Annotated in this window: 236 protein-coding genes, 8 tRNA genes, 3 rRNA genes and 1 pseudogene; 173 read left to right on the top strand and 75 right to left on the bottom strand. The window is 45.8% G+C overall.

The annotated features are described in order from the left end of the window. Positions 1–23 precede the first annotated feature (23 nt). From yidC to rpmH, 4 genes are read right to left on the bottom strand one after another with little or no spacing between them, the layout of a single operon-like run. Positions 24–1,700, bottom strand: a complete 1,677-nt coding sequence (yidC, locus tag ICN11_RS06295) for a membrane protein insertase YidC (RefSeq protein ID WP_216229613.1) — start codon at positions 1,698–1,700, stop codon at positions 24–26. Positions 1,701–1,710: 10 nt separating this feature from the next. Beyond that, on the bottom strand, positions 1,711–1,950 hold the full coding sequence (gene yidD, locus ICN11_RS06290) for a membrane protein insertion efficiency factor YidD (protein ID WP_216229612.1): 240 nt from the start codon (positions 1,948–1,950) through the stop codon (positions 1,711–1,713). Position 1,951: 1 nt separating this feature from the next. Then, on the bottom strand, positions 1,952–2,269 hold the full coding sequence (gene rnpA, locus ICN11_RS06285) for a ribonuclease P protein component (RefSeq protein ID WP_216229611.1): 318 nt from the start codon (positions 2,267–2,269) through the stop codon (positions 1,952–1,954). Between the two features lie 8 nt (positions 2,270–2,277). After that, on the bottom strand, positions 2,278–2,412 hold the full coding sequence (gene rpmH, locus ICN11_RS06280) for a 50S ribosomal protein L34 (RefSeq protein WP_011903922.1): 135 nt from the start codon (positions 2,410–2,412) through the stop codon (positions 2,278–2,280). Between the two features lie 222 nt (positions 2,413–2,634). Between rpmH and dnaA the strand changes: the two genes are divergently transcribed. The 25 genes from dnaA (at position 2,635) to priA (ending at position 28,668) form a co-directional block, all read left to right on the top strand. Further along, the gene (gene dnaA, locus ICN11_RS06275; RefSeq protein ID WP_216229610.1) at positions 2,635–4,059 is read left to right on the top strand and encodes a chromosomal replication initiator protein DnaA; all 1,425 of its coding nucleotides are present in this window, start codon (positions 2,635–2,637) and stop codon (positions 4,057–4,059) included. A 263-nt stretch (positions 4,060–4,322) separates the two neighbouring features. Continuing rightward, entirely contained in the window at positions 4,323–5,438 is a 1,116-nt protein-coding gene (dnaN, locus tag ICN11_RS06270; RefSeq protein ID WP_216229609.1) for a DNA polymerase III subunit beta, read from the top strand. 11 nt (positions 5,439–5,449) lie between these two features. Then, positions 5,450–7,948, top strand: coding sequence for a DNA topoisomerase (ATP-hydrolyzing) subunit B (gene gyrB / locus ICN11_RS06265; protein WP_216229608.1), 2,499 nt, complete (start codon positions 5,450–5,452; stop codon positions 7,946–7,948). A gap of 5 nt (positions 7,949–7,953) precedes the next feature. Next, positions 7,954–8,448: an SET domain-containing protein gene (locus ICN11_RS06260; RefSeq protein ID WP_216229607.1), complete on the top strand. Its 495-nt coding sequence runs from the start codon at positions 7,954–7,956 to the stop codon at positions 8,446–8,448. Positions 8,449–8,456: 8 nt separating this feature from the next. Then, a complete protein-coding gene (locus ICN11_RS06255) occupies positions 8,457–8,681 on the top strand; it encodes a DUF3717 domain-containing protein (RefSeq protein WP_216229606.1) in 225 nt (74 codons plus the stop codon). 95 nt (positions 8,682–8,776) lie between these two features. Beyond that, positions 8,777–9,544, top strand: a complete 768-nt coding sequence (locus tag ICN11_RS06250) for an ABC transporter ATP-binding protein (protein ID WP_216229605.1) — start codon at positions 8,777–8,779, stop codon at positions 9,542–9,544. After that, entirely contained in the window at positions 9,541–10,245 is a 705-nt protein-coding gene (locus tag ICN11_RS06245; RefSeq protein ID WP_216229604.1) for an ABC transporter ATP-binding protein, read from the top strand. Before ICN11_RS06250 ends, ICN11_RS06245 begins: the two co-directional genes overlap by 4 nt. Positions 10,246–10,267: 22 nt before the next feature. Next, complete coding sequence (locus tag ICN11_RS06240) at positions 10,268–11,491, top strand: ABC transporter substrate-binding protein (RefSeq protein WP_216229603.1); 1,224 nt, start codon at positions 10,268–10,270, stop codon at positions 11,489–11,491. A 17-nt stretch (positions 11,492–11,508) separates the two neighbouring features. Continuing rightward, on the top strand, positions 11,509–12,429 hold the full coding sequence (locus ICN11_RS06235) for a branched-chain amino acid ABC transporter permease (RefSeq protein WP_216229602.1): 921 nt from the start codon (positions 11,509–11,511) through the stop codon (positions 12,427–12,429). Further along, positions 12,430–13,359, top strand: coding sequence for a branched-chain amino acid ABC transporter permease (locus tag ICN11_RS06230; RefSeq protein ID WP_216229601.1), 930 nt, complete (start codon positions 12,430–12,432; stop codon positions 13,357–13,359). A 269-nt stretch (positions 13,360–13,628) separates the two neighbouring features. Then, positions 13,629–15,554: a tRNA uridine-5-carboxymethylaminomethyl(34) synthesis enzyme MnmG gene (gene mnmG / locus ICN11_RS06225; protein ID WP_216229600.1), complete on the top strand. Its 1,926-nt coding sequence runs from the start codon at positions 13,629–13,631 to the stop codon at positions 15,552–15,554. Continuing rightward, entirely contained in the window at positions 15,547–16,209 is a 663-nt protein-coding gene (rsmG, locus tag ICN11_RS06220) for a 16S rRNA (guanine(527)-N(7))-methyltransferase RsmG (protein WP_216229599.1), read from the top strand. Before mnmG ends, rsmG begins: the two co-directional genes overlap by 8 nt. Before the next feature lie 24 nt (positions 16,210–16,233). Then, positions 16,234–17,004: a ParA family protein gene (locus tag ICN11_RS06215; protein ID WP_216178742.1), complete on the top strand. Its 771-nt coding sequence runs from the start codon at positions 16,234–16,236 to the stop codon at positions 17,002–17,004. Between the two features lie 23 nt (positions 17,005–17,027). Continuing rightward, positions 17,028–17,915, top strand: coding sequence for a ParB/RepB/Spo0J family partition protein (locus tag ICN11_RS06210; RefSeq protein WP_216229598.1), 888 nt, complete (start codon positions 17,028–17,030; stop codon positions 17,913–17,915). Between the two features lie 68 nt (positions 17,916–17,983). Continuing rightward, entirely contained in the window at positions 17,984–18,478 is a 495-nt protein-coding gene (locus ICN11_RS06205) for an ATP synthase subunit I (RefSeq protein ID WP_216229597.1), read from the top strand. Positions 18,479–18,517: 39 nt separating this feature from the next. Further along, positions 18,518–19,393: a F0F1 ATP synthase subunit A gene (gene atpB, locus ICN11_RS06200; protein ID WP_216229596.1), complete on the top strand. Its 876-nt coding sequence runs from the start codon at positions 18,518–18,520 to the stop codon at positions 19,391–19,393. Between the two features lie 46 nt (positions 19,394–19,439). Further along, positions 19,440–19,706 carry a F0F1 ATP synthase subunit C gene (atpE, locus tag ICN11_RS06195; RefSeq protein ID WP_012357116.1) on the top strand — a complete coding sequence of 89 codons (267 nt, stop codon included), beginning with the start codon at positions 19,440–19,442 and terminating at the stop codon, positions 19,704–19,706. 63 nt (positions 19,707–19,769) lie between these two features. Beyond that, positions 19,770–20,240: a F0F1 ATP synthase subunit B gene (locus tag ICN11_RS06190; protein ID WP_215334139.1), complete on the top strand. Its 471-nt coding sequence runs from the start codon at positions 19,770–19,772 to the stop codon at positions 20,238–20,240. Position 20,241: 1 nt separating this feature from the next. Then, positions 20,242–20,778, top strand: a complete 537-nt coding sequence (locus ICN11_RS06185; RefSeq protein WP_216229595.1) for a F0F1 ATP synthase subunit delta — start codon at positions 20,242–20,244, stop codon at positions 20,776–20,778. A 45-nt stretch (positions 20,779–20,823) separates the two neighbouring features. Continuing rightward, positions 20,824–22,365: a F0F1 ATP synthase subunit alpha gene (gene atpA, locus ICN11_RS06180; RefSeq protein ID WP_216136752.1), complete on the top strand. Its 1,542-nt coding sequence runs from the start codon at positions 20,824–20,826 to the stop codon at positions 22,363–22,365. A gap of 17 nt (positions 22,366–22,382) precedes the next feature. Further along, entirely contained in the window at positions 22,383–23,252 is an 870-nt protein-coding gene (atpG, locus tag ICN11_RS06175) for a F0F1 ATP synthase subunit gamma (protein WP_216229594.1), read from the top strand. Between the two features lie 55 nt (positions 23,253–23,307). Then, complete coding sequence (gene atpD, locus ICN11_RS06170; protein ID WP_015420207.1) at positions 23,308–24,708, top strand: F0F1 ATP synthase subunit beta; 1,401 nt, start codon at positions 23,308–23,310, stop codon at positions 24,706–24,708. 21 nt (positions 24,709–24,729) lie between these two features. Beyond that, positions 24,730–25,146, top strand: a complete 417-nt coding sequence (locus tag ICN11_RS06165) for a F0F1 ATP synthase subunit epsilon (RefSeq protein WP_216229593.1) — start codon at positions 24,730–24,732, stop codon at positions 25,144–25,146. A 9-nt stretch (positions 25,147–25,155) separates the two neighbouring features. Continuing rightward, on the top strand, positions 25,156–26,274 hold the full coding sequence (hemE, locus tag ICN11_RS06160; protein ID WP_216229661.1) for a uroporphyrinogen decarboxylase: 1,119 nt from the start codon (positions 25,156–25,158) through the stop codon (positions 26,272–26,274). A 261-nt stretch (positions 26,275–26,535) separates the two neighbouring features. Then, positions 26,536–28,668 (top strand): primosomal protein N', encoded by a 2,133-nt coding sequence (gene priA, locus ICN11_RS06155; protein WP_255539903.1) that lies wholly within the window; start codon positions 26,536–26,538, stop codon positions 28,666–28,668. Here the strand turns inward: priA and gcvH are convergent. Next, positions 28,665–29,057 (bottom strand): glycine cleavage system protein GcvH, encoded by a 393-nt coding sequence (gcvH, locus tag ICN11_RS06150; RefSeq protein ID WP_216229592.1) that lies wholly within the window; start codon positions 29,055–29,057, stop codon positions 28,665–28,667. The genes priA and gcvH overlap by 4 nt on opposite strands. Positions 29,058–29,130: 73 nt before the next feature. Here gcvH and ICN11_RS06145 point away from each other — a divergent pair, with 73 nt between their 5' ends. Further along, entirely contained in the window at positions 29,131–29,769 is a 639-nt protein-coding gene (locus ICN11_RS06145; RefSeq protein WP_216863151.1) for an MBL fold metallo-hydrolase, read from the top strand. Positions 29,770–29,800: 31 nt separating this feature from the next. Here the strand turns inward: ICN11_RS06145 and ICN11_RS06140 are convergent, their stop codons facing one another. Together ICN11_RS06140 and ICN11_RS06135 are read right to left on the bottom strand one after the other, a co-directional pair. Beyond that, positions 29,801–29,986 carry a hypothetical protein gene (locus ICN11_RS06140; protein ID WP_112202563.1) on the bottom strand — a complete coding sequence of 62 codons (186 nt, stop codon included), beginning with the start codon at positions 29,984–29,986 and terminating at the stop codon, positions 29,801–29,803. Positions 29,987–30,027: 41 nt separating this feature from the next. Beyond that, the gene (locus ICN11_RS06135) at positions 30,028–31,170 is read right to left on the bottom strand and encodes a fatty acid desaturase (RefSeq protein WP_255539902.1); all 1,143 of its coding nucleotides are present in this window, start codon (positions 31,168–31,170) and stop codon (positions 30,028–30,030) included. 316 nt (positions 31,171–31,486) lie between these two features. Between ICN11_RS06135 and ICN11_RS06130 the strand changes: the two genes are divergently transcribed. The 4 genes from ICN11_RS06130 (at position 31,487) to ICN11_RS06115 (ending at position 41,100) form a co-directional block, all read left to right on the top strand. Next, complete coding sequence (locus tag ICN11_RS06130) at positions 31,487–32,044, top strand: hypothetical protein (RefSeq protein WP_216229591.1); 558 nt, start codon at positions 31,487–31,489, stop codon at positions 32,042–32,044. Then, positions 32,037–34,997, top strand: a complete 2,961-nt coding sequence (locus ICN11_RS06125; RefSeq protein ID WP_216229590.1) for a hypothetical protein — start codon at positions 32,037–32,039, stop codon at positions 34,995–34,997. The genes ICN11_RS06130 and ICN11_RS06125 overlap by 8 nt, the downstream gene beginning before the upstream one ends. Before the next feature lie 35 nt (positions 34,998–35,032). Continuing rightward, positions 35,033–38,767 (top strand): hypothetical protein, encoded by a 3,735-nt coding sequence (locus ICN11_RS06120; protein WP_216229589.1) that lies wholly within the window; start codon positions 35,033–35,035, stop codon positions 38,765–38,767. A gap of 386 nt (positions 38,768–39,153) precedes the next feature. Continuing rightward, positions 39,154–41,100, top strand: a complete 1,947-nt coding sequence (locus ICN11_RS06115; protein ID WP_216229588.1) for an autotransporter outer membrane beta-barrel domain-containing protein — start codon at positions 39,154–39,156, stop codon at positions 41,098–41,100. Positions 41,101–41,320: 220 nt separating this feature from the next. On the opposite strand, the gene ICN11_RS06110 is transcribed toward ICN11_RS06115, so the two are convergent. The 3 genes from ICN11_RS06110 to ICN11_RS06100 all read right to left on the bottom strand — a co-directional run bounded on the left by ICN11_RS06110 (position 41,321) and on the right by ICN11_RS06100 (position 44,175). Then, positions 41,321–41,827 carry an RloB domain-containing protein gene (locus ICN11_RS06110; protein WP_216229587.1) on the bottom strand — a complete coding sequence of 169 codons (507 nt, stop codon included), beginning with the start codon at positions 41,825–41,827 and terminating at the stop codon, positions 41,321–41,323. Between the two features lie 9 nt (positions 41,828–41,836). Next, a complete protein-coding gene (locus ICN11_RS06105) occupies positions 41,837–42,955 on the bottom strand; it encodes an ATP/GTP-binding protein (protein ID WP_255539901.1) in 1,119 nt (372 codons plus the stop codon). A 254-nt stretch (positions 42,956–43,209) separates the two neighbouring features. After that, on the bottom strand, positions 43,210–44,175 hold the full coding sequence (locus ICN11_RS06100; RefSeq protein WP_216229585.1) for a GlxA family transcriptional regulator: 966 nt from the start codon (positions 44,173–44,175) through the stop codon (positions 43,210–43,212). Positions 44,176–44,261: 86 nt separating this feature from the next. Here ICN11_RS06100 and ICN11_RS06095 point away from each other — a divergent pair, with 86 nt between their 5' ends. Then, positions 44,262–44,951, top strand: coding sequence for a DJ-1/PfpI family protein (locus tag ICN11_RS06095; protein ID WP_216229584.1), 690 nt, complete (start codon positions 44,262–44,264; stop codon positions 44,949–44,951). A 192-nt stretch (positions 44,952–45,143) separates the two neighbouring features. Here ICN11_RS06095 and ICN11_RS06090 read toward each other — a convergent pair whose 3' ends face one another. Then, entirely contained in the window at positions 45,144–46,010 is an 867-nt protein-coding gene (locus tag ICN11_RS06090) for a hypothetical protein (protein ID WP_216229583.1), read from the bottom strand. Positions 46,011–46,107: 97 nt separating this feature from the next. On the opposite strand from ICN11_RS06090, the gene ICN11_RS06085 reads away from it, so the two are divergent. Further along, entirely contained in the window at positions 46,108–47,355 is a 1,248-nt protein-coding gene (locus ICN11_RS06085; RefSeq protein WP_216120718.1) for a P-loop NTPase fold protein, read from the top strand. A 28-nt stretch (positions 47,356–47,383) separates the two neighbouring features. Here the strand turns inward: ICN11_RS06085 and ICN11_RS10795 are convergent, their stop codons facing one another. Then, a complete protein-coding gene (locus ICN11_RS10795; RefSeq protein WP_216229582.1) occupies positions 47,384–47,584 on the bottom strand; it encodes a cysteine-rich CWC family protein in 201 nt (66 codons plus the stop codon). Continuing rightward, entirely contained in the window at positions 47,565–48,380 is an 816-nt protein-coding gene (locus ICN11_RS06075; protein ID WP_216229581.1) for an AbiJ-NTD4 domain-containing protein, read from the bottom strand. The genes ICN11_RS10795 and ICN11_RS06075 overlap by 20 nt, the downstream gene beginning before the upstream one ends. 189 nt (positions 48,381–48,569) lie before the next feature. Here ICN11_RS06075 and ICN11_RS06070 point away from each other — a divergent pair, with 189 nt between their 5' ends. Continuing rightward, positions 48,570–49,202 (top strand): hypothetical protein, encoded by a 633-nt coding sequence (locus tag ICN11_RS06070; protein ID WP_216229580.1) that lies wholly within the window; start codon positions 48,570–48,572, stop codon positions 49,200–49,202. 74 nt (positions 49,203–49,276) lie between these two features. On the opposite strand, the gene ICN11_RS06065 is transcribed toward ICN11_RS06070, so the two are convergent. The 8 genes from ICN11_RS06065 to ICN11_RS06030 all read right to left on the bottom strand — a co-directional run bounded on the left by ICN11_RS06065 (position 49,277) and on the right by ICN11_RS06030 (position 54,576). Continuing rightward, positions 49,277–49,837 carry a DUF6036 family nucleotidyltransferase gene (locus ICN11_RS06065; protein ID WP_216229579.1) on the bottom strand — a complete coding sequence of 187 codons (561 nt, stop codon included), beginning with the start codon at positions 49,835–49,837 and terminating at the stop codon, positions 49,277–49,279. Then, positions 49,834–50,535 carry a helix-turn-helix transcriptional regulator gene (locus tag ICN11_RS06060; RefSeq protein ID WP_216229578.1) on the bottom strand — a complete coding sequence of 234 codons (702 nt, stop codon included), beginning with the start codon at positions 50,533–50,535 and terminating at the stop codon, positions 49,834–49,836. The genes ICN11_RS06065 and ICN11_RS06060 overlap by 4 nt, the downstream gene beginning before the upstream one ends. A 93-nt stretch (positions 50,536–50,628) precedes the next feature. Further along, positions 50,629–51,018, bottom strand: a complete 390-nt coding sequence (locus ICN11_RS06055; RefSeq protein ID WP_216229577.1) for a 4-oxalocrotonate tautomerase family protein — start codon at positions 51,016–51,018, stop codon at positions 50,629–50,631. Between the two features lie 46 nt (positions 51,019–51,064). Next, complete coding sequence (locus ICN11_RS06050) at positions 51,065–51,370, bottom strand: DUF2917 domain-containing protein (RefSeq protein WP_216229576.1); 306 nt, start codon at positions 51,368–51,370, stop codon at positions 51,065–51,067. Positions 51,371–51,451: 81 nt separating this feature from the next. Then, positions 51,452–51,868 (bottom strand): MarR family winged helix-turn-helix transcriptional regulator, encoded by a 417-nt coding sequence (locus ICN11_RS06045; protein WP_216229575.1) that lies wholly within the window; start codon positions 51,866–51,868, stop codon positions 51,452–51,454. Positions 51,869–51,922: 54 nt separating this feature from the next. Continuing rightward, on the bottom strand, positions 51,923–53,401 hold the full coding sequence (locus tag ICN11_RS06040; protein WP_216229574.1) for a hypothetical protein: 1,479 nt from the start codon (positions 53,399–53,401) through the stop codon (positions 51,923–51,925). A gap of 129 nt (positions 53,402–53,530) precedes the next feature. Further along, positions 53,531–54,121, bottom strand: a complete 591-nt coding sequence (locus tag ICN11_RS06035) for a DUF4236 domain-containing protein (protein ID WP_216229573.1) — start codon at positions 54,119–54,121, stop codon at positions 53,531–53,533. A gap of 8 nt (positions 54,122–54,129) precedes the next feature. Further along, positions 54,130–54,576, bottom strand: a complete 447-nt coding sequence (locus ICN11_RS06030) for a hypothetical protein (protein ID WP_216229572.1) — start codon at positions 54,574–54,576, stop codon at positions 54,130–54,132. A gap of 159 nt (positions 54,577–54,735) precedes the next feature. On the opposite strand from ICN11_RS06030, the gene ICN11_RS06025 reads away from it, so the two are divergent. Together ICN11_RS06025 and ICN11_RS06020 are read left to right on the top strand one after the other, a co-directional pair. Then, positions 54,736–55,257, top strand: coding sequence for a hypothetical protein (locus tag ICN11_RS06025; protein WP_216229571.1), 522 nt, complete (start codon positions 54,736–54,738; stop codon positions 55,255–55,257). Positions 55,258–55,356: 99 nt separating this feature from the next. Further along, positions 55,357–56,760 carry a PD-(D/E)XK nuclease family protein gene (locus ICN11_RS06020; RefSeq protein ID WP_216229570.1) on the top strand — a complete coding sequence of 468 codons (1,404 nt, stop codon included), beginning with the start codon at positions 55,357–55,359 and terminating at the stop codon, positions 56,758–56,760. Here the strand turns inward: ICN11_RS06020 and ICN11_RS06015 are convergent. The 3 genes from ICN11_RS06015 to ICN11_RS06005 are packed head-to-tail and all read right to left on the bottom strand — an operon-like array spanning position 56,750 to position 61,189. Further along, positions 56,750–58,726, bottom strand: a complete 1,977-nt coding sequence (locus tag ICN11_RS06015; protein ID WP_216229569.1) for a DUF2779 domain-containing protein — start codon at positions 58,724–58,726, stop codon at positions 56,750–56,752. The genes ICN11_RS06020 and ICN11_RS06015 overlap by 11 nt on opposite strands. 16 nt (positions 58,727–58,742) lie before the next feature. Beyond that, positions 58,743–59,747, bottom strand: a complete 1,005-nt coding sequence (locus ICN11_RS06010; protein WP_216229568.1) for a YafY family protein — start codon at positions 59,745–59,747, stop codon at positions 58,743–58,745. 29 nt (positions 59,748–59,776) lie between these two features. Continuing rightward, positions 59,777–61,189 (bottom strand): hypothetical protein, encoded by a 1,413-nt coding sequence (locus ICN11_RS06005; protein ID WP_216229567.1) that lies wholly within the window; start codon positions 61,187–61,189, stop codon positions 59,777–59,779. A 135-nt stretch (positions 61,190–61,324) separates the two neighbouring features. Here ICN11_RS06005 and ICN11_RS06000 point away from each other — a divergent pair, with 135 nt between their 5' ends. Together ICN11_RS06000 and ICN11_RS05995 are read left to right on the top strand one after the other, a co-directional pair. Next, positions 61,325–62,059, top strand: coding sequence for a hypothetical protein (locus tag ICN11_RS06000; protein WP_216229566.1), 735 nt, complete (start codon positions 61,325–61,327; stop codon positions 62,057–62,059). 65 nt (positions 62,060–62,124) lie between these two features. Beyond that, the gene (locus ICN11_RS05995; RefSeq protein WP_216229565.1) at positions 62,125–62,991 is read left to right on the top strand and encodes a hypothetical protein; all 867 of its coding nucleotides are present in this window, start codon (positions 62,125–62,127) and stop codon (positions 62,989–62,991) included. Between the two features lie 21 nt (positions 62,992–63,012). Here the strand turns inward: ICN11_RS05995 and ICN11_RS05990 are convergent, their stop codons facing one another. The 7 genes from ICN11_RS05990 to ICN11_RS05960 form a co-directional block, all read right to left on the bottom strand. Further along, complete coding sequence (locus tag ICN11_RS05990; RefSeq protein WP_216229564.1) at positions 63,013–63,777, bottom strand: hypothetical protein; 765 nt, start codon at positions 63,775–63,777, stop codon at positions 63,013–63,015. A gap of 8 nt (positions 63,778–63,785) precedes the next feature. Next, positions 63,786–66,743, bottom strand: coding sequence for a type I restriction endonuclease subunit R (locus tag ICN11_RS05985; protein ID WP_216229563.1), 2,958 nt, complete (start codon positions 66,741–66,743; stop codon positions 63,786–63,788). Between the two features lie 6 nt (positions 66,744–66,749). Then, a complete protein-coding gene (locus ICN11_RS05980; protein WP_216229562.1) occupies positions 66,750–67,907 on the bottom strand; it encodes a restriction endonuclease subunit S in 1,158 nt (385 codons plus the stop codon). 167 nt (positions 67,908–68,074) lie between these two features. After that, a complete protein-coding gene (locus ICN11_RS05975) occupies positions 68,075–69,844 on the bottom strand; it encodes a class I SAM-dependent DNA methyltransferase (protein WP_255539900.1) in 1,770 nt (589 codons plus the stop codon). A 126-nt stretch (positions 69,845–69,970) separates the two neighbouring features. Then, the gene (locus ICN11_RS05970) at positions 69,971–71,026 is read right to left on the bottom strand and encodes an HD domain-containing protein (RefSeq protein WP_216229561.1); all 1,056 of its coding nucleotides are present in this window, start codon (positions 71,024–71,026) and stop codon (positions 69,971–69,973) included. Then, positions 71,023–72,582, bottom strand: a complete 1,560-nt coding sequence (locus ICN11_RS05965) for an Arm DNA-binding domain-containing protein (RefSeq protein ID WP_216229560.1) — start codon at positions 72,580–72,582, stop codon at positions 71,023–71,025. The genes ICN11_RS05970 and ICN11_RS05965 overlap by 4 nt, the downstream gene beginning before the upstream one ends. Continuing rightward, on the bottom strand, positions 72,575–72,808 hold the full coding sequence (locus tag ICN11_RS05960; RefSeq protein ID WP_071538486.1) for a hypothetical protein: 234 nt from the start codon (positions 72,806–72,808) through the stop codon (positions 72,575–72,577). The genes ICN11_RS05965 and ICN11_RS05960 overlap by 8 nt, the downstream gene beginning before the upstream one ends. Before the next feature lie 156 nt (positions 72,809–72,964). Between ICN11_RS05960 and ICN11_RS05955 the strand changes: the two genes are divergently transcribed. Beyond that, positions 72,965–73,198, top strand: coding sequence for a helix-turn-helix transcriptional regulator (locus ICN11_RS05955; RefSeq protein ID WP_255539899.1), 234 nt, complete (start codon positions 72,965–72,967; stop codon positions 73,196–73,198). Between the two features lie 139 nt (positions 73,199–73,337). Here ICN11_RS05955 and ICN11_RS05950 read toward each other — a convergent pair. Continuing rightward, positions 73,338–73,413, bottom strand: a tRNA-Arg gene (locus ICN11_RS05950). Between the two features lie 106 nt (positions 73,414–73,519). Between ICN11_RS05950 and ICN11_RS05945 the strand changes: the two genes are divergently transcribed. Then, positions 73,520–74,020 carry a cytochrome c5 family protein gene (locus ICN11_RS05945; protein WP_216229559.1) on the top strand — a complete coding sequence of 167 codons (501 nt, stop codon included), beginning with the start codon at positions 73,520–73,522 and terminating at the stop codon, positions 74,018–74,020. A gap of 43 nt (positions 74,021–74,063) precedes the next feature. Here ICN11_RS05945 and rsmI read toward each other — a convergent pair whose 3' ends face one another. Then, complete coding sequence (rsmI, locus tag ICN11_RS05940; RefSeq protein WP_216229558.1) at positions 74,064–74,969, bottom strand: 16S rRNA (cytidine(1402)-2'-O)-methyltransferase; 906 nt, start codon at positions 74,967–74,969, stop codon at positions 74,064–74,066. Between the two features lie 107 nt (positions 74,970–75,076). On the opposite strand from rsmI, the gene ICN11_RS05935 reads away from it, so the two are divergent. From ICN11_RS05935 to ICN11_RS05925, 3 genes are read left to right on the top strand one after another with little or no spacing between them, the layout of a single operon-like run. Then, positions 75,077–75,679: a phosphoheptose isomerase gene (locus ICN11_RS05935; protein WP_216229557.1), complete on the top strand. Its 603-nt coding sequence runs from the start codon at positions 75,077–75,079 to the stop codon at positions 75,677–75,679. A gap of 27 nt (positions 75,680–75,706) precedes the next feature. Continuing rightward, entirely contained in the window at positions 75,707–76,354 is a 648-nt protein-coding gene (locus ICN11_RS05930) for a BON domain-containing protein (protein WP_216229556.1), read from the top strand. A gap of 23 nt (positions 76,355–76,377) precedes the next feature. After that, positions 76,378–76,731 (top strand): c-type cytochrome, encoded by a 354-nt coding sequence (locus ICN11_RS05925; protein WP_255539898.1) that lies wholly within the window; start codon positions 76,378–76,380, stop codon positions 76,729–76,731. On the opposite strand, the gene ICN11_RS05920 is transcribed toward ICN11_RS05925, so the two are convergent. After that, entirely contained in the window at positions 76,728–77,387 is a 660-nt protein-coding gene (locus ICN11_RS05920) for a GNAT family N-acetyltransferase (RefSeq protein WP_216229555.1), read from the bottom strand. The genes ICN11_RS05925 and ICN11_RS05920 overlap by 4 nt on opposite strands. Before the next feature lie 494 nt (positions 77,388–77,881). On the opposite strand from ICN11_RS05920, the gene ICN11_RS05915 reads away from it, so the two are divergent. The 53 genes and pseudogenes from ICN11_RS05915 to dsbD all read left to right on the top strand — a co-directional run bounded on the left by ICN11_RS05915 (position 77,882) and on the right by dsbD (position 117,920). Next, positions 77,882–79,414: ribosomal RNA gene (locus ICN11_RS05915) — 16S ribosomal RNA — on the top strand. Positions 79,415–79,472: 58 nt separating this feature from the next. Next, positions 79,473–79,549: transfer RNA gene (locus tag ICN11_RS05910), tRNA-Ile, on the top strand. Positions 79,550–79,579: 30 nt separating this feature from the next. Further along, positions 79,580–79,655, top strand: a tRNA-Ala gene (locus tag ICN11_RS05905). A 267-nt stretch (positions 79,656–79,922) separates the two neighbouring features. After that, positions 79,923–82,796, top strand: a 23S ribosomal RNA gene (locus ICN11_RS05900). A gap of 109 nt (positions 82,797–82,905) precedes the next feature. Beyond that, positions 82,906–83,019 (top strand): 5S ribosomal RNA (gene rrf, locus ICN11_RS05895). The 16S, 23S and 5S rRNA genes sit together here with 5 tRNA genes alongside, the layout of an rRNA operon. Positions 83,020–83,131: 112 nt before the next feature. After that, positions 83,132–83,216: transfer RNA gene (locus ICN11_RS05890), tRNA-Tyr, on the top strand. Positions 83,217–83,221: 5 nt separating this feature from the next. After that, a tRNA-Gly gene (locus ICN11_RS05885) sits at positions 83,222–83,295 on the top strand. A 15-nt stretch (positions 83,296–83,310) separates the two neighbouring features. Continuing rightward, positions 83,311–83,385: transfer RNA gene (locus ICN11_RS05880), tRNA-Thr, on the top strand. A gap of 66 nt (positions 83,386–83,451) precedes the next feature. Beyond that, positions 83,452–84,642, top strand: a complete 1,191-nt coding sequence (gene tuf, locus ICN11_RS05875) for an elongation factor Tu (protein ID WP_215302340.1) — start codon at positions 83,452–83,454, stop codon at positions 84,640–84,642. 12 nt (positions 84,643–84,654) lie between these two features. Continuing rightward, a tRNA-Trp gene (locus ICN11_RS05870) sits at positions 84,655–84,730 on the top strand. Positions 84,731–84,750: 20 nt separating this feature from the next. Further along, a complete protein-coding gene (gene secE / locus ICN11_RS05865) occupies positions 84,751–85,128 on the top strand; it encodes a preprotein translocase subunit SecE (protein WP_216229554.1) in 378 nt (125 codons plus the stop codon). A gap of 7 nt (positions 85,129–85,135) precedes the next feature. Next, positions 85,136–85,708, top strand: a complete 573-nt coding sequence (gene nusG, locus ICN11_RS05860; RefSeq protein WP_216229553.1) for a transcription termination/antitermination protein NusG — start codon at positions 85,136–85,138, stop codon at positions 85,706–85,708. A gap of 155 nt (positions 85,709–85,863) precedes the next feature. Beyond that, positions 85,864–86,295 (top strand): 50S ribosomal protein L11, encoded by a 432-nt coding sequence (gene rplK, locus ICN11_RS05855; RefSeq protein WP_011901890.1) that lies wholly within the window; start codon positions 85,864–85,866, stop codon positions 86,293–86,295. Positions 86,296–86,297: 2 nt separating this feature from the next. Continuing rightward, positions 86,298–86,999: a 50S ribosomal protein L1 gene (gene rplA, locus ICN11_RS05850; RefSeq protein WP_015420223.1), complete on the top strand. Its 702-nt coding sequence runs from the start codon at positions 86,298–86,300 to the stop codon at positions 86,997–86,999. Positions 87,000–87,234: 235 nt separating this feature from the next. Beyond that, a pseudogene (gene rplJ, locus ICN11_RS05845) lies at positions 87,235–87,747 on the top strand (50S ribosomal protein L10); the annotation flags it as partial. 154 nt (positions 87,748–87,901) lie between these two features. Beyond that, a complete protein-coding gene (rplL, locus tag ICN11_RS05840; RefSeq protein WP_011901893.1) occupies positions 87,902–88,276 on the top strand; it encodes a 50S ribosomal protein L7/L12 in 375 nt (124 codons plus the stop codon). A 226-nt stretch (positions 88,277–88,502) separates the two neighbouring features. Next, positions 88,503–92,603 (top strand): DNA-directed RNA polymerase subunit beta, encoded by a 4,101-nt coding sequence (gene rpoB / locus ICN11_RS05835; RefSeq protein WP_216229552.1) that lies wholly within the window; start codon positions 88,503–88,505, stop codon positions 92,601–92,603. Between the two features lies 1 nt (position 92,604). Continuing rightward, positions 92,605–96,867: a DNA-directed RNA polymerase subunit beta' gene (gene rpoC / locus ICN11_RS05830; RefSeq protein WP_216229551.1), complete on the top strand. Its 4,263-nt coding sequence runs from the start codon at positions 92,605–92,607 to the stop codon at positions 96,865–96,867. 176 nt (positions 96,868–97,043) lie between these two features. After that, complete coding sequence (gene rpsL, locus ICN11_RS05825) at positions 97,044–97,424, top strand: 30S ribosomal protein S12 (protein ID WP_041484791.1); 381 nt, start codon at positions 97,044–97,046, stop codon at positions 97,422–97,424. 150 nt (positions 97,425–97,574) lie between these two features. Continuing rightward, positions 97,575–98,045 carry a 30S ribosomal protein S7 gene (gene rpsG, locus ICN11_RS05820; protein ID WP_015420229.1) on the top strand — a complete coding sequence of 157 codons (471 nt, stop codon included), beginning with the start codon at positions 97,575–97,577 and terminating at the stop codon, positions 98,043–98,045. A gap of 27 nt (positions 98,046–98,072) precedes the next feature. Then, positions 98,073–100,175: an elongation factor G gene (fusA, locus tag ICN11_RS05815; protein WP_216229550.1), complete on the top strand. Its 2,103-nt coding sequence runs from the start codon at positions 98,073–98,075 to the stop codon at positions 100,173–100,175. Positions 100,176–100,225: 50 nt separating this feature from the next. After that, a complete protein-coding gene (tuf, locus tag ICN11_RS05810) occupies positions 100,226–101,416 on the top strand; it encodes an elongation factor Tu (RefSeq protein ID WP_215302340.1) in 1,191 nt (396 codons plus the stop codon). Between the two features lie 110 nt (positions 101,417–101,526). Further along, positions 101,527–101,838: a 30S ribosomal protein S10 gene (gene rpsJ / locus ICN11_RS05805; protein WP_011901899.1), complete on the top strand. Its 312-nt coding sequence runs from the start codon at positions 101,527–101,529 to the stop codon at positions 101,836–101,838. A gap of 197 nt (positions 101,839–102,035) precedes the next feature. Beyond that, the gene (rplC, locus tag ICN11_RS05800; protein ID WP_046329376.1) at positions 102,036–102,692 is read left to right on the top strand and encodes a 50S ribosomal protein L3; all 657 of its coding nucleotides are present in this window, start codon (positions 102,036–102,038) and stop codon (positions 102,690–102,692) included. Positions 102,693–102,703: 11 nt separating this feature from the next. After that, on the top strand, positions 102,704–103,324 hold the full coding sequence (gene rplD / locus ICN11_RS05795) for a 50S ribosomal protein L4 (RefSeq protein WP_015420233.1): 621 nt from the start codon (positions 102,704–102,706) through the stop codon (positions 103,322–103,324). Then, positions 103,321–103,635 carry a 50S ribosomal protein L23 gene (gene rplW, locus ICN11_RS05790; protein ID WP_076024545.1) on the top strand — a complete coding sequence of 105 codons (315 nt, stop codon included), beginning with the start codon at positions 103,321–103,323 and terminating at the stop codon, positions 103,633–103,635. The genes rplD and rplW overlap by 4 nt, the downstream gene beginning before the upstream one ends. 2 nt (positions 103,636–103,637) lie before the next feature. Beyond that, on the top strand, positions 103,638–104,468 hold the full coding sequence (gene rplB, locus ICN11_RS05785) for a 50S ribosomal protein L2 (protein ID WP_015420235.1): 831 nt from the start codon (positions 103,638–103,640) through the stop codon (positions 104,466–104,468). A gap of 19 nt (positions 104,469–104,487) precedes the next feature. Beyond that, positions 104,488–104,766 (top strand): 30S ribosomal protein S19, encoded by a 279-nt coding sequence (gene rpsS, locus ICN11_RS05780; RefSeq protein ID WP_011901904.1) that lies wholly within the window; start codon positions 104,488–104,490, stop codon positions 104,764–104,766. A 7-nt stretch (positions 104,767–104,773) separates the two neighbouring features. Beyond that, positions 104,774–105,106, top strand: coding sequence for a 50S ribosomal protein L22 (gene rplV, locus ICN11_RS05775; protein ID WP_215300499.1), 333 nt, complete (start codon positions 104,774–104,776; stop codon positions 105,104–105,106). Positions 105,107–105,114: 8 nt separating this feature from the next. Next, entirely contained in the window at positions 105,115–105,936 is an 822-nt protein-coding gene (gene rpsC / locus ICN11_RS05770) for a 30S ribosomal protein S3 (protein ID WP_215387033.1), read from the top strand. Between the two features lie 2 nt (positions 105,937–105,938). Next, the gene (rplP, locus tag ICN11_RS05765; protein WP_015420238.1) at positions 105,939–106,352 is read left to right on the top strand and encodes a 50S ribosomal protein L16; all 414 of its coding nucleotides are present in this window, start codon (positions 105,939–105,941) and stop codon (positions 106,350–106,352) included. Between the two features lie 14 nt (positions 106,353–106,366). Continuing rightward, the gene (gene rpmC, locus ICN11_RS05760; protein ID WP_015420239.1) at positions 106,367–106,561 is read left to right on the top strand and encodes a 50S ribosomal protein L29; all 195 of its coding nucleotides are present in this window, start codon (positions 106,367–106,369) and stop codon (positions 106,559–106,561) included. Between the two features lie 12 nt (positions 106,562–106,573). Further along, positions 106,574–106,843, top strand: a complete 270-nt coding sequence (gene rpsQ / locus ICN11_RS05755; RefSeq protein ID WP_076024550.1) for a 30S ribosomal protein S17 — start codon at positions 106,574–106,576, stop codon at positions 106,841–106,843. A 186-nt stretch (positions 106,844–107,029) separates the two neighbouring features. Beyond that, positions 107,030–107,398, top strand: a complete 369-nt coding sequence (gene rplN, locus ICN11_RS05750) for a 50S ribosomal protein L14 (protein ID WP_015420241.1) — start codon at positions 107,030–107,032, stop codon at positions 107,396–107,398. Between the two features lie 9 nt (positions 107,399–107,407). Next, complete coding sequence (gene rplX / locus ICN11_RS05745; RefSeq protein WP_011901911.1) at positions 107,408–107,716, top strand: 50S ribosomal protein L24; 309 nt, start codon at positions 107,408–107,410, stop codon at positions 107,714–107,716. A 16-nt stretch (positions 107,717–107,732) separates the two neighbouring features. Beyond that, positions 107,733–108,275: a 50S ribosomal protein L5 gene (rplE, locus tag ICN11_RS05740; RefSeq protein WP_046329383.1), complete on the top strand. Its 543-nt coding sequence runs from the start codon at positions 107,733–107,735 to the stop codon at positions 108,273–108,275. A 9-nt stretch (positions 108,276–108,284) separates the two neighbouring features. Then, entirely contained in the window at positions 108,285–108,590 is a 306-nt protein-coding gene (gene rpsN / locus ICN11_RS05735; protein ID WP_015420244.1) for a 30S ribosomal protein S14, read from the top strand. Positions 108,591–108,614: 24 nt separating this feature from the next. After that, positions 108,615–109,010, top strand: a complete 396-nt coding sequence (rpsH, locus tag ICN11_RS05730; RefSeq protein ID WP_015420245.1) for a 30S ribosomal protein S8 — start codon at positions 108,615–108,617, stop codon at positions 109,008–109,010. Between the two features lie 10 nt (positions 109,011–109,020). Then, on the top strand, positions 109,021–109,554 hold the full coding sequence (gene rplF, locus ICN11_RS05725) for a 50S ribosomal protein L6 (protein WP_216229549.1): 534 nt from the start codon (positions 109,021–109,023) through the stop codon (positions 109,552–109,554). 13 nt (positions 109,555–109,567) lie between these two features. Then, the gene (rplR, locus tag ICN11_RS05720; RefSeq protein ID WP_216136719.1) at positions 109,568–109,921 is read left to right on the top strand and encodes a 50S ribosomal protein L18; all 354 of its coding nucleotides are present in this window, start codon (positions 109,568–109,570) and stop codon (positions 109,919–109,921) included. Positions 109,922–109,939: 18 nt separating this feature from the next. Continuing rightward, positions 109,940–110,458 (top strand): 30S ribosomal protein S5, encoded by a 519-nt coding sequence (gene rpsE / locus ICN11_RS05715; protein WP_100379470.1) that lies wholly within the window; start codon positions 109,940–109,942, stop codon positions 110,456–110,458. Between the two features lie 24 nt (positions 110,459–110,482). After that, positions 110,483–110,671, top strand: a complete 189-nt coding sequence (rpmD, locus tag ICN11_RS05710; protein ID WP_015420249.1) for a 50S ribosomal protein L30 — start codon at positions 110,483–110,485, stop codon at positions 110,669–110,671. Between the two features lie 27 nt (positions 110,672–110,698). Further along, positions 110,699–111,139 carry a 50S ribosomal protein L15 gene (rplO, locus tag ICN11_RS05705; RefSeq protein ID WP_015420250.1) on the top strand — a complete coding sequence of 147 codons (441 nt, stop codon included), beginning with the start codon at positions 110,699–110,701 and terminating at the stop codon, positions 111,137–111,139. Positions 111,140–111,156: 17 nt separating this feature from the next. Then, the gene (secY, locus tag ICN11_RS05700) at positions 111,157–112,494 is read left to right on the top strand and encodes a preprotein translocase subunit SecY (RefSeq protein ID WP_216229548.1); all 1,338 of its coding nucleotides are present in this window, start codon (positions 111,157–111,159) and stop codon (positions 112,492–112,494) included. Between the two features lie 4 nt (positions 112,495–112,498). Further along, positions 112,499–112,717: a translation initiation factor IF-1 gene (infA, locus tag ICN11_RS05695; RefSeq protein ID WP_015420252.1), complete on the top strand. Its 219-nt coding sequence runs from the start codon at positions 112,499–112,501 to the stop codon at positions 112,715–112,717. A 35-nt stretch (positions 112,718–112,752) separates the two neighbouring features. Next, complete coding sequence (gene rpmJ, locus ICN11_RS05690; protein ID WP_012357167.1) at positions 112,753–112,869, top strand: 50S ribosomal protein L36; 117 nt, start codon at positions 112,753–112,755, stop codon at positions 112,867–112,869. A 24-nt stretch (positions 112,870–112,893) separates the two neighbouring features. Next, positions 112,894–113,259, top strand: a complete 366-nt coding sequence (rpsM, locus tag ICN11_RS05685) for a 30S ribosomal protein S13 (RefSeq protein WP_015420253.1) — start codon at positions 112,894–112,896, stop codon at positions 113,257–113,259. An 18-nt stretch (positions 113,260–113,277) separates the two neighbouring features. Then, a complete protein-coding gene (rpsK, locus tag ICN11_RS05680) occupies positions 113,278–113,685 on the top strand; it encodes a 30S ribosomal protein S11 (protein WP_015420254.1) in 408 nt (135 codons plus the stop codon). Between the two features lie 118 nt (positions 113,686–113,803). Then, a complete protein-coding gene (rpsD, locus tag ICN11_RS05675) occupies positions 113,804–114,427 on the top strand; it encodes a 30S ribosomal protein S4 (RefSeq protein ID WP_011901924.1) in 624 nt (207 codons plus the stop codon). Positions 114,428–114,450: 23 nt separating this feature from the next. After that, positions 114,451–115,431 (top strand): DNA-directed RNA polymerase subunit alpha, encoded by a 981-nt coding sequence (gene rpoA / locus ICN11_RS05670; protein WP_015420255.1) that lies wholly within the window; start codon positions 114,451–114,453, stop codon positions 115,429–115,431. 16 nt (positions 115,432–115,447) lie between these two features. Beyond that, the gene (gene rplQ, locus ICN11_RS05665) at positions 115,448–115,840 is read left to right on the top strand and encodes a 50S ribosomal protein L17 (RefSeq protein ID WP_015420256.1); all 393 of its coding nucleotides are present in this window, start codon (positions 115,448–115,450) and stop codon (positions 115,838–115,840) included. A gap of 68 nt (positions 115,841–115,908) precedes the next feature. Then, the gene (gene cutA, locus ICN11_RS05660) at positions 115,909–116,241 is read left to right on the top strand and encodes a divalent-cation tolerance protein CutA (protein ID WP_216229547.1); all 333 of its coding nucleotides are present in this window, start codon (positions 115,909–115,911) and stop codon (positions 116,239–116,241) included. A gap of 5 nt (positions 116,242–116,246) precedes the next feature. Next, on the top strand, positions 116,247–117,920 hold the full coding sequence (dsbD, locus tag ICN11_RS05655; protein WP_216229546.1) for a protein-disulfide reductase DsbD: 1,674 nt from the start codon (positions 116,247–116,249) through the stop codon (positions 117,918–117,920). A 51-nt stretch (positions 117,921–117,971) separates the two neighbouring features. Here dsbD and hemB read toward each other — a convergent pair whose 3' ends face one another. Further along, entirely contained in the window at positions 117,972–118,991 is a 1,020-nt protein-coding gene (gene hemB, locus ICN11_RS05650) for a porphobilinogen synthase (RefSeq protein ID WP_370623606.1), read from the bottom strand. Next, the gene (gene yihA / locus ICN11_RS05645) at positions 118,975–119,640 is read right to left on the bottom strand and encodes a ribosome biogenesis GTP-binding protein YihA/YsxC (RefSeq protein WP_216229545.1); all 666 of its coding nucleotides are present in this window, start codon (positions 119,638–119,640) and stop codon (positions 118,975–118,977) included. The genes hemB and yihA overlap by 17 nt, the downstream gene beginning before the upstream one ends. Before the next feature lie 186 nt (positions 119,641–119,826). Here yihA and ICN11_RS05640 point away from each other — a divergent pair, with 186 nt between their 5' ends. After that, positions 119,827–120,486 carry a cytochrome c gene (locus ICN11_RS05640; protein WP_370623607.1) on the top strand — a complete coding sequence of 220 codons (660 nt, stop codon included), beginning with the start codon at positions 119,827–119,829 and terminating at the stop codon, positions 120,484–120,486. A gap of 93 nt (positions 120,487–120,579) precedes the next feature. Here the strand turns inward: ICN11_RS05640 and lysA are convergent, their stop codons facing one another. After that, complete coding sequence (lysA, locus tag ICN11_RS05635) at positions 120,580–121,878, bottom strand: diaminopimelate decarboxylase (protein WP_216229543.1); 1,299 nt, start codon at positions 121,876–121,878, stop codon at positions 120,580–120,582. Beyond that, on the bottom strand, positions 121,875–122,066 hold the full coding sequence (locus ICN11_RS05630) for a lipoprotein (RefSeq protein ID WP_216229542.1): 192 nt from the start codon (positions 122,064–122,066) through the stop codon (positions 121,875–121,877). Before ICN11_RS05630 ends, lysA begins: the two co-directional genes overlap by 4 nt. A gap of 47 nt (positions 122,067–122,113) precedes the next feature. Between ICN11_RS05630 and cyaY the strand changes: the two genes are divergently transcribed. Continuing rightward, on the top strand, positions 122,114–122,497 hold the full coding sequence (cyaY, locus tag ICN11_RS05625; protein WP_216229541.1) for an iron donor protein CyaY: 384 nt from the start codon (positions 122,114–122,116) through the stop codon (positions 122,495–122,497). A 13-nt stretch (positions 122,498–122,510) separates the two neighbouring features. On the opposite strand, the gene aroB is transcribed toward cyaY, so the two are convergent. From aroB to ICN11_RS05605, 4 genes are all read right to left on the bottom strand, one after another. After that, complete coding sequence (aroB, locus tag ICN11_RS05620; protein ID WP_216229540.1) at positions 122,511–123,593, bottom strand: 3-dehydroquinate synthase; 1,083 nt, start codon at positions 123,591–123,593, stop codon at positions 122,511–122,513. 8 nt (positions 123,594–123,601) lie between these two features. After that, on the bottom strand, positions 123,602–124,126 hold the full coding sequence (locus ICN11_RS05615) for a shikimate kinase (protein WP_215302357.1): 525 nt from the start codon (positions 124,124–124,126) through the stop codon (positions 123,602–123,604). A gap of 12 nt (positions 124,127–124,138) precedes the next feature. Further along, positions 124,139–125,155: a secretin and TonB N-terminal domain-containing protein gene (locus ICN11_RS05610; protein WP_255539897.1), complete on the bottom strand. Its 1,017-nt coding sequence runs from the start codon at positions 125,153–125,155 to the stop codon at positions 124,139–124,141. A gap of 101 nt (positions 125,156–125,256) precedes the next feature. Next, on the bottom strand, positions 125,257–125,937 hold the full coding sequence (locus ICN11_RS05605) for a hypothetical protein (protein WP_216229539.1): 681 nt from the start codon (positions 125,935–125,937) through the stop codon (positions 125,257–125,259). Between the two features lie 140 nt (positions 125,938–126,077). On the opposite strand from ICN11_RS05605, the gene ICN11_RS05600 reads away from it, so the two are divergent. The 16 genes from ICN11_RS05600 (at position 126,078) to hisD (ending at position 144,633) form a co-directional block, all read left to right on the top strand. Continuing rightward, the gene (locus ICN11_RS05600; RefSeq protein ID WP_216229538.1) at positions 126,078–128,414 is read left to right on the top strand and encodes a penicillin-binding protein 1A; all 2,337 of its coding nucleotides are present in this window, start codon (positions 126,078–126,080) and stop codon (positions 128,412–128,414) included. A 12-nt stretch (positions 128,415–128,426) separates the two neighbouring features. After that, positions 128,427–129,131: a transposase gene (locus tag ICN11_RS05595; RefSeq protein WP_216229537.1), complete on the top strand. Its 705-nt coding sequence runs from the start codon at positions 128,427–128,429 to the stop codon at positions 129,129–129,131. Between the two features lie 194 nt (positions 129,132–129,325). Next, positions 129,326–134,071, top strand: coding sequence for a glutamate synthase-related protein (locus ICN11_RS05590; RefSeq protein WP_216229536.1), 4,746 nt, complete (start codon positions 129,326–129,328; stop codon positions 134,069–134,071). A gap of 38 nt (positions 134,072–134,109) precedes the next feature. Beyond that, complete coding sequence (locus ICN11_RS05585) at positions 134,110–135,573, top strand: glutamate synthase subunit beta (protein ID WP_216229535.1); 1,464 nt, start codon at positions 134,110–134,112, stop codon at positions 135,571–135,573. A gap of 10 nt (positions 135,574–135,583) precedes the next feature. After that, positions 135,584–136,450, top strand: a complete 867-nt coding sequence (locus ICN11_RS05580; protein ID WP_370623605.1) for an ABC transporter ATP-binding protein — start codon at positions 135,584–135,586, stop codon at positions 136,448–136,450. Further along, on the top strand, positions 136,447–137,244 hold the full coding sequence (mlaE, locus tag ICN11_RS05575; protein ID WP_216229534.1) for a lipid asymmetry maintenance ABC transporter permease subunit MlaE: 798 nt from the start codon (positions 136,447–136,449) through the stop codon (positions 137,242–137,244). Before ICN11_RS05580 ends, mlaE begins: the two co-directional genes overlap by 4 nt. A 21-nt stretch (positions 137,245–137,265) precedes the next feature. After that, entirely contained in the window at positions 137,266–137,748 is a 483-nt protein-coding gene (mlaD, locus tag ICN11_RS05570) for an outer membrane lipid asymmetry maintenance protein MlaD (RefSeq protein ID WP_015420274.1), read from the top strand. Then, a complete protein-coding gene (locus ICN11_RS05565; RefSeq protein ID WP_216229533.1) occupies positions 137,748–138,494 on the top strand; it encodes a VacJ family lipoprotein in 747 nt (248 codons plus the stop codon). Before mlaD ends, ICN11_RS05565 begins: the two co-directional genes overlap by 1 nt. Positions 138,495–138,567: 73 nt before the next feature. After that, positions 138,568–139,215: a phospholipid-binding protein MlaC gene (locus ICN11_RS05560; protein ID WP_216229532.1), complete on the top strand. Its 648-nt coding sequence runs from the start codon at positions 138,568–138,570 to the stop codon at positions 139,213–139,215. Positions 139,216–139,227: 12 nt separating this feature from the next. Continuing rightward, positions 139,228–139,488 (top strand): lipid asymmetry maintenance protein MlaB, encoded by a 261-nt coding sequence (locus ICN11_RS05555; RefSeq protein WP_216229531.1) that lies wholly within the window; start codon positions 139,228–139,230, stop codon positions 139,486–139,488. Between the two features lies 1 nt (position 139,489). Next, the gene (locus tag ICN11_RS05550) at positions 139,490–140,242 is read left to right on the top strand and encodes an ABC transporter ATP-binding protein (protein WP_216229530.1); all 753 of its coding nucleotides are present in this window, start codon (positions 139,490–139,492) and stop codon (positions 140,240–140,242) included. Continuing rightward, positions 140,239–141,027, top strand: coding sequence for an ABC transporter permease (locus ICN11_RS05545; RefSeq protein WP_216229529.1), 789 nt, complete (start codon positions 140,239–140,241; stop codon positions 141,025–141,027). Before ICN11_RS05550 ends, ICN11_RS05545 begins: the two co-directional genes overlap by 4 nt. A 68-nt stretch (positions 141,028–141,095) precedes the next feature. Further along, positions 141,096–141,344 carry a BolA family protein gene (locus ICN11_RS05540; RefSeq protein WP_216229528.1) on the top strand — a complete coding sequence of 83 codons (249 nt, stop codon included), beginning with the start codon at positions 141,096–141,098 and terminating at the stop codon, positions 141,342–141,344. A 33-nt stretch (positions 141,345–141,377) separates the two neighbouring features. Continuing rightward, positions 141,378–142,652, top strand: coding sequence for a UDP-N-acetylglucosamine 1-carboxyvinyltransferase (murA, locus tag ICN11_RS05535; protein ID WP_216229527.1), 1,275 nt, complete (start codon positions 141,378–141,380; stop codon positions 142,650–142,652). Between the two features lie 20 nt (positions 142,653–142,672). Next, entirely contained in the window at positions 142,673–143,299 is a 627-nt protein-coding gene (gene hisG / locus ICN11_RS05530; RefSeq protein WP_216229526.1) for an ATP phosphoribosyltransferase, read from the top strand. An 11-nt stretch (positions 143,300–143,310) separates the two neighbouring features. Next, the gene (gene hisD, locus ICN11_RS05525; protein ID WP_216229525.1) at positions 143,311–144,633 is read left to right on the top strand and encodes a histidinol dehydrogenase; all 1,323 of its coding nucleotides are present in this window, start codon (positions 143,311–143,313) and stop codon (positions 144,631–144,633) included. Positions 144,634–144,668: 35 nt separating this feature from the next. Here the strand turns inward: hisD and hisC are convergent, their stop codons facing one another. After that, entirely contained in the window at positions 144,669–145,742 is a 1,074-nt protein-coding gene (gene hisC, locus ICN11_RS05520; RefSeq protein WP_216229524.1) for a histidinol-phosphate transaminase, read from the bottom strand. Between the two features lie 126 nt (positions 145,743–145,868). Between hisC and hisB the strand changes: the two genes are divergently transcribed. From hisB to tatC, 10 genes are all read left to right on the top strand, one after another. Continuing rightward, positions 145,869–146,456, top strand: a complete 588-nt coding sequence (gene hisB, locus ICN11_RS05515) for an imidazoleglycerol-phosphate dehydratase HisB (RefSeq protein WP_216229523.1) — start codon at positions 145,869–145,871, stop codon at positions 146,454–146,456. Positions 146,457–146,518: 62 nt separating this feature from the next. Next, a complete protein-coding gene (gene hisH, locus ICN11_RS05510) occupies positions 146,519–147,181 on the top strand; it encodes an imidazole glycerol phosphate synthase subunit HisH (protein WP_216229522.1) in 663 nt (220 codons plus the stop codon). A 20-nt stretch (positions 147,182–147,201) separates the two neighbouring features. Next, positions 147,202–147,963, top strand: a complete 762-nt coding sequence (hisA, locus tag ICN11_RS05505; protein ID WP_216229521.1) for a 1-(5-phosphoribosyl)-5-[(5-phosphoribosylamino)methylideneamino]imidazole-4-carboxamide isomerase — start codon at positions 147,202–147,204, stop codon at positions 147,961–147,963. A gap of 11 nt (positions 147,964–147,974) precedes the next feature. Beyond that, positions 147,975–148,733 carry an imidazole glycerol phosphate synthase subunit HisF gene (gene hisF / locus ICN11_RS05500; RefSeq protein ID WP_216229520.1) on the top strand — a complete coding sequence of 253 codons (759 nt, stop codon included), beginning with the start codon at positions 147,975–147,977 and terminating at the stop codon, positions 148,731–148,733. A gap of 38 nt (positions 148,734–148,771) precedes the next feature. Beyond that, a complete protein-coding gene (gene hisI / locus ICN11_RS05495) occupies positions 148,772–149,176 on the top strand; it encodes a phosphoribosyl-AMP cyclohydrolase (protein ID WP_216229519.1) in 405 nt (134 codons plus the stop codon). 44 nt (positions 149,177–149,220) lie between these two features. Further along, entirely contained in the window at positions 149,221–149,622 is a 402-nt protein-coding gene (locus ICN11_RS05490) for a phosphoribosyl-ATP diphosphatase (RefSeq protein WP_216229518.1), read from the top strand. Positions 149,623–149,666: 44 nt separating this feature from the next. After that, a complete protein-coding gene (locus tag ICN11_RS05485; RefSeq protein WP_216229517.1) occupies positions 149,667–150,023 on the top strand; it encodes an HIT domain-containing protein in 357 nt (118 codons plus the stop codon). 16 nt (positions 150,024–150,039) lie between these two features. Then, entirely contained in the window at positions 150,040–150,270 is a 231-nt protein-coding gene (gene tatA, locus ICN11_RS05480; RefSeq protein WP_216229516.1) for a Sec-independent protein translocase subunit TatA, read from the top strand. Between the two features lie 28 nt (positions 150,271–150,298). Next, complete coding sequence (tatB, locus tag ICN11_RS05475) at positions 150,299–150,775, top strand: Sec-independent protein translocase protein TatB (protein ID WP_216229515.1); 477 nt, start codon at positions 150,299–150,301, stop codon at positions 150,773–150,775. A gap of 28 nt (positions 150,776–150,803) precedes the next feature. Next, positions 150,804–151,601 (top strand): twin-arginine translocase subunit TatC, encoded by a 798-nt coding sequence (gene tatC / locus ICN11_RS05470; RefSeq protein ID WP_216229514.1) that lies wholly within the window; start codon positions 150,804–150,806, stop codon positions 151,599–151,601. Here the strand turns inward: tatC and ICN11_RS05465 are convergent. Further along, complete coding sequence (locus ICN11_RS05465; RefSeq protein WP_216229513.1) at positions 151,586–153,061, bottom strand: tetratricopeptide repeat protein; 1,476 nt, start codon at positions 153,059–153,061, stop codon at positions 151,586–151,588. The two genes, tatC and ICN11_RS05465, sit on opposite strands and share 16 nt — an antisense overlap. A 208-nt stretch (positions 153,062–153,269) precedes the next feature. On the opposite strand from ICN11_RS05465, the gene ICN11_RS05460 reads away from it, so the two are divergent. Continuing rightward, positions 153,270–154,472 (top strand): porin, encoded by a 1,203-nt coding sequence (locus tag ICN11_RS05460; RefSeq protein ID WP_216229512.1) that lies wholly within the window; start codon positions 153,270–153,272, stop codon positions 154,470–154,472. Between the two features lie 300 nt (positions 154,473–154,772). Here ICN11_RS05460 and mscL read toward each other — a convergent pair whose 3' ends face one another. Next, on the bottom strand, positions 154,773–155,195 hold the full coding sequence (gene mscL / locus ICN11_RS05455; protein WP_216229511.1) for a large conductance mechanosensitive channel protein MscL: 423 nt from the start codon (positions 155,193–155,195) through the stop codon (positions 154,773–154,775). 137 nt (positions 155,196–155,332) lie between these two features. Here mscL and petA point away from each other — a divergent pair, with 137 nt between their 5' ends. The 10 genes from petA (at position 155,333) to ICN11_RS05405 (ending at position 161,626) form a co-directional block, all read left to right on the top strand. Beyond that, a complete protein-coding gene (petA, locus tag ICN11_RS05450; RefSeq protein ID WP_216229510.1) occupies positions 155,333–155,935 on the top strand; it encodes a ubiquinol-cytochrome c reductase iron-sulfur subunit in 603 nt (200 codons plus the stop codon). Between the two features lie 10 nt (positions 155,936–155,945). Continuing rightward, positions 155,946–157,346: a cytochrome bc complex cytochrome b subunit gene (locus tag ICN11_RS05445; protein ID WP_216229509.1), complete on the top strand. Its 1,401-nt coding sequence runs from the start codon at positions 155,946–155,948 to the stop codon at positions 157,344–157,346. 29 nt (positions 157,347–157,375) lie between these two features. Beyond that, entirely contained in the window at positions 157,376–158,149 is a 774-nt protein-coding gene (locus ICN11_RS05440; protein WP_370623604.1) for a cytochrome c1, read from the top strand. Between the two features lie 79 nt (positions 158,150–158,228). Continuing rightward, positions 158,229–158,840, top strand: coding sequence for a glutathione S-transferase N-terminal domain-containing protein (locus ICN11_RS05435; RefSeq protein WP_216225766.1), 612 nt, complete (start codon positions 158,229–158,231; stop codon positions 158,838–158,840). A gap of 30 nt (positions 158,841–158,870) precedes the next feature. After that, a complete protein-coding gene (locus tag ICN11_RS05430; RefSeq protein ID WP_216229508.1) occupies positions 158,871–159,272 on the top strand; it encodes a ClpXP protease specificity-enhancing factor in 402 nt (133 codons plus the stop codon). Between the two features lie 18 nt (positions 159,273–159,290). Beyond that, a tRNA-Thr gene (locus ICN11_RS05425) sits at positions 159,291–159,366 on the top strand. Positions 159,367–159,419: 53 nt separating this feature from the next. Then, on the top strand, positions 159,420–159,851 hold the full coding sequence (locus ICN11_RS05420; protein WP_216229662.1) for a hypothetical protein: 432 nt from the start codon (positions 159,420–159,422) through the stop codon (positions 159,849–159,851). Next, complete coding sequence (locus ICN11_RS05415; RefSeq protein ID WP_216229507.1) at positions 159,812–160,033, top strand: class I SAM-dependent methyltransferase; 222 nt, start codon at positions 159,812–159,814, stop codon at positions 160,031–160,033. Before ICN11_RS05420 ends, ICN11_RS05415 begins: the two co-directional genes overlap by 40 nt. A gap of 10 nt (positions 160,034–160,043) precedes the next feature. Next, positions 160,044–160,721 (top strand): hypothetical protein, encoded by a 678-nt coding sequence (locus ICN11_RS05410; RefSeq protein WP_216229506.1) that lies wholly within the window; start codon positions 160,044–160,046, stop codon positions 160,719–160,721. An 8-nt stretch (positions 160,722–160,729) separates the two neighbouring features. Then, complete coding sequence (locus ICN11_RS05405; protein WP_216229505.1) at positions 160,730–161,626, top strand: glycosyltransferase family 47 protein; 897 nt, start codon at positions 160,730–160,732, stop codon at positions 161,624–161,626. A gap of 2 nt (positions 161,627–161,628) precedes the next feature. Here the strand turns inward: ICN11_RS05405 and ICN11_RS05400 are convergent, their stop codons facing one another. From ICN11_RS05400 to hemA, 6 genes are all read right to left on the bottom strand, one after another. Further along, positions 161,629–162,933 carry an MFS transporter gene (locus tag ICN11_RS05400; RefSeq protein ID WP_216229504.1) on the bottom strand — a complete coding sequence of 435 codons (1,305 nt, stop codon included), beginning with the start codon at positions 162,931–162,933 and terminating at the stop codon, positions 161,629–161,631. Positions 162,934–162,952: 19 nt separating this feature from the next. Continuing rightward, positions 162,953–164,227 carry a DNA recombination protein RmuC gene (gene rmuC / locus ICN11_RS05395; protein WP_216229503.1) on the bottom strand — a complete coding sequence of 425 codons (1,275 nt, stop codon included), beginning with the start codon at positions 164,225–164,227 and terminating at the stop codon, positions 162,953–162,955. 28 nt (positions 164,228–164,255) lie between these two features. Next, entirely contained in the window at positions 164,256–164,564 is a 309-nt protein-coding gene (grxD, locus tag ICN11_RS05390; protein ID WP_216229502.1) for a Grx4 family monothiol glutaredoxin, read from the bottom strand. 104 nt (positions 164,565–164,668) lie between these two features. Then, entirely contained in the window at positions 164,669–165,517 is an 849-nt protein-coding gene (gene prmC / locus ICN11_RS05385) for a peptide chain release factor N(5)-glutamine methyltransferase (RefSeq protein ID WP_216229501.1), read from the bottom strand. Between the two features lie 10 nt (positions 165,518–165,527). After that, on the bottom strand, positions 165,528–166,607 hold the full coding sequence (gene prfA / locus ICN11_RS05380; protein WP_216229500.1) for a peptide chain release factor 1: 1,080 nt from the start codon (positions 166,605–166,607) through the stop codon (positions 165,528–165,530). After that, positions 166,608–167,924: a glutamyl-tRNA reductase gene (hemA, locus tag ICN11_RS05375; protein WP_216178804.1), complete on the bottom strand. Its 1,317-nt coding sequence runs from the start codon at positions 167,922–167,924 to the stop codon at positions 166,608–166,610. It lies immediately after the preceding gene. Between the two features lie 19 nt (positions 167,925–167,943). Here hemA and ICN11_RS05370 point away from each other — a divergent pair, with 19 nt between their 5' ends. The 3 genes from ICN11_RS05370 (at position 167,944) to ICN11_RS05360 (ending at position 169,490) form a co-directional block, all read left to right on the top strand. Beyond that, positions 167,944–168,225 carry a hypothetical protein gene (locus ICN11_RS05370; RefSeq protein WP_255539896.1) on the top strand — a complete coding sequence of 94 codons (282 nt, stop codon included), beginning with the start codon at positions 167,944–167,946 and terminating at the stop codon, positions 168,223–168,225. 101 nt (positions 168,226–168,326) lie between these two features. Then, positions 168,327–168,809, top strand: a complete 483-nt coding sequence (locus ICN11_RS05365; RefSeq protein WP_216229499.1) for a helix-turn-helix transcriptional regulator — start codon at positions 168,327–168,329, stop codon at positions 168,807–168,809. A gap of 6 nt (positions 168,810–168,815) precedes the next feature. Further along, entirely contained in the window at positions 168,816–169,490 is a 675-nt protein-coding gene (locus ICN11_RS05360) for a nucleotidyl transferase AbiEii/AbiGii toxin family protein (RefSeq protein ID WP_216229498.1), read from the top strand. 40 nt (positions 169,491–169,530) lie between these two features. Here ICN11_RS05360 and ICN11_RS05355 read toward each other — a convergent pair whose 3' ends face one another. The 5 genes from ICN11_RS05355 to ICN11_RS05335 are packed head-to-tail and all read right to left on the bottom strand — an operon-like array spanning position 169,531 to position 174,227. Beyond that, positions 169,531–169,689: a hypothetical protein gene (locus ICN11_RS05355; protein ID WP_216229497.1), complete on the bottom strand. Its 159-nt coding sequence runs from the start codon at positions 169,687–169,689 to the stop codon at positions 169,531–169,533. 38 nt (positions 169,690–169,727) lie between these two features. After that, entirely contained in the window at positions 169,728–170,501 is a 774-nt protein-coding gene (locus tag ICN11_RS05350) for a uracil-DNA glycosylase (RefSeq protein ID WP_216229496.1), read from the bottom strand. Next, on the bottom strand, positions 170,501–172,285 hold the full coding sequence (locus tag ICN11_RS05345) for a M61 family metallopeptidase (protein WP_216229495.1): 1,785 nt from the start codon (positions 172,283–172,285) through the stop codon (positions 170,501–170,503). The genes ICN11_RS05350 and ICN11_RS05345 overlap by 1 nt, the downstream gene beginning before the upstream one ends. A gap of 12 nt (positions 172,286–172,297) precedes the next feature. Continuing rightward, positions 172,298–173,023 carry a DsbC family protein gene (locus tag ICN11_RS05340; protein ID WP_216229494.1) on the bottom strand — a complete coding sequence of 242 codons (726 nt, stop codon included), beginning with the start codon at positions 173,021–173,023 and terminating at the stop codon, positions 172,298–172,300. Continuing rightward, complete coding sequence (locus ICN11_RS05335) at positions 173,007–174,227, bottom strand: FAD-dependent monooxygenase (RefSeq protein ID WP_255539895.1); 1,221 nt, start codon at positions 174,225–174,227, stop codon at positions 173,007–173,009. Before ICN11_RS05335 ends, ICN11_RS05340 begins: the two co-directional genes overlap by 17 nt. A 93-nt stretch (positions 174,228–174,320) precedes the next feature. Here ICN11_RS05335 and ychF point away from each other — a divergent pair, with 93 nt between their 5' ends. Continuing rightward, positions 174,321–175,415 carry a redox-regulated ATPase YchF gene (ychF, locus tag ICN11_RS05330; protein WP_216229492.1) on the top strand — a complete coding sequence of 365 codons (1,095 nt, stop codon included), beginning with the start codon at positions 174,321–174,323 and terminating at the stop codon, positions 175,413–175,415. Between the two features lie 63 nt (positions 175,416–175,478). On the opposite strand, the gene ICN11_RS05325 is transcribed toward ychF, so the two are convergent. Further along, positions 175,479–175,829 (bottom strand): hypothetical protein, encoded by a 351-nt coding sequence (locus tag ICN11_RS05325; RefSeq protein ID WP_216229491.1) that lies wholly within the window; start codon positions 175,827–175,829, stop codon positions 175,479–175,481. Between the two features lie 131 nt (positions 175,830–175,960). Between ICN11_RS05325 and ICN11_RS05320 the strand changes: the two genes are divergently transcribed. Continuing rightward, complete coding sequence (locus ICN11_RS05320; RefSeq protein WP_216229490.1) at positions 175,961–176,515, top strand: hypothetical protein; 555 nt, start codon at positions 175,961–175,963, stop codon at positions 176,513–176,515. On the opposite strand, the gene trpC is transcribed toward ICN11_RS05320, so the two are convergent. Genes trpC through rpe form a run of 5 tightly spaced genes read right to left on the bottom strand, consistent with a single transcriptional unit; the run spans position 176,512 to position 181,154 of the window. Beyond that, positions 176,512–177,315 carry an indole-3-glycerol phosphate synthase TrpC gene (gene trpC, locus ICN11_RS05315; protein ID WP_216229489.1) on the bottom strand — a complete coding sequence of 268 codons (804 nt, stop codon included), beginning with the start codon at positions 177,313–177,315 and terminating at the stop codon, positions 176,512–176,514. The genes ICN11_RS05320 and trpC overlap by 4 nt on opposite strands. An 11-nt stretch (positions 177,316–177,326) precedes the next feature. Next, the gene (gene trpD / locus ICN11_RS05310; protein WP_216229488.1) at positions 177,327–178,349 is read right to left on the bottom strand and encodes an anthranilate phosphoribosyltransferase; all 1,023 of its coding nucleotides are present in this window, start codon (positions 178,347–178,349) and stop codon (positions 177,327–177,329) included. 24 nt (positions 178,350–178,373) lie between these two features. Continuing rightward, on the bottom strand, positions 178,374–178,940 hold the full coding sequence (locus ICN11_RS05305) for an aminodeoxychorismate/anthranilate synthase component II (protein WP_216229487.1): 567 nt from the start codon (positions 178,938–178,940) through the stop codon (positions 178,374–178,376). Further along, positions 178,924–180,429, bottom strand: a complete 1,506-nt coding sequence (trpE, locus tag ICN11_RS05300; protein WP_216229486.1) for an anthranilate synthase component I — start codon at positions 180,427–180,429, stop codon at positions 178,924–178,926. The genes ICN11_RS05305 and trpE overlap by 17 nt, the downstream gene beginning before the upstream one ends. Next, positions 180,429–181,154 carry a ribulose-phosphate 3-epimerase gene (rpe, locus tag ICN11_RS05295; protein WP_216229485.1) on the bottom strand — a complete coding sequence of 242 codons (726 nt, stop codon included), beginning with the start codon at positions 181,152–181,154 and terminating at the stop codon, positions 180,429–180,431. Before rpe ends, trpE begins: the two co-directional genes overlap by 1 nt. A gap of 49 nt (positions 181,155–181,203) precedes the next feature. Here rpe and apaG point away from each other — a divergent pair, with 49 nt between their 5' ends. From apaG to ICN11_RS05280, 3 genes are all read left to right on the top strand, one after another. Next, entirely contained in the window at positions 181,204–181,578 is a 375-nt protein-coding gene (gene apaG, locus ICN11_RS05290) for a Co2+/Mg2+ efflux protein ApaG (protein WP_215334225.1), read from the top strand. A 211-nt stretch (positions 181,579–181,789) separates the two neighbouring features. Continuing rightward, positions 181,790–182,857: a murein transglycosylase A gene (locus tag ICN11_RS05285; protein WP_370623603.1), complete on the top strand. Its 1,068-nt coding sequence runs from the start codon at positions 181,790–181,792 to the stop codon at positions 182,855–182,857. A gap of 25 nt (positions 182,858–182,882) precedes the next feature. Beyond that, positions 182,883–183,659 (top strand): enoyl-CoA hydratase, encoded by a 777-nt coding sequence (locus ICN11_RS05280; protein WP_216229483.1) that lies wholly within the window; start codon positions 182,883–182,885, stop codon positions 183,657–183,659. Positions 183,660–183,680: 21 nt separating this feature from the next. On the opposite strand, the gene ICN11_RS05275 is transcribed toward ICN11_RS05280, so the two are convergent. Genes ICN11_RS05275 through bioA form a run of 4 tightly spaced genes read right to left on the bottom strand, consistent with a single transcriptional unit; the run spans position 183,681 to position 188,185 of the window. Continuing rightward, the gene (locus tag ICN11_RS05275) at positions 183,681–184,874 is read right to left on the bottom strand and encodes a M20 aminoacylase family protein (protein WP_216229482.1); all 1,194 of its coding nucleotides are present in this window, start codon (positions 184,872–184,874) and stop codon (positions 183,681–183,683) included. 19 nt (positions 184,875–184,893) lie between these two features. Further along, positions 184,894–185,616 (bottom strand): dethiobiotin synthase, encoded by a 723-nt coding sequence (bioD, locus tag ICN11_RS05270; RefSeq protein WP_216863150.1) that lies wholly within the window; start codon positions 185,614–185,616, stop codon positions 184,894–184,896. Then, positions 185,613–186,842, bottom strand: a complete 1,230-nt coding sequence (locus ICN11_RS05265; RefSeq protein WP_216229481.1) for an 8-amino-7-oxononanoate synthase — start codon at positions 186,840–186,842, stop codon at positions 185,613–185,615. The genes bioD and ICN11_RS05265 overlap by 4 nt, the downstream gene beginning before the upstream one ends. Continuing rightward, positions 186,839–188,185 (bottom strand): adenosylmethionine--8-amino-7-oxononanoate transaminase, encoded by a 1,347-nt coding sequence (gene bioA, locus ICN11_RS05260; RefSeq protein WP_216229480.1) that lies wholly within the window; start codon positions 188,183–188,185, stop codon positions 186,839–186,841. The genes ICN11_RS05265 and bioA overlap by 4 nt, the downstream gene beginning before the upstream one ends. Before the next feature lie 89 nt (positions 188,186–188,274). Here bioA and bioB point away from each other — a divergent pair, with 89 nt between their 5' ends. The 19 genes from bioB (at position 188,275) to lpxC (ending at position 209,259) form a co-directional block, all read left to right on the top strand. Continuing rightward, positions 188,275–189,312 carry a biotin synthase BioB gene (gene bioB / locus ICN11_RS05255; RefSeq protein ID WP_216229479.1) on the top strand — a complete coding sequence of 346 codons (1,038 nt, stop codon included), beginning with the start codon at positions 188,275–188,277 and terminating at the stop codon, positions 189,310–189,312. A 13-nt stretch (positions 189,313–189,325) separates the two neighbouring features. Next, a complete protein-coding gene (gene coq7 / locus ICN11_RS05250) occupies positions 189,326–189,955 on the top strand; it encodes a 2-polyprenyl-3-methyl-6-methoxy-1,4-benzoquinone monooxygenase (RefSeq protein WP_216229478.1) in 630 nt (209 codons plus the stop codon). 274 nt (positions 189,956–190,229) lie between these two features. Further along, a complete protein-coding gene (gene mraZ, locus ICN11_RS05245; RefSeq protein WP_216179526.1) occupies positions 190,230–190,658 on the top strand; it encodes a division/cell wall cluster transcriptional repressor MraZ in 429 nt (142 codons plus the stop codon). 12 nt (positions 190,659–190,670) lie between these two features. After that, on the top strand, positions 190,671–191,621 hold the full coding sequence (gene rsmH / locus ICN11_RS05240) for a 16S rRNA (cytosine(1402)-N(4))-methyltransferase RsmH (RefSeq protein ID WP_216229477.1): 951 nt from the start codon (positions 190,671–190,673) through the stop codon (positions 191,619–191,621). After that, entirely contained in the window at positions 191,618–191,884 is a 267-nt protein-coding gene (ftsL, locus tag ICN11_RS05235; RefSeq protein WP_088527827.1) for a cell division protein FtsL, read from the top strand. The genes rsmH and ftsL overlap by 4 nt, the downstream gene beginning before the upstream one ends. After that, complete coding sequence (locus ICN11_RS05230; protein ID WP_216229476.1) at positions 191,881–193,653, top strand: penicillin-binding protein 2; 1,773 nt, start codon at positions 191,881–191,883, stop codon at positions 193,651–193,653. Before ftsL ends, ICN11_RS05230 begins: the two co-directional genes overlap by 4 nt. Continuing rightward, positions 193,650–195,203 carry a UDP-N-acetylmuramoyl-L-alanyl-D-glutamate--2,6-diaminopimelate ligase gene (locus ICN11_RS05225; RefSeq protein WP_216229475.1) on the top strand — a complete coding sequence of 518 codons (1,554 nt, stop codon included), beginning with the start codon at positions 193,650–193,652 and terminating at the stop codon, positions 195,201–195,203. Before ICN11_RS05230 ends, ICN11_RS05225 begins: the two co-directional genes overlap by 4 nt. An 8-nt stretch (positions 195,204–195,211) precedes the next feature. Then, a complete protein-coding gene (gene murF / locus ICN11_RS05220; RefSeq protein ID WP_216229474.1) occupies positions 195,212–196,648 on the top strand; it encodes a UDP-N-acetylmuramoyl-tripeptide--D-alanyl-D-alanine ligase in 1,437 nt (478 codons plus the stop codon). Beyond that, entirely contained in the window at positions 196,639–197,808 is a 1,170-nt protein-coding gene (gene mraY, locus ICN11_RS05215; protein WP_216225799.1) for a phospho-N-acetylmuramoyl-pentapeptide-transferase, read from the top strand. Before murF ends, mraY begins: the two co-directional genes overlap by 10 nt. 10 nt (positions 197,809–197,818) lie before the next feature. Next, on the top strand, positions 197,819–199,438 hold the full coding sequence (gene murD / locus ICN11_RS05210; RefSeq protein ID WP_216229473.1) for a UDP-N-acetylmuramoyl-L-alanine--D-glutamate ligase: 1,620 nt from the start codon (positions 197,819–197,821) through the stop codon (positions 199,436–199,438). Continuing rightward, on the top strand, positions 199,435–200,706 hold the full coding sequence (gene ftsW / locus ICN11_RS05205) for a putative lipid II flippase FtsW (protein WP_216229472.1): 1,272 nt from the start codon (positions 199,435–199,437) through the stop codon (positions 200,704–200,706). The genes murD and ftsW overlap by 4 nt, the downstream gene beginning before the upstream one ends. Further along, positions 200,703–201,776 (top strand): undecaprenyldiphospho-muramoylpentapeptide beta-N-acetylglucosaminyltransferase, encoded by a 1,074-nt coding sequence (murG, locus tag ICN11_RS05200; protein WP_216229471.1) that lies wholly within the window; start codon positions 200,703–200,705, stop codon positions 201,774–201,776. Before ftsW ends, murG begins: the two co-directional genes overlap by 4 nt. Continuing rightward, on the top strand, positions 201,773–203,209 hold the full coding sequence (gene murC / locus ICN11_RS05195; RefSeq protein ID WP_216229470.1) for a UDP-N-acetylmuramate--L-alanine ligase: 1,437 nt from the start codon (positions 201,773–201,775) through the stop codon (positions 203,207–203,209). Before murG ends, murC begins: the two co-directional genes overlap by 4 nt. Then, entirely contained in the window at positions 203,202–204,215 is a 1,014-nt protein-coding gene (locus ICN11_RS05190; RefSeq protein ID WP_216229469.1) for a D-alanine--D-alanine ligase, read from the top strand. Before murC ends, ICN11_RS05190 begins: the two co-directional genes overlap by 8 nt. Further along, positions 204,212–205,078 carry a cell division protein FtsQ/DivIB gene (locus ICN11_RS05185; RefSeq protein ID WP_255539894.1) on the top strand — a complete coding sequence of 289 codons (867 nt, stop codon included), beginning with the start codon at positions 204,212–204,214 and terminating at the stop codon, positions 205,076–205,078. The genes ICN11_RS05190 and ICN11_RS05185 overlap by 4 nt, the downstream gene beginning before the upstream one ends. A 9-nt stretch (positions 205,079–205,087) precedes the next feature. Next, the gene (gene ftsA, locus ICN11_RS05180) at positions 205,088–206,317 is read left to right on the top strand and encodes a cell division protein FtsA (protein WP_173959480.1); all 1,230 of its coding nucleotides are present in this window, start codon (positions 205,088–205,090) and stop codon (positions 206,315–206,317) included. A gap of 45 nt (positions 206,318–206,362) precedes the next feature. Then, on the top strand, positions 206,363–207,703 hold the full coding sequence (gene ftsZ, locus ICN11_RS05175) for a cell division protein FtsZ (RefSeq protein ID WP_216229468.1): 1,341 nt from the start codon (positions 206,363–206,365) through the stop codon (positions 207,701–207,703). 112 nt (positions 207,704–207,815) lie between these two features. After that, positions 207,816–208,316, top strand: a complete 501-nt coding sequence (locus ICN11_RS05170; RefSeq protein ID WP_215376659.1) for a peroxiredoxin — start codon at positions 207,816–207,818, stop codon at positions 208,314–208,316. Positions 208,317–208,344: 28 nt separating this feature from the next. Then, the gene (gene lpxC, locus ICN11_RS05165) at positions 208,345–209,259 is read left to right on the top strand and encodes a UDP-3-O-acyl-N-acetylglucosamine deacetylase (RefSeq protein WP_216229467.1); all 915 of its coding nucleotides are present in this window, start codon (positions 208,345–208,347) and stop codon (positions 209,257–209,259) included. Positions 209,260–209,261: 2 nt separating this feature from the next. Here lpxC and ICN11_RS05160 read toward each other — a convergent pair whose 3' ends face one another. Then, positions 209,262–209,795, bottom strand: a complete 534-nt coding sequence (locus tag ICN11_RS05160) for a hypothetical protein (protein ID WP_255539893.1) — start codon at positions 209,793–209,795, stop codon at positions 209,262–209,264. A 24-nt stretch (positions 209,796–209,819) separates the two neighbouring features. Between ICN11_RS05160 and secA the strand changes: the two genes are divergently transcribed. From secA to ICN11_RS05115, 9 genes are all read left to right on the top strand, one after another. Further along, positions 209,820–212,585, top strand: coding sequence for a preprotein translocase subunit SecA (secA, locus tag ICN11_RS05155; protein WP_216229466.1), 2,766 nt, complete (start codon positions 209,820–209,822; stop codon positions 212,583–212,585). Positions 212,586–212,748: 163 nt separating this feature from the next. Then, on the top strand, positions 212,749–213,225 hold the full coding sequence (locus tag ICN11_RS05150; protein ID WP_216229465.1) for a 4Fe-4S dicluster domain-containing protein: 477 nt from the start codon (positions 212,749–212,751) through the stop codon (positions 213,223–213,225). An 18-nt stretch (positions 213,226–213,243) separates the two neighbouring features. Continuing rightward, positions 213,244–215,091, top strand: a complete 1,848-nt coding sequence (locus tag ICN11_RS05145) for an aldehyde ferredoxin oxidoreductase family protein (RefSeq protein ID WP_216229464.1) — start codon at positions 213,244–213,246, stop codon at positions 215,089–215,091. Between the two features lie 10 nt (positions 215,092–215,101). Continuing rightward, positions 215,102–216,358 carry an NAD(P)/FAD-dependent oxidoreductase gene (locus ICN11_RS05140; RefSeq protein WP_216229463.1) on the top strand — a complete coding sequence of 419 codons (1,257 nt, stop codon included), beginning with the start codon at positions 215,102–215,104 and terminating at the stop codon, positions 216,356–216,358. Between the two features lie 9 nt (positions 216,359–216,367). Next, positions 216,368–216,622 carry a MoaD/ThiS family protein gene (locus ICN11_RS05135; RefSeq protein WP_216229462.1) on the top strand — a complete coding sequence of 85 codons (255 nt, stop codon included), beginning with the start codon at positions 216,368–216,370 and terminating at the stop codon, positions 216,620–216,622. A 4-nt stretch (positions 216,623–216,626) separates the two neighbouring features. Beyond that, the gene (locus ICN11_RS05130) at positions 216,627–216,938 is read left to right on the top strand and encodes a hypothetical protein (RefSeq protein WP_216229461.1); all 312 of its coding nucleotides are present in this window, start codon (positions 216,627–216,629) and stop codon (positions 216,936–216,938) included. 38 nt (positions 216,939–216,976) lie between these two features. Next, positions 216,977–218,212 carry a bifunctional glutamate N-acetyltransferase/amino-acid acetyltransferase ArgJ gene (gene argJ, locus ICN11_RS05125; protein WP_216229460.1) on the top strand — a complete coding sequence of 412 codons (1,236 nt, stop codon included), beginning with the start codon at positions 216,977–216,979 and terminating at the stop codon, positions 218,210–218,212. Between the two features lie 11 nt (positions 218,213–218,223). Continuing rightward, positions 218,224–219,084 carry an ATP-binding protein gene (locus tag ICN11_RS05120; RefSeq protein WP_216229459.1) on the top strand — a complete coding sequence of 287 codons (861 nt, stop codon included), beginning with the start codon at positions 218,224–218,226 and terminating at the stop codon, positions 219,082–219,084. A gap of 13 nt (positions 219,085–219,097) precedes the next feature. Then, positions 219,098–219,514, top strand: a complete 417-nt coding sequence (locus ICN11_RS05115; protein ID WP_216229458.1) for an NUDIX domain-containing protein — start codon at positions 219,098–219,100, stop codon at positions 219,512–219,514. Here ICN11_RS05115 and zapD read toward each other — a convergent pair. Genes zapD through ICN11_RS05085 form a run of 6 tightly spaced genes read right to left on the bottom strand, consistent with a single transcriptional unit; the run spans position 219,511 to position 224,836 of the window. Further along, positions 219,511–220,263 (bottom strand): cell division protein ZapD, encoded by a 753-nt coding sequence (gene zapD / locus ICN11_RS05110; protein WP_216229457.1) that lies wholly within the window; start codon positions 220,261–220,263, stop codon positions 219,511–219,513. The two genes, ICN11_RS05115 and zapD, sit on opposite strands and share 4 nt — an antisense overlap. Before the next feature lie 35 nt (positions 220,264–220,298). Continuing rightward, the gene (gene coaE, locus ICN11_RS05105; protein ID WP_216863148.1) at positions 220,299–220,961 is read right to left on the bottom strand and encodes a dephospho-CoA kinase; all 663 of its coding nucleotides are present in this window, start codon (positions 220,959–220,961) and stop codon (positions 220,299–220,301) included. Next, positions 220,916–221,416, bottom strand: coding sequence for an A24 family peptidase (locus ICN11_RS05100; RefSeq protein ID WP_370623602.1), 501 nt, complete (start codon positions 221,414–221,416; stop codon positions 220,916–220,918). The genes coaE and ICN11_RS05100 overlap by 46 nt, the downstream gene beginning before the upstream one ends. Beyond that, on the bottom strand, positions 221,416–222,474 hold the full coding sequence (locus tag ICN11_RS05095) for a type II secretion system F family protein (protein ID WP_216229456.1): 1,059 nt from the start codon (positions 222,472–222,474) through the stop codon (positions 221,416–221,418). The genes ICN11_RS05100 and ICN11_RS05095 overlap by 1 nt, the downstream gene beginning before the upstream one ends. A gap of 5 nt (positions 222,475–222,479) precedes the next feature. Then, entirely contained in the window at positions 222,480–223,550 is a 1,071-nt protein-coding gene (locus ICN11_RS05090) for a GspE/PulE family protein (RefSeq protein WP_216229455.1), read from the bottom strand. Continuing rightward, positions 223,547–224,836 carry an HlyC/CorC family transporter gene (locus tag ICN11_RS05085; protein WP_216229454.1) on the bottom strand — a complete coding sequence of 430 codons (1,290 nt, stop codon included), beginning with the start codon at positions 224,834–224,836 and terminating at the stop codon, positions 223,547–223,549. The genes ICN11_RS05090 and ICN11_RS05085 overlap by 4 nt, the downstream gene beginning before the upstream one ends. Before the next feature lie 117 nt (positions 224,837–224,953). Here ICN11_RS05085 and ICN11_RS05080 point away from each other — a divergent pair, with 117 nt between their 5' ends. Further along, positions 224,954–225,448 carry a methylated-DNA--[protein]-cysteine S-methyltransferase gene (locus ICN11_RS05080; RefSeq protein WP_216229453.1) on the top strand — a complete coding sequence of 165 codons (495 nt, stop codon included), beginning with the start codon at positions 224,954–224,956 and terminating at the stop codon, positions 225,446–225,448. Here ICN11_RS05080 and ICN11_RS05075 read toward each other — a convergent pair. Next, entirely contained in the window at positions 225,445–226,434 is a 990-nt protein-coding gene (locus ICN11_RS05075; protein WP_216229452.1) for a squalene/phytoene synthase family protein, read from the bottom strand. The genes ICN11_RS05080 and ICN11_RS05075 overlap by 4 nt on opposite strands. A 108-nt stretch (positions 226,435–226,542) precedes the next feature. On the opposite strand from ICN11_RS05075, the gene ICN11_RS05070 reads away from it, so the two are divergent. After that, complete coding sequence (locus ICN11_RS05070; RefSeq protein WP_216229451.1) at positions 226,543–227,958, top strand: sodium:solute symporter family protein; 1,416 nt, start codon at positions 226,543–226,545, stop codon at positions 227,956–227,958. 101 nt (positions 227,959–228,059) lie between these two features. Next, positions 228,060–229,079, top strand: coding sequence for a 2-dehydropantoate 2-reductase (locus ICN11_RS05065; protein WP_215387118.1), 1,020 nt, complete (start codon positions 228,060–228,062; stop codon positions 229,077–229,079). 72 nt (positions 229,080–229,151) lie between these two features. On the opposite strand, the gene ICN11_RS05060 is transcribed toward ICN11_RS05065, so the two are convergent. Continuing rightward, positions 229,152–229,247: IS3 family transposase (locus tag ICN11_RS05060; protein ID WP_216217816.1), on the bottom strand; the 96-nt coding region annotated here is incomplete at its 5' end.

The raw sequence follows: 229,247 nt of genomic DNA, 5'->3' as shown, positions 1-229,247 counted from the left end.
TTCATCTTTGGGCAGCTAAAAATTTATTTAGCTGGCTTCTTTCCAAACATTTGATTGATTTGCCATTGTTGAGCAATTGACAGCAAGTTGTTTACCACCCAGTACAGAACCAAGCCCGCAGGGAAGAAGAAGAACATTACCGAGAACACTAGCGGCATATACATCATCACCTTCGCCTGAATTGGATCTGGTGGCGTTGGGTTTAGTTTGGTTTGCACAAACATAGATGCTGCCATGATGATTGGCAAAATGTAATATGGGTCCGGAACTGATAGGTCATGAATCCAACCAATCCATGGTGCATTGCGCATTTCTACTGAAGACAGCAGAACCCAGTACAAAGAAATAAATACCGGAATCTGAATAACTACCGGTAAGCAGCCGCCCAAAGGATTAATTTTTTCCTTGCGATACATCTCCATCATCGCTTGGTTTAATTTTTGTGGCTCACCTTTGTATTGCTCTTTCATCGCAAGCAAGCGTGGCTGAACTTCTTTCATGCGCGCCATTGACTTATAACTAGCAGCGGACAGTGGAAAGAACACCAGCTTAATCAAGATGGTCAACAAGATGATTGACCAACCCCAATTACCAACATAGGAGTGAATGTTTTCTAGCAACCAGAAAATAGGTTTGGCAAGAATAGTGAGGTAGCCATAGTCTTTGAGCAAAGCAAACCCTGGGGCAATCGTTTCTAAAACGCTTTCCTCTTGCGGGCCTACAAACAGCTTTGCTTTTTCAACAACGGTTGTTCCTGGTGCAACTACGCCCAAGGGTGTTTGCATGCCAATGCGGTAAAGATTGTTATCAATTCTTCCCGCATAAATGTCTCGCGCCGTCTTGTCACCGGGAATCCACGCGCTGGCAAAGTAGTGCTGAACCATAGCAATCCATGCAGGATCCCCAGCCGGCACTTGCGTAGGAATAGTAATTTTGTTTTTATCAATCGCCGTGAATTCCAGCTTATTGAATTTTTCTTTTTCGGTGTAAGCGGCAGGACCCGTGAAGGTGCTTGCAGAGAACGCGCCATCAAAGGGTCCAATTTTTTGCTCTTGTGAAGCATCGCGCACGATCTCTGTGTAGAGAACTAGTGGCGCTACATTTGCATTGCTTTGTGTAACGCGATGTCCAACATCAACAACATAACTGCCGGGACTTAAAATAAATGTCTTCTCGAGTTTTACGCCGTTGCGCTCGCTAGCCAAAACAATAAAAGGTTTTCCGGATCCATCTTTCCCGGACTGCACTAATTTAAACGTGGTGGTATGGTTGGGTAGATCTGCGTTACCCAAAGCAATTAAGCCAGAACGTGCAAAGTATTTATGGTTCGGTGCGTATTGAAATAATTCAACCGGCTTCTTTTCTGCTGTCAGCTGTTTGGGTAATTTCGCATCAATAATGTTGGCACCATTAGCGCTGATTTCCAAAATCAACACATCGTTTTGCAATACAAACTTTTCTGATATTTCAATTGCTCTAGTAACAATAGCAGGCGCTTGATTCGGCGCTGGAGTGCTTGGGTTTTGTACTGGAGATGGAATATCCACCTTGCTTGATTGAGCTTTATCAGCCACAACAGCAGTGCTGGCAGGGGCCCCACCAAACATCGATGGTTTCCCCTCGTGAACCTGCCAGTTGTTGTACAACATCAGGCCCGACATTGAGAAGACCGCCCAAAGAATTGTTTTTTTAAAGTCCATTTGCATTCACTTAATGATGATGAGGTGTTGGTTTTACTGCGGGGTCGACCCCCCCTTGTGACCATGGGTTGCAACGTAAAACACGCCACACCATTAGCCTACAGCTTTTTAAAAATCCGTAATTTGCAAAGCAGTCACAGGCATATTGAGAACAAGAAGGTGCAAACTTACATTGCATGCCAACAAAAGGGCTGAGCGCAATTTGATAAGCCCTCAAAAGCTTAATGGCCAGCTTATTCAATAGACGCACTTTAAATTAACCCTGCGATTTGGCTGCGCAACGTTTCTTTTTCTTTGCTTCTGAGTCTGCCGCGCGTCTCGCGACCAATAGGTTTTTTCAGCTTCACCACAACGTCGCCATTGAGGTGTGTAGCTTGAGCGCCTCTAACTAATTCACGGATCATGCGCTTTAATTGGTTGCGATCTACCGCACGCTTGGCTAGCTTTTTGGCGACCGCAATACCTAAGTCTGGTTTAGCGCCTTGATCTGTAGATGCCAAATACAAACCCCAATACAAACTTGTCTTGGGGCGTGTTTTTAGTAATTCAGAAATCCTGGCGCTATTCAACTGCTAATTTAAACAGCTAGACGTTTGCGACCTTTAGCGCGACGTGCGTTCAAAACTGCGCGTCCACTCTTAGTTTTCATACGAATACGGAATCCGTGAGTGCGTTTACGACGTGTTACTGAGGGTTGGTATGTTCTTTTCATGATTCATCCTGCAAAACCCCGTATTTTCCTTGTTGCGCAGCAAAAGGTCAACCGCTGCGGAAGAATATATAGGTATTTTTCTCTATTTTACTTAGCTGTTTTTATTAAACATCTGATTTATATAGGTTTTTAGATTTTATACACAAGTTATCCACAGGTTTTCCACGTTTTTCTAGCTTGTGGATAACTTTATGGGATCGCTACAATGGATCCTCCAAAAATATGAGTAACTTACAGAATCCACCCACATTGAATTCACCTAGCCCATTGGGGTTTTGGGATGGCGCCTTAGGCGCGCTTGCTCGCGAGCTTTCCCCCCAACAATTTAAAACCTGGATCGCCCCACTAAGCTTGGTTTCTTATGATGAAAGTGAGCAATCACTCATATTGGGAGCCCCAAACAGATTTAAGCTTGATTGGATTAAAAAGACTTTTTCTGATCGCTTCCAAGAGTTGGCCGACCAATATTTTGGTCAACCTATCACCTTAAGCTTCATTCTTAATGTTGAGGGATCGAGCAGCCAAACAACGCAGATCAGCACGCCGCAAGAAAAGTCTGAGCCCCAAGAGCTTGTAATTAGCCCGGATAGTGCCTCGACAGAAGAGCAAGCGTTTGAAATTGAAGATCACTCCAAATTAAACCCCAACCTTACTTTTGAGACTTTTGTAACCGGCAAAGCCAATCAACTAGCAAGGGCTGCCTCAATTCAGGTAGCCCACAATCCAGGCACATCTTATAACCCCATGTTTTTATATGGTGGGGTGGGTTTGGGTAAAACCCACTTAATCCATGCGATTGGGAACCACCTTTTAAAAGAGAAGCCCAGTGCCCGAATTCGATACATCCACGCAGAGCAGTATGTCTCCGACGTGGTCAGGGCTTATCAGCAAAAGGCTTTTGACCGTTTTAAGCGCTATTACCACTCCTTGGACCTACTATTGATTGATGATATTCAGTTCTTTAGCGGCAAATCCAGGACACAAGAGGAGTTTTTCTACGCTTTTGAGGCGCTTCTGAGCAACAAAGCCCAAGTCATCATTACAAGCGATACCTACCCAAAAGAAATGGCTGGGATAGACGATCGCCTCATTTCACGCTTTGATTCAGGCCTAACGGTAGCAATTGAACCGCCCGAGTTAGAGATGCGTGTAGCCATTTTGATGAAGAAAGCTTTAAGTGAGGGCATCCCCATGAGTGAGGATGTTGCCTTCTTTGTAGCAAAACATCTGAGATCCAATGTACGAGAGTTGGAGGGCGCACTAAGGAAAATTTTGGCCTTCGTTCGCTTCCATGGCAAAGAGGTCACCATTGATGTGGCCCGCGTAGCCCTAAAAGACCTGCTCTCAATACAAAACCGTCAAATCTCGGTTGAAAACATCCAAAAAGCGGTGGCAGACTTTTACAGCATCAAGGTTGCGGACATGTATTCTAAAAAACGTCCGGCAAACATTGCTCGACCACGCCAAATAGCGATGTTTATGGCGAAAGAGCTTACCCAGAAAAGCCTCCCAGAGATTGGGGAGCTATTTGGTGGGCGAGACCACACCACTGTTTTACATGCCGTTCGGAAGATTGGTGAAGAGCGCTCCCACGATGGGCAACTTAACCATGAAATCCACGTTATTGAACAAACCCTTAAGTCATAGTTTTAGCCTGTGGATAAGGTTGTGGATAGCTCAATGGATAACTTTGGGGACATCGTGTGGATAAATTGTGGAAAGCTCGCGCTTCATGCAAAAATAGGGTGTTGATTAAAAGTTATCCAATATTTATACAGCGTTTATACAAAAGTTTTCCACAGGTTTTTTTGGTTTTAATAGGTTGTTTTATATACGGTTTTTGAGTTATCCACTGAAATAACGAGCCTTACTACTACTACTAATAAGATATATACAAGGATTTAAAAGCAATGCAACTAGTAAACACCTCACGTGATAGTTTGTTAAAACCTCTTCAGGTTGTTAGTGGCATTGTTGAACGTAGACATACCTTACCTATCTTGGCAAACTTGTTGTTTAAGAAGCAGGGTGACAAAGTTTCTTTTATATCCACTGATATAGAAATTCAAATTACTACTAATGCCAATTTTGGTGTTGGTACTGAGGATGTAACAACGACAGTTGCAGCGAGAAAGCTACTTGATATCTTGCGCGCTCTTCCAGAGGGCCCGGTAGCGCTAAATCTTAAAGATAACAAGATGGTTGTTCAGAGCGGTAAGAGCCGCTTTTCTTTGCAAACTTTATCTGCGACTGAATTCCCAGTCATGCAAAGTGTTGGTGAGGTAACCGCAAGCTGGAAGATGACTCAAAAGAGTTTTCGTCAACTAGTTAGCCAGGTTCATTTTGCAATGGCTCAACAAGACATTCGCTACTACCTTAATGGCATGTTGTTGGTTGTTGAGGGTAAGCAAGTGATTGCAGTAGCTACTGATGGTCATCGTTTAGCCTATTCCCAAGTTGAATTGGCTGAGGCCCCAGTGGGTTCTGGACAAAGACAAGAAATTATCATTCCTCGTAAAACTATTCTTGAGTGTCAACACCTGCTTGAAGACTCGGATGAGGTGCTGGAGATGAGTCTTACCTCAAACCAGGTGAAATTTACTTTTGGTGATATCGAATTGATTTCAAAGTTGGTTGAGGGTAAGTTTCCTGATTTCCAACGAGTAATTCCTAAAGGTCACAAGAATTCATTGGTTGTTGGACGTGACGTTCTGCAATCAGCGCTACAACGTGCTGCAATCTTGACGACGGATAAATTTAAAGGCGTTCGCTTCTCCTTATCACCAAATCGAATTACCGTTCAATCAACGAATGCTGAACAGGAAGAGGCGCAGGAAGAGATTGAGACTGAATATAGTGGTGATGTGGTTGAAATTGGTTTCAATGTGAGTTATCTATTAGATGTTTTATCAAACTTGAAGAATGAAAAAATTCAAATTAGCCTAGGTGATGCCAACAGTAGTGCGGTGATTACTCTGCCTGGCTCGGAAGACTTCAAGTATGTTGTGATGCCAATGCGTATTTAATTTAGAAAAAAATGACTGAAGAAAAAAAAGTAGTAGAGCAGTACGGTGCATCATCGATCCAAATCTTAGAAGGTCTTGAGGCAGTTCGTAAGCGTCCAGGTATGTATATCGGAGATACCTCCGATGGCACAGGCCTGCACCACTTAGTTTTCGAGGTTTTAGATAACTCTATTGATGAAGCGTTAGCAGGTTATTGCTCTGAGATTACTGTTGTTATCCAAACTGATAACTCCATTTCTATCGTAGATAACGGTCGTGGCGTTCCAACAGGTATCAAATACGACGATAAGCATGAGCCAAAAAGAAGTGCGGCTGAGATTGTAATGACGGAGCTACATGCTGGTGGTAAGTTTGACCAAAACAGCTATAAAGTTTCTGGTGGTCTACATGGTGTTGGTGTTAGTTGCGTTAACGCGCTATCTAAATGGTTAAAACTCACCATTCGTCGTGACGGCAAAGCTCATTACATGGAATTTGCTCGCGGTGTTATTCAAAACCGCAATATTCAAGAAGAGAATGGTGTTGCGGTTTCTCCAATCACCATCACTGGTGACACCACACTATCTGGTACAGAAGTCCACTTTTTAGCTGATGAAGATATTTTCGGAAATGTTGAGTTTCATTATGAAATTCTTGTTAAGCGCATTCGTGAGCTCTCATTCTTAAACAACGGCGTTCATATCAAATTAATTGATCAACGCTCTGGTCAGGAAGAGGATTTTGCATTCTCTGGTGGTGTAAAGGGTTTTGTTGAGTACATCAATCAAACTAAAAACGTTTTGCATCCAAATATTTTTTATGCTGAAGGTATTCGCCCATCAGATCTAGGTGGCAACATTACCGCTGAAGTCTCGATGCAATGGAATGATAGTTTTAGTGAGCAAGTACTTTGTTTTACTAATAACATTCCTCAGCGTGATGGTGGTACTCACTTAACAGGTCTACGTGCAGCTATGACCCGCGTCATTAATAAATATATTGATGAACATGAGGTCGCCAAAAAAGCAAAAGTTGAGATCTCTGGTGATGACATGCGCGAAGGTTTAGCTTGCGTTTTGTCTGTCAAAGTTCCGGAGCCAAAATTTTCAAGCCAAACAAAAGATAAGTTGGTTTCCAGCGAGGTCCGTGGACCCGTAGAAGAAATTGTTGCGGAAGCTTTAAGTGCTTATCTTCAAGAGCGCCCAGCCGATGCAAAAATCCTTTGTGGAAAAATTGTAGACGCTGCTCGTGCCCGAGAAGCTGCTCGCAAAGCGCGCGATATGACTCGTCGCAAAGGAGTCTTGGATGGTTTGGGCCTTCCTGGAAAATTGGCAGACTGCCAAGAAAAAGATCCAACTAAATCTGAATTATTCATTGTCGAGGGAGACTCTGCGGGAGGCTCTGCGAAGCAGGGACGCGATCGCCGTTTCCAAGCAATTCTTCCCCTTAAGGGAAAAATCTTGAATGTGGAGAAGGCGCGCTTTGATAAGATGTTGGCAAGCCAAGAGGTAGTTACCTTAATCACCGTGCTGGGTACAGGTATTGGTGCTGAAGAATATAAGGCTGATAAATTGCGTTATCACCGCATCATCATCATGACCGATGCGGACGTTGATGGTAGTCACATTCGCACACTACTACTCACCTTCTTTTATAGACAAATGCCTGAGCTCATCGAGCGTGGCCACATTTATATTGCGCAACCACCGTTGTACAAGGTGAAGTTTGGTAAGAACGAGCAGTACATTAAAGATGATGTTGAGCTTAACCAACTATTGTTAAAGATTGCTCTAGAGTCAGCATCACTTCAAACCCCTACTGGTGAAATTATTGAGGGCGCAGCTCTTAATGAGTTAGCAAAGCACTATCAGGTAATTCAATCTATTGTTGATCGCTTATCACGGACAATTGATGAAGATGCTTTGCGTGCAATTGCTTCTGGTACTCAATTGAATTTAGATACCGAACAGTCAGCCCAAGAATCTGCCGAGCGCCTACGCATTGCGCTTGCCGACTCTTTAAATCCTTTGGCTTTGCCACCAGAAATTATTGTGCAAAAGGAAGAGCGCACCGATCGATTCAAATTATTGCTCTCCCGCCGCATACATGGCAACCTGAAGTTATCTGCAATTAATTCCGATTTCGTTCATGGTGATGACTATCAAAGCCTAGCAAATGCCGCTGCCGTTTTATCTGGCAAAGTATTGCCTGGATCAAAAGTTCGTCGTGGTGATCCAGATAAAAATCAAAAAGAACAAGCCATCCAAGATTTCAGAGCAGCTTTTGCTTGGTTGCTTTCGGAGGCAGAACGTGTGCTCAGTCGTCAGCGTTACAAGGGTCTTGGTGAGATGAACCCATCACAGTTGTGGGAAACCACAATGGATGCTAGCTCACGCACCTTGCTTCAAGTCAAAATTGAAGATGCAATTGCAGCTGATCAAGTCTTCACCACCTTGATGGGTGATGAGGTTGAGCCGCGTCGTGCGTTTATTGAGAAGAATGCATTAATTGCGCGTAACTTGGATGTTTGATTTAAATGGCTAAAAAGAAATTGGCTTTACCGAACGTGGATAGGTCTTGCATTATTGTTAAATCTTCACCCATTCACGGCAAAGGGGTGTTTGCTGCAAAGCCTATTAAAAAAGGCGCGGCCATCATTGAGTACAAAGGTGAGCGTATTAGTTGGAAGTTGGCCGAGAAGCGCCACCCACACGATCCTAAAGACCCAAATCACACCTTCTACTTTTCTTTAGAAGATGGGCGCTGCATTGATGCCAAGTACGGCGGTAACGCTGCGCGCTGGATTAACCACTCCTGCAAGCCTAGTTGTGAAACCCGAGAAGACAGTTTTGATGGTGAACCACGCGTATTTATCTATGCGAAACGTGACCTCAAACCCGGCGAAGAGCTTTTTTATGACTACTCTTTGGATGTCGAGGGCCGCATTACTAAGAAAATGAAAAAAGATTACGAGTGTCGTTGTGGCGCAAAAAAATGTCGCGGCACCATGTTGTCGCTTGATGACAAGTAATTCTTAAAATGTTGTTTGTTAGCATTCAAGAGTTAGAGGCTGCCATTAATTATTGGCGCAGCCAATCCCCTGCGATTGGTGAGGAGTTGCACTTGTGTCCAGAGGCTGCGGCTCTTGCAAAACCATACGCCCTCATGATTGTTCAGGGCGCCCAAAGAGTTCCTATGGATGTTTTGGATGAGGCTGCAAGAGTGGCAATTCAGAACTTTTTCAAAAATACCCATACAAATTAAACAACACCCACTTTGTGTGTTTAGGGTTATCGCTATATTAGTAAATGCTCTCTTAGGGTATTCTTAATTTCTTGCCTAAAAATGGGTATGGGGATTTGAGCTTGCAAGAAACAATATTAAAAACAATTGGCCTTGGAAAAACCTTTAAAGGTTTTTCTGCGGTAAGTGACGTCAATCTAGATGTTACTAGGGGCACCATTCATGCTTTGATTGGGCCTAACGGCGCGGGAAAGACCACCTGCTTTAATCTGCTCACGAAGTTCTTGGAGCCCAGTAGCGGACAGATCTTATTTAATGGTTTTGACATTACCAAAGAGAAGCCCGCTCAAATTGCACGGCGCGGCGTTGTTCGGTCGTTTCAGATCTCTGCAGTTTTTCCCCACTTAACTGTTTTAGAAAACGTTCGTGTTGCACTGCAGCGAGGATTGGGTACGGAGTTTCATTTTTGGAGGTCTGGCGACTCACTCAATGTGCTCAATGAGCGTGCTGAAGAGTTGTTGCTTGAGGTTGGTTTGGCTGATTTTGCTCATGAAGAGACCCTAAATCTAGCTTATGGCCGCAAAAGAGCCCTTGAAATCGCCACCACCATGGCCATGGAGCCTGAGTTAATGCTGCTGGATGAGCCGACACAAGGTATGGGTCACGAGGATGTGGAGCGTGTTACCGAGTTAATTGATCGGGTAGCAAAAGGGCGCACTATTTTGATGGTCGAACACAATATGAAGGTGGTTTCATCTATTGCTGACCGCATTACGGTATTACAGCGTGGCTCGGTTTTGGCTGAAGGCTCTTATCAGGAAGTTTCAAATAACCCACTGGTGGTTGAGGCTTATATGGGTAGTCACGGGGGTGACAGCATATGAGTAATATGGCTTTAGAGGTTAAAAACCTTGAATCTTGGTATGGAGAGTCCCACATCCTTCACGGCGTGAACTTTGCTGTGCGTGATGGCGAGGTGGTTACTCTTTTGGGTCGCAACGGCGCTGGTCGCAGCACCATTTTAAAAACCATTTTGGGCTTAACCAGCAAGAGAACTGGTTCAGTAGAGATTTATGGCGCTCAAACTATTGCGATGCCAACCTACAGAATTGCGCGCTTGGGGGTTGGTTTCTGCCCAGAAGAGCGCGGCATCTTTGCCAGCCTAAGCACCGAAGAGAACTTAATATTGTTGCCAGAGATTGCTCCTGGCGGCATGGGTTTGGACGAGATTTATGAAATGTTCCCCAACCTTTATGAGCGACGCAACAGTCCTGGTACAAGGTTGTCGGGCGGTGAACAACAAATGCTCGCAATGGCACGCATTCTGAGAACAGGCGCAAAACTATTGTTGTTAGATGAGATTACTGAGGGTTTGGCACCAGTGATTGTTCAAAAGCTGGGCGAGGTGGTTACTAGCTTGCGCAATAAGGGTTTCACGATTGTGTTGGTGGAGCAAAACTTCCGTTTTGCTGCACCCTTGGCCGATCGCCATTATGTTGTTGAGCACGGCAATGTAGTCGAGGTTGTTAATCAAAACGAGCTTGCTGAGAAAGCAAGCTTATTGAATGAGTATCTTGGTGTTTAGTGGTTATCTATAGGAGATAAAAATGAAGTTAAAGCAAATTACCGCGTGTCTGGTGGCGGCAACCTTTTTTGGTTCAAACCCAGCGTTTGCACAAACATCTAAAGTTAGTGGTGATGTAATTAAGATTGGTGTGTTAACTGACTTATCTTCAACCTATTCAGACTTGGCTGGTCCTGGCGCAGTGATTGCGGCAAAAATGGCGATCGCTGATTTTTCAAAAGACGGCACTGTTATTGGCAAAAAGATTGAATTGGTTAGCGCCGATCATCAAAACAAAGCAGATATTGCCGCAAACAAAGCACGTGAGTGGTACGACAAAGACGGCGTTGATGTGATTGTTGAGTTGGTGTCTACCAACGTTGCGCTCGCCGTAATGGAAGTGGCAGAACAAAAAAATAAAATCACATTAGTTTCTGGCGCAGCCTCTTTGCCAATTACCAATGAAAAATGTACCGCCAATAACGTACATTGGACTTACGATACCTATGCGCTTTCAAACGGTACAGCTAAGGCTGTTGTAAAGCAGGGCAAAAAGAACTGGTACTTCCTTACAGCTGATTACGCTTTCGGCGCTGCTTTGGAGAAAGATTCAACCAACGTTGTTAATGCAAACGGCGGCAAGGTGTTGGGTACTAGTAAGCACCCATTCCCAAATAGCGACTTCTCTTCATACCTTCTAAAGGCGCAAGCTAGTGGTGCCGATGTTGTGGCATTGGCGAACGCCGGTCAAGATACTATTAACTCGGTGAAGCAGGCTTCAGAATTTGGTATCAACAAAAAGCAAACTGTAGTTCCTTTGCTTATGTTTATCTCCGACGTTCACTCTTTGGGCTTGAATGCTGCACAAGGCATGTATTTAACCGAAGGCTTCTATTGGGATAAAGACGATAAGACACGCGCATTCTCGAAGCGTTTCATCTTGCAACACAAGCGTATGCCTACTAGTGTTCAGGCCGGCGTTTACTCATCTGTTCTTGCTTACTTAACTGCAGTACAAAAAGCTGGCACTGACGATACACAGGCGGTAATGAAGGCCCTGAAATCCACCAACATTGATGATGGATTGTTCAAAGGAAAAATCCGCGCCGATGGTAAGTTTGAGCACGACATGTATTTGCTTGAAGTGAAGAAGCCATCCGACTCTAAGAGCCCATGGGATTATTACAACGTCAAGGCAGTGATTCCTGCTGCTGAGGCAACACAACCACTTTCATTGTCACGATGCAAGTTGGTTACTAACAAGTAATTCATTTCTAGCTAAGTATGTTTGAACTTCTTGGAATTACCCCACAAGGGCTGGTTGCTCAGCTCTTGGTGGGGCTTATTAATGGCTCTTTCTATGCCATTTTGAGTTTGGGTCTGGCCATTATTTTTGGCCTACTCAACATCATCAATTTTTCGCATGGCGCCCAGTACACAATGGGTGCATTTGTTGCCTGGATTGGCCTTACTCAAGTCGGCCAATGGTTTGGCTTTCCTGAGTTCTCTATTAACTATTGGTTTGCATTAATTTTGGTGCCCTTGGTTATGGCGGGCTTTGGTTTGATTCTTGAGCGCACAATGCTCAGGCGCCTTTATCACCTTGATCACCTTTATGGCTTGTTGTTAACTTTTGGTTTGGCGCTCATTATTGAGGGCATGTTCCGTCACTGGTATGGAATCTCTGGTGAGAGCTATCCAGCTCCTGAGCTATTGCAAGGTGCAATACCTTTAGAGTCTATCGGCATTATTTTGCCCAAGTACCGTTTGTGGGTTGTTGTGGTTTCTTTGGTAGTTTGTTTCTCTACTTGGTATGTGATTGAGCGAACCAAGTTGGGCGCCTATCTTCGCGCTGGCACTGAAAATCCAAAACTTCTTCAAGCATTTGGCATCAATGTTCCACTAATGATTTCCTTGGCTTACGCCTATGGTGTGGGCCTTGCTGGCTTTGCTGGCGTTTTAGCTGCGCCAATTTTTCAAGTTAACCCATTGATGGGGTCGAATCTCATCATTGTTGTTTTCGCGGTTGTTGTGATTGGCGGCATGGGCTCCATCATGGGCTCTATATTGACCGGTCTAGCCTTAGGTTTGATCGAGGGCTTAACTAAAGTTTTTTACCCAGAAGCTTCTGGCGTGGTTATTTTTGTGATCATGGCAATCGTGTTGCTCATTCGTCCAGCTGGACTTTTCGGCCGGGAGAAATAAGTGAACTCAAATACAAAACTGCTTTATGGGATTCTGGTTTTAATTGCCCTACTGCTTCCGTTCCAAGACTTTATTTATTTAGTTTTTGCAATGAAGGTCTTGTGTTTCGCCCTCTTTGCTTGCGCATTTAATTTGTTGTTGGGTTTCACGGGACTTCTTTCTTTTGGACACGCGGCATTCTTTGGAACCTCTGCTTACATCACCGCCTATCTTTGTAAAGAAGCTGGCCTATCTCCGGAGTTTGGAATTGTGTTGGGCGTCTTGGGCTCTGGCGTCTTGGGCTTTCTGATTGGCTCTTTGGCTATTCGTCGACAAGGTATTTATTTTGCGATGGTGACGCTTGCGCTCTCCCAGATGGTCTACTTCTTAGCGGTTCAACTCCCCTTTACTGGTGGTGAGGATGGCATTCAAGGTGTGCCACGCGGAATGCTATTTGGCCTAATTGATTTAAAAGATGATGTCAGCATGTATTACTTTGTGCTCGCTGTTTTCTTGCTTGGATTTGCATTGATCGTTCGCACAGTGCATTCCCCTTTTGGCCAAGTCTTAAAAGCTATTCGTGAAAACGAACCGCGCGCAGTTTCTTTGGGTTATGACGTTGATCGTTTCAAGCTAATCTCTTTTGTGATTTCAGCGGCGCTTGCGGGCCTTGCTGGTTCTTTGAAAACCCTTGTCTTCCAGTTGGCAACATTGACCGATGTTCATTGGCACATGTCTGGCGAAGTTGTTTTAATGACATTGCTTGGTGGAATGGGCACCATCCTTGGTCCAGTAGTCGGTGCCGGCATTGTGGTTGGTTTACAAAACTATCTAGCTAACATTGGATCTTGGAGCACGATTGCAACTGGATTTATTTTCGTAATCTGTGTCTTGGCATTCCGTCGCGGGGTTGTTGGCGAAATTACTCATCTCTTTAAGAAGAAGAATTGATTTAGGTTTTTCTTGTTCGCTTTTAGTGCGGCGCTTCGGCGCCGTACTCATTTAAAACCTCCCGCCATTCGTTCAATATGTGCCGCTACTTCTCGGCGGCGGCCATTGTGGGATTGTTTAGCACCAATCATTAATAGCTATTTTTACAAAAACTCAATTAAATCAATGACTTATTAAGTAGGTGCTATATTTTATTGTTATTTGAGTGAGCATTTGTTTCACGTGAAACCTACAAAATGCTATGATCATCGCCCTATCTGAGGCAAATCATGCGTTATTCAAAGAACTTCGATGTCATTGTGGTTGGTGGCGGTCATGCCGGGACCGAGGCTGCCCTCGCTTCCGCGCGCATGGGATGTGACACCCTGCTTATTACTCACAGCATTGAGAATTTAGGCGCCATGAGTTGTAATCCCTCAATTGGCGGGATTGGCAAAGGCCACTTAGTTAAAGAAATTGACGCTATGGGCGGCGCCATGGCGGCGGCCACTGATGAGGCCGGTATTCAGTTTCGGATATTGAATTCCAGCAAAGGCCCTGCAGTCCGCGCAACCCGCGCACAGAGCGATCGAGTTTTATATAAGGCGGCGATTCGCCGTCGCCTTGAGAATCAGGAAAACCTGACCCTTTTCCAAGCTGCTGTTGATGATTTACTGGTTCAAGGTGACGAGGTCCAGGGTGTAGTTACGCAAATGGGCCTGAAGTTTATGGCCAAGAAGGTGGTTTTAACGGCCGGAACCTTCTTGGATGGAAAGATTCATGTCGGCTTAAATAATTACGCTGGTGGTCGAGCTGGTGACCCAGCAGCTGTTTCTTTGTCAGCCAGGCTAAAAGAGTTGAAACTTCCTCAAGGAAGACTAAAGACGGGTACGCCGCCGAGGATCGATGGCCGCACTATTGATTTCTCGGTGATGCTGGAACAGCCTGGTGACTTAGATCCGGTGCCGGTTTTCTCTTATTTGGGTCGACCTGAGCAACACCCAAAGCAAGTTCCTTGCTGGATTTCCCATACGAATGAGCAAACACACGACATTATTCGGGGTGGTTTAGACCGCTCGCCAATGTATACGGGTGTAATTGAGGGGGTTGGTCCCCGCTATTGCCCTTCTATTGAAGACAAGATTCATCGCTTTGCCTCCAGAAATAGTCATCAGATCTTCTTGGAGCCTGAGGGCTTAACAACAAACGAGTTTTATCCCAATGGAATCTCTACTAGCCTCCCCTTTGATATTCAGTGGAGTTTGGTGCGAAGTATTCGGGGTTTAGAGTCTGCGGTGATTGTGCGTCCTGGTTATGCCATTGAGTACGATTTCTTTGATCCACGCCACTTACGCCATAGTTTGGAGACCAAGGCGATTGCCGGTCTTTACTTTGCAGGTCAGATTAATGGCACTACGGGTTATGAAGAGGCTGCAGCACAGGGCATGCTTGCTGGCATCAATGCTGGTTTAGCGGCACAGGGCAAGGAGCCTTGGTTGCCCAAGCGCAGTGAGTCTTACATTGGTGTTTTGGTGGATGACCTGATTACTTTGGGTGTTCAAGAGCCTTACCGCATGTTTACAAGTCGTGCCGAGTACCGCTTGAGCCTGCGTGAAGACAATGCGGATTTGCGTCTAACTACCATTGGCCGTGAGCTTGGTTTAGTAGATGACTATCGCTGGAATACGTTTTGCAGAAAACAGGAGGCTGTTTCACGTGAAACATCCCGCTTGCAAGATATTTGGATTGGACCAAAGCATGGCTCAGCGAAGGCAGTTTCTGAGCTTTTAGGCCAAGACTTATCCCACGAGTGTAGTTTGGCTGATCTTTTGCGGCGCCCCGGCATCACTTATGAGGCGATAACCAGCTTGGCTGATGGCCTTTGGTCGCCGGGAACGCTGGATGATGACTTGGGTTTAGCGCAGCAAATTAGCGACCAGGTTGAAATTTCTATTAAATATCAAGGCTATATAGATAGGCAGGCGGTTGAGATTGCTCGGCAAGAGCATAACGAGAGCTTTCCTTTGCCCGAGTCTTTGGACTACACCCAGGTTCTTGGTTTGTCTAAAGAGGTGCAGCAAAAACTGAATCTGCATAAGCCTGGCACCTTGGGTCAGGCCGGCAGAATTTCTGGTGTGACGCCGGCGGCTCTCTCGCTACTACTGGTCCACCTTAAAAAGGGTCTAGGCCGCACCCAAGAAGAAACCCATGAGTAATGATTTGGTTTCTTTGGGAATTGAAGGGTTAGGCCTCAATCTCAGTTCCGCGAATATTGCAGATTTAGAGCTCTTTTTGCAGGAAATGGGTCGCTGGAACCAGGTGCATAACTTGACTGCAATTGAGGGTGAAAAGAACTCAGTACGATTGCATCTCATTGATTCCATTACGGTTTTACCCGTGATGCGTCAATTTTTGGATTTAAAAAACCCCAAAATTGCAGACCTTGGCTCGGGTGGTGGTTTACCAGCAATCCCTATTGCCATCTTGCAGCCCGAGTGGCATGTGACCCTGATTGAGGCTATCCGCAAAAAAACAGCGTTCTTGCAACACGTACGTGGCAAGTTGGGCCTAAAGAATATTCAGGTTCTGAGTGAACGTGTCGAGGCGGTGGCTAAATCACAGCCTGGACAGTTTGATGCAGTGATTTCTAGAGCATTTACTAATCTTGCCCATTTTCTAGAGCTTTCCCTTCCCCTTCTGAAGTCTGATGGCCTAGTGTTCGCGATGAAAGCTAGGCGGGCAGATGAAGAGCTGCAAGATGTTTGCATGGATGACTGGCGCTTGGTTGCCGATGAGCCCTTACAGATCCCAAATTTGGCGGTGGAGCGCAGACTTTTAGTCTTATCCCCCGTGAGAAAATTACCCCTCTAAAGTACGACATTTTTAAGAAAAACTATGGCCAAAATATTTTGTATTGCAAATCAAAAAGGCGGGGTTGGTAAAACCACCACTGCTGTGAATTTGGCCGCCGGTTTAGCCGGACATCAGCAACGTGTTTTGTTAGTAGACTTAGATCCACAAGGTAATGCCACGATGGGATCTGGAATTGAAAAAGCGGATCTCAATAACACCGTGTATCAAGTCTTAATTGGCTTGTCATCAGTGAAAGAGTCCGCGGTGCGTTGCGAAAGTTCTGGCTACGATGTGCTTCCAGCAAATCGTGATTTAGCTGGCGCAGAAATTGAGTTGGTGGATTTGGATTCTCGCGAACAACGATTGAAAGATGCGCTTGCACTCGTAGCAAATGACTACGATTTTATTTTGATTGATTGTCCCCCTGCACTATCTTTGTTAACTCTCAATGGATTGTGTGCAGCGAACGGCGTGATCGTACCAATGCAGTGTGAATATTTTGCGTTAGAGGGATTATCAGATTTAGTTAACACCATCAAACAGGTACATGCAAACTTAAATCCTGACTTGGTGATTATCGGTTTGTTACGCGTGATGTTTGACGCGCGCATGACATTGCAACAACAGGTTTCCGATCAATTGCTTGAGCACTTTGGCGACAAAGTATTCAAGAGCATTATTCCCCGCAACGTCCGCCTGGCCGAAGCCCCGTCTTATGGGCTTCCTGGGGTGGCGTTTGATAAGTCATCGCGTGGCGCTAAAGCTTACTTAGAGTTTGGTGCTGAGATGATTGAGCGCATTAAGCAAATGTAAAACCTAGGAACAAGAAAAATATTATGGTTGCTATTAAGAAAAAAGGTTTGGGTCGTGGCTTAGAGGCGCTGCTCGGTGATAAGGCGCAGAAAGAAACTACTGCTGAAATTAATCGTTTGCCATTAACCGCATTGCAGGCTGGTAAATATCAGCCGCGTCAAAAAATGGAAGCAGTCGCATTACAAGAGTTGGCTGAGAGTATTCGCGAACAAGGTGTGATGCAACCATTGTTAGTGCGTTTGGTCGCTCCTGGTAAATATGAAATTATTGCGGGTGAACGTCGCTTCCGTGCGGCAACATTGGCAGGCTTAAAAGAGGTGCCTGTTTTAGTTTCTGGCGCAAATGATCAAGCTGCCGCCGCAATGGCTTTGGTTGAGAATATGCAGCGCGAAGATTTGAATCCGCTGGAAGAATCTCAGGGTCTCGCAAGGTTAATTGAGGAGTTTGGTTTCACGCATGAACAAGCAGCAAAAGCGGTAGGCAAATCACGCAGTGCTGTAAGCAATTTATTGCGCTTAAATCAACTGGCAAAACCAGTGCAAGCTATGCTTTTGGCGGGTGATATTGATATGGGCCACGCACGCGCTTTATTGCCTTTGCCTGGAGCAAGTCAAGTCGCCTTGGCGCAAAGAATTGCAGCCCAAGGTCTTTCTGTTCGGGAGGCTGAAAAAATGTCTACCGCCCTAGCCCTCGCCGGTGGACAGATTGGCGATAAAAAAGTCAAAACTCAGGCGGAGGGCGGCGCACCAAGTCGAGATCCAGATATGCGCCGTTTAACCCAAGAAATCGCTGATTTGATAGGTTTAAATGCAGAATTTAAGTTCAAAGGCAAGGGCGGCGAACTCAGAATTCGCTTCAGCCAATTTGACGAGTTGGATTCTTTGCTAAAAAAGCTGGGCGTCGAGGCTTAAAAGTCATTAAAAATGACCCTAAAACATTTGACCTATTGCAGTGCACACATTAAACTCACGGGGCTAAATTGATTCCTCAAAAAAATCGATTTTCCGAGGCAAATGACTGGGATGAGCCCGAAGAAGAGGTCTATCGGGTTTTAAGTAAAGAGGAAATGACTGCGTTGCAAGCCAGCAATGCCGTTAAACACCCCCCGCTGTCGCCCTGGAGGATTTTGGCTGCGCAAGTAGCCGTTACCGTGCTCAGCATGGTGATTTGGTCAATTTTTGGGGAGCCGGTAGGGGTAAGCCTTTATACTCAGTCGGCCTTTTTAGGTGGTTTAATTAGCGTCTTGCCGTCAGCCTTGTTTTTGATCAGGCTGGAGTTGGCAAAAAATACGCAGATATTGAATCCAGGTAATTATTTGGCAGCATTGGTTTCGGGCGAATTTATCAAAATCGTCGTTACTTTGATGCTGTTTTTAGGGGTTGCATATTTGATCCCGGGTGTGCTTTGGGTCCCATTGTTGGTGACTTATGTGCTTGCCCTTAAGTGTGTGTGGCTGGCGTGGTTGTGGCGCTAAGAGTAATAAATGAGATTGAACCAAAGGACTAGTTAAGAGATGTCTAGCGAAGCAAACCAAGCCCACGCGGCAGCCGAGCAAATGACGCCAACAGCGTACATTTCAGAGCACTTACAAAACCTCAACAATTCAGGTGGACCACAGACGTCCATTATTGATTTCAGCATTATCAATTTAGACACCATTTTTTGGGCATCCCTCATGGGCTTGCTCACGGTATTTATTTTGTTGATTGCAGCGCGTCGCGCAACTCCAGGTGTGCCAGGTCGTTTCCAGTGCTTTGTTGAAATGATTGTGGAGATGGCTGAAACACAATCGAAGAGCATTGTTCATGGCGACCGCTCTTTCATTGCCCCGCTTGCTCTGTTTGTATTCTTTTGGATCATCCTTTTAAATACTCTCGACTTGATTCCAGTGGATTGGGTTTTAGGCGTCAATCATTTCATTGAAAGCTTTGGTGTTCATGTTCCGCACCATAAGGTTGTTCCTACAACCGATCTGAATGCGACCATGGGTATGTCCATGTCTGTTTTGCTTTTGGTTTTCTTTTACAGCTTCAAAGTAAAAGGTTTTGGCGGCTTCTTGCATGAGCTCGTTTCTGCCCCGTTTGGCGCGAAGTGGTACTTGGCCCCATTCAATCTCGCTTTGAACATCATCGAATATCTTGCTAAAGGTGTTTCATTGGGAATGCGACTATTCGGCAACATGTATGCCGGCGAGTTGGTTTTCTTGTTGATCGCATTGCTAGGTAGCGTGTGGACGTTTAATTTTGATTTATCCCTGTTCGGATTGGTGGGCCATGTTATTGCTGGATCAGCTTGGGCCATCTTCCACATTTTGGTTATTTTGTTGCAAGCCTTTATTTTCATGATGTTGACCTTGGTCTACATCGGGCAAGCGCATAGCCATCACTAAGATTTTTTATTTTTAACTTATCTCTTTAACTTCAGGAGTCAGCAACATGCAACAATTTCTCGCAAATATTCAAGGTTTCACAGCAATCGCTATCGGCATCATCATCGGCCTCGGCGCGATCGGTGCTTGTTTAGGTATTGCATTGATGGGTGGTAAGTACATCGAAGCTTGTGCACGTCAACCAGAATTGATGGAGCCACTCCAAACTAAGATGTTCCTTTTGGCTGGTTTGATCGACGCTGCGTTCTTGATCGGCGTTGGTGTTGCAATGTTGTTTGCTTTCGCAAACCCACTGCTCGCAGTTATTAAGTAATTGTTTTGGCGTGGATGACCACCGGGTCATCCAACCGTTCTCAACAATACTGAAAGGAATATCGTGAATCTGAACGCGACCCTATTCGCGCAAATGATCGTTTTCTTCGTCTTATGGTGGGTTGTTGCACGCTTTGTGTGGCCACCGCTAGTTAAGGCGTTAGATGAGCGTTCAAGCAAAATTGCCGACGGCCTAGCTGCTGCCGAGCGTGGTAAAGAAGCACTCGCATTAGCAAGCAATGAAGCAGAGCAAGAATTAAATAAAGCACGCCAAGAAGGTGTGCAGCGTGTTGCAGAAGCAGAAAAACGTGCGCAAATGTCCGCTGAAGAAATTCGCGTAAATGCACAAGCTGAAGCAGCCCGCATCATTTCTCAAGCTAAGCAAGATGCAGATCAACAAGTAACTCGTGCTCGCGAAGTGTTACGTGCTGAAGTTGCCGTGTTGGCTGTTAAAGGTGCAGAGCAAATTTTGCGTCGTGAAGTTGATGCAAAAGCCCATGGCACATTGCTTGATCAACTAAAGGCAGAACTTTGATATGGCTGAATTAGCCACGATTGCACGCCCTTACGCTGAAGCACTTTTTCAAAGTGCTAAGCCTGCTGAGCTTGCTACTTGTTTAGAGCAGTTAAATGAATTGGCGCAGCTCGCTGCATTGCCAGAAGTTGCTGCTTTATCAAACAATCCAAAAGTATCTGCAGATGATTTAAGCAAATTGCTTTCCGGCATGGTGAAGACAAAGCTGGACGGCAAAATTGCAAGCTTTTTAAGTCTTGTAAATCAAAACCATCGCATTTCTGCCATTCCTGAAATTGCACGTCAATTTGAGGCAATGAAGAATCAGAGCGAAGGTGCGGCAGAAGTAATGATTACTAGCGCATTCCCATTAGAGGGTTCTGCGTTAAATGATTTGTTGTCAAGTTTGAAGAAGCGCTTTGGGGGTAAAGAATTGCGCCCAACTATTCAAGTAGATCCTGCGTTGATTGGCGGAGTTCGCATTCAAGTTGGAGATGAGGTGTTGGATAGTTCAGTTAAAGCACAGTTAGCTCAAATGCAAGCAAGTCTTGGCGCATAAGTTATCCCTATTAAGAACATACGAAATAAGACCCAGGAGTAAGTAATGCAACTCAACCCTTCCGAGATCAGTGAACTGATCAAAAGCCGAATTAGCGAAATGGGTGTTGATTCCCAGCTTCGCAACGAAGGCACTGTAATTTCAGTGACCGACGGTATTTGCCGCGTACATGGCTTGTCTGGTGTTATGCAGGGCGAAATGTTGGAATTCCCTAACAACACAATCGGCCTCGCGTTGAACCTTGAGCGTGATTCAGTTGGTGCTGTAGTGTTGGGTGAGTACACCCACATTAAAGAAGGCGACCCAGTTAAATGTACTGGCCGCATTTTGGAAGTTCCAGTTGGTCCAGAGTTGCTCGGTCGCGTTGTAAACGCACTCGGTCAACCGATTGATGGCAAAGGCCCAATCAATACCAAGTTGACTGACTTTATCGAAAAAGTTGCTCCAGGCGTTATCGCTCGTCAATCTGTTAGCCAGCCAGTTCAAACTGGTTTGAAGGCGATTGATGCAATGGTTCCAATCGGCCGTGGTCAGCGCGAGTTGATCATTGGTGACCGTCAAACTGGTAAGACAGCTGTTGCGGTTGACGCAATCATTAACCAAAAAGGTAAAGGCGTTTATTGCGTTTACGTTGCGATTGGTCAAAAAGCTTCTACTATTGCTAACGTTGTTCGTAAGCTCACAGAGCTAGGCGCAATGGAATACACCGTTGTTGTTGCTGCAAGTGCTTCTGAGTCTGCAGCGATGCAGTACCTCTCAGCATATGCTGGTTGCACAATGGGTGAATACTTCCGCGACCGTGGCGAAGACGCATTGATCGTTTATGACGATTTAACAAAACAAGCTGTTGCATACCGCCAGATTTCTTTGCTTTTGCGTCGCCCACCAGGCCGCGAAGCTTACCCTGGCGACGTGTTCTACCTCCACTCACGTTTGTTAGAGCGCGCGGCTCGTGTAAACGCTGAATACGTAGAGAAATTTACAAATGGTTCAGTAAAAGGTAAGACAGGTTCTTTGACTGCATTGCCAATCATTGAAACTCAAGCTGGTGACGTTTCCGCATTCGTTCCAACCAACGTAATTTCGATTACCGATGGTCAGATCTTCTTGGAAACTGACTTGTTTAACGCTGGCGTACGTCCCGCGATTAACGCCGGTATTTCTGTGTCACGTGTTGGTGGTGCAGCACAAACTAAAGTCATTAAGAAATTGTCTGGCGGTATTCGTACCGACTTGGCGCAGTACCGTGAATTGGCAGCGTTTGCTCAGTTCGCTTCTGACCTTGACGAAGCAACTCGTAAGCAGTTGGAGCGCGGTCGTCGTGTTACAGAATTGTGTAAGCAAGCTCAGTACAAGCCTTTGCAGGTTTGGGAAATGGCGGCTTCACTCTACGCTGTGAATAACGGCTACTTTGATGACCTCGAAGTGAAGAACGTATTGCCATTCGAAAAAGGTTTGCAAGATCATTTGAAATCTAAGTACGCCGATTTAGTTGGCCGTATCGAAGATACAAAAGATTTGAGCAAAGATGACGAAGCTGCTTTGCGTGCTGCAATTGAGGATTACAAGCGTTCAGCCTCTTTCTAAGAGGGCTCGCATAAATCATGGCAAGCACAAAAGAGATACGATCTAAGATCAAGAGCGTGCAAAACACGCGCAAGATCACGAAGGCAATGGAAATGGTCGCCGCATCCAAGATGCGTCGCGCCCAAGAGCGCATGCGTAATGCGCGTCCTTATGCTGAAAAAATTCGTGAGATTGTTGCCAATCTTTCTAAAGCAAATCCTGAGTTCCGCCCTGCATACATGGCAACTCGCGAAGTGAAGAAAATTGGCACGATCTTGGTTACAACAGACAAAGGCTTGTGCGGTGGTTTAAATACCAACGTATTGCGTCTGATTGCAAACCAAGTGCGCGATACGGAAGGCAGCAACATTGGCATTGAGTACACAGCCATTGGATCCAAAGGCCTCCAGTTTTTAAATCGCTCTAAAGCAAAACTCATTTCTCAAACAATTCAGATTGGCGATACGCCACATATGGATGTTTTGATTGGTGCAATTACTGCCCAATTGGAGGCGTTTGAGCGCGGCGAGATTGATGCTGTTTATTTGGCATACACCCGCTTTGTTAACGCAATGAAACAAGAGCCTGTTTTAGAAAAACTCTTACCTTTGGAGCCGGCTGCATTAACTCCAGAAGAGCAAGCAGGAAATTCTTGGGATTACATCTACGAACCAGATGCAGAGTCCATTTTAAATGGCTTGCTCAAGCGTTACGTAGAGGCAATGATTTATCAAGCTGTTGCTGAAAATATGGCTTCAGAGCAATCTGCACGCATGGTCTCCATGAAGGCCGCTTCAGATAATGCGAAGAATGTAATCGGCGAATTGCAATTGGAATACAACAAGACGCGACAGGCTGCTATTACTAAAGAGTTGTCAGAGATTGTTGGCGGAGCGGCTGCGGTTTAAGCGGTCAGCGTTTAGGAATACGAAAGAATTCAGGAATTAAAAGCGGAGAAATGCGATGAGTAACGGAAATATCGTGCAGTGTATCGGTCCAGTGGTGGACATTCAGTTCCCACGCGACAAAATGCCAAACATTTATGATGCATTGACATTAGTTGATAGCGGCGAAAAATCATTTGCTGAAAAAGGTTTGACCTTTGAGGTGCAACAACAGATCGGTGACGGCGTAGTTCGCGCGATTGCCATGGGTGCAAGCGATGGTTTGCGTCGCGGTATGGAAGTGAAATCTACTGGCGGTCCAATTTCTGTTCCTGTCGGCCCAGCAACATTGGGACGCATCATGGACGTTTTAGGTCGCCCAATTGATGATGCGGGTCCGATTGCTACTGAAGAGCGTCGCGCTATTCACCAGCCAGCACCAAAGTTTGATGAACTCTCTCCTTCCGTTGACTTGTTAGAAACCGGTATTAAGGTTATTGACTTAGTTTGCCCGTTTGCTAAAGGCGGTAAGGTTGGCTTGTTCGGTGGTGCGGGTGTTGGTAAGACCGTGAACATGATGGAATTGATTAACAACATCGCTAAGCAACACTCAGGTTTATCTGTGTTTGCCGGTGTTGGTGAGCGTACTCGTGAAGGTAATGACTTCTACCACGAGATGAAAGAATCTAACGTTATCGACAAAGTGGCGATGGTGTTTGGTCAGATGAACGAGCCTCCTGGTAACCGTTTACGCGTAGCGTTGACTGGTTTGACAATGGCTGAAGCTTTCCGTGATGAAGGCCGTGACATTTTGTTCTTCGTTGATAACATCTACCGTTACACACTCGCAGGTACTGAGGTATCAGCGTTGTTAGGTCGTATGCCTTCAGCTGTGGGTTACCAGCCTACTTTGGCTGAAGAAATGGGTAAGTTGCAAGAGCGTATTACTTCAACTAAGACTGGTTCTGTTACATCTATTCAGGCCGTTTACGTTCCTGCGGATGACTTGACCGATCCATCACCAGCTACAACCTTCTTACACTTAGACTCCACAGTTGTGTTGTCACGTGATATTGCTGCTTTGGGTATTTACCCAGCGGTTGATCCATTGGATTCAACCAGCCGTCAGCTTGATCCACAAGTAGTTGGTCAAGAGCACTATGAAGTTGCTCGTGAAGTTCAGATGACATTGCAGCGCTACAAAGAGTTGCGCGACATTATTGCTATTTTGGGTATGGACGAGTTGTCACCAGAAGACAAATTAGCTGTGTCACGTGCACGTAAGATTCAACGTTTCTTGTCCCAGCCTTTCCACGTTGCTGAAGTGTTTACTGGTTCACCAGGCAAATACGTTCCATTGAAAGAAACTATCCGTGGTTTCAAAATGATTTGCAGCGGTGAATTGGATCACTTGCCTGAGCAAGCGTTCTACATGGTGGGTTCAATTGATGAAGCCATCGAGAAAGCTAAGAAGCTTTAATCGAACTCATCTAGGGAAATTATGTCAACCATACGCGTCGATGTAGTAAGTGCTGAGCAATCTATTTTCAGCGGTGAAGCCAAGTTTGTTGCGCTTCCCGGTGAGAATGGTGAGCTCGGTATTTTGCGCGGCCACACTCCTTTGATTACACGCATTCGTCCAGGTTCAGTTCGTATTGAAAAAGCTGACGGTGATGAAGAGTTTGTATTCGTTGCGGGTGGCTATTTAGAAGTTCAGCCGGATCATGTCACTGTATTGGCAGACACTGCTATTCGCGGTCATGATTTAGATGAAGCAAAAGCTAGCGAAGCGAAGAAGCGCGCTGAAGAAGCAATGCAAAATCGTGGTACCGACTTTGATTTGGCATTGGCTCAGTCAGAGTTTGCAATGGCAGCAGCACAGCTTGCAGCAATTGCTCGTTTCCGTCGTAAAAAGTAAGAGCCGGTCATCTCCTTGTTGTTAAATGATCGGTTTTTAAAAGCTTGCTTGGGCGAAGCGGTTGATCAAACACCGCTTTGGCTCATGCGCCAGGCGGGCCGCTATCTACCTGAGTACAACGCTACTCGTGCAAGAGCTGGAAGTTTTCTCGGCCTCGCTAAAAATCCTGCATACGCAACTGAAGTAACGCTCCAGCCATTGGATCGCTACCCATTGGATGCGGCAATTTTGTTCTCCGATATTTTGACCATTCCAGATGCAATGGGATTGGGCTTGAAATTTACTGCGGGCGAAGGTCCTAGTTTTGATCACCCCCTTCGCACAGAAGAGGCTGTTAAGAAATTACGTGTTGCAGATATGGATCAGCTCAAATATGTTTTTGATGCTGTCTCTGAAATTCGTAAAGCTTTGATTCAGGATGGCAAGCAGCGCGTTCCGTTAATTGGTTTCTCTGGAAGCCCGTGGACATTAGCTTGCTACATGATTGATGGTTCTGGCTCTGATGATTTCCGTCACGCCAAGACGATGATGTTTAGTCGCCCTGATTTGCTTGAACATATTCTGGAAATTAATGTGCAGTCTGTTGCCGCATATTTAATTGAGCAGGTAAAAGCTGGCGCACAAGCGCTAATGATTTTTGATACTTGGGGAGGTTTACTTCCTGATGGATGGTATCAGCGCATGTCTTTGGCAGCGATGCAAAAAGTGATTGCACTATTGCCGCGCGAACATGAGGGACGCAAGATCCCAATCATCATGTTTACTAAAGGCGGCGGAATTTGGTTGAGTGATATGGCGCAAGTTGGGGCAGATGTCATTGCGATTGACTGGACTATGCGCTTAAGCCGTGCCCGTAAGCAGCTTTTAGAGATTAACAAGCCACTATCTTTACAGGGTAACTTAGACCCGCTGATCTTGTTTTCGGAGCCAAAGCAGATCGCATCCGCTGCTTCTGGGCTCTTAGATGATCTGGCTGGCGCCCCAGCTTTAAAGCCGGGCTTACATTCGCTAGATGGCCATATCTTTAATCTTGGTCACGGCATAAATCAATTCACGCCCCCTGAGAGCGTAGCCTCCCTCTCTGAAACTATAATATCGCGGTCAAAAGCCCTACGGGCAGCAAAATAAGCACAAGTAATTACTAACTTTGGCCAATATTTAGGCGAAAGTTATGCACAGAAATGTGCAAAATCATAAATACAGTGAGATTCGTAAGAATTATGAACTTTCACCTTTAGTAATCAATGTAAATTACTGATTTATATAGAAAATAAACATAATGCTGATTTTCTATGCAAAATAGCATTCCTATAAAATAACTATATAAATCTAAAACAGCGAATGATATCCACAGACTTATCCACAGGATAAGGCGGAAAAATTAAGTAAATGATGCCCAAGCCCATCGTTGTACAGGTAGTAATAGATAAGCCTTTGGCTCAGGGCTTTGACTATCTGTGGGATGCTGAAAAATTAGGCAAATTACCAGAGGTTGGCAATGTAGTAGAGGTATCTTTTGCTAGATCTAAGGTGGTTGCTATTGTGATTAAAGTGAGCGATCACTCCGAATATGATTTAGAAAAACTCAAATCCGTAGACCGCCTGGCCCCACTTCCTGTATTTGACGCGTCTATGTTGCGCCTAATGAATTTTGTAAGCCAGTATTACATTCATGCTTTGGGTGAAACCATATTGCCTGTTATTCCAAAGATGTGGAAAAGCGCCGATGATTGGGAAAAGATTCCAGAGAAACTGAAATCGGCAGAAAAGAAAAGCAAAAAAAAGATAGAAGTAAAGCCAGAAGGATTAATCACTCTGGATCAACTGAACGACGAGCAAAAAAAGGCGTTACAAGAATTATTAGTTGGCAGTTCAAAAGAAAATCAATTTAGAGCAATCTTGTTGCAGGGGCAAACGGGTAGCGGTAAGACAGCGGTTTTTTTGAATTGGCTGGCAAGTATTCTGAAAGATGAAAGCGCTCAAGTCTTATTGCTAGTGCCAGAAATCAATTTAACGCCGCAATTAGAGAGGCGCGTGAAGGCCTACTTCCCAGATAAAAAAATGGCTGTGCTGCATAGCGGTGTCAGTGAAAAGAAAAGAGGCGTAGCTTGGTATGAGGCAATGACAGGCAAGGCGCAAATTATTTTAGGAACAAGATTGGCGGCTTTAACGCCAATGCCAAACTTACGCGCTATCGTGGTGGATGAGGAGCATGACCCATCATATAAACAACAAGATGGGACTCGTTACTCCGCAAGGGATTTGGCAATCTGGCGTGCACATGATCAAAAAATTCCGATCCTCTTATCTTCGGCTACGCCATCGTTGGAAACTTGGCTAGCTGCTAATTCAAGCCGCTATGAATATATGCGCCTTGATCAGCGAGCGCAGGGCGCTAGCTTGCCACGTGTGCATCTTATTAATACGCGAGACCCACAAAATCAATTTAGTCCAGGTGATGTGGGGGTGCCAAAAGAAAAAAGCCTCATCACCAAAACGCTTGCAAATGCCATTAGCAAATCACTGGCTGAAAAAAAGCAATGCCTGATTTTAATTAATCGACGCGGGTATGCTCCTGTGCTCAGCTGCTCGGCATGCAATTGGTTATCAAAGTGCACCCAGTGCTCCACCTATACCGTAATGCATAAGGCTGGTGCGTTAGGAAAGCGAGCAGTGTTGAGCTGCCATCACTGCGGCTTAGTAAAACCAATTCCTCAGTTTTGCCCAGATTGTGGCAATGCGGATTTAAAAACTTTAGGTCATGGCACACAAAAGCTAGAAGATGCTATTGAAGAAATGTGGCCGCTAGCAAGAGTGCTGCGGGTTGATACAGACTCCAGCAGAAAGAGCAAAGGAGCTGAGGCACTCTTTCAGGAAATACATGATGGCAATGTAGATATTGTTGTTGGTACTCAAATGATTGCCAAGGGACATGACTATCAAAATATTGGATTGGTTGCAGTCTTAGATGCAGATAGTCGACTTTACTCTGCCGACTTCAGGGCAGCCGAAAGATTATTTGCACAGTTGGTGCAGGTGGCTGGACGCGCTGGAAGGTCAGGTACTAGTGGTCAAGCCGGTGGTGATATTTATATCGAGACTAAGTATCCAGAGTCACCGGTATTTCAATATTTGCTTAGGCATGACGTGGATGGATTTTTAGCATTCACTGCTGGGGAGCGTGAAGAGGCAAGATTGCCGCCCTACTCTTATCAAGCCCTTATTCATGCGGAAGGTAAAAGTCTGGATAAGGCAATCCAGTTTTTGCATGAGCTCAAAGCGCGCCTGAAAAGCAGGGGTATGATTACTAGAGAGTTAAAGGTCTATGACCCTGTGCCTAAGCCGGTCATGAGGGTGGCGGGGTCAGAGCGCGCCCAATTGCTGATTGAGTCCGGTAATCGTAAGGCCCTACAAGAAGCCCTTGAAATGATTGATCAAGAGCTACGTCAAGATTCCACTGGAAGAATTAGTAAAACATCGCGCATACGTTGGCTAGTAGAGCGCGACCCAATTTCTATTTAAGCACCTGGCCCAGATTCATATTGCGCAAGAGGCAATAAAGCATTGAGATCTGCGGCTAAAGATTCCGTTGATGTCGGTTTAATTTTAAACAGCCAAACTGCATAAGGTTTTTCATTCACCACTTCAGGGCTAGCATCCATCTCTTCATTGAGGGCGACGATCTCACCACTAATGGGCGCATGAATATCGCTGGCAGCCTTAACCGACTCGATTGTGGCAATAGCTTCGCTCTGCTTCACTTCTTGTCCAAGCTTCGGCGCTTGAAAAAACATCACATCACCTAAAGCTTCTTGTGCGTGATTGCTAATGCCAACCCACACCAGTCCATCATCTTCGATGCTGGCCCACTCATGTGTTTCCGCGAATTTAAATGTGTCTTGAGTTTTCATTGTGTATCCTGTGAGATATATTCTAGCTTCTTTGCCATAAAAAAGTGGCCAATCAATTTAAGCGTTTTAACTTATGCCAATCAAATTAGGAATTGTTCCCGTTACCCCATTTGAGCAAAACTGTTCTATCTTGGTTTGCCAAGAAACTGGGGATGCAGCAGTGGTTGATCCTGGTGGAGATATCGATAAGATTTTGGCTGGCGTTAAGCAACTAGGCGGTACCGTTAAAAAGATTTTATTAACCCATGGCCACCTGGATCATTGTGCTGCAGCCAAAGACTTATCAGATCAATTGGGCGTGCCTATCGAGGGCCCGCAAATGGATGAACAGTTTTGGTTGGATCAATTGCCCGAGCAAACAGTCCGCTTTGGATTTGGTCATGCAAAAGCATTTGTGCCTACTCGCTGGTTAGAGGATGGCGATCATGTGCAGGTTGGCAATGTTGATTTAGAAGTTCTGCATTGTCCCGGCCACACACCAGGGCATATTGTCTTCTTTGATAAAGAAGATCGTTTAGCCTTGGTGGGCGACGTGCTTTTTGCGGGTTCAATTGGAAGAACAGATTTCCCGCGCGGTAATCATGCTGATTTGATTAATGCCATTAAGACAAAATTATGGCCGCTAGGCGATGACGTGCAATTTGTTCCAGGGCACGGACCTATGTCGACATTTGGTAAAGAGCGCCAAACAAATCCCTACGTAGGGGATTGAGCAAACTTGAAGTGGGGTGCCTAATTAAAAATTAGGCTTTTGCTGAGCCGGTACGGTGTGTGCGGTTGTATAAACAGCTAGCGCAAATCCAGCGTTGCTTACGATTGCTTGTTGGAATCCAGGTGCCGCCTTCCAGACGCTTTTCGCGACTGCATGAAGAGCAAAACTTAAGGCTCTGTGAGGTTTCTTGGGTAGCAGCTGGAGTCGAGGTAGTCATGGGCAATCCGGGTAAGCCAAATCTTGTACAGAAGATCTATTTTACCCGTTTTGTCCCGCTGGGGCTGGGCTTAGGACGACTCTGACGGAATCAGCCGTTTTATTGCCATCAAAATCTAGCCAGGCCTTGTTTTCGAAGTCATAGAGCTTGCATTTGCGCGCGGTATCGAAATACCAAGCCCAAGAGAACTTTTGCACAAAAATACGCTCTGGAAGGATGGTTTCCAGGGTATTTTGGGCTTCTTGCAGGCGATATAGGGGGACGCTCATATCCACGTGATGGGCTGTGTGCTCCATAATGTGGTGCATTAAAGAGCCCCAAATCCAGTTAAAGGTCAAATGAACCGTGGTTGAAACAAAAGGCTGGGCGCGTAACCACTCAGACTTCTTGTCGTACCAAGAAACTTTTGGATGGGTATGGTGCACGTAGACTACAAAGCCAATCATGCCGTTCCAAAATAAGAATGGGACGGCAAAGCCAGTAATTAAGCCCAGCCAAACTGATTGACCAGTAGCAAGGGCGCCAGCAATAAGGCAGCCAATCCAGATGATGGCAAAGCCAGTTACCAACAAGTTGTCTTTTAGGAAGATTGGGCGATCGCCAGGTTTGTTCTTCGCATTAGGGAAGTACTCACGTCTCCACCAGATTTCAATAAGGTAGTAGAAAACTGGACCCCATCCGCTACGGTAGAGGCGTTCTAAGGCTTTGCGCCAAGCTGGTAAAGCATCAAACTCAGCCTTCGATAGCGGGGCCCAGACAAAGTCAAACCCTTTGAGGTTAGTTTGGCCGTGATGAACTACGTTATGGCCTACATCCCATAGACTATAAGGAGTTAGGGATGGCAAGAATGCGATGCGACCCAATACTTTATTGAGTTCGCGGTGTGGCGTATAGCTTTGGTGACACGCATCGTGACCAAGAATAAAGATGCGACCTGTAACGAAGCCGGCAACTACGCCCAAGATGATCTTGATTAGTATGCTTTCGACAAAAATAGTTCCAGCAATGCAGGCAAGCCACAAAACGGCATCTAGCACTAAAAGCGCGATTGCTTTCGCGGTTTCTCCTTCAGCCATTGGGATCAGCCAGCTGCGAATGACTTTTCGATGCGGCAACGGAAGATCGGGAGCCAAAGGATTGGCAATGGATGGCTCAGAGAGTGCAGGATTTAGATGATTTGACATGATAAGAATCAATAAGTTAGGTGCAAATGATAGCCTTTTTCACGAATTTACGCATGATGTAGGTCAAAAACCCCCCTAATTTGGTGCGCCCGGCAGGAATCGAAGCTTCGGAGTCCTCGTTCACATTTTTGCGCTAAATGATTTTAATAGTTTTAAAGGTAAACTCTATATAAAACAGGGGCTTCAAGGCTTTAAAAAATAAAATGAGCAAATCTATTTAAAACAATTTAACACAAACCAGTTCGCTCATTAAAATCTCATTGACTTCATGTGAGTATCGGCCTAGGATGAAAACATCTATATATCTAGAGGCTTTATGGGCAATAACGCGAAATTCGCCTTGATCGACGTTCAGGCCGACCAAATTGAGCTCGATCCAGACTTAAGTGAGGAAATTCGCAATTTTCAAAACGGCGCAGTGTTGCAGCCCGATTCCGATATTTTAAGCGTGCAAGCTGCTTTGCATATATTAATAGCCAATCCTCCGATGGTTCACAAAAAAGGTGAGCGCTATCAGTTGCTAGCAAGACCTGCTGCTTGGTGGCTAATTCAGCGGGTGGGACCTAAGGCAAAGATAACTTGCTTGGTGGCGGGCCGATTTTTGAAAGCTGAAAAGCTTCGTGAGTACAGCAACTTATCTCAAAATTTTGATCGACTTAATGCCCCTGCCCTTGCTTTAAGAGTCCCTAATCTCATGCGCTGGTTTGGAAGGATGCTTAACCAAAGGGAGTTAGCGGCTTGGTTTTTGGTTAAAACCAGAGACTACCGAGCGACTAATAAGCGTTTGGAGATGGAGCAAGAACAGGAAAATTCCAGGATTCGTCTTGAGCTTGAGCAAAGGGCATTGACCCCATCGGGCGGGAATAATGGCTAAAAGCCAAACCAAGACAGAGGAATCTGGGCAAGTTATATATGCCCAAAGCGAACCATTTAGGGAGATTGTTCAGGCGATCTTCCCCAATCATTCTTGGGAGTACTTTTTAGAAAATCTTGACCAAGAGGAGTTTGCTTGGTTTTTAGAGTTCATTTGGTATATCCGGCCAGACCATGGATTTCGGGCATTTAATGGGGTGCCCGAGCGGATTTCCGAAATTAAGAATGCCATGGGCGAGGACGCCACGATGGGTTCAATTCCTTGGGATGACTTAGAGAACAGCGCCCAGAAAATTTTGGATGCCATCAATGCGGCAACCTCGAATCAAAGGGTCAACCAGCAAGAGCGGTTTAAGGCGTTTTATGTTGGGCGACGCCAAAATTCCATGAAAAATGGTGCGATGCATTTTTCTAACCCAATGTATACGAACAGGTGCGGGAACTTTCTTCTTTACTCCTGTTTGCAAAATGATTTTGATGCTGCAACAAACGTTAATGATGTTGCAATGCAGCAAAAACTTACTTATGCAAGGCGATTAACGGGTCTTGTTTATGGTCAATATCATGAATTGGCAAGCAAAGAAATTGCAGGCAATCTGCCATCTCAAGAAAAGGTAAGGCTAGAGAGTCAGCGCTTAATTAAAGCCAATCTTTTGTCTGAAGCAAATCATTCGCGCTTTAAAAAAGCAGAAACCATCGTGCGTAGATTAAGTTCACAGTGGCTAAAAACAGATCTCGCGCTTGAATTAGGCAAATTATTGGAGTTACCCGGCGAGCAATTTCGTAAGCAGGCAAGTAAGCGTATTGAAGAAATTGCAAGGACCTTACAAGAGGACGGATTTAATAATGACGATGAGGGGGAGCATCCACTAGCTGAGCTGGCAAGCCTGTTAAAGATATTGGTAGAGCTGCCTGGCCATAGGGGTAGCGGTGGCGCAGGAGGTGGCGGATCTAGAAACCGTAGATACGATCCCGGAGCGCATATCTTTGCGGATCACTTTTTGGGCGATATCAGCGGGGAGGAAGATCGGTATGGGGATCCGATTATTCGTAGGTCAATGTGGGTGCCCCCATTAACGAGCGATGAGTTGGAGGAATTTGAAGAAAGCGGCGAAGACCCAACGGATGATTTTCTTGAGCCTCCGATAGAGCGGATTAAGTATCCCAAGGGCAAAGGCTCTCGCTTACGTCTTGATCAAAGCTCTAGTTACTCACAGCGTCTATTGGCGTCGAACAATCAAAGAATTTCCTGGGATCAAAAAACCTTAACGGGTGCTGAGCTTGTCCTCTTAAGAACATTTCTAAATAAGAAGGAGCGAGATGCTGGCTTTAATACGATGCCTTATTGGGCAACGATTGCGCTGCGCATGGTGGCGATTCTTGGCATCAAGTTAAGTAGGGCGCTAGAAGTCATGGGTGGACCGGAAAAGCCAGAAGAGTGGCTAAAGGGGCGAGCCGATTCCAAATTTGGATTAAACCTTCCAGAAGATTTAATTGAGTCAGAAAAAGAGTTAGCTCAGCGCTGTCCCCTAATGGCGCTTAAGTCTAAGATTGGCGATCGGGAAATCTATCTCTGGCGCTACAAGATTTGTTCTTATGCTTACTTAGATCGGATCAATCAAAATCAAGCCGATCATTGGAATCATGCTGATACCATTGTGTTTTTTGATTCCTCTGGAATTGCAAAAATTCTTGTTGAGCGCTACGAGGCAAAATCCTGCTTGGGCTATGCCCGGGCATTCTCAGAGATTGAGGCAGAGCAGATCAGCGGTTTTTGCCAACAGTATCTTGATGAATTTAATCAGGCTCACGATCTTGGTATTGGTGAGCGTAAGGTCAGTTTTGGCACCCTAAAGCAGTACGGAAATCAACATCTCATCAAATCGGGTGTCGATCAAGCGATGGTTGATTTGTTGGATTGGGATTTACCAAAATATTGGCGACCAGGCTTGCATTACCTCACCCATGATTTGCATAGTTATGTCGATGCAGGGGCCACTGGTTTGCAAAATGTCTTGATGGATCGCACGCGGCTGTTTGGCAAAAAAGATTTTTTATTGATGCCGCCTACACAGAACCCGATTTTGGGTTCTACGGGGCTGATTGATATGCGCGCCGTAAAAAATGGGATTGCCCAAATTATCAAAGATATTCGGGGCAACCTATCTGAAGAGGAGTCTGAAAATGATATGGAGCTCTGGGTTTACCGCTGGAATCGCTATACATTTTTAACGTCGCTGTGGTTTTGTATGGAGAGCTCAAACCGCCCTCACAAAATACCGTATGTCATGGCTGATCAAATCGATTCCATCTTTGGATCTATTGTGCTGCGCGATAAATCGAATGCCCAAGGTGATAAAGATCGTTTGGCCTGGATCTCAAAACCCCTGCGTGAGCACATGGAGCAATACGATGCCATAGCAGACCGATTGCAAAAAATGCTGATCCATAGCGGCGTGTCCACGCAAAAAAAGATGTACCCATTAGTCTTGCTGGAATTTAATGAGCAAAAAGGTTTAATAGCCAAGCCCTACACCGGCAAGCAGTTGAGAAAAGAGATTGGCGCGGCTTTTAATGGTGCTGAGCCTAATTTTTATCGTAAGTTTGTTCCTCATGTATTAAAGGATCAGGATTTGCGTAAAGTGGCCGTGAAAAAAAAGCAAGAAGCTAAAAGCTTGGCGAGCCCTTCAGAGTTGCCCTTGTTAGATGGCGCGATTAAAAATGCCTATGCCAATGAACTTCCCGAGGAATTGATTCGGGTTTGGTTGGGTCATTGGGTGACGGGCACAAGCCCCTACCACTCTTTTGGCGGCTTTAGTTTTGCCGCTTATGCAAAGCAGATAGGGCCCAGGTTGCAAAGCCTCATGAAAAGGCTCGGCTTTAAACCTGTGACGCTCACTATTCCTAAAAGTATTTTTGCCTCACGTGCGCTAGCCATTGTGACTAATAAGTAAATGAGAATGAATTTAATCGTCTTGGTATTTTGCGCATGAAAAAAGTCCGAGCCAAAAATAAAGGGTTGCTTGGTAAGGTAAGTGATCCCACCTCTCAATCACCTGTAATCAATGGCACGAAAAAATCGCAAATAAAAGGGATTTTGAGGCTAAGGGCTAATCTCAAACTTCTCTCAAGCTCACCATCGACATCCCTTGCTATGGGGGAGTTGCAAGATTGGATTACTCAGTATCCGCCGCCCAAGGTGGGGGTGGCAATTAAAAGGCGATCGACTCTTCCTAAGCCCGAAACCTTGGTTGAAGATATTGCCAATATTTTGTTTCAATCGATTGATATAACGCTGGAAAAGACCGGCTTGCTTGATCGCTGGCTTTTGCTCATGTTGGGCCTAGATGCCCAGCAGTTGATATTCGAATTGGTTGACCCCCACCCGCTCACACAAGAGTCGCTTGAGAACAGGGGCGCAAAAGAAATTGCGCAAGCACTCTTAGCAAAAAAGCATATTACAGAGCAATGCGATGAGGGTGCCATCGATCGGTATCTGAGTGATGTCATGAAATTGGCTTGTGATGATATGGCTTGGCAACGTTGGCTATTTAATTGTGTGGATGCGCAGTTCAAACGCTGTGCTCAAAAACTCAACTTGCCTTGGGAGGGCTTGGGTGTCCTCACGATTAGGGTGCCTGAGCCTAATCCCTATGCCAATGAATTTCATGAGGATCATTACTTAAGGCTATCCATCCTCTTGCGCGCGATCGAAGATGGCTATTTAACTGTGGATCAGTTGCGCGCCAGTAAGGCAAACATGCAGAGTGAGCCAGCCCAAATGGGCTGGTATTTATTTTGCTCAATTTTGTTTTCGGGTGTTTGTAGGCGCAAGCTACTTTTTCAAATTGCGCAAGTAAGTATTGGCAAGGGCCATTTAGATGAGCCCTTATCGAGCATATTTGTGCATAAAGAGTGGCCACTAGCCGCGCCGGAAAAAACATCTGATAAGAATGTAGTAGAAGAGGATTTACCTAAGCCATTAACACAAGATCGTTGGATTGCCGATCCGGTAAGCGCGATTATTCATCAGCGTTATCGATCCTCCTGGAAAGAGGTTCAGATGAGCCCTGATCGTAGTTGGAAATCGATTGAGGCTTTCTTGACGGGGCTGCTTGCTCAATTACAAGAGCCTGGCCATTGCCCTAAGCTAAGCCAACTTGAAAGAGAAAAAATAGCGCACGCATTAAATCATTTTTCTTCGCTAAAACGCCTCCTCATTGCGAGTGAAGGTTTTCAAATTCGCAGCCTCCCCTCTTATGTTTGGAATTATTTAGCGGGCAACTTTCAAACTACAGGCTTGCAGCCGGACTCCTTGCTTCGTTTGGCAGCAGTGATTCGCAACGCAGATGAAACGCCGCATTTTGAGTCGTCAAGCACACTGGAAAAGACGCCTAGAGACGATGTGAGTGATGAGCTCGCGCCAGACGAAGAGGTGGGCGCTCATTCGCAGTGGGTGTACAAGACGCTGGAAGAGTTGCGGAAGCTAAAAAAACTCGAGCATATTTCTGCTTTGGTAATAGACCAAGTACGGTCCAATTTAGATGAGTTAGATATTCAATATGAGGTTTCGCAGTATCCATTAACGCGCATGTTAGGGGCGTGGACACGGCATTTGTTAGAAACCTTGGCTGGCGGAAGAAATGAGCTCAATAGCACGCGCATGATGAGCTATGTGCAAACCTTATCCCAGCTCTTGCTAGAACAATATGAGTTAGAGCAGGACCTGTGCGACTTTACTGCTACCGAGCGTAAAGAAGAGCTAGATGACCTGCTTAAGCTGGTTCCATCGGCAAGCAAGCGAAAGATTGTGCGACGCGCTTGGCATCAACTGCATCAATTTCTAATCGCAAAAGGCGATATTGCTGCGGTGCATTATGACAATAAGTCCCGTAATCTCGCCTCTGATACCGATGCTGAATATATTAGTGAGCCAGAATTTCAGGTAATTGCTCGGCACCTGTATTACCAGACCTGCCATGGTAAAGAGGCCATTGAAAAAAACGTCTGTTTAATGGCCTTGACGCTAGCCTATCGTTTAGGACTGCGACGCTCAGAAGTGATCCAGCTGGGTACCAGTCATGTGGTCGTTAACAATGGTGGGATCGCCACGCATTTGGTCGTGCAGCGCTGGAACCTGCGGCGACTGAAAACGCCCTCTTCCACGCGAGTCATTCCATTAAAAGGACTGTTGCTAGATCAGGAATTGGGATGGCTCAGCGTCATGGCAAGATCTAGATACGTTGGCAATCTTTTTTCAGGAAACCTATTAGAGCTATCTGCAAAGGAGGCGCATGACCATTGCTTTGGCCTTCGTGTGAAATCGAGCGGCATAGCTGAGCAGTCTGATGGATTAAGCAAGTCCGATCGTGATAATTTAAACAGCCTCTTTGTTCATGAAGTGGGCACGCTGATGCCCAATGTCGAGCGGATCGTCGATTTGATTCACCTAGCTATGCGCGCGGTTACAGGTCGCGAGACAGTGCGCTTTCATCATTTGCGCCACTCTTGCGCTACAAATACTCTGCTCTTGTTGGCAGCTCCTGAGTTGACCCATTCTTGGCCATTTTTATTAGATGTGATGTACGGCGGTATTCAGAGTATTGAGAATCAAGGCTTAGATCTTTCAAAGTGGCAGATGAATGATTATTCCCAAAGGGCAGTACAGATTAAGGATTTTCAAGCGCGATCACGCGAGCTGCGTTTGCAATTATTCAATGACCCCAGAGTGTCCTATTCGCAGTTGTATCTGGTGTCACGGTTGCTTGGACATTCATCGCCAGTCACGACATTACAAAGTTACATTCATGTGATTGATCTCTTGGCTGGAGCGTACGTTCATGAACGGATCTTTGAATTGCCCCAAGGTTTGGTAATCAACTTATATCCCGATACTGCAAGAAATTATCAAAAGCGTAAAAACCAATGCTCTATTGAAGCGTTGTTAAATCAAGCCCCGGTAGTTGGTGAGGCCACAGAGCAAGACTTTGAGCTATCCACCTTAAATGAGCAACGCAAAGCCCATCGCAAGCCAAAGCTAAAGACAGACTTACCAGCCTCTTCTCTCTTAGAGTTTGTGCATCAGCACCCCAAAGGTATCGCGTGCCTTTATCAATTACTAAAACGGCACCGCGGCGATAGAGAGACATTTGGCCATTACTTACAGCTGCATGGCTGGAGCCCAGAATTGGCGCAAGACGCCATTACTAGAGCGCAGAATTTAACCGCTACATGCGCACTAGATCAGCCCAAGCGCGCAGTGTTTATTCGTAGAACCGGATTATCAAATCTAACAATTGAGGGGGCAGATACTGTTGCAGGCGTTGAGGTACAAGATCGAAAGCCCGGTGAAATTGTGAACGGGATTTACTTGCCTAAACCCATTCTAATTAGGGGTAATCAATTGCAGGTAAAGGATTGGAGTCTGATCATTTGCAAATGGATGGCCGCAAACCCTAAAGAGGCGGCATGGTTACTAAAAGACTATGTTGCTCAGCGAATGAAATTAGAAGTTAATCAGCTTCGGATCAAAAAGAAAGTTGCTATTGATGGGCGAAGTCCTTCAAGTGTAATTGAGCAATACAAAACTCTTTTTGCCCTCCTGGGAATTAAATATGAGGAAAACCCTCTGGGCCTAGAGCTGATTAAGCTGGGCAATAAATCAGAAAAAATTGAATGGGCTATCTTGAGATACACGCTTTATTTGGCAACTATGATTTGTTGAGGAAATTTCTGCAGCCAGCCAAAGGCGGCTATCGAGTCAATTGCTGCCGCTCACACAATCGATTTTGAGTTGTTTGAAGGTCTGAGTCCGGCCAACTTGGGACAGTCACCTACACATACCTTGGCAAGGCAAATGGGAACTAGCGTAGGAATGATAGAGCGGCATTACAGCAAGATGACGGCAACGATGGCAGCAGAGAGGCTGGCTTAAACGAGGGGTGGGGGTGTCGTGTTAAACACGACACTTTATTTGTATATGAGCCCTTATATGCAGATTAATACTGCTTTTTGTAATTAAGCTCCTGCAGGTAGGGGTTTTCAAGGTAAAATTCTGTTCAATAAATTAACCCTATGTGTAGCATTGTTTAGTCAAATTACTGAATCCTTATGAAATTGCTCAATCTTAAAAAAATCATTCTTTCTCTTGGATTTTCGTTGTTCTTTAGTGCCGCAGCATTTGCTGTTACTTGCACGCCAAATACTTCGCTTGTGAATGCTGTCGGTCAGACCTGTACGGATTTTCTAAATGGTGCAACGGGCATTACGATCCAAAATGATGGGACGATTGGCGCTAGCAATCCCGTATTTGACGCAATTAAAAATGATACTGGAGGCACCATTACTAGCATCGTAAATACAGGTACGATTGGTGACAATACTTCCTATAATGGTATCTGGGGTGCAGGGGCGATTGGCACTATATCCAACTCAGGAACAATCAAGAGTACTACTGCAAATGGTATTAGGCTCGATGCCACCGCCACTTCGATTACCAACTCAGGAACAATTCTTCTGACTGGTGCCGCTACAAATGCAATTCTAACTTTAGGCTCGACTGGAACCATAACAAATACTGGAACCATTACTGGTGTTACTTCTGGTATTTACAATATTGGCGCAATTACCACCTTGAACAACTCGGGAGCCATTTCCGCTGCTGGAGTTAGTGGTGGTGGAAGCTTTTCGACGGCTGGCGTTGATGTTCATGCAGCAATTACTACATTGACAAACACTGGCAGCATTCGTGGTACCGACACTGGGATTAACAATGCCAGCATTATTACAACCTTAAATAACAGTCAGGGTGGCAATAGCTCTAGTGCCGCAACAACGGCGCTCACATATAAGGGGGCGCTTCCAACAAATTACAGCATTCTTATAAACTCGACCACAAATTATGGACAGCTTGCTGTAACAAGCGGTAGCGGTGCCACCGCATTTGGAATTTATACGGGATCTGTCATTTCAGCCAATAGATACACATCAGTCTTCACTGGCGTTACGGGAAGCAATTTCTCGGTCAATAGCGGCACTTATAATGGGTTGACTTGGAATTTAAGTCAAGTTGGCACTTCGGGTGTTTGGGATTTATTGTTCCCAACTTATGTTTTTGTTCCATCTACACCCAATACTCAGCAGTCATTAGTCAATACAGCACAAGTATTGCAGGGTACGGTCACCGTTGTTAATACGGCGCTAACAAACAGTTTTTCGTATGACTGCAATGAATTTGGTGCAAACAATATTTGCGTTTCAGCAGGGGGTCGTAATACAGCTGTATCTGCTATGAACGGTTTGAACAACACTAGCGGGCTATTGATTGCCGCTTATCGCCCACATTCTAATTATCGAATTGGTGCCTACGCAGATCAAAATCTTTCTGTTAACAATGCTGGGTCTACGGTAAACCTTGGTAATAACACGCCGTTGATCGGGTTGTTTGGCGCCTGGAATGAGCGCCTTGATGGCACTGGTACTGAAGTTAAAGTTTCTGCTGCTTACGGACAAAAGAACACTACTGTTACACGATCAGTTGTGGGTACCAGTGAGGCTGGAAGCGGCGGCGCACCTATCAATAGCCAAGGTGCACAAGTGACGGCTAAGTATGGTTTCGGTATTGCTGAGAATGTGATTGTTAGCCCATATATTGGCATGCGTTACACACAGAACAATATGAATAGCTATACAGAATCAGCCAGCTCAAGCGTTACTGCGCCACTTACGTACTCAGCATTAAACACAAACGCTACAACTGCACTCGCTGGCGTTGGCGCTTCATATAAATTTATCCCACAAGCAGTCGTATTTGCTAGTGCTGGTGTTGAGACAGACACAAATACTGCGAACGGGTCTTACTCTGCGACTGGTGTTAATGGCTTAACTGCAATTAACTTCAATGCCAATCCTGTAAGAACTCGCCCAACAGCTACATTGGGCGCTGCTTACGATGTGGCTAAGAATCAACGACTTGGAGTAACTGGCATCTATAGGCAAGAAGCCTATCAAGCCGTCTCCTCAACGACAGTGATGGCGACTTATACGATTGGTTTGTAAAGCTTGTAATTTAGCCTTCAATAAGAGACCTGCTACGGCAGGTTTTTTGTTATTAGCGACCGTTTCTTATGGGTCGGACTCTGCCTGTGGTTAGCAATTAACGCAGATGGCCGCTTTGAATCTAGAGGCGGCCACTTATTTGATGAGTGTTGGTAAGTCTTGTTAAAGGCTATTGAAATCTTGAAGGGGTGGAAGATGTCGCCCTCGAATTAATCAGGACTTAAATCCCTTCGAAATGTTTTAATAATTTATCGAGTTCGGCCAAGATTTTCCTGGCCTGTTCAAATGCTTCTTGAGAAAAATGGGGCTCATAATCGTGCCAGTCGGTCATGTCTGCCTTTGTGTGCGACTGCAAAGTTCTTTTGCACTCTGCTGAATTTTGCGGAACGGGTTTGCTCAGTACGCTCAGAAGCAAGCCCTCAAGACAGGGTCTTGAGCCTACCATCTCCACCTTATTTTTCTTTGCAATTTTTTTGAGGCTATCGGACCAAGCAATATCCGTATCCAGGAGTGCAATCTGTTTATCGAAACTAGCAAGCCGTATATGGCGAAGAACCTGATTGACAATACTATCTGGTCCGCCGCCTTGTGCGTTGCGAATCGTAACGTTAACGCCAGCGCCGTCTGAGCAATACATATTTCTTAAGTGCTTCAAGAATGCGTACTCGCAATCTCCCTCGCCTACTACGAGGAGCGTTTTTCTTTGGCGGCGATTTGGTTTAGTCATGACTGAATATCAAACCTGTGGAATAGCGCCATACGCGCCAGCCATGTACTTCGCATATAAATTATCATCCGCCCTAACGCCTTTCATGCTATCCAGGCGCCAGGCATCGCTCATACAATCTTGATTTTTTTCAACTAAAACCACTTGAGATTTATGCAGGAGGCTGAGCACCTCTACCGAATGGCAGGTGAAAATAATTTGCGCGTTTTTTGGATTAGTTTTTGGTGAAAAGAATAGATCCAGTATTGGATTGAGCATATGGGGATGAAGATCCGCCTCTAACTCATCAATGATGGCTAGACCGCCGTTATTTAATATCGGCAATATTCTTGAAAGTAATAGGTAGGCGCCTTGAGTTCCGCTCGATTCATGCTTAAACATTAGCGCATGATTGGTATCGCCTACTTTATGCAAGCCAAAGGGCACAAAAATATGCTCTTCTTTTCCAGATTCCTGGGTATGAATCTGCCTTTCCACCTTCACTCCAGAAAGGCCTAAATCCCAACCGCACAGTAGGTTATTCATTTGGTTTCGAATGAGCTCATCGCCAGCATATATTGCAGAGGCGCCAATAATCTGCTGGTCGTCCAAATGCTGACGTCCGAACACATTAACGTTGCTCAAAACAAATCCCGACACAATTTGTAGGGCAAGTGGAACTTCATATTGGGCGGCAGTGGCAATTAAGGATGCATTCTCACGAACCTTCTCAGCTTCTTTTTGTAAAAGGCCAAATTGTTTTTGCTTAATAATGTATTTGTTGTTTGCTCCATCCCAAACTCGAGTGAAAACATATGAAAAAGCACGACTTTGCTTGCAGTACAAGGATTCTGAGTAAACACGATGCTCGTCTGCATCTAGTGAATATCTCCACTCCTTTGCGTCCATTTCAAACTCAATTTCAAAATGGCTTGGCTGATCTTTGGCTGAAAAGTGTGAGGCCAAAGGAATGGGGGCGTCTACCTTATTTTGAAATGAATGTTTAATAAACCAGTCTAAAAAGGCCATTGACTTAATCAGGGCGGTTTTACCGCTCGCATTGGGGCCAATAATAGCCATCGCCTTAGATAGTCTTTTGCCCGCAGCAGTAGTAAATGATCGATCATCATCGGGCACATGCTGACTCATTTCCATAGAAATATGGACCTCATCCAGAAAGGACTGAAAGTTTTTAACCTTGATTGAATAAAGCATTTTCTATTGTTTTCCGTTAATTTCAACAATATTTTGTTGAAATCTATTGTATACGGATATTTTTAAGCTGCCAAGGGTAATTATCCGGCTATAAATAGTGCTTTTAGCTCTTGCTGCTCATAGGGCCTCATTACAAAGCCCATAGAACTAGTGTTGGCAGTATCTTTGCGCTCTGTTTACCTTGAGGGTTAGGTAGAGTGCATTTTTCTAAAAACCGCAGGCCCAATTCCATACTGACGCTCAAATGCTTTGGTCAACTGACAGGCGGTGGAATATCCATTTACTAGGGCGATCTGTTTTAGGGAAGCTTTGGAAGTAAGCAGAATGCGTACATTATCTAGCCGCAACTTTTCAACATAATTCCGTGGGGTTTCTCCAAAGCACTGTGTGAACTTACGATAAAAGGTGCGCTCTGACATGGCCACTTGCTCCGCCATCCTTGGAATGTCAATATTCTGGTCAAGATGTTTTCCAAGCCATTCAACCAGTTTTAAAAATTTTGGCACAGCATTTTCTTGCGCTTTGAGTAATGGACTAAATTGAGATTGATAACCAGGTCGCTTTACATAAAGCACCAAACGCTTGGCAATAATGTTGGCAATTTCAGTGCCAAGATCTTGTGCCACCATTTCTAGGCTCATATCAATGCCTGTGGTCACCCCAGCAGAAGTCCAAAGTTTTCCTTGATTAACAAATAATGCGTTGGCATCAACCTCCGCCTCTGGATAAAGGGTTGCGAGTTTTTGGCAAGAGCCCCAGTGAGTTGCCACCTTCTTTTTCTTGAGTAAGCCTAGGTGACCTAGAACAAAAGCCCCAGTACAAACAGACCCATAGCGACGAGTCCTTTGAACTGTCTGCTTAATCCACTTCATGAAAGGCTCGCTCCTCGATAGTGCCTCCAATCCATCCGCACTACCGCCAGCGATTAAGAGCGTATCTATAGAGGCTAACTTAGAAGATTTGTAGCTATGGGATTGAATGTTAATTCCAGAATGACTCGAAACTAACCCTCCTTTGGCTGATACGGTCACCACTTGGTAATAGGGCTTGCCTAAGGCATCGTTGGCTGCAGAGAAAACAGAGGCGGGCCCTGTGATATCAAGAATCTGGAATCCATCAAAAGCAATGAGGGCAATTTGGCGTAATTTGGGCATTGGCAGAAATTAGCATGATTTTGTCATTTATGCCAAATCAATATTGCTTAGACTTTGATCATGCTTAATTTATGTAACGGACCGATATGAATACAAACATCGAAGTGGGCTTTTTGTTATTTCCTAATTTGACGCAGCTTGATCTCACTGGCCCCGCCCAAGTGCTTAGCCGAGTGCCCAATGCGAAAGTGCATCTAGTGTGGAAAGGCTTAACCCCAGTAATGACGGATGTCGGGTTTTCAATTAATCCAACGACAACATTTGAGACCTGCCCCCAATTAGATGTTCTTTGTGTGCCCGGCGGCTTTGGAATCGGGGAGCAGATGATTGATGAAATAACACTCTCATTCCTGCGCAAGCAAAGCATCGGCGCAAAATACATAACCTCCGTCTGTAATGGATCACTCATTCTTGCGGCTGCTGGAATCCTCAAGGGCCACAAAAGTGCGTGTCACTGGATCTGGAGCAAATATCTTCCGCTATTTGGTGTTGAGCCCATTAATCAACGAGTGGTCAAAGATGGAAAATTTATCTCTGGCGGAGGGGTAACTGCGGGCATTGATTTTGCTTATGAGCTAGCCGCAGAACTTGCAGGGGAAGATATTGCTAAGCGACTTCAGTTGGCACTTGAATATGATCCTGTGCCACCATTTAATTGTGGTTCGCCAAAAAAAGCGGGCCCAGCATTAGTGAATGAGGTACTGGCACTCCAAAAGGATCGGATTGTCGTAATGGAGACGGTGATTCAAAAGGCGGCCCTTAATTTAGGTGCGTAATGGTGGACGAATAAGTTCGTCGGGCGGATTTTCACGCTCGCATTAGCTCAACCAGGTTAAAGACTAAAACAGTTCTACATATTGGGTCTAAGCACAACAAGACTCACTACCCGCTAAGCACCGAATCTATTGGTTTCCAGCGGTTTCGAATATTCCCGAATTGGCATCGACAGCTTTGAGCTGGTGAAATTTTTATAGTATCTTCTTTATTAGAGAGCCTTTGGCAACTTCATAAATTGGAACTAAAGGTAAATACTGTTTTGCCAAATCTACAATTAAAGTTTTAATTGTTGGATTAATTTTATTTCCCAAATAAATTCCAGCGAATGCTTCAATTGGCAAATCTAATTTTTGATTTACTAATACGGGCCCATATGGAAGCGGCGGTTCGGAAATAACCACTCTGAATTCCCTTTCATCTCGCCATTTATCCAGTTTAGTAAGAGCCGTAGCAGAAAGAGTCTCCATATCTTGGTCGCATACTAAATCCCACTTAGGTCGACTTTGGACATAGTTAACTTGATAGACGGTAGAAAATTCTGGAGTGATAAAAAATTGAAAGCTAATGCCAGCATAGTCATCGGCATAATTAACCCACAAGTGATGATTGTCTGGAATATCACTTAGACTTAAAAGACGGTATTGATTTTCTATTTCTTGGTGATATTCGGGTTCAAGCTGTTTCGCATAGCTCTCAAGACCTTCTTGAGTAATGATGCTTAGCTGGTGCTGAATTTGTGCTTCCAAGGCATGAGGGTTGCTTCTTGTGGCTATGCGTCTAACCCATCTATGGACTCTTGCCCTGTATATTGGATCGGAATAATCTCCAACAGTAACTGGCGGTTTGAATTCTTCATCTTTGTCGTTTGTTTGAGATGGCCTTGGACAAAATATCTTCCTGTCTTTAATAATTTCTAATGTATGAGGCAGGTATTTTGGGGCTAGTGATTTATATTTATAGAAGTGCCCCCTTCCCATTACAACCGTCTTGGGATTTCCATAAGCATCTATTTGTTCATCATAAAGAGGTGAAACTTTTATCTTTGGCTCTAAAGGCATAAGGGAATCTTCCCACCTTTGGTCAAATCAGGCAATCTGTTAATCTCCACAAGGGTGTTGGGCAACAAAGAATGCGATTGAACGACGGAGAATTGCAATGACCAATTTAAATAAAGCAGCCTTTACAGATGATGCATTGGACAGAAAAAAACTTGCTGAGGGCATTTATAAATTGCTTGAGGGATTGCCAAAAGGTGTAGTGGCTATCGATGGAGATTGGGGTATTGGGAAGACCTGGTTCGGGGAGAACTTGGAGGCCTTAATTAAAGAGCGCAATCAATTTAATGTTGTATGGATTGATGCATTTGAGGCAGATTGGGTTGATGATCCCGCATTAACTTTAATTTCTTCAATGGGCGCAGCATTGGGTGCCGCGGAAAGAAAAAACCTTTTTGATTCCGTTGCTCCATTAATCGCAAGGGCAGTGCCAAATTTAGCAAAAGCTGCAGCTAAAACCGCAGGAAATTTAATTGGTATCAATGAAGATGTGCTCGATACAGCAGCAGATATCTTGAAAGATGAATCTGAAGAAATAATTCGCGCAAAATTAGATGAGTTGGCAGAAAGAAAAGAGGTTCTTGAGCATTTAAAAAGGCTTATAGCTAAACATATTAAAGAAGCTAAAGGTGAAAAAGTTATTGTTATTGTGGATGAGTTGGACAGGTGTTCACCAGCTTATGCAATCCGTTTATTGGAAAGACTTAAGCACCTATTTGATATAGAAGGTGTCGCTTTTCTTTTGCTGTGGAATAGGTTGCAGATTAAGCAAGCTGTTGAAGCCTTTTATGGCGCTGGGACTGACGGTTCAATGTATCTTGATAAGTTCATTGACTATCCAATTGCGATGTCATTTGCCAGTTTAAGCACCAATTCACCGCCAATGGAAAGGCTAATTAGCTTGCTTGCAGAAGAATTGGATCAACAGAGAAAGTTGCGATTCTTAGATAATTCGAGATGGTTGATCGCAATCTCCACATTGTTAAATTTAAATGCTAGGCAATGCAAGAGAATGTTGGACTGGTGGACGATGTCCTCCACCAGGAATTTTGTAGCATTAGAGTCTTGGCTTATTGGGCTAAAAGCTAAGTACCCAATGATTTATCAAGGGGTGTGTTCTGGTGAATTATCGTCCCATCATCTTGCTGCTAACTTGTTAATAAATATAAAAGAGAGTGATCAAAATTATCGGGTAGCTCAGGTTTTTTTGCGACTACATAGGAGCTATGAGCGGAATGTTTTTGATGAAAAAGATGAGGAATTAAAGCAATTCTGTGCTGGTTTTGGGGTTTCTCTATCAGAATCTATCGGGATTGCGCGCCGACATATTGAAGGCACCTTTGATTAATTACTCTTTTGTGGCGAGCGTCTAAACTCTAGACGCTTAACTTCTTCAAGCAATTCTTACAAAGACATTGATCTTTTGATTTGTCTTTAAGGGCTTGTTCTAGTTTGAACTTGTCAACTGGCACATCAAAGCACCAACATTTCTTATCGCTTGCCAATTGGCAGTCGTTGGTTTTTCCGCAGGCCGGGCAAATGGTTCCAATATCTTTTCTATTCTTTTGAGTTTGCAACAAAAGTCTTCAAGTAATTTACAAAGCTAGTGCATGACAATAAAAAATATTTGGCGTCTGCTTGCGTTAGATTTGATTCTTCCATTAGTCCGTGTCTAATGCCATTAGCATCACTTGTATAGCCATATAGACTTAAGTAGCCATTCTTTAGGGCTCCATGAAGTTTATGTTTTGACTCAAGTGTTTTAAGTATTTCGCCAAGAGTTGCATTTGGCTGATTGGTAATTATTTTTCCCATTGCTTCAACTGCTGAAATTGCTTCCTTAATTGAATTCCGATAGTCAGGATTTTCGCGACTCGATAATAGGTCTATAGAAGATTGAATGTGGTGAGATACTGGAGAAAAAATTCCCTTATATGAAATACCTTCTGATAGCGCCGAAAGTTCATGTTGGTCGGTTATTTGAATGAAGTGATTATTAAATATGCGATATGCAGACACCTCTTCAATCAAAATAGCATTTATCTTTGTCGCAAGCGGGCCATAAGGGTCTGTAGAAATTAGAAACTCGATAAAGCTAAATACTTTATGCCATGGGCATGAGAAGTAATATTCTCTGACTTGTGCCCAAGCGTGGGCATAACTTATGCCCCTATAGCTCTCAATTGCGGGCATTTTGTCTGTTGGAGTTTTAAAGAAATTTTTCCAAATTAAGTAGCAAACGCTTCCCAAGTCTTGAGTGTCAATCCACTCTATTACTTCATTCCATAAGGAATTTCGGAGCGTAGGCGAAATGGAATCAGGTTTTAGGTTCGAGGGTAGTTGGCTATGACCATTTCTTTCGCTAAAAAGCATTTATAGGGCTCCAAAAGTAATTACTCATCTTCCCATCTTTGGCCGATTGGGGCAATCCTCGCCAGCCCTATTCCATCAAGCCTCGTTAGATAGAGGATCGCTTATTGCCTGATCTAGATGGAATAAACTAATTTGCATCTAGTTGTTGCGGGACGCTTAATATTTGGATATTGAATAAAAGGGGCTGCAATGGACTACGATATTTGTAACACCTGCCTTTTAGTCCCAGTTTCTTTTACTCGCACAGAGTGTGCGGCCTGGGTTCAGGCTATAGGCTCAGTCTGCGCAATAATTCTTGGCATCTTGGCAATCATCTATCAGCAGTCTAAAGAGGAGGCTCGAAGAATAGAGGGCTCGAGGCTGGAGAGCCGCAAACAGTTAAATGCTCTGAAGTGGATATTTCTTGAAATTTCTAATCAAGCCCAAATGTGCCTGACCAAGCTAAATAGCGAGCATGTGAGATGGGATATTCAGGCAGATGAGTTTCAAGAGCTTGATAGAAGAATGCATTCCATGCCGCTATCAATAATTTCAGATGCAGGGTTAATGGCGAGAGTTCTTGAGACTTCAAGGGGATTAAGGTTAACCGTCTTGATGGTCAATGCTCTCAGCAGCCCAAGAAAAGAAGAGGCCAGGTTGATCATTTCAAGAATGATTGCAAAAACTAAAGAAGAGGCGTTAATTGGAGTAGCCGAAGTAACTCAGCTATTGGTCAAGTGCAGCTCAAGTGCGGAGTTGGAAAAAGACTGGGAGTTGATTGATAAAAGAAAAAGCAATCGAGATATGACGCTAGAAGTCTTATCAGAATTAGATCGAGCTTGATAGATAGAGGATAGTTAATTGCACGCTCTATCTAGATCAATATTCTTAATGGTGATGGAGGTAATGATTCACTTTTATTCCTGTGGAATATCGTGGCCTGCATCTCGCAATGCTTTTGCCCAGCGACGAATCGTTGCGCGTAGCGTTCGCTGCACACCATCATCGAGCGGCATAGTCGGCACCAACTCTAAGGCTTGTGCGGGCGCAAGGTAGGCGTACTCCAGTAGCGCCATACAAAACTCTCGATCTTTGTCCCGCCCTGCCGCAGCCTTTGCAAGAAAGAGATCAAGCACATCAAGGCAGTACCCCACTCGACCATTGGTATTGTTGTTTTGCACGCGATGGATACGCGACATCCAGTCTTTTGGCAGTATTGCGGTATCCGGCCCCACACCTTGAGCGTAGTAACCATAAGTCTCGTGGAATTGCGAGCCTTCACCAATTGCACCATCAATCTCATCAGCCAAGTCAGGAGCCTGTCGTGGATAGATGTCCGCTTCCATAGAAACGGTGAAGACCTTTTCTGGATTAGGCACTTGGCCCAGCATTGACTGGCTACCGATGATCACAAATTCATATTGGTTGGTGACATCGGCACTGGCGCGAATGATGTGCTCTAGCTCTTCTCGTGTCATGGTAGTTCCTTGAAGTCTTGCTCATCCTGGGCGGTAGTCAAAGAGCCACCAAAGACAACCCCTTTTTTGAGTGCACTCACATCTTTCAAAATGCGTAGGCGCACTTCATCTGGAAGGATGGTCACCAGTGGTGAAGTTTGTCTGAGTTGCTGAGCATGTCTTGTTCGGCCAAGCACTTTGCGCCAAGAGCCTGCACTTAGGATGAGTTGCCACTCACGCCATAGGCTAGCTGAGCGAGAGTCGCCAGCAGCAAGCCAACGCTCTAGGGTGTCTTGAGCCTGTAGCAGCAAGGCAGGATCAGTCTTCACTAACTGAACAGCTTCTTCATGCAGAGTAAGGCTTTGTAGATCTTGAAGTCGGTGCCCGGCGTTATCTTGCAAAACGCGTACTTGTACGTTAGGGGTAGTGCGTCTGGACCTTGCTCCTGCTGATCCGGCGGGAGCAGCTTGCATCGTATCGCCCGCCAAAAGCGCTAACTCTCCGCTAACGCCAAGAACGGACATCACTCGTAGGTAAGCGCCGATTGAAGGAGATGGATCGCCTGCTTCAATCGACCGTAGAGTATTGCGAGTAAGTTTTGCACGCGCAGATACTTCGACCGTGCCAAGCCCTTGCGCTTTACGTAAGCGCTTAATGCGATCGCCTAGTTGCAATAGCAATTGGCGCTCTAGGATGGGGCTAAGTTCAGAAGCAGTCATTTGATCATTATTTTAACCATAAACCTATTATTTGGTCAATATATTGATCAAATAATCAACCGACCAGCTGAAAACCGTTCATAAAGCTGGGGTTTAGTGGTGATATCGGTATTCCTGGGTTTTCCCGCCGAAACCATAACTAGCCGCCCTTACATCTTGCACATAGATGTAACTCTCTTCATGCAGATTGCCTAGGATTTGTTCAAACCCCGCAAAAGCCTCTTTAATATACCGAGCCTTTTCATCTTTAGTATTGGTTTCATCGGTAATCTTAATATCAAAGTAAAAGCTGTTTTTACCCTGCTCGCTCAGTAGTTTACCGCCTACCATCCAGCAATCGGGATCAACATAGTCAATTGCGATAGCAGTGACCTCCTTTTTCTTACCCAGAATGCGATGAGTCAAATCGAGTAGTAATTCATGAATAGCTTTGGTGGTGGCAATACTCTTTTGTCCGCTCACTTTAACGTTGAGGATGGGCATGAAATTCTCCTGAGGTGGTTTGGTTGTTAATGAATAAAAAAGTTAGCTATGCAACTATAAGGTTCAGAAAATGATCATTAATCCAACTCAACAATCTACTGAAGGCGGTTGGCTGTATTGCTGGTGTAGTCAGCCTGATCTTGGCAGATGGAAGTCCCGAAATTAGAGCCAAGCCGTTGCTGTTAATCAAGAGATGTTCCCCTGCCGTAAGGAGGAAATCTCCGTCAAGATCATCAAACGTCAGCCAGATGCTGCCTTCTAGGCATTCCAGACGTGTGTTGTGTGCTTTTGAGAAGCTCACCTTATTGGTTTCAGTAACTTGGATGATGGTATTGCTAAGTTCAATATTCATTTGCTTCTCCTTGTATCTTGCTTGGTCATAAAGTTAGCTATGCAACTAATTAGGAAATAAAAAAGAGCTCACAAAAACACATTACTTTAAGGCGGAGCTAATACTTCGTATTTGATCTACAGCATCTTCAAAATGACTAGTGCCTAAAGATTTTTTAAGACGCTTGGCTACTGCTACGCTAGCGGCATTAATGGCTTCTTTCATCTCCATGGCCTTTTTGGTGGGGTGAATCTCTTGTTCCCGGCCATCCTTCTCAGAAGCTACCCGCTTAATTAATGAGAGGCGCTCCAATCCATCTAAAGCCCTAGTCGCTGTTGGGCGGCTGATATTCATCTCACTTGCCAACTCGCTTTGCAATAGTGAAGCTTTGTTCAAAACCACTCTAAGCATGAAGGCTTGGGAAGGCGTAAGGCCAAAAGGTTTAAAAGCACTCGTCCACTCCCGCTCGAGCTGACGAGCTAGGCTGGTGGTATTGAAATAAAGACATTGTTCAAACATGGCCTTACTATACCACTATTTAGTTAGCTATGCAACTTATGTTTTAGAAATAGCTTAATCTGGGATATTGATAGATAAAATTTTCTTTTTTGCCATTGTGCCTAATACTTTTTCGATTAATTCCTGCGCCGGCATCTTATCGCCATGCTTTGAGTCCAGGGTGAGAGAGGCGTTATATGCAATAGCATCTATTGTTTTTGCAATGAAATCCTTTTGCATATTAACGTCAGTCTCATCTAGCGCAAGTATCTGCTTCTTATAGCTATCATAAGATTTTGCTAAAGCTTCCTTATGTGCGTACTCTTGCTGCAGCCGCTGGCTTTCGCTTCTTCGTTTACTAAAAAAATATGCAAGCCATAGAACTGGACCATAAAAAGGTAACTTATTTACTAGTCTCTTAAGTACCTCATCCCAATCACCAATGGCTGAAAAGGTGAGCAAGTGTGTACCACCAATGCTATCAACGGTAAAAATTAAAGATCCGATAAATAAAATAATGAGACAGGCATAAAAGCCACGGGTATAAAATTTAATGGGATCGTCAAAAGATATCTTCATCTCCTGGTATGCGCTAGCAAGGCCAGCACTAGTGGCTCCAGGTAGTAGGTCTTCAATTTGCTTATTAAGCGCACCATATCGAGTGGCTTGTAGCTTCTCAAAATCAGATAAAGCAACAATCCTTTCTTCAAGCTCGTTTTTAAGACCACCAGTAAATTTATCGGAATCAGGGGCTTTCTTGCCAAAGATTTTTTCATAAAATACGTCGAGAGCCTTTAGACTTGTTGTTGCTGAATCCATTAGCTCAATGATTTTGGTTTGAGTCTCTATCACTTGATCTTTTACAGCTGACACCTGCGTTTTAATTGAGGGGGTATCATCGCTTCCAACAACAATTTCTTTGTACGCGGATCCAATTTTGGAGTTAGTATCGTCCGCCTCTTGAAGAAATAATTTAATCTTTTCTTCCATGCCTCCAGGGTCGTCATCCGTACCAAATAAGGTGGCTTGTAATTCTTGCGCCTTCTTTTCAATATCTCTAAGTGAGGCCGCTAATTTCTGACCTTGAGTATGCGAGGAAACTATTTCTTCGATAACCTTATCAGTCCCCAGCCTTAATTTATGCGCTGAATGATTAATAACTTCCGAATATTCTTTGGCCGCACTTTGTAAGGCGTTGCCAATTTTTCCATCGACGACCATATAAGGTCGTATGTATGAAAGAATATTATCTAAGTGGGCATTAGCCGCTTCTAATTGCCCAATATTTCTTGATGATTTGTATGCTTTGAGTTGCTGTAAGCATTCACTTACTTGGCTATTGAAGCTAGTCCAAACAGTTAAAGGGACAAACTCAGGATCCAAGGAGGAGACGATGCCATCAATATAGCCCATCGCTTTTTTTAAACGAGCCAACTCTTCCACAGAAGTTAGAACCGTAACATCGTCAATACTGGCTTCGGTTGCAGCTATCTTTAACTCAGGCCATGAAGATTGAGAGATGCTTGATTCAAAACTATTTGTCCATCGTGACATGATTCAAGTGTCCTTGAGTAATTAAAAATACTAGTATTAATAATAATCCCAATTTTATTAAGGCATTAAATCAAATGGATCTAGTTCACAATATTGCAGAAGCTACTGCATTAGATAAGTAACTTTTGATTATTGGTTGTGCAGTTGATTTAAAAAATGGAGATCTAAAGCTGTTGCTGGCAAACCTTTTGCCTTGAGATATACCTTTGCTGCCAGCCTTGTCTGTGGGCCGCTCACACCGTCTGCAGGGCCTGCTCTATAACCCTTTTGATTGAGCAATATTTGCACCTCACGAATTTCTGGAGAGGTCAGCGGGCGATTTGGGGCTGGAGCAACAGCAGGAGGAGCCGCAGGTTGAGTGACCGTCTTTTGATTTAAAGAAGTCAAATACCAGGTAAAAATAGCTCCAACTAATAGACCGAATGCAATTTTCCAAGGGTTAACTGTGGAGGCGGGATGTGCGCCGACATTATTTTCGACGCTCGTACTTGAATCAACTTGCTCGGCCGGAGCATCTGTTGCTTGATTTAACTTTTTCCAACTCGTAGTGTCTTGATAGGAGAGTCCGCTACCGGGAACCCCGACAGACCTACGGATTCCTTTTGAGCCAATACTCAAGCTAAACCCCCTAGGGCCCACGCCAACTCCAATACCAGTCTTACTGATATTCAAACGCAGCAACCCGCCAAGTGAAAAGACTTTACGAAAGCGTAAGCCCATGAGCGACCTTAAGCTTTTAGCTTCAAATAACTCACTACTGCGTTCCAGTCAGGAAACTCCGGTGTAGCGAAATGAATATGTTCACCCTTAAAGCAATCAACTCCATTTTTAAGGCGGTCATCTACCAAGAAGTCTCCGTCATTGAGGTTTTTATGATGACTCAGAATAAGGCGTTTATAGGCTGGCTTGCCTAGATACTCTTTTACCCAAAGCAATTTATCGGACCAAGCACTTGGGTTACCCCAAGGTGCGGTAGAAAGAATGTAGGTATCAAATAAAGTGGATAACTCTTCATAGGCAGCAATCGCCCCTGGTATAGGATCCATTAAAGAAAAGATCCCAGGAACTTCATCTAAGCGGCCATCAAATTCATCTTGGATGTGTTCCGACGTTCTTTGAATTCCACTTGGGAAATCCACTAAAACATTGTCCATATCTATATAAAGTGTTTTCATCTGCGCCCTTCTAAAGCCCCAAAAATTTATTCTACAGGGATTGTTCCATTTAAATTTTTCCAGGAAGTGGCAGAACATATCGAACATTACAGTGCGACTCATTTTGTCTCATGGTCCATGTAGTGTTACTAAGGTGCAGATTAGTAAAAGAGAGATGAGATGGGCATAATTCTGGGGATTATTTCGTTTGTAGTAAGTGGCATCATTATTTTTTATGTCGCACTTGCGTTGGGCATTGGTGGTGTATTGGTTGGTATGAAATACTGTGAAAGTAACCCAACCTCAACAAATTGCATTCAAGAGACCAAAAAATTTATCCTCGCTAATCGTAGAATTGAAGATCGTGATCTAGAGGTTGGGCACAGAGATGAGGTCAGAAATATCACGCGAAAATATAGCAACGCACTTGAGGTTCTTAATATGTCGGCTACGAGGCAAAGTGCCGAGTTACTCTCCAATATGAGTAGTCGAAGTTCTAATATGACCCAAAAGGAATATCAAGATGCCGAGGCTGCGAACCATAGGCTATATCTAACCGAGCGATCCACTATTGAAGGGCGACGGGAAAAGGAGATATCAGTCGCCGAGAGTCAATATCGGCACAAAAAAGAAGTGTTGGATAAAAAATATCGGCAGGATACGGTGACGTTATACAAACAATTACAGGCAGCCATCAAGTAGTTTTAAGTGCTTAGGCTATGTAGTTATTGAATATAGAGTTAGTAGGATTGCAGCAGATTATTAGAACCACTACATATAAATACCAAGGAAGGCGACCCAATGAGCTTAGAGAATAAATTCATAGAGAACGTATTATTAGCAAAAGAAGAATTTATAAAACTTGACCAAGTCTTAAGTCGCTTTAATATCTTTGAGGCCACTGATATGGGTCGCAGAGAGGTTAAACATACTAAATTCCTAACTTATTTACTAAACCCAAATGAATCGCATGATCTAGGCGACGCCTTTCTTAAAAACTTTCTTTTAAGAACCGTCACATCGCTAGATGCTCTGAGTGATTTTCCAAGCGTATTGGATTTGGATCTTTCGTTTGCAAGAGTGGATGCAGAATTTTCTAAATTCGAGGCAAACGGGAAAAATAAAAAAGGTACGCTTGACTGCTTAATTAGGATTCCCTATCGCGGCGCAGTCCCCACGGGCTCCCCCCAGGAAGTCATTATCGCCATTGAAAATAAGATTGATGCATCTCAAGGTCAAAACCAGCTAGAAAAATATACCAAATTACTAGAGATGTGCTTCCCCTCTAAAAATATTTATAAAATTTACCTAACTCTTGAAGAGGAAAAGCCGGATGATGCCGACTGGACTAATATCCTCTATAAAAACACAGTATTACCCGCGGTGGATTTGATAATCGAGAATTTATCTGATAAAGGCTCTACCTATATCAAAGAAATCTTGAATGACTATCGAGACTTATTAAGTGAAAATGATCCACAAGCCATAAATGCCGACGCGTTGGCCGTTGAGTTAACGCAGGATGAAAAAATTAAATCCTATGTAGAGCACCTCAAAGGCAAAGATATATCCATAGATTCAGTTGGGTCGATATACATCAAGCATAAAAAAGCGCTTGATTATTTGTACCAATTTAAACATGACGCGAGATCCAAAACATTAGAGTGGTGGGAAAGAAAGTTGCCTCAAATGAAAAATCTGGCACCTATTGATGATGGCGAAATCTTACTTTTTTATAGGGAGGCCTCCAACAGAACATACTTCCACTTCAATCTTTTGTCGGATGGAAATAGATCTGAGCTTATTAAATACGCTGATGCCCCAGATAGAGTTTGGCTAAAAAGTACTAAATGCCCGATAAATTTTGCAATAAAAATGGTTTCTGATGATGCGAGCAATACAACAAAATGTTCGGCAGCTCTAATTCTTGGTCCAATGCGATCTCAGGAAAAACGCGAAGAAATTTACGATTACTTGTGGAAAATAATTAACGGCGAACAACACAAGCCCGCATGCAATTTGTACTGGAATGCGCTAACTAACTCAAAGTCTGGCATTAAGCCAGTAAATCAGGAAGATCCCAAGGTCTGGATCGAAGAAAAAATTCTTCAAGCAGATTCAATGCATCAAATTGTTTTCAAAAAATGGGTAAAAGATCTATCGGAAAAGCTAAACCATGGCTTAACAGAGTTTTTTAATAATTAGATTCTTTCCACCCTTGAAATATCATCACCATTGCTAAGGTATCTAATTCACAATATCTTAGCAAGGCATTCTTAATATAGGTTCGCTCGTTATCAGGGAGACTCTCAAATTGCAGTCTTGCGTAGGCTGTTGAAGCTGCACCACCTTGACTGATTTCAAACTCCTCATCAGACTCTATTTGCTCAAGCTCTGATTCAGATACATCATTAAATACTGGTGGCAGCAGCTTATAGGGATCCAATACTTTCCCATCAATACTTTGCCACCAGATTTGATTTGAAAAGTTCAGACTTGTCATTCCGGGTTTGGCACCGTAAATTGGAGGCGAGTACTTCTCTTTAATGTAGTCAGAGCAAGTCATGATTGCCGGCAATACCTTCTTGATGGAGTTACTACCCTTGGTGAGCGGATGAAAGAATGCCCTCTTCGATAGCTCGCAAAGATCTACCATTGCTCTAGATCCTTCCCGCGCTGTCTTGCTACCATCTTTCTTGCGAGTAAGGCTTAATATAAATCCACGCAATTCATCTGCATCGTTTGGCGGCGCAGGGTCTTCATTTAATTCATCCAAAATGGCGTTTAATGTGGTGTTCTCATGGGGAGACCACATAAATACAGTTCCTCTATCTCCAACGGCATTTTTGAGCTCTCTGACAAATTCGTAATTAGGCTTAACTCCGGGGGTAACGCTGAGGAATTGATTTTTATGTTTTACGGTGCCATCGGTATCCATCTCATGGTGAGAGAACTGAAAAGCGATATTGGAATATGCCTTTTGACCCTTAAAGAATGGAATCGCCACTCTAGCCGTTTCAAAGTCAATGAAATGCAGCGGGTATTGCCATTGAGACGCGGCGGCTTCAATCAACTCCCTATTCAGGTAAAAGTCTCTGCCTTCAGGCATGGATTTTGATACCTGCATCCATTGGCGCTGCCTACCATTTAAACCATGGGATAAGTCATCATCTTCATTTTGCCAACCTAGATCTGATTTTTCGATATCAGAGAATTTCAGGGTGCCCTCCTGAATAAGTCTCTCCTTACCCCTAAAGCTCCAAACATCCAATACCATGCCATCATTAAAGTCTTGGGCACTCAAGCCTTTAGCCCGTTGCCAGCACTCAAATAAGCCACTCTTTAAGCTTTGCTGGGTGGGGGTATTTCGAAATTCGCATCTGACGCAATGAGCGCCTACGGGAGAATCAATTTTTTTATCACCTACATATGCATCGGACCACCGCTTAACGACATCGGGGAAAAAGCTAACAACACCAGGAGCTTCGATAGGCAGAGTCAAAATCTCATGGACATATTCATTGACGTTAACTGCTGTAAGAATGGGGTCACCAATGGAGTTTGAATTTGCAGAAGACGACACCTCAATTCCGGATCGGCCATTTGCGTGGGTTATCTTAAAAAATTGATTCAATCCATCAACCGAGCAAGCTTTCGATTTATCGGCCATCAATAAGAAGCTATCTACTTGCACCTCAGGGAATGCTAATTTAAAGACATAGGTCTGGAATGCGACATCCTGCAGATAAGGAAGCATTCCACTATTAATTCCACCACGAGCTCCCCGAAATCCATTTTCTTCGGTAGAGTCAAAAGACTTTGCCTTAACTTCAATTAGCTCAATCCGATTGCCTTGTTTGCGGATGACATCAACGCGGATAAATAGATCTTCATGTCGAATGGCAGCTTCATATAGCGTCACATTTTCTTGTTGAAGGTATTGGTTGGTCTCTTGAACTTGAGTCTCATGGGTATCGGCGGTAATCTCAACACCACCCGGATACATTAATTTGGCTAACTCCCCAACCTGAAATCCTCCCTCAGCCAAAGACTGCAAGAACGAATCTTCACTCATCGCATTGGCATACTCACGCGCTTTGCCGGTATAGAAAAGTTTTGTAGGACACTCGACTGCAGTTTTGAAACGGGACTTTGTGAGGTATCTTGGCATGGAGCGCACCGGTAAATTATTTGGAATACTGAGCTACTGCCGCTTTTAATGTCTTTTCAATTTCTTTTGCTAATGGAGCTGGCTTTATGACTTGAATGCCTGGGCCGTGCGACAAAATCCACCATCGCAGTTGCCAGCTATCCAGGACGGAAGCTTTTAAGTGCCACTGCCTAGCTTTTACTTTTAGGAGTTGATCTCCGGAAATTGGGGTCTCAGATAGTAAACGCGCCAACTCATCGGAGAGGATGGCCGTTAATTCAATTTCGCCACCTTCGCCAAACTGCAGCGCGCCATCAGCAATATATTTATCTAAACTAAAGCCTTTTAGGGGCTTCAGCTTTTCGAAAGTGCGCGTCGCAGCTTTAAATCGATGCAGGGCATAGAGGCGCACATCTGAAAATTCTTTTGCGGTTGCCACCAAGTACACAACGGAGCCACGAGTCACCATGGCAAGGGGATGCAGGCGTAATTCAATCACCTTATCGCTCATGCCTTGATAGGTTGCCTCAATCTGCTCATCTAGCAGCAAAGCATTTTGAATAACCTCTAATATCTCTTCAGAAATGAATGGGGGTAGCAATGGCAAAGTCGTTGGCACAGTTTTGACCTTGCCAGCCCACCTAGCTGTAGACGATTTCTTGGACATCATCGCAAGTTGCGATCTTGCCTGGGAGAACTTCGCTTGAAGTGCTCTTTGAACCGATAGTGGCAGCAATGGCTTGAGGGTGTCTTCGACAACCACTAAAGACAATGCCTCGGCCAAAGTAATGGCGGGTAGATCCGCCGGCCTATCAAATGACCAACGCCATTTATAGGGCATCTGATCATCATCGCATTCCAGCCCAAAGAATTCTTGAAGATCTAGCAAATCACGCTCTACCTGACGCTTACTAATCTCATAGCCCGCTTCAATTAAACCTTCGGCCAATTGCTTGGCAGTTTTGCCTTCAGTGCGTGTTGGCAAAAGCTTGAGGAGCTCCCATTGGCGAGCCAAGGAATTTCTGGTTTTATTTGAGGGCATTCGCTAGAGAGCTCATGTAAAGAAAATTTTTAGGCGGCTAATGCAGCTGGATTAATTGATGCGCTACGATGATCTGCCAGTATTGATAGCAAATCGTCTTGATAGATATCTCTATTTTTCATTAGTAATTTAATAATAGCATCCAATAAAGTTTGATTTGCACGCATTTGATCTAGAGTATTTCTGTATTGGCGCTCGATATATGCTCGCATTAAAGGCTCAATATGGGCAGCCTCCGAAGCGCTCTCACCATTTACTACCGCAGCAAGATTGACGCCGGTATGTTGCGCTTCTTCTATATCTACGCAAATACCATGAACAGCAAAGAAGCCTCGGACATTTCCGCTGATTTCTTCTAAGTCCGAGCGCAGTCCACTAGTGCCAATTTGCTCCACACCCAAGACCAACTCTTCAGCAGCTCTACCGCCTAAGGCAACTCTCACTGAATGTCTGCCGTTTTGATAGGCATCACATCCCAACTCCTGATGCAGATACCCATAGGATTCAATCGTTACCCCAAGAAATCCCTTTCCAGGCGAGATGCTTACGTAATCTGGGACATTGGCGCCATTTGAATCGAGCATGGCAATTAATGTATGCCCCGCTTCGTGAACTGCGGTGCGATAGAGGTTCTTTTCATTTAAGTGTGGCCACGGTACTATATCTCCCGTACCCCTTGCTGAGAATGTGACGAGATCTTTATAAGAGATGACCCTGTCTTCACGCATTGCAAGGCGCTTTATCCCCATCGATAACAAACCTAAACGCCGTTTATCTGGAAAGGCAGCTGAGAGTAAGGTTCCCACTTTTCCCCGGAACTCAGTGATTGATTTATCGAACCAATCTAGATCAACCTCTTCAAGAAAATCTTCATAATGCTCTAGAGGGCTTGCTTTAGGAATAGAAAAGTGGCGATCAAACCCATACGCCGAGCGCAACTCTTCAGAGAGATCAAGGAATCGCTTGCCTATTACTACGATGATGAGGGGCGCATCTATATTGGCTGCGCGAAGTAATTTGGATAAGTTAAGCCAGCTTGGTACATCCCAGCCAAATTGATTTTTGTCGCTCTTTTCATCAGCCTTGATAAAACACTCCATTGGTAGGCATGCCAGCGTCGGTGTGCCCGAGGGGTTGCTTTTCATTGGATCAAGACCATCCTGTTCACCGCTTAGCCACGATAGAGTTTCATCTGGCGTCAGAGTCATATATTGCATATTGGCCATCTGCGCTATTTTTGGAAGCACTTGTCGACAAGCAGCAATGTCGGGACACTCGATCATTGCTGCCCTACCAGTTAATAAGCTAATTTTTTGATCGCCAGGGTTTTGAGCCACCTTTTTCAAATCCTCGACCCAGTTGTTTAGCACTGCATAACGCGCCTTTAGCGTTGGCTCAGTTGATATTTGCGTTTCAGTGATTGATTCAAGATGTTGTTCCATAAATGCTGTTCGCCTCCTAAAGCATCAGTCTAGGATGAATGTACGACAAATTAGGTCGCACCTTGCGATGTCAATGCAGTATTGCAAGGCTTATCATGCGACTTATTCTGTCGCAGTCATGAGAATAATCAGCAGATGAACTTTAATCGTCGAGATTTTCTTAAGCAGTCAACCATGATTGGGTTGGTTTTGCCATTTGATGGCATGTTGAATGCGGCGCCCATAGCACCCAACAAGACTTATCTTGACTTAATTAGTGCCATCGAAATATCAAGACGCCCAGCTCCGGCGCAGCCGCAAGTCGTTTCGATACTAGATTTAAGCTCTTATTCAGATGCGGATCCTGCAGCATTTGAGTGTCTCTCTGAAAAACCTTATGGCTTTGTTATCTTGGGTCTTACGGAATTAACGCCCACTCTAGCGCGAGCCATTGCAAAATGGGTTGATTCACCATTTTTCATTTTTGAAAAGTTATATTACCTAGACAGGGGAAACGCCCAAATTCTCAGTGCATCAGGAGCCAATCTAGATCTAGGCGCCGTGCAAAACTTATCAGGGGAGACTGTAGAGGCATTAGCGCAGACTAATGGACATCTTCATCTGTCTTTGGAGACTATTTCATTGGCCATGGGGAGGGCTCTTAAAAAACATAATGGCAGCCTCTCGTTAGACTTATCAGTTGAGCCTACTTATGGGGCAGCACTAGAACTGGCCAACCATCAAGGTCATGAACTATTTATCTATAGGCTGATGCAACGACCGAGTGAAGCATTCATCAGTGCTTTAAGTTCAAATATAGAAAAGACTATCAATTTTGAGAGGCAGCCGATTTCTGGGGATTTTTACTGTATTGAGGCCATACGTATTTAAGATTTATTCTAGGCTGTATTGTTTCCCCAAGGAAAAATTTCATTTAAATTTTTAAGGCGATTAAATTGATAGTACAAAATAAAAAGTTGCAAATATTTTCTAATCCAATAATTCAAAATGTTTCGAAAAGAGTTGAGAAATATTCAAGTCCAGAAGCTTTATCAAAATTATATAAATGGAATCTCCCGGCACTTCCAGAAATATTAAAGCAAGAATTCGAGGAATTTCTCAAGCAGCATTTATCCTTAGATGTAACTAATTCCTACGGCAAGACGATTGCCTTAAGGAGGTGGATTGAAGGGCAACTAAGTGATAGCGATCCTGTTATAAGTCAAGTTATGTATCGGTGGATAGTCAAGGATTGGGGCGGCATTAAGACGGGGAAAGATGATGTTTTGACTGACGGTGTACTCAATGCAATTAAAGCCCATGCTGAGAGTCTAGAAAAATTTACTTTTGAGAGAATTTCTAGTTGGTCAAAAGTAATCGCATTTCGGTTCCCAAAAACGAGAGCAATTTATGATGTAAGAGTCATTTATAGTCTTAATTGGTTTTTATTGGAGTCTGGCCACGCTGGGAAATTTTTCCCACCTTCAAGCGGTCGAAATTCTTTGATTAATTTTTTCTCCTACGAGCAGGACCTTTATCTAAGAGTTCATGGCCGCCCCAAAATTATTCAAGCCTTTAAAGAAGAGCTTGAGAAGAGAATGAGTAGCGATAAATCAATGAAGTCCTCAATGGTCACCTCTCTGGGAAAGGTCGTTTATATTGCCCAGGATTATGCATACCAAAGCTACTGCAACCTACTTCAGGAGATTGCAATCAAATTATTTGGAGCTGATGATGATTTTGGCGTCACTAAGGTAGAGATGATTTTATTTAGTATTGCAGATGGTGACGTTATTGATGATGTGATGATGCACTCACGCTAATATTAGATTATGTGGGTCATTCTATTTGTCATGTGCATTGAGCTTATTTCTGTCAAAACTCATATAGATGGATGCTTGGGGTGCATAGCCATTAAATGGCTCAGAATTTACATGAAACTCTATTAGCCTATCTGAATCATGCCGCACCCATCCCAAATGACCTTTTGATATTTTTATAAGAGTCCATTGGTCAAATATGCGAATCACCGATTGCTCTTGCCCATCAAGGTTTATGGATATTGAATTGGCGGGTGAGATCTCCTGAAGCACCAGCTTGCCCTGTGCATAGCCCGTAAACCCAATTGAAATAACCATAATTGGAAGCACAAGAATAGCGAACCAAAGCATATTTGTAGATCCATTTCTCTTTATCACATAAGATAAAAAAATATAGATGGATAGCGATGAGCATCCCATCATTGCAAAAAGCAAATACCATTCACCAAATAGCATATAGATAGCTATAAATGCTATACCGACCACCAGGGAGAGCGATCGCATATACTCCCATTGATATCGCCTACTATCCATAGATTTACTTATTAGCATTCTATGTTTTGTGGGGGCGGCAAAAAACCCAATACATAAAAAGAAAATGGGGACTGACCACTCAACCCAGCTTTTCAAATAGTCATTAACTCCTAATGGTGTTTTAGCAATACTGGTGCCAAGGCCCAAAAAATACATAGACTCATAAACTAGACTTATGCCTATTACGGTTGGAATTAATAGCTTTATAGAGTTATAAAATAGGTCTAATAAATTTTTAAGTTGTGGATTTTCCAATTAGCCCTCTATAAGACTTGAGTTGCGCCATCAAGACGTCGCTTGTTATGCCTTAACATCAAAGAGGCCAGCTTCATCCATGAATCTTGGTCCGATGTCATGATGTTATCGAGATCTTTTTCAGATTCACGAACCTCGGCCATCTTATCGAACAACTTATCGGCAAAGGTTTCAAGGCTGACATCCACGGGGTTATTTTTAATCACTGCGCTCATTTCATTGGCAACTTTCTCTGCTTGCATGCCAATGCGGATCAAATCATCCTCAGTAAATTCAGTGCCGTGACGATCATTGAAATCTTTAATGATTTGGGAAAGCTCTTTCTCTTCGTCTTCGGATGGTTTGGCATTCACACCAAAGGCGGTGATGCCATCAAGCGGGACCGTATCGCCAACCTCAGGAGTAGCGGACCCTTTTTCTTTCTCTTCGATCCGAAGCTTGCTCAGCCGAATCATTTCATTGGTTAATTCAGGGCCTCCGCCGGTGGCTGTATTTTTTAACTTTCTTGATAACCAAGAGGCGTACCAATATAAAGACTCCAGACTGACATCTGAGACAGGATAGACCTGAATAATGAAGCTATAAAACCGTACGAAACTTTTTACCGCCTGCCTGAACTCGTCTTGAGAGCCCTTGTCAGCAGTGTTGTAGCTATTGACCGCATTATTAATAATGCCTTCGAGCTTTGCTCTATCAGAAGTGTTTATCTCGCCTTGGAAGAAGATCTGCGCAAAATTATCAATAGAGTTTTGATCCACAAAGCCAGAATCCATTATGAGCGATTTCAGCTCATAAATTTGCTCAGGATTGGTCAGGCTTTCTAATTCAGTGACATCAAAATACTTTTTGAATGCCTCCCGGATATCTTCAATGTCATTAGCAAAATCAAGGATATAAATGCTATCTGCCGATTTACCAGGATAGATTCTATTGGCCCTTGTTAAGGTCTGAACGCATTGCAGCCCATCAAGTTTGCGGTCAATGTACATGGCGCAAATCTTAGGCTGGTCAAAGCCGGTCTGATATTTATTGGCAACAATCAATACTTGATACTTCTCTGTATCAAACATTTCCGGCAGCTTGCTTTCGGCAAAGCCATTCAGACCAACTTCTGTATATTCTTGACTATCAACAATGAGTTCGCCAGAAAAGGCGATCAACGCATCAAGGCCTTTGTAGCCGCAATCTTTGATATAGCCTTTAATTGCTTCATAATGTCTAAAAGCGTGTTCACGGCTTTGACACACAATCATTGCTTTGGCTTGGCCATCCAATTCATTTTTGACATGTTTATTAAAGTGCTCAACAATCACAGCTGCTTTTTGGGCTACCGTGGATAACGCAACGTATCTAGCAACTTTTTTGGCTGCCTTGGAGCCCTTAAAGCGAGGATCATCCTCAATCACCTTTTCGAGTTCGTAATAGCTTGAGTAGGTCGTGTAATTTTGAAGAACATCCAAAATGAAACCCTCTTCGACTGCTTGGCGCATGGAATACTCATGAAACGGCCTGGGAATAGCGTCTTGCGTTTCTCGGGTGCCAAACACCTCTAAGGTCACATTTTTTGGAGTGGCCGTAAAAGCCAAATAACTAATGTTGTCGCTCTTTTGCTTGGATGCTTGGGATTTAGCAATCTCATCGGCAATGATTTCAATTTCAGAGGTATCAGACAATGCATCTTGCACGCCTTGGGCTGCTTTGCCGGATTGGGAAGAATGGGCCTCATCAATGATGACGGCAAAGCGCTTGCCATTCATTGAGTTCATTTCTGAAATGGTCTCGGTCGTGAACTTTTGAATCGTAGTCACAATAATCTTCTTGCCGTTTTCGAGGGCAAGACGTAATTGCTTAGAACCTTTATCGACCGTTTCAATGTAGTTGGTACTAATGCCTAACTTACGAACTGCCTTTTGGAGTTGGCCATCCAAGACAGTGCGATCCGAAATGATGATGATTGAGTCAAAGACATTCTTATCTTCTGAATCATGCAGCTTGGCTAGCCCAGCAGCCACCCAAGAAATAGTCCAGGTCTTGCCTGATCCGGGGGAATGTTGGATGAGATACTTCTGCCCTGATTTTTTCGATTTAGAGTCAGCCAAGAGTTTGCGAACCGCATCGATCTGATGAAACCGCGGAAAGATGATTCTGTCGCCATCTTTTTGTGAGAAATTGCCAATAATATCTAGAAGCACTTCTTTTGACAAAATGGCTGGCTGGCCATCAACTGTTTGATAGAGATAAGCCGTTTTAAATTCATCGGGGATCGCGCAGTTTCCAGAGCGACCCACATTGCCTCTGTTTAACGGCAAAAACTCAGTCTTGCCATTATTCAGTTTGGTGGTCATTGCAGCTTCATCCGTATCCACGGCTAAATGAACTAAAACTCGACCTGGGGCAAGTAAGGTCTCTCCAGCAGGCTTACGGTCATATTTGTACTGGTTCATTGCATTGGCAATAGTTTGTCCCGTCAGAGCATTTTTAAGTTCAAGGGTGACAACTGGGATGCCATTGAGAAACAGGACAACATCAATAGAGTTGTTATTTCGGGTGGAATAGTGAACCTGACGAATTGCGCTCAACGTATTTGCTTGGAAGAGTTTTTCCAGATTGGGATTAATATTGCTGGCAGGCTCAAAGTAGCAAAGCTTGATACTTGGTGACCAAGTAAATTGCACACCCTCTTTCAGAACGGATAAGATATCTTTCTTCTTAAGAACTCGATCAATCTCTTTGCAGAGCATTTCTGCGGCCTTGCTTCCAAGCTTGCCTTCAAGGACATGCCAGGTTTCTGGCTGAGTCTTTTTAATGAATTCAATTAGCAAATCTTTATCGAGCGCTAAATCTTTGTCGTAATTTGAATCCTGGCGCTCAAGATAGGATTGCCGCCCAACCAACTGAGAAACAAAGTGTTGCTCGAAGGCTTCTTCGGTATGGAGTTTTGCTTTGGAGATTGAGTTGGTTGTCATAGTTATTTACGCGACTTCTCTTACATCTATTTTCCCGGTTACGGCGGCGGAGATAAGGCTTGAGCGGTGCTCTTTCAAAAGCTCAATTGACTTATTTGATTTAGAAATCAGCATATTAAATTTAGCGAACTTCTCTTCAATATGCGAAATGATTTTTTCTATCTCGTTCTCGGGCGGCATTGGTACATAAATAGAACCAATTGTGTCGGTATTGAGATTCAACTGGGTCCCCATTTTTCCAAGCCCCCCAAATGGTAACTTTGTTTCAAACATGTAATACAGCCACATATTATTTCCATTAAATTTAGGGAAATAAACAAATCCATCATGGATGCATGCTTTAATTTTTGCAATGCAAGGCTTCCCAACACTACCTGCAATGCTGAGAAATAATTTTCCGGGCTCCAATTTCACGCTTAAGGACGCCCCCAATGCTGAAAGTTTTTGTTCGGTTTGTTCAAGATATATATTTGAAGAAGTAACATCGGATATTCGGACCCAGGCATATTCCCCATTTTCATCATCAAAATAAATTGGGTCATCGATGGGTCTCGGGGAGGCTCCTCGCTTAATCGGGGTTATCCACTTTAATTGCTTAACTGCCCAACCTTCGGGGACTTTTCCAATCCATTGGATGCGAGACTCTTTGAGACGAACATCCGGATCAATCCCTTTCGTAATCGCATGTCTTATTACCTCTAGACGCTTTTCATTAAGAAGTTCAACTAGGCGTTCTTGTCTTTCAATTAATGCATCAATCTTTTCTATTTCATTATTGAGAAAACCAACAATTTTAATTTGCTCAGAGATCGATGGCAAAGGCCAAACTAGATTCAGATAGAAATCATCTGGAACACGCTTTAAGCCACCAGCTCCAGTCATAAATGCGGTGCCGCCATGCCGCACCTCATTTGATAACGAGATGTAATACAAAAATTTAGCATTTAACTTTTCAGAGGCCCGGAGCACAACTAACTCTGTAGTACCAAACCCATACCCGCCTTCTAGACCCTTCACCAATGCACCCTTACCATTTTCAAAGCATGGGGTAACTTTAGCGATTATCACGTCATCATTTTTAAAGTAGGTATACGCTTTGGAGGCCTCTTCAAATGATTTTTCTGCTTCAATCTTTAAAGCCCCGTCATCACCAATGGATTCCATGGCAAAAAAAGGAACCTTAGTTCCTGACGGAACGGCCCCACACTCCTTATGAGAGGGGTTGATTGAGAGTGAGTATTTAAGCCTCCCAATAGTCCACCCAGGAGGAACGCTACCAAGGTAAGATATATTTATTGACTGCTTTGATGGCTGCCAAGCAGAACGAGAGCTCACCCCGCTACCTCACTCAATAATGCCTGAATTTCAGCCGTCACCTTCTTCAGATCTGCATCAATTTCAGCCAAAGATCTTGGGGCTTTATATTCATAAAAATGACGAGTAAATGGAATTTCATAGCCAACCTTGGTTTTTTCCTCATCAATCCATGCATCAGATGCATGAGGCTTAACCTCTCGCTCAAAATACTCTTGGATATTCTCCTTAAGAGGTACGTTTTCTGTATCTCTTAAATTGCTATCGGCCTGAGGCTTCCCTTTGGTTTTGCCTTTTGTGGAAATAACAATCTCACCCTTTTCATCGCGCAATGGGCGCTCCACGGTAATTGTGGAATATCCAAAATCAGCATCATCAAAATCCTTTACGAACTTGGACGGCTTATTCGAATAAAACAGTTCAACAATTCGATCGACGGTTTGTGAGCTTAGCTGCTTGCGCTTGGATCCCATCGATTTACGCATTTGCTCCCAGAATTCAGGGCCGCTGGCATCCAATAGGCGCACCTTGCCTTTGCGCTCTTGATGTTTGCGATTATTCAAAATCCAAATATAGGTACTGATGCCGGTGTTGTAGAACATATCGGTTGGAAGTCCAATGATGCCCTCGAGATAATCATTTTCGATAATCCATTTGCGGATTTCAGACTCACCAGAGCCAGCGCCACCAGTGAATAGCGGGGATCCATTTAAAACAATCCCGGCTCGACCACCAATGGCGTCATCGCGCAGCTTGCTAATAAAGTGCTGAACAAATAGAAGCTGTCCGTCTGAGATTCTGGGTAATCCAGCACCAAAACGCCCATCAAACCCTTTTTTTGCCTCAGCCTCAATAATCTCTTTGGCATCTTTCCATTCGGTTCCATATGGAGGGTTGGCCATGCAAAAGTGAAATTTCTTATCAGCGTGCTGGTCATTCTTGAGTGTGTCACCCAACTTAATGCGTAAGGGGTCTTGCCCCTTCATCAGCATATCCGTGACGCAAACTGCATAACCATCATCGGTTAATTGCTGGCCGTAGAGCTCAACAATCATGGAGGGGTTTAGTTTCTTAGCTTCAATCTCAGCGACCGACAGCATGCCACCTGTACCGCAAGTGCCATCATAAAAGGTGCGAATCACACCTTCGCCTTGGATGGCTTCGCGATCATTATTTAGCAAGAGCTTGGCGATTAGAGTAACTACCTCTCGTGGCGTGTAGTGATCACCAGCATCCTCATTAGCGGCCTCGCTAAATTTGCGGATCAGGTCTTCATATAAATAGCCCATTTCAAGATTGCTGATCTTGTCCGGGTGCAAGTCCATACTGCAAATCTTTTCAAAGACCGTGTAAAGCTTGTCTTTATCGGCCATCTTTTTGAGTTTGGCCGGGAGATCAAAGCGCGCGTTAAAGACGTCTTGTAAAAACGGAGGAAACCCATTGATGTAATCAACCAGGTTTTCAAAGAGTTGCGCTGGATCTTGGTTTTTGACTTGCTCGAGAGTAAAGGGAGCAATGTTGTAGATCTTGAGCCCTAAGCCGGTTGCTTTGAAGAGTAATTTATCCCGCATTTCAGGAGAGGCTTCGGGGTTAATACCTTGAGATGCCTTCAATACCTTAGCTTTTGAGTCTTCTAAAAGGCAGTCCAGGCGACGCAGTACCATAAAGGGAAGAATGATTTTCCCGCAGTCGCTTTTGCTAAAGGCTGTCCAGAGCGTGTCGGCGACTGACCATGCGCTATTACTGAGTTCTGATACTTTCGCTGAAATTGTCGATGCGTCGCTCAAAGAGACTCCTGATATTTGCAATGCTGTTGCTAATGGGCGCTTTGCGCCTGTAAGTTATAAAAATCATGATAAATGACGGTATTACAAAAATGATATTTGAGCCTCTATTTTTGTTACATATATGGATTATTCATACCGAAAGTTCACTCCTTTCCCGTTGCCGGACTCAGGCGCAATCCCAAATGAGCTCCCAGGGCGATGGGCAGCTACATAAACATTGGATGCTGCTGAGGCGGCATCTGCTTGCTGAACGATTAAGTGCTCTAGCATCTGCGGTTTTCTCGTATCTGGGGTCGTTGAGTTGGGGTGAGGCTCTAATAGGTGCCGCAAATGATCAAAAGTTTTTTCCGGGTACAGGGGAACATATCTGGCCTGAGCCTTCACAACAAGGTGCAGTCCATTGAGCTTATGGCCGTGTAGATAGGCAGAAGGCGTTAACTTAAATTCGCGGTCACCAGTCTTGCAGGGCTGATATTCATCTGCTTTGCCAATGTCATGCAGCCATCCATAGATCAGGGCGAGCTGTAAATTGGCAGTTTTGTACTGCTGAATGCCGTTTGTAATGAAATCGGCCACCTCTAAGGTGTGCTCCAAATTGCCATTGAGATAGTTGTGATGGTGACCTGCTGAGCTTGGCCCAGTACAAAAGCGCTTAAAAAAGTCCCCTTCAAAGCAAATGGCGTTGAGTAAATGCTGGTTTTTATCGTCCAGTTGCTCCCAGGCTTGTATTGCTCTAGTCAGAATGTCTTTATTGATAAACCAATCAGGAGGGGCAGTTTCAAAAAGGTTGTAGCTCATATCAGGGCGATCTAGGCGGCACAGCCGAATGATTTGCAGGTGGCCATCAATCGAGATGGGCTTAATTCCCTTATAAGCAATGGTGACTAAACCATTGCAGGTGAGCTGATCGTATCTTTGCCGGGCAAACCACTCGACTGCAATGTGCACTCCTTGCGCATAAAGCACTGCTTGGTGACGATATTCATTAGTGGCGCTATTGGGCGCGATGGTGATTTTGACGATCCGCATGACCCTTGGCAAAAGTGAGGCATCCGTAAACGTAATCTGATTTTGAAGATCCTGAACATCAAAGGTTTGTAGGGGGGTTGGTATCGGCGATGGCAAAACATCATCCGGCCGATGGGGGTTTTTGGGTTGTTTGGGTAGGCTTGGCAGTTTCATAAAAGGTCTCCCGCTGGATGATCTGAGGGTGGGATTGGGGCGGCTTTAGGAGGCATAGAAAGACCAGAATGTTTGGCAATTTCTAGCCAAGGATTGGCGATCAGCGCAGCATCGGCACTTGGATTGATTCGAGTATTGGGCAGTGCATCTGGAGGCTTTGGGGTTTCGGGCTCAGGTAATTCTGGCGCTTGTTCAATTTCTTTAGTTGCTCGACTCTGAGTTTTCGGTAAATGATTCACTCCAATGCTGATGGGATTTATACCTGAGTGGGCGCTTACTTCATTAACTAATTGGGGGTCAATAATGGGGTGTGGCTGGTCTTGCATCTGCGCTGCCATGAGTCGTTCAAAGGCGCTTCCGTCCTGACGGGTCAAGTTCGGAATGAATCGGGAATACACCCGAAAGAGCATCTCGGTAGTGGTGTGTCCCATCTGACGGGCGATCCATTCGGGTGCCTCGCCAGAAGCCAACATGAGGGTGGCATAGGTATGGCGAGTTTGATATGGCACTCGCTTTTTCATGCCCAACAATCTTAAGAGTGGATACCAAACTCGCTTAGAAATATTGCGATGAGAAATGGGTGTTCCCGCGCTAGTGGCAAAAACATAGACGCCCTGCCCGGTTACTTTATGTTGAGCCAAGAGTGCATCAAAGACCATCTGAGACATTTGGATGTCACGCTCGGATTCTCCCGTTTTGGGAGTTTCCTCATAGTCATTCACAATCGTCTCTTTGATGGAAATCGTGCGACGTTCAAAATCAACGTACTGCCATTTCAGGCCGTCGATCTCACCAGTACGGGTTCCCGTAAAAAAGCGAACAATGTAGTAATTGCGAAAGTCAGCTCGAACCGTGCGAAGAATGTCTTGGACTTCTTGCATCGTGAATGGCTGAACATCGGTCTTGCCTACTCTTAGGGGTTTGATATTGATAAAGGCCGGGGCAAATTCATAGCGGTTGGCAGCCTCTGTCAATATCATCCGCAGCGGGGTCATGATGTGGTTAATACGTGAAGCGGAAAGGCTTTCCTTATTCTTAATTCCGGGTAACTTTGCTAAAGAGGAGCGAAAAGCCAGAATGTCGCCCTTTTTGATCTCGTTTACGGGTCTAGGGCCAAATTGAGGAATCAGGGAGCTATCTAGAACACCGCGGGTAGTCGTTCTATGCGAACGCTTCCACCCTACTTCCATCTCTGAATACCACTGATTGGCAAAGTCGGAAAATAAAGGACCGTTAGCCTGAACTTGCGCAGGGAGGGCTGAAATGGGGGCTGGTTGAGTCTTAAAATATGGGTCGATCCCTACTGGCATTGGTTCTGGAGGCGATCCGTTTTCAAGTAATTCAATAGCCAGCAACTGTTTGCTGCTTGGAAAGTAGTCTCTATAGGAAAAGGTATGGCTTTTAATCTTGCCTAGGATTTCATCTAAGACCTTTTGCATCTTTTTGCGATTGGGCTTGGAGTCCTCTAATAGAGACTGCTCGCGGCACCGTACCTTGAGGTATTGAAAGTCAAAGTACAGCAACCCCGTTTCTTTTCTTACGCGGATATTAGGCATAAAGGGCATCTCCTTGAGTCATTGGAATCGCCGAGATTGCAGCCATGGCTTTAAACATGTCTTGCTCCACGTTCTCCCAGATGTAGAGAATCTTGCGACCCCCAAATGGGCGGAAATAGTGGCGACCCTCTAATAAGACAGAATCCTTGAGTTGATCCCGAATCGTGCGGGGGTCATATTTGATGCGAGCCGATAGCTCTTCGGTTGTTAGGTAGGTATTGTTCATGGCGGTAAAACTCCTTTAAAATCATTACAATAAAATGATCATTTTGTAGTCATGAAGACTAAAAGTGATCTTCTGTAGATCATTATATACCTATTATGATCTATTGCAAGTATTTTTGTATCATTTAAGCTACATAATGACCTTTAGGAGATTATTTTGCGCATTTATCTGGCTCGGATGCTTGGAGAGCACAAGAAGAAGATCTCGGATGTAGTGAGAGATACTGGTGTGAACCGGGGCACGCTTACGCGCATGTATTACGAGAAGGTGGAGCGAATTGAGCTAGAGGTGCTCGATATCTTGTGTGAGTATTTTGGTTGCAAGATCACTGATTTGCTAGAACCCCAGAAGCCAGGGACTAAAAATGACACAGAGACTGAACTAGGCTAGCACTCAACAGCGATTCTGTGCCAAATTATCTGTCACAGAGTTGGGCACAGATTTGTCACACAGACAAAAGAAAAGATGAGTGAAAAGGCATCAAATCCCATTAACCTCAATAGAATCAAGGCTTATCGCTATGGCTTTATGGTGCGCCCGGCAGGAATCGAACCTGCGACCCTTGGCTTCGGAGGCCAATACTCTATCCACTGAGCTACGGGCGCCAGTAGGAAATTCGCTAACTACGCTATTGTAAGTGCCTATATCCCCCGCGGTCTCGTTATAATCACGGCAAAGTAACCCTTAAACCCGTCAAACGATAAAAGTCCTATGAGCGAAGCGCACGGCAGCCTAATTAAGTCCCCCAAACAACTCATCATCATGGTGTTTCTCAGCTTTTTTGTGCCCTTGATTATTATTTTGTTGTTAATGGTGTTTGTAAATAATGGCAAGCGTTCAGATGCAGCAGCATCTGCTGAGGAGCTCATTAAGCCAGTTGCGCAATTGAATTTCAAAGATGCCAGTGCGCCACGTCAACTCCAGACTGGCGAGCAGGTGTATAAAACAGTTTGCTCTTCATGCCATGCAAGTGGTGCAGCAGGCGCGCCGAAGTTTGGTGATACTGCCGCTTGGAGTGCTCGACTTGGAAAAGGCTACGATGGCTTATTGACCTCAGTACTCAAAGGCAAGGGCGCGATGCCTGCGCGTGGCGGTGCAAACCCAGCAGACATCAGCGATTACGAGTTGGGTCGTGCAGTTGTATATTTGGCAAACTCTGCTGGCGGTAAATTGGCAGAGCCAAAAGCTCCAGACGCTCCTGCTGCTAAATAATTTTTATAGCGCATCCTAAAAAGCTGGCTATATGCCAGCTTTTTTATTGCCCCTCGTTTTGCCCTTTTGCATCTAGCGCTACTTGGTAAGCTTCTTTTTTGCTGAGACCAAGCGCTTGAGCAAGCACGGCAGCAATTTCTTTACTGCCTAAATAAGGGCTCAATGCATTAGCCCACAGCAATAGTGTTGCATGCTCTGGAGCCTCGTCAGAATTAGCTTGGCGACCGGCTACCAAAATAATAAATTCACCTTTGAGGCTTTCCGCTTTCTCAAGCCACTCTGGAATACTAGCCGCTGTCAGTGTTACCAGCTGCTCAAATTTTTTAGTGAGCTCCCTGCCAACTAGGACTTGTCGCTCGGGCTCTAATTCCTTGTTAAGTATTGCGAGCGTTTCACGTATCTGATGGGGCGATTCAAAGAAGATGCTCGTTTTTGAATTACTTCGAATATCTTGTATTAGTGAAGAGCGTTCTTTAGCCTTATTCGGCCAAAAGCCAAGAAACTGAAAGCGCCCTTCTGATGGCAACATGACTGAGCCACTGGCAGAAATGGCAGATGACACTGCGCTAGCACCAGGAATGGGAATAATACGAAAGCCTGCTTTTTGAACGGCATTGACTAGTCGTGCGCCCGGATCAGAAACGCCTGGAGTGCCTGCATCTGAGATATAAGCCCAGCGTTCGTTTTGGGAGAGATGCTGAATGATGTTTTGTGCGCCCGCAATTTCGTTGTGCTCATGTAAGGCAACACACTTTTTATGAATGCCAAAGTGTTGAAGCAGGAGCGCACTGTGTCTAGTGTCTTCACAGGCTATCCCATCTACGCTGTTAAGGACATGTAGCGCACGCAAGGTAATGTCTCCCATATTGCCAATTGGGGTGGCAACCATATATAGGGCCCCAGTAGGCAGGTCCTGCTGTTTCAAAAAGTCAAAGGAGCTTAATTCCATGGGAGCAATCTTTTGCGAAAGAGATGTTAATAAGCAAGAGAATACGTCCCTTTTGAATTCATGGGCGGCATAGACATTCTGCCTGGAGTTTGGCGCATAATAATGCGATGGATAAAGATACCCTCGAACGTTTGCGCGCTCGCGCATCCCAACATTTCTTAGACAGCATTGCAGTAAAGCAAGAGGCTGAAAAAATACTTCCTGAGCAAGTGGCTCGCGGCATAGTTGCCATGACAGACTGTTTACGTGCTGGCGGAAAAGCGATGGCCTGCGGCAATGGTGGGTCAGCTGCTGATGCACAACATTTTGCTGCCGAGCTCATTGGCCGCTTTGAAAGAGAGCGCCAGGAGTTGGCTGCAATTGCATTAACAACGGACACCTCAATCCTGACCGCCGTAGGAAATGACTACAGCTATGACGAGATCTTTAGCAAACAAGTGCGTGGCCTTGGAAAAAAAGGTGACATCTTGATTGGCATCTCCACTTCAGGAAATTCAAAAAATGTGGTGAAGGCAATTGAAGCTGCGAAAAAACTGGGGATCAAAATTATTGCCCTGACTGGTAATGGTGGCGGAAAAATTGCAAGCCTTCTAGATGCGGATGATATTCATCTGTGCGCACCCTCCACTCGCACTGCGCGCATTCAAGAAACGCATTTAGTTTTGCTCCACGCCCTATGTGATGGCGTAGATCATCTCTTGCTTGATTAATCAATTCACCAATTAGAAAGTTCGTATATGCGAAATACACTCACCATCAAACTATTTGCTGTGTTTTTGATTTCATCATTCTTATCTGGATGCGGAGTATTAGCTGTTGGTGGTGTTGTTGCGGGCGCAAGCGTTATGGCAGATCGCCGCACGCCAGCTGTGCAGGCAATCGACAAAGGTATTGAATTGGAGGCTGGAAATGCCTTGTCTAAGCGCTACGGCGATGATGCGCACATCAACGTGACATCATTTAATCAGAAGGTACTGTTAACTGGTGAAGCGAAGGATGCGGACATTAAAGGCCAGGCTGGTGCCTATGTAAAGGCGATGAAAAACGCACGCACGGTATTTAATGAATTAGTTGTTGGGCCAAACAGCACTTACACTGCTCGCGCCAATGATTCTTATCTTGAATCTAAAATCAAAACACAAATGATTTTCACGGACAAGTTGCCATCGAATTCGATGGCGATTGTTGCCGAAGGTAGCAGTGTTTATTTGATGGGAATTTTGACTCAGAATGAAGCTGCGATTGCTAAGAAGGTTGCGAGCAATGTTGACGGAGTAAAGGATGTTTATGTCTACTTCGATATTATTTCTGATGCAGAAAAAGCACGTTTGGAAAAGCAGGGTAAGGCAGACGAATCACAGCCCAACACAATGCCTAAGCAGTAAATTTATTTGATGGGAGGCGGGCAATGAATTTAATTATGCAGCGCATGAAATTTCTTTTGCTCACCACCCTCCTCGCGCTCTCCTCATTTAGCGCACGAGCATCTAACGATGATGCAAAGGCCGCGACACTTGCAAAACAAAACGCTTGCCTGGGGTGCCATGCTGTTGATAAGAAAGTTGTGGGGCCTAGCTTTCAAGCTATCGCAAAAAAATATGCAACGGATCCTGCTGCAAGCGCATTTCTAAAAAATAAAATCATAAAAGGTGGCTCTGGATCTTGGGGAGTTGTGCCAATGCCAGCAAGTGCGAAGTTAAGCGACGCTGATGTGTCTTTGCTTACAGCTTGGATTTTGCGCGGAGCGCCCAGTGCAAATTAAGTTGGACGAACAACTCGTTTTCCAAGCAACCATGACCACGCATCACTAGAGCGCTTAAAGTTTTCTTTAAGCGCATAGTCAAAGTCAGCCCATTGTTCATTAGCCGCCTCCTCCACGATCGTGGCAGGGTTTGCTGGGGGTAACTTTAAGTAGGCATCAGCATCACCATAAGCGTATTCAACTCGCATGCCAGCCTTTTGAGCCAGATGCATCATGGCTCTATTGTTTGCCAAGCAATGAACAAATAGGGTTTCAATGCGAGTATTGCGTGAGTGCACTGAAGCGCGCGCTAAAAGAGCCGTCCCAATGCCCTGCCCGCGACCATTAGGAAGCACAGAGACCCCAAACTCAGCAGCCTGTGGCTGGCCTTTAGTTTTTGGTAAATATGCCAAATGCGCCATACCAATAAGCTTTAGTTGGGAATCAAAGCTGCCAAAAACCTTATCTCTGTTGAAATCTAGGCCTTCTACATAGTGATGAATGACCTCATCTGGTGTTTGTGTACCAAAACGCAGACGACGATCCTCTTCATTTAAGAGCAAAAGGTGGCTCAGGATCTCATCCCTATGGCCGGCATGTAATTCACGTACAGGGACAGACAAGCTGGCCATATATGGCTTGCTAGGTAAGTGACTGTTCGCTAATTTATTGTGCATAGCAATATACTAGCAGAAATTAGAAGAATGTTCAGGGTTTTCCCTAGGTTTATAACTAGAGCGGAAGAAAAGCAACACATGGGTGCTTAAAAAGGTGATTGTTTCATCTAAATCTCTGACTTATCCATAAAAACCCCTAGAATTTGAAAAAAAGTTAAAAATATTTTTAAACTACATCTTCTTGTTTTTAAAGGGTTTATTTCGAGTGTAAGAAAAAACTTCGCTTTTTTAGAGAAAAAGACTGCGAAAGGTGTTGACAGACCCAAATGAGTAGGATAAAGTCTCATCTCTCTGCTGAATGTTTTTAAGAAATACGAAACAAGTCAGCCCTCTTTAAAAATTAGTCAACCGATAATTGTGGGTACTAAGTGAAAGCATCAAGTCCTTCGGGACAGATGTAAATAAATAGTACTCATAGACAGTAAAAAGATTTGGTTTTATTACCAAGTCAATTTCTTGAATGAGTGCGACGATCCGCAAGGATCACAGGAATTGAACTGAAGAGTTTGATCCTGGCTCAGATTGAACGCTGGCGGCATGCCTTACACATGCAAGTCGAACGGCAGCACGGGTGCTTGCACCTGGTGGCGAGTGGCGAACGGGTGAGTAATACATCGGAACGTACCTTATCGTGGGGGATAACGCAGCGAAAGCTGTGCTAATACCGCATACGCCCTGAGGGGGAAAGCGGGGGATCGAAAGACCTCGCGCGATTAGAGCGGCCGATGCCTGATTAGCTTGTTGGTGGGGTAAAAGCCCACCAAGGCGACGATCAGTAGCTGGTCTGAGAGGACGATCAGCCACACTGGGACTGAGACACGGCCCAGACTCCTACGGGAGGCAGCAGTGGGGAATTTTGGACAATGGGGGAAACCCTGATCCAGCAATGCCGCGTGAGTGAAGAAGGCCTTCGGGTTGTAAAGCTCTTTTGTCAGGGAAGAAACACCGGCTCTAACACAGTCCGGGAATGACGGTACCTGAAGAATAAGCACCGGCTAACTACGTGCCAGCAGCCGCGGTAATACGTAGGGTGCGAGCGTTAATCGGAATTACTGGGCGTAAAGCGTGCGCAGGCGGTTATACAAGACAGGCGTGAAATCCCCGGGCTTAACCTGGGAATGGCGCCTGTGACTGTATAGCTAGAGTGTGTCAGAGGGGGGTAGAATTCCACGTGTAGCAGTGAAATGCGTAGATATGTGGAGGAATACCAATGGCGAAGGCAGCCCCCTGGGATAACACTGACGCTCATGCACGAAAGCGTGGGGAGCAAACAGGATTAGATACCCTGGTAGTCCACGCCCTAAACGATGCTGACTAGTTGTTCGGGATTTACATCCTGAGTAACGTAGCTAACGCGTGAAGTCAGCCGCCTGGGGAGTACGGTCGCAAGATTAAAACTCAAAGGAATTGACGGGGACCCGCACAAGCGGTGGATGATGTGGATTAATTCGATGCAACGCGAAAAACCTTACCTACCCTTGACATGTCACTAACGAAGTAGAGATACATTAGGTGCCCGTAAGGGAAAGTGAACACAGGTGCTGCATGGCTGTCGTCAGCTCGTGTCGTGAGATGTTGGGTTAAGTCCCGCAACGAGCGCAACCCTTGTCTTTAGTTGCTACGCAAGAGCACTCTAAAGAGACTGCCGGTGACAAACCGGAGGAAGGTGGGGATGACGTCAAGTCCTCATGGCCCTTATGGGTAGGGCTTCACACGTCATACAATGGTGCATACAGAGGGTTGCCAACCCGCGAGGGGGAGCTAATCTCAGAAAATGCATCGTAGTCCGGATCGTAGTCTGCAACTCGACTACGTGAAGCTGGAATCGCTAGTAATCGCGGATCAGAATGTCGCGGTGAATACGTTCCCGGGTCTTGTACACACCGCCCGTCATACCATGGGAGTGGGTTTTGCCAGAAGCCGTTAGCCTAACCGCAAGGAGGGCGACTGCCACGGCAGGGTTCATGACTGGGGTAAAGTCGTAACAAGGTAGCCGTATCGGAAGGTGCGGCTGGATCACCTCCTTTCTAGAGAAAGATGCTGGAGCTATAGTGCCCACACTTATCGGTTGACAATAAAAGCCACGGGTCTGTAGCTCAGCTGGTTAGAGCACTGTGTTGATAACGCAGGGGTCGTAGGTTCAAGTCCTACCAGACCCACCACCAGCCAGAAACAAGACTTAGTGGGACGTTGGGGGATTAGCTCAGCTGGGAGAGCACCTGCTTTGCAAGCAGGGGGTCGTCGGTTCGATCCCGTCATCCTCCACCATCATCTAAATGTCAAAACTAAGCGAATATTTAATCGTTTAGTTTTGCCATTTATGGCTGTTCTTTAAAAATTTGAGTAAGCAAAGTGTCAAATGTTTCTTTGAGAGGACATTTGACAATGTAATAAGGGTAAAGATTGAATCATCAATCAGTAATACAAACGAGTTTTACCAAGTTCTTAACAAAGTACTTACAGTTTGGATTACGGCAAACATGTCAGAAGTAGAAGTAAACCTGTAACAGGTACTAGCAATGGTGCTCGTTATAGGATCAAGTGAATAAGTGCACATGATGGATGCCTTGGCGATTACAGGCGACGAAAGACGTTATAACCTGCGATAAGCCCCGGGGAGCTGGTAAATAAGCTTTGATCCGGGGATTTCTGAATGGGGAAACCCACCACTTTTGTGGTATCCATACCTGAATACATAGGGTATGAGAAGCGAACCTTGTGAACTGAAACATCTAAGTAGCAAGAGGAAAAGACATCAACCGAGATTCCCAGAGTAGTGGCGAGCGAAATGGGAACAGCCTTCTAGTGATATCTCAGTAATTAACAGAACGGAATGGAAAGTCCGACAATAAAGGGTGATAGTCCCGTATGTGAAAATTATTGGGTGGTACTAGGCTAGAGACAAGTAGGGCGGGACACGTGAAATCCTGTCTGAATATGGGGGGACCATCCTCCAAGGCTAAATACTCGTAATCGACCGATAGTGAACAAGTACCGTGAGGGAAAGGCGAAAAGAACCCCGGGAGGGGAGTGAAATAGATCCTGAAATTGTGTGCATACAAACAGTAGGAGCCTCGTAAGGGGTGACTGCGTACCTTTTGTATAATGGGTCAGCGACTTACATTCAGTAGCAAGCTTAACCGAATAGGGAAGGCGTAGCGAAAGCGAGTCCGAATAGGGCGCTAGTTGCTGGGTGTAGACCCGAAACCAGTTGATCTATCCATGGCCAGGTTGAAGGTGCGGTAACACGTACTGGAGGACCGAACCCACTAACGTTGAAAAGTTAGGGGATGAGCTGTGGATAGGGGTGAAAGGCTAAACAAAACTGGAAATAGCTGGTTCTCTCCGAAAACTATTTAGGTAGTGCCTCGTGTATCACTGTAGGGGGTAGAGCACTGTCATGGTAGTGGGGTCCATTGCGGATTACTGCGCCATAGCAAACTCCGAATACCTACAAGTGCAAGCACGGGAGACAGACATCGGGTGCTAACGTCCGGTGTCAAGAGGGAAACAACCCAGACCGCCAGCTAAGGTCCCTAATATATGCTAAGTGGGAAACGAAGTGGGAAGGCTAAAACAGTCAGGAGGTTGGCTTAGAAGCAGCCATCCTTTAAAGAAAGCGTAATAGCTCACTGATCGAGTCGTCCTGCGCGGAAGATGTAACGGGGCTAAGCATATAACCGAAGCTGCGGATCACAGTAATGTGATGGTAGGAGAGCGTTCTGTAAGCCTGTGAAGGTGTCTTGTAAAGGATGCTGGAGGTATCAGAAGTGCGAATGCTGACATGAGTAGCGATAAAGGGGGTGAAAAGCCCCCTCGCCGTAAGCCCAAGGTTTCCTGTTCAACGTTCATCGGAACAGGGTGAGTCGGCCCCTAAGGCGAGGCAGAGATGCGTAGCTGATGGGAACAAGGTTAATATTCCTTGACCATTGTTAGATGCGATGGGGGGACGGATCGCGGAAAGTTGTCCGGGTGTTGGAAGTCCCGGTTCTTGCGTTGGAGATGGCTATTAGGTAAATCCGGTAGCGTAATTCAAGGGCGTGAGACGAGCGAATTTATTCGCGAAGCAATTGGAAGTGGTTCCAAGAAAAGCCTCTAAGCTTCAGTCTAACAAGACCGTACCGCAAACCGACACAGGTGGGCGAGATGAGTATTCTAAGGCGCTTGAGAGAACTCAGGAGAAGGAACTCGGCAAATTTGTACCGTAACTTCGGGATAAGGTACGCCCTGGTAGTTTGACCCTGTACAAGGGGAGGACGAAAGGGTTGCAATAAAAAGGTGGCTGCGACTGTTTAATAAAAACACAGCACTCTGCAAACACGAAAGTGGACGTATAGGGTGTGACGCCTGCCCGGTGCTGGAAGATTAAATGATGGGGTGCAAGCTCTTGATTGAAGTCCCAGTAAACGGCGGCCGTAACTATAACGGTCCTAAGGTAGCGAAATTCCTTGTCGGGTAAGTTCCGACCTGCACGAATGGCGTAACGATGGCCACACTGTCTCCTCCTGAGACTCAGCGAAGTTGAAATGTTTGTGATGATGCAATCTACCCGTGGCTAGACGGAAAGACCCCATGAACCTTTACTGTAGCTTTGCATTGGACTTTGAACCGGTCTGTGTAGGATAGGTGGGAGGCGTTGAAAGCGGGATGCTAGTTCCGCTGGAGCCAACCTTGAAATACCACCCTGGTTTGTTTGAGGTTCTAACCTTGGCCCATTATCTGGGTCGGGAACAGTGCATGGTAGGCAGTTTGACTGGGGCGGTCTCCTCCCAAAGTGTAACGGAGGAGTACGAAGGTACGCTTGGTACGGTCGGACATCGTACCTAAAGTGCAATGGCAAAAGCGTGCTTAACTGCGAGACCGACAAGTCGAGCAGGTGCGAAAGCAGGTCATAGTGATCCGGTGGTTCTGTATGGAAGGGCCATCGCTCAACGGATAAAAGGTACTCTGGGGATAACAGGCTGATACCGCCCAAGAGTTCATATCGACGGCGGTGTTTGGCACCTCGATGTCGGCTCATCTCATCCTGGGGCTGTAGCCGGTCCCAAGGGTATGGCTGTTCGCCATTTAAAGAGGTACGTGAGCTGGGTTTAAAACGTCGTGAGACAGTTTGGTCCCTATCTGCCATGGGCGTTGGAGATTTGACGGGGGCTGCTCCTAGTACGAGAGGACCGGAGTGGACGTACCGCTGGTGTACCTGTTGTTTCGCCAGAAGCATCGCAGGGTAGCTATGTACGGAAGAGATAACCGCTGAAAGCATCTAAGCGGGAAACTTGCCTGAAGATGAGATCTCCCGTAGGTTTAACCTACATAAAGGGTCGTTGAAGACCACAACGTTGATAGGTCAGGTGTGGAAGCGCAGTAATGCGTTAAGCTAACTGATACTAATTGCCCGTTAGGCTTGATCCTATAACCAGCACTATTGTGTTGGATGTTTGCCAGATTTAATCTGCATCCTTAATTACATGCTTACTCAAATAGAGTTGTTGATGAAATATCAGCAACTCGACCCTCTACGCCCGGTGACCATAGCAAGTTGGAACCACTCCTTCCCATCCCGAACAGGACAGTGAAACGACTTTACGCCGATGATAGTGCGGATTACCCGTGTGAAAGTAGGTAACTGCCGGGCACCAATGCGACGCCCAGACCCTCTTAGGTCTGGGCGTTTTTACTTGTGCAAAGCGTTTTGAGGTTTAAGAGATTGACATAAACTCCATTTGGAGTCAGAATATTGGGTTCGCGGAGGGGTGTCCGAGCGGCTAAAGGAGGCAGACTGTAAATCTGTTGGCTATGCCTACGTAGGTTCGAATCCTACCCCCTCCACCAGATGTGCGGGATTAGTTTAATGGTAAAACAGCAGATTTCCAATCTTCGGTCAAGAGTTCGATTCTCTTATCCCGCTCCAGTATTAACAGTATTTGCCCATGTGGCTCAGTGGTAGAGCACTCCCTTGGTAAGGGAGAGGTCGGCAGTTCGATCCTGCCCATGGGCACCATGGCTTAGTTGTAAGAATTTTAATTTCGTGTGTTGGTTTAAGAGTTAACTAAAGGCAGACAAAAAAATGGCAAAAGAAAAGTTTGAGCGGACAAAACCGCACGTAAACGTTGGCACAATCGGTCACGTTGACCATGGTAAAACCACATTGACAGCAGCTATTGCAACTGTGCTTTCAAAAGCATTCGGTGGCGAAGCAAAAGCATACGATCAGATCGATGCTGCTCCAGAAGAAAAAGCACGTGGTATTACTATTAATACAGCACACGTTGAGTATGAGACAGCGAATCGTCACTACGCACACGTGGATTGCCCAGGACATGCTGACTACGTTAAGAACATGATTACTGGTGCTGCTCAGATGGACGGCGCTATTTTGGTTTGCTCAGCAGCTGACGGCCCAATGCCCCAGACTCGTGAGCACATCCTCTTGGCACGCCAAGTTGGTGTTCCATACATCATCGTATTCTTGAACAAGTGCGACATGGTTGATGACGCTGAGTTGTTAGAACTCGTAGAAATGGAAGTTCGTGAGCTTCTATCTAAGTACGACTTCCCTGGCGATGACACACCAATCGTTCAAGGTTCTGCTAAGTTAGCTCTTGAAGGCGACGAAGGCCCATTGGGTAAAGAAGCCATCATGAAGTTGGCTGAAGCGCTTGACTCATACATCCCAACTCCAGAGCGTGCTGTTGACGGTGCGTTCTTGATGCCAGTAGAGGACGTGTTCTCTATCTCCGGTCGCGGTACTGTTGTTACAGGCCGTATCGAGCGCGGTATCGTTAAAGTTGGTGAAGAGATTGAAATTATCGGTATCAAGCCAACACTCAAGACAACTTGTACTGGTGTTGAAATGTTCCGCAAATTGCTCGACCAAGGTCAAGCAGGCGATAACGTTGGCATCTTGTTACGCGGTACAAAACGTGAAGAAGTTGAGCGTGGCCAAGTTTTGGCTAAGCCAGGTTCAATCACCCCACATACTCACTTTACAGCCGAGGTTTACATCTTGGGTAAAGATGAAGGTGGTCGTCATACTCCATTCTTTAACAACTATCGTCCACAGTTTTACTTCCGTACAACGGACGTAACTGGTTCAATCGAGTTGCCAAAAGACAAAGAAATGGTTATGCCTGGTGATAACGTCACGATTACCGTAAAACTCATCGCTCCTATCGCGATGGAAGAAGGTTTACGTTTTGCGATCCGTGAAGGTGGCCGTACTGTTGGCGCCGGCGTGGTTGCAAAGATTTTGGCTTAATAGTTTTAATAAAGGGGTGTAGCTCAATTGGCAGAGCGTTGGTCTCCAAAACCAAAGGTTGGGGGTTCGATGCCCTCCGCCCCTGCCACGATTTGAACTGAAAGTAATATGTCTCAACATACAGCAGGTCACTCTGAAGAAAAGAGCAGCTGGGTCTCCGGACTCGCTGCTTTAATCGTCGTTGCAGCGTTAGTTCTTTACTACACGCTGGCAGATCAATCTTTATTGATCCGTTTAGCTGTTTTGTTTGGCGGCATTGCTGCTGCAGTTTTGATTGTGGCGTTTTCACCTGATGGGCGTCGTTTTATCGCCTATGCAAAAGATTCTTGGTATGAAGTAAAAAAGGTTGTTTGGCCGACTCGTAAAGAGACCACCCAAATGACTCTAGTCGTATTTGGCTTTGTTCTGATCATGTCCCTGTTTTTGTGGATTGCAGACAAATTAATTGAATGGCTAGTTTTTTCAGTCTTCCTAGGCTGGAAGTGAGTAAAAAATGATTGATTCTGAATTGGCCTCAAATCCACAAGCTACTGGCAATATGCGCTGGTACGTTATTCATGCATATTCAGGCATGGAAAAAAGCGTTAAAAGAGGCTTAGAAGAGCGTATTGCACGTTCTGGAATGCCAGAAAAATTCGGCCGCATCTTGGTTCCCTCCGAAGAGGTTGTAGAAATCAAGTCTGGCACTAAATCGGTATCTGAGCGTCGTTTCTTCCCAGGATATGTCCTGATTGAGATGGAAATGACCGATGAAAGCTGGCATTTGGTGAAAAACACTCCAAAAGTCACTGGATTCGTTGGTGGTGTTCGCAACCGTCCAAGCCCGATTTCGACAGCAGAAGTATCCAAAATCATGGATCAAATGCAGGCTGGGGTTGATAAGCCTAAGCCTAAGACCTTATTTGAGGTTGGTGAGATTGTTCGCGTTAAAGAAGGCCCATTTGTTGATTTCAACGGCAATATCGAAGAAGTCAATTATGAGAAGTCAAGATTGCGCGTTTCTGTTACAATTTTTGGCCGCGGTACCCCAGTTGAGCTGGAGTTCGGCCAGGTAGAAAAGATGTAAAAACACCCAATTTAAGGGGGTTTTGTAGCAAAAAGAAGTAGTTTTAAGTGGTTAGCAATAACCGAGGAGCGGATCTAGAAAGCCAAAAACTAGTGAAGCGTTTACTCAACAGCGGTCTTACCTAATGAGGTTAGGCGCGCTTTTAGGAGCAATCAATGGCAAAGAAGATCATTGGCTTTATCAAGCTGCAGATCCCTGCAGGTAAAGCAAATCCATCACCTCCCGTAGGTCCAGCATTGGGTCAACGCGGCCTCAATATTATGGAATTCTGTAAGGCGTTTAATGCTCAAACTCAGAGCATGGAACCTGGCCTTCCAATTCCAGTAGTGATTACAGCGTTTGCTGATAAGAGCTTCACTTTCATCATGAAGACTCCTCCAGCAACCATCATGATTAAGAAGGCTGCAAAGATCGAAAAAGGATCACCGCGTCCGCATACCGATAAGGTAGGAAAAATTACACGTGCTCAAGCAGAAGAAATTGCTAAAGCAAAAATGCCAGATTTGACAGCTGCTGATATGGATGCTGCTGTAAGAACAATCGCTGGTAGCGCCCGCTCAATGGGCATCACAGTGGAAGGTCTCTAATCATGACTAAGTTATCTAAGCGTTTAAAAGCAATCGAATCTAAAGTAGATCGCAATAAGTTTTATGCATTAGAAGATGCATTGAACCTCGTTAAAGAGTGTGCAACTGCTAAGTTTGATGAGTCTATCGACGTTGCAGTTCAGTTGGGTATTGATGCTAAGAAATCTGACCAAGTTGTGCGTGGCGCAGTTGTGCTCCCAGCTGGTACAGGTAAGCATGTTCGTGTAGCGGTATTTGCACAAGGCGAAAAAGCTGAACAAGCTAAAGCTGCTGGTGCTGAGATCGTTGGCATGGAAGACCTTGCTGACCAAATTAAAGGCGGCAAAATCGATTTCGATATTTTGATCGCATCTCCAGACACAATGAAGATTGTTGGTACTTTAGGTCAAGTATTGGGCCCACGTGGTTTGATGCCGAACCCAAAAGTTGGAACTGTTACTCCTGACGTTGCTACTGCAGTTAAGAATGCAAAAGCAGGTCAAGTGCAATTCCGTGTGGACAAGGCCGGTATCGTGCACGCAAGCATTGGCCGTCGTTCATTCGAGCCAGCTGCATTGAAATCAAACTTGCTCGCATTGCTTGAGGCTTTGAACAAAGCTAAGCCACCTGCATCTAAGGGCGTTTATTTAAAGAAGGTTGCCGTAAGCAGCACCATGGGTGCAGGCGTACGTGTTGACCAGGCATCGATACAAGCTGCTCAGTAATTAGCTTGTAGCAAAAAGAACTTTGGGTCGACTCCTACTCTTAGAGTGAGAGTCGAACATCAAAGACCGTTGGTGAATTATTTGCTTACTCAGAACTAATTCTTAATCGTTACGAAAGTAATAGCCAGCGCAGATGGCGACCCTGAAAAGATTTCACAAGATTCCCTTGTGACAAATGATCAGACGCTGGTGTGTAACCCCAACTGGAAACAGTTGGTTTTTTAGGAGTTAAACCGTGCCTTTGAATGTACAAGACAAAAAAGCGATTGTTGCTGATGTCGGCGCTCAATTGGCTGGAGCTCAAACAGTCGTGCTCGCTGAATACCGTGGTATTCCAGTAGAGCAGTTGACAAAGCTACGTGCTAGCGCACGTGACCAAGGTGTATATCTTCGCGTTTTGAAGAACACATTGGCACGCCGTGCTGCACAAGGCACACAGTTTGAGCCTCTTGCTGATTCGATGGTTGGCCCCTTGATCTACGGCATCTCTGCTGATCCGATTGCTTCGGCAAAAGTATTGCAGAACTTTGCTAAGACTCAAGACAAGCTAGTCATTACTGCTGGCTTATATAACGGCAAGTTGTTAGATGTTGCGGGCGTTAAAGCTCTTGCAACAATTCCAAGCCGCGACGAGTTGTTATCTCAGTTGTTGGGTGTGATGTTGGCACCAGTATCTGCGATGGCTCGCGTATTGGGCGCAGTAGCAGCGCAAAAATCAGCCGGAGCACCTGCTCCAGTTGCAGCACCTGTAGTTGAAGCAGCAGCACCAGCAGAAGTAGTTGCTGAAGCGGCCGCTCCAGAAGCAGCTGCTGAGCCTGCGGCCCCAGAAGCTGGAACAGAAACACCTGAAACCCCTGCCGCTGAATAAGCGCAGATTAACTATTAAGTATTAGGAGCTAAAAATGGCGATTACCAAAGAAGAAATCATTGATGCAGTAGGCAGCATGTCCGTAATGGATTTGAACGACTTGGTTAAGGCGTTCGAAGAGAAGTTTGGCGTTTCAGCTGCAGCTATGGCTGTTGCTGGTCCTGCTGGCGCTGCTGGTGGTGCTGCTGCTGAAGAGCAAACAGAATTCACTGTTAACTTGCTCGAAGCTGGTGCAAATAAGGTTTCAGTAATTAAGGCTGTTCGCGAAATCACTGGCCTTGGCTTGAAAGAAGCTAAAGACTTAGTTGATGGCGCACCAAAGCCAATCAAAGAAGCTGTTGATAAGAAGACAGCTGAAGAAGCTAAGAAGAAGCTTGAAGAAGCTGGCGCTAAAGCAGAACTCAAGTAATACAAACTCAGTTAGTGCCCCTCAAAAAGGGGAGCTAGCCCTGTTGGGTTTGACCATTAGTGGTCAAACCCGATTTCATTTGTGATTGAAATCGGGTTTGCCTTCTGATACGACTGCAGAATGCAAGTTTGGTCGGACACTAGATCTTTCGATTTAGTGTTGTCCGCCAGTGATTGGTAGTGGCCAATCGCCAAATCTTTGTACAGTCGCTGAATTCGGAGATGAAATGAACTACAGCTTCACCGAACGCAAGCGAGTCCGTAAAAGCTTTGCTAAGCGAGTAAATAATCATCAGGTTCCATACCTGATCGCAACGCAGCTGGAATCCTACGCTAAATTTTTACAGGCTGATAAGCCGGCAATGTCTCGTCTTACAGAGGGACTTCAAGCTGCTTTTACATCAGCATTCCCAATTGTGTCCAACAATGGCTACGCACGTATGGAATACGTGTCATACCAGTTGTCACAGCCACCGTTTGACGTTAAAGAATGTCAACAACGTGGTTACACATACCACTCAGCCTTACGTGCAAAAGTTCGCTTGATTATTTATGATCGCGAAGCACCTACTAAGGTTAAAGAGGTAAAAGAGAGCGAAGTCTACATGGGTGAAATTCCACTCATGACTGATAACGGCTCTTTTGTTATCAACGGTACTGAGCGCGTTATCGTTTCTCAGTTGCACCGTTCCCCAGGCGTGTTCTTTGAACACGATAAGGGCAAGACACATAGCTCAGGTAAGTTGCTGTTCTCAGCACGTATCATTCCTTACCGTGGTTCATGGCTCGATTTCGAGTTTGATCCAAAAGACATTCTGTATTTCCGCGTTGACCGTCGTCGTAAGATGCCCGTCACCATTTTGCTCAAAGCAATTGGTTTAAACAACGAACAGATTCTTGCAAACTTCTTTAACTTTGATCATTTCTCATTGAGCGCAAATGGCGCATCAATGGAATTTGTTCCAGAGCGTTTGCGTGGTCAGTTGGCCAGCTTTGATGTGCTTGATAAGAATGGTGTTGTTGTCATTCAAAAAGACAAGCGTATCAATGCAAAACATATTCGTGAGCTCGAAGCTGCTAAGACTAAAAACATCGTTGTTCCAGATGACTACTTAGTTGGTCGCGTAGTTGCACGCAACATTATCGATCCAGACTCTGGTGAAATCTTGGCTTACGCTAATGATGAAATCACCGAAGAGTTGTTGGCTACATTGCGCGATGCAGGCATCAAACAATTGGAAACCATCTATACCAATGATTTAGATTCTGGTGCGTTCATTTCTCAGACATTGCGTACTGATGAAACTGCCGATCAAATGGCTGCTCGTATCGCCATCTATCGCATGATGCGTCCTGGTGAGCCTCCAACAGAAGATGCTGTTGAAGCTTTGTTCCAGCGCTTGTTCTACAACGAAGATAGTTACGATTTATCACGCGTTGGCCGTATGAAAGTTAACAGCCGTCTCGGTCGTTCAGAGATGGAAGGCAAAATGGTTTTGTCGGATGAAGATATCCTCGACACCATTAAGTCTTTAGTTGACTTGCGTAACGGTAAGGGCGAAGTTGATGACATCGATCACTTAGGTAATCGTCGTGTACGTTGCGTAGGTGAGTTGGCAGAGAATCAATTCCGTGCAGGTTTATCACGTGTTGAGCGTGCGGTTAAAGAACGTCTTGGCCAAGCCGAAACAGAAAACCTCATGCCGCATGATTTGATTAACAGTAAGCCAATCTCTTCAGCTATTCGTGAGTTCTTCGGTTCTTCACAGTTGTCCCAGTTTATGGACCAAACAAACCCATTGTCAGAGATCACGCACAAGCGTCGTATTTCTGCATTGGGACCTGGTGGTTTGACGCGTGAGCGCGCAGGTTTCGAAGTGCGTGACGTACATCCAACCCACTATGGACGTGTTTGCCCAATTGAAACTCCAGAAGGACCAAACATTGGCCTGATCAACTCACTCGCGTTATTTGCGCGCTTGAATGAGCATGGTTTCTTAGAAACGCCATATCGTAAAGTTGCTAATAGCAAAGTGAGCGATGAAGTAATGTACCTCTCCGCTATTGAAGAGGCAAAGTACATCATTGCTCAGGCTAACGCGACAATCGACAAAACTGGTAAGTTGGCCGACGAATTGGTTTCAGCGCGTCAAGCTGGTGAAACCATCATGGTAAGCCCAGAGCGCATTGATTTCATCGACGTTGCTCCAAGTCAAATTGTTTCTGCTGCCGCGTCGCTCGTTCCGTTCTTGGAGCACGATGATGCGAACCGTGCTTTGATGGGTGCGAATATGTCACGTCAAGCGGTTCCTTGCTTGCGTCCTGATAAGCCATTAGTTGGCACTGGTTTAGAGCGCATTGTTGCGGTCGACTCCGGTACGGTTATTTTGGCAACTCGTGGCGGCATTGTTGATTACGTTGATGCAAACCGTATCGTGATTCGTGTGAACGATGATGAGACTGCGGCTGGTGAAGTTGGTGTGGATATTTATAACCTCATCAAGTACACCCGTTCGAACCAAAATACCAACATCAATCAACGTCCAATCGTTCAGGCTGGTGATCGCGTAGTCCGTGGCGACGTAGTTGCTGACGGCGCTTCTACCGATTTAGGTGAATTGGCTTTGGGTCAAAACATGACCGTGGCATTTATGCCATGGAACGGTTACAACTTCGAAGATTCAATCTTGATCTCCGAGAAGGTGGTTGCCGAAGACCGTTATACCTCTATTCATATTGAAGAGTTATCGGTTGTTGCGCGTGATACTAAGTTGGGTTCAGAAGAAATTACACGCGATATTTCCAACTTGGCTGAGTCACAACTCTCCCGTTTGGATGAGAGCGGTATTGTTTACATCGGTGCTGAGGTAGAAGCTGGCGACGTTTTAGTTGGTAAGGTAACCCCAAAGGGCGAGACTACTCTCACTCCAGAAGAGAAATTGCTACGTGCGATCTTCGGTGAAAAAGCATCTGACGTTAAGGATACTTCTTTGCGCGTTCCATCTGGAATGATCGGTACCGTTATTGATGTTCAAGTCTTCACCCGTGAAGGTATTGAGCGCGATGCACGTGCACAAGCCATTATTCAAGAAGAATTACAGCGTTATCGTTTGGACTTAAACGACCAGCTGCGTATTGTTGAAGGCGATGCCTTCATGCGTTTAGAAAAACTGTTGATTGGCAAAGTTGCCAATGGTGGTCCTCAGAAATTAGCTAAAGGCACTAAGATCGACAAGGAATACCTTGCCAGCTTAGATAAATACCATTGGTTCGATGTTCGTCCAGCGGATGATGAAGTTGCTACACAAGTTGAAGCAATCAAATCGTCTATCGAAGCGAAGCGTAAGCAGTTTGATGAGGCCTTCGAAGAGAAGCGCACCAAGCTTACCCAAGGCGATGATTTGCAGGCTGGCGTAACGAAGATGGTTAAGGTGTACTTGGCAGTTAAGCGTCGCTTGCAGCCTGGTGACAAGATGGCCGGTCGTCACGGTAACAAGGGCGTGGTTTCTAAAATCGCCCCAGCAGAAGACATGCCATTCATGGCTGACGGACGCCCTGTTGACATCGTCTTGAATCCATTGGGTGTTCCTTCCCGTATGAACGTAGGTCAGATCTTGGAAACCCACTTAGGTTGGGCAGCTCAAGGTATTGGTAAGCGTATTGATGAGATGGTTCGTCAACAAGCTAAACAAGCTGAACTCCGCAAGTTCATGAAGCAGCTGTACAACGAAACCGGTCGTATCGAAGATATCGATAACTTCACTGATGAGCAGATCACAGTTTTGGCTGAGAATTTACGTCAAGGCTTGCCATTCGCTACTCCAGTATTTGACGGTGCAACCGAAGCTGAAATCGGACGCATGCTCGAGTTGGCTTATCCAGAAGAAGTAGCTACTTCTTTGAAGATGACGCCTTCACGTCAGCAAATGATTTTGTGTGACGGCCGTACTGGCGATCAGTTTGAGCGTCCTGTAACTGTTGGTGTAATGCACGTCTTGAAACTCCACCATTTGGTCGATGACAAGATGCACGCACGTTCAACCGGACCTTACTCGTTAGTAACGCAACAGCCACTGGGCGGTAAAGCTCAGTTTGGTGGTCAGCGCTTTGGTGAGATGGAAGTTTGGGCCCTCGAAGCATACGGTGCTTCATATGTCTTGCAGGAAATGCTGACAGTGAAGTCCGATGACGTCGCAGGCCGTACCAAGGTTTACGAAAACATCGTCAAGGGCGAGCACACAATTGATGCTGGCATGCCCGAATCCTTCAACGTGTTGGTAAAAGAAATCCGCTCGTTGGGTATTGACATTGACATGGAGCGCAACTGATATGAAAGCATTGCTCGATTTATTTAAGCAAACGCAGGGTGATGAGCAGTTTGATGTCATCAAGATTGGTCTTGCATCGCCTGAGAAAATTCGCTCATGGTCTTTTGGTGAAGTACGCAAACCAGAAACTATCAACTACCGGACTTTTAAGCCCGAGCGTGATGGTTTGTTCTGCGCCAAGATTTTTGGACCAACCAAAGACTACGAGTGCTTATGCGGTAAGTACAAGCGTTTAAAGTTCCGTGGCGTTATCTGTGAGAAGTGTGGCGTTGAAGTTACGCTTGCTAAGGTACGTCGTGAGCGCATGGGCCACATTGAGTTGGCAGCCCCTGTAGCGCACATCTGGTTCTTGAAGTCATTGCCATCCCGTTTGGGTATGGTTCTCGATATGACATTGCGTGATATCGAGCGCGTTCTTTACTTCGAAGCATATGTAGTCGTAGATCCTGGCATGACTCCTGAAGGCGCAATGAAGCGTGGTCAGATCATGTCTGAGGACGAGTACATTGCCAAGACTGAAGAGTATGGTGACGGTGCATTTACCGCCATCATGGGCGCTGAAGGTATTCGTGATCTCTTGCGTTCGATTGATATCGATCGTGAAGTTGAGACCATTCGTGCTGACTTGAAGGCTACTGGTAGCGATGCCAAGATCAAGAAATACGCTAAGCGCTTAAAAGTGCTCGAGGCATTCCAGACTTCAGGTATTAAGCCTGACTGGATGATCATGGAAGTATTGCCAGTATTGCCACCTGAATTGCGCCCATTGGTGCCATTGGATGGCGGTCGCTTTGCTACTTCTGATTTGAACGACCTCTATCGTCGCGTGATTAACCGTAACAACCGTCTCAAGCGTTTGTTAGAGTTGCGCGCTCCAGAGATCATCGTTCGTAACGAAAAACGTATGTTGCAAGAAGCGGTTGACTCATTGCTCGACAACGGTCGTCGCGGTAAGGCTATGACTGGCGCTAACAAGCGTCCTCTCAAGTCCTTGGCTGAGATGATTAAAGGTAAGAGCGGTCGTTTCCGTCAAAACTTGTTGGGTAAACGTGTTGACTACTCTGGTCGTTCAGTCATCGTGGTTGGCCCAACATTGAAATTGCATCAGTGCGGCTTGCCAAAATTGATGGCTTTGGAATTGTTCAAGCCATTTATTTTCAACAAGCTTGAGACTTTGGGAATTGCAACCACTATTAAGGCTGCGAAGAAAGAAGTTGAAAGTCAGACTCCAATCGTTTGGGACATTCTCGAAGAAGTGATTCGTGAACATCCAATCATGTTGAACCGTGCGCCTACATTGCACCGTCTCGGTATTCAGGCTTTCGAGCCAATGCTGATTGAAGGTAAAGCAATCCAATTGCACCCATTAGTCTGCGCGGCATTTAACGCCGACTTTGACGGTGACCAAATGGCGGTTCACGTTCCTTTGTCGCTCGAAGCGCAAATGGAAGCACGTACATTGATGTTGGCTTCGAACAACGTATTGTTCCCAGCTAACGGCGAACCATCTATCGTTCCTTCACAGGACGTGGTGTTGGGTCTGTACTACGCTACTCGTGACAAGATTAACGGTAAAGGCGAAGGCATGGTCTTCGCTAATATCGCTGAAGTAATTCGTGCACACGAAGCTGGCCAGGTTGAATTGGCTTCACGCGTTGCCGTGCGTATTACTGAGTTTGAGATTGTGGATAAGAAGGCAGAGGGCGATGCCCGTTTTGCTGAAAAGACCAAGATCTATCAAACTTCAGTTGGCCGTGCAATCTTGTCAGAAATCTTGCCTAAGGGCATGACTTTTGAGGAAATCAATAAGCCTCTGAAGAAAAAAGAAATCTCACGTTTGATCAACACTTCATTCCGTAAGTGCGGTCTTCGTGAAACAGTTATTTTTGCTGACCGACTCTTGCAGTCTGGTTTCCGCTTGGCGACTAACGCCGGTATCTCGGTTGCGATCGACGATATGCTGATTCCTACATCTAAAGAACGCATCATCACTGAAGCAACCAACAAGGTTAAAGAGTATGACAAGCAGTTCATGTCAGGCCTCGTAACCAATCAAGAGCGTTATAACAACGTCGTTGATATTTGGGGCGCAGCTGGTGACCAAGTTGGTAAAGCGATGATGGATGAGTTGTCACACGTTGACGTACTCGACCGTAACAGTAAAACTGTGCGTCAAGAATCCTTTAACTCTATCTACATGATGGCGGATTCTGGTGCGCGTGGATCTGCGGCGCAGATTCGTCAGTTGGCCGGTATGCGTGGTTTGATGGCGAAGCCTGATGGCTCCATTATTGAAACTCCAATTACTGCGAACTTCCGCGAAGGTTTGAACGTGTTGCAGTACTTCATCTCAACACACGGTGCTCGTAAAGGTCTTGCTGATACAGCATTGAAGACAGCGAACTCAGGTTACCTGACACGTCGTTTATGCGACGTAACTCAAGACCTCGTTGTGATCGAAGATGATTGCGGTGCGACTTCTGGCGTAACGATGAAGGCGCTTGTTGAAGGCGGTGAAATTATCGAAGCATTGCGCGATCGTATTTTGGGTCGTGTATGTATCGGTGACATCGTTCATCCAGATACACAAGAAGTCATCGTTCCTAACGACACATTGCTCGATGAAGATCACGTTGATCAAATCGTGGCCTTGGGTATCGACGAAGTTAAAGTTCGCACAGTGTTGTCATGCTTAACTCGCTTTGGCTTATGCGCTAAGTGCTACGGACGTGATTTAGGTCGTGGTGGTTTGGTAAACGTTGGTGAGGCAGTTGGTGTGATCGCTGCTCAGTCCATCGGTGAGCCAGGCACCCAGTTGACAATGCGCACCTTCCACATTGGTGGTGCAGCGTCACGTGCATTGGTTGCAAGCAATATTGAAGCTAAGTCTAACGGTGCTTTGAAGTTCTCCGGCACGATGCGTGTTGTGAAGAACGCAAAGGGCGAGCAGATCGTTATTTCACGTTCTGGCGAAGTCTTGATCGTTGATGACAATGGCCGTGAGCGTGAGCGTCATAAGGTGCCATACGGCGCGACTCTCTTGGTGAAAGAAGATGCAGCAGTGAAGTCTGGCGCAAGCTTGGCAACTTGGGATCCGTTAACCCGCCCAATTATTTCTGAGTATGCTGGTATTGCTCGCTTCGACAACGTTGAAGAAGGCGTTACTGTAGCTAAGCAGGTTGACGAAGTAACCGGCCTCTCCACTTTGGTGGTGATTGACGGTAAGCGTCGTAGTGCTGCTAGCAAAGGCGTTCGTCCAATGATCAACTTGGTTGATGACAAGGGCGGCGAAGTGATGATTGCGGGTACAGATCACCCAGTAAACATCGGATTGCAAGTTGGCGCTTTGATCACTGTTAAAGATGGTCAAAAAGTTGAAGTTGGTGAAGTATTGGCACGTATTCCAATCGAATCACAGAAGACTCGCGACATTACCGGTGGTTTGCCACGCGTTGCTGAATTGTTCGAAGCGCGTTCACCAAAAGATGCTGCTGTATTGGCTAAAGTAACTGGAACCGTTTCCTTCGGTAAAGAAACCAAAGGTAAGCAACGTTTAGTGATTACCGATATGGATGGCGAAGCAAATGAATTCTTGATTCCTAAAGAGAAACAAGTTCTCGTTCATGACGGTCAAGTTGTGAACAAGGGCGAGATGATTGTGGAAGGCCCTGCCGATCCACATGACATCTTGACACTCAGAGGTATTGAAGAGTTGGCGATTTACATCGTAGATGAAGTTCAAGACGTTTACCGTTTGCAAGGCGTGAAGATTAATGACAAGCACATTGAAGTAATCGTGCGTCAAATGTTGCGTCGTGTGCAAATTACTGATGGTGGAGATACTGCCTACATCACTGGTGAGCAGGTTGAGCGTTCTAAGTTGTATGACGCAAACGATGCTGTGATTGCACAAGGTAAGCGCCCAGCTCAGTTCGAGAATGTGTTGCTCGGTATTACTAAGGCATCCTTGTCGACAGACAGCTTCATTTCAGCGGCTTCTTTCCAAGAAACCACCCGTGTATTGACCGAAGCCGCAATTATGGGCAAGACCGATACACTCCGTGGCCTCAAGGAAAACGTCATTATTGGTCGCTTGATCCCTGCTGGTACCGGCTTGTCTTACCGCCGTGCACGCAAGGTCAGAGAGCAATTCGAGCGTGATCGCGCTCAAATGATTGCCGCCGAAGAGGACGCAATGGCTGATATGCCTGTAGAAATAGAGGCTGAAGTGATTGCTCCTGCTGGGGAGGCTGATCCAAGCTAATTTGGTGTTCCTGGCCAGAAATGGCCAGTTTTTTCCCTCGAGGTTGACGGAAAGGGCTGGCCAGGCTAGAATGCTGAGTTCTACTGATTCAGAAGAGGGTCGTTTTGACCTAGGATTTCTCTAAGTCATTGATTTTCTTGAAGAAAGCAACAAAGAAGTACTAACCGAGCTATTTTATGCCAACAATTAATCAATTATTACGTAAGCCAAGAACAAGGCTGACCGTTAAAAGCAAGAGCCCTGCGCTGCAAAACAGCCCGCAGCGCCGTGGTGTTTGTACACGTGTGTACACAACCACTCCTAAAAAGCCTAACTCTGCGCTACGTAAAGTAGCTAAAGTTCGCCTAACCAATGGTTTTGAAGTGATTTCATACATTGGTGGTGAAGGCCATAACCTCCAGGAACACTCAGTAGTGTTGATTCGTGGCGGTCGTGTAAAGGATTTGCCAGGTGTTCGTTACCACATCGTTCGTGGCTCACTTGACTTGCAAGGTGTTAAAGACCGTAAGCAGTCACGTTCCAAGTACGGTGCTAAGCGCGCTAAGAAAGCTGCTTAATAGCAACTTAAAGTATTTGCAGTAAGTCTTCGTTTGTCAGACTTTAAAGACAAGTAAGTGGCCGTTCCGTCTAGAGATTTCTCCAGATAGTAGGACGGCCGGAGCGGGTGATCCATGTGGGCCACCCCTAACTGAACTGAAGGAGTAGTTATGCCACGTCGTCGTGAAGTTCCCAAACGGGAAATCTTGCCTGATCCAAAATTCGGCAATGTAGAAGTAGCAAAATTCATGAACGTCCTCATGTTGGACGGTAAGAAATCGGTTGCAGAGCGTATCGTTTACGGTGCCTTTGATCACATCGAGAAAAAAGCAAATAAAGAACCACTCGAAGTTTTCTCAACAGCTATGGGCAACGTTAAGCCAATGGTTGAGGTGAAGAGCCGTCGTGTTGGTGGCGCTAACTACCAGGTTCCTGTTGAAGTTCGCCCATCACGCCGTTCTGCTTTGGCAATGCGCTGGGTGCGCGAAGCCGCTAAAAAGCGCGGTGAAAAATCTATGGCTCAACGTTTGGCCAACGAATTATTAGAAGCTGCAGAAGGTCGCGGCGGAGCAATGAAGAAGCGTGAAGAAGTTCACCGTATGGCAGAAGCTAACAAAGCTTTCTCACATTTCCGCTTCTAATCGCACAGCAAAGAAAAGGTACCAACAGTGGCACGTAAAACCCCTATCGACAGATACCGCAATATCGGTATCTCTGCGCATATTGACGCAGGTAAGACAACAACTACAGAACGCGTTTTGTTCTACACCGGTGTTAATCACAAAATTGGTGAAGTGCATGATGGCGCTGCAACCATGGACTGGATGGAGCAAGAGCAAGAGCGTGGTATCACGATTACTTCTGCTGCTACTACAACGTTCTGGAAGGGCATGGCTGGTAATTTCCCAGAGCACCGCATCAATATTATTGATACCCCAGGACACGTAGACTTCACGATTGAAGTTGAGCGTTCAATGCGCGTTTTGGATGGTGCTTGCATGGTTTACTGTGCAGTAGGTGGTGTACAGCCACAATCTGAAACTGTTTGGCGTCAAGCTAACAAGTATCAAGTTCCACGTTTAGCATTCGTAAACAAGATGGACCGTACTGGTGCGAACTTCTTCAAGGTCTATGACCAGATGAAATTGCGCCTTAAGGCAAACCCTATCCTGATCCAAATTCCAATCGGCGCTGAAGAAAACTTCAAAGGCGTTGTAGATTTGGTGAAGATGAAGGCCATCTATTGGGATGAGGCTTCACAAGGTACTAAGTTTACGTACGAAGATATTCCTGCTGAATTGCAAGCCTCCGCTGAAGAGTGGCGTGAGAAGTTGCTTGAAGCGGCTGCTGAAAGCTCAGAAGAGTTGATGGAAAAGTATCTCGGCGGTGAAGCATTGACCGAAGAAGAAATCAAAACAGCATTGCGTCAACGCACTATTGCAAACGAAATCATTCCAATGATGTGCGGAACTGCTTTCAAAAACAAAGGCGTTCAGGCGATGTTGGACGCAGTAGTTGAATTGCTGCCATCACCATTAGATGTTCCGCCAGTTCCTTGTGAATTGGAAGATGGCACACCTACAACACGTAGAGCCTCTGATGATGAGAAGTTCTCAGCATTGGCATTTAAGATCATGACTGACCCATTTGTTGGTCAGCTCATCTTCTTCCGTGTTTACTCAGGCGTAATGAAATCAGGCGATACGATCTACAACCCAATCAAGGGTAAGAAAGAACGTGTTGGTCGTTTGTTGCAGATGCATGCAAACGAACGTGAAGAAATCAAAGAAGTATTTGCAGGCGACATCGCAGCTGCGGTTGGTCTGAAAGACGCAACTACTGGCGAAACATTGTGTGATCCAGATGGCATCGTTATTTTGGAGCGCATGGTATTCCCAGAGCCTGTGATCTCTCAAGCGGTTGAGCCAAAGACAAAACCAGACCAAGAAAAAATGGGTCTTGCCTTGAATCGTTTGGCACAAGAAGATCCATCGTTCCGCGTGAAGACTGATGAAGAATCAGGTCAAACTATTATTTCCGGAATGGGCGAGCTCCATTTAGAAATTTTGGTTGACCGTATGCGTCGTGAGTTTGGTGTTGAGGCAACTGTTGGTAAGCCACAAGTTGCTTATCGCGAAACCATTCGCAAGGTTTGCGAAGAGATCGAAGGTAAATTTGTTAAGCAGTCTGGTGGTCGTGGTCAGTACGGACACGTTGTGCTCAAGCTTGAGCCACAAGAGCCAGGCAAAGGTTTCGAATTCGTTGACGCTATTAAGGGCGGTGTTGTTCCACGTGAATACATCCCTGCAGTAGAAAAAGGAATTATCGAAACATTGAACTCCGGTATTTTGGCTGGCTATCCAGTTGTAGATATCAAAGCAACATTGTTCTTCGGTTCATACCATGACGTTGACTCCAACGAAAACGCATTTAAGATGGCGGGCTCGATGGCATTCAAAGACGGTATGCGCAAAGCATCACCAGTGTTGCTTGAACCAATGATGGCTGTTGAAGTTGAAACGCCAGAAGATTTCATGGGTAACGTAATGGGTGACCTCTCATCACGTCGCGGTATTTTGCAAGGTATGGATGACATTCCAGGGGGCGGTAAGATCGTTCGCGCTGAAGTGCCATTGGCAGAGATGTTTGGTTACTCAACTGGCTTGCGCTCGTTGACCCAAGGTCGCGCTACCTACACCATGGAATTTAAGCATTATTCCGAAGCACCTAAGAACGTTGCTGAAGCAGTGATGGCTGCTAAAGCGAAGTAATTTATCCACATTATTTTGAATATTGACTAGCTAAGAAGGCAGACAAAAAAATGGCAAAAGAAAAGTTTGAGCGGACAAAACCGCACGTAAACGTTGGCACAATCGGTCACGTTGACCATGGTAAAACCACATTGACAGCAGCTATTGCAACTGTGCTTTCAAAAGCATTCGGTGGCGAAGCAAAAGCATACGATCAGATCGATGCTGCTCCAGAAGAAAAAGCACGTGGTATTACTATTAATACAGCACACGTTGAGTATGAGACAGCGAATCGTCACTACGCACACGTGGATTGCCCAGGACATGCTGACTACGTTAAGAACATGATTACTGGTGCTGCTCAGATGGACGGCGCTATTTTGGTTTGCTCAGCAGCTGACGGCCCAATGCCCCAGACTCGTGAGCACATCCTCTTGGCACGCCAAGTTGGTGTTCCATACATCATCGTATTCTTGAACAAGTGCGACATGGTTGATGACGCTGAGTTGTTAGAACTCGTAGAAATGGAAGTTCGTGAGCTTCTATCTAAGTACGACTTCCCTGGCGATGACACACCAATCGTTCAAGGTTCTGCTAAGTTAGCTCTTGAAGGCGACGAAGGCCCATTGGGTAAAGAAGCCATCATGAAGTTGGCTGAAGCGCTTGACTCATACATCCCAACTCCAGAGCGTGCTGTTGACGGTGCGTTCTTGATGCCAGTAGAGGACGTGTTCTCTATCTCCGGTCGCGGTACTGTTGTTACAGGCCGTATCGAGCGCGGTATCGTTAAAGTTGGTGAAGAGATTGAAATTATCGGTATCAAGCCAACACTCAAGACAACTTGTACTGGTGTTGAAATGTTCCGCAAATTGCTCGACCAAGGTCAAGCAGGCGATAACGTTGGCATCTTGTTACGCGGTACAAAACGTGAAGAAGTTGAGCGTGGCCAAGTTTTGGCTAAGCCAGGTTCAATCACCCCACATACTCACTTTACAGCCGAGGTTTACATCTTGGGTAAAGATGAAGGTGGTCGTCATACTCCATTCTTTAACAACTATCGTCCACAGTTTTACTTCCGTACAACGGACGTAACTGGTTCAATCGAGTTGCCAAAAGACAAAGAAATGGTTATGCCTGGTGATAACGTCACGATTACCGTAAAACTCATCGCTCCTATCGCGATGGAAGAAGGTTTACGTTTTGCGATCCGTGAAGGTGGCCGTACTGTTGGCGCCGGCGTGGTTGCAAAGATTTTGGCTTAATAGCAGTAAATTATTTAGCGGTTTGCTAACCGGTGACGTCCGTGCTGCGGATGTCACCGAGCTCTTTAGAAATATAACGTGGCAGCACCACAACGCTCTTTGGAATTAATATGCAAAACCAAAAAATTCGTATTCGTCTTAAAGCATTTGATTACCGTTTGATCGACCAGTCTGCAGCTGAAATCGTTGATACAGCTAAGCGTACTGGTGCAGTTGTTAAGGGTCCAGTACCTTTGCCAACACGTATCGAGCGCTTTGACATTCTGCGTTCACCACACGTCAACAAGACATCACGTGACCAGTTAGAGATTCGTACCCATCTGCGTTTGATGGATATCGTTGATCCTACAGAGAAAACAGTAGATGCCTTGATGAAATTAGACCTCCCAGCAGGTGTGGACGTCGAAATTAAGTTGCAGTAATTCAGTATTTCCAGTCTTGGCGCTTGCCAAGACTGGCCTTTCGGGATAGAATCTAAGGCTTCGCTCAATTATTTGGGCGAATTTAAAGGTTTTATCAGCATTAAAAACGTCGTAACTTATTGATTTAGAAGTACTTTTACTTGTAAATCACTTAAATTAATTTTGCCGACCAATCGAAGTCGGCGTGGAGCATGAATATGAGCTTAGGCTTAATCGGTCGCAAGATCGGCATGACCCGTCTATTTACGGACGAAGGGGAAGCAATTCCTGTCACCGTAATTGACGTGAGCGACAACAGAATCGCTCAAATCAAGACCCAGGCAACTGATGGCTATGATGCTATCCAGTTGGCACATGGCACACGTAGAGCTACTCGCGTTACCAAAGCAATGGCTGGTCACTTCGCTAAAGCGGGTGTGATGGCTGGTAACGGTCTCAACGAATTTCATTTAGATGCAGCAAAAATCGCAGAAATGACGCCAGGACAAGTAATTCCTGCTGACACTGCCTTTGCTGCCGGCCAAAAAGTGGACGTACAAGGTGTAACGATTGGTAAAGGCTATGCCGGTACCATCAAGCGCCATCACTTCGCTTCAGGTCGCGCGTCACACGGTAACTCACGTTCACATAACGTGCCAGGTTCTATCGGTATGGCGCAAGATCCAGGTCGTGTTTTCCCAGGTAAGCGCATGACAGGCCACCTTGGTGACGAAACACGCACTGTACAAAATTTAGTCATCGCACGCATTGATGCAGAACGCAATCTCATCATGGTTAAAGGCGCTATTCCAGGTGCCCCAGGCGGTAAAGTTATTGTTACTCCAGCGGTGAAGACACCGTTGAAGAAGAAATAAGGAGAGCGAATATGGAACTTAAGCTTCTCCAAGATAACGGAACTTTGGGCGCAGGCGTTCAAGCCTCGCCAGAAGTATTCGAGCGCGAATATAACGAAGCATTGGTACACCAAGTTGTTGTGGCTTACCAAGCAAATGCACGTAGCGGTAACCGTGCACAAAAAGACCGTGAGCAAGTTAAGCACACAACCAAAAAACCTTGGCGTCAAAAAGGTACTGGTCGTGCACGTGCTGGTATGAGCTCTTCCCCGCTGTGGCGTGGAGGTGGTCGTATATTCCCGAATTCACCTGAAGAAAATTTCAGCCAAAAAGTAAACAAGAAAATGTACCGCGCTGGTATGAGATCAATTTTGTCTCAGTTAGCACGCGAAGGTCGTTTGAATGTTGTTGACCAATTTAATCTTGATGCTCCAAAGACTAAAGTTTTAGCTGACAAAGTTAAAGCAATGGGCTTGGATTCAGTCTTGATCATCGTTGATCAGGTTAGCGAGAATTTGTACTTGGCATCACGCAACTTGCATAAGGTTGCTGTATGTGAGCCACAGCACGCTGATCCATTAGCTTTAGTTCAATACAAAAAAGTATTGGTAAGCAAAGCAGCGATCGCAAAAATTGAGGAGTTGCTGAAATGAGCCAAGTCCGTAAAAACGATCACAGCTTGATGAAGGTTCTGCTTGGACCGGTTATCTCTGAAAAAGCCACTATGGTTGCAGAGAAAAACGAACAAGTGGTATTCCAAGTTACACGCGACGCGAATAAGAGCGATGTAAAACAAGCAGTTGAGTTGCTCTTTAAAGTGCAAGTTGACTCTGTTCAAATCGTGAATCAAAAGGGTAAGCCAAAGCGCTATGGCCGTTTTGAAGGTCGTCGCGACCACACTAAGAAGGCCTACGTTAGCTTGAAGCCAGGTCAAGAAATTAACTTTGAAGCGGAGGCGAATTAATCATGCCTTTGATGAAGACAAAACCGACCTCACCAGGTCGTCGCTCAATGGTCAAGGTGGTAAATCCTGACCTGCATAAAGGTAAGCCTTTTGCAGCGTTGGTAGAGCCACAGTTCCAAAAAGCAGGTCGTAACAATAATGGTCACATCACTACCCGTCATAAGGGCGGTGGTCATAAGCATCACTATCGTGTTGTTGATTTCAAACGCAACGACAAAGATGGTATTCCAGCAAAAGTTGAACGCTTGGAATACGATCCAAACCGCAGTGCAAATATTGCATTGATCGTGTTTGCTGATGGTGAGCGTCGCTATATTCTTGCTGCAAAAGGCATGACTGTTGGTCAGGCATTGATGAGTGGTTCTGAAGCCCCAATCAAGTCTGGTAACAACTTGCCAATTCGCAACATTCCAGTTGGTAGCACGATTCACTGCGTAGAAATGTTGCCAGGCAAAGGCGCTCAAATCGCGCGTTCTGCCGGTGGTTCAGCAGTGTTATTGGCTCGTGAAGGTGTATACGCTCAGGTGCGCTTGCGCTCTGGTGAAGTACGTCGTATTTTGATCGATTGCCGTGCCACTATTGGTGAAGTTGGTAATGAAGAGCATAGCTTGCGCGTTATCGGTAAAGCTGGTGCAAATCGCTGGCGTGGTATTCGCCCAACCGTTCGCGGTGTGGCAATGAACCCAGTAGATCACCCACACGGTGGTGGTGAAGGTAGAACTGGCGAAGGCCGTGTACCTGTCTCCCCATGGGGCACACCAACCAAAGGTTATCGTACACGTCGCAATAAGCGTACAACTTCGATGATCGTTCAACGTCGTCAAAAACGTTAAGCGATAAGGATAAATAGATATGACACGTTCAGCTAAAAAAGGCCCATTTTGCGACGCCAGCTTAGTAAAAAAAGTTGAAGTTGCACAAGCCAACAAAGACAAAAAGCCGATCAAAACTTGGTCACGCCGTTCAACAATCCTCCCAGACTTTATTGGTCTGACGATTGCTGTACATAACGGTCGTCAACACGTTCCGGTATATGTATCAGAAAACATGGTGGGTCATAAGTTAGGCGAATTTGCCTTGACCCGTACTTTCAAAGGTCACGCTGCTGACAAGAAAGTAACAAAGAAGTAAGGGGATGATGATGGAAGTTAAAGCTATTCACAAGGGCGCCCGCATTTCTGCGCAAAAGACACGTTTGGTCGCTGACCAAATCCGTGGTTTGCCAATTGCTCGCGCTATGAACATTTTGAATTTCAGCCCCAAGAAAGCTGCCTTCATTGTGAAGAAAGTTGTTGAGTCCGCAATGGCCAACGCTGAACACAATAAGGGTGCTGATATTGATGAGCTCAAGGTTTCAACAATTATTGTTGATAAAGGTACTTCCTTGAAGCGCTTCACAGCACGTGCTAAGGGTCGCGGTAATCAAATCGAAAAACAAACATGTCACATCACCGTGACCTTGAGTAACTAAGGGAAGATATGGGACAAAAGATAAACCCAACCGGATTCCGACTCTCGGTAACGAAGAACTGGACATCAAAGTGGTATGCAAACAATACTGATTTTGCGAAGATGCTCAAAGAGGACGTAGATGTCCGCATCTATCTCAAGAAGAAGTTGAAGAATGCATCAGTAAGTAAAGTGATTATTGAGCGTCCTGCAAAGAACGCACGCATCACAATTTACAGCTCACGCCCAGGTGTTGTGATCGGTAAAAAAGGTGAAGATATTGAAGTTCTCCGTCGTGAACTCCAGAAGCGTATGGGCGTTCCAGTCCATGTGAACATCGAAGAAATTCGTAAGCCTGAAGTTGATGCTCAATTGATCGCTGACTCTATTACTCAACAGTTAGAGAAGCGCATCATGTTCCGTCGTGCAATGAAGCGTGCAATGCAAAATGCAATGCGCCTTGGTGCACAAGGAATCAAGATCATGTCTTCTGGTCGTTTGAATGGTGCTGAAATTGCACGTCGCGAATGGTACCGTGAAGGTCGTGTTCCACTTCATACATTGAAGGCTGATATTGATTACGCAACTTCAGAAGCGGAAACAACATACGGCATCATCGGTGTAAAAGTTTGGGTATACAAAGGCGATACATTAGGCCGCGGTGCTGATGCTGTAGCAGTAACAGCAGAGCCAGCAGCTGAAGAGAAAAAGCCACGTCGCGCACCAGCTAAAACAACCGCACGCAAACCAGCAGCTGACAGCAAGCCTTTAGTTGCTGCTAAGCCAGCAGTAAAGCGTGCACCGAAAGCCGCTGAAGCCCCAAGTGCTGAAGCGCAGAAGTCAGGAGAGTAAGCATGCTACAACCAAAGCGTCGTAAGTATCGCAAGGAACAAAAGGGACGTAACACTGGCGTGGCAACACGCGGTAGTTCAGTAGCCTTTGGTGACTTTGGATTGAAAGCTATTGGCCGTGGTCGTTTGACTGCACGTCAGATTGAATCTGCACGTCGCGCAATGACACGTCACATTAAGCGTGGTGGTCGTATCTGGATTCGTATTTTCCCAGACAAGCCAATTTCACAAAAGCCAGCTGAAGTGCGTATGGGTAACGGTAAAGGTAATCCAGAGTACTACGTAGCAGAAATTCAACCAGGCAAGATTTTGTACGAGATGGATGGTGTGGATGAAGGTTTGGCGCGCGAGGCTTTCAAGCTTGCTGCTGCTAAGTTGCCATTGCAAACCACTTTCGTGATTCGCCACTTAGGTTGATCGGGATAGAGATTATGAAAAAGACAGAATTAGCATCCAAAGATCTGGTTGCCTTGAACGCAGAATTAACAGAGCTCTTGAAGACTAGCTTCAAGCTCCGTATGCAAAAGGGTACTCAGCAACTCACAAATACCAGCCAATTGGGTAAAACTAAGCGTGAAATTGCTCGCGTGAAGACTTTTATTACTCAAAAAACTGCACAGAAATAAGGAAAAAGGGATATGACAGAATTATCTAAACCCTTGCGCCGCACCCTTGTGGGTCGTGTCGTTAGCGATAAAATGCAAAAAACTGTGACTGTGCTAGTTGAGCGCCAAGTAAAACATGCGCTTTATGGCAAATATGTTGGACAGTCCAAAAAATACCACGCTCATGACGAAGCTGGCCAATACAAGATGGGTGATACCGTTGAAATTGCTGAATCTAAGCCAATTTCACGTACTAAATCTTGGGTTGTGACCCGTTTAGTTCAAGAATCCAAAGGTATTTAAAGAAATATTAGGGATTTTGGCGAACTTTCTTGCCAAATCCCTGTTTTGCGTAGTATGATAGAAGGCTTCTCTGGTTTTATTGGGAGAAGCAGTGTTTTTTCATTAATTCCGGGTTTTAACTTTCGTTAAAGCCCATAGACGGAACCAAGACTGTTTGCCTTTGGCTAACAAGTTGGGGATTAAAAAATGATTCAGACCGAAAGTAGATTACAGGTCGCCGATAACACAGGCGCCAGTGAAGTTTTGTGCATCAAGGTATTGGGCGGCTCTAAGCGTCGTTACGCCAGTATCGGTGATGTCATCAAAGTGACTGTAAAGTCCGCTGCTCCACGTGGCCGTGTAAAAAAAGGTGATATTTATAACGCCGTAGTAGTGAGAACTGCTAAGGGTGTACGCCGTCCAGACGGCTCATTGATTAAGTTCGATGGAAACGCTGCAGTATTGCTCAACGCTAAGTTAGAGCCAATCGGCACACGTATCTTTGGACCAGTTACGCGCGAATTGCGTACTGAGAAGTTCATGAAGATCGTTTCTCTCGCCCCCGAAGTTATTTAAGAGGCTGATATGAAAAAGATTCGTAAAGGTGATTCAGTAGTTCTGTTGACTGGCCGCGATAAGGGCAAGCAAGGGACAGTTACAGCCGTTCTCGAGAACAAATTAGTAATCGAAGGCGTAAATATTTACAAAAAGAGCGTTAAGCCAAATCCAGCAGCCGGCGTTACTGGCGGCATGATTGACAAGACGATGCCTGTACACATTTCTAATGTGGCTGTGGTTGACGGTAACGGCAAACCATCACGTGTTGGTATCAAACTCGTGGACGGTAAAAAGCAACGTTTCCTCAAAACCACTGGCGCAACTTTAAGCGCATAAGGGGCACGGAGAAATTATGAGCACACGTTTTCAAGAACACTATCAAGCTAAAGTTGTTGCTGATTTGATCGCCAAATTTGGTTACAAGTCAGTAATGGAAGTTCCACGTATCACTAAGGTAACCCTGAACATGGGCTTGGGCGATGCAGTGAACGACAAGAAAATTATCGAAAATGCAGTTGGTGATTTGACTAAAGTAGCAGGTCAAAAGCCAGTTGTGACAAAAGCGAAAAAAGCGATTGCTGGTTTCAAAATTCGTCAAGGCTACCCAATCGGTGCCATGGTGACATTGCGTGGTGCACGCATGTACGAATTTTTAGATCGTTTCGTGACTGTTGCTTTGCCACGCGTACGTGACTTCCGCGGAATTTCCGGTAAGGCATTTGACGGCCGTGGTAACTACAACATCGGCGTTAAAGAGCAAATCATTTTCCCTGAAATCGAATACGACAAAATTGATGCCCTCCGTGGTCTCAACATCAGTATTACGACGACCGCTAAGACTGACGAAGAAGCAAAAGCTTTGTTAGCAGCGTTCAAATTCCCATTCCGCAATTAAGAGGCTAACGTGGCAAAACTATCCCTAATTGAGCGCGAGAATAAGCGCGCTAAAACTGTAGAGAAGTACGCTGTAAAGCGTGCTGAACTCAAGGCAATCATTGCTGATCAATCACGCAGTGATGAAGAGCGCTATGAAGCTCGCTTGAAGCTACAGGCACTTCCACGTAACGCAAGCCCGATTCGTCAAAGAAATCGTTGTTCATTAACCGGTCGTCCACGCGGTGTATTCAGCAAGTTTGGTTTAGCGCGTAGCAAGATTCGTGAAATCGCCTTCCGTGGCGAAATCCCCGGTTTAACCAAGGCCAGCTGGTAAGCGGCGAAAGAATTAGGAGAACTCATGAGTATCAGCGATCCAATCGCCGACATGTTGACAAGGATCCGCAATGCGCAAGCAGTGCAGAAACCCGTAGTCTTGATGCCGTCGTCAAAAGTTAAAGTAGCTATTGCAAAAGTCTTGCAGGATGAAGGTTATATCGATAGTTTTGAAATCAAAGGTGAAGCAGCTAAGCCAGTGCTACACATTGAACTCAAATACTACGCAGGCCGCCCTGTTATTGAGCGTATTGACCGTGTTTCTACACCAAGTCTACGTATCTACAAAGGCCGTCACGACATTCCTGAAGTGATGAATGGCTTGGGCATTGCAATTATTTCAACCCCACAAGGCGTAATGACAGACCGCAAAGCACGTGCAAACGGCGTTGGTGGCGAAGTTATTTGCTACGTCGCGTAAGGAGAGAAATATGTCCCGCGTTGGTAAATCACCTATTCCAGTCCCTAAGGGCGCTGAAATCAGCATCAACGGTGCAAACATTACTGTTAAGGGTCCATTGGGAACTTTGACACATAACTTGCATCCTTCTGTTGGTTTGAAACAAGAAGATGGCGTATTGACAGTTGTTTTAAATAACGACACACCAGAAGCTGGTGCACAGTCAGGTACAGCCCGCGCTTTAGTAAACAACATGGTTGTTGGCGTAACTGCTGGCTTTGAGCGCAAGCTCAGCTTGGTAGGCGTTGGTTACCGTGCTGCTGCTCAAGGCGAAACATTGAAGTTGCAGTTAGGTTTCTCACACGACATTATTTACAACCTGCCAAAGGGTGTAAAAGCTGAGACGCCAACTCAAACTGAAATCATTATTAAAGGTTCCAACAAGCAGCAAGTTGGCCAGGTTGCCGCTGAAGTTCGCGCATACCGTTCACCAGAGCCATACAAAGGCAAGGGCGTTCGCTACGTGGATGAGGTTGTACACCTGAAAGAAACTAAGAAGAAGTAAGCGAGATTAAAAAATGAATAAAGACGAATCCAGACAAAGACGCGCTAGGCAGACTCGTATTCGCATTGCCGAAGCATTGGCAAATCGCTTAACAGTTATCCGTAGCAACTCACACATTTCTGCACAGGTATACAGCCCATGTGGAACCAAAGTTGTAGCAGCTGCTTCAACAATGGAAAAAGATTTGCGCCAAGCAATCAAAAACGGCGGCAACGCTGATGCGGCAAAACAAATCGGCAAATTAGTTGCTGAGCGTGCTGTTAAAGCAGGCGTTGTTGATGTTGCTTTTGATCGTTCCGGTCATCGTTACCACGGCCGTATTAAGGCCTTAGCTGAAGCTGCGCGTGAAGCCGGCCTGAAGTTCTAATAGGGTTTAGGAAAAAACATGGCAAAAATGCAAAACAAGATGCAAAACGAAGAGCGTGATGACGGTCTTCGCGAGAAGATGATTGCTGTTAATCGTGTAACTAAAGTGGTTAAGGGTGGTCGTATTCTCGGCTTCGCTGCACTCACTGTAGTTGGCGATGGCGATGGTCGTATCGGCATGGGCAAAGGCAAATCAAAAGAAGTTCCAGTTGCTGTTCAAAAGGCAATGGACGAAGCACGCCGCAAGATGATCAAAGTTTCCTTACGTAAAGGTACTTTGCAACACACTGTGATTGGTAAGCATGGCGCGTCACGCGTGATGATTTCTCCAGCAAAAGACGGTACTGGCGTTATCGCTGGTGGCCCAATGCGCGCAATCTTCGATGTAATGGGTGTAACTAACGTTGTTGCTAAGTCTCTTGGCTCAACAAACCCTTACAACATGGTTCGTGCAACGATTGATGGCTTGAGCAAGATGAGCACTCCTTCTGAAATTGCTGCTAAGCGCGGTAAGTCAGTTGAAGAGATTCTCGGCTAAGACCAAAAGATTAGGAATCTATAAATGACAACATCTAACTCCAAAGTCAAACTGCAATTGGTACGCAGCTTGATCGGCACACGCGAAAGCCACCGTGCAACTGTTCGTGGTTTAGGCCTCGGACGTATCAATTCTGTTTCAGAATTGGAAGACACTCCAGCAGTTCGCGGAATGATTAATAAAGTTTCTTATCTAGTTAAAGTCATTGGCTAATAACTAGCAAGTAAATAGGCGAAGAATATGCAACTCAATACACTCAAACCCGCAGAGGGATCCAAGAAAAATCGTCGTCGCGTAGGTCGCGGCATCGGTTCAGGTCTTGGTAAAACTGCAGGCCGCGGTCACAAAGGTCAAAAATCACGTTCCGGCGGATTCCACAAGGTTGGATTCGAGGGCGGTCAGATGCCTATGTATCGTCGTTTGCCAAAACGCGGTTTCGTGTCTTTGACACGTCGTCACGTTGGTCAAATCACTTTGAATGACTTAGCAAAAATCAATTTGCCAGAAGTGGACTTGTTGGTTTTGAGAGCTCATGGTTTTGCTGGCGAGCAGATCAATGCAGTCAAAGTAATTAAAACTGGTGAACTGTCAATTGCTGTGACCCTCAAAGGTATTACAGCAACTGCAGGTGCGAAAGCGGCTATTGAAGCAGCTGGCGGCAAATTGGTTGACTTGGTTTAATTAGTTTTTAGTAAACGATGGCACTCGCTCCTACCAACACAGCAAATATTGCTCAATCAGGAAACAAGTTTGGCGAATTACGTCAACGCTTGGTATTCCTAGTTTTGGCATTGCTCGTGTTCCGTTTGGGCGCACACATTCCTGTTCCAGGTATTGATCCTGACCAATTGGCTCAATTGTTCTCCGGTCAAAAAGATGGCATCTTAGGAATGTTCAATCTGTTCTCAGGTGGTGCTTTATCGCGCTTTACAGTTTTTGCTTTAGGAATCATGCCGTACATCTCTGCGTCGATCATCATGCAGTTAATGACGATTGTTGTTCCTTCTTTGGAGTCTTTGAAAAAAGAAGGCCAAGCAGGACAGCGCAAGATTACTCAGTACACCCGTTATGGCACTGTGTTCTTGGCTACATTCCAGGCATTAGGTATCTCAGTTGCACTGCAAGCTCAACCAGGTTTGGTTATTAATCCTGGCTTCATGTTTGAACTCAATACAGTAGTTACTTTAGTTACTGGCACGATGTTCCTGATGTGGCTCGGCGAGCAGATCACTGAGCGCGGTCTTGGCAACGGCATCTCTATTATTATTTTCGGCGGCATTGTTTCTGGCTTGCCAACTGCAATCGGTAGCTTGCTTGAATTAGTTCGTACCGGTTCCATGAACATCCTATCCGCATTACTTATCGTAGTGATTTGTATTGCAGTGACATATTTTGTTGTATTTGTAGAGCGTGGTCAGCGCCGTATTTTGGTGAACTACGCTAAACGTCAAGTTGGTAACAAGGTGTATGGCGGTCAGTCTTCATACTTCCCATTAAAGTTGAACATGGCTGGTGTTATCCCTCCAATTTTTGCTTCATCCATTATTTTGTTCCCTGCAACGATTGCTGGCTGGTTTACATCAGGCGAGCCTACCAATATGTTCAGCAGAATTATTAAAGACTTGGCAGCAACATTAGCCCCAGGTCAACCTGTTTACACAATTTTGTATGCAGCTGCGATTATTTTCTTCTGCTTCTTCTACACAGCTTTGGTTTTCAACAGCCGTGAGACTGCAGATAACTTAAAGAAGAGCGGTGCTTTTGTTCCAGGTATTCGTCCTGGCGATCAGACTGGTCGTTATATCGACAAGATCTTGGTTCGTTTGACATTGGCTGGTGCAATTTATATGGTTTTGGTTTGCTTGTTGCCAGAATTCTTAGTGTTGAAGTACAACGTGCCATTCTATTTTGGCGGTACTTCATTGTTGATTATTGTCGTTGTTGCAATGGATTTCATGGCTCAAGTTCAGTCATTCGTAATGCAACAACAATATGGTTCTTTGATGAAAAAAGCTAACTTTAAGATGGGCGCTTAACTGAATGTCTAAAGACGATGTAATTCAGATGGCGGGAGAAATTATTGAGAATTTGCCGAACGCAATGTTTCGCGTGAAGCTAGAGAACGGACATGTGGTTCTAGGGCACATTTCTGGAAAGATGAGGATGCATTACATCCGCATCCTGCCAGGAGATAAGGTGACGGTGGAGATGACTCCTTACGACCTGACGCGCGCAAGAATCATTTTCCGAGCGAAGTAAAGATTAAGTAGTACATATTTTTTTAGAGGTGAGTTATGAAAGTTTTGGCATCCGTTAAGTGTATTTGCAGAAATTGCAAGATCATTAAGCGCAAACGCGTTGTGCGCGTGATCTGTTCTTCAGACGCACGTCATAAGCAGCGTCAAGGCTGATCTGGTTAATTAAGAGGAAATCTCATGGCACGTATCGCTGGGGTAAATATCCCAAATCATCAACATACTGTTATCGGTTTAACAGCAATTTTTGGCATCGGCACAACTCGTGCTCGCAAAATTTGTGAAACCACAGGTGTTGCTATCGACAAAAAAGTTAAAGATCTTACTGACGGTGACTTGGAAAAGTTGCGTGATGAAGTAGGTAAGTTCATCACTGAAGGTGACCTTCGTCGTGAAGTAACGATGAGCATCAAGCGTTTGATGGACTTAGGCTGCTATCGTGGCGTTCGTCATCGTAAGGGCTTGCCTGTACGTGGTCAACGTACTAAGACTAACGCGCGTACCCGCAAGGGCCCACGTAAGTCTGGCGTGCAACTCAAGAAATAATCAAGAAAGTTTATTGACATGGCAAAACAACAATCCGCTTCTGCAGCTTCACAGCGCGCACGCAAGAAGGTTAAAAAGAACGTTGCTGACGGTATTGCACACGTTCACGCTTCTTTTAATAACACCATTATTACGATCACTGATCGCCAAGGTAATGCGCTTTCATGGGCAACATCTGGTGGCCAGGGTTTCAAGGGCTCACGTAAATCAACACCTTTTGCTGCTCAGGTAGCTGCTGAAGTTGCTGGTAAGACAGCCATTGAATGCGGTATCAAGAATTTGGAAGTTCAGATCAAAGGCCCAGGCCCAGGTCGTGAATCAGCAGTTCGTGCATTGAACTCATTGGGCATCAAGATCACTGAGATTCAAGACGTAACTCCAGTTCCACACAATGGTTGCCGTCCTCCTAAGCGTCGTCGTATCTAAGCTTGGATGTTGGCAGTACAACAGTTTTAGTAGTTTTTTATTAAAGCCCACTGTTCGCCTGATTTAAAAGGCGAACTCACCGCCGGTCGTAAGACTGCGGCAAAGAAAGGAAAGCATCGTGGCACGTTACTTAGGGCCTAAGGCCAAATTAGCACGTCGGGAAGGTACCGACTTATTTTTAAAGAGCGCACGTCGCGCCCTGTCAGACAAGTGCAAGTTAGATACTAAGCCTGGTCAACATGGCCGTACATCTGGCTCAAGAACATCTGATTACGGTAATCAATTGCGTGAAAAGCAAAAGGTTAAGCGTATCTATGGCGTATTAGAGCGTCAATTCCGTCGTTACTTCGCGGAAGCTGAGCGTCGTAAGGGCAACACTGGTGAAACATTGCTCCAGTTGCTTGAGTCACGTTTAGACAACGTGGTATATCGCATGGGCTTTGGTTCTACTCGTGCTGAAGCGCGTCAATTGGTTTCTCATTGCGCAATTTTGCTCAATGGCAGCCCAGTAAACATTCCATCAATTCAGGTTAAGCCTGGTGATGTAGTGGCGATTCGTGAAAAAGCGAAGAAGCAAGCGCGTATTACAGAATCACTCAATTTGGTTGGACAAATGGCAGCTGTTACTTGGGTTTCAGTTGACGCAGCCAAGCTTGAGGGAACGTTTAAGCAAGTGCCTGACCGTGAAGATATTAGCGGTGAAATTAATGAAAGTTTGATCGTCGAATTGTATTCACGCTAATTAGGTACTCTCAAGGGAAAAATATGCAAACAAATTTGCTCAAGCCAAAAATTATTTCTGTTGAAGCGCTTACCGCCAACCAAGCTAAGGTTGTTATGGAGCCGTTCGAGCGTGGCTATGGTCACACACTCGGCAATGCATTACGTCGTGTTTTGTTGTCCTCGATGGTTGGTTATGCGCCAACTGAAGTAGCAATTGCTGGTGTTGTTCATGAATACTCCACATTAGATGGCGTTCAAGAGGATGTAGTTAACCTTTTGTTGAACCTCAAAGGTATCGTATTTAAGTTGCAGTCACGTGACGAAGTTACTATCAATTTGCGTAAAGAAGGCCCAGGCGTTGTTACTGCAAAAGATATTGATTTGCCACATGATGTAGAAATCATTAACCCTGATCACGTTATCGCTCACCTGTCAGCTGGTGGCAAGTTGGATATGCAGATCAAGGTTGAAAAAGGCCGTGGCTATGTACCAGGCAATATGCGTCAATACCATGACGAAGCTACCAAGATCATTGGTCGCATCGTATTGGATGCCTCATTTAGCCCAGTAAGCCGTGTTAGCTACGCTGTTGAGTCTGCTCGTGTTGAGCAACGTACCGACCTCGATCGTCTCGTAATGACAATCGAAACAAACGGTGTGTTGTCTCCCGAAGAGGCGATTCGTCAAGCCGCTACCATTTTGGTTGACCAGTTAGTTGTATTCGCAGCCCTCGAAAGCAGCGAAGTTTCTGGTGATCTCGCACCAAGCCGCTCTTCAATGGTTGATCCAATGTTGATGCGTCCGGTTGATGATCTCGAACTCACAGTGCGCTCTGCAAACTGCTTGAAGGCTGAGAACATTTACTACATCGGTGACTTGATTCAACGTACAGAGAATGAATTGTTGAAGACGCCTAATTTAGGTCGTAAGTCTTTGAATGAAATCAAAGATGTATTGGCGGCTCGTGGCTTAAGTCTTGGCATGAAACTCGAAAGCTGGCCTCCAGCTAACCTCGAGAAATAATTAGAAAGGAAGCATCATGCGTCACGGAAACGGCTTACGCAAACTAAACAGAACATCATCACATCGCTTGGCGATGCTGCGCAACATGTCCAATTCACTCTTGGAGCACGAAGTCATTAAAACGACTTTGCCAAAAGCAAAAGAATTGCGCATGGTTGTTGAGCCTTTAATTACCTTGGGTAAAAAAGATAACTTAGCAAACCGTCGCTTGGCATTCAATCGCACACGCGATCGCGATATCGTGACCAAACTCTTCACAGAGCTCGGCCCACGTTACGCAACTCGTCCAGGCGGCTACCTTCGTATTTTGAAGTTTGGCTTCCGTCATGGTGACAATGCACCTATGGCTTTGGTTGAGTTGGTAGATCGTCCGGAAGTTGAAGAAACAGCAGTAGCTGAAGAGGCTTAAGCCCTTTAGCAAGATTAAAAGCCAGGCTTCGGTCTGGCTTTTTTCATTTATACCGCTATAAATACATCATGACCAAAGACCAATCTGCTGAACTATTGATTATTGTCACCAGTTTTGCATCCCTTGAAGATGCAAAGAAAATGGCGCATCAATTGCTTGAAGGTCATCTGGCTGCTTGCGTGCAAATTCAGGAGGGTGTGCATTCCATCTATCGCTGGGAAGGCAAGATTTGCGAAGCAAGGGAAGTTCTATTGTCAGCAAAGACGGTTGCAGATAAGTGGGTAGATATTTCTAATTTCATCAAAAGTCATCACCCTTATGATTTGCCAGAGGTGATTGCCTACGCTCCCGAAAAATATGAAGCGCTGTATGGCAAGTGGGTGCAGGCCGAGGTAAAGTGAGTGCCATGAGAATGATTAATAAATTCATCCCGGTTCTAGCGGCACTCCTATTCTTTGTTGGAAATGCTTTCGCAGCCCCAGAATTCCTACCGCCTGAGAAAGCATTTCAGGCTGAAGCAACGTGGGTGGTGAATACAAACGACATCGAGTTGGAGATTTTTCCAGCCAAGGGTTATTACATCTATCAAGAATCCCTGCATTTCAAGATGGGCTCCGAGCCCAGTAAATTAGGGCTTGTAAAGGCATCACTCCCTGCTGGAGTTGAAAAGTATGACGAAACTTTTCAGAAGAAAATGCAGGTTTATAAGCAGGTATTTCTGCTCACGCTAGATAAAAAAGCGGAAGCGGGAAAGCCTCTATATCTAGAGTTGGAGTTGCAAGGTTGCGCTGAAGCGGGAATTTGTTATCCACCAATGACTCTCAAGTTCCTACTTGCAGGCACTGGCGTAAAGGCTGGGCCGATACCAGAATTATTGGAAGGCGTTGAAGCAGGTAATACCCCCAAAAAAGAATTAAGCCTAATGGATGTATGGCGTGAGCGTGATGACGTTAATGCCATTGGTCGCTTTTTAGAAAGCACGCCAACTGGATATCTTTTCCTAGCTTTCTTTATTCTGGGCCTGGCATTAGCTTTCACCCCCTGTGTTCTTCCGATGCTGCCGATTCTCTCGAGCGTGGTATTTGGAACGCAGGGTAAGCAATCCATCAGTAAGGGCCGCGCAAGCTTATTGGCGGTGGCCTATGTGCTCGGTATGGCCTGCGTATATGCTTTGGCCGGAGTCTTGATGGCTGCCTTAGGTGGAAGTGTCCAAAGAGCTCTACAGAGCCCTATAGCGCTGATTGGGTTTGCATTGCTTCTATTGGCCTTATCAGGCAGCCTATTTGGCCTATATGAGCTCAGAATGCCCCAGTCTTGGCAGCAAAAGGTGGATCAATTAGCAGGGCGCCACAAAGGTGGCAGTTTTGCGGGTGCCTTTGCTCTGGGTGGAATTTCTACATTAGTTGCCAGCCCTTGCATTACCGCCCCTTTAGCAGGAGTACTCGCTTTCATTGCCCAAACGGGCTCAATGAGTTTGGGGGCAGGCCTCCTCTTTGTAATGGCTTTGGGTATGGGCTTGCCACTCCTCTTTATTGCTATTGAAGCGCGCATCCTCATTCCATCAACTGGTATTTGGATGGTTTGGTTGCAAAGAACATTGGGTGTTTTATTGGTTGCTACTGCGGCATGGATTGCTTCACCACTATTACAGAATGGCGGTACCGGTGCAACGACTGCCGTTGCTAATGGCCAGCGCCAACATCAGATTGGAAATGCAAGTTTTGCTGTGATTGAATCTAGCGCGCAGTTAGATCAAGCCTTAGCCCAAGCAAAAGAGCAAAAGAAATTAGTACTCTTAGATTTTTATGCAGACTGGTGCATTTCTTGCAAGGAGATGGAAGTCAATACTTTCGCAAATCCTGAAGTGAATCAAGAGCTGCAGAAATTTGTTTTGCTGCAAGCCGATGTTACAAAGAATAGCGCTGAGAATCAGGCTTTGTTGAAGCGCTTTGGATTATTTGGCCCGCCCGGAATTTTGATCTTTGATCTCAATTCTGAAGAGTTAAAAGATCAACGTGTAATTGGCTATATGCCGCCACAGCGTTTTGCTGAGCGCTTGAAAAAAGCACTAGCAAATTAAATTACTTGAGGCTGAATAAGTTTTTACTTATTCAGCCCTCACCATCAAAATTTATTTACTTGCTTTAATAAGGCGTGCAGCCTCGAGCGCAAAGTAGGTCAAGATGCCATCTGCACCAGCACGTTTAAATGCAAGCAAAGATTCCATCATCACAGCATCGTGATCAAGCCAGCCGTTTTGTGCGGCAGCTTTGAGCATAGCGTACTCGCCACTTACCTGATACGCATAGGTCGGGTAATTAAATTCATCGCGCACTCTACGTACGATATCTAGGTAAGGCATGCCAGGTTTGACCATCACCATATCAGCACCTTCGCTGATATCGAGAGCAACCTCCCGCAAAGCCTCATCAGTATTGGCGCAATCCATTTGATAGGTTTTCTTATCAGCCTTACCTAAATTTTTTGCTGAACCTACTGCATCACGAAATGGACCATAAAAAGCTGATGCGTATTTGGCTGAGTAAGCCATGATGCGAGTGTGAATGAGTTTCTTCTGCTCTAGCGCCTCACGAATTTTTCCGATACGACCGTCCATCATGTCCGATGGCGCAACGATATCAACACCAGCTTGCGCTTGAGCAACGGCTTGTTGCACCAAGATGGCTGTGGTCTCATCATTCAGAATACGACCTTGCTCATCTAAGACGCCGTCTTGACCATGGCTTGTGTAAGGGTCAAGTGCGACATCCGTCATGATGCCCAAATTAGGAAAGCGCTTCTTGAGTTCACGCACTGCAGTCGGAATTAATCCATTGGGATTAAAAGCTTCTTTTCCATCAGGCGTTTTCAGAGATGCATCAATCACCGGAAAGAGTGCCATCACAGGAATGCCCAACGAAACGCATTCTTCAGCAACACCAAACAATAAATCGAGGGATACGCGATTCACGCCAGGCATTGAGGCAACAGCTTCTGATTTACCTTGGCCTTCAAGTAGGAATACTGGGTAGATCAAGTCATTGGCAGAAAAGCTGTTCTCTTGCATCAGGCGACGCGACCAATCATCGCGACGCATGCGACGTGGGCGGTGCGCCGGAAAGTTCAACAAAGAGTTAGCTTGTGATTTCATCTTCTTGAGTCTCTGCTTCAAATAACCATTTAATAACAATATTGTCGGCCTCTTCAAGGCCAATACGCTTGGTGCTTGAAAATAATTGTGCCGTAAGTTGCTTGGATTCACCATTGCCATCAGGTAGCGCCGGATCATATTGCTGCAATTGTTTGCGAACCGCTTCTAAAACATGCTTGCACTCACTTTTATTGAGCTTGTCGCACTTGCTGAGCAAAACATGAATAGGTTTACCAGTCGGCACAAACCATTGGATCATTTGCTCGTCCAGCTCGGTAATGCCTCGCCTGGAGTCCACAATGAGGACCATGCCTACCAGTTGCTCCCGCTCCTGCAGGTAATCGCTTAGAAGGGCATTCCAGTGGTATTTGGTCTCATGATTGACGGCTGCATAGCCATATCCCGGTAAATCCACTAAATAGGCTAAAAGATCATCTTTTGCAAAAAGACCAAAATAGTTGATGTGCTGGGTACGTCCTGGCGTTTTACTGGCAAAAGCGAGGCGTTTTTGGTTGCAAAGTACGTTAATTGCACTAGATTTACCCGCATTTGAGCGCCCAGCAAAGGCCACCTCTCGGAGTGGAGTGGCAGGCAGGCAATGGGTGTCATTGACTGTGGTCGCAAATCGGGCTTGAAAGAGTTTAGACATGTCCAGAAGCTATTGTAAAATCACGCAAAATCATGAAATATCTCATGGTGTTGGGTAAAAGGTTGTAAAAGTAGGGCCCAAACACTTTTAGGAATTTTTGCCAAGGTAAACATAATGCGTCAAACCTCTCAAATCTCCAAATTAACTAGCGTAAGCGCTAGCCTGGCCGCTGGCTTATTACTGGCAATGACCAGCTTCTCTGGCGTGGTTAGCGCCGCAGATCCTGCGCCTGCTGCCGCTCCGATGGCGGAAGCTGCTAAGCCAGCCGTTCCGGGCAAGCCTAAAGTCGATCCTGCGGCTGGCGAAGCGCTGTACTCTAACGGCGACGCTAGTCGTGGCGTGACTGCCTGCCTAACTTGCCACGGCCCTAAAGGCCAAAGCGCAACTGCTACTTGGCCTAAGTTGTCTGCTCAGCATGCAGCATACACAGCCAAGCAGTTAAAGAACTTCAAAGATGGTTCACGTGCTAACCCGGTCATGATGGGAATGGCCGCTACCCTGACTGAGCAAGATATGAATAATATTTCTGCTTACTTGGCTAGTCAGCCAGTTTCACAGGGTGTTGCTCAGAACAAAGACACGATTGAATTGGGTCAAAGCATCTACCGTGGTGGTATCGCTGCTAAAGGCGTTCCAGCATGTGCAGCATGTCATAGCCCAACTGGTGCCGGCATCCCATCACAGTACCCACGCATGGGTGGTCAGTGGGCTGAGTACAACACTGCGCAGTTGCTAGCGTTCCGCGAGGGCACTCGTAAAAATAGCACTCAGATGACAACGATCGCAACTAAGCTTTCTGATCAAGAGATGAAAGCTGTTGCTGATTACATGGCGGGCTTGCATTAATAGTTACGTTCAGCACAAAACAAAAACCCCGCTGAAGTAGCGGGGTTTTTTATTGCCTGGAAATTACCAAGCTAAATGAATAGATAACTAAATTTAGTTTGGTAGGGTGGTTTCACTAGAGAAGAGATCTGTAATATTTTCACGTGCACGAATGACATATGCATTCTTGCCATCAACCATAATCTCAGCAGGTTTTGGCCTGGTGTTGTAATTAGATGCCATTACAAAACCATAAGCACCAGCAGACAGAATAGCAAGCAGGTCACCTTCTTCAACTGCAAGCTTGCGATCTCTTCCAAGCCAGTCACCAGATTCGCATACAGGCCCAACGATGTCATAGGTAGAGCTTGCAACTTGTTTGGTTTGGACGGGGACGATGCCGTGATAAGCCTCGTAGAGGGCTGGACGCATCAACTCTGTCATTGCTGCATCCACAATGCAAAAGTTTTTCTCAGCACCAGGCTTGAGATATTCCACTTGGGTCAAAAGCACGCCAGCATTACCCACAAGGGATCTGCCGGGCTCTAAGACGATATCGAGATGAGCAAAGCCGCGCTCAGCAACACGGTTGAGTAGGGTGTTGGTGAACTCAGTAATGTCAGGCGGGTTGTCATCGCCGTATGAAATGCCAAGGCCCCCACCTAAATCAAGATGATGAATTTCAATACCTTCTTTTTTCAGCTGAGCAACTAACTCGAGCACCTTATCAAGCGCATCAAGGTATGGTGCAGTTGTAGTGATTTGCGAGCCAATATGGCAATCGATTCCAACCACATCAATTTGTGAGAGTAATGCAGCTTCACGATAGGTTTTTAGAACCTCGTGATAAGCGATGCCGAATTTATTGCCTTTTAATCCAGTAGAGATGTAAGGATGCGTTTGTGCATCCACATCGGGATTCACGCGTAAGGAAATTGGGGCACGGCAGTTGAGCTTAGTTGCTACGCGATTAATTTGATGCAGCTCTGCAATCGATTCCACATTGATGCATTTAACACCTGCTTGCAATGCTTGAGCGATTTCATGGGCGGATTTACCAACACCTGCAAATACCAAACTTTTTGGATCTGCACCAACTGCCAGTGCACGAGCTAATTCACCACCGCTGACTAAGTCAAAGCCAGAGCCTAATTTTTTGAAGCAATCAATCACCGCTAAATTGCTATTGGCTTTCATGGCGTAATGAACGCGAGCACGTCGCTTCCCAGAGGAATCTACACAAGCTTTGTCATAGGCTTGATACGCCTCGGTTAACGCTTTTTTGCTATAGACATACAAAGGCGTGCCAAACTCTTTTGCCAAATCTGACAAAGGAATTTCTTCCGCATACCAATTGCCATTGCGTTCTGTAAATCCAGCTAGGTCGGGGAGTGGAATCGCTTTACTTGTCATTGCTTGGCCGATGATGAGTTAGTTGCAGCAGGGCTTTGGGGTGGGTAGAGCTTGCCTTTGGGCTCTGGCTCAGATGGAGGGCTAGGCGCCGGTGGCACATTTGGCAAATATAAGGGCCCTCTAACCCCACATCCAACAAGGGATATTAGAAGGCTAATGCCAAGAGTTCTTTTAAGAATCGCTATCATGAATGTCTCTAAAACGAATGATTGAATATAGCATGCAGGACTCTAATATGAAGCCAAGCAATTTGACTGTGGAAACCATTGACGATAAGCAATTCCATCAGTTGGGCAGCAATGTATTGCAGTCGATAGAGGTCGCCCTAGAGGCTGCAGACGATGCGCTGGATCTAGACCTCGATGTAGAACGTCAAGGTGGCAACGTCATCAATATTCGATTTAGGGATCGCAGCGTCATTGTGGTTAATACACAGCCACCTTTACATGAAATCTGGGTAGCGGCTAAATCTGGCGGTTATCACTATCGCTGGGCAGGAACTTTGGCTACGCCCCTATGGCTAGATACCAAAACAGGGCGCGAGCTTCTCACTGATTTATCTGAATTTGCTAGTGCCCAAGCTGGGCAGGCAATTGCTATTAGCCTGCTTCATAAATAAGCAAGCTAAAAAATTAAACTGCTCCAGTCGCTGTTAGGGTCTCGATGACCTGAGCGTCAGGGACACTCTTGATTTGCGCTTTACCTATCTTCTCCAGAACGACGTAACGAATCTGACCACCCTCAGTCTTTTTATCTACTTGCATTAATTCCATGTAACGCTGAGCACCAAACTTGGGTGGCGCAATCGGCAGATTCATAGACTGAATAATTTGAGTTAAGCGATTAAGCTCATCTTGGGTGATGAAGTTCAGACGTCGTGAGAGGTCTGCACCCATGACCATGCCGCAGCCAACAGCTTCACCATGTAACCATTCACCATAACCCATGCCGGCTTCAATCGCGTGACCAAAGGTATGGCCAAAATTAAGGGTGGCACGGATGCCGCCTTCTCTCTCGTCTGCTGAAACAACAGCCGATTTAATTTCGCAAGAGCGTAATACTGCATGCGCCATTGCTGCGGTATCGCACGCTAGCAATGCTTTTGCATTTGCTTCTATCCAGCTCAAAAATTCAGCGTCTGCAATTGCACCATGCTTAACTACTTCAGCTAAGCCTGCAGAGAGTTCGCGGGCAGGCAATGTCTTCAAGGTATTGAGGTCGGCAATCACTGCTGCTGGCTGATGAAACGCCCCAATCATATTTTTTCCGAGTGGGTGGTTAATGCCTGTCTTGCCACCGACAGAAGAGTCCACCTGAGCCAGTAAGGTTGTCGGCACTTGAATGAAGCGGATGCCGCGCATAAAGCTGGCAGCAGCAAAGCCGGTCATGTCACCAATAACACCGCCACCTAAAGCTACCAACATGGTTTGGCGATCAGCGCCAAATTTAAGAAGGTCATCAAAAATCAATTGAAGATTTTTCCAGTCCTTATAAGACTCTCCATCAGGCAGCACAATCGTTCTGACAGGCTTACCGAGTTTCTCTAAAGTCTTGGTGAGACGCTCTGCATATAAAGGCGCAACTGTCGTATTGGTAACGATATAAATCGAGGTCGCTTTTTCGCAGGCCTTAAATAATTCTGGCTGATCTATTAAATCTGTACCGATGTGAATGGGGTAGCTACGATTGCCTAGATCAACTTCTAATGTTTTCATGGATAAATTTATGCGGAGAGTTCGAGTTGCATGATGAGAGTATTGACTAGTTGATTGACGCTGGGCTTCCCAGTCTCAATGACATAGTCAGCGATTTCGCGATACAGGGGATCACGAATGGCGTATAGGTTTTCTAAAATCTTTTTTGCATCGCCATTTTTAAGTAGCGGCCTACCTTCACCACCTTTAGTGCGATGCCATAGCTCCATCGGATTGGCGTGGAGATAAATTACTGTTCCTCTTTCACTGAGAAACTGACGATTTTCAGGCAGTAGTACAGCGCCACCACCAGTTGCCAAAATGACATCATGTTCGGCGGTGATGTCCTTGATAGCTTGAGCCTCACGTTTGCGAAATCCATCCTCACCTTCCATTTCAAAGATGACGGGAATCTTGACTCCGCAACGATCTTCAATCACATGGTCGGCATCCAAAAATCGACGACCCAATTTCTTAGCCAGCAATTTACCGACGGTCGACTTCCCGGCGCCCATAAGGCCAATCAGGAAGATATTGTTGGATGAAGAGTTCACCCTCCGATTTTATTAGTGTTTGTCCAGCACAGTGGGAGTTAAGAAGACTAATAGTTCGGTTTTATCTGCTAATTTGGATTTGTGGCGAAATAAATGCCCAATCAAGGGAATGTCACCGAGAAGTGGAACCTTGATTTCATCATCGCGTTCGGTGGTTTGAAAAATGCCACCAATAATGGCTGTGCCTCCATTTTCAACGGTTACCTCAGAGCTGAGGTTTTTGGTGTCGATGGCATATCCCTGTTCGGTTTTCATGCCAATAGTGTCTTTATTGATCCCTACCAACATCGAGATCTTCCCGTCAGGATGAATCTTGGGCAATACCTCTAGGCGTAAATTGGCTTTGCGGAACTGTAATTTGCTCCCGCTTTGAGAGCTCACTTGATAAGGGAGCTCAGTTCCCTGCTCAATTGTGGCTTTAACTTGATCGCCAGTCATGATTCGGGGATTGGAGAGAATCTTGCCCTGGCCATCGGATTCGAGGGCTGAAAGCTCTATTTGCAATAGTCTGGCTGCATTCTTGGAAACCAGGGTTGCAGCCAGGGTGGCTGGGTTAAAGCCAGCTAAGCCAGTCCCTCCTAGATCGAGATTGGCGCTGGCGTTTTGGTCTGGGCGATTGCCAATGCCGTTGGCCTGGTATCCCAACTTCATTCCCAGTTCGCGGGCAAAGCGCTGATCAGCCTCGACAATGCGAGCCTCAATCAGGATCTGGCGAGGGCTATTAATGTGATCGCCCCCAAAAGGTAGAGCGGCATCCTCCCGTCGAAACTTTTGAAAACTCTGAATTTCTGCGTGAGGACCAATCCAGTAAATGTCCCCATTCCGGACAAGTCGTAGGCCCCTGCTGGCAAGAATCGAGTGGAGGGCGGTTTGCCAAGGGGTGTCCTTGAGATCGACCGAGATCTTGCCTTGAATAGATTCGCTGAGCAGGAAGTTGGTATTCCCCATTTTTGCCAAAACCTGCAAAAGTTCAGTCATTTCAATTTGGCTAAATTGCAGGCTAATGCGACTATCTTTGAGGCTAGCCAATGAAGTTCCTTCAGGGGGGTTTCCTGAGGCTGGGCTGATCAAAAAAACCACTACTAAGGTGAGTAGGGTGACACGAGATTTTTGTAAGATCTTCAATAAAGTTACTCTGATTGGGTTGACTTAAAGGTGATAGATTTACCTCTGGGGTGAGTCAAGACAGCCATCTCTTTTTCAGCTTGGGTCAAGCGCCATTCCCCCAAAGTTAGAGCTTGTTTGGCCACCATCCTAGTGGACTTGCCGGTATGAAAAAAAGCTTGCTCCACGGCCTCCATGCGAGTGATACCTAAATATCTCCAGCGACGAAGATCAGCCTCATACGGAATGACTACTGGCTTGCTTTGAGGTGCCTGGGTTGCTGGTTTTATCTCTATTGAGTGAATACTCACTTCTATTTCATCTATTGCCTCATATAGATCACCTCTCTCAAGTTCCCATTCGCTCTGAGATAACTCAAAGTCTTTCTTGAGGGCCAATAGCTGATTTTGTAGGCCACTTATTTCCCTTTCAGCACCAGATTTATTAAGGTCAAAATAGAAAAATAGGCTGCCCCCGCAGATGAATAAGAGGGCGCCAAGGATCCAAATCGGATTGAAATGAAGCCTATTTAAATCAAAGGATGTGGCTAGAAAAGAGGGCTTTGGGGTCTTAGTTTTAGGTGGAAAATCCTCCCTGGGGGGAGAGGACGATTTTCGAATGCCGTGGGGGTCTGGAATGGCAGGGTCATCCCCCAGCTCACTCAGAATGTCATCAAAAGATTGGGGGGAAATGTGGCGTGGAGGCATGCCATATTGTTTGCCCTGGGGATAGTAAAAACGATCAGGTAAAGCAGAATTGAGCGTCAGAAAATTCCACCCCGAAATCTTTCAAACAAGGGTTTTGGAGCTTTCGGGAAAATTGCGTAAGCACCCTATAATTTGAATCTATGGCCCTACCCCCAAAAGACAAGCCGCCCTTAAATCGGCGGTTTAACCGACAGCCTGATAGACGTCCTGGTCAGCCTAGAGCGGAGCATGCCTCATCCAGAAAATCCGGAAGCAATCCCCTGATTAAGGCGCTACTGATTATCAGTATGGTCTTTGCAGTGGTAATTACATTGTTGCTGGGATATGCCTTCTTAATAGCAAAGCCGAATTTGCCGAAGATCTCGGCGCTGGTCGATTACAACCCCAAAACACCATTACGTATCTACACGGCCGATAAGGTTCTGATTGGTGAGTTCGGGGAGGAGCGCCGTAAGGTGATTCCATTGAATGAAATCCCCATGAGCATGCGTAATGCAGTTTTGGCTATTGAGGATGATCGCTTTTACTCCCATGGTGGTGTGGACTACGTAGGTATTCTCAGGGCGGCACTCACCAATTTACGTGGCAATCTCTCTCAAGGTGCATCAACCATTACGATGCAAGTAGCTCGAAACTTCTTCTTAAGTAATGAGAAGACCTTTAGTCGCAAGATTTACGAGGTTCTCCTATCTTGGGAAATTGAGTCTCAATTGAGCAAAGACAAGATTCTCGAGATTTACATGAATCAAATCTTTTTAGGGCAAAGGGCTTATGGATTTTCTAGTGCAGCCCAAATTTATTTTGGTAAGGAATTAAAAGACATCACGATTGCTGAATCGGCGATGTTAGCTGGCTTACCAAAAGCGCCATCAGCCTATAACCCAGTAAGTAACTTCCGTCGTGCCAAGATTCGTCAGGAATATATTTTGCAGCGGATGCGTGATTTGTCGTACATCACTCCCGAGCAGTATCAAATTGCTATGGCAGAAGAGTTGCACATTCGCGGTCTTGGAAATGAATTTAGTACCCGCGCTGATTTTGCTTCCGAGATGGTGCGTCAATTACTGTTTACGCAATACGGCGAAGCAATTTATTCCCAGGGTATCGATGTCTACACCACGATCTTGAAGGCAGATCAAGATGCGGCATATAAGGCAGTGCGTCGCGGTATTTTTGAATATGACTTGCGTCACGCTTATCGTGGTCCAGAGGGATTTATTGATTTGCCAGAAGATCACGTCAAGCGTCAGCGCGCGATTGATGAGGCCTTGTTGGCATACCCCCAGCTAGATGATTTGCAGTCCGGTGTTGTGCTTGATGTCAAGCCAAAAGAAATGCAAGTAATGATTTCAACGGGGGATACGATCACGCTCAAAGGTGAAGGCATGAAACTTGCCGCCGCCTCTTTAACAGATAGCACTCAACCCAAAAAACGCTTACGGCCTGGCGCCATTATTAGATTGCTTTCGGATGGTGGCGTTTGGAAGTTAGCGCAATTGCCGCAAGTTGAAGCGGCCTTTGTCTCTATGAATGCCGAGACGGGCGCGATACTTTCCTTGGTAGGTGGTTTTGATTTCCGTCGCAATCAATTTAATCACGTCACTCAGGCTCAGCGCCAGCCAGGATCTTCATTTAAGCCATTTATTTATGCTGCTGGAATTGAAAAAGGTTTTTCTCCAAGCACGATGGTGAACGATGCGCCGCTATCTATTGGCAGCATGGAAACTGGTAGCCAAGCTTGGGAGCCAAAGAACTACGATGGCAAATATGAAGGCATGATGCGCTTGCGTACCGCTTTAGCTAAATCGAAGAACTTGGTATCTGTGCGACTCATTCGCGCAATCGGTCCATCATATGCGCAAGAATATATTCAGCGTTTTGGTTTTGAGAAAGAGAAGCATCCGCCTTACTTAACTATGGCTTTGGGTGCGGGCTCTGTTACTCCCCTGCAAATGGCATCCGCTTACAGCGTGTTTGCTAACGGCGGCTACCGCGTAGATCCATTCTTAATTAATAAGATGACGGATTCTAAAGGAACGGTTTTATTTGAAGCTAAGCCTACCCATGCTCGAGAAGATGCGCCTCGCGTGTTGGATGCAAGAACTGCTTTTGTAATGGATAGCATGTTGCAAGAGGTTACTAAGACCGGAACTGCTGGAAGTGCGAGAGCGAAATTGGGTCGCAGTGATATCGCGGGTAAAACAGGTACAACCAATGATTCTCATGATGCTTGGTTTGCGGGATACAACCCAAAGGTAGTGGCTATTGCTTGGATTGGATTTGATAAACCGACAAGCTTAGGCGATCGTGAGACGGGCGGCGGTCTTGCTTTGCCAATGTGGATTTCTTATATGAGTACTGCGCTTAAGGATGAGCCACAACAAGGTCGGGAAGTGCCTGCGGGCGTAACTCAAGTTGATGGCGATTGGTTTATTCCGGAGTTTTCTAATAACGGCGGTGTGCACGAACTACAGTAGTTCGTTTTAGCAATGGCAAGGCAAGCGCGCACCATTATTCCCGGCCAAGCGATGCATGTCATGGTGCGTGGCAATAATCGAGAAATACTTTTTTTTAATGATGCGGATCGCCGCATCTATCTAGATTGGTTGCGAGAAGCTGCAAAGCAATTTGGGAGTGCGGTACACGCCTTTGCTTTGATGCCAAATCATGTTCATCTATTGATAACCCCCCAAAACGCGGATTCGCTTGCAAAAACGATGCAATCTCTAGGCAGGCGTTATGCCCAGTATTTCAATCAACAGCACCACCGCTCAGGAACTATTTGGGAGGGGCGCTATCGCTCCTCACTAATAGACCCAGATTATTTTTTGCGCTGCCAACGCTACATTGAGTTAAATCCTGTGAGGGCTGGTTTTGAATCTAGCCCCCAAGATTCCACGTGGACCAGCTTTGCTTCCCATATCGGTGGAAATGCAGAGCCTTGGTTGGTTGATCACCAGCACTTTTGGAAGTTAGGTAATACGCCTTTCGAGCGCCAAATGACTTGGGCTGCCTTTGTTAAAGAGGGTGCACCCCACTGGGAGGATCGCCAAATTACCGAGGCGCTAGTGAGATCTAAGCCTTGGGTGAGCGATATTTACGCCCAAAAGCTATTTAAAGACAATCCAGATCAGGTATTAATTCGACATCGTGGCCGCCCTAAGAAAATAATATCAATTAATTCAATAGCTTAGATAATTTTTTCAAGATTGGGTAAGTTGCTGTTTTGCCTTAAATTAACGACTCTGTCCCTTTTATAGCAATTCATTTTGGTGCTGACCTGATTTAAATGGGACAGACTCATTTTATTTCTATTGCATCAGCATGGGTATTCACCTATATTGGATCCTCCAAAAGTAATCAGGCCCCAAGGGCACACGGAAATACCATGACTACACAAATGAATACAGATCTTCGTCCAATCGCACAGGGTCTCTACGATCCACAAAATGAGCATGATGCTTGCGGCGTTGGATTCGTCGCCCACATCAAGGGCAAGAAGTCGCATGAGATTGTTGCTCAGGGATTGAAAATTCTTGAGAACTTAGACCACCGGGGCGCAGTTGGTGCTGACCCATTGATGGGTGACGGCGCTGGAATTTTGATTCAGGTTCCCGATACTTTGTATCGCGAAGAAATGGCTAAGCAAGGTATCGAATTGCCACCGTTCGGTGAGTACGGCGTCGGCATGATTTTCTTGCCTAAGGAGCATGCCTCTCGTTTAGCTTGCGAGCAAGAATTAGAGCGCACTGTTCGTCTAGAAGGTCAGGTTGTATTGGGTTGGAGAGATGTACCCATTGATGTGAAACTGCCAATGTCTCCAACTGTACAAATGACAGAGCCATTTATCCGTCAAATTTTTATTGGACGTGGCCGCGACATCATGACAACTGATGCGCTTGAGCGTAAGTTATATGTGATTCGTAAAACTGCAAGTCATGCAATTCAAGATTTACATTTAAAGCATGGCAAAGAATATTTTGTTGCTTCAATGTCCGCTCGCACCATTGTTTACAAGGGTTTGCTGTTAGCCAACCAAGTGGGCGCATATTACAAAGATTTGCAAGATCCACGTACTGTATCTGCATTGGCATTAGTGCATCAACGCTTCTCAACAAATACTTTCCCAGCATGGGAATTGGCTCACCCATACCGCATGATTGCGCACAATGGTGAGATCAACACTGTTAAAGGTAACGTCAACTGGGTAAATGCACGCGAAGGTGCTATCAGCTCTCCAGTGTTGGGCGATGATCTTAAAAAATTATGGCCACTGATTTATCCAGGTCAATCTGACACAGCTTGTTTTGATAACTGCTTAGAGTTGTTGGTGATGTCAGGTTATCCATTGGCACAAGCCATGATGATGATGATTCCAGAAGCGTGGGAGCAACATGCATTGATGGATGAAAACCGCCGCGCATTCTATGAATACCATGCAGCAATGATGGAGCCATGGGATGGCCCAGCCGCTATGGCATTTACAGATGGCCGCCAGATTGGCGCTACTTTGGATCGCAATGGTTTACGTCCAGCGCGCTACTACGTGACTGATGATGACTTGGTCATCATGGGTTCAGAAGCTGGCGTATTGCCGATTCCAGAGAGCAAGATTGTTCAAAAATGGCGCTTGCAACCAGGCAAGATGTTCATGATTGATATGGAGCAGGGTCGCATTATTGATGACGTTGAATTAAAAGATGCCGTTTCCAAAGCGAAGCCATATAAGAGTTGGATCGATGCGGTGCGCGTGAAGCTCGACGAAGTTGATGCAAGCAAAGACGACTTGGTAGATGAAAAAACCACGATTCGCCCAGCAGCTAAATTATTAGATCGCCAGCAAGCTTTTGGTTACACCCAAGAAGATATTAAGTACCTCATGGCGCCAATGGCCATGAATGGCGAAGAGGCGATTGGCTCAATGGGTAACGATAGCCCATTAGCCGTGCTCTCTAATAAGAATAAGCCACTCTATAACTACTTCAAGCAATTATTTGCGCAGGTGACCAATCCTCCGATTGACTCCATCCGCGAAAACATGGTGATGTCTTTAGTGTCTTTCATTGGGCCTAAGCCGAATTTGTTGGACACCAACAACATCAATCCACCAATGCGCTTGGAAGTCAGTCAGCCGATTTTAGATTTTGACGACATGACCAAAATTCGTCACATCGGTCACTACACCAACGGTAAGTTCCGCTCATATGAGTTAGATATTTGCTACCCAGCTTCTTGGGGCAAAGCAGGTATTGAAGCTCGCTTAGCATCTTTGTGTGCCGAAGCAGCTGATGCGGTTCGCTCTGGTTACAACATTTTGATCGTGAGCGACCGTCAGGTTGATGAACAGCATGTGGCTATTCCTGCATTGCTGGCAACTTCAGCGATTCATCAGCACTTAGTGGAAAAAGGTTTACGTACTAGCGTTGGCCTCGTTGTTGAAACTGGTAGCGCGCGTGAGACCCATCACTTCGCACTCTTGGCTGGCTATGGCGCTGAAGCAGTTCATCCGTACTTGGCAATGGAAACTTTGGCTGAAATGGCTAAAGGTTTGTCTGGCGATTTGTCAGCAGAAAAAGCCGTAAAGAATTTTGTCAAAGCAGTTGGTAAGGGCTTGCAAAAAGTGATGTCCAAAATGGGTATCTCTACTTACATGTCCTACACCGGCTCACAGATTTTTGAAGCGATCGGCTTAAACAAAGACGTTATTGACCATTACTTCAAAGGTACTCCATCTAATGTGGGTGGTATCGGTGTATTCGAAGTAGCTGAAGAAGCATTACGTATGCATCAGTCAGCATTTGGTAATGACCCAGTGTTAACCAATATGCTCGAAGCTGGTGGTGAGTACGCCTTCCGTATTCGTGGTGAGAACCATATGTGGACTCCAGACACGATTGCGAAATTACAGCACTCCACTCGTATTGGTATCGACAAGGGTTATCAAACCTACAAAGAGTACGCCAACATCATCAATGACCAAACTAAGCGTCAGATGACATTACGCGGCTTGTTTGAGTTCAAGATTGATCCAGCTAAAGCAATTCCTTTGGATGAAGTTGAATCCGCAAAAGAAATCGTCAAACGTTTTGCAACGGGCGCGATGTCTTTAGGTTCGATCTCTACTGAAGCTCATGCTACTTTGGCAATTGCTATGAACCGTATTGGCGGTAAGTCCAATACTGGTGAAGGTGGTGAAGATCCAAATCGTTATGTCAATGAGCTCAAAGGCATTCCTATTAAGAAGGGCGAGACCTTAGCCAGCATTTTGGGTGATGATGTTGTTGAAGCAAACATTCCTTTGCTTGATGGCGATTCATTGCGCTCCAGAATTAAGCAGGTTGCTTCAGGTCGTTTTGGTGTGACTACTGAATATCTTCGCTCCGCTGATCAGATTCAGATCAAGATGGCTCAAGGCGCTAAGCCAGGTGAAGGCGGTCAGTTGCCGGGTGGCAAAGTGTCCGATTACATCGGTAAGCTGCGCTTCTCCGTGCCAGGCGTTGGTTTGATTTCTCCTCCTCCGCACCACGATATTTACTCTATTGAAGATATTGCCCAGTTGATTCACGACCTGAAGAACGTGAACCCAGCTGCTGATGTATCTGTGAAGTTGGTTTCTGAAGTGGGTGTTGGCACGATTGCTGCCGGTGTTGCCAAAGCGAAAGCGGATCACGTTGTGATCGCTGGACATGACGGTGGTACAGGCGCATCACCATTGTCTTCTATTAAGCACGCTGGCTCCCCATGGGAATTGGGTTTGGCTGAAACTCAACAAACATTAGTACTCAATGGTTTGCGTAGCCGTATTCGCGTACAAGCTGACGGTCAAATGAAAACTGGTCGTGACGTCGTGATCGGTGCATTGTTGGGTGCAGATGAATTTGGCTTTGCAACAGCGCCATTGGTTGTTGAAGGTTGCATCATGATGCGTAAGTGTCATTTGAATACCTGCCCAGTTGGTGTTGCGACACAAGATCCAGAATTGCGTAAAAAGTTCTCTGGTAAGCCAGAGCATGTTGTGAACTTCTTCTTCTTTATTGCGGAAGAAGTACGCGAGATCATGGCTCAACTCGGTATTCGTAAGTTTGATGATTTGATCGGTCGCGTTGATTTCTTAGATACCCGTAAAGGTATTGAGAACTGGAAAGTACATGGCTTAGATTTCAGCAAGATTTTTGCTGAACCTAATGTAGCTAAAGATGTTCCGCGCTACCAGATCCTGACTCAAGAGCATGGCTTAGGCAGTGCGCTCGATAACATTCTGATTGAGAAGAGTGAGCCTGCATTGCAACGTGGCGAGAAAGTTTCTTTCATTGTCCCAGTGAAGAACGTGAACCGTACTGTTGGCGCAATGCTCTCCGGTGAAATTGCTCAACGTTATGGCCATGCTGGTTTGCCTGATGACACGATTCATATTCAATTGAATGGTACCGCTGGTCAAAGTTTCGCGGCCTTCTTGGCACGCGGCATCACTTTGGATTTGGTTGGTGACGGTAATGACTACGTTGGTAAGGGCTTGTCTGGTGGACGTGTGATTGTGCGTGCTCCACACGAGTTCCGTGGCGATACAGCCAAGAACATCATTGTTGGTAACACTGTTCTCTACGGTGCGATCGGCGGCGAAGCCTTCTTCAATGGTGTGGCTGGTGAGCGTTTTGCAGTTCGTAACTCTGGTGCGACTACTGTAGTTGAAGGCACTGGCGATCATGGTTGCGAATACATGACTGGCGGCACTGTAGTGGTATTGGGCGCAACTGGCCGTAACTTTGCAGCAGGTATGAGCGGCGGTATTGCTTATGTTTATGACGAAGATGGCCTTTTCGAAAAGCGTTGCAATACCAGCATGGCGACTTTGGAAAAAGTGTTGCCATCCGCTGAACAGATTGCCAAGGTGCCTCAGTCACAGTGGCATGCCCCTGTTGATGTGAAGGATGGTGGCGAGCGTATGACTGATGAGCAAATTCTGAAAGGTTTGATCGAGCGTCATTTCCGCCACACCGGTTCAGAGCGTGCAAAAGCACTCTTAGCTGATTGGGAAAATGCCCGCGGCCGTTTTGTGAAAGTGCTGCCTACCGAGTACAAACGTGCTCTTGGTGAGTTGTGGGAAAAAGCGCAAAACAAAACTGTTGCAGCTTAATCAATATAGACATTAAGAAAAGATACTAAGGATTCGATATGGGTAAGGTCACTGGATTTATGGAGTTTGAGCGCGTAGATGAAACCTACGAAGCTCCCGTTAAACGCCTCCATCACTACAAAGAGTTCGTTGCGGCATTAACGGATGATGAAGCCAAAGTACAGGGCGCACGCTGTATGGATTGTGGCATTCCTTTTTGTAATAACGGTTGCCCTGTTAATAACATCATCCCTGATTTCAATGACTTGGTATTTCATAGTGATTGGAAGAATGCATTAGATGTTTTGCAATCAACCAATAACTTCCCGGAGTTCACTGGCCGTATCTGCCCAGCACCTTGCGAGGCTGCGTGTACCTTAGGAATCAATAGTGACGCGGTTGGCATTAAGTCAATCGAGCACGCCATTATTGATAAGGGCTGGGAAAATGGTTGGGTTAAGCCGCAGCCATCCAAAACCAAGACCGGCAAGAAAGTTGCCGTTGTTGGCGGCGGCCCTGCAGGTATGGCGACTGCACAGCAATTGGCGCGCGTGGGTCATGACGTTACCGTATTTGAAAAGAATGATCGTGTTGGCGGATTGTTGCGCTACGGCATTCCTGATTTCAAGATGGAAAAGTGGCTGATCGACCGTCGCGTTGAGCAAATGCAAGCCGAGGGTGTGAAGTTTGAGACTGGCGTATTTGTGGGTAAAGAGGCAATTGGTGCTGAAGTTAAAAACTATTCCACAAAAACCGTTTCACCTGATCAGTTGATGAAAGATTTTGACGCTGTTGTGATTAGCGGTGGATCTGAGCAGCCACGTGACTTGCCAGTCCCTGGCCGCGAGTTGAAGGGCGTTCACTACGCTTTGGAATTCTTGATTCCACAGAACAAAGAAAATGCAGGCGATTTCAAAAACGAAATTTCTGCAGCTGGTAAGCATGTAGTAGTAATTGGTGGTGGTGATACTGGATCTGATTGCGTTGGAACCTCTAATCGTCATGGCGCAGCCAAGATTACTCAGTTTGAATTGTTGCCACAGCCACCAGAAACTGAAAACAAGCCTTTGGTATGGCCATATTGGCCGACTAAGTTACGTACATCTTCTTCGCATGAAGAAGGTTGTGAGCGTGATTGGTCTGTTGCTACAAAGCGTTTTGAAGGTAAAGACGGCAAATTGGAGAAATTAATCTGTGTGCGTTTGGAGTGGAAAGACGGCAAGATGTCAGAAATGCCAAATTCTGAATTCGAGATCAAGGCAGATTTAGTGTTCTTGGCCATGGGCTTTGTGTCACCTGCAGCTCAGGTTCTCAATGCCTTTGGCGTTGAAAAAGACGCTCGCGGCAATGCAAAAGCCACAGTTGATGGCCAAAATGCGTATCAAACCAATGTTCCAAAGGTATTTGCTGCTGGTGATATGCGTCGCGGACAATCTTTGGTGGTTTGGGCGATTCGTGAGGGTCGTCAAGCAGCCCTGGCAGTCGATGAGTATTTAATGGGGTCTTCTGTTCTACCGCGATAATATCGAGGATATGAACAGTAGCCATTCCAACTCGATGGAAGTGAAGCAAAAAACCTCTAGCGGTGGCCATGGCGAAGTTGTAGTTCAAATTAAGGACGTCAACTTTTCCTATGCCCCGGGTGAGCGACAAATTTTATCGGGACTCAATATGGAGTTCCGTCGCGGCCAAGTTGTTGCAGTGATGGGTGGTTCTGGTTGTGGCAAGACAACTATTTTGAGATTGATTGGTGGTCAGTTCGCCGCGCAGTCTGGTCAAGTTTTATTTGAAGGCCATGACATTGGCAAAATGAACGGCGGCGAATTGATGTCAGCCCGTCGCCGCATGGGAATGCTCTTTCAGTTCGGAGCGCTCTTTACCGACCTGAGTGTTTTTGAAAATGTTGCCTTTCCTTTGCGTGAACACACTGATTTAAGTGAAGAACTATTGCGCTCTTTGGTTCTCATGAAACTCAATGCAGTGGGTTTGCGTGGTGCACGGGATTTGATGCCTGCGCAGATTTCTGGCGGCATGGCACGTCGTGTTGCTTTGGCAAGAGCGATTGCACTTGATCCTCCCTTGATCATGTACGACGAGCCCTTCGCCGGCTTGGATCCGATTTCACTAGGAATTACTGCACGCTTGATTCGGGATTTGAATCAAGCTCTGGGCGCAACGAGCTTATTGGTTACACATGATGTTGAAGAAACATTTGAAATTGCCGATTATGTTTATTTCATTGCCAATGGCCGCATTGGTGCCGAAGGTACGCCAGAAGAGTTGAGTCGATCAAGCGATCCTTTTGTGCGTCAATTCTTAGATGCTTCACCGGATGGTCCTGTACCTTTTCACTATCCAGGCCAAAGCCTTGCAGAAGATTTTGGGGTGAGCTTGAAATGAGCATCCTAAATAAAGCCTTAGATCTTTTCGGCGACCTTGGTTTTTTTGTTCGTCGCAACTTAACCAGTCTTGGTCTAGCTGCACGCATGTTCGCTGCAGTGATTTGGCGCTCAGGCTTTTTATTAAAAAGACCTCGCTTAGTTTCTGATCAGATTCTGTTTGTTGGAAATCACTCATTTGTGATCATTGCGGTATCTGGTTTATTTGTTGGATTTGTTTTGGGCTTGCAGGGTTATTACACCCTCAACCGTTATGGTTCAGAGCAGGCGCTGGGTTTATTGGTTGCCTTGTCGCTGACACGTGAGCTGGGCCCGGTCATTACGGCTTTGTTATTTGCTGGTCGCGCTGGCACATCCCTGACCGCAGAGATTGGTTTGATGAAAGCCGGTGAGCAGCTCAGTGCCATGGAAATGATGGCGGTAGATCCATTGAGTCGCGTGATTGCGCCGCGCTTATGGGCCGGCATTATTGCGATGCCAATTTTGGCAACGATCTTTACGGCTGTTGGTGTGATGGGTGGCTACTTTGTCGGGGTTCCCTTAATTGGGGTTGATTCTGGCGCCTTCTGGTCACAGATGCAGGGCGGGGTAGATCTCTTCTCTGATATTGGCAATGGCCTGATTAAAAGCTTGGTATTTGGTGTGGCGGTGACCTTTATAGCGCTGTATCAAGGCTATGAAGCAAAACCTACACCTGAGGGCGTATCGCAAGCCACCACTAGAACAGTGGTGATTTCCTCCTTATCGGTTTTAGCGCTGGACTTCTTGCTGACTGCAATGATGTTCTCGAATTAGAAAGAATAAACTGGGACTCTTATGAGAAAAAGTGCAATTGATGTTTGGGTCGGGATCTTTGTAGCCATTGGCTTGCTGGCTGCTTTGTTTCTAGCATTGAAGGTCGGCAATATGAATGCCGTTTCATTTGCGCCTACTTACAAAATTTCTGCGCGTTTTGACAATATCGGTGGATTAAAGCCACGCGCACCAGTCAAAAGTGCGGGTGTCGTTGTTGGTCGCATTGCCAATATCTCCTTTGATGACAAGACCTATCAAGCTACCGTCACCATGACAATTGAGGATGCCTATAAGTTCCCTAAAGATTCTGCGGCCAAGATTTTGACTTCAGGTTTGTTGGGTGAGCAATATATTGGGCTTGAGGCTGGCGGCTCTGATGACATGTTGCTCGCTGGGGATAAGATCACTCAGACGCAGTCCGCAGTGGTTCTTGAAAATCTGATTAGCCAGTTTTTATATAACAAGGCTGCCGATAGCGGTAAAGATAAGGGCGCTGAAAAATAATGCAGTGGCTTGTGAGAATTAAACGTCTCGTGCTGCTTGGCTTGGTGGCTGTCATGGTGGGTTGCGCCTCTATTCCTGCTGGAGTGGAGCCTTCTCCACATGATCCGTGGGAGCCGTTTAACCGTTCCGTTTTTGAGTTCAATGAAGGCTTAGATGCCTATTTACTCAAGCCGGTAGTGGCTGGCTACCGTTTTGTCTTGCCAGAGTTTGTGCGAGACGGCATCTATAATTTCTTTAGTAACTACAGTGATATCTACACTGCACTGCAGAACCTGTTGCAGGGCAAGCCCGACTATGCCTTTAGTGACTTGATGAGGGTGGTGGTCAATACCACTTTTGGTTTGGGTGGCTTAATTGATATGGCAACGCCTGGCGGCCTACCAATGCATAAGGAAGATTGGGGCCAAACCTTTGGTGTGTGGGGTATTCCCTCCGGCCCTTATGTTGTTTTGCCATTATTTGGGCCAAGTAATGTGCGCGACACCTTTGGAACGGCGGCCGACATGGAGTCTGATTACTTATTTAGATTGCTGCCAGATGTTGCGCTTCGTAACAGTATTACTGGTTTGCGCGTGGTGAATGCGCGTAATACGTACTACGAGGCAGGTGACCTATTGGATGGCGCTGCAATCGATAAGTACAGCTTTATGCGAGATGCCTATATTCAGCGACGTGAATATCAGATTAACGAAGGGCGCGACGATAAAGAGCCCCTTATGCCGGTTTACGAAAACCCCTACGAATAAAGGCGATCAAGCCTAAGCTGATTTCCTTTAAGGGCTAAAATGGGCTCCAATGACCAGCATTAATCGAGGACGCATGAAAAGCCAAAAAACCATTAAAAAATACTTTTCAGTATTGCTATCAAGTCTGTTTTTGTTTGCCGGCAGTGTTTCTGCTCAAGCAGTTGACCAGTCCACGCCCGACGGTTTGATTAAGACCGTAGTTTCTGATGTGATGGCTTCTGTAAAGTCTGACCCCGAAATTCAAAAAGGGAATATTCCACGCATTGTTGATTTGGTAGAAAAGAAAATTGTTCCTTATACCGATATGCGCCGCACAACTGAAATGGCGATGGGCCCAAATTGGAAAAAAGCAACCCCAGAGCAGCAAGCCCAATTGGTTGGCGAATTTAAGAATTTACTAATTCGCACTTACTCTGGTGCTTTAAGCCAATTGCGTGATCAGACCATCCAATTTAAACCTTTGCGTGCTGCTCCAGATGACAAGGAAGTGGTAGTCAAAACCGTGGTAATTGGTCGTGGCGATCCAGTGCCGCTTGACTACCGCCTGGAAAAAACAGCCAATGGCTGGAGGGTCTATGACATGAACATCATGGGCGTTTGGCTGGTTGAGGCTTATCGCAATCAGTTTGCAAATCAAATTAGTCAGAATGGTGTTGATGGTTTGGTGAAGTTTTTGCAAGACCGAAATAAACAACTTGCTGCTGCTAAGCCAGCAAACTAAAGATAAATACAAATGCCATTTTTATTGCCCGCTTCAGTGACACAAGATAATGTGTTGCAGTTAGAAAAAGATGGCTTACTGAATTTAGCTGCGCTAAGAACGATTGACTGCGGCAATCTCAAAGACTTTGATTCCACAGTCTTAACTATTTTATTGGCATGGCAGAAAAAATTACAAGCTGATGGACAGCAGATTTCGGTGCAAAATGCACCTGAAAAATTAACTGTATTGGCTGGCGTATATGGTGTTGCCGAGCTGCTAGGTTTGTCATAGCATGCACTCTGCAATATCGATTAAAAACATATCAAAAAATTATGGCGCGTTACAAGCGCTAGATGATGTCTCTTTATCAATTGAGCAAGGCGAGTTCTTTGGCCTGCTTGGTCCCAACGGGGCGGGTAAGACAACACTGATCTCGATTCTGGCTGGATTAGTTACCGCAGATAGCGGCCATGCCGCCATCATGGGTGCTGATGTGCAAAGTCAGTTTCGTGAGGCTCGCCGAATGCTGGGAGTGGTTCCGCAAGAGTTGGTCTTTGACCCTTTCTTTACCGTAAGAGAGACCTTGCAATTTCAGTCGGGCTATTTTGGTATTCGTAATAACGATGCCTGGATTGACGAGATCATGGCCAACTTGGATCTCACTGGTAAGGCTGATAGCAATATGCGCTCCCTCTCTGGCGGCATGAAGCGTCGAGTATTGGTGGCTCAGGCATTAGTTCATAGACCACCAGTGATTATTTTGGATGAGCCAACAGCAGGTGTTGACGTAGAGCTACGCCAATCCCTCTGGCAATTTATCAGTCGCCTAAATCAAGATGGGCACACCATTGTCCTAACAACCCATTACCTTGAAGAGGCTGAGGCTTTGTGTCAGCGCATCGCCATGCTTAAGCAAGGCAAGATTGTTGCTTTGGACACAACCGCAAATTTACTGAGTCAATATGGTTCAGTGAAAAAAGATGGCGAGGGCAAGACGGATCTCGAAGATGTGTTTGTCAACATCATGTCCGGGGGCGCTCGATGAAGCCCACTTTGAGTAAGCTACCAATCTCATATGGCAGCGGCTTTCCAACCCTCTTGCGAAAAGAAATTAAGCGCTTTTATAAAGTAGCCTTTCAGACGGTTGCGGCGCCAGTACTCACTGCTGTTTTGTACCTGATGATTTTCGGTCATGTGCTTGAGGGTAAGGAAGTGTATGGTCGCCTCAATTACACGGCCTTCTTGATTCCTGGCTTAGTCATGATGAGCGTTTTGCAGAACGCTTTTGCAAATACCTCCTCATCACTCATTCAGTCCAAAGTGACTGGCAATCTGGTTTTTGTCCTGCTGGCTCCTTTTAGCCACCTGGAGTTTTATGCCGCATACGTCTTGGCCGCGGTGTTCCGTGGAATTGTCGTTGGCTCTGGTGTCTTACTGATTACCGCATGGTTCGCTATGCCATCCTTTGAATATCCTTTATGGATCATGGTGTTTGCTCTTTTGGGCGCTGCAATTTTAGGAAGTATGGGTTTGATTGCCGGTATCTGGGCCGATAAATACGATCAATTAGCAGCCTTCCAGAATTTCATCATCATGCCGGCGACAATGTTATCGGGAGTGTTTTACTCCATTCACTCCTTACCAGCAGCATGGCAAGTGGTGTCGCACTTCAATCCATTCTTCTACATGATTGATGGTTTCCGTTATGGCTTCTTTGGGGTGTCAGATACTTCCCCTTGGAATAGTTTGGCAATTGTGGCTTGCTTCTTTGTTGTGGTCTCTGTGATTGCTTTGCGTTTACTGCAAAAAGGCTACAAGCTCAGGAACTAAGTTACATTGAACTTGCCTCAAAATTTGTATTAGAGAATCGTTAAGAAATTAGAAATCAGGAGATTGTGATGTTGCCAACCCCAGGACAAATTGAGGGCTATATTCAGCAAGGCCTCGCATGTACTCATGTGAAAGTTGAAGGCGATGGACAGCACTTCTTCGCGACGATTGTGAGCCCGGAGTTTGAAGGCAAGCGCTTGATTCAGCGTCATCAATTGGTATATGGCGCAATGGGTGATCGCATGAAAGCGGAAGTTCATGCTTTATCAATCAAGGCGTTTACTCCTGAAGAGTTCGCACAAAATACCCCAACATAAAATACGGCATTAGCTTTTTACTGGAATAGATTCATGGATAAATTACGAATGGTTGGCGGCACTCCGCTTAAGGGCGAAGTGGTGATTGCTGGCGCTAAGAATGCAGCGCTTCCAATTTTGTGCGCTTGCTTGCTAACGGACCAACCAATTACTTTGCGTAATGTTCCAGATTTGCAAGATGTGCGAACCATGCTCAAGCTCCTCCAAGAAATTGGCGTGACTGTTGCATTCCCGGATGCGAATGATCGCAATCATGTTGTGCTCAATGCAGCCAATATTAAGAGCTCTGAAGCAACGTACGAGATGGTTAAAACCATGCGTGCTTCTATTCTGGTGCTGGGCCCCTTGCTCGCCAGAATGCATAGCGCTAAGGTTTCTCTGCCAGGCGGTTGCGCCATTGGCGCACGTCCAGTGGATCAGCACATCAAGGGTCTAAAAGCCATGGGTGCAACGATCAAGATTAAGAGTGGCTACATTCAGGCAGAAACTAAATCTGCTACGGGTCGTCTGCAAGGCGCTTCGATCTTGACTGACATGATCACTGTCACCGGCACTGAGAATTTATTGATGGCTGCTACTTTGGCATCAGGCACAACCATTTTGGAAAATGCTGCACGAGAGCCTGAAGTAGGTGACTTGGCTGAGTTACTCGTCAAAATGGGTGCCAAGATTACCGGCATCGGCAGTGATCGCTTAGTGATTGAGGGTGTTGAAAAACTCCACAGCGCAGAACATGCCGTCATTGCAGACCGTATTGAGGCGGGCACATTCTTATGCGCAGTTGCTGCTGCTGGTGGTGAGGTGCTGGTGAAGCACTGTCGCCCAGATACATTGGATGCTGTGATCGTCAAACTCAAAGAGGCTGGCTTAGAAATGGAAGTGGGCCCTGATTGGATTAAAGCTTCTATGAAGGGCCGTCCTAAAGCGGTTAGTTTCCGCACTTCTGAATATCCCGCCTTCCCGACGGACATGCAGGCGCAGCTCATGGCGGTTAATGCGATTGCCCAGGGCAATGCCACGATTACTGAAACGATCTTTGAAAACCGCTTTATGCACGTCCAGGAGATGAACCGTCTCGGGGCTGATATTGCAATTGAGGGCAATACGGCGATAGCGCAGGGTGTGGAAAAGCTTTCGGGGGCTGTCGTGATGGCGACGGATTTGCGCGCATCAGCCAGCTTGGTGATCGCAGGTTTGGCTGCCCAAGGCGAAACCCAGGTTGACCGGATTTATCACTTAGATCGTGGATATGACCGCATGGAGCAAAAGTTGACCCTCTTAGGTGCCAACATTCAGCGAATCAAGTAAGCCTGATGGATAATTAGTCCATGAAGTTAACTTTAGCCCTCTCGAAGGGGCGCATCTTCGAAGAAACTGCTGAGATCTTATCTAAGATCGGTATTCGTCCGCTTGAGGACCCAGAAAAGTCACGCAAACTCATTGTTGAGACATCCAACCCAGATGTGCGCCTCATCATTGTGCGCGCTTCGGATGTTCCAACTTATGTTCAGTTTGGTGGTGCTGATTTTGGAGTTGCCGGTCTGGATGTATTGATGGAAAACGGTACCGATGGTCTGTATGTTCCATTTGATCTGAACATCGCTAAATGCCGTATGTCAGTAGCCGTTAAAGAAGGTTTTGATTATGCTGCCGCCGTAAAGCAAGGCTCTCGTTTAAAAGTCGCAACCAAGTATGTCAATTGCGCGCGTGAGCACTTTGCTAATAAAGGCGTGCACATCGATACGATTCATTTATACGGCTCGATGGAGTTGGCCCCATTAGTTGGTTTGGCGGATGCGATTGTGGACTTAGTTTCCACTGGCAACACCTTGCGCGCTAATGGCTTGGTTGAGGTTGAGCCTATTGCCGATATCAGTGCTCGCCTGGTTGTTAATCAGGCTTCTTATAAGCGTAAGCGCACACAGCTCCAGCCATTCTTTGAATTGTTGAAGTAAAGAACATTCACATGTCAGCGCAAGTCAAAGTCAAACGCCTTAGTAGCAAAGATGCAGGGTTTAAAGAAACCCTGCTCTCTAGCCTTTCTTTGCCAATGGCGGATGATGAGGCAATTGATGCTGCGGTAGTCAAAATTTTGGCGCAAGTTAAAGCGCGTGGGGATACTGCGGTACTGGATTTCACAAAGCAGTTTGATCGCTTAAACGTGGCTAGTGTTACTGAGTTAGAGATTTCTCAAGAGGAATTAAAAAAAGCCTACGAAGGCTTATCAGCCGAACAAAAAAATGCTTTAGATGTTGCCGCGCAAAGAGTGCGCGCGTATCACGTGAGGCAAAAGATCGAAGCGGGTTGTCACTCTTGGGAGTATGAAGAGGCTGATGGCACACGCTTGGGTCAAAAAGTAACGGCCTTAGATCGCGTGGGTATTTATGTCCCAGGCGGTAAGGCGGCATATCCCTCTTCTGTATTGATGAATGCGATTCCCGCAAAAGTGGCTGGCGTCAAAGAAGTCATCATGGTGGTGCCCACCCCCGATGGTGCTCGTAATCCTTTGGTCTTAGCTGCCGCCTATTTATCTGGTGTTGATCGCGTCTTTACGATTGGTGGTGCGCAAGCCGTTGGTGCTTTAGCTTATGGCACGCAGACTATTCCGCCGGTGGATAAGATTGTTGGCCCTGGTAATGCCTATGTAGCAGCTGCCAAGCGCAGAGTTTTTGGTATTGTTGGCATCGACATGATCGCTGGCCCATCAGAAATTTTGGTTCTCTGTGATGGTTCTAGCAACCCAGATTGGATTGCGATGGATTTGTTTTCTCAAGCAGAGCACGATGAGTTAGCGCAATCTATTTTGCTTTGTCCAGACGAGAAATTTATTGAGCAAGTGCAAGCAAGCATTAACAAGCTATTGCCTGAGATGCCGAGAAAGAAAGTGATTGAAGCATCACTTACTAATCGCGCCTTATTAATTCAGGTGAAGGATATGGCTGAGGCTTGCGAGATTGCCAACGCGATCGCTGCCGAGCATTTAGAAATTTGTGCAACTGAGCCACGCAAATGGGCTGAGTTAATTCGTCATGCTGGTGCTATCTTTATGGGTAACTACACTAGTGAATCTCTTGGTGATTATTGTGCAGGCCCAAACCACGTTTTACCTACCGCACGCACTGCACGCTTCTCTTCCCCATTGGGTGTGTATGACTTTATCAAGCGTTCGAGCATGATTGAAGTTAGTGAGGCGGGTGCTCAAACGCTAGGCGCTGTAGCTAGTACTCTCGCACATGGTGAAGGCCTGACGGCTCACGCTCGTGCGGCTGAGATGCGCCTGAAAAAATAAATTCAGAAATAAAAATCTAATGTAGTGAAGCTGGCTTACGAGCTAGCCAGAATTTCTTTCAGAGCTGCAATCAATTCATTTGTTTGATCATCGGTGCCGATAGTGATGCGCAAAAATTCTTCAATCCGTAGTGACTTGAAGTGACGAACGATAATTCCGCGATCGCGTAAAGCTTGATACAGCTTTGCACCGGCATGCTTAGGATGACGCGTAAAAATAAAGTTGGCTGTTGATGGCAGCGTATCAAACCCCAGTGAGGCCAATTCAGAAACTAGACGGTCGCGAGTTTGAATCACTTTTTTGCTTGTGGATTCCAAATGCGCTTGATCTTGTATTGCTGCAATCGCTCCAGCTTGAGCTAAGCGCCCCAGTGGGTAGGAGTTAAAACTATTCTTGACTCGCTCTAGACCTTCAATGAGAGCCGGGTGTCCCACTGCAAATCCAACGCGTAATCCCGCTAGGGCGCGTGACTTGGATAGGGTATGAACAACTAAGAGGTTTTCTGGGCAAGCACTGCCGCGAAGAAGGGGGATGCAGGACTCAGTTCCGTAATCCACATAGGCTTCGTCGATGACCACTACTGAATCTGTATTTCTGCTGAGTAGGGTCTCAATATCTGAGCGCGGAATAGCTCGACCTGTTGGAGCATTGGGATTAGGGAAAATGATCCCGCCATTAGGGGTTTTGAAATTCTCTGTCTGAATTTCATAATTAGCGCCCAGGGGGATAGTTTGATAGTCAATTCCAAAGAGCTTGCAGTAGACCGGATAGAAACTATAGGTGATATCGGGGAACTGAATGGTCTTAGCTTGCTTGAGTAGGCCTAAAAATACGTGGGCTAAGACCTCATCAGAACCATTTCCTAAAAACACCTGTTTAGTGTTTAGGCCATGTAAATCAGCGATGGCCTGTTTAAGGGCTAGCCCTTCAGGATCTGGGTAAAGCCTTAAATCATCCGTATTTTGCTGATTTATGGCGGCTAGGGCCTTGGGGGAAGGGCCGTAGGGACTCTCATTCGTATTGAGCTTTACCAGCCGCTCCATTTGCGGTTGCTCCCCAGGAACGTAAGGGGTGAGGGTCTGAACAACGGGGCTCCAAAAGCGGCTCATGAGGGACTCTAGTCAAAAATCAGCAAAAGTGAATAAACGCTAGCAATCAAAATCGGCATTTATATCTGTATTAGGAATGATATTATGAGGCTTCAATCAACACTTCGCCTCGCGGCGCACTGAAGCATGCGGCAAGCCGACGTTACCCGAAACACTTCGGAAACCAAAATTCAAATTGCCATCAATTTAGATGGCACAGGTAAAGCTGAGCTAGCCTCTGGCGTACCCTTTCTAGACCATATGTTGGATCAAATTGCCCGTCACGGCATGATCGATCTCAAAGTGATTGCTAAAGGCGACACCCATATTGATGACCACCATACCGTTGAGGATGTGGGCATTACCCTGGGTCAAGCATTTGCAAAGGCAGTTGGCGATAAAGCGGGTATTACTCGCTATGGCCATTCTTATGTGCCTTTGGATGAAACCCTTTCGCGCGTAGTGATCGACTTTTCTGGTCGTCCAGGCTTGGAGTTCAATGTTCCGTTTACCCGTGCACGCGTGGGTGACTTTGACGTGGATCTCAGCATTGAGTTCTTCCGTGGTTTTGTAAACCACGCCGGAGTCACTTTGCACATCGATAACTTACGTGGCATTAACGCTCATCACCAGATTGAAACTGTGTTCAAGGCCTTTGGCCGTGCATTGCGCATGGCTTTGGAGTTGGATCCACGCGCTTCCGGTGTTGTTCCTTCCACTAAGGGCAGCCTCTAATCTAGAAAATTTCTAGTATTGAGTAGAAGACTGTCAACAAACTACAGAACATAGGCTAACAATTGGCGCAAACCATTGCGATCGTTGATTACGGAATGGGCAATCTCCGTTCTGTATATCAAGCCTTTCATCATGTGGCTCCCGATGCCAATGTAGTGATTGCGCATACTCCTGAAGAAATCATCTCTGCAGAGCGCGTAGTACTTCCAGGTCAGGGTGCGATGCCCGATTGCATGAAGCATCTCGAAGAGTCTGGCTTATTGGAGGCGCTGCTAGATGCCGCCAAAAATAAACCCCTTTTAGGTGTTTGCGTGGGTGAGCAAATGTTGTTTGATCAAAGTGCAGAAGTACGAACAAGCGCTAATACCGCCTGGACACCTTGCTTGGGATTGATTCCTGGTGAAGTTCGGCGTTTTGAATTGGCCGGCAAATTACAGCCAGATGGCTCTGCGTACAAAGTGCCCCATATGGGTTGGAATCAAGTGCGCCAGGATCGCCAGCACCCAATATGGGATGGCATTCCAGATTTGACCAGTTTTTATTTTGTACACAGCTACTATGTTGTGCCGCAGCGCAAAGAAGATATTGCAGGCTCAACTGAATATGGCGATTGGTTTACTTCTGCGGTTGCAAGGGATAATATTTTTGCAACGCAATTTCATCCAGAAAAAAGTGCAGAATACGGATTAAAGCTCTACAAAAATTTTGTTTCTTGGCAACCTTAATACTTTTCTAACCTACCGCTATGCTGCTGATTCCCGCGATTGACTTAAAAGATGGCCACTGTGTTCGACTCGAACAGGGTGACATGGATAAAGCCACTATTTTTTCTGAAGATCCAGGGGCAATGGCTGCGCATTGGATCAGTAAGGGGGCGCGTCGTTTACATCTTGTCGATTTGAATGGTGCATTTGCTGGCAAGTTGAAGAATGAATCTGCAATCAAATCAATTTTGAAGGCAGTAGGTGATGAGATTCCAGTTCAATTGGGTGGTGGCATCCGCGATCTCGAAACGATTGAACGTTTGTTGGATGACGGCATTAGTACGGTGATTATTGGCACTGCCGCTGTAAAGAGTCCTGGATTTGTGCAAGATGCTTGCACCGCTTTTCCTGGCCACATCATGGTGGGCTTAGATGCGCGTGATGGCAAGGTAGCAACAGATGGTTGGAGCAAGATTACGGGTCATGAAGTGATCGATCTTGCTAAGAAGTTTGAAGATTATGGTGTTGAAGCAATCATCTATACCGACATTGGTCGCGATGGCATGATGAAAGGCATCAACATGGATGCTACAGTTAAATTGGCGCAAGCTATTCGGATTCCGGTAATTGCCAGTGGTGGCCTATCTAATAACCAAGATATTGAAGCCTTGTGTCAAGCTGAAGGTGAAGGCGTTATGGGTGTCATTGCTGGACGCTCAATTTACGCTGGTGATTTAGATTTAACCGTAGCGCAAAGATTTGCTGATGAATTAACACTCAAGTTCGCCAAGAAAATTATCTAGATTGCTGATCAGTGCTAACTAAAAGAATTATTCCTTGCCTTGACGTTACGGCAGGGCGCGTTGTTAAAGGCGTGAACTTTGTAGGTCTGCGTGATGCAGGTGATCCGGTAGAGATCGCAAAACGCTATGACACTCAAGGCGCTGATGAGCTCACCTTTTTAGACATTACAGCCACATCTGATGGACGTGATCTCATATTGCACATCATTGAAGATGTTGCCTCTCAAGTATTTATTCCTTTGACTGTTGGCGGCGGCGTGCGTGCAGTAGCGGATGTGCGTCGTTTACTTAATGCGGGTGCTGATAAGGTCAGCATGAACTCTTCTGCAGTAGCGAATCCAGATTTAGTTTCTGATGCGGCGGCGTATTATGGTTCGCAGTGCATCGTGGTTGCCATTGATGCTAAAAAAACTGAAGCGGGTAATTGGGAAGTCTTTACCCATGGCGGTAGAACTTCGACTGGTATGGATGTAGTGGCATGGGCTTCTGAAGTTGCTAAACGTGGCGCTGGAGAAATTCTTCTTACAAGTATGAATCGCGATGGTAGTAAAGATGGTTTTGATCTTGAGCTAACTGCAGCAGTGAGCGATGCCGTGAGCGTTCCAGTAATCGCCTCTGGCGGCGTGGGTAATTTGCAGCACTTGGTTGATGGCATTACCAAAGGCCATGCTGATGCAGTTCTAGCAGCCAGTATTTTTCATTATGGTGAATACACTGTTGGCCAGGCAAAAGAATATATGGCAAGCCAAGGTATCCCCGTTCGTATTTGAGCCAAGATAGATCTACTGAAAGATTCATACGAATGACCATGAAAAATACCTTTACCCCCATCGAATCCTTGGAAGCTGGCGTATGGTTGGATACTGTCACTTGGAATGATCAAGGTCTAGTTCCGGTAATCGCCCAGGAAGTGGGTAGTAAAGATATCTTGATGATGGCCTGGATGAATCGCGATGCTCTATTGGCTACTTTGCGTTTGGGGGAGGCCGTGTACTGGACTCGTTCAAGACAAAAGCTGTGGCACAAAGGTGAAGAATCCGGGCACACCCAAAAAGTTAAAGAAATTCGCCTTGACTGTGATGGGGATACGATTTTGCTCATGGTTGAGCAAAAAGACGGTATTGCTTGTCATACTGGCGAACATAGTTGCTTCTTTTTGCGCTGGGATTCCGGTAAATCCGCTTGGGTAGATGAGTCCAAGACTCACAAATAAGACCCTCTTAGTCTTTCGGGCAATAAAAGACATAAAATCACTTTATGACTAGTCCAGCACAAAACCCTTCCAATTTAGACTCCGCCTTGGCTCATCTGGCCGATGTGGTGGATCAGCGACGCGATGCTTTTAAGGCTGGTGAGGCAGATCCTAAGACCTCTTACACTGCTTTGCTTTTTTCTAAAGGGGACGATGGAATCCTCAAGAAGATTGGCGAAGAGGCTACCGAAGCCGTCATGGCAGCCAAGGATGCGCGTAATTCCAATCTAGCCCCTGAGCAGCAAAAACTCTTGGTGGGCGAGATGGCTGACCTTTGGTTCCATTGTTTGATTGCGCTTTCCCAGTTTGGCTTGCGCCCAGAGGATGTTGTCGCTGAGCTCAATCGTCGCCTGGGCACCTCAGGCATCGAAGAGAAGGCAGCCAGAAAAGCTTCTGGCAAAGAGTAAATTCAGAAAATTCCCAATAATTCATCAAAACTAGAGGCGAAAGCGTGAGCCACGATCCGAATTGCTTGTTTTGCAAAATTTCTAAAGGTGAAATCCCGTCCCAAAAGGTATACGAGGATGAGGAAATTTACGCTTTTAAGGATATCAACCCAGCTGCGCCGGTTCATTTCTTAATGATTCCTAAAAAACATATTCCCATGCTGGAGTCTGCAGAAGTGGTGGATGCGCCTTTGCTAGGTAGAATGATGGAATTAGCACCGCGTCTCGCCAAGGAGCAGGGTTGCCGTCCTGGAAAAGATGGTGGCTTTAGATTGGTTGTGAATAATGGTGCAGATGGTGGGCAAGAGGTTTATCACTTGCACTTGCATGTGATGGGCGGTCCGCGCCCCTGGAAAAAATAGTCCAAGGAGATTAAAAATGGGTTCATTTAGCATTTGGCATTGGTTAATTGTTTTGGTCATCGTGATGTTGGTATTCGGTACCAAAAAATTGCGCAATATCGGCTCTGACTTAGGTGGCGCCGTTAAGGGCTTTAAAGATGGCATGAAAGCACCTGAGGGAGCTGAAGAGTCAAAAGAACAAATTCAGAGTGCTGCTGCATCAACAGAGAAAACTGTGGATGTGCAGGCAAAAGACGTAAACAAGTAATTTCAGATTTAAATAATGCGCAGCTGCAATGATTGATCTCGGAGTTTCAAAGCTTGCACTCATTGCAGTAGTTGCACTGGTGGTGGTTGGTCCCGAGCGTCTTCCAAAAATAGCCCGTATGGCGGGTAATTTATTTGGAAGAGCGCAGCGATACATGGCCGATGTGAAGTCTGAAGTGAGTCGGCAGATGGATGTAGAGGAGTTCAAGAAGCTTCGCGAAGAAAGCGTCTCCGCCTTTAAGGATGTCGAGAACTCAATTCAGTCTACTGTTCAGGAGGCCGGAGCAAACCTCAGCGATCAGGCGGATATCTTTGAAAATAATTTCACGAGAGAACCTCTTGATGAAAAAGAGGTGCTGCAAAAATCAATACGCCAAGGTCGTAAGAGTTGGGGTGTGAGGCGCGCAGCAAGACCTGTTTGGTTCAAGCGCTCTACCGGTTTGCGCACAAGGGTTCAGTCTGGCGCTGCGCGCATGAAGCGCTTTCATCACACCGCTGGCAAATAAGCCAAAAGAAAATTAAAAACCTTTAACAATGACTCAAAATAATTCAACTGAAGATTCAGGTTTGCAAGAATCTTTCTTGTCTCATTTATTTGAGTTACGTGATCGCATCATTAAGTCCGCTATAGCAATTATTGTGGTGTTCGTTTGCCTTGTATATTGGGCCCCTGATATTTTCCATTTGTTTGCACAGCCATTGCTTCAGGCATTACCCGCTGGCGGCAAGATGATCGTCACTGATGTTACGGGTTCATTCTTTGTCCCCATGAAAGTTACCATGCTGGTTGCTTTCTTAATTGCCTTGCCGGTGGTGATGTATCAGTTATGGGCATTCATTGCCCCAGGTCTTTATCAGCATGAGCGGAAGTTGATCGTACCTTTGGTAGTAAGCAGCTACAGCTTATTTATCTTTGGAATGGCATTTGCTTACTTCTTGGTATTTCCAACCGTATTCCAGTTCATGGCTAGCTATAACGCACCCCTAGGTGCGGAGATGTCGACAGACATTGATAACTACCTCAGCTTTGCAATGACCACATTCTTAGCTTTTGGTATTACCTTCGAGGTGCCAGTAGTCGTGGTTGTTTTGGTGCGCATGGGTATGGTGCCGCTACAAAAACTCAGAGAGATTCGCCCTTACGTGATCGTTGGTGCTTTTGTGATTTCAGCGATTGTGACTCCGCCAGATGTACTCTCGCAATTACTGTTGGCGGTGCCAATGAGTCTGCTCTATGAGCTCGGACTCTTGATTGCACGATTCTACGTTCCAAATCCGTCAGATCATGATGCTGATACAACAACAGGTTCGGATTCTCAAGCTACTGTTTGATCTGCTGAGAAGGTGGCGCTGAGCCATTCCGTGACCCGATCAAATCGATAGCGCCTTTGTCTTAAATTACCCTCCAAGTCTGATTCGCTACTTGCAAAAACTTTTCCCGCTGCAAGTAAAGAGCGACGCTGCTGAGTGGTATCAATTTGAATCAATCTAGGCAGTATCTTGGGTAACTCGTGGCGAATATCTACCACCACACAATGCTCATGTTGTAGTTGGCCCACTTCGCAAAGCAATAACTCAGCTTTACTGAGATTAAATTGATTGGCAATGATCAGTCGGTGACAAAGTAAAGCCCACTCTTCATCTAACTTGTGTTCGGCGTGATGGTTTAAAGCGTTTTCAGCATAAGTCGCCAATTCAAACCAATCATTGTTCTTTGGGCTAGACACATTCTCTAAAATTTTCCCAAGCAATTCCTTTGCTTCGGGCACGCCTTGTTGATGCGCTTGCCAAATCCAATAGGAGGCCTGAAGCCCGCGAACCTTTTCTTCAGTCCTTTCGCGTTTGCGCCACAGATTGGCGCCTTTCCGAAACTGCGCCTGCGCATGACCTAGGTCTGCAGCTCGATCAAAGCAGCGATCACTCTCGCTAGCGTTGTATCCAGAAAACTGAGGACGACGGTAAATCTCACCAAGTGCAAACCAGGCATCTCGATCACCATCTTTCGCTGCAAGCTCTAACCAGTAGGCTGCTTTCTTTAGGGAGGCGTTCGATTTGCCGCCGCCCGCCCCAATCAAGTCTTTCTCATCAGAGCCTACTTCATCGAATTGCGCTAGACGCAAACCTAGGGTGAGCTTTGCAATCGTTAGACCAAGTTCCGCTGCCTGTATTAGCGCCGCCTCATTCTTTTCTGAGATCCAAGCATTCCAGAGAGAGGAGAGTGCCTCATCTTTTGGTTGTAGCTTGATGAGCAACTCCTTGGCGGAATTGGTAAACGGAGTCTCTGACTTAGAAAGTTCTAGTAGAAATTCTTTAGCTGTTTTTTGGAGCGAAGAAAAATCACGCTCGCCATTCTGCTTGGAAATCCAAGTAATGATTTCCGTCTGCAACTCTTTTTTATTTGGATCAAGTAATAACTCTGCGAGTTGCCATTGCACGGCGTAACTTGCAGAAACATTTGCTTGGGCTAGCTTCCAAAACAACTCCCATCCGAAGGAGAAGGCGGGCGAGTTCAGGGTTGCGGCGAGCGGAACTGATGAAACGTGCTCAAACATCGCCAGCATTTCTGGGTTCGTCGCGTTAATCTCAGAAATCTCCGCATCACTTGAAGTAGTAGCGCTAACTAGCTGATTTTTAAGTGATAAATAGGATTTTTCTAACCAAATCAAGGCATTAGCAGGTTGTATGGGGGTTTTAAAGGCCCCCGTCAGATAAGCTGAAGCTAAATTTTGTTGCGCAGAAACGTCACCAATGCGAGCTAATTGGAGGATTTTTAGGAATTCACGGCTTGCCATATGACAATTTTGGCATCCAAGGGCCTAAAAAGACAGAAATCAAAGCCCTTGTTGCCCTGATACAACGAAGAAAGCCAAAAAACTGCCTTTTGACAAGCAAAAAGAGCTCCTAAATACCCTTACCCCTAGTCTAGCTGGGCAAAACAAGCAAAATTCGTAAGTCCCAGTTTTATTTGGGCATTACTTTCAATTTATGGAGATTTAAAGAATGAAAAAATCGCTATTCGCAATCGCTGCAGTAACAGCATTTGCTGGTGCAGCTCAAGCTCAGTCATCAGTGACTGTTTATGGTATTTTGGACGTTGGTTATGTTGGTACAAACTTGCGCCTCCCAGCAACTTCAACAGCGGGTGCATACAAACAATCAAGCAATACATTGGGTCAGTCAGCTGAGTCAACTTCACGTCTTGGTTTCAAAGGCACTGAAGATTTAGGTGGCGGTACAAATGCATTCTTTACAGCTGAATTCCAACTCTACCCACAAGACGGTAGCTTGTCAGGTTCCGCTCTTTCAAGCGTCACTACTGGCACTTCAGCAAACAGTTATGGTGGTTTGCAAAACCGTCAAACTTTCGTTGGTTTGAGCAAAAAAGGTATTGGCCAGGCAGCAATTGGTACTCAGTACACTCCAATTCACGTTGCTGTTGGTAAAACTGACCCAGGTCAGCAAAACAACATGGTTGGTAGCGTAATTTACCCAGCTAACGGCTCTGGCACAACAACTGGCGCTTACACAGTTCGCTCAAACAATGCTGTTACAGCGCAGACTGAAGTTATGGCTGGTTTTCAGGCATCAGCAATGTATGCAATTAATAACCAAGATCGTACACAATACGATACAAATTCAACGGCTGCGAGCGCTGGTGGTAATACAAACAATACTGGTTGGGGCCTTGGCTTGAACTACGGCTGGAATAAGTTGTTTGCAACTGCAAACTACCAGTCATTTAAGAGTGAAAATAACACTGGTGTTGCATCAATACCTGCTGGCTCTGCCAACTACGGCTCTAACGTAACTGATAACCAAACTTATGTTGGCGCAACTTATGACTTCGGAATCTTGAAGGCATATGCTGGTTGGGTAAACCGCAAGGCAACTTCAGCTTTGGATAGCAATAACTTTGCTAAGCGCTCTGGTCAGCAAATCGGTGTTCGTAGCTTCATTACGCCAACTATTGAAGGTTGGGCAAACATTGGTAATGGACGCTACACAAGTTTTGGTGCGGGTTCACCAACATCTAACTTTAATTCATGGCAGTTAGGTACTAACTACTTGTTGAGCAAGCGTACAAACTTATACGCTATCTATGGTTCAACATCAACAAGCTCTTCTACAACTACACCGTTGCTTCCTTCAGGAACATCGGCTGGTGCATCACAGTATGCAGTGGGCGTACGTCACACTTTCTAATTTAGCGCTAGCGTAAGCTAGTTGATGATTAGTTTGGTATCAAATTAACCCACTGTGGCAACACGGTGGGTTTTTTCTTAATCTATTCAAAGGTGGATATTAATGAAATACTTTTCAATAGCCTTATTGACCCTCACATTATCGGGTTGTCTAGCTAGTACAAAATCTCCAGTTGGCGTGTCTTGCGATTACAGTCAAGGTAAACCAATGTGGGAGATGCCGCTTATCTGTCAGCCTAACGGAGGCTAGTCAAGCAGTCTTTTGGTAAAAGGGTGCAAGGCTTCATCCTATAAATAAAATTTATTTCTTCAGGCTATCCCTGATCTCTCTTAGCAAGACAATATCTTCTGGTGTTGGCGGTACTGGTGGCGCATCAATCGCTCTTACCCTATTCACAACTTTGACCATTTGGAAAATCACAAAAGCCAGCAAGATAAAGTTAATAGAAATGGTGATGAAGTTACCATAGGCAAAAATTGGCACCCCAGCTTTTTTGAGCGCATCAAAAGTTCTAGGAACCCCCTCTGGAATTTTGCCCATAACAAGAAATAGATTGGTGAAGTCAATATGACCTCCTAAAAGGGTTGAAATCACTGGCATGACTATGTCATTTACCAGGGAATCTACGATTTTCCCGAAGGCTCCCCCAATGATCACACCCACCGCTAAATCAATGACATTACCCTTGACTGCGAAGTCCCGAAATTCCTTTAAAACAGCCATAAATGCCTTTCTTTTAAATTAGATTGAGATTAACTCAAGATTAACCCCATAACTTACTTGCATACCCCACTTTTTACTTTAAAATCTTACCTTTAAGCAATTTCCACCTATAAATGCTCTATCGAGGAATTTTGTAAATGAGTGACAAGCCCTGTATGGACAAGGATCGCCGTAACTGGTTGATCGCTACTTCAGCGGTTGGAGGCGTTGGTGCAGCCGCAGCCCTTTACCCTTTTGTGGACAGTTTTCAGCCTTCTGAGCGCGCTAAGGCCGCTGGAGCTGCTGTCGAGATCGATATTGCCGGCATGCAGCCAGACGAAATGCGCATGGTTGAGTGGCGCGGTAAACCGGTTTGGGTGGTGCGTCGCACGCCTGAGCAAGTTGCCGAGCTATCTAAAATTGACTCCGAGCTGGCAGACCCTGATTCTTTAAGGGATCCGGCCCAATTTACTCCCCCTTATGCTCAGAACCAATGGCGTTCAATTAAGCCTGAATACCTGGTAGTAGTGGGCATTTGTACGCATTTAGGCTGCTCTCCTACGGCGAAGTTTGAGGCGGGCGCTCAGCCTTCTTTGCCAAATACTTGGCCCGGCGGCTTCCTTTGCCCATGCCACGGCTCTACATTTGATATGGCAGGCCGCGTATTTAAAAATAAACCAGCCCCAGACAATATGGAAGTACCGCCACATATGTATTTGAGCGATACCAAGATTCTGGTTGGCGAAGATAAGAAGGCCTAAGGAGAGATAAATGGCATTTCACGAAAAAGAAGTCCCGGCAGACGCTCCTGTAGCCCAGAAGGTCTTGGCTTGGGTTGACTCGCGTTTCCCCCTTACATCCTCGATTAAAGCCCATTTAACCGAGTATTACGCCCCTAAAAACCTCAATTTTTGGTATTTCTTTGGCTCTTTGGCCATCGTTGTGCTGGCATTGCAGATCATCACCGGCATTTTTTTGGTAATGAACTATAAGCCTGATGCTACTAAGGCTTTCGAGTCTGTTGAGTACATCATGCGCGAAGTACCATGGGGTTGGTTGATTCGTTATTTACATTCAACGGGTGCCTCAATGTTCTTCGTGGTGGTCTATTTACATATGTTCCGTGGTTTGATCTACGGCTCATATCGCAAGCCACGTGAATTAATTTGGGTATTCGGTTGCGCAATTTTCTTGTGCCTGATGGGCGAGGCGTTCTTTGGTTACTTGCTTCCATGGGGCCAAATGTCCTACTGGGGCGCTCAAGTGATTGTGAACTTGTTCTCTGCAATTCCTTTGATTGGTCCAGACCTGTCTTTATGGTTACGCGGTGACTACGTCGTTGGTGATGCAACACTGAATCGCTTCTTTGCATTCCACGTGATTGCAATTCCATTAGTGCTTATTGGTTTAGTAGCTGCCCACATCATTGCATTGCATGAAGTTGGTTCAAATAATCCAGATGGCGTTGAAATCAAAGAAACTGTAGATGAAAAAGGTATTCCGCTAGATGGCATTCCTTTCCATCCTTACTACACCGTACACGATGTATTTGGTTTGGGCGTTTTCTTGATGGTGTTTGCTTGCATCGTATTCTTTGCTCCAGAGATGGGCGGTTACTTCCTCGAGGCAAATAACTTCATTCCTGCAAATCCATTTGTAACTCCAACGCACATTGCACCGGTTTGGTATTTCACGCCGTTCTACTCTATGTTGCGTGCGACTACCTCAAACTTCTTGTTGCCGCTGTGGATTTTCTTGGCAGTGATTTTAGGAATGTTTGCTATCAGCACTAAGGATATTAAGGTTAAAGGCGCCTGTGCAGCTATCGCCTTGATTTTGGCTGCTGGCTTCTACGCATTTGATGCGAAGTTCTGGGGTGTTGTAATTATGGGTGGTTCAGTTGTGATCATGTTCTTCCTGCCTTGGTTGGATCATTCACCAGTAAAGTCCATACGCTATCGCCCACAATTTCATAAATATATCTATGGTGTATTTGTGGTGAGCTTTGTGATTTTGGGTTACCTGGGTATTGAGCCGCCATCACCAGTATTTGAAAAGATTTCTCAGATTTGCACTATTTATTATCTGGGCTTCTTCTTGGCAATGCCGTTCTGGAGCAAGCTTGGTACGTTCAAGCCAGTTCCAAAGCGCGTTACTTTTAAGTCCCATTAATTCAGACACCCGAGAAATTAGGAACTAGTATGAAACGAATTCTGCAAACTTTGATGGGCGTCTGCCAAGCAACTGTTTTAGTTGCTGCCCTAGGCCTTGGCGTAAGTGCTAATGCTAATGAAGGCGGCTTCCCATTAGATGCGGCACCAAACCGTGTGAGCAACAATGCCTCATTGCAAAACGGTGCCAAGTTATTTGTAAACTATTGCTTGAACTGTCATGCAGCTTCAAGCATGCGTTACAACCGTATGCGCGATATCGGTTTGACGGACCAGCAAATCAAAGATAACTTGATTTTGACCGACGCTAAAGTTGGCGATCTGATGACGATCTCCATGACGCCAAAAGAAGGTAAAGCGTTCTTTGGTAAGACTCCTCCTGACTTATCTGTAGAGGCACGTGCACGTGGTACGGATTGGCTTTACACCTATTTCCGTACCTTCTACAAAGACGATGCGACTCCAACTGGATGGAACAACTTGGTATATCCAAACGTTGGTATGCCACACGTTCTTTGGCAGTTGCAAGGCGAGCGTGCCGCAAAGTTTGAAGAGCGCAAGGATCTGCATGACGAGAGCCGTACAGAAAAAGTATTCGTAGGCTTCGAGCAATTGACGCCTGGAACTATGAAGTCACAAGAGTATGACGACAACATTGCCGACTTAGTTGCATTCATGTCTTGGATGGCTGAGCCAGTTCAGCTCGAGCGTAAGCGTCTCGGTGTTGTAGTGCTCATCTTCCTGGCAATCTTTACATTGCTGGCATGGCGCTTGAATAAGGCTTATTGGAAAGATATCCACTAAGTCAGAGTCATAAGAGATTTAAAGTCGCAGTTGTTAGTGCGTTTGTTGTATTGAAGTAGATTTTTAAGGAAATAAATTTATGATGGTGTTGTACTCGGGCACAAACTGCCCATTCTCGCAACGCTGCCGTTTGGTGCTTTTCGAAAAAGGCATGGACTTTGAGATCCGCGATGTGGACTTGTTTAACAAGCCAGAAGACATCTCGGTTATGAACCCTTATGGTCAAGTTCCAATCTTGGTTGAACGTGACTTGATTTTGTATGAGTCAAACATCATCAATGAATATATTGATGAGCGTTTCCCTCACCCACAATTGATGCCGCCCGATCCAGTTGCTCGCGCACGTGCACGCCTCTTCCTCTTCAACTTCGAGAAAGAGTTATTTGTGCACGTTGCAGCCTTAGAAAATGAAAAAGGCAAAGCAGCGGAGAAGTCTCATGAAAAAGCGCGTTTAGCTATCCGCGATCGCTTAACTCAGCTAGCCCCTATTTTTGTTAAGAACAAGTACATGTTGGGCGAAGAGTTCTCGATGCTTGACGTTGCTATTGCTCCCTTGTTGTGGCGTTTAGAGCATTACGGTATTGATCTTTCTCGTAATGCTGCTGCCTTATTAAAGTACGCTGAGCGTATTTTCAGCAGACCTGCTTACATTGAGGCTTTAACGCCTTCAGAAAAGGTAATGCGTCGCTAAGCGACTCATTCTCAAGCTGGCAAGATAAGCATGTCAGATAACCCAAGCAACAAACCCTACCTAATCCGTGCCCTACATCAGTGGTGCACGGATTATGGTTTTACGCCTTTCATGGCTGTATTTGTGGACTCTAGCGTTGAAGTGCCAATGGAGTTTGTGAAGAATGATGAAATCGTTCTTAATCTTTCCCTTGAGGCCTGCCATCAGTTGAATCTAGACAATGACTGGATTAGTTTTCAGGCAAGATTCGGCGGGGTTCCGAGAAAAATCATGGTTCCCGTAAGTCACGTGCTAGCTATCTATGCCCGGGAAAATGGCCAGGGAATGTCCTTTCCTTTTGATATTAGTCAGACTAGTACGCCGAAGGATATAAGCCCTGAGGCTGCCCAAAAGCCAAAAGCTGGCAGACCTTCCTTGACGATTGTGAAATAGGTTAAAATAATATCCGTTGCCCCTTTAGCTCATCTGGTAGAGCAACTGATTTGTAATCAGTAGGTGGTCTGTTCGAGTCGGACAAGGGGCACCAAATTTCTAATTTGCCTCACTTCTTGTGAGGCATTTTTTCTGCGAGAGACAAGAATGCTCAACCAAGATCAAATTGCGTTAGAAAAAAATAAGCAAGCTTGTAGTTGGTTCGGGTCGTACGGAATAGTTCCTCATCTAGCAGGGGTGGTTAACGCAAAAAAAATATTGGAAATTGGCGTTGCCTACGGCTACCATGCTGATTTTATGTGTACTGTTTTGCCTGGTATCACCTATGTAGGGGTAGACCCATTTCAAGCAAATTACGACCCAAATGATATTTTTTGCTATGACGTGCAAAGACTTTTTGATGCCGTAGACTCTCAGAATGCCATGGATCGCCTTTTTAATGCCGTGTCATCCAATCTTAAAAAATTCCAGGGTAGAGCATCATTAGAGAAAAGTCATGGCTTGCTGCCGATCAGTTTCAAGATGAGAGTTTTGATCTTGTGTATATCGATGGTGATCACACGTACGAGGGCGTTGTGAAGGATCTAGCGGCTTGGTATCCAAAGGTTAAAAAAGGTGGAATTATTTGTGGCGACGACATTGGATGGCCGGGAGTAAAAAAAGCTGTTGATGAGTTTTTTATAAGACTCAATAAGGAATATCAGATAATTTCAAAGAATGGATTTGAGAATATGCCAGCTTTTTATTTCGTTGTGGATTGAGTAGGGAAAAATGTCCAGAGGAATCCTGTCAATATACTGGGGTGATGAATCTAAATTGCCTATTGAGCGCCTAAAAGCCTCTGTCAAAAAATTTCACCCCGAGCTTCCCCACGAGATTATTAAGATTGAGGCCCTGGGCGGGGACCCAAGAAGCTTGAATCTAAAAGCTGGAATGCTTGACCTGTCTCCATTTGATGAAACCTTATTTCTAGATCTTGATACTGTGGTGATGGGAAGGCTTGATTTCGGGTTTGAGAAGGCGAGGATTTTTGGAATGGCAATAGCGATTTGCGAGGCTCCATGGGGCAAGCGTTATCCAAAAATATTCACGGGCGACGAGGTTGAGTACAACACGGGCGTTATATTTTTTACTAAAAAAGCTAAGGCAGTTTTTGATTGCTGGAAGGAGTTAGCTGGAACTATTGACTCTTCTATTTTGGGGGTTAATGACCAGGGTATTTATACGATGCCTGCCAATGATCAGGGTTCATTTGCATCGGCAATTGAACATACTGGTTTTAACCCATTCGTGTTGCCGTTAAATTGGAATTTTAGGCCCATGTGGCATCGAAGCTTCTTCGGCCCCATCAAAGTTTGGCATGATTATAGTGACCCACCTCTATTTTTTGAGGAGCTCAATACTTACTATTCGAACAAAGATTCCATTATTCAATATCACCAGGGTTAAGTTTCGCTTTGAAAAATTTACAAATTATTAGCTCTCCCGATTCATTGAATGGCGCTTTAGAGGCTTGGTTTATCCAGAATGAATTGTTTGCTGGTGCGCCATATACCTTCGGGGTGGATCCGAGTCAGCTAGACTGCCCTGTAGTGGTGTATTTGGAATTAAATCAGATTAATGTTGACCTCATTCGCCACATTAAATCTTTTGGAAAAAAGGTGGTTTTATATCATATGGGGGGAGAAAAGTTAGATAAAGACATTTCCGCATATGCTGAATGTGATTTGGTGGTGCGCAATTACTACTTTCCAGACATCATTAATCGGAAGAGTTTTAACGGGAAGATTTTGTGGGCACCGAACGGATTTAAAACTGGAGTGGGGCCAAGGGAATCCAGCGCCCTTAAGTCCTCATTGCATCGCCAGTCTATAGCCTCATTCCTTGGTTGGATCAATAATGCCGGCTCATATAATAATGAGCGTGCCAGCTTTGCGGGACCTGCTACTGCATGTGGCGAGAATTTATATTTAATGCCCTCGAATGGTTTTGCAGGTGGATATAACGTAGGCCTATATTCAGCAATCATGGAGGATAGTATTTTTGCGCCATGCCCATCGGGAAATAATCCTGAAACCATTCGTTTGTATGATGCGCTAGAGCTAGGTTGCATCCCAATCTCACTGGCGCATGATTTTCTCTTCTCTAAGGATGCTTTAGCCTCGATTGGCGCAGTCCCATTTCCCATCTTGGGGTCATGGTCAGAGTTGCCCGAATTTTTAGAAAATATGAAGGCTAAGGCCCTAGCCAATCCAAGTGAGATATTGCATCTTCAGCTAAGCTGTATTAATTGGTGGGCACAATTTAAAACAGCTATTCAGAATCAAATTTCCGAGAAAATTCAGGCTTTATAAATCTACTTTGAAAGATTTACTGCCTTGGTTTCTGGCAGGAAAATCAGGCCAACAAGCGCAGCGGCACCTAAAAAGACTGTCGGATACCAAAGCCCCGCTAGATCGCTTACCCATTCTTGATTTAACCAGGTAACAATGAGTGGGAGAAGTCCGCCTATCCACCCAGCTGCTAAGTTATGCGGAAGTGTGGCCGCACTATTTCTAGTTTTTGCGGGGAAGAGCTCTGCAAGTAGAGCTGTTTGTGGGCCAACTACCAGTGCCAAAATTCCTGATAGGCCAATGAGAATCATGGCTATTAATGCTGTTGAGTGGCTATTTTTTTGTAAAAAATGAAATGCTGGCAGTATTAGCGTGGCGCCTAAGATTAGGCCGCTGACAACTACAGGTTTTCTGCCAATCTTATCTGAGAGCCACCCTGCAAATACTGTAAGGGGTAGTAGTGCAAGCGTTGCATAAACACTCAATTGATTTACTAATTGAGGAGCCAGTTTTACAGTTGTCTTGAGAAAGATTGAGGTGTAGACCTGCACACAGAAAAACAGGATCGCCCCGCCTGCAGAGACGCAAAAGCAGAGCAGAAACATTTTCTTTCTGGTTTCTGGGTCTTTGAAGTTATCCCTTAAGGGGCTTTTGGATTGAGTCTCTGTTTTACTTAATTGCAAATAGATTGGTGTTTCCTCTAGAGCCATTCGAGCTTTAAATGCAAGCAATAGCAGGATGAGCGAAATCCAAAATGGAACCCTCCAGCCCCAGGATAGAAATTCTTCTGTCGTAAGCCAATTTTGAAGCAATGCAATTTGCAATGTTGAAACCAAGATACCAAGCGGTCCCATGAGTTGCAAGAAGCTGGTCTTAAAGCCGCGATTAGAGTCGCCAGCATGCTCTGTAAGGTAAACGGCACTTCCGCCAATTTCTCCACCCGCAGAGAGGCCTTGAAGCAGTCTTAGGCTTACTAGCAGTATGGGCGCCCAGATGCCAACTTGGCTATAAGTTGGTAAAAAGCCTACGCAGACTGTGGCAATACCCATTAGGGTGATGGTGATCATAAAGACGGGCCTACGACCAATGCGATCGCCAATGCTGCCGAAAATAGCGGCCCCAATGGGCCTCACTACCATTCCAACCCCAAAGGTTGCCAGGCTGGCTAAGAGACCTGTGCTGGGATCGCTCGATGGAAAGAAGAGGGGTCCAAAAACTACCGCCAGTGTGGCAAATGTTAGAAAGTCATACCATTCTAGAAAGGTACCAAAACAGGCCGCAATTGCTACCTTTTTATAGGAATGCGATGAAGCTTTTGCGTCTGACATGCTGATATCAGTCAATTTTTTATTCAGTATCTGTAGACGATTCAATCAGTGGCGCAGATAGATTTTTGCTGGGTTTAACGCCAAGCTCACGCACCTTCTCGGCAGTACGAATGAGATTGCCTTTGCCAGACTTGAGTTTATTGAAAGCATCGTGATAACTCGTTTGAGCTTGATCTAATCGTTGGCCTAATTTCTCAAGATCATCTACAAAGCCAACAAACTTATCGTAGAGGGTGCCACATTGTTTAGCAATTTCAAGTGCATTGCGATTTTGTGAGTCTTGACGCCATAAGTGGGCAACCGTACGCAGCGTAGCCATTAAGGTGCTTGGGCAAACCAGCACAATATTTTTAGCTAAGGCCTCTTGATAGAGGTTTGGTGCCGTCTTGAGCGCCAATAAGAAAGCGGGCTCAATCGGGACAAACATCAATACAAAATCTACTGAACCAATGCCATATAAAGAGCTGTAGTTTTTGCTTGATAAGCCTTGAATATGTTGGCGTAGAGACTGAATGTGTGCAGCCAGTTCTTGCTCTGCAATGACTGGATCAGTTGCTTCAGCATGGCGTGAATACGCAGTAATAGAAACCTTGCTATCAACAACAAGACTTCTGCCCTCTGGCAGCTTAACGACTACGTCTGGTTGTAAGCGTGAGCCATCGGTTTGTGTATGACTATCTTGAACCAAATACTCCTCACCTTTTCGGAGGCCTGAAGACTCGAGAATGGACTCTAGAACTAACTCACCCCAATTGCCTTGGACTTTGGAGTCGCCTTTGAGTGCTTGAGTTAGCGAGCGCGTTTCATCAGACATGCGTAGGTTGAGATTGGCAAGACGCTCGATCTCGCTCTTAAGTGCAAAGCGCTCGCGCGCTTCATTGCCATAAGAGGTGTTTACTTGCTCTTTAAATTCTGAAAGCTTGGTTTGTAGTGGCTTAAGTAGGGCATCTAGATTGGCAACATTCTGTTCGGTGAAACGTTTTGATTTATCTTCCAAAATTTCATTGGCTAGATTTTTAAATTGACTAGTCAACGCCTCTTTGGCTTCATTCAGAGACTCAATTCTTCCTAAGCCCTGCTTACGCTCAGAATCTAGTGCGGCCTCAAGGCGGATAGCATTCTGTAGCGCCTGATCACGCTCTGCGCGAAGGCTGGTGGCTAATGCAGTATCGGTTTGATTCTGTTGCTCAGCACGACTGAGTGCGGAGCGCAAATTCAGTGCATATACTAAAAGGCCTGCACATAAAGCCAATGGCAGGCCAAACAGAAGCAGAGAGCTTAAATCAAAAGTCACAAATTCAGTCTATGAAAGCTGTTAAATCTTAGGCTTGAACTAACTTTTGTAATTCGCCACTTTGAAACATTTCAGTCATGATGTCAGAGCCGCCAATAAATTCACCATTGATATAAAGCTGAGGAATAGTTGGCCAATTAGCAAATTCTTTAATGCCTTGACGAATTTCTGCATCTTCCAATACGTTTACTGTATGAAGCTTATCTACGCCGCAGGTGCGCAAAATATTGACTGCATTTCCGGAAAAGCCACACTGAGGAAACTGGGCATTACCCTTCATAAACAATACAACAGGATGGCTGCTAACGATTTCTTGAATTCTTGCTTGGGTATCCATAATTTTTTCCTAAATTGATGCTGTAAGGCGATCTTAAATTGCAATTAACAATGGGGTAATTTTAAGGCTATCCGGAGAAAAGGGTTAATTCCTCTTAGGGATTTTTATAGGCTTTTTCTGCCAGATGCTGCGCGACAGTGGCCAGCCAAATCCTGATGAACTTGCACGTCTATTAGCCCCACCTCTTTCATGAGATCAACCACTGCTTCGGATTGATCATAGCCATGCTCGACAGCAATTAAGCCCCCAGACTTCAGGAATTTGCCTGCCCCTGAAATGATTGCTTGGAGGCAGCTAAGACCGCTACCGTAGTCGGTTAGGGCAGATTCAGGTTCAAACCTCAAATCCCCTTGCCCGAGGTGAGAGTCCTGACTGGCGATATAAGGTGGATTGCTGACAATGACGTCAAACTGATTTTGTGGACTGATAGCCTCATACCAGCTACCTTGCGCAAACTGGATTTGGGCGCTTAGGGCAAGAGATTGGGCATTCTGCTGAGCAATCACTAAAGCCTCGGCTGATTGATCTGTTGCAATAACTGAGGCTAATGGAGCTGCGCTTGCAATAGAAAGTGCAATTGCACCGGAACCAGTACCTAAGTCCAATATCTTTGTAGGCTTGTTGAGTTTGGTGATTTCAGCAAGAGCAATATCTACTAGGAGCTCAGTTTCTGGCCGAGGAATAAGTACTCCAGGGCCAACCTGTAACTCAATATTATGAAAGCCCTTCTTGCCTAATATGTAGGCGATGGGCTCACCATTTGCTCTTCTTGAGACTAGGTTCTCCCATTCCTGAAAAGCCTGTTCATTGAGGCTCATATCGTCGCGTGATAGGAGGGCAGAGCGTGGGAGTTGGCAGTGCTTCTCTAGTAAATGGGCCAGCAATATCCGCGCTTCATTGGCTGGCAATGTGCAGTTGCTAATTAATTCGCGTAAAGACTGGCTGAAACTCATCCTACTGGTATTAACTGTCGCCAAGCGCTGCAAGCAGCTCTGCTTGATGCTCGGACGCTAGAGCATTACAGAGGTCATCGAGATCGCCATCCATCATGGCATCAATCTTATAGAGCGTTAGATTAATACGATGATCAGTAATACGACCCTGCGGAAAGTTATAAGTACGAATACGGTCACTGCGATCGCCTGAGCCAATTAACGACTTTCTGGTTTGCGCCTCAAGTTGATGCTTTTCACGTTCACGTGCATCCATGATGCGTGAGACCAGCACCTTCATCGCTTGCTCGCGGTTGCGGTGTTGGCTACGGTCATCCTGACACTCAACTACTGTGCCTGTAGGTAGGTGCGTAATTCGAACTGCAGAGTCTGTTTTATTGATGTGCTGACCACCAGCGCCTGAAGCTCTAAAAGTATCAATGCGTAGTTCAGCAGGATTAATCTTGACTGCTTCTAACTCATCTGCCTCAGGCATCACGGCCACTGTGCAGGCTGATGTATGTATACGACCCTGAGTTTCTGTTTGGGGCACACGTTGCACACGGTGACCACCTGATTCAAATTTGAGGCGAGAGTAAACGGATTGACCTACTAAGCGTAGAACGACTTCCTTATATCCACCAAGATCAGATTCGGCAGCATTCACAACTTCTACTTTCCAGCCCTGGCGCTCTGCAAAGCGCGTATACATACGAAGTAAGTCGCCTGCAAAGAGTGCACTCTCATCACCACCAGTACCCGCACGAATTTCTAAAAAGACATTACGTTCATCGTTAATATCTTTTGGTAGCAAGAGTTTTTGTAGGACGCCTTCAAGCTCTTCCATTGTGGCTTGAGCTTGCTTTTGTTCTTCATCAGCAAAGTCCTTCATCTCAGGATCTTTGCGCATCTCTTCTGCGGCTTGTGCGTCGGCCTCAGCCTGTTTGTATAAGCCAAATTGCTCCACTACCATTGCAATATCCGAATGCTCGCGTGTGAGCTTCCGATAGTTGTCCATGTCTTTGGTGGACTCTTCGGTAGTTAATAGGGAGTTGAGTTCGGCTAAGCGCGTGTCTAGGTGGTCTAGCTTAGCCCGCATGCTGGGCTTCATCTAATGGTCTTCTGGCTTGGAGTGCGAGGCGAATAATTTAGGAAGCAACTTAATCAGGGCGTCACGCTCAGCGCCGTTAGAGTGTTGTAAAGCATGCAATGAGCCATGTAAGAACTTATTGGTTAAGCCCTGTGCCATTGCATTGAGCACTTCTTGGGGGTCTTCACCGCGCATTAATCGTTTCATGGCGCGATCCAACTCTAACTGCCTTAGGTGTTCACCTTGTTGTTGGATGTCTTGAATGAGTGGAACGGTTTTCCGGCCCTGCATCCAGTGCATAAAATTACCAACACGATCTTCAATGATTGCTTCGGCTTGACTCACAGCGGCTTGACGCAAAGAAGCGCCAGTCTGAATCATCACGCCTAAATCATCGACTGTATAAAGATAAATGTCATTTAAGCGAGCAATCTCTGGCTCAAAATCACGAGGTACCGCTAAGTCAATCATCACCATGGGTTTATGGCGACGTTGTTTCAGGGCGCTCTCTACCATACCTAAGCCAATGATCGGCAGTGAGGATGCGGTGCTTGAAACGATGATGTCAAATTCATGAAGACGTGAGGGAAGCTCGGAAAGCTTGAATGATTCTGCTTCAACATCTTGAATCGATATCGAGTCTGCTAATTCTTGTCCACGCTCGATGGTGCGATTAGCAATGGCAACAGCCTTAGGTTTGCGTGCAACGAAATGGGTTGCACACAAAGTGATCATGTCACCGGCGCCGATAAACAGAACACGTTGCTCGGCAATGCTTTCAAAAATACGTTCAGCTAGTCGAACGGACGCAGCCGCCATCGAAATCGAATGGGCGCCAATTTCTGTGGAGCCACGAACTTCTTTTGCAACAGCAAAGGTTTTCTGAAAGAGTTGGTTGAGATAAGTACCGAGGACGCCTGCATCATTTGCAGTGCGCACAGCATCTTTCATTTGACCCAAGATTTGGGTTTCACCAATCACCATGGAATCTAATCCACAGGCAACTCTAAAAGCATGACGTACCGCATCCGATTGCGGTAGTGAATAGATATGCGGCTCCAAACTGCTGGGAGCAACTTGTTGAGTTTTTGCTAACCAATCAAAAGTAGCTTCATGCAAAAGACTGGCTGCATCGGCATCATTAGCGGCGCAATAAACCTCAGTGCGATTGCAGGTCGACAAAATTGTGGCTTCCGGCAGGCCGGCCTGATTCGCGCCAACCAGATGTTGGCGAAGATCGTGCAACGCTTCTTGAAGAAATTCAGGGTCAAAGGCGACCTTTTCCCGAATGGCGACCGGCGCTGTGTGATGATTGATGCCGAGTGTCAACAACTTCATAATGGTGATTATAGATTTGATGGCAGCAACAATGGGGGTGGTGATGGGGTTTTTAGCTTTTCTAGTGATCGGCGGCTTAACGGGTGTATTTGTCCTGGTCTTTTACCCAAGGGAACGTCGATCTAAGCCTCAAGCCAAAAAATTCCTCATGGCGGCCTTGATTGGCTTTTTTGCTGCCCTAGCCAGCTCCTATGTGGGGCAATTTGCAGATTTGTTTCAATCTGGACAGATCCTGGAGTGGCTCAGTGCCATAGGGGCTTCTTGTCTGGCGGGGTTTTTATACGCGAGCGCAGATAAATAAGACGAAACATGCTGCTATTGGCTTTAGCGCATCAAAATTTACCCCTATTTAATGTGTAATATATTACACATTTTTCATGGGTTTGTGGCACAATACATACTATGAATTTACGTGAAATTGGACTGCAGGTAGCAAATCGCAGAGTTGTTCTTGGTTTGACTCAAGAACGCTTAGCCAAGCTATCCAATTTGTCCAGATCAACCATTCTTCATTTAGAAAATGGCACTCTAAAGGATTTAGGGGCTGCCAAATTATTAGCTCTACTCGGGTTACTTGGGATCGACGTTTCAATGCAGGGGCGGCATAAAAAGCAATATGCACTAGAGGCAGCCGGCCAAACTGCTAGCGTGAGTTACAAAAATAAATTAACTGCCTCACAGTTAGCAAAATCATTGGTGTCAGGAAAAATTCCAGAACCCATCTTTCCCTACATAGCTTCCTTGCTTGATGAGGCCCCATTACCTCTAATTGTTTTGGCAGTTGAGGAGGCAGCGAAAGCAAGTAATATCTCCCCAAAGAGCATATGGAAAAATATTGATCGTTGGGCTCATGAAATGCACTCGCCAAGAATGGCTTGGCAGTAATGCTAAATGATTAAATCAATTCACGGACGTGATCTGCCTGATGGTGTTTGGAAAGAGTTATTTCCCCATGCACTTCGAATCATTGCCGAAATTAAAAAGTATGGAATGGCTGACCCCTTTTGGACATTCGGGGGAGGAACTGTTCTGATGTTGCGCTATCAGCATCGGCTCAGCAAGGATATTGATATTTTTGTTCCTGATCCCCAGTATCTGGGTTTTGTCACTCCAAGACTGAGTGATGTTGCTGCTGATATTTCTTCACAATATGTCGAAGACCAAAACTCCTATGTCAAGTTAATTCGTCCAGAGGGGGAAATTGATTTCGTGGCATCCCCTAATCTCACTAAGCCTGGATTTGAAATGTGGAATATTTTTGGCGACACCATTCGTGTTGAGACTGCTGTAGAAATTGTGGCAAAAAAACTTTGGCACAGAGGGGATAGGGCGGCGGCTCGAGATTTATTTGATCTGTCACTAGTAATTGAGCGAGAGCCCCAAGAATTGCGAGTCGCTAAACATTTTTTGTTGAGACATGCTGATCAATTTATTAAACAAATCCAAAGTAGGGCTCATGTACTAAAGCCCCAATTTAATGAAATTAATGTTTTGAACTATAGCCCTAGTTATGACGAAGCGGTAGAGCGAGTAACAGGTTTCTTAGGGGGCTTGAAGCATGACTGACTAAGGTCATCTCAATGAGATGATTCAGACTAAGACATCCTTATTCAGCATCCAGAAGGATTTGGTCTAGAAAATTCATTAAATCGATATCGGCGCGATCTACGGATGACGCTAGCGCAGATTGGCGTCGATATTCCTCAATCATCTCTGTTGAAGTTGCTTTGTAGTTGGTGATGGAGTGTAGGTTGTTAAATGGCATTTTTAACTATGCTTAGTCGCGAATTTTAATGTCCCAAGTTAACTGCTTAGCGAAAATAAGTCTTTATCCGTAGAGCTAGTATGGTTACCAACCCACTGAATCGGCGATTGCTGGTGTGCCATTAGCCACTCATTGGCTTTCATAAAGTGCCCGCAACTTGCTTTGGCACCAGACTCCAGAAATGGCCGATCTGTTTTGTAGACCCCAAGCCCAGAGGGGTGGGAGGATTGCAGAATCAATGAGTTCGGGGCTGCCTCAATCAGTGGTAGCTTGGATTGGGCGTGACCACCCCACAGCATCCACACCAAATGGGGCTTTTCCCGCGCTAAGGCGGCAATAAGTCGATCAATGAGAGCTTTCCAGCCTAGGTTGACATGGCTGCCAGCCTCACCCAATTTGACGCTGAGAGCGGTATTGAGCAGTAAAACACCTTGCTCAGCCCAGGCATGAAGATCACCGTTAGGAAGGGCGCCAAAACCCTCCAGCGCCAGCGCTTTGCCAATATTGCGTAAGGAGCTTGGGAATTGCCGAGAATTGGTCGGAATATCACTCGGGATGGAAAATGCCAATCCCTGAGCCAGCCCAGGAGAGTGGTATGGATCCTGCCCCAAAATGACGACCTTGATCTTGGTAAGTGGGGTTAATGTCAGCGCCTTGAAGAAATTCTGGGGATCAGGGCAAATCTTTGCTGCGTCCTTACTCAACTCGGCTCTGAGATTGGTCTGTAGTTGTTGCCACTCGGAGGATTCAAAATAATCGCCGAGTAGGGCGCGCCAGTCCTCAGGAATATCAGCAGCAGAAAACGAATACATCACTCGGCTGGAGTGAGTGTGTACTGGCTTGGCATCTGATCATCCTCAAGGACGGTCATGCACTCGTGCTCTAGGTCATCTCGGTAAAAACAAATCTGAATGACTTGTCCTGATATCAAGCTAGTTAAGACCTTATCCCATCGAGCAGCAGTAATCCGTTCGCCATTAATACTGGCGATCAAATCTCCAGCTGCCAGGCCCGCTAATTGTGCAGCTCCTCCATCCAGTACGTGCGTTACCTTTAGCCAGCCATTCGCATCGCTAGTACGCAATCCTAATTGCAATTTAATTTGCTCAAGCTTCGAGTGAGTTTTTTGCTTTACTGAAATGATCTTCGAATGAATCCACTTCTGAATGGGGATGTCTTCAACTCCAAAAATATAGCGAGACTTAAATTCAGCCCAAGTTTTGGAGAAGCCATTACCAAGCAGTTTGAGTATCAACTCATCCAAACCATCTTCAGCAATACCCTCAAGCGTAACTCCATGCGTTTCCCAAATAAGGCGCATCAAATCATCCAAGGATTGATTATTGTTAGTGAATGCACGAATCTTGAGATCTAAACCTAAGGCGAGCAATGCACCTTTCCCGTAATAGCTGACAACTGCGTTCGGAGTGTTCTCGTCCGCTTGGTAATACTTAGTCCAGGCATCAAAAGAGCTATCCGCAAGGCTTTGCTTGAGCCTGCCCGGCCCACGCAAAATGCTATTCCAATTATTGGCGACTAGCTTGAGATAGGTTTTGAGATCGATGCGTTTGCTGCGGAATAATTGCAGATCATCGTAGTAGCTCGTAAAGCCCTCAAATAGCCACAGTAAGCGAGTATGGTTTCTGCGGTCGAGTTGATAAGGCTGAAATGCTTTGGGCTGAATCCGTTTGACTAACCAAGCATGAAAATACTCATGACTACAGAGACCTAAAAACTCACGATAGGATGCTTCATCCAAAGGGGTATTTACTTGGGGGATCTGATCACGACGGCATAGTAGGGCAGTGCTATTGCGATGCTCAAGTCCGCCATATCCAGAAAGAACGGCATTGACCAAAAATAAATAATTTTGGAAAGGTGCTTTCTTGATCTTTGGTTCAAAAAGGTTAATGGTGCAGGTGCAGATGGCTTGAAGATCAGTTGCTAAACGCTCTAGATCAATTTCATGAATGCAACCCTGAATCGCCATGCAGTGGGACACGCCATTGGATTTCCAATGGGCAATTTGAAACTCTCCCATCGCAATCGGATGATCCAGTAGATCATCATAATTTTTGGCGAGATAAAAGCCGTAACCTTGACTATCTACTTTGGCTGCTTGCAGGCCTGTCTGAACAGTCCAAGAATTTGCGCAAGTATCCTTAGGTGGAATTAATGCTAATGCGCAGGGTAAAGATTCTTGACCTTTGACTGCCAAACATAAGCTGCTTGGATTAATAAACGCACGTTCAGTATCGAGATAAGCTGCGCGCACCGAAGTATCAAATGCATATACCGTTGTGAGAATTTCTACTGCACCAGCTACCTTGGGTAGGCGCCATTGATCGTTATCGATTCGCTCTAGGACGAGGGCGTCATGCGGGTTATTGACTGCAAACGCTTCAATCATTTCAATTTGCTTGCTGAAGTCTCGAATTAAATAGCTACCTGGAATCCAGGCGGGCATTTGCAGAATCTGCCCATTCGGTAATGGATTCTCAATACGCAACTTCACATGAAAGCGGTGGCCATGTAAGTCTGCCGACCAAATGGTGTATTGGATCGCTGGTAGATCAGAAGTATTTGATTCGTTCATAAGTGTGAGCCATTACTTCAAGCTGCTAAATTTCTTTTCAATGTCAGTGATTTGAACGGCGCCCGGGAAGCGACTGCCATCAGTAAAGAAAATAGTAGGGGTGCCAGTAATGCCATAGGTTTTGGCAAAGGCCATATTCTTGTCTAAAGGAGTGGCGCAGTCGCTTTTGCCGCTCGGCGCAATGCCATTGATCATCCAATCAATGTAGGCTTTTTGTGGATCAGCAGAGCACCAGATTTGTTTGGACTTTTGCGCAGAGTCAGGCGACAAAATCGGAATGAGGTAGGTGTAGATAGTGACGTTATCTAACTGTTGGAGTGATTTCTCAAGACGCTTGCAGTAACCACAATTAGGGTCAGAGAATATTGCCAGCTGTCGACTACCATTACCGCGCACCGCTTTTAAAGCATTTGATGGAGTTAGCTCGGACCATTTAATGCGATTCAGGTCCGCTTGTTTTTGTTCGGTAATATTTTTTCCTGTAGCGATCTCAATGATTTCACCTTGGATTAAATATTTGCTGCTCGCATCGGTGTAAAACACATCATTGCCCACCAACACCTCGTATATGCCTGGAATGGGTGATGGGGAAACACTTTTAATTTTGGCATTGGCGCCAATCTTCTTTTGCAATTCAGTGCGGACCTGTTGTTCCGATTGTGCATTGACTGTTCCCACTAGAAGAGTGAGAGAGCAAGCAAAAGCAATAATAGAAAATAATTTATTCAAAATCAGCATCTCCAAGGGCGCGCTCAATGAGGCGCCGTTTAATAAAGTGACTACGATTGACCAGGCCTAATCCCCAATTGCGTAATTGCTTCTCAGTACCACTACTGGCTGAGAATAACTTCTTGAGTTTGTCCGTTACCCAGAGCAGCGCACTAGTGTCGCCTTGACGCTGACGCTCATAACGACGCAACAATACTTTGTCGTTTGGCAGGCGGAAAGATTCTCGCTTACTCAAAATGTTTAATAGTGTTGCTACATCTCTTAACCCTAAGTTCAAGCCTTGCCCAGCCAAAGGATGCATGACGTGGGCTGCATCTCCAATGAGCGCAACCTTGGGGTTGTCATCTGGACCGATAAAGCGACTTGCACGAATTCTTCTGAGGGGAAACGCAGCTGGTATTGAATTGAGCGTGAGTGATCCAAGTTGCTCGACTATTGCCCCGTTGGCAATTGAGGAAAACTTTTCAGTCCAGGCTGCTTGATCTAGTTTTAAAAGTTCGGCAGCATTTTCTGGAGAGGTTGACCACACCATCGAGGCTTGTTTATTTGGTAGTGGCAGCATCGCTACGATATCGCCGCCTGGCAAAAACCACTGGTAGGCGGTTTCTAAATGTGCGTTACTACAAATCCAATTCGCTACCACAGCACTTTGTGAATAACTTTCTTCTTTTGTAGAAATACCTAGCTCAGCACGTATAGGTGAATTAGCACCATCAGCAGCAATGACGAGTTGAGCGCGCAAGGTCGATCCATTTGCGAGATGGAGAGTAGCTCCATCGAAATCCACTTGAACATTTTCTACAGCATTATTGATGCGCTCTAATTTATTTTGGAAGCGTGAGGCTTGATCTAGGGTATGTTCGATTACGTTCGATTCACCAATCCAGGCTAACTGAGGCGTCCCCGCTTCAAAGGCAGACAAATGCAGTTGATCATGTTTTTCTCCGCGATCGCCATAAATTCGCATGTCTCGAACGGGCTGCATACGACTGTGATCAACAGCATCCCAAATCTGAAGATGGGCTAATAGCTTTTGGGTGCTGGGAGAGAAAGCGTAAATGCGTTGCCCCCATTGCCCCCCTTGGGGAGCGGGAACGGCTTGCCCTAAGTCAGGTGCGATTTGAATGGTTTGCAGGCCAAGCTGCGCTAGACCTAAGGCGCAGGCCTTACCCGCTATACCTCCGCCCACTACAGCGACATCGATTGTCCGCATTTGGGGGGTATTTTTGGGCAATTTAGCCGAGTTATTTTGGAGAACTTCTGACATATCTCGATGATATCGAAACTAGCCCTTTACAATACGGCTATGTCTTTGAAATGTGGCATCGTCGGCCTGCCTAACGTCGGCAAATCTACCCTCTTTAACGCGCTTACCAAAGCTGGAATCGCGGCGGAAAACTATCCTTTCTGCACGATCGAGCCTAATGTGGGCGTGGTCGAGGTTCCTGACCCCCGTCTAGCCGCTTTGGCTGAGATCGTGAAGCCTGAGCGCATCCTGCCTGCAGCTGTCGAATTTGTCGATATTGCAGGTTTAGTGGCTGGAGCCTCTAAAGGTGAGGGTCTGGGAAATCAATTTTTAGCGAATATTCGCGAAACTGACGCCATTACCCATGTGGTGCGCTGTTTTGAGGATGCGAACGTGATTCACGTGGCGGGCAAGATCGACCCGATCTCCGATATCGCAGTGATCGACACTGAGCTAGCCTTATCTGACTTAACCACCGTTGAAAAAACTCTGCAGCGTTCTAGCAAAGCGGCTAAGTCAGGCAACGACAAAGAGGCGGCTGCTTTGGTGGCTGTACTCACTAAGGTGCAGGCCCACTTAGATCAAGCCCAGCCAGTTCGCAGCTTGAAACTGACTGACGAAGAAAATCTACTTTTGAAGCCGCTGTGCCTGATCACAGCAAAGCCGGCGATGTATATTGCCAACGTCAAAGAAGATGGCTTTGAAAATAATCCGCATTTAGATGCAGTGATTCAGCACGCAGCTAAAGAGGGCGCTCCAGTGGTTGCAGTTTGCGCAGCAATCGAGGCAGAAATCGCTGACTTAGATGATGCTGACAAGATTGAGTTCTTGGCAGATCTCGGCATGGAAGAGTCTGGATTAGACCGTGTGATTCGTGCGGGCTATAAGTTATTGGGCTTGCAGACCTACTTTACGGCTGGCGTTAAAGAAGTTCGTGCCTGGACAATTCATCAAGGTGATACTGCTCCGCAGGCTGCAGGAGTGATTCATACAGACTTTGAGCGTGGCTTTATTCGTGCCCAAACTATCGCATTTGAAGACTTCATTCAATTTAAGGGTGAGTCTGGTGCCAAAGAGGCTGGAAAAATGCGTGCCGAAGGTAAAGAGTATGTAGTTAAAGACGGTGATGTCTTGAACTTCCTCTTTAACGTCTAAAGTAGCACTCTTAAATGAAAAAACCCTTACTCGTAAGGGTTTTTTGCTTTCAGAAGACCTGAATTAACTGGCTTCAACAGCCTTTTTCAAGCACTTAGAAATTTCTTCGTAGCGTTTGATGGCGATTTTGCTGGGAACCACTTCTTTTTTGCGGCCATCTTCATTCGCTGCCATCTTGATATAGCCCATGGCGCTGAGATTCTTGAGTCGCCCATGAAGGGTCGCCTGTGAGCCAAGCTCGGAGAGCGAAATCAGGTCTCCCACCAAAATTGACTGTTTGGCATGAAAGCTCAAAATGATTTTATCTAGAAGACTTTCTTCAATGGAGTCGAGCTTTTTCCCAGGATTGATGCGGTCAAGGACATCAATCAGGTTTAAAAAACGGATGTAACAGGAGGATTTGGTGGTCGACATTTCTTTTTCGGTCAGTTTAGAGGGCGCTACAGCCTGATAAGCTATTAGCTTAAGGGTTGATATGAGTATATTCCTGAATTCATGGGCTGGTAGTATGAGGGAATATTACATAAATAACCATGCTGACAGTCATGAAAAGAATAATCTCCGAGCAGATGACTGGATTTTTGGTGAGCGCGATCACCTACTCAAGCCTTTTTTATATAAATGCTTGGCTTACAGCGCATCTTGAGTATGGTCTTGGGGTTAACTGGGTCTACCTTCCAGCTGGCTTAAGGTTATTCCTGACGCTTATCTTTGGGCTTTCTGGCGCAGTAGGAATTGCGATAGTTTCTTTTCTCATTTGCTATTTTGGCAATTTCCCGCCCGATCTCACTACTTGTATTGGGGTGGGTTTGATCTCAGGATTTTCGCCCTATCTCGCAAAACTATTTGTTGCGAGTAATATCAAAATTTCACCAGATCTCAGTGATTTGAGTTTGCCTAAATTGACTGTTTGCATTTTGATTTATGCCGCCCTAAGTGCAGGATTGCACCAATGGTGGTTTGCTGTACGCAGTCTTGATGAAACTGGAAGCTTAAATCACTTTGTTGTCATGTTCGTGGGTGATGTACTTGGAACGGTATTGCTTATTGCTTTAATCAAATACAGCCTAGATTTCTTAAAAACCTCAAGAGCAGCCTAATTAAATAATTCGCTTAGGGCCACTCCGGGATCCTTGGCCCGCATGAACGCCTCGCCCACTAAGAATGCATTGATTTGGTGATCACGCATCAATTGCACATCGGCGCGACTCATGATGCCCGATTCGGTAACCAAGGTTTTTCCTGCTGGCACCATCGATAACAAAGATAGGGTGGTTTGAAGGGTAACTTCAAAAGTCTTCAAATTACGATTGTTAATTCCGAGCAGTGGAGTTTTTAATTCAAGGGCTTGCTCTAGCTCAGGCGCGTTATGAACCTCAACCAGAACATCTAAGCCCAGCTCATGCGCACAAGCTTCTAACTCTTTCATTTGATTGAGTTCTAAACAAGCCACAATGAGCAAAATAGCATCGGCACCGATTGCTCTTGCTTCGTAGACTTGATAAGGATCGATCGTAAAGTCTTTGCGTAAAACTGGAATGCTGCACGCCGCTCTTGCAGCTTGAAGGTAAGCATTAGCCCCTTGGAAATAATCTTTGTCTGTGAGGACGGACAAGCAGGCTGCGCCATTTTTTTCATAAGATTGAGCAATATCAGCTGGCTGAAAATTTTCTCGCAAGATTCCTTTGCTTGGGCTTGCTTTTTTAATCTCGGTAATCACACCAGCTTTGCCGGCCGCAATCTTATTTTCGATAGATTGAATAAAGCCCCGAGGCTTTAAGAGCGGATCGCGATTATTTTCTTCAGCCTGATCGCGTTGATTCGCTAAAGAGATTTTTTTTGAATCAGCGGCAAGCTCAATTTTTTTGGTGGCAACAATTTTGTCGAGGATATCGCTCATGAAGATCTTAATTAGTTTTGGGTTGCTGCTACAAACTGGTCTAGCTTTTGACGGGCAGCACCAGAGGCAATGGCTGCTTGAGCCATTTGAATGCCGCTAGCAATGCTTGGCGCCACATCGGCTACATACAGAACTGCGCCAGCATTAAGGCAAACAATGTCACTCGCTGGGCCAGATTTTTTATTGAGTACGTCTAAAACAATGGCTTTAGATTCTTCGGCGTCGGCAACCTTAAAGCTATTGGTCATAGCTGTGCTTAAACCAAAGTCTTTTGGATGAATTTCATATTCACGAACTTGACCATCCTTTAGTTCGCCAACCAGAGTAGGGCCTTCAAGGGAGATTTCATCTAGACCATCGCGACCATAAACTACCAATGCATGATCCATGCCCATAGCCTGAAGTACGCGCGCCTGAATTCCAACTAAGTCTGCATGAAATACGCCCATGAGGATGCGCTTGGCATCGGCCGGGTTGGTAAGGGGGCCTAGGATATTGAAAATCGTCCGTACACCCAAATCTTTGCGAATCGGTACAACGTTCTTCATTGCAGGGTGATGGTTGGGTGCAAACATAAAGCCTGCACCTACTTCTGAAATACATTTTGTGACTTGCTCCGGTGAGAGCGACAGTTTTACGCCTAGCGACTCCAGAATGTCTGCGCTTCCAGATTTGCTGCTGACGCTGCGATTGCCATGCTTGGCAATTTTTGCGCCAGCTGCTGCTGCCACAAACATTGCAGCAGTGGAAATATTGAAAGTATGGGCGCCATCGCCACCTGTGCCCACTACATCGACCAAATTTTTTCTATCTTCCACATGTACTGGTGTCGCAAACTCACGCATCACTTGAGCGGCTGCAGCAATCTCACCAACAGTCTCTTTTTTAGTCCGCAGTGCCACCAGCAAGCCAGCAACTAAAGTTGGCGGCATCTCACCACTCATGATGAGACGCATCATTGCTGTCATCTCATCATGGAAAAGTTCACGATGTTCAATGCAACGTTGTAGTGCTTGTTGGGGCGTAATAGGCATGGGGATCGAGTTAATGCTTTTGAGTTATTTGGCTTGCAAGAAATTCTTCAACAGTGCATGACCATGCTCAGAAAGAATCGATTCTGGATGAAATTGGACACCTTCCACTGCAAGTTCCTTATGACGCACACCCATGATTTCACCATCGGAAGAAGTAGCGGTCACTTCAAGAACTGCCGGCAAAGAACTCTTCTCAATGGCGAGAGAGTGATAGCGGGTTACTTTAAATGGGTTTGGCAAATCCTTGAAAACGCCAACACCGGTATGGTGAATATCATCTGTTTTACCGTGCATGACTTTCTGGGCGCGAATAATCTTGCCGCCAAAGGCCTCACCAATTGCCTGATGTCCAAGGCAGACGCCGAGAATCGGAATCTGTCCAGCATAGCGTTGAATGGTCGCTACGGAAATTCCTGCTTCTGCTGGACTGCAAGGTCCTGGTGAAATACAAATGCGCGCAGGATTGATTTTGGCAATCTCATCAACCGAAATTTCATCATTACGGAAAACTTTTACCTCTTCACCAAGCTCTGCAAAATACTGAACGAGGTTATAGGTAAATGAATCGTAGTTATCAATCATGAGGAGCATCGAGTCCTCCTTGTACTAAATCAGCCGCCATTAATACTGCTCGGGCTTTGGCTTCGGTTTCTTTCCACTCGGCGGTGGGGTCGGAGTCTGCAACTACGCCAGCACCGGCTTGAGAGTGCAATACGCCATCACGAATCACGCCAGTGCGAATGGCGATCGCTACATCCATATCTCCGGAGAAGGAGAGGTAGCCAACGGCACCCCCATAAACTCCCCGTTTCACAATTTCCATCTCATCAATAATTTCCATCGCCCGAATTTTTGGAGCGCCCGATAAAGTGCCGGCTGGGAAGGTTGCACGTAAGACATCCATATTGCTCATATTGTCCAGTAATTCACCTTCGACTGAGCTAACAATATGCTGTACATGAGAATACTTTTCGATCGACATCGAATCAGTCACCTTGACGGTACCTGTCTTTGCGATACGACCCACATCGTTGCGTGCCAAGTCAATCAACATGACGTGTTCAGCAATTTCTTTTGGGTCGGCAAGCAACTCGGTGGCAAGGCGCTCATCTTCTTCAGGTGTAGCGCCACGTGGACGTGTGCCAGCTAGTGGACGAATCGTCACAATCTTTTGGCTCTCACGTTGCTCTTGGCGTACCAAGATCTCAGGAGATGACCCCACTACTTGCAAGTCACCAAAGTCATAGAAGTACATATAAGGTGATGGATTCAAAGACCGCAATGCGCGGTATAGAGCAAGAGGTGAATCTGTGAATGGTTTGCTGATGCGTTGACCGATCACTACCTGCATGCAATCGCCAGCCAAAATATATTCTTTGGTTTTGAGAACGGCATTTTCAAAATCAGCCGCTTTGAACTTACGTACCAATTCTGTTTTGGTGCTTGGTAATGATGCTGGCATGCTCACTGGTTTGCTTAGGCAAGCAAGTAATTCTTTTAATCGAACTTGACCCTTCTCAAAACTATCTGTAACGCTGGGGTCTGCATAGACGATTAAATAAATACGGCCTGCAACGTTATCAATTACGGCCAGCTCTTCGGTCAGCATCAATTGAATATCAGGCACACCCAATTCATCGGGTAGATTATGTTTTGCTAAACGCGATTCAATATAACGAACCGTGTCATATCCAAAGTAGCCAGCAAGTCCGCCACAGAAGCGTGGAAGGCCAGCTTGCACTGCCACCTTAAAGCGTTTGAAATAGGCATCTACAAAATCCAACGGGTTGTCATGATTGGTTTCAATCACTTTGTCATTGAAGAGGATCTCAGTCAGTGGTGCATCTGGAGTGCCAACAGTTCTTAAAACAGTTTTAGCAGGCAGACCAATAAAAGAGAAGCGACCAAAGCGCTCACCACCGAGAACAGACTCTAGTAAATAAGTATTTTTTTGTCCAAAAGCTTGTGTGAGTTTGACGTAGAGTGACAGAGGCGTCTCTAGGTCAGCCAATACTTCTTTTACTAAGGGAATGCGATTGAAACCCTGTTTTGCTAGGGCAAGAAATTCTTCGTGCTGCATTACGCTTTTCCTGACGTCGCTAGTTCTGCGCGCATCGCTTTAATCACATCGGCATAATTTTCTTTGCCAAAGATTGCGGAGCCTGCAACAAATGTATCTGCACCAGCTTTAGCTACTTCTGCAATATTGTCGACTTTAATTCCACCATCAACTTCAAGTCGAATATGGCGACCTGTTTCTTGTTGATGGCGATCTAAGCGTGCACGTACCTGTGCAATCTTATTGAGAGTGCTTGGAATGAATGACTGACCACCAAAGCCTGGGTTCACTGACATCAACAAAACCAGATCAAGCAATTCAAGCGTGTGATCGAGGTGATCAAGTGGGGTGGCTGGATTTAAAACTAAGCCAGCCTGACAACCTTGATCGCGAATCAAATGAATTGTGCGGTTCACGTGAGGACTTGCCTCTGGATGAAAGCTAATTAGGTTTGCACCAGCTTTTGCAAAGTCTGGAACGAGGCGGTCTACCGGCTCAACCATTAAATGCACATCAATCATCGCTGGCTTGCCATCTTTTATTGCATGCGGGCGTATCGCCTCGCAAACTAAAGGTCCAATAGTCAGGTTGGGAACGTAATGGTTGTCCATCACATCAAAGTGAATCCAGTCGGCGCCCGCCAAGAGAACATCTTGAACTTCTTTGCCGAGGCAGGCAAAGTCAGCCGACAAAATGGAGGGGGCGATGACAAACTGGCGATTTGAGGGTGATTTCTGGCTATCCATCCCTAGATTCTAGCTTGCAGTTGGGCTTAGGATGGAGCAGAATTCGAGCATGAATCCTCATGAAATTAGCATTACGGTCAAAACCCAGTATTTGTCCGACCAGTCTGACCCCGATAACCGCCAATTTGCGTTTGCTTATACCGTCACCATTAGAAATACAGGTACGGCTAGTATTCAGCTTATTGCCCGCCATTGGTTCATTACCGACGGGGACAATGATGTCCAGGAAGTCCGTGGCCTGGGGGTTGTAGGCCAACAACCGCTTCTACGGGCGGGTGAGCAGTTCGAGTACACCAGCTGGGCTACTTTGCCGACGCCAGCAGGAACCATGCGTGGTGAGTACTTCTGCGTAACTGAAGAGGCTCAGTTTTTCCAAGCCCCGATTCCTGAATTTGCCTTGGTAATGCCAAGAACCCTGCACTAGGTCCTCAAAGCGCTATTTTTTACCCTTACCGGTCCAAAGGACAATAAAGAGAAGGAGGGCTAAAGCGATGCCTCCCTCAACTGCAAACAAGATCATGGGGTATTCATCGAGTAAATTGGCAATCATGATTTCTATATCCAAATTAATAAGTCGCGAGAATCCTTCGCGAATCCTTGTCTGCAGTGTATTCGCTATCAGTATTGCTAGTTTATTGACCGCTTGCTCTACGCCTTCTACTCGTGGGTCTGGTTACCGGTCTAGCGGAAGCGCCCCATCTTCATATACCTCCTCGATTGCCAGCTTTCGATCAGCTTCATGGCAAGACTTGCCGGGCTGGCAGGAGGATGATTTAACGCAGGCTTGGCCAGCCTGGCTCAAAAGTTGTGATGCCCTGCGCAAACGCAATAGTGAAATTAATTGGCGCCAGGCATGTGCTCAGGCGAGTAGCATTTCGGGCCGTGATGGACGTGCAATTCGCCAATATTTTGAGGGAAATTTTCAGGTGTATGAAGTGCGTAATAGCGCTACAGGCAATGAATCCGGTCTTATTACCGGGTATTACGAGCCCGTCATGAATGGCTCCCAGACCCGCACAGCCACTTACTCTGTTCCTTTATATGGCTTGCCAGCTGCGTGGAAGACCTCCAAGCCAAACCCTGCACCTCCACGCGCAGAGTTAATGAGTTCTGGGGTACTGCGTGGTTCTGAAATTGCTTGGGTACAAGATCCTGTGGCCGCCGCTTTTATGCAAATTCAGGGCTCTGGAAAAATTCGTTTGGAAGATGGGCGCGTATTGCGACTCGGCTATGCCGGCACCAATGATCAGCCATTTAAGTCATTTGCGCAGTGGTTGCTAGACCGTAAGGAAATTACGCGGAGCGAGGCTACGATGCAAGGCATTTCTGCTTGGGCTAAGCGTAATCCAGTGCGTGTAGAGGAGATGTTGAACGCCAATCCTCGCTTTGTGTTCTTCAAAGAGCTCCCTGGGAATGTCAACGCAGATCTTGGCCCTAATGGCGCTTTGGGAGTACCTTTAACTGCCGAGCGCAGTATTGCCATTGATTTGAAAGCCATGCCCTTAGGTGCCCCAGTATTTTTGAGTACAACTAGGCCCTTAAGTAGTCAGGCATTACAGAAGTTGGTGATGGCCCAGGATACGGGCAAGGCCATTGTGGGCGGTGTGCGAGCAGATTACTATTGGGGATCAGGGGATTCTGCAGGTGAATTAGCCGGACGCATGAAACAAGATGGCAAGATGTGGTTATTGTTGCCGCGCTGAACCAATCTATTTTTGAAAGAAATCGATGACTTACAACACCATATTGACTGATATAGATGGCAAAGTTGCCGTCATTACTCTCAACCGCCCGCAAGTATTAAATGCTCTAAATGATGAGTTAATGGATGAATTGGGCGCAGCCCTCCTTGGCTTTGATGCTGATGACAATATCGGCTGCATCATCGTTACCGGCAGTGAGAAAGCATTTGCTGCTGGTGCAGATATTGCAACGATGGCGAAGTATGGATTCGCTGATGTTTATCGCGGCGACTTTATCTCTCGTAATTGGGAGGAGATTAAAAAAGTACGCAAGCCAGTCATTGCGGCAGTGTCTGGATACGCTCTTGGCGGCGGATGTGAATTGGCGATGATGTGCGACACCATCATGGCAGCTGACACTGCTAAGTTTGCACAACCAGAAGTGAAATTGGGAATTATCCCTGGCGCTGGTGGTACGCAGCGTTTACCGCGTGCTGTTTCCAAAGCAAAAGCAATGGACTTAGCTTTGACTGGCCGCATGATGGATGCTGCCGAAGCCGAGCGCTCAGGCCTTGTTGCTCGCATTTTTCCTCAAGCGGATTTGCTAAAAGAAGTTAAAGCGATTGCCAAGACGATTGCAGACATGCCATTGCTGACTGCAATGATGGTGAAGGAAGCAATTAATACCGCTTATGAAACTACGCTCTCAGAAGGAATTCATTTTGAGCGTCGTTTGTTCCATTCTTGCTTTGCGACTAATGATCAAAAAGAAGGTATGGCAGCTTTTATGGAAAAGCGTCCAGCTCAATTTACGAACTCCTAAAAAATTAGCTCTCGAAGTAGATTATTTTTCTAAGTAGCGTTGAGCTAGCTTGACCCAGTAGCTCACGCCAACAGGGATCAATGCGTCATTAAAGTCATAAGAAGGATTATGTAGATGGCATGGGCCCATGCCATGACCCACTGCACGGTGATCGCCATCACCGTTGCCTAGGAACACATAGCAACCAGGCTTCTCCAGCAGCATGAATGCAAAGTCTTCTGCACCCATTGTGGGATCGATTGAGGTATTGACGTTTTGTGCCCCAACCAATTCGCTCATGACCTCGCTTGCGAAGTCGACTTCCTTATCGTGATTTATGAGTGGAGGGTAATTACGAGTAAAACTCACTTCGGCTTGACAGTCAAAGGCACTGGAGACATTGTGAGAGATTTCTCGTAAACGTTGTTCAATTAAATCTAAAACTTCTATCGTGAATGTACGAACGGTTCCGCCGATAAAAGCGCTATCCGGAATAACGTTGCTTGTCTCGCCCGCATGAAACTGTGTGACGGATAAGACTGCTGCATCCACGGGACGTTTATTGCGCGTAATGATGCTTTGTAGAGCTTGGACAACTTGAGTTCCCGCTAGTACAGGGTCAGCGCTGTTGTGTGGCAAAGCAGCATGCCCACCTTTGCCGCGGATAGTGATTTCAAAAGAATTGCTTGAAGCCATCATCGGGCCAGAGGTCACGCCAAAATGGCCTTCAGCAAGTCCTGGCCAGTTGTGCAAACCAAAAACAGCATCGCAAGGAAATTGTTTGAACAATCCATCGTTAATCATTTCTTGCGCACCAGCACCACCTTCTTCGGCTGGCTGAAAAATAAAAATGACTGAGCCTTTGAAATCGCGATGATTGGATAAATATTGGGCGGCACCCAAAAGCATTGCAGTGTGACCATCATGGCCACAGGCATGCATCTTGCCGGGATTCTTTGAAGTGTGTTCAAAGGTATTGTGTTCTTGTAGCGGCAGCGCATCCATATCAGCACGCAAGCCAATCATCTTGCCTTGACCTAGGTCGCCATCGAGCCTTCCGACAACCCCAGTTTTTCCAAGGCCGCGATACACCGTAATTCCCCAGCTTGAAAGCGCCTCTGCTACTAGGTCGGAAGTACGATTTTCTTCAAAGCGCAATTCTGGATGCGCATGAATATTGCGTCGAATCTCTTGAATGGCTGATGCGGAGTCGATGATTTCTGGAAGTAATCGCATAGCTTCATCTTATCTGAATTTACTCAGGCAGTTTTATATGCTCCGCAGCAAATCGTAAGGCCTCTATGGAGTAGGAGGCATTCTCCGGCTTCTGAAGCTGCTTAGGAAGTGTGGGAATGACGCCTAAAAAAGGCGCAAAAATTCGGTCTTTTAAGGTTTGAATATTTTCTTCTAAAAGAGGCATTTCCTCTGAAAGCGTATTCGCTACCCAGCCGGCAATCGTCAACTGGCGCGACACAATTGCTTCACACGTGAGTAGGGCGTGATTAATACAGCCCAAACGCATGCCTACTACAAGGATGACCGGTAAATCCATTGCCTGAGAGAGATCACCCAAATCTTCCTGCTCATTTAGAGGAACTAAAAATCCACCCGCACCCTCAACAACGACCACCTCAAACTGTTGGCTCAGGGAATGTAAATCACCCAAGATGATGGAGGAGTCTAGGTAAACATCATTTTTCTTGGCAACAAGGTGTGGGGCGGCTGCCTCATCCAGAACATAGGGACAGAGACTTGGCTCCTGAGAATTCAATCCTGACGCGATCCGTAATGTTTCTAGGTCTTCATTCAGTTTCTGGCCATTGGAGTCAACATAGGTGCCGGCTACTACAGGTTTAAAACCGATTGCGCCGATACCCGCCTCTCTTAGTTTGAGAATGAGTGCACCACTAAGCAAAGTTTTTCCAACCTCGGTATCGGTGCCAGTGATAAAAAATCCAGCAGAGGTATTGATTGTCATGAATTACTTTCTACTGTTTTCTCAATGACCTTCAATGCCTGAATCAACTCACGTAAGTCATCAGTAGTGTGGTTTGCGGAAAAAGTAATGCGCAGGCGAGAGGTGCCAGCAGGAACAGTGGGTGGGCGAATTGCTGGAATCCAATAGCCCGCTTCATCCAAGAGCTTAGCTACTGCTAATGCGTTGGCATTACTTCCCAAAATGACTGGCTGAATTGGGGTGGATGAAGGAGTTTTTTCCCAGCCTGAGAAGATCATTTCCTCATTCCAAATCTGAATTAGTTCATGTAGTTTTTTACGACGAGTAATACCCTCATCACCTTCGATTAATTCAAGGCTACTGAGTAAGGCATGCGCAATCGCTGGTGGTGTAGCGGTGCTGTAAATGTAGGGGCGTCCCTTTTGGATGAGCCACTCAATAAAAGGTGAGGCAGCACAAATAAATGCACCACTAACGCCAGCCGCTTTACCAAGTGTGCCGACATAAATGATTCGTTCGGAATGTACGCCCGCTTGCTCCAAAATACCGTGACCTTGTTCGCCAAGCACGCCAAATCCATGCGCGTCATCCACCATCAACAAGGCATCATATTGTTCGGCAATGTGCAGGAGTTTTTCTACGGGCGCGATATCCCCATCCATGCTGAATACGCCATCGACCACAATCAACTTGAGGGGGCGGCTATCTTGTTTTAGCGATGCTTCCAGTGAGTCGAGATTTTGGTGATCAAACAATGTCACCTTAGCTTTAGTTTGTGCGCTAGCTAAGCGAACACCATCAATCAAAGAGGCGTGATTGAGTTGGGCTGAATAAATACTCGTTTGCCCTTGTTCAGCCAGTCTGGAAATTCCAGTAATCGCATTGATATTCGCCAGATAGCCGGTACTAAAGAATAGTGCTCTTGCATTGGGAATGTGCTTTTCCTCGCAGGCAGCCAATCTTTTTTCAAGCAAGTCATGTGCAATGCTGTGACCGCTAATTAAGTGTGATGCGCCGCTTCCAACCCCATAGAGGTTTGCACCTTCCGCAAGTGCAGCAACTAATTTGGGATGGTTTGCAAGGCCTAGGTAGTCATTGCTACAAAATGCTTTAAGTTCTCGCTTGTCAACACAGGTCTTAGTGTCACAGGGCGATTCGGTAGTGCGCAGTTTACGTCTGAGTAACTGCTCATCTAGTTCAGCAATCTGGTGCTCCGCCATATCGCGAGCTTTAAAGTTTGTACTCATGCCAACACCTGGTTGAGTGCACGTTGCACAGAAGCACCCATTTGCATCGTTTCCTCTGAAGAGAGGATGTACGGCGGCATGACATAAATCGTATTGCCAATTGGCCTAATGAGAATGCCTTCTGCCATGCTTGCTGAAAACATGTCTCTTGAAAACGTAGCTGAATTTTTTAGTGATGCAGATTGAATATCAAAGGCCAGAATCATCCCTTGCTGACGCCAATGTTCAATACGGGGATCTGATTTTGCCCAACTAAATGCGTTGGCAAGATCTTTGCTGCGTTCAAGATTTTTTTCGAGAACAGATTCAGCTTCAAAAATCTCTAGACACGCAAGCGCTGCAGCGCATGCTAATGGATTGCCTGTATAGGAATGCGAGTGCAAGAATCCTTGTCGCATTTGATCGCCGTAGAAGGCGCGATAAATTTTGTCAGTTGTCATGGAGAGCGACAGGGGAAGGTAGCCGCCACTAATGCCTTTAGACAGCGTTAGGAAGTCCGGCCAAATTCCTGCATGTTCACAAGCAAAAAACTTTCCAGACCGACCGCAGCCTACTGCAATCTCATCGGCGATGAGATGAACGCTATAGCGATCGCAGAGTGAGCGTACCAAGCGTAAATATTCCGGCGAGTACATCGCCATTTGTCCTGCGCATTGAACGAGTGGTTCAACAATAATGGCGGCAATATGGTGATGCTCTGTCTCCAACAACGCCTCTAATTCTTTTGCAGCTTGCCTAGCGACATCATCAGCACTTTCACCAGACTTTGCTTTGCGCGCGTCGGGTGAAGGGACGGTAAAAACATCTTGTAAAAGTGAGCCGTAGGCTTCGCGAAAAATCGCAACATCTGTAACTGCTAATGCACCTAAGGTTTCACCGTGATAACCATTTTCTAGGCAGACGAATTTTTTCTTTTGCGGTTGGTTGTTCAGACGCCAAAAGTGATGACTCATCTTCAAAGCAATCTCTACCGCAGAGGCGCCATCAGACGCAAAAAAAACGTGACCCAAATGGCCTTGAGTTAATGCAGACAGTTTTTCGGAAAGCTCCACTACAGGTGGGTGAGTAAATCCGGCGAGCATGACGTGCTCAATTTTTTCTAGTTGATTGCTAATGGCTTGATTGATGCGCGGATTAGAGTGGCCAAACAGATTGGTCCACCAAGAGCTAATGCAATCGAGCAGCGCATTTTCCTTGTCATCAAATAACCAAGCACCCTTACCCTTGGTAATGGCAATCAAGGGCAATGACTCGTGATGCTTCATCTGAGTGCAGGGATGCCAAACGGCATCCAGGCTGCGATCAACCAGTGAGGTTTGATTTGGATCAGAAATAAGCTTCATGTTTGGTATTTGACCACTAGTTTTTCCTAATTTAGGCCTGTATCTGTTATGTTTATGTCTTGAATTGATCTATTTTCTGGAATTCGACCATGCAGGCCACCCAAACTACTGAAAAACCCCTCACCCAAGTCAAGTCTCAAAAAGATTTGCATAGAGAGGTCGACGCTTCGGGCGCTTGGTCGGTGGCCCAGATTGAGGCTTTATTTGCCCTACCATTTAGCGAGTTGATGTTCAAGGCACAAGAAGCCCATCGCGCCAACTTCCCTGATGGCGATGTGGAATTAGCTACGCTCTTGTCAATCAAGACTGGCGGATGCCCTGAAGATTGTGGCTATTGCCCCCAGGCAGCTCGTTACGACACTGACGTGAAGGCAAATAAGTTGATGGACCTGGATGAGGTGCTTGAGGCCGCCAAGGCTGCCAAGGCGGCTGGATCTAACCGTTTTTGTATGGGCGCCGCCTGGCGGGAGCCTAAAGACCGTGATATTGAAAAAGTCACTGCCATGATTAAGGGCGTAAAGGCCCTAGGCCTTGAGACCTGCGCCACTCTAGGGATGCTGGAGGCTAATCAGGCTCAAGCCCTTCAGGAGGCCGGCTTAGACTTTTATAACCACAATTTGGATACCAGCGAGGACTTCTATCGCTCAGTCATCTCTACTCGGGGATACCAAGACCGTTTAGACACGATTTCTAATGTACGTGCGGCCGGCATGTCAGTCTGTTGCGGCGGTATTGTGGGCATGGGTGAGTCCCGTGAACAGCGCGCAGCTTTCTTGGCCCGTTTGGCCAATTTAAGTCCGTATCCAGAGTCAGTTCCAATTAACCACCTGGTTCCAGTTGCAGGCACTCCACTGGAAGATCAGAAGCCCTTGGATCCGCTGGAATTCGTGAGAACCATTGCTGTAGCTCGCATTACGATGCCGCGCGCACGAGTGCGTTTATCGGCTGGTCGGCAGGAGCTCGGCAGAGCGGTTCAGGCAATGTGCTTTCAGGCTGGCGCGAATTCTATTTTCTATGGTGAGCAACTACTCACTACCGGTAATCCCGAGGCAGAACAAGACCGAGAGCTTTTGGCTGAGTTAGGTTTGAAGACTAAGCAGAGCTGTAAAGCAGAGGTTTTGGTCTAGTTTTTATAAGCCTATGGCGCTAATTGATCGCTTCATTATTGAGTTTGATACAGCCTTGCGCTCGGTAGTTGGGGGTGCTCATGCTCACCGCCCAACCCCAGGTTCGGATGTTCAATCTACTGCTTTGCTAGATGTCAAAGAGCGAGAGCATGCTGCTGGATTAATGCGCGTAAATCATGTGGGTGAGGTTTGTGCCCAAGCCCTCTATCAATCACAAAAATTAGTGGCCCGTAATCCTGAAATTCGGCAGATGTTGGATCACTCTGGCCAAGAGGAAATGGACCATTTAGCTTGGTGCGAAACACGCCTTCAAGAACTAGGTTCGCACACGAGTTATCTCAATCCAATTTGGTATGCAGGATCCTTTGTAATCGGCTTGGCTGCTGGCTTAGCGGGCGATAAGTGGAGTCTTGGATTTGTTGCTGAAACAGAAAAACAAGTGGAGAATCACCTCGAAAGCCACCTTAAAAAATTGCCTGCAGAAGATGAGCGTTCTCGAGCCATTGTTGATCAAATGCGTGTCGATGAAATCGAACACGGACAGGCTGCAATTTCTGCTGGTGGCGCGGTCTTACCGGAGCCGATTCAGAAGCTAATGCAAGCGATGTCAAAAGTCATGACAAGTACTGCTTACAAAATCTAGTTCTAAATTAATTATTTTGTATATTTTTATTTGTAATACTGTTTATTAATACAGTATATTTATCCATTATTGGGCAAAATAGCTAAGACCTATTCTTAAGTATATTTTCCAAGCCGTTGTTTCAAGTAGCATTTTTATAGTCACCATTTTATCAAGACATGACGCTAAGTGTTTGTAATCACTAGGAAATTTCCTAAAAAATTACCCAAAAACACTTGACCCTCTTATTGCGATCCTCTAAAGTGGGAGGAAGTGTGAAAAAGTGGGGTAAATGGTGTTTCAAGGTGCGTCAGCTCTCAATTTAGATGCAAAAGGCCGCATGTCTGTGCCGGCAAAGCATCGTGACGCCTTGTTAGTTCAAGGTGAGGGCCGAGTTACGCTCACAAAACACCCCGATGGATGCCTCTTGTTGTTCCCTCGACCTGAGTGGGAAACATTCCGATCACGTGTCGCGCAATTGCCGATGGATGCCCATTGGTGGCGCCGAATCTTCCTTGGTAATGCTGCAGAAGTAGATTTGGACAGCGCAGGAAGAATTTTGGTGAGCCCAGAGTTGCGATCAGCTGCCGGTATTGAAAAAGAAGTGATGCTACTCGGTATGGGTAGTCATCTGGAGTTGTGGGACGCCGCTACTTACGCTGCAAAAGAACAGGCTGCCATTGCACAAGGTATGCCTGAAGCCCTGAAGCAATTTAATTTTTGATGACAGGGTGCCATGAACATAACTCATCGCCCAGTATTACTGGCCGAGGCGGTGACGGCGCTGATCAGTGGCCCACGCATCACCTCTCCCGAAGCATCAAAAAATCTACTCTTGATCGATGGAACCTTTGGACGTGGCGGTCATACGCAAGCACTGCTTTCACAATTGCCTCCGAGCGCGCGAATGATTTCCTTCGACAAGGATTTAGATGCGATCGCAGTAGCAGAAAAAATCAACGATCCGCGTTTACGAATCGTGCACGACAGTTTTGCGCAGATGGATCAATACGCGGAGCCAGAATCAGTCGATGGCATTTTGTTAGATCTTGGCATCAGCTCTCCGCAGGTGGACGAAGCACATCGTGGATTTTCCTTTCGCAAGGATGGTCCGCTCGATATGCGTATGAATACGGATCATGGATTGACGGCAGCAGAGTGGTTGGAGCAAGCATCACAAGAGGACATCACACGCGTGATTAAGACTTATGGTGAGGAACGTTTTGCATTTCAGATCGCAAAAGCTATTGTGGCTAAGCGAGAAGAAGGCCTGTCGCCAAAAACAACTTTGCAATTAGCAAGCTTGGTTGCTAGCGTCGTTCGCACAAGAGAAGTTGGGCAAGACCCAGCTACGAGAACTTTTCAGGCCTTACGTATTTTTATTAATCGTGAGTTAGAAGATTTAGAGCTCGGATTAAAGGCCGCACTCAATTTATTAAAGCCAGGCGCGCGCTTAGCAGTCATTAGTTTTCATTCGCTAGAGGATCGCATTGTTAAGCAATTTCTGCAGTCACATGCGAAGGTTGAAGTGCCTCGCGGTTTGCCAGTTCGCGATCGAGATTTACCGCAAAGCGCCTTAGAAATTATTGGACGTGTTAAGCCAAGTGATGAAGAGGTTCGAGAGAATCCTCGTGCCCGTTCAGCCATCATGCGAGTTGCAGAAAAACGCGTGGGAGTGCCAGCTTGAACCGCGCTACGCTGACCTTACTTGTTTTGCTATTGGTTTGCGCCCTCTCTTTGGTTGCAGCACAGCAACGTGCGCGTAAATTATTTATCTCCTTAGAGCGCGCACAAATTGAAGAGCGCAAACTGAATCAGGATTGGTTGCGTCTAGAGTATGAGCAGCGCAACCTTTCTAAGTCTGCACGTATTCGTGATGTTGCTCGTAATCAGTTGCACATGGTTCCCATCTCTCCAGAGCGTACTTTGTACTTGAAGGAGGCTAGATGAGGCCAGTAGGTTTTTCAACTACGCCAAATTTAGTATTGCGTCTGCCAATGTGGCGGTCACGCCTGATGCTGTTCATGTTGTTCTTCGTCTTCATGTTGCTCTTAATTCGCGCATTCTGGATTCAGGGTCCGGGAAATGCTTTCTATGAAGCTAAAGGTGTACGTGGTACACAGCGTGAGTTGGAGTTGCCTGCTTCTCGTGGAAAAATATTGGATCGCAATGGCCAAGTGATTGCTACCAGCTTGGAAGCAAAGTCGGTGATCGCCTATAACGATACTGTGCCTGATGATTTGGCTGCAGATAAAGTGCAGAAATTAGCAAGTCTTTTACAGATTAGCGAAGTGGAATTACGTAAAAAATTAAGAGAAGAACGTAAACAGATTTTCTTGAAGCGCCAAGTAGACCCAGAAGTGGCGCAACAGATTAGGCAATTAGAAATTCCGGGCATTGGCTTGAATAATGAATATCGTCGCTTCTATCCCGAGGGTGAGGCGATGGCGCATGTCGTTGGTTTTACTAATGTGGAAGACCGTGGTCAAGAGGGTATGGAGCTCTCTCGGGAAAAAGAGTTGGCTGGACATCCAGGTGCTCGTCGAGTGGTTGTGGATCGTCTAGGTCGTGTTGTCGAAGATGTTGCGATTTTGCAGTTGCCACAAAATGGTAAAGATTTGCAACTCTCCATTGATAGCAAGATTCAGTTTCTGGCTTACAACGCCGTTAAAAATGCAGTCGAACAGCATCATGCGAGCGCTGGTGGTGCAGTCGTGTTGGATACCCAAACTGGCGAGATCTTGGCTTTAGCCAATTATCCAAGCTACAACCCGAACGATCGTAAGAAGCTGACGGGTGAGCAGTTGCGTAATCGCGTTTTAACTGACACCTTTGAGCCTGGCTCAACAATGAAGCCCTTAACTGTGGCGATTGCTTTAGAGAAGGGTGTGATCACCCCTAGTACCAATATGGCGATTGGCGCCAAATATTTGGTTGGCCCAAAGCCGATTACCGATACGCATCCATACGGCAACCTTACTGTTGCGCAAATTATTCAAAAATCGAGCAATATTGGTACGGCCAAAATTGCGATGAACAATTTATCCGCAGAAGAAATGTGGAATTTCTACACATCAGTTGGTTTGGGTCAGGCGCCGAAGATTGGCTTTCCTGGTGCTGTGGCTGGCACTGTGCATCCCTATAAAAAATGGATGCCAACAGATCAAGCACGGATCGCATTTGGTTATGGCATTTCAGGTTCACTTTTTCAGGTGGCGCGTGCTTATACGATCTTTGCGCGTGATGGTGAATTGGTGCCGCTCACGATTGAGCGTAGTCCAGAATTTAAGCCTGGTACACACGTCATTTCTGCTAAGACAGCTATTGAGATGCGCAGCATGATGGAGTCAGTAACAGAGCCAGGTGGTACCGCCATTAAAGCGCAAGCTGAAGGTTATCGAGTTGGTGGAAAAACAGGTACAGCCCATAAATTAGTAGGTAAGGGGTATGGCAATAAATACCGCGCTTACTTTGCAGGTTTGGCACCCATTAGTGCGCCACGCATTGTGGTGGCCGTCATGATTGATGAGCCGACTGGCGGCAGTCACTACGGTGGCGATGTTGCAGCGCCAGTGTTTTCTACTATCGTGAGTGAGACTCTGCGCACCTTGAATGTTTTGCCAGATAGCCCTTTAAAGCAGAAGGCAATGCAGGATCAAAGTCCTACACAAATACAGAGTGCCGCAGTCAAAACAAATACAGCGGTTTTGAAAAGATGATGGCAATGATCAATATCGAACCCCATCTCTTGATCTCTCATTTACGTGATCTCACATCCGCAGATGCAAAAGTAGCTGCTGATAGTCGTCAAATTCAACCTGGCGATATCTTTTTTGCATATCCTGTTGGTCATGGCACTGCCCTGCGCGATGGCCGCGATTACATTGCGACTGCCTTAGCAAATGGTGCAGCAGCAGTGGTATTTGATCCCGCAGATGGGGTTGCTAACGAATACTTAGACCGCCCAGAATGTTTTGCTGTTGATAATTTATCCAGCTTAGCTGGAGAACTCTGTGCAGAATGGTATGGCTACCCAAGTAAAAAGCTGAATGTTATCGGCGTTACCGGCACCAATGGCAAAACCAGTATTACGCAGTGGTTGGCGCAGGCATTAGATCAACCTAATCATCGTGCTGCAGTTTTGGGTACGTTGGGTACCGGTTTCCCAGGTGCATTGATCGAGACTGGTTACACCACCCCCGATGCGCCACGTTTACAGACTCAATTAAAAGAATTGTTTGATGCAGGTGCGCAGCAGTTAGCCATAGAGATTTCTTCTCATGCGCTCGATCAAGATCGCATTTCTGGTTTGGATGTGCGTACTGCGGTATTTACCAATTTGACTCAAGATCATTTGGATTACCACGGCACGATGGGTGAATACGCTGAGGCAAAAGCGAAGCTGTTCCAATTGCCTCAGCTTGAAAATGCCATCATCAATTTTGACGATGCATTTGGGCGCGAATTAGCAATGAAACTTCTCGCTGCAGACGGCCCTCAAGTGTGGGGCTACGCATTCAGCAGCAATGCATTTGCCGGATTTGAAAAATTTGGCGATCGTCTGAAACGTACCTATACAGAAAACACCCTGTTTACAGCTGCTGGCTATGAATCTCAATTTAACTGTGATGTTTCTGGTTCAGGCAATGTCCAGCTTGCAGTATTAGGCGAATTTAATTTAAGTAATTGTCTTGCTGTTTGGGCGGCTCTGTTGGCCCAAGGCTTGAGCCCGAGCGAAGCCTCTAAGCGCATGAGCAAGTTGACTGCTGTTCCAGGTCGGATGGAGTTGATTCACTTAAATAAAACCCAGAGAACTGAGGGGCCATTAATTGTTGTGGACTATGCACATACACCAGATGCCCTCACTAAAGCATTGAATGCATTGCGCCCCATTGCAAATCAACGTAACGGAAAAGTATGGTGTGTCTTCGGTTGCGGTGGTGATCGAGATTCCGGTAAGCGTCCACAAATGGGTCGCGCAGCGCAAGAGTTTGCCGATCATGTTGTGATTACAAGTGACAATCCCAGATCGGAAGATCCAGCTTCTATTATCGCCATGATTCAAGCTGGTATGTCGGATGATCTATCGAATGTACAGGCGCTGCCTGATAGAGCAGCGGCCATTATGGCTGCAGTACGACATGCCAATATCCAGGATATTGTTCTAGTGGCTGGCAAAGGGCATGAGTCTACTCAAGAGATCAATGGAAAGAAATTTGATTTTTCTGATCAAGAGCATATTCGTTTGGCTGCAGGGGGTAGCGTATGAGTTCGCCTATGACTACTCTCGCCCAAGTGCATGCCATGTTGCCAGGCAGTCAGTTGATTCATGCTGATGCAAAGTCTGCTGAAGGAATTTCTATTTCTCATGTTGGCAGCGATAGTCGTCAGATTCAATCTGGTGAATTATTTATTGCTTTGTCAGGCGATCGTTTCGATGCGCATGATTTCTTGGGTGATGTGGCAACAGCAGGTGCAAGTGCGGCACTTATTAGCCATAAAGAAAAATGCCCTGCAAACTTGCCAGCAGTATCTGTCCAAGACGTTAAACAGGGTTTGGGTGAGCTGGCAAAGGCATGGCGTGCACAGTTTTCTATTCCAGTGGCTTTGGTAACGGGATCTAATGGCAAGACCACTGTAAAAGAGATGATTGCTTCAATCTTCAAGGCGGCTGCTGGTGAAGAGTGCACTCTGGTCACTAAAGGTAACTTCAATAATGATATTGGCCTACCCTTAACCTTGCTACGTATGCGATCAACCGATCGCTTAGCAGTGATTGAGTTAGGGATGAATCATCCTGGCGAAACGGCGGAGTTAGCCCTGATTGCGCAAGCCAATATTGCGTTAATCAACAACGCACAGCGTGAACATCAAGAATTTATGGCGACTGTAGAAGCAGTTGCAAAAGAGCATGCAACTGCTTTGAGCGCACTTCCTGCGGACGGTGTTGCAGTATTTCCATCGGACTCTGAATTCTCTGCAGTTTGGTATCAAGCTGCCGCAGGACGTAAGGTAATTGACTTTGCTTTATCTGCGGACTCGGCATTAGTCAAAGCTTCTGTAGCTGGAAAGTTATTAGTTAGCGGAAAAATTGAGATTTCAACTGAACTTGGCAGAGTTGAGGTTCGGCTCAATACCTTAGGAAACCACAATGTGCGTAATGCTCTAGCGGCTAGCGCAGTTGCTTTAGGTGCTGGATTAAATTTGGAGCAAATTAAGTCCGGTCTGGAATCTTTTGTTCCGGTAAATGGACGTATGCAATCAAAGCCTTTAAATGCGAGTCGTACCTTGATTGACGATAGTTACAACGCGAACCCTGATTCTGTAAGGGCTGCTATTGATGCGCTTAAACAGTCTGGTAATGCTTCTTGGTTGGTATTGGGTGATATGGGCGAAGTAGGTGATCAAGGTCCTGCGTTCCATCAGGAAGTTGGAGCCTATGCTGCCGAGCAGGGAATTATTAAGTTGTTTGCGCTCGGAGAGCAGTGCAAATTTGCGGTGCAGGGCTTTAATGATTCAGGAAAGACTCGGCCTGCTAGCAGTGCTACTCACTTCACCACACTAGATCAGTTGCTTGAAGAGCTTAATGTGGCGCTCGCAGATCAAGAGTCAGGCAAGCAGTTGCACTTAGATATTTTGGTTAAGGGATCTCGTTTTATGCGTATGGAGCGTGTAGTACAGGCCTTATTAGAGGAGGCTAAAACATGCTCTTGATATTGGCGCAATGGTTGCAGGACGATTTTGGATTCTTCCGAGTCTTTAACTACATCACTTTTAGAGCGGTAATGGCAACAGTGACTGCTTTGCTGATTGGCTTGGCGGCTGGTCCATGGGTTATTCGTAAATTGACTGCATTGAAGATGGGTCAAGCAGTTCGTACGGATGGCCCACAAACCCATTTAGTGAAATCAGGCACCCCAACAATGGGTGGTGTATTGATTCTTTTGGGTATTTTTATCTCCTGTATGTTGTGGGCTGATTTGAGCAATCGCTTTATTTGGATTGTGATGATTGTGACTTTTGGATTTGGTTTGGTGGGTTGGGTTGATGATTACCGCAAAGTAGCGCGCAAAGATCCCAAAGGAATGGCCTCACGAGAAAAATTCTTTTGGCAGACTTTGATTGGATTATTTGCCGCTATTTATTTAGCCTTCTCCGTATCTGAAGTAAATAACCTCAAAGTCTTGCAATTATTCTTTGAGTGGCTCAAAAGCGGATTTGCCTTGGATCTGCCAGCAAAATCAAACTTGCTGATTCCTTTTATGAAGGAAATTAGCTACCCGTTAGGTGTAATGGGCTTCATCATTTTGAGTTACTTAGTCATTGTTGGCAGTAGTAATGCTGTGAACTTAACTGATGGTCTTGATGGCTTAGTCATCATGCCGGTGATATTAGTTGGTGCCGCTCTAGGCGCTTTTGCTTATGTGATGGGTAATGCAATTTACGCAAAGTATTTGTTGTTCCCATACATTCCTGGCGCAGGTGAGCTCATGATCTTCTGTGGTGCTATGGGAGGTGCGGGATTGGCGTTCCTTTGGTACAACACACATCCTGCTCAAGTATTTATGGGTGACGTTGGTGCGCTTGCATTGGGTGGCGCACTCGGTACTATTGCCGTGATTGTTCGTCAGGAAATTGTGCTCTTTGTCATGGGCGGAATCTTTGTGGCAGAAACACTGTCAGTGATGTTGCAAGTCTTTTGGTTCAAATTTACCAAGAAGCGTTTTGGTGAGGGCCGTCGTATTTTTAGGATGGCACCACTTCATCACCATTTCGAATTAGGTGGCTGGCGCGAAACACAGGTAGTTGTTCGCTTCTGGATCATCACCATTTTATTAGTCCTCATTGGCCTCTCCAGCCTGAAATTACGGTAAGCCAAAGAATATGCATAACTTAGATCAAGCCTTCGCCAACCCAACCCTCATCACAGACGAGGGCTATCAAGCGCCTCAACATTTCTTAATCTTAGGGTTGGGGGAGTCTGGCTATGCAATGGCTAAGTGGTGTTTGCGGAACGCTGCAAAAGTTAGCTTGGCAGATACGCGTGATCGCGAAAAGCTAAATGAGCGACAAAAAGCCTGGTTGGCTGATCTCGAATTTGCAGGGCTTAAAGAAAGTTATTTTGGCCCCCTAGATGAGCTGAATTTAAAGAATATTGATGTCATCGGAATTAGTCCTGGCTTATCCCCACTTCAAGAACCAACAGCGTCATTCTTGGTTAAGGCGCAAGAATCTAATATTGATATCTGGGGAGAGTTGGAATTCTTTGCCAGAGCTATTGCTGCATTAGATCGCATGGCTCAGGTCGCAGCGTCTCAATACAAGCCAGCCTTATTAGCAATCACCGGAACAAATGGCAAGACAACCACGACTGCGCTGACAGGACAGTTGTGTGAGCGTGCTGGTAAGAGAGTTGCTGTTGCTGGGAATATCAGCCCAGCAGCTTTAGATAAGCTGATGTCTTGCCTGGATGAGTCTGATCAAGTTGTAGATATGCCTGAGATTTGGGTGTTAGAGCTCTCCAGCTTCCAATTGGTTTATACAAGTACCTTTAATGCAACAGCAGCAACTGTATTAAATATTACGCAAGATCACTTAGATTGGCACGGTGATATGCAGGCCTATGTTGATGCAAAAGCGAATATTTTTGGGCAAGACACTATCTGCATTCTGAATCGTGATGATTCACTAGTAATGAGCTTGCTGACTGACGAGCAAAAAGCAAATAAATCCGTTATTACTTTTGGCGCAGGCCGACCCGATGAGCAGGGTGCCTTTGGTATTGAGCATGATCTACGTGCCGGTGGAATTGATTGGCTAGTTTGGGCTGAGGTAGATGAAGATCTTGAGCCTCAGCCTAAGCGTCGTCGTAAAGCAGCCACTGTAGAGGAAGAGCCGTTAAGACTAAAGCGTTTAATCCCGGCTGATGCTTTACGCATTCGTGGTCGCCACAATGCTTTAAATGCATTAGCTTCGTTAGCCTTGGCACGCGCAGCTGGTTTGCCAATGAATATGCTCCTACATGGTTTGCGTGACTACCATGGCGAGCCGCATCGCGTTCAAAGTGTTTCGATTGTGTCGAATGTTGAGTACGTTGATGACAGCAAAGGTACTAATGTAGGTGCAACTGTAGCTGCGCTCAATGGTTTAAGTGCAAATGAGTCTGGCAAGCGGATCTGGTTGATTGCTGGTGGTGAAGGCAAGGGTCAGGACTTTAGTCCTTTGCGTGATCCTGCACTTCGTTTTGTAAAAGGTGTTTTCCTGATTGGTAAGGATGCGCCAATTATTGCCGAGGCTTTGGCTGACTCAGTGCCCTGCGTGATGAGTGAGACCCTCCAAAACGCAGTGGCAGAAGCCGCAAAACAAGCTCAGTCTGGTGACATCGTTTTACTCTCACCAGCTTGCGCTAGCTTTGATCAGTTCAGCGATTACGTAGCACGAGCTGAAGCATTCGTTGCTGAAGTTCAAGAATTGGGAATGCAATTTGAAGGAGTCCATGCATGAGTTTGAAGGAAAAACTTTTTCCTGAGAATCGTTTGGGCCTTGGCCGCTTCTGGAATTTCTCCAGAGGCGGGATAGATAATTTCCGCAGTGGCTTGAGAGATGCGGTATCTGGTGTTGAGCAAACTCGCTCACGCATGATGGACTATGACCAGTTGTTAGTTTGGGCGGTACTGTCTTTGGCTTTGATCGGTTTGGTCATGGTCTATTCCGCATCCATTACTTTGGCTGATGGTCCTAAGTACGCAAATTACAGTAGCAACTTCTTCCTAATTCGACATTGCATTTCGTTGGCAATTGCCATCGGTGTTGGTATTTGGGCATTCAAGATTCCAACAAAAGTTTGGGATCGTTATTCACCGGTCATTTTTGGCTTTACGGTTTTACTCTTGATTGCTGTTCTCATCCCTGGCGTGGGTAAGGGTGTAAACGGTGCGAAGCGTTGGATTCCATTGGGTCTGATGAACTTCCAGCCATCTGAATTAATGAAATTTGCTGCAGTGATTTTTGCCGCAAGCTACACAGTCCAGCGTCAAGAGTATCTCCACTCATTTGTTAAGGGCATGTTGCCCATGGGTATCGCTGTTGCCTTAGTTGGCGGTCTACTGATGGCTGAACCTGACATGGGTGCATTCGTGGTGGTAGCTTTAATTGCTTTTGGAATTTTGTTCTTAGGCGGCATTAACGCTAAGTTGTTTGGCGGCTTGATCTTGGTTGGCTTGATGAGCGGTGCCACGATGATTGCCCTTTCTCCATTCCGTCGCGGTCGCATGCTGGCGTTTATGGATCCGTGGCAAGTCGACAATGCAGCAAATAAAGGTTATCAATTAACTCATTCACTCATGGCATTCGGCCGTGGCGAATGGTTTGGTTTGGGTCTTGGCGGTAGTGTTGAAAAATTGCATTACCTTCCGGAAGCGCATACCGATTTCATCATGGCTGTGATTGGTGAAGAGCTTGGATTCGTTGGCGTAGTGGTGATGATCTTCTTGTTCTATTGGATCGTACGTCGTGCATTCCTGATTGGCCGCACAGCTTTGCAATTAGATCGTAGTTTTGCTGGCCTTGCTGCAAAAGGTGTTGCGATATGGATTGGTTGGCAGGCATTTATCAATATGGGCGTGAATTTAGGCTTACTTCCTACTAAAGGCTTGACTCTTCCCTTAGTAAGTTATGGTGGCTCAGGAATTTTGATGAATGCAGTTGCAGTAGCAATGCTTCTGCGTATTGATTATGAGAACCGAATCTTGATGCGAGGTGGCAAGCTATGACCAAGCCATCCATCTTGATTATGGCCGGCGGTACTGGGGGGCATATTTTCCCAGGCCTCGCTGTTGCCGAATATCTACGCATCTGTGGCTGGAAAGTTTTTTGGCTTGGTAATCAAAGTGGCATGGAATATCGCCTGGTAAAAGCATGTGACTTCCCATTTGAGGCAGTTGAGTTTGGCGGCTTACGTGGCAAAGGCATCAAAGCAAAATTGATGTTGCCATTCAATCTTGCAAGAGCGAGCTTTCAGAGTCTGAAGATCATGCGCCGTATTAAGCCAAATGTCGTTTTAGGTATGGGCGGGTACATTACATTTCCCGGCGGCTTGATGACGAAGTTTTTGAAGAAGCCATTGGTTCTGCATGAGGCTAATTCTGTGGCGGGAAGCGCTAATCGTGCCCTAGCCAAAATTGCTATGCGTACATTGACTGGCTTCCCAGATACGATGGCCCATGCTGAATGGGTTGGCAATCCAATTCGTGAAGAGTTTGAAGCTGTGGGCGCGCCAGCAAAACGATATGAAGCGCGCACTGGACCTTTGTCGATATTGGTAGTTGGTGGCAGCTTAGGTGCGGCTGCTTTAAATGAAGCAATTCCAGCGGCCCTGGCATTGATGGATAAAAACGCACGTCCACATGTGATTCATCAAGCAGGCGATAAACATCTCGCAGATTTACAGCAGCGTTATGCCGACTTAGGTGTTATTGCAGATATTCGTCCTTTCATTGACGACATGCCAAGCGCCTATGCACAGGCAGATCTCGTTATCTGCCGTTCTGGCGCGATGACTGTTTCAGAAATCGCAGCTTGCGGTGTTGCATCCTGCTTGATCCCATTCCCCTATGCGATTGATGATCATCAGACTGCGAATGCGCGCTTCTTGTCGGATTCAGACGCAGCAATTCTGCTACCACAACAAGATCTCAATCCACAGGATCTCGCATCCATGATTCAAAACTTTAGCCGCCAAGATTTACAGGTGATGGCTGAGCGTGCCCATGCTTTAGCTAAGCCCCATGCAACTCAGCGGGTAGCTGAGGTATGTGCAGACTGTGCAGGAGTTGGTATATGAAACATATCGTTCAGCAAATACATTTTGTTGGCATTGGCGGCGCAGGCATGAGCGGTATTGCTGAAGTGCTCCTGAATCTGGGTTATCAAGTATCCGGATCCGACTTAGCGGAAGGCGCTGCTACTAAGCGCTTAAAGGATTTGGGTGCGGTCATTCAAATTGGGCATGACCCTAAAAATATTGGCACCGCAGAAGCGGTAGTGATTTCTACTGCAGTTGCAGGAAGCAATCCTGAGGTACTGGCTGCTCGCGCAGCTAAGGTGCCTGTGATTCAACGTGCTGTCATGCTCGGCGAACTCATGCGTTTGAAGCAGGGTATTGCGATTGCAGGCACTCATGGCAAAACAACAACAACTAGTTTGGTTGCCTCAGTCTTGGCCGAAGGTGGTTTAGATCCAACCTTTGTGATTGGTGGCAAGTTAAATTCCGCAGGTGCTAATGCGCGCTTAGGCCAGGGTGACTTTATTGTGGTTGAAGCGGATGAGTCTGACGCCTCTTTCCTCCAATTATTTCCAGCGATGGAAGTGGTCACCAATATCGATGCTGATCACATGGATACCTATCAGCACGACATGGCAAGGTTGAAGCAAGCATTTGTCCAATTTATTCAGCGTATGCCTTTTTATGGCGTTGCAGTGCTTTGTATTGATGATGCGAATGTTCGCGACATTATTCCGTTTGTATCTCAACCGGTATTGCGCTACGGCTTATCTGAAGATGCAGATATTCGTGCAAGTAATGTGCGCGCTGAAGGTACTCGCATGCACTTTACGGTTGATCGTAAAACTGTACGCCGTCATGGCAATAAGCCAGGTCGACTTGAAGTGCAATTAAATTTACCGGGCTTACATAATGTACGTAATGCCTTGGCGGCGATTGGTATTGCGACAGAGCTTGGAGTAGGTGATGAAGCTATTGTGAAGGCTTTATCTGAATTTAGTGGTGTTGGTCGCCGCTTTCAAAGATATGGAGAAATTCCTTTGTCATCTGGTGGAAGTTTCACATTGATAGATGACTACGGACATCATCCTGTTGAAATGGCGGCTACTTTATCTGCAGCACGCGGAGCTTATCCTGATCGACGCTTGGTATTGGCATTCCAACCCCATCGTTTTACAAGAACGCGTGATTGTTTTGGTGAGTTTGTACAAGTGCTGAAAAACTTTGATGCCCTAGTATTAACCGAGGTATATCCCGCTGGCGAAGCGAAGATTCCAGGCGCTGATGGTCAGAGCCTCATGAAAGCAGCGCTGACAACTGATAAAGCTTTAAAGACATCTTTGGATAGCGCAGCCGTGGCCTTTGCCCCAAGTGTTGCTGAGATGCCAGAAAAGCTCGGCACCATATTGCGTGATGGTGATGTCTTAATCACGATGGGTGCAGGCTCTATCTCTGGCTTGCCTCATGTATTGGCGGAGGCAAAACATGTCTAAGCAAAATCAACAATTGCTTTCTTGGGGTGAGCGAGTGAAGCAAGAGCTCGCAAATCTAGATGTCAAATCACTTGGTCGGGTCGGTGTATTGCTTGGCGGTCGTTCTGGCGAGCGTGAGATTTCCTTGATGTCGGGTAATGGCGTATTAGAAGCGCTACTCTCTAAAGGGGTGGATGCGCATCCATTTGATCCAGGATTACGTTGCCCAACTGAATTGGCAAATGAAAAATTTGACCGTATCTTTATTTCCTTGCATGGACGCTACGGTGAAGATGGCACGATCCAAGGATTGCTTGAGCTTTTAGGTTTGCCTTATACCGGTAGCGGTGTACTGGCATCTGCACTAGCGATCGACAAAATTGCTACTAAGCTTGTCTGGCTCAGTAGCGGTCTTTCAACTCCAGAGTTTCAGGAGCTAAAAGCTGATAGTGATTGGAATGCAGTGGTGAAGCACTTAGGTTTGCCATTGATTGTCAAGCCAGCGCATGAAGGCTCTTCACTTGGTCTTACTAAAGTGAAATCCGTCGAAGAGTTGCCTGCTGCATATAAGTTAGCTGCAGGGATGGATAAAAAGGTGATTGCTGAAACTTGTATTGTTGGTGATGAGTTAACTTGCCCATTGGTTGGATTTGGAGAAAATGCCGAGGCATTGCCTGTAATCAAAATCATTCCACCAGAAGCCAATTACGATTTCCATAATAAGTATTTCTCTGATGAGACTAAATACTTGTGCCCAACTGGCTTAGCGCCAGAAGTAAATAAAGCGGTTCAAGATTTAGCTTTAGCTGCTTATCGCACCCTTGGCTGTAAAACCTGGGGGCGTGCTGATGTGATGTTGGATCAAAAAACTGGCAAACCCTATCTCTTGGAGATGAATACATCTCCAGGTATGACTTCGCATTCTTTAGTTCCAATGGCCGCCAAAGCAGCCGGTGTTGAATATGCTGAATTAGTTCTCTGGGTCATTAGCCAAACCTTAAATACCAAGGGGGCTGCGCAAGCATGAGTCGGATGAGCGCCTTCTTAAATGGCTTTGGTGAAGTATTTGCTTCACTGGCGTCTCCGCTTTGGAATCATCCCGAGCGGATGCAAAAGCTGAGCCGTTTCTTGATGCGCTGTTTCGCGGTCATGGTTTGTGTTGGAATTTTAGTGTGGTTAAGCCAAAGACCCGTCTTTGCATTGCGCCAAATAGTGATTGAGCCAGTTGCTGGACAAACGCTGAAGCATATAAATAAGCCTGTAGTGAAGCAACAAGTCTTAGAGACGGTTCAAGGAAACTTCTTTAGCGTGAGATTGGAAGATGTGAAGCGTGGTTTCGAGTCTATGCCATGGGTGCGTCATGCAAATGTTCGCAGAGTCTGGCCTAACGGATTAATTGTAAGCATTGAAGAGCAAAAACCATTTGGTACTTGGGGTGGAGCTGATAGCCATACCTTAATGAATACCCATGGTGAACTATTTGCTGGCCGTGTTTCTGATGTAGGAGATGGAATTCAGTTGATTGATTTTTCTGGTCCAGAAGATGCAAGCAAAGAAGTGATGCGCTTGTATGAAAAAGCGAACGCCTGGTTTAAGCCTTGGAGTGCGGAAGTAAAAAGCTTAACCCTCTCTGAGCGCTATGCCTGGCATGTGAAGTTATCAAACGGAATGAAGGTGGAGTTCGGTAGGGATGAAGAGAACTCTGACAAAACATTAACCGAGGATCGTGTAGCGCGCCTCTTTAAGTATTGGCCGCAAGTTCAAGAGAGGTGGGCTAATCGCGTAGACGCAATTGATTTGCGCTATGCAAATGGTTTTGCAGTACATCTTGCTTCGGCAAGCTTGAAAAAGAATGAAGCAGATGGCAAGAAAAGTGAGCAGAAGCAATGAGGAATGAGAATGAGTAAAGACAACCGCGATTTATTGGTCGGATTAGATATTGGGACCTCCAAGGTGGTTGCTTTGGTTGCTGAGTTAGCGCCGGATGGCCAATTTAATGTGGTTGGCGTTGGCCAAACTGCATCCAAGGGTTTGAAGAAGGGTGTAGTTGTCAATATTGAGGCTACCGTCCAATCCATTCAAAAGGCGCTAGAAGAAGCTGAGGTCATGGCGGATCGCCAGATCGTACAAGTCTTTACCGGTATCGCTGGAAATCACATTGTGAGCTTTAACTCCAGCGGTATGGTGGCCATTCGCGATAAAGAGGTTAGCGCCGGAGATGTCGAGCGCGTCTTGGAAACTGCTAAGGCAATCAATATCCCTACAGATCAACAAATCCTTCACATCCTTGTTCAAGAATTCATTATTGATGGACAAGAAGATGTGCGTGAGCCAATTGGTATGAGCGGTTTACGCCTAGAAGTAAAAGTGCACATTGTTACGGGTGCTGTTAGTGCTGCGCAAAATATTGTGAAGTGTGTGCGTCGCTGTGGCTTGGAAGTAAATGATCTTATCTTACAGCCGTTAGCATCTAGCTTGGCCGTGCTAACAGAAGATGAAAAAGAGCTGGGCGTTGTCTTGGTTGATATTGGTGGTGGCACAACCGATATCGCTATCTATTGCCAGGGCTCCATTCGACATACTGCTGTGATTCCAATTGCAGGCGATCAAATTACCAATGACATTGCGATGGCATTGCGTACACCGACGATTGATGCGGAAGATCTCAAGATTCAATATGGAATTGCTCGCCAAGATATGGCGGATCCAACCACCATGATTGATGTGCCCGGTGTTGGTGATCGCGAACCACGCCCAATGTCTAAGCAAGCCTTAGCAGCTGTTATTGAGCCACGTGTAGAGGAGCTATTTACCTTGGTGCGTGGCGTAGTTCGAGATTCAGGTTACGAAGATATGGTGTCTTCAGGAATCGTGCTGACTGGTGGAACTTCTTTAATGCCGGGCATGGTTGAGCTTGCTGAGCAAGTGTTCTTGCGTCCGGCACGTATCGGTACTCCTGAGTACCGTGGCCATTTACATGAAGTTTTGCGTAGCCCTCGTTTTGCTACCAGTATCGGTTTATTAATGGAAGGTCAGGCGCAGCTGTTGCGTGGCCGTCGAGTATCTCAGTCAGGCGCGTTGCAAAGTGTGATTTCGCGCATGAAGGAATGGTTCGCAGGAAATTTTTAAGTTTTTCGTCGTCGTCAATGTAGTACTTATTACCTAGGAGGGTATATGGAATTTGAAATGTTAGATCAAGAAACAGCCGGCAAAACCATTATTAAAGTGGTTGGAGTTGGTGGTGCAGGTGGTAATGCAGTTCAGCACATGATTCGTCGCGGTGTTAACGGCGTAGAGTTTATTTGCATGAACACCGATGCTGGCGCTTTACAGCGATCTGAGGCATCTGTGAATTTGCAACTAGGCTCTAGCGGACTTGGTGCTGGCGCAAAACCTGAAATTGGTGCAGCTTCTGCTGAAGAAGCTCGCGCACGTATTGCGGATACATTGCAAGGTGCGCATATGGTATTCATCACAGCTGGTATGGGTGGTGGTACAGGTACTGGTGCGGCACCAATCGTTGCTCAAGTTGCTAAAGAAATGGGTATTTTGACTGTGGGCGTTATCAGCAAGCCATTTGACTTTGAGGGCGTGAAGCGTCTGAAAGTTGCTGAAAACGGAGCTTCCGAGTTGGAGTCCTATGTAGATTCATTAATCGTAGTTCTCAACGAGAAACTATTCGAAGTGATGGGCGAAGATGCTGAGTTTGATAAGGCATTCGCGTGCGCAGATGATGTATTGCATAACGCTGTTTCAGGTATCGCAGAAATCATTAACGTACAAGGTTTGATCAACGTCGACTTTGAGGACGTAAAAACAGTGATGGGCGAACAAGGCAAGGCGATGATGGGAACTGCAACAGTTTCTGGCATGGATCGTGCGCGCTTAGCTGCTGAAGCTGCAGTTGCCTCACCATTGCTCGAAGGTGTTGATTTGTCTGGTGCGCGTGGCGTATTGGTAAATATCACTGCTAGCCGTTCATTGAAGTTGTCTGAGACTCGTGAAGTGATGGCGGCGATTCGTGGCTATGCTGCAGATGATGCTACTGTGATCTTCGGTACCGTATATGACGAGAGCTTAGGTGATGCCTTGCGCGTTACTGTGGTGGCTACTGGCTTGAATAATCCACAAGCGCGTCAACATCATCAACCAGAAGTAGTTTGGAGACAAGCTACTGGTACACATGATGCGATGCCAACAATGGCTGACTTGAATAGCTTTGCTCCAGCAAGCGCTTCAGCAGCAATGAGCAAGGTAAGTCTTGATTCAGCTTTGAGCACTAGCGCTGGTTTGGCAATGACAGGTACTGGTAGTGCGCCTTCGATGGCTGCTCAACCGGCAGCTAGTGGTGTTGATTACAGCCAATATGATTTGCCACGTGTATTCCGTAGTTCGCGTGAAGCTACACCAGCTCCTACATTAGGCGCTGATAGCTCACCACAGGCAAAAACCATGCTGGATAAAGGGGCTGATTACTACGAAATCCCAGCTTTTTTACGTAAGCAAGCAGACTAAACCACTGCTCAATACAATATGTAGTTGCAGAATGCCAGCGCGGCGCCCCTCCGGACGACGAATCCCGCGCTAGCGTTGGCATACTCATGACAACTATTTCATTGGAGATCTTATGATCGCAGTCGGACAAAAATTACCAAACGCTACTCTTTATGAGTTTTTAGATGAAGCTAGCGAAGGTTGCGCTATTGGCCCAAACGCATTCGAAGTTGAAAAACTCACTGCCGGCAAAAAGATCGTGATCTTTGCTTTGCCTGGTGCATTTACACCGACCTGTTCAGCAAAGCACGTTCCTAGCTATGTTGAGCACTTTGACGCAATCAAAGCAAAAGGCGTTGATGAAATTTGGTGTATTTCAGTTAATGATCCATTTGTAATGGGTGCTTGGGGTCGTGATCAAAAAGTTGGTAAAAAGATCCGTATGCTGGGCGATGGTAGCGCTGAATTCACTAAAAAACTTGGCCTTGAATTAGATTTGACTGCGCGTGGTTTGGGTGTTCGTTCAGATCGTTATGCCATGATTGTTGAAGACGGCGTAGTAACAACTTTAGATCGTGAAGCACCTGGTAAGTTTGAAGTGAGCGACGCTGCTTCAATTTTGAAGAAGCTGTAAGAAATCATTCCTGAATTTAGATAAAACGATGATGAAGCAACGCACAATCGCCACCCCGATTAAAACCGTGGGGATTGGCTTGCACTCTGGGCGCAAGGTGACTTTGTCTATTAAGCCTGCGCCGATAAATTCAGGAATCTTATTTGTACGTGTAGACACCCCAGAGCAATCGGTTGTACCCGCCACTGCTCTGGCGGTTTGCGATACTCGCCTGGCCTCAGTGATTCAAAAAGATGGAGTACGTGTTTCCACGGTGGAGCACTTGCTTTCAGCTTGTGCGGGCCTAGGGCTTGATAATTTATTGATTGAGCTTGATGGGGAAGAAGTTCCCATCATGGATGGCAGTGCAGCTTCATTCTTGTTCCTAATGGAATCAGCTGGCATTGCAGAACAAGAGGCGCCACGTCAATTTGTTGTGATTAAAAAACCGATTGAAGTGAGAGAGGGTGACAAGCTCGCACGTCTAGAACCTTTCTTTGGATATAAGTTGGATTTCACAATCGACTTTAAGCATCCGGCAGTAGACAAGACTGGTCAGCGCTTTATAGTGGATTTTGCAGAACACGCATATCGAAGTGAGATTGGCCGTGCGCGCACTTTTGGCTTTGCACATGAAGTGGAAGCTTTGCGAGAAATGGGATTGGCGCGTGGCGGAAGTTTAGATAATGCGATCGTGCTTGATGAGCATCGCATTCTGAATAACGAAGAGTTACGTTATGAAGATGAGTTTGTTCGTCACAAAATTTTGGACGCTATCGGCGATCTGTATTTAGTTGGGCATCCCATTGTTGGCTCCTATGTCGCTGAAAAATCAGGACATGCCCTCAATAACGCGCTCTTGCGTAAGCTTTTAGAAGACCCCAGTTCTTACGAAGTCAGCAGTTTTCCAGAAAATAAGGCTCCCGCTGCCTATTCCAAAGAGAGTCAACCCCTCTTTTTCTAGGTTTATTTGGGCTTGCTTTGAAGGAGGCGTTCAACCGCCTTACGCAGATCAGAATCTGGTGCCAATTTCTCCAATAAGGATTCCCAGGAAGCCCGCGCTACGGCATTAAATCCTTTCGGCTTCTGGCTGACCTGCTGACCTTCACGGGGCTTAATGTCCCAGGTGGGTGGGGCTGGCTTTAGGCGCACCTTAATGCTAGTGCAAATGACCCCTTTTTTAGCTAACTCATTGATTAGACTGGGTAAAACCTGTTGAAGACGGGTGGCGATACTTGCCCCATTCACCAGTAAAAACAATTCATTCTGACCACCGGAACGCCAGCCAGCCTCAATTTTGGGTGCCAAGTTATCTAAATCTAACTCAAATAGGGCCGCTTTGAGGGCAATTTTGAGTTTGGCCAGACCTTCTGTTTTGGCCAAAATTCCGCCCAAGCCCTCAGAGTCACGCAAATACTCTAGCCACTCATGAGCGGCTTTCGTGCGGACGGGTTTAGGTGCGAAGTTCATATAAAAAGAGGGTGCGGGTGATAAACTCAAGGTCTTAATTTACTTCAATATCCCATGGTAATCGGTCTTCTTAAAACCCTGGTCGGCAGTCGTAACGACCGCCTCTTAAAACAGTATCGCAAAGTAGTTGCCAAAGTTAGCGCTTTCGAGCCTAGCCTGCAAGCTTTGGATGATGCCGCACTGCAAGCAAAAACTGCTGAGTTCAAGTCGCGTTTGGCTGCGGGTGAGTCATTAGATGATATTGCTCCTGAGGCTTTTGCGGTAGTTCGTGAGGCAAGTTCACGAGTGATGAAGATGCGCCACTTTGATGCGCAGATGATGGGTGGCCTTGCATTGCATCAAGGCAAGATTGCTGAAATGGGAACGGGCGAAGGTAAAACCTTAACCGCTACGCTTCCTGTGTATTTGAATGCCTTAACAGGTAAAGGTGTTCATGTCATCACGGTAAATGATTACTTAGCTCAGCGAGATGCTGAGTGGATGTCAACGCTCTATAACTTCTTAGGCATGAAGGTTGGTGTCAATCTATCGCAGATGGATCACACGACTAAGCAAGAAGCTTATGCAGCTGATATCACCTACGGCACCAATAATGAGTTTGGTTTTGATTACCTTCGCGACAACATGGTGCAAGACTTGGGTCAACGTGTTCAGCGTGGCTTAGCTTATGCGATTGTTGATGAGGTTGACTCCATTCTGATTGATGAGGCGCGCACCCCATTAATCATTTCTGGTCAGGCTGAAGACCATACTGATTTGTATATCAAGATTAATGCATTGCCTGCTTACTTAGAGCGCCAAATTGGTGAAGAAAAAGCAGACGGCACTGGTGTTGAAAAGCCAGGTGATTACTGGGTTGATGAAAAGTCTCAGCAAGTCTATTTAACAGAGCGTGGTCACGATAAGGCGGAGACAGTTTTAGTTGAGCTTGGCGCTTTGAATGATGGCGACTCTTTATATGCTCCGCAAAATATTACATTGATGCATCACGTGTATGCCGCATTACGTGCGCATACTCTGTACAACCGTGATCAACAATATGTTGTTCAGAACGGTGAAGTCATTATTGTTGATGAGTTCACAGGCCGCTTAATGCAGGGTCGTCGTTGGTCCGATGGCTTGCATCAAGCCGTTGAGGCTAAAGAGGGCGTGCAGATTCAGAATGAGAATCAGACGCTAGCCACAATTACCTTCCAGAACTACTTCCGTATGTATGGCAAGTTGGCTGGTATGACCGGTACTGCAGACACCGAAGCGTATGAGTTCAAGGAGATTTACAACCTTGAGACTGTAGTTATTCCTCCAAATCGCATCAGCCAAAGAAAAGATCGTCAAGATCAGATATACAAGACATCACGTGAACGCTACGATGCGGTAATTAAAGATATTGAGGATTGCTACAAACGCGGCCAACCTGTATTGGTTGGTACAACCTCGATTGAGAATTCAGAATTAATTGCTGGTTTACTAGATAAGCGTCAATTGCCGCATCAAGTATTGAATGCGAAACAGCATGCTCGCGAAGCAGAGATCATTGCTCAAGCTGGTAGACCAAAGATGATCACCATTGCCACCAACATGGCTGGTCGCGGAACAGATATTGTTTTAGGCGGAAACGTTGGCAAACAATCTTCTTTAATTGAAGCGGATGCTGGTCTATCTGATGCAGAAAAAGCAGCCAAGATTAAGACCTTGCAGGATGAGTGGCAAAGCTTGCATGATCAAGTATTGGCTGCGGGTGGCTTGCACATTATTGGTACAGAGCGTCACGAGAGCCGTCGTATTGATAATCAGCTTCGCGGTCGTGCTGGTCGTCAAGGTGATTCAGGTTCTTCCCGTTTTTATCTTTCTCTAGATGACTCTCTCTTGCGTATTTTTGCTGGGGATCGTTTGCGTGCAGTCATGGATCGTCTCAAGATGCCGGATGGCGAACCAATTGAAGCTGGTATGGTGACTCGCTCAATTGAGTCTGCTCAGCGTAAGGTTGAGGGCCGTAACTTTGATATTCGTAAGCAACTGTTGGAGTATGACGACGTCGCTAACGATCAGCGTAAAGAGACTTATCGCTTAAGAAATGAAGTTCTTGAAAGCGCCGATGTTGGTGAGTTGATTGCCAATTTGCGTGAAGATGTCTTGCGTGGCATTTGCGGTTTATATGTTCCCTTGGAATCGATGGAAGAGCAGTGGGACCTAGTTGGCCTAGAGAATGTATTGGCCAGTGACTGGGGCTTAACAGTTGACCTGAAAAATTGGGTTGAAAATGCTGCATCTATGGACGATGAGCAGATTGTTGATCGTGTATTAGAGGCTGCAAAAGAAACTTACGATGCAAAAGTAGAGCTTTCTGGACGTGCATCTTTTGCAGGATTTGAGCGCTCAGTTTTACTCTACAGCTTAGATACGCATTGGCGTGAACATTTAGCTGCTTTGGATCATTTGCGTCAAGGCATCCATTTACGTGGCTATGCTCAAAAGGATCCAAAACAAGAATACCGCCGCGAAGCATTCGAGCTCTATGGTGAATTGCTTAGTGTCATCAAGAATGATGTTGTGAAAAGCATCATGACTGTACAGATTCGTAGTGCAAGTGAGTTGGACGAAGCCTCTGAGTCGATGAATGAAGATTTGGCCAAGCTCTCAGATGTGCAGTATCAGCATGCTGATGCAGATCTTGAGGTCGCTGGTTCAACTGGGGACCGTGGTGCAGCAATTGAAATTGCTCCTGCTCCAATGCGCGCTGGCCCTAAAGTCGGTCGCAATGATCCTTGCACCTGCGGTAGCGGCAAGAAATACAAGAACTGCTGCGGGGCTTTGGCTTAAGTAGCTTGTAATCCTGCAGCATTCAATTTGAATGGAGGCTTAGGCCTCCATTTTCTATTCAGTTCACTATCTAGGGCTTTCCCTAGCTATCTAGATGCCCTAAGATCGCTGATGATGTTTTCTTATATGCAAGAAATTGCAGTTATGAGCAAAAGGAACCGGTATGCAAAAGTCCCTGCACATCAATGCAGATAAATGCACAGGCTGTCTTCAGTGTGAGATGGCTTGCAGTTATGAGCACTATGGAGTGTTTAATACCTCCAAGTCCCGAATCAAGGTGTTTGAATTTCATGACACGGGTAAAAAAGTTCCCTATACCTGCACACAGTGCTCTGAGGCTTGGTGCCTTCAAGCTTGTCCGGTAGATGCGATTAGTTTAGACATCCTTACTGGAGCTAAAGTTGTTTCTGATGACACTTGTGTGGGTTGCAAGGTTTGCACGATCTCTTGCCCTTTTGGAACAATTAACTATGTTCAAGACACTGGCAAGGTTCAGAAGTGTGACTTATGTGGTGGTGATCCAGCCTGTGCAACTGCTTGTCCAACCCAGGCTATTACCTATGTAGATGCCGATTGGACGGGTTTAGACAAAATGCGTGAATGGGCGGACAAGCTCGGCAATCAAAATAGCTCCAATTAAATAGCATAGGAAAAAATCATGTCATGGGCTGGAAAATTACTACGCGTTAATTTAACTGCGGGCACTTGTGTCTCAGAGCCAATCAATATGAAGTGGGCTAAAGAATATTTGGGCTCTCGAGGCCTGGCATCAAAGTATTTAGTTGAAGAATTGGATCCCAAGGTAGATCCACTTTCTGCTGAAAATAAAATGATTTGGGCGACCGGCCCTCTGACTGGCACGATGGCATCAACTGGTGGCCGTTATACGGTGGTGACCAAGGGTCCACTGACTGGAGCCATTGCCTGCTCTAACTCGGGCGGATATTGGGGTGCAGAGCTGAAGATGGCTGGTTGGGATATGGTGATTGTCGAAGGCAAATCACCTAAGCCGGTTTATTTATTTATTGAGAATGACAAAGCCGAGCTTATAGATGCTACCGAGCTATGGGGCAAAACTGTTTGGGAAACAGAGCCTGCAATTAAGACCAAGCATCAAGACCCACAAATTAGGGTGTCCTGTATTGGACGTGCTGGTGAAAATGAAGTGCTTTACGCTGCAATCGTGAATGACTTGCATCGTGCGGCTGGACGCTCTGGCGTAGGCGCAGTGATGGGCAGTAAAAACTTAAAAGCAGTTGCAGTTCGAGGCACAAAAGGTGTCGGCAATATTAAGAATCCTAAAGCCTTTATGGAGGCAACCCGCGCTGGTAAGGCAGTGTTGGCTGGTAATGGTGTGACTGGAGAAGGTTTGCCAACGTACGGCACCCAAGTATTGATGAATGTGATTAATGAGGTAGGAGCATTACCCACTCGTAATCACCAGGATGTTCAATTTGATGGGGCCAAGGATATTTCTGCTGAAGCAATGGCGACGCCGCGTGCATCTGATGGCAAGGCTCAGCTAGTAACGAATCAGGCATGTTTTGCATGCACCATTGCATGCGGTCGAATCTCAAAGATTGATGACACACATTTCTCGATTGAAAATAAACCGCAATACATGAATGCCTCGGGTGGCCTGGAGTATGAGGCTGCTTGGGCTTTAGGTGCGGCAAATGGCGTGAATGACTTGGAGGCTTTGCAGTTTGCCAACATGTTGTGCAATGAAGATGGCTTTGACCCAATTTCCTTTGGCGCAACCGTAGGTGCCGTCATGGAGATGTATGAGATGGGTGTCCTAACTAAAGAGCAGTTAGGTATTGAAGCTCCATTTGGCTCCGCTAAAGCACTTTGCTACTTCGCAGAAATTACTGCAAATGGTGTTGGCTTTGGAAAAGAGCTCGGACTTGGTTCTGCTCGCTTGACCAAAAAATATGGTCAGCCTGATCTCTCCATGAGTGTTAAGGGTCAAGAATTTCCAGCCTATGACGGTCGAGTGATTCAAGGTATTGGCTTGGCATATGCAACCTCAAACCGGGGGGCATGTCACTTACGTGGATATACCATTGCCTCTGAGGTGTTGGGCATTCCAGTGAAGACTGAGCCAGCGGACACGCAAGGCAAGCCAGAGTTAGTGAAAGCATTCCAAGATGCAACTGCTGCATTTGACTCGGCAGGGATTTGTATTTTTACGAGCTTTGCTTGGACACTTGCTGATGTGGCGCCGCAGTTACAAGCGGCATGTGGAGATGAGTTTACGGTAGAGAACTTGACTATGATTGGTGAGCGTATTTGGAATATGGAGCGCGACTTTAATAACCGTGCGGGCTTCACCAATAAGGACGATAAATTACCGAAGCGCCTCATGACAGAAGCAGCAAAAACTGGCCCTGGTAAAGGTGCTGTGAGTGGTCTAGATAAAATGCTGCCTGAGTATTACAAGATTCGAGGTTGGGATCCTGAGGGCCGTCCGAGTGCAGAAACACTTAAACGTCTTGGCCTTTAAGATTCTTTAGATGAAGCACGTCATCTTAGGTAACGGACCCGCAGGAGTGATTGCTGCGGAGACTATTCGCAAGCGTTCTCCTTCCGCTCAAATTATCATGATTGGTTCGGAGGACGTGCCCCCTTATTCAAGGATGGCAATTCCTTATTTGTTAATGGGGAATATCCAAGAATCAGGAACCTATTTACGCAAAGATCCTCAGCATTTTGATAAATTAAAGATTGAGCAGGTACACGGCCACGTAGATTCAGTTGATTGCAAGGCTAAAGAGTTGCTCCTTCAAGGCGGCGCTCGAGTTTCTTTCGATAAGCTGTTGATTGCAACTGGCTCCGTCCCCGTGCAGCCGCCAATTCCAGGTATTCAATTGCCGGGAGTACATTCTTGCTGGACTATGAGCGATGCCAGGGCTATTGCGTCCCTTGCTAAGCCAGGTACTCGGGTGCTTCAGATGGGAGCGGGTTTTATTGGCTGCATTATTTTGGAAGCTCTAGCTAGCCGCGATGTGAGGCTTACTGTGGTGGAAATGGGTGATCGCATGGTGCCCAGAATGATGACTGGGCTGGCGGGTGGAATGATCAAAGAATGGGTTCAGTCCAAGGGCGTTGATGTTTTTACTGGCACTCGAGTTGAGGAGATCTCTTCCTCTGGCTCGGCTCTCAGCGTTAAGCTATCTAATGGCAAAGTCCTAGAGGTAGACCTCGTGATTTCTGCAACGGGAGTCAAGCCAAATATTGGATGTCTTCAAAATTCAGGCCTTGATTTGTTGACTGGCGTTTTAGTAAATGAGCGCATGCAAACATCCCATCCAGATGTATATGCTGCAGGAGATGTTGCTGAGGGTATCGATTTTTCAACAGGACAGCGAATTGTTAATGCTATTCAGCCTAATGCAGCAGATCAAGCTCGAATCGCTGGTATTGCGATGACTGGCGGAGATGCCGAAAGCCTAGGGGCGCTCCAAATTAACGTGCTGGATACGCTGGGACTCATATCCTCTTCTTTTGGATTGTGGGCTGGCGCAAAAGATGGCGAGCATGTAGAAATCGTAGATCGTGAGCACTTCAAATATCTCCGATTGGAGTTTTTGGGAGATGTATTGGTTGGAGCTACTTGCGTTGGGAATACTGATCACATTGGCGTGTTGCGCGGCCTCATTCAATCAAAGACTCGACTAGGCGAATGGAAGTCACATTTATTACGTGACCCCACACAAGCAATGGAAGCTTACTTAGCAAAAGGGCAAGCACAATCGGCTTGGATGAATTAAGCTTTAAGCATGCAAATTACTTTGAAGTTGTTTGCCAGCTTGGCAAGTTATCTACCACCCTCCAAAAAGAATGGGATTGAGGCTGATATCGTCGTTCCTCACGGAAGTACTATTGGGGACATGATTGAGTTTTACAAAATCCCCAGCAAATCAGCTCATTTGGTCATGGTCAATGGGGTTTATATAAATCCAGATCAGCGTTTTTCTTATGTTCTCAAGGAAAATGATGCTCTAGCCATTTGCCCTCCTGTAGCGGGCGGTTAATCCCTTGTCTGGTAGTGAAATTTCTGTTGTCAGGCGGGAGATGGGGTGTACTCCAGAAGATTTGATGCGCTGGCTGCCCGAAGCTTTGGGGGATTTATACCCACAAACTTCGCTTATGGTTGATGATCAGAAGCTTCTTGCTAGGGAGTCCGCTCGGATTCTGATGCAGGGGGCTACTTTAAAAAGCCGCAACATTGCCCTTTTACGTATTCCGGTACTAGAGCTCGGAATAACATTCGATGCATCCTTTTCTGCCGAGCAGATTGAGTCGATACTAGATCGCTTTGATCTTTATACTCGGAGAGGTGGTGGATAACACCCTTCCTATTAAAACCCTTTGTATCAGACTCTTAAATGACAGTTAACTTACCACTCCCCCAAAAAGACCAACTAAAGCCTGTTAAAGGTTTTCAGATGGGTATCGCTGAAGCTGGAATCAAAAAAGCTAATCGCAAAGATTTATTAGTGATGACTTTGGCTCCTGGCTCACAAGTTGCCGGTGTTTTTACTTTAAACCGTTTCTGTGCTGCACCGGTTCAGGTTTGCCGTGAGCATTTGGCCCTAGATGGCTCCAAGGGTGAGATTCGTGCCTTGGTGGTCAATACTGGTAATGCCAATGCAGGTACTGGTGAGCGGGGTATGCAAGATGCCTTAGCAACATGCGCTGAGTTAGCAAAAGAGCTCAAGCTCAATCCAGAACAAATTCTGCCGTTTTCAACTGGTGTGATTCTAGAGCCACTTCCAATTGATAAATTGATTTCTGCTTTACCGAAAGCTGTGGCCAATCTAGGTGAGGACCATTGGTTTGATGCGGCAGAGGCCATCATGACTACGGATACCCAGCCTAAAGCTACATCCATGACGGTAGAGACTCCTGCTGGACCTGTGACTATCACTGGTATTTGCAAGGGTGCAGGAATGATTCATCCGAATATGGCGACCATGTTGGGATTCATTGCAACTGATGCTGGTTTTGCACCTGGCTTGCTCTCTAAACTAACTCAAGAAATTGCCGATCAGTCATTTAACGCTATTACGATTGATGGTGATACCTCGACTAATGATTCATTCATCATCATGGCGACTGGCCAATCAGCGGTGCAGGTTCAATCTGCTGGCGATGCTAGTTATGGACTCATTCAAACCGCATTAATTGATCTCGCGCGCAAGCTTGCTCAAATGATTGTGAGAGACGGTGAGGGAGCAACAAAATTTATTACGATTGATGTGCAAGGCGGCAAGACTGAAGAAGAATGTCGCCTAGTTGCAGAGGCAATCGCCCACTCACCTTTAGTAAAAACCGCCTTCTTTGCCAGCGATCCTAATTTAGGCCGCATCCTGGCTGCGATTGGCTATGCTGGCATTACCGACCTTGACGTTAATCAAGTGCAAATGTGGCTTGGAGATGTGTGGGTTGCTAAGAATGGTGGCCGTAACCCTGATTACCAAGAGGCTGACGGACAAAGAGTCATGCAGGCCCCGGAAATTACCATCAAGATCAATTTAGGCCGCGGATCAGCACAGCAGATGATGTGGACTTGCGACTTATCGCATGACTACGTTTCCATTAATGCTGATTACCGCTCATAGGAACTCGTTACATGAATGAAAAACTAGAGCAGCTCTTAAGTCATCTTGAGACATTTCTACCTAAAGCGTTAACTGAAGAGCAGTGGAAATCCTCGACTGCTTTCAGATGGCGTCGTCGCGATAGTATTTTTGGAAGCATTGGTTTTTTACAGCCAGTTAAACATGTTGCCGATATTTCTTTTGATGATCTAAAGAATATCGATCGTCAACGCGATGCTATTCGTGACAATACAAAAAACTTTATTCAGAAAAAGCCTGCTAATAATATTTTGCTCACTGGTGCACGTGGCACAGGAAAGTCATCACTCATTAAAGCGAGTTTGCATGAGTTTGCTAGCCAGGGCTTGCGCTTAGTTGAGGTTGAAAAAGAGCATTTAGCTGACTTGGCTGACATTACGGATTTATTGGCTGATCGGCCAGAGCGCTTTATTGTTTTTTGTGATGACCTCTCATTTGAAGATGGTGAATCTGGCTATAAAGCAATGAAGTCTGCATTAGATGGATCTGTATCCGCTCAAGTCGACAACATCTTGATATACGCTACCTCCAATCGTCGCCATCTCTTGCCTGAATATATGAAGGACAACGAGGGCTATGTTCATGGTGATGATGGAGAAATTCATCCGGGAGAAGTGGTTGAGGAAAAAATTTCTCTCTCAGAGCGTTTTGGATTGTGGCTTTCTTTCTACCCACCAAAGCAAGATGAGTATCTAGAAATTGTTGCTCATTGGCTGCGTCATTTTGGTTTGAGTGATGCGCAGATTGATGGTGCTAGAGCTGAAGCACTGGTTTGGGCCCTAGAGCGTGGATCACGATCTGGTCGTGTGGCTTGGCAGTTTGCTAAGCACTGGGCTGGTTCGCATACCGCTTAATCATTGACGACTCATGAATGACTCAAATCGCCCTGTTACAGAAGTTGCTGCTGGAATCTTATTAGATGCTGAGGGGCGCTATCTTCTGGGGCAACGACCAGAAGGTAAGCCTTATGCAGGCTACTGGGAAGTTCCGGGTGGAAAGATAGAAGCCGGTGAATCGGTTTTCATGGCACTGAAACGCGAATTACAGGAAGAGCTTGGAATTGATATTGAGTCTAGTGAAGATCTAGTTGTTTTAGAGCATGACTATCCGCATGCTTACGTCCGCCTGCATGTGAGCATTATTCGCAAATGGACTGGAATACCTAAGGGGTGTGAAGGTCAGGCACTGTCTTGGCAGTTGCTTGGTGATGCACTTCCTACGGTGGAGCCTTTATTACCGGCAGCATGGCCCATGCTGGAAAAACTCAAGCTCCTAAAGGTTTAGAGCTGGCAGAGAGTAAGTCTGAAGGGCACATCCTCATTGATGACTTGAGGTTTTTTATCTCCATCCGCCTCTAAAAAACGAATCGACAGTAAATATTTGTTAGCACTGATTTCTGAGAAGAGAGAGTCATCTTCTACAGTAATGCGCATTAATTGATAGACCTTACCAGATGGTGCTTGTTGATAAGAGCCTTGATGTGCAACAACATCTTTTGCTTCGCCAGACTGACGCAACAATCTCAAGAAAATTTGACAAGCTTCATGCCATGGCAAAAGTGGTGCAACATATTTTTCTAACAACTCTCTGCGTTGAGTTGAGGGAGTGTTTTTCCAAGCATGGTAGCTCGGCAAATCAATCGGACTAGTTCCACCTGGAATATTTAATCGCGTGCGAATGGCATTGAGCCACTCACTCTCAGTAATCGCTGAATTTGGCTTGCCCATCGATTGATTGATATTGAGTGCAGCTTTATCAATTTCAGACAGTGTTTGTGTCAGAGCCTCTTGGTCTACTTTTTGGGAAGACTTTAAACCATTCAGGGCATATTTCTGACGCTCAAATTCTTTGAGTAAGAGCGATTTGATATCACCTCGAGAGCCAATGTCGCCTAAGTCAAACAACATCGCAATTGCATTGTGATGTAGCTCAGGATCATCGGATCGAAGAAAGTGATTAAAGCGGGCGAACAAATACTCCAGTCGAAGCATGCTTCGAACTAGTTCATTGAAAGGGTATTCGTAGACAATCACAAGCCTATATTCTATGACGAACTCAGGGGCTCTTCCTAAATTTTGAGCAATTGTTGGTGCAGGCTTAGAACTTCTGATTTGAGTGCATCCAGGCTGCCCTGATTTTCAATAACAGTGTTAGCGGCTGCTAGTCGGGCATTACGGCTAGTTTGCGCTTTTAGAACATTTTCCACGTCTGAGCGGGTCATATTGTTGCGGTGCATCACTCTTTGGATTTGGACTTCCTCTGGGCAGTCCACCACTACAAGATAGTCAATGAGGTTTACCCAAGAGCCAGACTCAATGAGTAAGGGGACCACAAAAACAAGATAAGGCACACCAGACTTGGCCAATTCAAATGCTTGTTCGCTAGTTTCTTCTTGAATTAAGGGGTGGGTAATTTGCTCTAGCACTTTGCGGGCGCCGGGATTTTCGAAGACTAGGGTCCGCATTTTTGAGCGAATAAGAGCACCCTGGGGATCAATAAAGTCAGCCCCGAATGCCTTTGCAATCAATGGAATGGCTTTTCCACCGGGGGCGGTAATTTGATGAGAAATCAGATCTGTATCAATAATCCCCGCCCCAAGCTCACCTAGCAAGTCGCTAACTGCGGTTTTGCCAGACCCAATGCCGCCAGTTAAGCCAATTAAAGGAATTTCCCCCTTTAGGGCTTTTAAACCAGCTTGGGCAGAATGAAGGTTGAAATGAGTTGAGGCCATAACAATTCAATAATGCCAGCAATCACTAAAAAGGGGCCAAAAGGAAAAGCCTGTTGCAGTTGATGGCCTCGCCATTTAAGCCAGATAATGCCACCCGCTATTCCTGTAACCGAGGCTATCAAGAGAATGCTGGGTAAAGAGCTCACCCCTAACCAAGCGCCCAGTGCTCCCAAGAGCTTGGCATCGCCCATGCCAATGCCATTTCGGTTTTGTAGAAGACGATAACCGGCATTCAATGCCCACAGTGATGCATATCCTAGGAACGCTCCAAGGAGTGCTGAGCTTGGAGCAGTCAAGCGCAGGTCTGAGAACCAGTTAAAAGTAATACCCAAAATAATCAAGGGGAATGTAATGGCGTTCGGAAGGCGGAGAGTGCGCCAATCAATATAGGCTAAATAAATCAAAGCCAGCATCAGCAGAGATTTGATGATCCAGATACTTATGTTGGGATCCACTAAACGATTTGTCCTAAATTAAAGATGGGCAGATATAGGATTATGACTAAGCTACCAATAATGGCGCCAACAAAAAGAATCAGTGCAGGCTCCAAATTTTGGCTAAGCGCATTGAGTTGACTGCTTAACTGTGAGCCTAGGGTAGTAGCGCGCTTATTTAACATCTCAGCCAACGCACCACTTTCAGCACCAATGTGCAGCAGTAACAAGGTTTCCACATCAAGAATTCTTGATTTAGGGTCTGCTCGCTTGAGTGATTCACCCAAAGGCCAGCCCCGAGTGAGGTGTTTAAATATCTCAGCGCTAAAGTCGTGACTCACCCAGTGATTAGATGATTGTGCAGTCACTCTCAGCGCGTCTGGTAGCGGTAAACCAGTCTCCAGAAGATGCCCTAAAGTTCGACACCAATGACTAAGTGTTGTTAGTCTAAAAAGATTGCCAAAAAACGGAATGCGTAACAAGAGGGCATCACAGTATTTTTGGAGTGCGCTAGATTTTAGCCAGGTATACACAAAGCTTGCAGCTATCACGAGCGTGCCAAGTGCTATTTCTACCGAGTAGCTTTGGACACCTGTGGATATGGAGATGAGGATTCTAGTTGGCGCTGGAAGTTCCGCGTTAAAGTGCCCAAAGACTTCTTTGAATACAGGCACAACCCAAATCATCATGACCAGCACGAGCAGAAAAGAAGTGGCTAAAGTGATTACAGGGTAGGTTAGTGACTGCTGCACTTTTCTTCGTAGCTCAATCTGAGCCTCTAGTTGCTGTGAGATTGTCTTCAGCGCTAAGCTAAGATCGCCCGTTCTTTCGCTCACTCTGATGAGGTTAGAAAACTCTGGAGAAAATTTTCCGTTTTGTGCGCTGAGGCAAAAAGAAAAGCTATTACCCTTTTGAAGCTGCTGACGAATGTCTTCTAGCCACATTTTCCAGGATATTGGCGCTGACTGGATTAATAGCTGAATAGCGTTGAGCAAGGGAAGTCCAGCCTGAATGAGGGCGAGCATTTGTTGTGCAAAATGCAATTGCTCAGACTTGCTGAGCTTTCTGGTTATAAACATTTGGGCTAATGCCAAGTGCCAAGCTCAGAATCTAGCGATATCTGATCTATAAAGCCGGACTTCAACAATTGCATTCCTGCTGTGTAAATATCTAATGCTGGAGCTGAATTAAACAAGTGCTCGCTTCCCAAAACTTCATGAACACCAATGCGACCAAAATATCCAGACCCCTTGCAAAGCTCGCAAGATTTTTTACTCGGGGTTGGATTGCATTGTTTGCAGCGTTTTCGAACTAATCGTTGAGAGCTGACGCAACGAAGACAGGATTCAATAGACTCTTGATCTATGCCGAGACTTTTAAGTCGGCATAAAGCGCCAATAGCATTACGAGTATGAAGGGTGCTTAGCACTAAGTGCCCCGTTTGTGCGGCCTGGATAGCAAGCTGCGCACTTGCGCAATCGCGTATTTCACCAATCATGATGACATCTGGATCTTGGCGCAGAAGGGCGCGAATGATTGCAGGAAAGTCTAATCCCGCCTTTGGGTGATAGGCAACTTGATTGACTCCAGGAAGTCGGATTTCAATAGGATCTTCAACGGAGCAAATATTGCGTTGCACTTGGTTTAGTGTGCTCAAGCAGCTATATAAGGTCCGTGTCTTGCCACTGCCAGTCGGCCCCGTTACTAGAATCAAGCCATTAGTTTGGCTAATGGCCTCTTGGATTATTTTTAGTTGATCTGGTAATAGGCCAAGCCGATCTAAAGCTAGCTCTTCGAGGCGGCTTGGCAAAATCCGGATAACTGCTTTTTCACCATGCAAGGTAGGAAGAATCGATACCCGACAATCAATATTGGGGTGGCTAAAGTCATGGCCAATAACAAGGCGCCCATCTTGAGGTACACGTTTCTCTGCAATATCAAGACGTGCCAATATTTTGATGCGTGTAATTAATCGCTCATGCAGATCAATGGGGTATTGGTTTTGTAATGTGAGGCGACCATCTATTCTGGTGCGCACTACGGTCTCTTGAGGCCTTGCCTCAATATGAATATCCGTAGACCGACTATTTAATGCATTAACAGCGATTTCATGCCAGGTTCGAATAATGTGAGAGTCATGTAACAGTTCGCTCAATCTTGATTTTCTTGAGTGAGGGGCCGGTACAGCTTCACTGTTTTTACGCCATGCTCATCAAACTGAACAATTTCCATCACCACACCAGCAATGCGAATGCTGACATCGTAATCAGGAATCGCTTCGAGCTTTTCTAAAATAAGGCCATTCAGGGTGCGTGGTCCATCGAGTGGAAGATCAAGGTTTAGCAGGCGATTTAAATCTCGCAATGAGGCAGTGCCGCTTGCAAGGTAAGTGCCATCAGCTAGCCAATGAGGATCATTGGAAAGATTAGAGAATGAGGTGGTGAATTCACCAATCAGTTCCTCAACAATATCTTCAAAGGTTACTAGGCCTAACACTTCACCATACTCATTCACAACCAGGCTTAAGCGTTGTTGGTTATCCTGGAAAAATTGCATCTGTTGTAGAACGGGCGTCCCACTCGGAATGAAGTAGGGCTCATTTAGCAATAAGCTGAAGTCTTCGTGATGAAGCTCTGCGTCACCAAGCAAGGAGAGCACTTTCTTTACAGACAGAATACCAACAATGCGCTCAGAGTCGCCATCGCATACCGGCAATTTGTTGTGATAGCAGGTTTCTAATTGCTCAACCACCTCACCAATAGGTCTTGAGAGATCCAATACCTCAATCTTGGAGCGAGGCGTCATCACATCATCAACCAAAATATTTTCGAGATTGAAAAGATTGAGCAAGATATTGCGATGATGGGCGGAAACAAATCGGTTGGATTCCAGAACTAAGCTTCGCAATTCTTCTTTGCTCATCACCCTGTTATCGGTTGATGTTTGTAATCCGGAGATCTTCATCAGTCCTGATACAAAACTATTAATGAACCAGAGTAGCGGCTTAAGAATGAAGGTGAGAGGAAGAATGAACCAGCCAACATTGCTGGCAATTTTTTCAGGAAAAGCTGCGCCGATCACTTTCGGTGTGATTTCACTAAAAATAATGATGAGTAGTGCAACGACTAAAGTGGCAATCGACAGCACTAGCCCGCTATCGCCAAAAATATGTAATGCAATGCCGGTAACTAAGATCGGCAAGATCGTATTGATGAGGTTGTTAGAGATCAGCAGCACTGAAAGCAGTGAATCAATGCGCTTTAATAGTCTCTCTGCAAGCGCAGCTCCAGCGTTCCCACCATTAGCCATTGCACGCAGGCGGTGGCGATTGGAAGACAGCATGCTGGTTTCGGCCATGGAAAAGAAGCCGGATAGTGCGAGTAAAAATAGGACTAATGCGACTTGGCCAATAAAGGGCCAATCATCAAAAAAGGTGTCCATCAGTTATGCCTGCAAAGAATAAGGAACAACCAATATAGCAAAGTGCCATTTCACTAGCTATAGCTACCTCGGAATCCTGCCTGAATTTATCCTTCAATATGTGTCAGAATCTTCCTCATGCCCACCCCTACATCCACTGAGTATTGCGTGATATCAGCCCCTTTTGGACGGCTAGGCGTACAAACAGAGTTGGTAGACGGCAGCTTGATGATCTCAAAAATAGATTATTTACCTCTAGATACTGCTTTAATCGCCCCGAGAAATGCGCTGGCTAAAGCATTCTCAAAACAGTGCGATCAGTATTTCAAAGACGCTTTTTCAGTTTTTGATGTTCCGCTGAAGCCTGCAGGAACAATTCACCAGCAAAAGGTATGGAATGCTACTCAAGGCATTGGAGTCGGGAAGACGAGCACCTATGGTGAGATCGCAAAACTCATTAAAAGTGGTCCGCGTGCAGTCGGGACAGCTTGCGGCGCAAATCCCTATCCCCTGGTAACCCCCTGCCATCGGATTATTTCAGCGCAAGGTCTTGGGGGTTTTATGAAGGAAGATGCCCCCGGTTTTTATCGCCAGATCAAAGCTTGGCTCTTAAAGCATGAGGGTGCGCTTTAAAGATTCTTTGCCGACAGTTTTCTGAGTTGCTTAGAGCTTACGTAAAAGAACGCTTTCATCAGAAGTGGATTACTTGCGGCAATTTTTGTAAAGGCATAGAACACCCAAACGGTATTTCTAGAAAGCTTCACTTCAGATTTATTGCTAAATTCTTTTCTAGTGGTAATTTTTTCAAGCGTCATGACCGCAAGGCCAAAAGCAAGAAGGCAGAAGCGTCTCATGCCCACTTCATTTTCTGGAATCAGTAGAATGTAGCTCATAGAGTCTTGCAGCTTTTCGTAGGAAATCTTGAGCAGCTCATTTTGACTCATTGACGCTGGTTTCCAGGAGACCCCGCGTGCACGATCTTCTGGTGAGTCTTTCAGAATATTAGTCATTTGTAGGGCCTGACCAAAGGCGATTGCTAACTGCTCATGGCCTTTAATTTGCTTTGCAAACTCAATGGAGTAGTTGCTAAAGATGCTGGTGAGCAGTTCACCAACTACGCCAGCCACCACATAGCAATACTGCTCAAATTCTGCGAGGTCTTTTAGCCCTGCTTGCGTTTGTCTTCCGTGGAAATGGGACATGCCATTGGACATAATTGAAACGCAACGACTAATGGCTGCCTGATCTTTGTCTGGGAAGGTATGCAGAATGCGAAGAACGGTGGGGGTGTGCGCAATTAAATCGAGCTCATCGATATTGGAGTAATCCTTCAATGTATCTAGGCAGGGGGTTACAAAATCTTCCACCGGAATCGCGCCTAGAACTGCCTCTAAAAATAATTTAGATAAGCCTTGCTTCTCTGTCGGGCTGAGTTCGGCTGCATCTTCGATAGTGTCGACAATTCGACATAGTAAATAGGTGTTGCCAACCACAACCTCAATTGCTGGGGGTAGGAGTGGGATGGTGAGTGCAAAAGTACGCGATACGGAACCCAAAATCGCCTTTTGATAGGCTAGATCGCTATTGGAGTTCTGTTTGGGGTGTGCGCTGGAATTCACCCATGAATTATGTCAGACCAGCCCGCCCAAATTTGGCTCTTATTGATTAAATGCCATAAGTAACAAGGTCATATAATTTGACCAAATTCCTGAAGGAGAAATTAGGCGATGTTGATTTGGTTTGTCATCATCTATTGGGTGGTATCTGTTGGCATTGGTCTTTGGGCTGCGCTACGGGTCAAAAACACTGCTGACTTTGCCGCAGCAGGCCATAGCCTTCCTTTGCCTGTCGTTACCGCCACAGTCTTTGCTACCTGGTTTGGCTCCGAAGCGGTTTTGGGTATCCCAGCCACCTTTCTAAAGGAGGGGCTTGGTGGGATTGTTTCGGATCCTTTCGGATCCTCCTTATGTCTTATCTTAGTCGGACTCTTTTTTGCTCGTCATCTCTATAACCGCCGCATGCTCACCATCGGCGATTTCTTTCGGGAGAAATATGGCCGCACCGTAGAGGTTTTGGTAACCCTCTGTATTGTGGTTTCATATTTGGGATGGGTGGCTGCGCAGATTAAAGCTTTGGGACTTGTCTTTAATGTTGTGTCTGACGGCAGCATCACACAAACGGCCGGCATGTTAATTGGCGCTGGTAGTGTCCTGATTTATACGCTTTTTGGTGGCATGTGGTCAGTAGCAATTACCGACTTTATCCAGATGATCATCATTGTGGTGGGCATGCTTTATATCGGCGGCGAGATAACAGCTCAAACTGGAGGTGTTGGTGTTGTGTTTGAGCATGCAGCCGCTGCTGGCCAGTTTTCCAACTTCTGGCCCGAGATGAATCTCGCCTCTATCCTTGGCTTTACGGCCGCCTTATGCACGATGATGTTGGGCTCTATTCCGCAGCAAGATGTGTTTCAGCGGATCACATCTTCTAAGAATGTGAACATTGCAGTGCAAGCTGCTTTGTTGGGTGGAGTACTGTATTTTGTCTTCGCATTTGTTCCACTTTATTTGGCTTACTCTGCAACCATCATTAGTCCAGATCTAGTGAAGCAGTATTTATATACAGATCCACAAATGATATTGCCCAAGCTGATTTTGAATCACGCACCACTTATTGCTCAGGTGATGTTTTTTGGTGCCCTACTATCAGCTATCAAGAGTTGTGCCAGTGCGACATTGCTCGCACCTTCGGTCACTTTTGCTGAGAACATTGTGCGCGGCTTTTTTAAGCACCTATCTGATCAAGACTTGTTGAAGGTCATGCGAATTACTGTGCTCTGCTTCACTCTGGTAGTCACTTTTTTTGCTATCAACTCTAATTTATCGATTTTTAAGATGGTTGAGAACGCTTACAAAGTGACTTTGGTTGCAGCTTTTGTACCACTGGCTTTTGGGGTGTACTGGTCTAGGGCAAATTCCTTGGGTGGATTGTTATCGGTCGTTTGCGGCCTCGTTGTCTGGATTAGCTGTGAAGTGCTTGCCCCTCAGGCTATTCTCCCCCCTCAGTTAGCGGGCCTTTTAGCCAGCATCGCCGGCATGCTTTTGGGTGGTTTAGTGCCCCGTGCCAGATTGATTGCGAGTTAATTTATATTGCTTAAATATTAGGCACAATATTTTGTTGCACCGCAAAATATTCACCTCTAAAATGACATTAATTCAAAATTTCTTATCTTTATGGAGTTCTTATGAAAATCTGTGTGATCGGTGGAGGGGGCGCAATTGGCGGTTACCTTGCTGTCATGTTGGCGCGAGCTGGCAATGACGTCACGGTTGTAGCGCGTGGTGCCACATTGGCTGCAATAAAAGAGCGCGGCCTCGCATTAATTATGGATGACCAACCTGAGCCTTTAGTGGCACAGGTAAAAGCAGTTGAAAAAATTCGGGATGCGGAAACTCCGGATGTGGTGATCTTGGCTGTGAAGGCGCATCAAGTTGAGCCGATCATTGAAGATCTTGCTGCAATCATGGGGCCAGAAACTATTTTGATTCCGATGCAAAACGGAATTCCTTGGTGGTACTTCCAGAAGTTGGGTGGCGACTATCAAGATCACTCCGTTGAAACAGTCGACGCTGGTGGTGTTGCTAAGAATGCAATTAATCCAAACAATATTATTGGTTGCGTAGTGTATCCAGCTACCTTTACCCAAGCTCCTGGCGTGATTCGTCACGTTGAGGGCAATCGTTTCCCATTGGGTGAGTTGGATGGCAAGCAGACTGAGCGCATTCAGAAGATGTCCGAGATGATGTCGGCTGCTGGATTTAAGTCACCAATCCTAGAAGACATCCGCTCTGAAATTTGGCTGAAGTTGTGGGGCAATATGACCTTCAATCCAATCAGCTCTTTGACGCATGGGACATTGGAGGGCATTTGCCAATACCCACTTACTAAAGAGTTGGCACGCAACATGATGGCTGAAGCACAAACTATTGCTGAGAAATTGGGCGTGACTTTCCGCGTGGATATTGAGCGTCGTATTGCAGGCGCTGAAAAAGTTGGCAAACACAAAACATCGATGTTGCAAGACTTGGAAGCAGGTCGTAGTTTGGAGATTGATGCCTTATTGGGTTCTGTGATCGAGCTTGGCAAGATCACCGAAACACCGACGCCTTGCCTCAATACGGTCTTTGCGTTAACGAAGTACCTTGATGAGAATGTTCAGGCCTCCAAAGGAAGTTTGGCCTTGCCATCTGTTTCAGGCTACTAAGTATCTACAGTTTTGAGTATTAAAAAACCCTCACCACTAATTGAACTGACCCACAAAAGTTGGACAGTTTAGTTAGGTTACCAGAAGGGATTGAGTTCGGTATTGCACTGGGCTCAATCCCTTTAGTTTTTGTTTGATCCGATCATGGTTGTAGTAGTGGATATATTC

Origin of the sequence: Polynucleobacter sp. 78F-HAINBA, assembly GCF_018882325.1 — a bacterium.
GTDB lineage: Bacteria > Pseudomonadota > Gammaproteobacteria > Burkholderiales > Burkholderiaceae > Polynucleobacter.
This window is presented reverse-complemented; position numbering and strand designations above follow the sequence as displayed.

Excerpts from the sequence above, each read along its gene's own strand:
- murF (WP_216229474.1), top strand. The coding sequence starts at position 195,212 with ATGACTACTCTCGCCCAAGTGCATGCCATGTTGCCAGGCAGTCAGTTG.
- bioD (WP_216863150.1), bottom strand. The coding sequence starts at position 185,616 with ATGACAATCAATACCTCTGCTGGATTTTTTATCACTGGCACCGATACC.
- ICN11_RS05085 (WP_216229454.1), bottom strand. The coding sequence starts at position 224,836 with ATGGACACCTTTTTTGATGATTGGCCCTTTATTGGCCAAGTCGCATTA.
- murD (WP_216229473.1), top strand. The coding sequence starts at position 197,819 with ATGCATAACTTAGATCAAGCCTTCGCCAACCCAACCCTCATCACAGAC.
- ICN11_RS05320 (WP_216229490.1), top strand. The coding sequence starts at position 175,961 with ATGAAAAGAATAATCTCCGAGCAGATGACTGGATTTTTGGTGAGCGCG.
- ICN11_RS05945 (WP_216229559.1), top strand. The coding sequence starts at position 73,520 with ATGAGCGAAGCGCACGGCAGCCTAATTAAGTCCCCCAAACAACTCATC.
- rplC (WP_046329376.1), top strand. The coding sequence starts at position 102,036 with ATGAGCTTAGGCTTAATCGGTCGCAAGATCGGCATGACCCGTCTATTT.
- ICN11_RS05580 (WP_370623605.1), top strand. The coding sequence starts at position 135,584 with ATGAACAGTAGCCATTCCAACTCGATGGAAGTGAAGCAAAAAACCTCT.
- ICN11_RS05400 (WP_216229504.1), bottom strand. The coding sequence starts at position 162,933 with ATGTCAGACGCAAAAGCTTCATCGCATTCCTATAAAAAGGTAGCAATT.
- ICN11_RS05345 (WP_216229495.1), bottom strand. The coding sequence starts at position 172,285 with ATGAACGAATCAAATACTTCTGATCTACCAGCGATCCAATACACCATT.
- ICN11_RS06110 (WP_216229587.1), bottom strand. The coding sequence starts at position 41,827 with ATGACTAAACCAAATCGCCGCCAAAGAAAAACGCTCCTCGTAGTAGGC.
- aroB (WP_216229540.1), bottom strand. The coding sequence starts at position 123,593 with ATGAAAACATTAGAAGTTGATCTAGGCAATCGTAGCTACCCCATTCAC.
- atpD (WP_015420207.1), top strand. The coding sequence starts at position 23,308 with ATGAGTAACGGAAATATCGTGCAGTGTATCGGTCCAGTGGTGGACATT.
- ICN11_RS05080 (WP_216229453.1), top strand. The coding sequence starts at position 224,954 with ATGCCCACCCCTACATCCACTGAGTATTGCGTGATATCAGCCCCTTTT.
- mraY (WP_216225799.1), top strand. The coding sequence starts at position 196,639 with ATGCTCTTGATATTGGCGCAATGGTTGCAGGACGATTTTGGATTCTTC.
- ICN11_RS05590 (WP_216229536.1), top strand. The coding sequence starts at position 129,326 with ATGACTACACAAATGAATACAGATCTTCGTCCAATCGCACAGGGTCTC.
- rplF (WP_216229549.1), top strand. The coding sequence starts at position 109,021 with ATGTCCCGCGTTGGTAAATCACCTATTCCAGTCCCTAAGGGCGCTGAA.
- ICN11_RS05095 (WP_216229456.1), bottom strand. The coding sequence starts at position 222,474 with ATGTTTATAACCAGAAAGCTCAGCAAGTCTGAGCAATTGCATTTTGCA.
- ICN11_RS05225 (WP_216229475.1), top strand. The coding sequence starts at position 193,650 with ATGATGGCAATGATCAATATCGAACCCCATCTCTTGATCTCTCATTTA.
- rpsH (WP_015420245.1), top strand. The coding sequence starts at position 108,615 with ATGAGTATCAGCGATCCAATCGCCGACATGTTGACAAGGATCCGCAAT.
- ICN11_RS05445 (WP_216229509.1), top strand. The coding sequence starts at position 155,946 with ATGGCATTTCACGAAAAAGAAGTCCCGGCAGACGCTCCTGTAGCCCAG.
- ICN11_RS05430 (WP_216229508.1), top strand. The coding sequence starts at position 158,871 with ATGTCAGATAACCCAAGCAACAAACCCTACCTAATCCGTGCCCTACAT.
- tatC (WP_216229514.1), top strand. The coding sequence starts at position 150,804 with ATGACTCAAAATAATTCAACTGAAGATTCAGGTTTGCAAGAATCTTTC.
- ICN11_RS05365 (WP_216229499.1), top strand. The coding sequence starts at position 168,327 with ATGAATTTACGTGAAATTGGACTGCAGGTAGCAAATCGCAGAGTTGTT.
- rpmH (WP_011903922.1), bottom strand. The coding sequence starts at position 2,412 with ATGAAAAGAACATACCAACCCTCAGTAACACGTCGTAAACGCACTCAC.
- atpB (WP_216229596.1), top strand. The coding sequence starts at position 18,518 with ATGTCTAGCGAAGCAAACCAAGCCCACGCGGCAGCCGAGCAAATGACG.
- tuf (WP_215302340.1), top strand. The coding sequence starts at position 83,452 with ATGGCAAAAGAAAAGTTTGAGCGGACAAAACCGCACGTAAACGTTGGC.
- rplP (WP_015420238.1), top strand. The coding sequence starts at position 105,939 with ATGCTACAACCAAAGCGTCGTAAGTATCGCAAGGAACAAAAGGGACGT.
- ICN11_RS05985 (WP_216229563.1), bottom strand. The coding sequence starts at position 66,743 with ATGACAACCAACTCAATCTCCAAAGCAAAACTCCATACCGAAGAAGCC.
- rpe (WP_216229485.1), bottom strand. The coding sequence starts at position 181,154 with ATGGATAGCCAGAAATCACCCTCAAATCGCCAGTTTGTCATCGCCCCC.
- rplL (WP_011901893.1), top strand. The coding sequence starts at position 87,902 with ATGGCGATTACCAAAGAAGAAATCATTGATGCAGTAGGCAGCATGTCC.
- tuf (WP_215302340.1), top strand. The coding sequence starts at position 100,226 with ATGGCAAAAGAAAAGTTTGAGCGGACAAAACCGCACGTAAACGTTGGC.
- trpE (WP_216229486.1), bottom strand. The coding sequence starts at position 180,429 with ATGCAGCACGAAGAATTTCTTGCCCTAGCAAAACAGGGTTTCAATCGC.
- ICN11_RS05070 (WP_216229451.1), top strand. The coding sequence starts at position 226,543 with ATGTTGATTTGGTTTGTCATCATCTATTGGGTGGTATCTGTTGGCATT.
- ICN11_RS06215 (WP_216178742.1), top strand. The coding sequence starts at position 16,234 with ATGGCCAAAATATTTTGTATTGCAAATCAAAAAGGCGGGGTTGGTAAA.
- ICN11_RS06005 (WP_216229567.1), bottom strand. The coding sequence starts at position 61,189 with ATGGAACAACATCTTGAATCAATCACTGAAACGCAAATATCAACTGAG.
- dsbD (WP_216229546.1), top strand. The coding sequence starts at position 116,247 with ATGAGAATGATTAATAAATTCATCCCGGTTCTAGCGGCACTCCTATTC.
- ICN11_RS05630 (WP_216229542.1), bottom strand. The coding sequence starts at position 122,066 with ATGATAGCGATTCTTAAAAGAACTCTTGGCATTAGCCTTCTAATATCC.
- mscL (WP_216229511.1), bottom strand. The coding sequence starts at position 155,195 with ATGGCTGTTTTAAAGGAATTTCGGGACTTCGCAGTCAAGGGTAATGTC.
- murA (WP_216229527.1), top strand. The coding sequence starts at position 141,378 with ATGGATAAATTACGAATGGTTGGCGGCACTCCGCTTAAGGGCGAAGTG.
- rpmC (WP_015420239.1), top strand. The coding sequence starts at position 106,367 with ATGAAAAAGACAGAATTAGCATCCAAAGATCTGGTTGCCTTGAACGCA.
- rplN (WP_015420241.1), top strand. The coding sequence starts at position 107,030 with ATGATTCAGACCGAAAGTAGATTACAGGTCGCCGATAACACAGGCGCC.
- rplD (WP_015420233.1), top strand. The coding sequence starts at position 102,704 with ATGGAACTTAAGCTTCTCCAAGATAACGGAACTTTGGGCGCAGGCGTT.
- ICN11_RS05490 (WP_216229518.1), top strand. The coding sequence starts at position 149,221 with ATGACTAGTCCAGCACAAAACCCTTCCAATTTAGACTCCGCCTTGGCT.
- rpsG (WP_015420229.1), top strand. The coding sequence starts at position 97,575 with ATGCCACGTCGTCGTGAAGTTCCCAAACGGGAAATCTTGCCTGATCCA.
- ICN11_RS06075 (WP_216229581.1), bottom strand. The coding sequence starts at position 48,380 with ATGCTTTTTAGCGAAAGAAATGGTCATAGCCAACTACCCTCGAACCTA.
- ICN11_RS06050 (WP_216229576.1), bottom strand. The coding sequence starts at position 51,370 with ATGAATATTGAACTTAGCAATACCATCATCCAAGTTACTGAAACCAAT.
- ICN11_RS05410 (WP_216229506.1), top strand. The coding sequence starts at position 160,044 with ATGTCCAGAGGAATCCTGTCAATATACTGGGGTGATGAATCTAAATTG.
- trpC (WP_216229489.1), bottom strand. The coding sequence starts at position 177,315 with ATGAGCGATATCCTCGACAAAATTGTTGCCACCAAAAAAATTGAGCTT.
- ICN11_RS06145 (WP_216863151.1), top strand. The coding sequence starts at position 29,131 with ATGCCAATCAAATTAGGAATTGTTCCCGTTACCCCATTTGAGCAAAAC.
- ICN11_RS05935 (WP_216229557.1), top strand. The coding sequence starts at position 75,077 with ATGGATAAAGATACCCTCGAACGTTTGCGCGCTCGCGCATCCCAACAT.
- atpA (WP_216136752.1), top strand. The coding sequence starts at position 20,824 with ATGCAACTCAACCCTTCCGAGATCAGTGAACTGATCAAAAGCCGAATT.
- bioA (WP_216229480.1), bottom strand. The coding sequence starts at position 188,185 with ATGAAGCTTATTTCTGATCCAAATCAAACCTCACTGGTTGATCGCAGC.
- ICN11_RS05355 (WP_216229497.1), bottom strand. The coding sequence starts at position 169,689 with ATGCCATTTAACAACCTACACTCCATCACCAACTACAAAGCAACTTCA.
- ICN11_RS05230 (WP_216229476.1), top strand. The coding sequence starts at position 191,881 with ATGAGGCCAGTAGGTTTTTCAACTACGCCAAATTTAGTATTGCGTCTG.
- ICN11_RS06185 (WP_216229595.1), top strand. The coding sequence starts at position 20,242 with ATGGCTGAATTAGCCACGATTGCACGCCCTTACGCTGAAGCACTTTTT.
- ICN11_RS05440 (WP_370623604.1), top strand. The coding sequence starts at position 157,376 with ATGAAACGAATTCTGCAAACTTTGATGGGCGTCTGCCAAGCAACTGTT.
- yihA (WP_216229545.1), bottom strand. The coding sequence starts at position 119,640 with ATGTCTAAACTCTTTCAAGCCCGATTTGCGACCACAGTCAATGACACC.
- ICN11_RS06070 (WP_216229580.1), top strand. The coding sequence starts at position 48,570 with ATGGACTACGATATTTGTAACACCTGCCTTTTAGTCCCAGTTTCTTTT.
- rplA (WP_015420223.1), top strand. The coding sequence starts at position 86,298 with ATGACTAAGTTATCTAAGCGTTTAAAAGCAATCGAATCTAAAGTAGAT.
- ICN11_RS05335 (WP_255539895.1), bottom strand. The coding sequence starts at position 174,227 with ATGCGGACAATCGATGTCGCTGTAGTGGGCGGAGGTATAGCGGGTAAG.
- ICN11_RS05980 (WP_216229562.1), bottom strand. The coding sequence starts at position 67,907 with ATGGAATCCATTGGTGATGACGGGGCTTTAAAGATTGAAGCAGAAAAA.
- rpsS (WP_011901904.1), top strand. The coding sequence starts at position 104,488 with ATGACACGTTCAGCTAAAAAAGGCCCATTTTGCGACGCCAGCTTAGTA.
- cutA (WP_216229547.1), top strand. The coding sequence starts at position 115,909 with ATGACCAAAGACCAATCTGCTGAACTATTGATTATTGTCACCAGTTTT.
- secY (WP_216229548.1), top strand. The coding sequence starts at position 111,157 with ATGGCACTCGCTCCTACCAACACAGCAAATATTGCTCAATCAGGAAAC.
- hemB (WP_370623606.1), bottom strand. The coding sequence starts at position 118,991 with ATGAAATCACAAGCTAACTCTTTGTTGAACTTTCCGGCGCACCGCCCA.
- ICN11_RS05185 (WP_255539894.1), top strand. The coding sequence starts at position 204,212 with ATGAGTCGGATGAGCGCCTTCTTAAATGGCTTTGGTGAAGTATTTGCT.
- ICN11_RS06235 (WP_216229602.1), top strand. The coding sequence starts at position 11,509 with ATGTTTGAACTTCTTGGAATTACCCCACAAGGGCTGGTTGCTCAGCTC.
- ICN11_RS05465 (WP_216229513.1), bottom strand. The coding sequence starts at position 153,061 with ATGGCAAGCCGTGAATTCCTAAAAATCCTCCAATTAGCTCGCATTGGT.
- petA (WP_216229510.1), top strand. The coding sequence starts at position 155,333 with ATGAGTGACAAGCCCTGTATGGACAAGGATCGCCGTAACTGGTTGATC.
- rpsQ (WP_076024550.1), top strand. The coding sequence starts at position 106,574 with ATGACAGAATTATCTAAACCCTTGCGCCGCACCCTTGTGGGTCGTGTC.
- ICN11_RS05280 (WP_216229483.1), top strand. The coding sequence starts at position 182,883 with ATGACTTACAACACCATATTGACTGATATAGATGGCAAAGTTGCCGTC.
- ICN11_RS06095 (WP_216229584.1), top strand. The coding sequence starts at position 44,262 with ATGAATACAAACATCGAAGTGGGCTTTTTGTTATTTCCTAATTTGACG.
- rpoB (WP_216229552.1), top strand. The coding sequence starts at position 88,503 with ATGAACTACAGCTTCACCGAACGCAAGCGAGTCCGTAAAAGCTTTGCT.
- ftsW (WP_216229472.1), top strand. The coding sequence starts at position 199,435 with ATGAGTTTGAAGGAAAAACTTTTTCCTGAGAATCGTTTGGGCCTTGGC.
- priA (WP_255539903.1), top strand. The coding sequence starts at position 26,536 with ATGATGCCCAAGCCCATCGTTGTACAGGTAGTAATAGATAAGCCTTTG.
- rsmG (WP_216229599.1), top strand. The coding sequence starts at position 15,547 with ATGAGTAATGATTTGGTTTCTTTGGGAATTGAAGGGTTAGGCCTCAAT.
- ICN11_RS05135 (WP_216229462.1), top strand. The coding sequence starts at position 216,368 with ATGCAAATTACTTTGAAGTTGTTTGCCAGCTTGGCAAGTTATCTACCA.
- rpsE (WP_100379470.1), top strand. The coding sequence starts at position 109,940 with ATGGCAAAAATGCAAAACAAGATGCAAAACGAAGAGCGTGATGACGGT.
- hisG (WP_216229526.1), top strand. The coding sequence starts at position 142,673 with ATGAAGTTAACTTTAGCCCTCTCGAAGGGGCGCATCTTCGAAGAAACT.
- ICN11_RS05360 (WP_216229498.1), top strand. The coding sequence starts at position 168,816 with ATGATTAAATCAATTCACGGACGTGATCTGCCTGATGGTGTTTGGAAA.
- ICN11_RS05435 (WP_216225766.1), top strand. The coding sequence starts at position 158,229 with ATGATGGTGTTGTACTCGGGCACAAACTGCCCATTCTCGCAACGCTGC.
- ICN11_RS05925 (WP_255539898.1), top strand. The coding sequence starts at position 76,378 with ATGAATTTAATTATGCAGCGCATGAAATTTCTTTTGCTCACCACCCTC.
- ICN11_RS05930 (WP_216229556.1), top strand. The coding sequence starts at position 75,707 with ATGCGAAATACACTCACCATCAAACTATTTGCTGTGTTTTTGATTTCA.
- lpxC (WP_216229467.1), top strand. The coding sequence starts at position 208,345 with ATGATGAAGCAACGCACAATCGCCACCCCGATTAAAACCGTGGGGATT.
- ICN11_RS05275 (WP_216229482.1), bottom strand. The coding sequence starts at position 184,874 with ATGCGATTACTTCCAGAAATCATCGACTCCGCATCAGCCATTCAAGAG.
- ICN11_RS06125 (WP_216229590.1), top strand. The coding sequence starts at position 32,037 with ATGGCTAAAAGCCAAACCAAGACAGAGGAATCTGGGCAAGTTATATAT.
- ICN11_RS05120 (WP_216229459.1), top strand. The coding sequence starts at position 218,224 with ATGAATGAAAAACTAGAGCAGCTCTTAAGTCATCTTGAGACATTTCTA.
- ftsA (WP_173959480.1), top strand. The coding sequence starts at position 205,088 with ATGAGTAAAGACAACCGCGATTTATTGGTCGGATTAGATATTGGGACC.
- gyrB (WP_216229608.1), top strand. The coding sequence starts at position 5,450 with ATGACTGAAGAAAAAAAAGTAGTAGAGCAGTACGGTGCATCATCGATC.
- rplV (WP_215300499.1), top strand. The coding sequence starts at position 104,774 with ATGATGGAAGTTAAAGCTATTCACAAGGGCGCCCGCATTTCTGCGCAA.
- rplK (WP_011901890.1), top strand. The coding sequence starts at position 85,864 with ATGGCAAAGAAGATCATTGGCTTTATCAAGCTGCAGATCCCTGCAGGT.
- ICN11_RS05350 (WP_216229496.1), bottom strand. The coding sequence starts at position 170,501 with ATGTATTCGTTTTCTGCTGCTGATATTCCTGAGGACTGGCGCGCCCTA.
- prmC (WP_216229501.1), bottom strand. The coding sequence starts at position 165,517 with ATGAGTTTCAGCCAGTCTTTACGCGAATTAATTAGCAACTGCACATTG.
- secA (WP_216229466.1), top strand. The coding sequence starts at position 209,820 with ATGGTAATCGGTCTTCTTAAAACCCTGGTCGGCAGTCGTAACGACCGC.
- ICN11_RS06025 (WP_216229571.1), top strand. The coding sequence starts at position 54,736 with ATGGGCATAATTCTGGGGATTATTTCGTTTGTAGTAAGTGGCATCATT.
- ICN11_RS06115 (WP_216229588.1), top strand. The coding sequence starts at position 39,154 with ATGAAATTGCTCAATCTTAAAAAAATCATTCTTTCTCTTGGATTTTCG.
- ICN11_RS06030 (WP_216229572.1), bottom strand. The coding sequence starts at position 54,576 with ATGAAAACACTTTATATAGATATGGACAATGTTTTAGTGGATTTCCCA.
- grxD (WP_216229502.1), bottom strand. The coding sequence starts at position 164,564 with ATGGATACCCAAGCAAGAATTCAAGAAATCGTTAGCAGCCATCCTGTT.
- ICN11_RS06040 (WP_216229574.1), bottom strand. The coding sequence starts at position 53,401 with ATGTCACGATGGACAAATAGTTTTGAATCAAGCATCTCTCAATCTTCA.
- hisA (WP_216229521.1), top strand. The coding sequence starts at position 147,202 with ATGCTGCTGATTCCCGCGATTGACTTAAAAGATGGCCACTGTGTTCGA.
- murC (WP_216229470.1), top strand. The coding sequence starts at position 201,773 with ATGAAACATATCGTTCAGCAAATACATTTTGTTGGCATTGGCGGCGCA.
- argJ (WP_216229460.1), top strand. The coding sequence starts at position 216,977 with ATGACAGTTAACTTACCACTCCCCCAAAAAGACCAACTAAAGCCTGTT.
- rpsC (WP_215387033.1), top strand. The coding sequence starts at position 105,115 with ATGGGACAAAAGATAAACCCAACCGGATTCCGACTCTCGGTAACGAAG.
- rpsK (WP_015420254.1), top strand. The coding sequence starts at position 113,278 with ATGGCAAAACAACAATCCGCTTCTGCAGCTTCACAGCGCGCACGCAAG.
- ICN11_RS06165 (WP_216229593.1), top strand. The coding sequence starts at position 24,730 with ATGTCAACCATACGCGTCGATGTAGTAAGTGCTGAGCAATCTATTTTC.
- apaG (WP_215334225.1), top strand. The coding sequence starts at position 181,204 with ATGAATCCTCATGAAATTAGCATTACGGTCAAAACCCAGTATTTGTCC.
- rplE (WP_046329383.1), top strand. The coding sequence starts at position 107,733 with ATGAGCACACGTTTTCAAGAACACTATCAAGCTAAAGTTGTTGCTGAT.
- ICN11_RS06065 (WP_216229579.1), bottom strand. The coding sequence starts at position 49,837 with ATGACACGAGAAGAGCTAGAGCACATCATTCGCGCCAGTGCCGATGTC.
- secE (WP_216229554.1), top strand. The coding sequence starts at position 84,751 with ATGTCTCAACATACAGCAGGTCACTCTGAAGAAAAGAGCAGCTGGGTC.
- ICN11_RS05065 (WP_215387118.1), top strand. The coding sequence starts at position 228,060 with ATGAAAATCTGTGTGATCGGTGGAGGGGGCGCAATTGGCGGTTACCTT.
- ICN11_RS05305 (WP_216229487.1), bottom strand. The coding sequence starts at position 178,940 with ATGCTCCTCATGATTGATAACTACGATTCATTTACCTATAACCTCGTT.
- ICN11_RS05595 (WP_216229537.1), top strand. The coding sequence starts at position 128,427 with ATGGCAAGGCAAGCGCGCACCATTATTCCCGGCCAAGCGATGCATGTC.
- tatB (WP_216229515.1), top strand. The coding sequence starts at position 150,299 with ATGATTGATCTCGGAGTTTCAAAGCTTGCACTCATTGCAGTAGTTGCA.
- ICN11_RS06135 (WP_255539902.1), bottom strand. The coding sequence starts at position 31,170 with ATGTCAAATCATCTAAATCCTGCACTCTCTGAGCCATCCATTGCCAAT.
- trpD (WP_216229488.1), bottom strand. The coding sequence starts at position 178,349 with ATGCCTATTACGCCCCAACAAGCACTACAACGTTGCATTGAACATCGT.
- ICN11_RS06020 (WP_216229570.1), top strand. The coding sequence starts at position 55,357 with ATGAGCTTAGAGAATAAATTCATAGAGAACGTATTATTAGCAAAAGAA.
- ICN11_RS05325 (WP_216229491.1), bottom strand. The coding sequence starts at position 175,829 with ATGTCGACCACCAAATCCTCCTGTTACATCCGTTTTTTAAACCTGATT.
- ICN11_RS05460 (WP_216229512.1), top strand. The coding sequence starts at position 153,270 with ATGAAAAAATCGCTATTCGCAATCGCTGCAGTAACAGCATTTGCTGGT.
- ICN11_RS05970 (WP_216229561.1), bottom strand. The coding sequence starts at position 71,026 with ATGAAACTGCCAAGCCTACCCAAACAACCCAAAAACCCCCATCGGCCG.
- atpE (WP_012357116.1), top strand. The coding sequence starts at position 19,440 with ATGCAACAATTTCTCGCAAATATTCAAGGTTTCACAGCAATCGCTATC.
- rplQ (WP_015420256.1), top strand. The coding sequence starts at position 115,448 with ATGCGTCACGGAAACGGCTTACGCAAACTAAACAGAACATCATCACAT.
- ICN11_RS06240 (WP_216229603.1), top strand. The coding sequence starts at position 10,268 with ATGAAGTTAAAGCAAATTACCGCGTGTCTGGTGGCGGCAACCTTTTTT.
- ftsZ (WP_216229468.1), top strand. The coding sequence starts at position 206,363 with ATGGAATTTGAAATGTTAGATCAAGAAACAGCCGGCAAAACCATTATT.
- ICN11_RS05170 (WP_215376659.1), top strand. The coding sequence starts at position 207,816 with ATGATCGCAGTCGGACAAAAATTACCAAACGCTACTCTTTATGAGTTT.
- ICN11_RS06055 (WP_216229577.1), bottom strand. The coding sequence starts at position 51,018 with ATGCCCATCCTCAACGTTAAAGTGAGCGGACAAAAGAGTATTGCCACC.
- ychF (WP_216229492.1), top strand. The coding sequence starts at position 174,321 with ATGTCTTTGAAATGTGGCATCGTCGGCCTGCCTAACGTCGGCAAATCT.
- rpmJ (WP_012357167.1), top strand. The coding sequence starts at position 112,753 with ATGAAAGTTTTGGCATCCGTTAAGTGTATTTGCAGAAATTGCAAGATC.
- mlaE (WP_216229534.1), top strand. The coding sequence starts at position 136,447 with ATGAGCATCCTAAATAAAGCCTTAGATCTTTTCGGCGACCTTGGTTTT.
- rplX (WP_011901911.1), top strand. The coding sequence starts at position 107,408 with ATGAAAAAGATTCGTAAAGGTGATTCAGTAGTTCTGTTGACTGGCCGC.
- rpsJ (WP_011901899.1), top strand. The coding sequence starts at position 101,527 with ATGCAAAACCAAAAAATTCGTATTCGTCTTAAAGCATTTGATTACCGT.
- ICN11_RS06015 (WP_216229569.1), bottom strand. The coding sequence starts at position 58,726 with ATGCCAAGATACCTCACAAAGTCCCGTTTCAAAACTGCAGTCGAGTGT.
- rpsL (WP_041484791.1), top strand. The coding sequence starts at position 97,044 with ATGCCAACAATTAATCAATTATTACGTAAGCCAAGAACAAGGCTGACC.
- ICN11_RS06060 (WP_216229578.1), bottom strand. The coding sequence starts at position 50,535 with ATGACTGCTTCTGAACTTAGCCCCATCCTAGAGCGCCAATTGCTATTG.
- lysA (WP_216229543.1), bottom strand. The coding sequence starts at position 121,878 with ATGACAAGTAAAGCGATTCCACTCCCCGACCTAGCTGGATTTACAGAA.
- cyaY (WP_216229541.1), top strand. The coding sequence starts at position 122,114 with ATGAAGCCAAGCAATTTGACTGTGGAAACCATTGACGATAAGCAATTC.
- ICN11_RS05150 (WP_216229465.1), top strand. The coding sequence starts at position 212,749 with ATGCAAAAGTCCCTGCACATCAATGCAGATAAATGCACAGGCTGTCTT.
- hisD (WP_216229525.1), top strand. The coding sequence starts at position 143,311 with ATGTCAGCGCAAGTCAAAGTCAAACGCCTTAGTAGCAAAGATGCAGGG.
- ICN11_RS05265 (WP_216229481.1), bottom strand. The coding sequence starts at position 186,842 with ATGAGTACAAACTTTAAAGCTCGCGATATGGCGGAGCACCAGATTGCT.
- ICN11_RS06210 (WP_216229598.1), top strand. The coding sequence starts at position 17,028 with ATGGTTGCTATTAAGAAAAAAGGTTTGGGTCGTGGCTTAGAGGCGCTG.
- ICN11_RS05960 (WP_071538486.1), bottom strand. The coding sequence starts at position 72,808 with ATGAACAATACCTACCTAACAACCGAAGAGCTATCGGCTCGCATCAAA.
- rplW (WP_076024545.1), top strand. The coding sequence starts at position 103,321 with ATGAGCCAAGTCCGTAAAAACGATCACAGCTTGATGAAGGTTCTGCTT.
- ICN11_RS05540 (WP_216229528.1), top strand. The coding sequence starts at position 141,096 with ATGTTGCCAACCCCAGGACAAATTGAGGGCTATATTCAGCAAGGCCTC.
- ICN11_RS06100 (WP_216229585.1), bottom strand. The coding sequence starts at position 44,175 with ATGCCCAAATTACGCCAAATTGCCCTCATTGCTTTTGATGGATTCCAG.
- ICN11_RS05640 (WP_370623607.1), top strand. The coding sequence starts at position 119,827 with ATGACCAGCTTCTCTGGCGTGGTTAGCGCCGCAGATCCTGCGCCTGCT.
- ICN11_RS05140 (WP_216229463.1), top strand. The coding sequence starts at position 215,102 with ATGAAGCACGTCATCTTAGGTAACGGACCCGCAGGAGTGATTGCTGCG.
- ICN11_RS06130 (WP_216229591.1), top strand. The coding sequence starts at position 31,487 with ATGGGCAATAACGCGAAATTCGCCTTGATCGACGTTCAGGCCGACCAA.
- ICN11_RS06090 (WP_216229583.1), bottom strand. The coding sequence starts at position 46,010 with ATGCCTTTAGAGCCAAAGATAAAAGTTTCACCTCTTTATGATGAACAA.
- ICN11_RS06255 (WP_216229606.1), top strand. The coding sequence starts at position 8,457 with ATGTTGTTTGTTAGCATTCAAGAGTTAGAGGCTGCCATTAATTATTGG.
- ICN11_RS05370 (WP_255539896.1), top strand. The coding sequence starts at position 167,944 with ATGGCAGCAACAATGGGGGTGGTGATGGGGTTTTTAGCTTTTCTAGTG.
- atpG (WP_216229594.1), top strand. The coding sequence starts at position 22,383 with ATGGCAAGCACAAAAGAGATACGATCTAAGATCAAGAGCGTGCAAAAC.
- ICN11_RS06035 (WP_216229573.1), bottom strand. The coding sequence starts at position 54,121 with ATGGGCTTACGCTTTCGTAAAGTCTTTTCACTTGGCGGGTTGCTGCGT.
- ICN11_RS05545 (WP_216229529.1), top strand. The coding sequence starts at position 140,239 with ATGAAGCCCACTTTGAGTAAGCTACCAATCTCATATGGCAGCGGCTTT.
- ICN11_RS06045 (WP_216229575.1), bottom strand. The coding sequence starts at position 51,868 with ATGTTTGAACAATGTCTTTATTTCAATACCACCAGCCTAGCTCGTCAG.
- infA (WP_015420252.1), top strand. The coding sequence starts at position 112,499 with ATGTCTAAAGACGATGTAATTCAGATGGCGGGAGAAATTATTGAGAAT.
- ICN11_RS06000 (WP_216229566.1), top strand. The coding sequence starts at position 61,325 with ATGAACTTTAATCGTCGAGATTTTCTTAAGCAGTCAACCATGATTGGG.
- tatA (WP_216229516.1), top strand. The coding sequence starts at position 150,040 with ATGGGTTCATTTAGCATTTGGCATTGGTTAATTGTTTTGGTCATCGTG.
- ICN11_RS05145 (WP_216229464.1), top strand. The coding sequence starts at position 213,244 with ATGTCATGGGCTGGAAAATTACTACGCGTTAATTTAACTGCGGGCACT.
- nusG (WP_216229553.1), top strand. The coding sequence starts at position 85,136 with ATGATTGATTCTGAATTGGCCTCAAATCCACAAGCTACTGGCAATATG.
- hisC (WP_216229524.1), bottom strand. The coding sequence starts at position 145,742 with ATGAGCCGCTTTTGGAGCCCCGTTGTTCAGACCCTCACCCCTTACGTT.
- hisB (WP_216229523.1), top strand. The coding sequence starts at position 145,869 with ATGCGGCAAGCCGACGTTACCCGAAACACTTCGGAAACCAAAATTCAA.
- bioB (WP_216229479.1), top strand. The coding sequence starts at position 188,275 with ATGCAGGCCACCCAAACTACTGAAAAACCCCTCACCCAAGTCAAGTCT.
- ICN11_RS06120 (WP_216229589.1), top strand. The coding sequence starts at position 35,033 with ATGAAAAAAGTCCGAGCCAAAAATAAAGGGTTGCTTGGTAAGGTAAGT.
- ICN11_RS05560 (WP_216229532.1), top strand. The coding sequence starts at position 138,568 with ATGAAAAGCCAAAAAACCATTAAAAAATACTTTTCAGTATTGCTATCA.
- prfA (WP_216229500.1), bottom strand. The coding sequence starts at position 166,607 with ATGAAGCCCAGCATGCGGGCTAAGCTAGACCACCTAGACACGCGCTTA.
- dnaA (WP_216229610.1), top strand. The coding sequence starts at position 2,635 with ATGAGTAACTTACAGAATCCACCCACATTGAATTCACCTAGCCCATTG.
- rpsM (WP_015420253.1), top strand. The coding sequence starts at position 112,894 with ATGGCACGTATCGCTGGGGTAAATATCCCAAATCATCAACATACTGTT.
- mlaD (WP_015420274.1), top strand. The coding sequence starts at position 137,266 with ATGAGAAAAAGTGCAATTGATGTTTGGGTCGGGATCTTTGTAGCCATT.
- murG (WP_216229471.1), top strand. The coding sequence starts at position 200,703 with ATGACCAAGCCATCCATCTTGATTATGGCCGGCGGTACTGGGGGGCAT.
- ICN11_RS05600 (WP_216229538.1), top strand. The coding sequence starts at position 126,078 with ATGGCCCTACCCCCAAAAGACAAGCCGCCCTTAAATCGGCGGTTTAAC.
- ICN11_RS05190 (WP_216229469.1), top strand. The coding sequence starts at position 203,202 with ATGTCTAAGCAAAATCAACAATTGCTTTCTTGGGGTGAGCGAGTGAAG.
- coq7 (WP_216229478.1), top strand. The coding sequence starts at position 189,326 with ATGGCGCTAATTGATCGCTTCATTATTGAGTTTGATACAGCCTTGCGC.
- mnmG (WP_216229600.1), top strand. The coding sequence starts at position 13,629 with ATGCGTTATTCAAAGAACTTCGATGTCATTGTGGTTGGTGGCGGTCAT.
- hisI (WP_216229519.1), top strand. The coding sequence starts at position 148,772 with ATGAAAAATACCTTTACCCCCATCGAATCCTTGGAAGCTGGCGTATGG.
- ICN11_RS05965 (WP_216229560.1), bottom strand. The coding sequence starts at position 72,582 with ATGCCTAATATCCGCGTAAGAAAAGAAACGGGGTTGCTGTACTTTGAC.
- ICN11_RS05585 (WP_216229535.1), top strand. The coding sequence starts at position 134,110 with ATGGGTAAGGTCACTGGATTTATGGAGTTTGAGCGCGTAGATGAAACC.
- rpoA (WP_015420255.1), top strand. The coding sequence starts at position 114,451 with ATGCAAACAAATTTGCTCAAGCCAAAAATTATTTCTGTTGAAGCGCTT.
- coaE (WP_216863148.1), bottom strand. The coding sequence starts at position 220,961 with ATGGCCTCAACTCATTTCAACCTTCATTCTGCCCAAGCTGGTTTAAAA.
- rplO (WP_015420250.1), top strand. The coding sequence starts at position 110,699 with ATGCAACTCAATACACTCAAACCCGCAGAGGGATCCAAGAAAAATCGT.
- ICN11_RS05565 (WP_216229533.1), top strand. The coding sequence starts at position 137,748 with ATGCAGTGGCTTGTGAGAATTAAACGTCTCGTGCTGCTTGGCTTGGTG.
- rsmH (WP_216229477.1), top strand. The coding sequence starts at position 190,671 with ATGAACATAACTCATCGCCCAGTATTACTGGCCGAGGCGGTGACGGCG.
- ICN11_RS06245 (WP_216229604.1), top strand. The coding sequence starts at position 9,541 with ATGAGTAATATGGCTTTAGAGGTTAAAAACCTTGAATCTTGGTATGGA.
- ICN11_RS05555 (WP_216229531.1), top strand. The coding sequence starts at position 139,228 with ATGCCATTTTTATTGCCCGCTTCAGTGACACAAGATAATGTGTTGCAG.
- rplB (WP_015420235.1), top strand. The coding sequence starts at position 103,638 with ATGCCTTTGATGAAGACAAAACCGACCTCACCAGGTCGTCGCTCAATG.
- rpmD (WP_015420249.1), top strand. The coding sequence starts at position 110,483 with ATGACAACATCTAACTCCAAAGTCAAACTGCAATTGGTACGCAGCTTG.
- ICN11_RS05920 (WP_216229555.1), bottom strand. The coding sequence starts at position 77,387 with ATGCACAATAAATTAGCGAACAGTCACTTACCTAGCAAGCCATATATG.
- ICN11_RS06010 (WP_216229568.1), bottom strand. The coding sequence starts at position 59,747 with ATGCCCTCAAATAAAACCAGAAATTCCTTGGCTCGCCAATGGGAGCTC.
- rpoC (WP_216229551.1), top strand. The coding sequence starts at position 92,605 with ATGAAAGCATTGCTCGATTTATTTAAGCAAACGCAGGGTGATGAGCAG.
- ICN11_RS06140 (WP_112202563.1), bottom strand. The coding sequence starts at position 29,986 with ATGACTACCTCGACTCCAGCTGCTACCCAAGAAACCTCACAGAGCCTT.
- ICN11_RS06085 (WP_216120718.1), top strand. The coding sequence starts at position 46,108 with ATGACCAATTTAAATAAAGCAGCCTTTACAGATGATGCATTGGACAGA.
- rplR (WP_216136719.1), top strand. The coding sequence starts at position 109,568 with ATGAATAAAGACGAATCCAGACAAAGACGCGCTAGGCAGACTCGTATT.
- ICN11_RS06260 (WP_216229607.1), top strand. The coding sequence starts at position 7,954 with ATGGCTAAAAAGAAATTGGCTTTACCGAACGTGGATAGGTCTTGCATT.
- dnaN (WP_216229609.1), top strand. The coding sequence starts at position 4,323 with ATGCAACTAGTAAACACCTCACGTGATAGTTTGTTAAAACCTCTTCAG.
- ICN11_RS05605 (WP_216229539.1), bottom strand. The coding sequence starts at position 125,937 with ATGCCTCCACGCCACATTTCCCCCCAATCTTTTGATGACATTCTGAGT.
- ICN11_RS06105 (WP_255539901.1), bottom strand. The coding sequence starts at position 42,955 with ATGAGTCAGCATGTGCCCGATGATGATCGATCATTTACTACTGCTGCG.
- ICN11_RS05420 (WP_216229662.1), top strand. The coding sequence starts at position 159,420 with ATGCTCAACCAAGATCAAATTGCGTTAGAAAAAAATAAGCAAGCTTGT.
- ICN11_RS05550 (WP_216229530.1), top strand. The coding sequence starts at position 139,490 with ATGCACTCTGCAATATCGATTAAAAACATATCAAAAAATTATGGCGCG.
- hemA (WP_216178804.1), bottom strand. The coding sequence starts at position 167,924 with ATGAAGTTGTTGACACTCGGCATCAATCATCACACAGCGCCGGTCGCC.
- ICN11_RS05115 (WP_216229458.1), top strand. The coding sequence starts at position 219,098 with ATGAATGACTCAAATCGCCCTGTTACAGAAGTTGCTGCTGGAATCTTA.
- rsmI (WP_216229558.1), bottom strand. The coding sequence starts at position 74,969 with ATGGAATTAAGCTCCTTTGACTTTTTGAAACAGCAGGACCTGCCTACT.
- ICN11_RS05340 (WP_216229494.1), bottom strand. The coding sequence starts at position 173,023 with ATGCTGATTTTGAATAAATTATTTTCTATTATTGCTTTTGCTTGCTCT.
- yidC (WP_216229613.1), bottom strand. The coding sequence starts at position 1,700 with ATGGACTTTAAAAAAACAATTCTTTGGGCGGTCTTCTCAATGTCGGGC.
- gcvH (WP_216229592.1), bottom strand. The coding sequence starts at position 29,057 with ATGAAAACTCAAGACACATTTAAATTCGCGGAAACACATGAGTGGGCC.